At 40.5% G+C, this 183,470-nt stretch carries 158 protein-coding genes, 9 tRNA genes, 7 rRNA genes, 5 pseudogenes and 1 riboswitch (1 of these 180 only partly in view); of the genes and pseudogenes, 64 read left to right on the top strand and 115 right to left on the bottom strand.

The window, feature by feature from the left end:
• Positions 1-366, top strand: partial view of a guanosine-5'-triphosphate,3'-diphosphate diphosphatase gene (gene gppA, locus MNY66_RS14855; RefSeq protein ID WP_047254886.1) — the end only. 1,143 nt of this gene lie to the left of the window's left edge; only the last 366 of its 1,509 coding nucleotides appear in the window; the start codon falls outside the window, past its left edge; the stop codon is at positions 364-366.
• Between the two features lie 82 nt (positions 367-448).
• On the opposite strand, the gene rep is transcribed toward gppA, so the two are convergent.
• Positions 449-2,473, bottom strand: a complete 2,025-nt coding sequence (gene rep, locus MNY66_RS14860) for a DNA helicase Rep (RefSeq protein WP_241501144.1) — start codon at positions 2,471-2,473, stop codon at positions 449-451.
• A gap of 333 nt (positions 2,474-2,806) precedes the next feature.
• Complete coding sequence (ilvC, locus tag MNY66_RS14865) at positions 2,807-4,282, bottom strand: ketol-acid reductoisomerase (protein WP_047254884.1); 1,476 nt, start codon at positions 4,280-4,282, stop codon at positions 2,807-2,809.
• Between the two features lie 190 nt (positions 4,283-4,472).
• Between ilvC and ilvY the strand changes: the two genes are divergently transcribed.
• Positions 4,473-5,372 (top strand): HTH-type transcriptional activator IlvY, encoded by a 900-nt coding sequence (gene ilvY / locus MNY66_RS14870; RefSeq protein ID WP_047254883.1) that lies wholly within the window; start codon positions 4,473-4,475, stop codon positions 5,370-5,372.
• Here ilvY and ilvA read toward each other — a convergent pair.
• The 6 genes from ilvA to ilvL form a co-directional block, all read right to left on the bottom strand.
• Positions 5,364-6,938 (bottom strand): threonine ammonia-lyase, biosynthetic, encoded by a 1,575-nt coding sequence (gene ilvA, locus MNY66_RS14875; protein WP_047254882.1) that lies wholly within the window; start codon positions 6,936-6,938, stop codon positions 5,364-5,366. The two genes, ilvY and ilvA, sit on opposite strands and share 9 nt — an antisense overlap.
• A 2-nt stretch (positions 6,939-6,940) precedes the next feature.
• The gene (gene ilvD / locus MNY66_RS14880) at positions 6,941-8,791 is read right to left on the bottom strand and encodes a dihydroxy-acid dehydratase (RefSeq protein ID WP_047254881.1); all 1,851 of its coding nucleotides are present in this window, start codon (positions 8,789-8,791) and stop codon (positions 6,941-6,943) included.
• A gap of 61 nt (positions 8,792-8,852) precedes the next feature.
• A complete protein-coding gene (locus MNY66_RS14885) occupies positions 8,853-9,782 on the bottom strand; it encodes a branched-chain amino acid transaminase (protein WP_047254880.1) in 930 nt (309 codons plus the stop codon).
• Positions 9,783-9,798: 16 nt separating this feature from the next.
• Complete coding sequence (ilvM, locus tag MNY66_RS14890; protein WP_047254879.1) at positions 9,799-10,068, bottom strand: acetolactate synthase 2 small subunit; 270 nt, start codon at positions 10,066-10,068, stop codon at positions 9,799-9,801.
• Complete coding sequence (ilvG, locus tag MNY66_RS14895; RefSeq protein WP_241501145.1) at positions 10,068-11,711, bottom strand: acetolactate synthase 2 catalytic subunit; 1,644 nt, start codon at positions 11,709-11,711, stop codon at positions 10,068-10,070. Before ilvG ends, ilvM begins: the two co-directional genes overlap by 1 nt.
• 135 nt (positions 11,712-11,846) lie before the next feature.
• Positions 11,847-11,945, bottom strand: a complete 99-nt coding sequence (ilvL, locus tag MNY66_RS14900) for an ilv operon leader peptide (RefSeq protein ID WP_072057313.1) — start codon at positions 11,943-11,945, stop codon at positions 11,847-11,849.
• 455 nt (positions 11,946-12,400) lie between these two features.
• Here ilvL and MNY66_RS14905 point away from each other — a divergent pair, with 455 nt between their 5' ends.
• Positions 12,401-13,930 carry a YifB family Mg chelatase-like AAA ATPase gene (locus MNY66_RS14905; protein WP_047254877.1) on the top strand — a complete coding sequence of 510 codons (1,530 nt, stop codon included), beginning with the start codon at positions 12,401-12,403 and terminating at the stop codon, positions 13,928-13,930.
• Positions 13,931-14,086: 156 nt separating this feature from the next.
• On the opposite strand, the gene MNY66_RS14910 is transcribed toward MNY66_RS14905, so the two are convergent.
• The gene (locus MNY66_RS14910; RefSeq protein ID WP_047254876.1) at positions 14,087-14,425 is read right to left on the bottom strand and encodes a MaoP family protein; all 339 of its coding nucleotides are present in this window, start codon (positions 14,423-14,425) and stop codon (positions 14,087-14,089) included.
• A 111-nt stretch (positions 14,426-14,536) separates the two neighbouring features.
• Here MNY66_RS14910 and hdfR point away from each other — a divergent pair, with 111 nt between their 5' ends.
• A complete protein-coding gene (gene hdfR / locus MNY66_RS14915) occupies positions 14,537-15,391 on the top strand; it encodes an HTH-type transcriptional regulator HdfR (protein ID WP_047254875.1) in 855 nt (284 codons plus the stop codon).
• Positions 15,392-15,781: 390 nt separating this feature from the next.
• A pseudogene (locus tag MNY66_RS14920) lies at positions 15,782-16,553 on the top strand (IS5 family transposase).
• 278 nt (positions 16,554-16,831) lie between these two features.
• Here the strand turns inward: MNY66_RS14920 and MNY66_RS14925 are convergent.
• From MNY66_RS14925 to MNY66_RS14950, 6 genes are all read right to left on the bottom strand, one after another.
• Positions 16,832-16,907, bottom strand: a tRNA-Trp gene (locus MNY66_RS14925).
• Positions 16,908-16,914: 7 nt separating this feature from the next.
• A tRNA-Asp gene (locus MNY66_RS14930) sits at positions 16,915-16,991 on the bottom strand.
• Between the two features lie 56 nt (positions 16,992-17,047).
• Positions 17,048-17,163 (bottom strand): 5S ribosomal RNA (gene rrf, locus MNY66_RS14935).
• A gap of 174 nt (positions 17,164-17,337) precedes the next feature.
• Positions 17,338-20,245, bottom strand: a 23S ribosomal RNA gene (locus MNY66_RS14940).
• A gap of 330 nt (positions 20,246-20,575) precedes the next feature.
• Positions 20,576-20,651 (bottom strand) — tRNA-Glu (locus MNY66_RS14945).
• Between the two features lie 88 nt (positions 20,652-20,739).
• Positions 20,740-22,282: ribosomal RNA gene (locus MNY66_RS14950) — 16S ribosomal RNA — on the bottom strand.
• The 16S, 23S and 5S rRNA genes sit together here with 3 tRNA genes alongside, the layout of an rRNA operon.
• Positions 22,283-22,923: 641 nt before the next feature.
• Here MNY66_RS14950 and MNY66_RS14955 point away from each other — a divergent pair.
• A complete protein-coding gene (locus tag MNY66_RS14955; protein WP_241501893.1) occupies positions 22,924-23,475 on the top strand; it encodes a gamma carbonic anhydrase family protein in 552 nt (183 codons plus the stop codon).
• Here MNY66_RS14955 and MNY66_RS14960 read toward each other — a convergent pair.
• From MNY66_RS14960 to dprA, 5 genes are read right to left on the bottom strand one after another with little or no spacing between them, the layout of a single operon-like run.
• Positions 23,463-23,711, bottom strand: coding sequence for a DUF1488 family protein (locus MNY66_RS14960; RefSeq protein WP_241501146.1), 249 nt, complete (start codon positions 23,709-23,711; stop codon positions 23,463-23,465). The genes MNY66_RS14955 and MNY66_RS14960 overlap by 13 nt on opposite strands.
• A complete protein-coding gene (aroE, locus tag MNY66_RS14965; protein WP_241501147.1) occupies positions 23,708-24,526 on the bottom strand; it encodes a shikimate dehydrogenase in 819 nt (272 codons plus the stop codon). The genes MNY66_RS14960 and aroE overlap by 4 nt, the downstream gene beginning before the upstream one ends.
• A gap of 6 nt (positions 24,527-24,532) precedes the next feature.
• Positions 24,533-25,102 carry an L-threonylcarbamoyladenylate synthase type 1 TsaC gene (gene tsaC / locus MNY66_RS14970; protein ID WP_053907174.1) on the bottom strand — a complete coding sequence of 190 codons (570 nt, stop codon included), beginning with the start codon at positions 25,100-25,102 and terminating at the stop codon, positions 24,533-24,535.
• Positions 25,103-25,106: 4 nt separating this feature from the next.
• Positions 25,107-25,652 carry a DNA topoisomerase family protein gene (locus tag MNY66_RS14975; RefSeq protein ID WP_047254565.1) on the bottom strand — a complete coding sequence of 182 codons (546 nt, stop codon included), beginning with the start codon at positions 25,650-25,652 and terminating at the stop codon, positions 25,107-25,109.
• A 17-nt stretch (positions 25,653-25,669) separates the two neighbouring features.
• Positions 25,670-26,776 carry a DNA-processing protein DprA gene (dprA, locus tag MNY66_RS14980; RefSeq protein WP_047254566.1) on the bottom strand — a complete coding sequence of 369 codons (1,107 nt, stop codon included), beginning with the start codon at positions 26,774-26,776 and terminating at the stop codon, positions 25,670-25,672.
• A 280-nt stretch (positions 26,777-27,056) separates the two neighbouring features.
• On the opposite strand from dprA, the gene def reads away from it, so the two are divergent.
• The 5 genes from def (at position 27,057) to mscL (ending at position 31,861) form a co-directional block, all read left to right on the top strand.
• The gene (gene def / locus MNY66_RS14985) at positions 27,057-27,578 is read left to right on the top strand and encodes a peptide deformylase (protein WP_047254567.1); all 522 of its coding nucleotides are present in this window, start codon (positions 27,057-27,059) and stop codon (positions 27,576-27,578) included.
• Between the two features lie 40 nt (positions 27,579-27,618).
• On the top strand, positions 27,619-28,566 hold the full coding sequence (fmt, locus tag MNY66_RS14990) for a methionyl-tRNA formyltransferase (RefSeq protein ID WP_241501148.1): 948 nt from the start codon (positions 27,619-27,621) through the stop codon (positions 28,564-28,566).
• Positions 28,567-28,640: 74 nt separating this feature from the next.
• Entirely contained in the window at positions 28,641-29,924 is a 1,284-nt protein-coding gene (gene rsmB / locus MNY66_RS14995; protein WP_047254569.1) for a 16S rRNA (cytosine(967)-C(5))-methyltransferase RsmB, read from the top strand.
• A gap of 46 nt (positions 29,925-29,970) precedes the next feature.
• Positions 29,971-31,347 carry a Trk system potassium transporter TrkA gene (gene trkA / locus MNY66_RS15000; protein ID WP_047254570.1) on the top strand — a complete coding sequence of 459 codons (1,377 nt, stop codon included), beginning with the start codon at positions 29,971-29,973 and terminating at the stop codon, positions 31,345-31,347.
• A gap of 103 nt (positions 31,348-31,450) precedes the next feature.
• Positions 31,451-31,861 carry a large-conductance mechanosensitive channel protein MscL gene (gene mscL / locus MNY66_RS15005; RefSeq protein WP_047254571.1) on the top strand — a complete coding sequence of 137 codons (411 nt, stop codon included), beginning with the start codon at positions 31,451-31,453 and terminating at the stop codon, positions 31,859-31,861.
• A gap of 5 nt (positions 31,862-31,866) precedes the next feature.
• Here the strand turns inward: mscL and MNY66_RS15010 are convergent, their stop codons facing one another.
• The 35 genes from MNY66_RS15010 to MNY66_RS15180 all read right to left on the bottom strand — a co-directional run bounded on the left by MNY66_RS15010 (position 31,867) and on the right by MNY66_RS15180 (position 48,912).
• Positions 31,867-32,067, bottom strand: coding sequence for an alternative ribosome-rescue factor A (locus tag MNY66_RS15010; protein ID WP_047254572.1), 201 nt, complete (start codon positions 32,065-32,067; stop codon positions 31,867-31,869).
• A 51-nt stretch (positions 32,068-32,118) separates the two neighbouring features.
• Positions 32,119-32,532, bottom strand: a complete 414-nt coding sequence (gene zntR / locus MNY66_RS15015) for a Zn(2+)-responsive transcriptional regulator (protein WP_047254573.1) — start codon at positions 32,530-32,532, stop codon at positions 32,119-32,121.
• A gap of 146 nt (positions 32,533-32,678) precedes the next feature.
• Complete coding sequence (gene rplQ, locus MNY66_RS15020) at positions 32,679-33,065, bottom strand: 50S ribosomal protein L17 (RefSeq protein ID WP_047254574.1); 387 nt, start codon at positions 33,063-33,065, stop codon at positions 32,679-32,681.
• Positions 33,066-33,102: 37 nt separating this feature from the next.
• The gene (locus MNY66_RS15025; RefSeq protein ID WP_047254575.1) at positions 33,103-34,092 is read right to left on the bottom strand and encodes a DNA-directed RNA polymerase subunit alpha; all 990 of its coding nucleotides are present in this window, start codon (positions 34,090-34,092) and stop codon (positions 33,103-33,105) included.
• A 25-nt stretch (positions 34,093-34,117) separates the two neighbouring features.
• On the bottom strand, positions 34,118-34,738 hold the full coding sequence (gene rpsD, locus MNY66_RS15030) for a 30S ribosomal protein S4 (protein WP_047254576.1): 621 nt from the start codon (positions 34,736-34,738) through the stop codon (positions 34,118-34,120).
• A 34-nt stretch (positions 34,739-34,772) separates the two neighbouring features.
• Positions 34,773-35,162 carry a 30S ribosomal protein S11 gene (gene rpsK / locus MNY66_RS15035; protein ID WP_004388621.1) on the bottom strand — a complete coding sequence of 130 codons (390 nt, stop codon included), beginning with the start codon at positions 35,160-35,162 and terminating at the stop codon, positions 34,773-34,775.
• A gap of 16 nt (positions 35,163-35,178) precedes the next feature.
• Positions 35,179-35,535, bottom strand: a complete 357-nt coding sequence (gene rpsM, locus MNY66_RS15040; protein ID WP_047254577.1) for a 30S ribosomal protein S13 — start codon at positions 35,533-35,535, stop codon at positions 35,179-35,181.
• Between the two features lie 147 nt (positions 35,536-35,682).
• Positions 35,683-35,799, bottom strand: a complete 117-nt coding sequence (rpmJ, locus tag MNY66_RS15045; protein ID WP_004265484.1) for a 50S ribosomal protein L36 — start codon at positions 35,797-35,799, stop codon at positions 35,683-35,685.
• A gap of 50 nt (positions 35,800-35,849) precedes the next feature.
• Positions 35,850-37,175, bottom strand: coding sequence for a preprotein translocase subunit SecY (gene secY / locus MNY66_RS15050; RefSeq protein WP_047254578.1), 1,326 nt, complete (start codon positions 37,173-37,175; stop codon positions 35,850-35,852).
• A gap of 7 nt (positions 37,176-37,182) precedes the next feature.
• Entirely contained in the window at positions 37,183-37,617 is a 435-nt protein-coding gene (gene rplO, locus MNY66_RS15055; protein ID WP_047254579.1) for a 50S ribosomal protein L15, read from the bottom strand.
• A gap of 3 nt (positions 37,618-37,620) precedes the next feature.
• Positions 37,621-37,800, bottom strand: a complete 180-nt coding sequence (gene rpmD / locus MNY66_RS15060) for a 50S ribosomal protein L30 (RefSeq protein ID WP_047254580.1) — start codon at positions 37,798-37,800, stop codon at positions 37,621-37,623.
• Between the two features lie 6 nt (positions 37,801-37,806).
• The gene (gene rpsE, locus MNY66_RS15065; protein WP_047254581.1) at positions 37,807-38,307 is read right to left on the bottom strand and encodes a 30S ribosomal protein S5; all 501 of its coding nucleotides are present in this window, start codon (positions 38,305-38,307) and stop codon (positions 37,807-37,809) included.
• Between the two features lie 14 nt (positions 38,308-38,321).
• Entirely contained in the window at positions 38,322-38,675 is a 354-nt protein-coding gene (gene rplR, locus MNY66_RS15070) for a 50S ribosomal protein L18 (protein WP_047254582.1), read from the bottom strand.
• Between the two features lie 9 nt (positions 38,676-38,684).
• On the bottom strand, positions 38,685-39,218 hold the full coding sequence (gene rplF / locus MNY66_RS15075) for a 50S ribosomal protein L6 (protein ID WP_047254583.1): 534 nt from the start codon (positions 39,216-39,218) through the stop codon (positions 38,685-38,687).
• A gap of 14 nt (positions 39,219-39,232) precedes the next feature.
• Positions 39,233-39,625 (bottom strand): 30S ribosomal protein S8, encoded by a 393-nt coding sequence (rpsH, locus tag MNY66_RS15080; RefSeq protein ID WP_047254584.1) that lies wholly within the window; start codon positions 39,623-39,625, stop codon positions 39,233-39,235.
• A gap of 32 nt (positions 39,626-39,657) precedes the next feature.
• Complete coding sequence (gene rpsN, locus MNY66_RS15085; RefSeq protein ID WP_047254585.1) at positions 39,658-39,963, bottom strand: 30S ribosomal protein S14; 306 nt, start codon at positions 39,961-39,963, stop codon at positions 39,658-39,660.
• Between the two features lie 12 nt (positions 39,964-39,975).
• Positions 39,976-40,515, bottom strand: coding sequence for a 50S ribosomal protein L5 (rplE, locus tag MNY66_RS15090; RefSeq protein WP_047254586.1), 540 nt, complete (start codon positions 40,513-40,515; stop codon positions 39,976-39,978).
• A gap of 15 nt (positions 40,516-40,530) precedes the next feature.
• Complete coding sequence (rplX, locus tag MNY66_RS15095) at positions 40,531-40,845, bottom strand: 50S ribosomal protein L24 (RefSeq protein ID WP_047254587.1); 315 nt, start codon at positions 40,843-40,845, stop codon at positions 40,531-40,533.
• 10 nt (positions 40,846-40,855) lie between these two features.
• Complete coding sequence (gene rplN / locus MNY66_RS15100; RefSeq protein WP_047254588.1) at positions 40,856-41,227, bottom strand: 50S ribosomal protein L14; 372 nt, start codon at positions 41,225-41,227, stop codon at positions 40,856-40,858.
• A gap of 175 nt (positions 41,228-41,402) precedes the next feature.
• The gene (gene rpsQ, locus MNY66_RS15105; protein ID WP_047254589.1) at positions 41,403-41,657 is read right to left on the bottom strand and encodes a 30S ribosomal protein S17; all 255 of its coding nucleotides are present in this window, start codon (positions 41,655-41,657) and stop codon (positions 41,403-41,405) included.
• The gene (rpmC, locus tag MNY66_RS15110) at positions 41,657-41,848 is read right to left on the bottom strand and encodes a 50S ribosomal protein L29 (protein WP_000644742.1); all 192 of its coding nucleotides are present in this window, start codon (positions 41,846-41,848) and stop codon (positions 41,657-41,659) included. Before rpmC ends, rpsQ begins: the two co-directional genes overlap by 1 nt.
• Positions 41,848-42,258 carry a 50S ribosomal protein L16 gene (rplP, locus tag MNY66_RS15115; protein WP_047254590.1) on the bottom strand — a complete coding sequence of 137 codons (411 nt, stop codon included), beginning with the start codon at positions 42,256-42,258 and terminating at the stop codon, positions 41,848-41,850. Before rplP ends, rpmC begins: the two co-directional genes overlap by 1 nt.
• A 12-nt stretch (positions 42,259-42,270) precedes the next feature.
• The gene (gene rpsC / locus MNY66_RS15120; RefSeq protein WP_047254591.1) at positions 42,271-42,972 is read right to left on the bottom strand and encodes a 30S ribosomal protein S3; all 702 of its coding nucleotides are present in this window, start codon (positions 42,970-42,972) and stop codon (positions 42,271-42,273) included.
• Positions 42,973-42,989: 17 nt separating this feature from the next.
• Positions 42,990-43,322 (bottom strand): 50S ribosomal protein L22, encoded by a 333-nt coding sequence (rplV, locus tag MNY66_RS15125; RefSeq protein WP_047254592.1) that lies wholly within the window; start codon positions 43,320-43,322, stop codon positions 42,990-42,992.
• Between the two features lie 14 nt (positions 43,323-43,336).
• Complete coding sequence (gene rpsS, locus MNY66_RS15130; protein ID WP_026823176.1) at positions 43,337-43,615, bottom strand: 30S ribosomal protein S19; 279 nt, start codon at positions 43,613-43,615, stop codon at positions 43,337-43,339.
• Positions 43,616-43,629: 14 nt separating this feature from the next.
• Entirely contained in the window at positions 43,630-44,454 is an 825-nt protein-coding gene (gene rplB / locus MNY66_RS15135) for a 50S ribosomal protein L2 (RefSeq protein ID WP_047254593.1), read from the bottom strand.
• Positions 44,455-44,473: 19 nt separating this feature from the next.
• Positions 44,474-44,776: a 50S ribosomal protein L23 gene (gene rplW, locus MNY66_RS15140; protein ID WP_008913881.1), complete on the bottom strand. Its 303-nt coding sequence runs from the start codon at positions 44,774-44,776 to the stop codon at positions 44,474-44,476.
• Positions 44,773-45,378: a 50S ribosomal protein L4 gene (rplD, locus tag MNY66_RS15145; RefSeq protein WP_047254594.1), complete on the bottom strand. Its 606-nt coding sequence runs from the start codon at positions 45,376-45,378 to the stop codon at positions 44,773-44,775. Before rplD ends, rplW begins: the two co-directional genes overlap by 4 nt.
• Before the next feature lie 16 nt (positions 45,379-45,394).
• Positions 45,395-46,024 carry a 50S ribosomal protein L3 gene (rplC, locus tag MNY66_RS15150; RefSeq protein WP_047254595.1) on the bottom strand — a complete coding sequence of 210 codons (630 nt, stop codon included), beginning with the start codon at positions 46,022-46,024 and terminating at the stop codon, positions 45,395-45,397.
• Between the two features lie 29 nt (positions 46,025-46,053).
• Complete coding sequence (rpsJ, locus tag MNY66_RS15155) at positions 46,054-46,365, bottom strand: 30S ribosomal protein S10 (protein ID WP_001181005.1); 312 nt, start codon at positions 46,363-46,365, stop codon at positions 46,054-46,056.
• Between the two features lie 820 nt (positions 46,366-47,185).
• Positions 47,186-48,370, bottom strand: a complete 1,185-nt coding sequence (tuf, locus tag MNY66_RS15160) for an elongation factor Tu (protein ID WP_241501149.1) — start codon at positions 48,368-48,370, stop codon at positions 47,186-47,188.
• A gap of 120 nt (positions 48,371-48,490) precedes the next feature.
• Positions 48,491-48,566: transfer RNA gene (locus MNY66_RS15165), tRNA-Thr, on the bottom strand.
• A 6-nt stretch (positions 48,567-48,572) separates the two neighbouring features.
• Positions 48,573-48,647 (bottom strand) — tRNA-Gly (locus MNY66_RS15170).
• Between the two features lie 88 nt (positions 48,648-48,735).
• A tRNA-Tyr gene (locus tag MNY66_RS15175) sits at positions 48,736-48,820 on the bottom strand.
• A gap of 16 nt (positions 48,821-48,836) precedes the next feature.
• A tRNA-Thr gene (locus MNY66_RS15180) sits at positions 48,837-48,912 on the bottom strand.
• A 415-nt stretch (positions 48,913-49,327) separates the two neighbouring features.
• Here MNY66_RS15180 and coaA point away from each other — a divergent pair.
• Positions 49,328-50,278: a type I pantothenate kinase gene (gene coaA, locus MNY66_RS15185; protein WP_047257189.1), complete on the top strand. Its 951-nt coding sequence runs from the start codon at positions 49,328-49,330 to the stop codon at positions 50,276-50,278.
• A gap of 50 nt (positions 50,279-50,328) precedes the next feature.
• On the opposite strand, the gene birA is transcribed toward coaA, so the two are convergent.
• Together birA and murB are read right to left on the bottom strand one after the other, a co-directional pair.
• The gene (gene birA / locus MNY66_RS15190) at positions 50,329-51,303 is read right to left on the bottom strand and encodes a bifunctional biotin--[acetyl-CoA-carboxylase] ligase/biotin operon repressor BirA (protein ID WP_241501150.1); all 975 of its coding nucleotides are present in this window, start codon (positions 51,301-51,303) and stop codon (positions 50,329-50,331) included.
• The gene (gene murB / locus MNY66_RS15195) at positions 51,300-52,334 is read right to left on the bottom strand and encodes a UDP-N-acetylmuramate dehydrogenase (protein WP_241501151.1); all 1,035 of its coding nucleotides are present in this window, start codon (positions 52,332-52,334) and stop codon (positions 51,300-51,302) included. Before murB ends, birA begins: the two co-directional genes overlap by 4 nt.
• Positions 52,335-52,700: 366 nt before the next feature.
• On the opposite strand from murB, the pseudogene MNY66_RS18105 reads away from it, so the two are divergent.
• From MNY66_RS18105 to MNY66_RS15210, 3 pseudogenes are all read left to right on the top strand, one after another.
• Positions 52,701-53,115: pseudogene (locus tag MNY66_RS18105) on the top strand (transposase); the annotation flags it as partial.
• Between the two features lie 75 nt (positions 53,116-53,190).
• A pseudogene (locus MNY66_RS15205) lies at positions 53,191-54,361 on the top strand (IS3 family transposase).
• 13 nt (positions 54,362-54,374) lie between these two features.
• Positions 54,375-54,618: pseudogene (locus tag MNY66_RS15210) on the top strand (transposase); the annotation flags it as partial.
• A 113-nt stretch (positions 54,619-54,731) separates the two neighbouring features.
• On the opposite strand, the gene rrf (MNY66_RS15215) reads toward MNY66_RS15210, so the two are convergent.
• From rrf (MNY66_RS15215) to btuB, 8 genes are all read right to left on the bottom strand, one after another.
• Positions 54,732-54,847, bottom strand: a 5S ribosomal RNA gene (rrf, locus tag MNY66_RS15215).
• A gap of 27 nt (positions 54,848-54,874) precedes the next feature.
• Positions 54,875-54,950: transfer RNA gene (locus MNY66_RS15220), tRNA-Thr, on the bottom strand.
• 46 nt (positions 54,951-54,996) lie between these two features.
• Positions 54,997-55,112 (bottom strand): 5S ribosomal RNA (gene rrf, locus MNY66_RS15225).
• Between the two features lie 175 nt (positions 55,113-55,287).
• Positions 55,288-58,195: ribosomal RNA gene (locus MNY66_RS15230) — 23S ribosomal RNA — on the bottom strand.
• Between the two features lie 218 nt (positions 58,196-58,413).
• Positions 58,414-58,489: transfer RNA gene (locus MNY66_RS15235), tRNA-Glu, on the bottom strand.
• A gap of 88 nt (positions 58,490-58,577) precedes the next feature.
• A 16S ribosomal RNA gene (locus MNY66_RS15240) occupies positions 58,578-60,120 on the bottom strand.
• Between the two features lie 446 nt (positions 60,121-60,566).
• Positions 60,567-61,460 carry a glutamate racemase gene (gene murI / locus MNY66_RS15245; RefSeq protein ID WP_241501152.1) on the bottom strand — a complete coding sequence of 298 codons (894 nt, stop codon included), beginning with the start codon at positions 61,458-61,460 and terminating at the stop codon, positions 60,567-60,569.
• Positions 61,405-63,261, bottom strand: a complete 1,857-nt coding sequence (gene btuB / locus MNY66_RS15250; protein WP_241501153.1) for a TonB-dependent vitamin B12 receptor BtuB — start codon at positions 63,259-63,261, stop codon at positions 61,405-61,407. The genes murI and btuB overlap by 56 nt, the downstream gene beginning before the upstream one ends.
• A 76-nt stretch (positions 63,262-63,337) precedes the next feature.
• A riboswitch (cobalamin riboswitch) is annotated at positions 63,338-63,548 on the bottom strand.
• A 115-nt stretch (positions 63,549-63,663) separates the two neighbouring features.
• Here btuB and trmA point away from each other — a divergent pair.
• Entirely contained in the window at positions 63,664-64,773 is a 1,110-nt protein-coding gene (gene trmA, locus MNY66_RS15255) for a tRNA (uridine(54)-C5)-methyltransferase TrmA (protein WP_241501154.1), read from the top strand.
• A gap of 107 nt (positions 64,774-64,880) precedes the next feature.
• Here trmA and MNY66_RS15260 read toward each other — a convergent pair whose 3' ends face one another.
• Both MNY66_RS15260 and fabR read right to left on the bottom strand, forming a co-directional pair.
• Entirely contained in the window at positions 64,881-65,267 is a 387-nt protein-coding gene (locus MNY66_RS15260) for a YijD family membrane protein (RefSeq protein ID WP_047254559.1), read from the bottom strand.
• Between the two features lie 9 nt (positions 65,268-65,276).
• Positions 65,277-65,930 carry an HTH-type transcriptional repressor FabR gene (fabR, locus tag MNY66_RS15265; protein ID WP_047254558.1) on the bottom strand — a complete coding sequence of 218 codons (654 nt, stop codon included), beginning with the start codon at positions 65,928-65,930 and terminating at the stop codon, positions 65,277-65,279.
• A 246-nt stretch (positions 65,931-66,176) separates the two neighbouring features.
• Here fabR and sthA point away from each other — a divergent pair, with 246 nt between their 5' ends.
• Positions 66,177-67,574 (top strand): Si-specific NAD(P)(+) transhydrogenase, encoded by a 1,398-nt coding sequence (gene sthA / locus MNY66_RS15270; RefSeq protein ID WP_047254557.1) that lies wholly within the window; start codon positions 66,177-66,179, stop codon positions 67,572-67,574.
• Positions 67,575-67,645: 71 nt separating this feature from the next.
• Here the strand turns inward: sthA and oxyR are convergent, their stop codons facing one another.
• On the bottom strand, positions 67,646-68,560 hold the full coding sequence (gene oxyR / locus MNY66_RS15275; RefSeq protein ID WP_047254556.1) for a DNA-binding transcriptional regulator OxyR: 915 nt from the start codon (positions 68,558-68,560) through the stop codon (positions 67,646-67,648).
• Positions 68,561-69,076: 516 nt separating this feature from the next.
• Here oxyR and MNY66_RS15280 point away from each other — a divergent pair.
• Positions 69,077-69,412 (top strand): hypothetical protein, encoded by a 336-nt coding sequence (locus tag MNY66_RS15280; RefSeq protein WP_241501155.1) that lies wholly within the window; start codon positions 69,077-69,079, stop codon positions 69,410-69,412.
• A gap of 297 nt (positions 69,413-69,709) precedes the next feature.
• On the opposite strand, the gene argH is transcribed toward MNY66_RS15280, so the two are convergent.
• The 4 genes from argH to argC form a co-directional block, all read right to left on the bottom strand.
• Entirely contained in the window at positions 69,710-71,089 is a 1,380-nt protein-coding gene (argH, locus tag MNY66_RS15285) for an argininosuccinate lyase (RefSeq protein WP_047255804.1), read from the bottom strand.
• A 126-nt stretch (positions 71,090-71,215) separates the two neighbouring features.
• On the bottom strand, positions 71,216-72,427 hold the full coding sequence (locus tag MNY66_RS15290) for an argininosuccinate synthase (RefSeq protein ID WP_241501156.1): 1,212 nt from the start codon (positions 72,425-72,427) through the stop codon (positions 71,216-71,218).
• Positions 72,428-72,497: 70 nt separating this feature from the next.
• On the bottom strand, positions 72,498-73,274 hold the full coding sequence (gene argB / locus MNY66_RS15295; protein WP_047255806.1) for an acetylglutamate kinase: 777 nt from the start codon (positions 73,272-73,274) through the stop codon (positions 72,498-72,500).
• Positions 73,275-73,322: 48 nt separating this feature from the next.
• Positions 73,323-74,327: an N-acetyl-gamma-glutamyl-phosphate reductase gene (argC, locus tag MNY66_RS15300; RefSeq protein WP_241501157.1), complete on the bottom strand. Its 1,005-nt coding sequence runs from the start codon at positions 74,325-74,327 to the stop codon at positions 73,323-73,325.
• Positions 74,328-74,431: 104 nt separating this feature from the next.
• On the opposite strand from argC, the gene argE reads away from it, so the two are divergent.
• On the top strand, positions 74,432-75,592 hold the full coding sequence (gene argE / locus MNY66_RS15305; protein ID WP_241501158.1) for an acetylornithine deacetylase: 1,161 nt from the start codon (positions 74,432-74,434) through the stop codon (positions 75,590-75,592).
• A gap of 401 nt (positions 75,593-75,993) precedes the next feature.
• A complete protein-coding gene (gene metF / locus MNY66_RS15310; protein WP_053907197.1) occupies positions 75,994-76,881 on the top strand; it encodes a methylenetetrahydrofolate reductase in 888 nt (295 codons plus the stop codon).
• A gap of 190 nt (positions 76,882-77,071) precedes the next feature.
• Here metF and ppc read toward each other — a convergent pair whose 3' ends face one another.
• From ppc to metB, 3 genes are all read right to left on the bottom strand, one after another.
• Positions 77,072-79,708 carry a phosphoenolpyruvate carboxylase gene (gene ppc / locus MNY66_RS15315; protein WP_241501159.1) on the bottom strand — a complete coding sequence of 879 codons (2,637 nt, stop codon included), beginning with the start codon at positions 79,706-79,708 and terminating at the stop codon, positions 77,072-77,074.
• A 568-nt stretch (positions 79,709-80,276) separates the two neighbouring features.
• Positions 80,277-82,718, bottom strand: coding sequence for a bifunctional aspartate kinase/homoserine dehydrogenase II (locus tag MNY66_RS15320; RefSeq protein ID WP_241501160.1), 2,442 nt, complete (start codon positions 82,716-82,718; stop codon positions 80,277-80,279).
• A 12-nt stretch (positions 82,719-82,730) separates the two neighbouring features.
• A complete protein-coding gene (gene metB / locus MNY66_RS15325) occupies positions 82,731-83,891 on the bottom strand; it encodes a cystathionine gamma-synthase (RefSeq protein WP_241501161.1) in 1,161 nt (386 codons plus the stop codon).
• Between the two features lie 381 nt (positions 83,892-84,272).
• On the opposite strand from metB, the gene metJ reads away from it, so the two are divergent.
• On the top strand, positions 84,273-84,590 hold the full coding sequence (metJ, locus tag MNY66_RS15330) for a met regulon transcriptional regulator MetJ (RefSeq protein ID WP_047255813.1): 318 nt from the start codon (positions 84,273-84,275) through the stop codon (positions 84,588-84,590).
• A gap of 704 nt (positions 84,591-85,294) precedes the next feature.
• Here metJ and rpmE read toward each other — a convergent pair.
• Positions 85,295-85,510: a 50S ribosomal protein L31 gene (gene rpmE, locus MNY66_RS15335; RefSeq protein WP_047255814.1), complete on the bottom strand. Its 216-nt coding sequence runs from the start codon at positions 85,508-85,510 to the stop codon at positions 85,295-85,297.
• A gap of 235 nt (positions 85,511-85,745) precedes the next feature.
• Here rpmE and priA point away from each other — a divergent pair, with 235 nt between their 5' ends.
• The 7 genes from priA (at position 85,746) to rraA (ending at position 93,850) form a co-directional block, all read left to right on the top strand.
• Positions 85,746-87,944: a primosomal protein N' gene (gene priA, locus MNY66_RS15340; RefSeq protein WP_241501162.1), complete on the top strand. Its 2,199-nt coding sequence runs from the start codon at positions 85,746-85,748 to the stop codon at positions 87,942-87,944.
• A gap of 282 nt (positions 87,945-88,226) precedes the next feature.
• Positions 88,227-89,222, top strand: a complete 996-nt coding sequence (cytR, locus tag MNY66_RS15345; RefSeq protein ID WP_420915527.1) for a DNA-binding transcriptional regulator CytR — start codon at positions 88,227-88,229, stop codon at positions 89,220-89,222.
• 75 nt (positions 89,223-89,297) lie between these two features.
• Positions 89,298-90,152, top strand: coding sequence for a cell division protein FtsN (gene ftsN / locus MNY66_RS15350; RefSeq protein ID WP_047255817.1), 855 nt, complete (start codon positions 89,298-89,300; stop codon positions 90,150-90,152).
• Between the two features lie 102 nt (positions 90,153-90,254).
• On the top strand, positions 90,255-90,785 hold the full coding sequence (hslV, locus tag MNY66_RS15355; protein WP_047255818.1) for an ATP-dependent protease subunit HslV: 531 nt from the start codon (positions 90,255-90,257) through the stop codon (positions 90,783-90,785).
• A gap of 11 nt (positions 90,786-90,796) precedes the next feature.
• Positions 90,797-92,131, top strand: coding sequence for an HslU--HslV peptidase ATPase subunit (hslU, locus tag MNY66_RS15360; RefSeq protein WP_047255819.1), 1,335 nt, complete (start codon positions 90,797-90,799; stop codon positions 92,129-92,131).
• Between the two features lie 106 nt (positions 92,132-92,237).
• The gene (locus MNY66_RS15365; protein ID WP_047255820.1) at positions 92,238-93,155 is read left to right on the top strand and encodes a 1,4-dihydroxy-2-naphthoate polyprenyltransferase; all 918 of its coding nucleotides are present in this window, start codon (positions 92,238-92,240) and stop codon (positions 93,153-93,155) included.
• A 179-nt stretch (positions 93,156-93,334) separates the two neighbouring features.
• Positions 93,335-93,850, top strand: coding sequence for a ribonuclease E activity regulator RraA (rraA, locus tag MNY66_RS15370; protein ID WP_047255821.1), 516 nt, complete (start codon positions 93,335-93,337; stop codon positions 93,848-93,850).
• Between the two features lie 109 nt (positions 93,851-93,959).
• Here the strand turns inward: rraA and zapB are convergent, their stop codons facing one another.
• Positions 93,960-94,202: a cell division protein ZapB gene (gene zapB, locus MNY66_RS15375; protein WP_047255822.1), complete on the bottom strand. Its 243-nt coding sequence runs from the start codon at positions 94,200-94,202 to the stop codon at positions 93,960-93,962.
• A 304-nt stretch (positions 94,203-94,506) separates the two neighbouring features.
• Here zapB and MNY66_RS15380 point away from each other — a divergent pair, with 304 nt between their 5' ends.
• Together MNY66_RS15380 and glpK are read left to right on the top strand one after the other, a co-directional pair.
• Positions 94,507-95,343 (top strand): MIP/aquaporin family protein, encoded by an 837-nt coding sequence (locus MNY66_RS15380; RefSeq protein ID WP_047255823.1) that lies wholly within the window; start codon positions 94,507-94,509, stop codon positions 95,341-95,343.
• Between the two features lie 31 nt (positions 95,344-95,374).
• A complete protein-coding gene (gene glpK, locus MNY66_RS15385) occupies positions 95,375-96,901 on the top strand; it encodes a glycerol kinase GlpK (RefSeq protein WP_047255824.1) in 1,527 nt (508 codons plus the stop codon).
• Positions 96,902-96,988: 87 nt separating this feature from the next.
• Here glpK and emrD read toward each other — a convergent pair whose 3' ends face one another.
• Entirely contained in the window at positions 96,989-98,173 is a 1,185-nt protein-coding gene (emrD, locus tag MNY66_RS15390; RefSeq protein ID WP_047255825.1) for a multidrug efflux MFS transporter EmrD, read from the bottom strand.
• Between the two features lie 763 nt (positions 98,174-98,936).
• Here emrD and fpr point away from each other — a divergent pair.
• Positions 98,937-99,683: a ferredoxin--NADP(+) reductase gene (fpr, locus tag MNY66_RS15395; RefSeq protein ID WP_241501163.1), complete on the top strand. Its 747-nt coding sequence runs from the start codon at positions 98,937-98,939 to the stop codon at positions 99,681-99,683.
• 103 nt (positions 99,684-99,786) lie between these two features.
• On the opposite strand, the gene MNY66_RS15400 is transcribed toward fpr, so the two are convergent.
• Positions 99,787-100,209, bottom strand: a complete 423-nt coding sequence (locus tag MNY66_RS15400) for a DUF805 domain-containing protein (protein WP_047255827.1) — start codon at positions 100,207-100,209, stop codon at positions 99,787-99,789.
• A 47-nt stretch (positions 100,210-100,256) separates the two neighbouring features.
• Here MNY66_RS15400 and MNY66_RS15405 point away from each other — a divergent pair, with 47 nt between their 5' ends.
• Both MNY66_RS15405 and tpiA read left to right on the top strand, forming a co-directional pair.
• The gene (locus tag MNY66_RS15405) at positions 100,257-100,874 is read left to right on the top strand and encodes a DUF1454 family protein (protein WP_331456159.1); all 618 of its coding nucleotides are present in this window, start codon (positions 100,257-100,259) and stop codon (positions 100,872-100,874) included.
• A gap of 251 nt (positions 100,875-101,125) precedes the next feature.
• Positions 101,126-101,896 carry a triose-phosphate isomerase gene (tpiA, locus tag MNY66_RS15410; RefSeq protein ID WP_047255828.1) on the top strand — a complete coding sequence of 257 codons (771 nt, stop codon included), beginning with the start codon at positions 101,126-101,128 and terminating at the stop codon, positions 101,894-101,896.
• A 99-nt stretch (positions 101,897-101,995) separates the two neighbouring features.
• Here the strand turns inward: tpiA and MNY66_RS15415 are convergent, their stop codons facing one another.
• From MNY66_RS15415 to MNY66_RS15430, 4 genes are all read right to left on the bottom strand, one after another.
• Positions 101,996-103,006 carry a sulfate ABC transporter substrate-binding protein gene (locus MNY66_RS15415; protein ID WP_047255829.1) on the bottom strand — a complete coding sequence of 337 codons (1,011 nt, stop codon included), beginning with the start codon at positions 103,004-103,006 and terminating at the stop codon, positions 101,996-101,998.
• A 282-nt stretch (positions 103,007-103,288) separates the two neighbouring features.
• The gene (pfkA, locus tag MNY66_RS15420) at positions 103,289-104,266 is read right to left on the bottom strand and encodes a 6-phosphofructokinase (RefSeq protein ID WP_047255830.1); all 978 of its coding nucleotides are present in this window, start codon (positions 104,264-104,266) and stop codon (positions 103,289-103,291) included.
• A gap of 793 nt (positions 104,267-105,059) precedes the next feature.
• The gene (gene loiP, locus MNY66_RS15425; protein WP_047255831.1) at positions 105,060-105,809 is read right to left on the bottom strand and encodes a metalloprotease LoiP; all 750 of its coding nucleotides are present in this window, start codon (positions 105,807-105,809) and stop codon (positions 105,060-105,062) included.
• A 331-nt stretch (positions 105,810-106,140) separates the two neighbouring features.
• Positions 106,141-106,722: a Spy/CpxP family protein refolding chaperone gene (locus MNY66_RS15430; protein WP_241501164.1), complete on the bottom strand. Its 582-nt coding sequence runs from the start codon at positions 106,720-106,722 to the stop codon at positions 106,141-106,143.
• Positions 106,723-106,874: 152 nt separating this feature from the next.
• On the opposite strand from MNY66_RS15430, the gene cpxR reads away from it, so the two are divergent.
• From cpxR to trmL, 8 genes are all read left to right on the top strand, one after another.
• Positions 106,875-107,573 carry an envelope stress response regulator transcription factor CpxR gene (cpxR, locus tag MNY66_RS15435; RefSeq protein WP_047255833.1) on the top strand — a complete coding sequence of 233 codons (699 nt, stop codon included), beginning with the start codon at positions 106,875-106,877 and terminating at the stop codon, positions 107,571-107,573.
• A gap of 286 nt (positions 107,574-107,859) precedes the next feature.
• Positions 107,860-109,230: an envelope stress sensor histidine kinase CpxA gene (gene cpxA, locus MNY66_RS15440; protein WP_047255834.1), complete on the top strand. Its 1,371-nt coding sequence runs from the start codon at positions 107,860-107,862 to the stop codon at positions 109,228-109,230.
• Between the two features lie 589 nt (positions 109,231-109,819).
• Complete coding sequence (locus MNY66_RS15445; RefSeq protein WP_241501165.1) at positions 109,820-111,259, top strand: capsule assembly Wzi family protein; 1,440 nt, start codon at positions 109,820-109,822, stop codon at positions 111,257-111,259.
• A 661-nt stretch (positions 111,260-111,920) separates the two neighbouring features.
• Entirely contained in the window at positions 111,921-113,066 is a 1,146-nt protein-coding gene (locus MNY66_RS15450; RefSeq protein WP_047255836.1) for a polysaccharide export protein, read from the top strand.
• An 8-nt stretch (positions 113,067-113,074) separates the two neighbouring features.
• On the top strand, positions 113,075-113,503 hold the full coding sequence (locus tag MNY66_RS15455) for an arsenate reductase/protein-tyrosine-phosphatase family protein (RefSeq protein WP_047255837.1): 429 nt from the start codon (positions 113,075-113,077) through the stop codon (positions 113,501-113,503).
• 52 nt (positions 113,504-113,555) lie between these two features.
• Complete coding sequence (locus tag MNY66_RS15460) at positions 113,556-115,634, top strand: polysaccharide biosynthesis tyrosine autokinase (protein WP_241501166.1); 2,079 nt, start codon at positions 113,556-113,558, stop codon at positions 115,632-115,634.
• A 197-nt stretch (positions 115,635-115,831) separates the two neighbouring features.
• Positions 115,832-116,860, top strand: coding sequence for a UDP-glucose 4-epimerase GalE (galE, locus tag MNY66_RS15465; RefSeq protein WP_047255839.1), 1,029 nt, complete (start codon positions 115,832-115,834; stop codon positions 116,858-116,860).
• A 164-nt stretch (positions 116,861-117,024) separates the two neighbouring features.
• Positions 117,025-117,528: a tRNA (uridine(34)/cytosine(34)/5-carboxymethylaminomethyluridine(34)-2'-O)-methyltransferase TrmL gene (gene trmL / locus MNY66_RS15470; RefSeq protein WP_047255840.1), complete on the top strand. Its 504-nt coding sequence runs from the start codon at positions 117,025-117,027 to the stop codon at positions 117,526-117,528.
• A gap of 133 nt (positions 117,529-117,661) precedes the next feature.
• Here the strand turns inward: trmL and cysE are convergent, their stop codons facing one another.
• The 4 genes from cysE to MNY66_RS15490 all read right to left on the bottom strand — a co-directional run bounded on the left by cysE (position 117,662) and on the right by MNY66_RS15490 (position 120,643).
• On the bottom strand, positions 117,662-118,483 hold the full coding sequence (gene cysE, locus MNY66_RS15475; protein ID WP_047255841.1) for a serine O-acetyltransferase: 822 nt from the start codon (positions 118,481-118,483) through the stop codon (positions 117,662-117,664).
• 69 nt (positions 118,484-118,552) lie between these two features.
• On the bottom strand, positions 118,553-119,587 hold the full coding sequence (gpsA, locus tag MNY66_RS15480) for an NAD(P)H-dependent glycerol-3-phosphate dehydrogenase (RefSeq protein ID WP_047255842.1): 1,035 nt from the start codon (positions 119,585-119,587) through the stop codon (positions 118,553-118,555).
• Complete coding sequence (secB, locus tag MNY66_RS15485) at positions 119,587-120,060, bottom strand: protein-export chaperone SecB (RefSeq protein ID WP_047255843.1); 474 nt, start codon at positions 120,058-120,060, stop codon at positions 119,587-119,589. Before secB ends, gpsA begins: the two co-directional genes overlap by 1 nt.
• 145 nt (positions 120,061-120,205) lie before the next feature.
• Positions 120,206-120,643: a rhodanese-like domain-containing protein gene (locus MNY66_RS15490; RefSeq protein WP_047255844.1), complete on the bottom strand. Its 438-nt coding sequence runs from the start codon at positions 120,641-120,643 to the stop codon at positions 120,206-120,208.
• Positions 120,644-121,223: 580 nt separating this feature from the next.
• On the opposite strand from MNY66_RS15490, the gene envC reads away from it, so the two are divergent.
• From envC to yibB, 6 genes and pseudogenes are all read left to right on the top strand, one after another.
• Positions 121,224-122,465 (top strand): murein hydrolase activator EnvC, encoded by a 1,242-nt coding sequence (gene envC, locus MNY66_RS15495; protein ID WP_241501894.1) that lies wholly within the window; start codon positions 121,224-121,226, stop codon positions 122,463-122,465.
• Positions 122,466-122,506: 41 nt separating this feature from the next.
• Positions 122,507-123,454, top strand: a complete 948-nt coding sequence (locus tag MNY66_RS15500; protein ID WP_414738780.1) for a divergent polysaccharide deacetylase family protein — start codon at positions 122,507-122,509, stop codon at positions 123,452-123,454.
• Between the two features lie 265 nt (positions 123,455-123,719).
• Positions 123,720-124,652 carry an ADP-glyceromanno-heptose 6-epimerase gene (gene rfaD / locus MNY66_RS15505; RefSeq protein ID WP_047255847.1) on the top strand — a complete coding sequence of 311 codons (933 nt, stop codon included), beginning with the start codon at positions 123,720-123,722 and terminating at the stop codon, positions 124,650-124,652.
• 19 nt (positions 124,653-124,671) lie between these two features.
• The gene (rfaF, locus tag MNY66_RS15510) at positions 124,672-125,721 is read left to right on the top strand and encodes an ADP-heptose--LPS heptosyltransferase RfaF (protein WP_241501168.1); all 1,050 of its coding nucleotides are present in this window, start codon (positions 124,672-124,674) and stop codon (positions 125,719-125,721) included.
• A complete protein-coding gene (rfaC, locus tag MNY66_RS15515) occupies positions 125,721-126,686 on the top strand; it encodes a lipopolysaccharide heptosyltransferase RfaC (RefSeq protein WP_241501169.1) in 966 nt (321 codons plus the stop codon). The genes rfaF and rfaC overlap by 1 nt, the downstream gene beginning before the upstream one ends.
• A 118-nt stretch (positions 126,687-126,804) precedes the next feature.
• Positions 126,805-127,677 (top strand): annotated as a pseudogene (yibB, locus tag MNY66_RS15520) (protein YibB).
• Between the two features lie 46 nt (positions 127,678-127,723).
• Here yibB and MNY66_RS15525 read toward each other — a convergent pair.
• A complete protein-coding gene (locus tag MNY66_RS15525) occupies positions 127,724-129,199 on the bottom strand; it encodes an ArnT family glycosyltransferase (protein ID WP_047255851.1) in 1,476 nt (491 codons plus the stop codon).
• 237 nt (positions 129,200-129,436) lie between these two features.
• Positions 129,437-130,714: a lipid IV(A) 3-deoxy-D-manno-octulosonic acid transferase gene (gene waaA / locus MNY66_RS15530; RefSeq protein WP_047255852.1), complete on the bottom strand. Its 1,278-nt coding sequence runs from the start codon at positions 130,712-130,714 to the stop codon at positions 129,437-129,439.
• 252 nt (positions 130,715-130,966) lie between these two features.
• Here waaA and coaD point away from each other — a divergent pair, with 252 nt between their 5' ends.
• Positions 130,967-131,458 carry a pantetheine-phosphate adenylyltransferase gene (coaD, locus tag MNY66_RS15535; RefSeq protein WP_047255853.1) on the top strand — a complete coding sequence of 164 codons (492 nt, stop codon included), beginning with the start codon at positions 130,967-130,969 and terminating at the stop codon, positions 131,456-131,458.
• A 6-nt stretch (positions 131,459-131,464) separates the two neighbouring features.
• On the opposite strand, the gene mutM is transcribed toward coaD, so the two are convergent.
• On the bottom strand, positions 131,465-132,274 hold the full coding sequence (gene mutM, locus MNY66_RS15540; protein WP_241501170.1) for a bifunctional DNA-formamidopyrimidine glycosylase/DNA-(apurinic or apyrimidinic site) lyase: 810 nt from the start codon (positions 132,272-132,274) through the stop codon (positions 131,465-131,467).
• A 123-nt stretch (positions 132,275-132,397) separates the two neighbouring features.
• Here mutM and MNY66_RS15545 point away from each other — a divergent pair, with 123 nt between their 5' ends.
• Entirely contained in the window at positions 132,398-133,402 is a 1,005-nt protein-coding gene (locus MNY66_RS15545) for a glycosyltransferase family 8 protein (protein ID WP_241501171.1), read from the top strand.
• 89 nt (positions 133,403-133,491) lie between these two features.
• Here MNY66_RS15545 and MNY66_RS15550 read toward each other — a convergent pair whose 3' ends face one another.
• The 9 genes from MNY66_RS15550 to radC all read right to left on the bottom strand — a co-directional run bounded on the left by MNY66_RS15550 (position 133,492) and on the right by radC (position 141,239).
• Positions 133,492-134,427 carry a glycosyltransferase family 8 protein gene (locus tag MNY66_RS15550; protein ID WP_241501172.1) on the bottom strand — a complete coding sequence of 312 codons (936 nt, stop codon included), beginning with the start codon at positions 134,425-134,427 and terminating at the stop codon, positions 133,492-133,494.
• Between the two features lies 1 nt (position 134,428).
• On the bottom strand, positions 134,429-135,226 hold the full coding sequence (gene rfaP / locus MNY66_RS15555; RefSeq protein WP_241501173.1) for a lipopolysaccharide core heptose(I) kinase RfaP: 798 nt from the start codon (positions 135,224-135,226) through the stop codon (positions 134,429-134,431).
• Positions 135,219-136,343, bottom strand: coding sequence for a glycosyltransferase family 4 protein (locus MNY66_RS15560; protein ID WP_047255860.1), 1,125 nt, complete (start codon positions 136,341-136,343; stop codon positions 135,219-135,221). Before MNY66_RS15560 ends, rfaP begins: the two co-directional genes overlap by 8 nt.
• Positions 136,344-136,384: 41 nt before the next feature.
• Positions 136,385-137,341 (bottom strand): glycosyltransferase family 2 protein, encoded by a 957-nt coding sequence (locus MNY66_RS15565; protein ID WP_241501174.1) that lies wholly within the window; start codon positions 137,339-137,341, stop codon positions 136,385-136,387.
• A 1-nt stretch (position 137,342) separates the two neighbouring features.
• Entirely contained in the window at positions 137,343-138,575 is a 1,233-nt protein-coding gene (locus MNY66_RS15570) for an O-antigen ligase family protein (RefSeq protein ID WP_241501175.1), read from the bottom strand.
• Between the two features lie 26 nt (positions 138,576-138,601).
• Positions 138,602-139,657: a lipopolysaccharide core heptosyltransferase RfaQ gene (rfaQ, locus tag MNY66_RS15575; RefSeq protein WP_241501176.1), complete on the bottom strand. Its 1,056-nt coding sequence runs from the start codon at positions 139,655-139,657 to the stop codon at positions 138,602-138,604.
• Positions 139,658-139,903: 246 nt separating this feature from the next.
• Positions 139,904-140,071, bottom strand: coding sequence for a 50S ribosomal protein L33 (gene rpmG / locus MNY66_RS15580; protein ID WP_047255862.1), 168 nt, complete (start codon positions 140,069-140,071; stop codon positions 139,904-139,906).
• Positions 140,072-140,082: 11 nt separating this feature from the next.
• A complete protein-coding gene (rpmB, locus tag MNY66_RS15585) occupies positions 140,083-140,319 on the bottom strand; it encodes a 50S ribosomal protein L28 (protein ID WP_047255863.1) in 237 nt (78 codons plus the stop codon).
• 254 nt (positions 140,320-140,573) lie between these two features.
• Entirely contained in the window at positions 140,574-141,239 is a 666-nt protein-coding gene (gene radC, locus MNY66_RS15590; protein WP_047255864.1) for a RadC family protein, read from the bottom strand.
• Between the two features lie 176 nt (positions 141,240-141,415).
• Between radC and coaBC the strand changes: the two genes are divergently transcribed.
• From coaBC to slmA, 3 genes are all read left to right on the top strand, one after another.
• Positions 141,416-142,621, top strand: a complete 1,206-nt coding sequence (coaBC, locus tag MNY66_RS15595; RefSeq protein WP_241501177.1) for a bifunctional phosphopantothenoylcysteine decarboxylase/phosphopantothenate--cysteine ligase CoaBC — start codon at positions 141,416-141,418, stop codon at positions 142,619-142,621.
• The gene (gene dut / locus MNY66_RS15600) at positions 142,608-143,063 is read left to right on the top strand and encodes a dUTP diphosphatase (RefSeq protein WP_241501178.1); all 456 of its coding nucleotides are present in this window, start codon (positions 142,608-142,610) and stop codon (positions 143,061-143,063) included. Before coaBC ends, dut begins: the two co-directional genes overlap by 14 nt.
• A gap of 336 nt (positions 143,064-143,399) precedes the next feature.
• Complete coding sequence (slmA, locus tag MNY66_RS15605) at positions 143,400-143,999, top strand: nucleoid occlusion factor SlmA (RefSeq protein WP_241501179.1); 600 nt, start codon at positions 143,400-143,402, stop codon at positions 143,997-143,999.
• 83 nt (positions 144,000-144,082) lie between these two features.
• Here the strand turns inward: slmA and pyrE are convergent, their stop codons facing one another.
• Positions 144,083-144,724 (bottom strand): orotate phosphoribosyltransferase, encoded by a 642-nt coding sequence (gene pyrE / locus MNY66_RS15610; RefSeq protein WP_047255868.1) that lies wholly within the window; start codon positions 144,722-144,724, stop codon positions 144,083-144,085.
• Positions 144,725-144,815: 91 nt separating this feature from the next.
• A complete protein-coding gene (gene rph / locus MNY66_RS15615) occupies positions 144,816-145,529 on the bottom strand; it encodes a ribonuclease PH (protein WP_047255869.1) in 714 nt (237 codons plus the stop codon).
• Positions 145,530-145,663: 134 nt separating this feature from the next.
• Here rph and MNY66_RS15620 point away from each other — a divergent pair, with 134 nt between their 5' ends.
• On the top strand, positions 145,664-146,527 hold the full coding sequence (locus tag MNY66_RS15620) for a YicC/YloC family endoribonuclease (RefSeq protein WP_241501180.1): 864 nt from the start codon (positions 145,664-145,666) through the stop codon (positions 146,525-146,527).
• Between the two features lie 107 nt (positions 146,528-146,634).
• Here MNY66_RS15620 and MNY66_RS15625 read toward each other — a convergent pair whose 3' ends face one another.
• The 3 genes from MNY66_RS15625 to MNY66_RS15635 form a co-directional block, all read right to left on the bottom strand.
• A complete protein-coding gene (locus tag MNY66_RS15625; protein ID WP_082120794.1) occupies positions 146,635-147,342 on the bottom strand; it encodes a lipopolysaccharide core heptose(II) kinase RfaY in 708 nt (235 codons plus the stop codon).
• A gap of 176 nt (positions 147,343-147,518) precedes the next feature.
• Positions 147,519-148,685 (bottom strand): nucleotide sugar dehydrogenase, encoded by a 1,167-nt coding sequence (locus tag MNY66_RS15630; RefSeq protein ID WP_047255872.1) that lies wholly within the window; start codon positions 148,683-148,685, stop codon positions 147,519-147,521.
• A 369-nt stretch (positions 148,686-149,054) separates the two neighbouring features.
• Complete coding sequence (locus MNY66_RS15635; RefSeq protein ID WP_047255873.1) at positions 149,055-150,065, bottom strand: zinc-binding alcohol dehydrogenase family protein; 1,011 nt, start codon at positions 150,063-150,065, stop codon at positions 149,055-149,057.
• Positions 150,066-151,100: 1,035 nt separating this feature from the next.
• Here MNY66_RS15635 and MNY66_RS15640 point away from each other — a divergent pair.
• The gene (locus MNY66_RS15640; protein WP_047255874.1) at positions 151,101-151,529 is read left to right on the top strand and encodes a TOBE domain-containing protein; all 429 of its coding nucleotides are present in this window, start codon (positions 151,101-151,103) and stop codon (positions 151,527-151,529) included.
• 115 nt (positions 151,530-151,644) lie between these two features.
• Here MNY66_RS15640 and selB read toward each other — a convergent pair whose 3' ends face one another.
• The 6 genes from selB to fdnG form a co-directional block, all read right to left on the bottom strand.
• Positions 151,645-153,513: a selenocysteine-specific translation elongation factor gene (selB, locus tag MNY66_RS15645; RefSeq protein ID WP_241501181.1), complete on the bottom strand. Its 1,869-nt coding sequence runs from the start codon at positions 153,511-153,513 to the stop codon at positions 151,645-151,647.
• Between the two features lie 107 nt (positions 153,514-153,620).
• On the bottom strand, positions 153,621-155,036 hold the full coding sequence (selA, locus tag MNY66_RS15650; protein WP_241501182.1) for an L-seryl-tRNA(Sec) selenium transferase: 1,416 nt from the start codon (positions 155,034-155,036) through the stop codon (positions 153,621-153,623).
• A 26-nt stretch (positions 155,037-155,062) separates the two neighbouring features.
• On the bottom strand, positions 155,063-155,998 hold the full coding sequence (fdhE, locus tag MNY66_RS15655) for a formate dehydrogenase accessory protein FdhE (RefSeq protein ID WP_241501183.1): 936 nt from the start codon (positions 155,996-155,998) through the stop codon (positions 155,063-155,065).
• Positions 155,999-156,275: 277 nt separating this feature from the next.
• Positions 156,276-156,929, bottom strand: coding sequence for a formate dehydrogenase cytochrome b556 subunit (gene fdoI / locus MNY66_RS15660; RefSeq protein ID WP_047255878.1), 654 nt, complete (start codon positions 156,927-156,929; stop codon positions 156,276-156,278).
• Positions 156,926-157,870: a formate dehydrogenase subunit beta gene (gene fdxH, locus MNY66_RS15665; protein ID WP_047255879.1), complete on the bottom strand. Its 945-nt coding sequence runs from the start codon at positions 157,868-157,870 to the stop codon at positions 156,926-156,928. Before fdxH ends, fdoI begins: the two co-directional genes overlap by 4 nt.
• An 11-nt stretch (positions 157,871-157,881) precedes the next feature.
• Positions 157,882-160,929: a formate dehydrogenase-N subunit alpha gene (fdnG, locus tag MNY66_RS15670; protein ID WP_082120795.1), complete on the bottom strand. Its 3,048-nt coding sequence runs from the start codon at positions 160,927-160,929 to the stop codon at positions 157,882-157,884.
• 178 nt (positions 160,930-161,107) lie between these two features.
• Here fdnG and fdhD point away from each other — a divergent pair, with 178 nt between their 5' ends.
• The 10 genes from fdhD (at position 161,108) to MNY66_RS15720 (ending at position 178,493) form a co-directional block, all read left to right on the top strand.
• Positions 161,108-161,938, top strand: a complete 831-nt coding sequence (gene fdhD / locus MNY66_RS15675) for a formate dehydrogenase accessory sulfurtransferase FdhD (protein ID WP_047255882.1) — start codon at positions 161,108-161,110, stop codon at positions 161,936-161,938.
• Positions 161,939-162,188: 250 nt separating this feature from the next.
• Positions 162,189-162,962, top strand: coding sequence for a Slam-dependent surface lipoprotein (locus MNY66_RS15680; RefSeq protein WP_241501184.1), 774 nt, complete (start codon positions 162,189-162,191; stop codon positions 162,960-162,962).
• A 157-nt stretch (positions 162,963-163,119) separates the two neighbouring features.
• The gene (locus MNY66_RS15685; RefSeq protein WP_241501185.1) at positions 163,120-163,902 is read left to right on the top strand and encodes a Slam-dependent surface lipoprotein; all 783 of its coding nucleotides are present in this window, start codon (positions 163,120-163,122) and stop codon (positions 163,900-163,902) included.
• A gap of 474 nt (positions 163,903-164,376) precedes the next feature.
• The gene (locus MNY66_RS15690) at positions 164,377-165,141 is read left to right on the top strand and encodes a Slam-dependent surface lipoprotein (RefSeq protein ID WP_241501186.1); all 765 of its coding nucleotides are present in this window, start codon (positions 164,377-164,379) and stop codon (positions 165,139-165,141) included.
• A 1,106-nt stretch (positions 165,142-166,247) separates the two neighbouring features.
• Positions 166,248-169,328, top strand: coding sequence for a TonB-dependent receptor domain-containing protein (locus MNY66_RS15695; RefSeq protein WP_241501187.1), 3,081 nt, complete (start codon positions 166,248-166,250; stop codon positions 169,326-169,328).
• A 904-nt stretch (positions 169,329-170,232) separates the two neighbouring features.
• Complete coding sequence (locus MNY66_RS15700) at positions 170,233-171,018, top strand: Slam-dependent surface lipoprotein (RefSeq protein ID WP_241501188.1); 786 nt, start codon at positions 170,233-170,235, stop codon at positions 171,016-171,018.
• A 724-nt stretch (positions 171,019-171,742) separates the two neighbouring features.
• Positions 171,743-174,817, top strand: coding sequence for a TonB-dependent receptor domain-containing protein (locus tag MNY66_RS15705; RefSeq protein ID WP_241501189.1), 3,075 nt, complete (start codon positions 171,743-171,745; stop codon positions 174,815-174,817).
• Positions 174,818-175,291: 474 nt separating this feature from the next.
• Positions 175,292-176,065: a Slam-dependent surface lipoprotein gene (locus MNY66_RS15710; RefSeq protein WP_052956351.1), complete on the top strand. Its 774-nt coding sequence runs from the start codon at positions 175,292-175,294 to the stop codon at positions 176,063-176,065.
• Positions 176,066-176,374: 309 nt separating this feature from the next.
• Positions 176,375-177,628: a surface lipoprotein assembly modifier gene (locus tag MNY66_RS15715; protein WP_197075980.1), complete on the top strand. Its 1,254-nt coding sequence runs from the start codon at positions 176,375-176,377 to the stop codon at positions 177,626-177,628.
• Positions 177,629-177,695: 67 nt separating this feature from the next.
• The gene (locus tag MNY66_RS15720; protein WP_052956352.1) at positions 177,696-178,493 is read left to right on the top strand and encodes an energy transducer TonB; all 798 of its coding nucleotides are present in this window, start codon (positions 177,696-177,698) and stop codon (positions 178,491-178,493) included.
• 189 nt (positions 178,494-178,682) lie between these two features.
• Here MNY66_RS15720 and mnmE read toward each other — a convergent pair whose 3' ends face one another.
• The 5 genes from mnmE to rpmH all read right to left on the bottom strand — a co-directional run bounded on the left by mnmE (position 178,683) and on the right by rpmH (position 182,564).
• Entirely contained in the window at positions 178,683-180,047 is a 1,365-nt protein-coding gene (mnmE, locus tag MNY66_RS15725; protein ID WP_047254775.1) for a tRNA uridine-5-carboxymethylaminomethyl(34) synthesis GTPase MnmE, read from the bottom strand.
• Positions 180,048-180,173: 126 nt separating this feature from the next.
• Positions 180,174-181,814, bottom strand: a complete 1,641-nt coding sequence (gene yidC / locus MNY66_RS15730) for a membrane protein insertase YidC (RefSeq protein ID WP_047254776.1) — start codon at positions 181,812-181,814, stop codon at positions 180,174-180,176.
• A 2-nt stretch (positions 181,815-181,816) separates the two neighbouring features.
• Positions 181,817-182,077, bottom strand: coding sequence for a membrane protein insertion efficiency factor YidD (gene yidD / locus MNY66_RS15735; protein ID WP_047254777.1), 261 nt, complete (start codon positions 182,075-182,077; stop codon positions 181,817-181,819).
• Positions 182,041-182,400: a ribonuclease P protein component gene (rnpA, locus tag MNY66_RS15740; protein ID WP_072057311.1), complete on the bottom strand. Its 360-nt coding sequence runs from the start codon at positions 182,398-182,400 to the stop codon at positions 182,041-182,043. The genes yidD and rnpA overlap by 37 nt, the downstream gene beginning before the upstream one ends.
• A gap of 20 nt (positions 182,401-182,420) precedes the next feature.
• Positions 182,421-182,564, bottom strand: a complete 144-nt coding sequence (rpmH, locus tag MNY66_RS15745) for a 50S ribosomal protein L34 (protein WP_047254778.1) — start codon at positions 182,562-182,564, stop codon at positions 182,421-182,423.
• Between the last annotated feature and the right edge of the window lie 906 nt (positions 182,565-183,470).

The following is a 183,470-nucleotide window of genomic DNA, read 5'->3' on the forward strand; positions in this document are numbered from 1 at the left end:
ACCCATCTCGATCTACCGGGTTATACGCCAGCACAAAAAAGATTATTAGCTTCATTGTTAAAAAATCAGAGTGGCGCTATCGATTTAGCCTCACTAAGCCAGCAAAATGCGTTACCGATGCAACAAGCAATACACTTATCACGCCTTCTGCGGCTTGCGATTATTTTTGCCAGTCGTCGGCGTGACGATACCTTGCCAGCACTACGTTTACAGGTAAATTCAGCACAGTCGTTAACCATTACATTGCCGTATAACTGGCTTGCCTCCCACCCTTTACGGGCGGAAAATCTGCAACAAGAAGTACAATGGCAAAGCTATGTTAACTGGCCTCTGATTCTGGAAGAGCGCAATAACTCCAGCCTCTAATCCGCGAATCTAAGCTAAAAAATAAAATGTTGCATCGGCAGATCACGTCAGATGCAACATTTTTACTTTTAATATGAATAAACTATATTTTTTTAGTATTTAATCCTAAACGAGCTTTAATATCAGCAAGCGCAGATTTACCTTTATTCATCCGTTCTTCCGGCGTCACGACTTTTCGTTCACTTTCCCAATCAACGTCATCTTGCGGTAACTCTAATAAAAAACGGCTCACTTCTGGGCGGATTAATTCACCGTATTGCCGACGTTCGCGACAATGCGTAAAAAATAATTCTCTTTGCGCACGGGTAATCCCGACATATGCCAATCGGCGTTCTTCATCAATATTATTTTCATCGATACTGCTTTGATGAGGTAGTAGCCCTTCTTCCATACCAACTAAAAATACATAAGGGAATTCAAGCCCTTTAGAGGCATGCAGAGTCATTAATTGAACTTGATCGGCATCTTCGCTTTCTTCCCCTCGCTCCATCATATCCCGCAATGTAAAGCGCGTAACTACCTGAGATAATGTCATTGGCTCGGTTAATTCATCACCTTCAATCATTTCACTCATCCAAGTAAATAATTGATTCACATTTTTCATGCGCATTTCAGCCGCTTTAGTACTCGTTGACGTTTCATACAACCAGCTTTCGTAATCTATTTCGCGCAATAAATCACGTACCGCCATTAAAGGATCTCGCTCAGCCAAGCGGGAAATTTCCGCCATCCAGCGAGAAAAATGCTGTAATGATGCTAATCCCTTGCCCGTCAACGACTGTTCTAATCCCAGATCAAAACTAGCGTGATACAAACTTTTATTTCTTTGATTCGCCCAATCACCTAATTTTTGAATCGTTTTAGGCCCAATTTCTCGGCGTGGAGTGTTCACTATACGTAAAAATGCACTGTCATCCTCAGGATTGGTGATAACGCGCAAATAGGCTAATAAGTCTTTAATTTCAGGGCGTGAGAAAAATGATGTCCCCCCAGAAATACGGTAAGGTATCCTATTCTGCATTAGCATTTTTTCAAAAATACGCGATTGATGATTCCCACGATACAACACGGCATAATCTTTATACGCTGTTTTATTGATAAAATGGTGGGCAATTAATTCGCCAATCACTCTCTCAGCTTCATGATCTTCATTATTTGCGGTGATCACTTTTAAAGGCTGTCCATAGCCTAATTCAGAGAACAGTCTTTTCTCAAAAACATGCGGATTATTCGCAATTAAAATATTAGCGGCTTTCAGAATACGACCAGAAGAACGATAATTCTGCTCAAGTTTAATAACATTTAATTGCGGAAAATCCTGCGACAGTAACACCAAGTTTTGCGGTCGAGCACCGCGCCATGAATAAATTGATTGATCGTCATCACCCACAACAGTAAAGCGAGCACGACGTCCAACCAATAACTTAACTAATTGATATTGGCTGGTATTAGTATCTTGATATTCATCCACCAGCAGATAACGCAATTTATTCTGCCAACGCTCTCTAACTTCTTCGTTATGGGATAATAATAGCGTGGGTTTAGCAATTAAATCATCAAAATCCAATACGTTGCAGCTCTTCAAATGCAGTTCATAGCGGCGATAACATTCTGCAAAATGCTGCTCACGCTCATTAAGAGCTCGCGCCATCGCTTCCTGTGGAGCAAGAAGATCGTTTTTCCAATTTGAAATCGTCGAGATCAATTGCTTTAATAAGTCTTTATCTTCTTCGAGTAAATCAAGCGTAAGCTGCTTAAGTAACGCCATCTGATCTTGATCGTCAAACAATGAGAAGTTAGCTTTGATCCCTAGCGCCTTATATTCGCGCTTGATAATTTCTAACCCCAAGGTATGAAATGTTGAGATGATCAATCCACGAGCTTCTTTTTTCCCCAAAGTCTGTGCCACACGCTCTTTCATTTCACGCGCGGCTTTATTGGTAAAGGTCACCGCGGCAATCTGACGAGGTTGATATCCACATTGCCGAATAAGATAAGCAATTTTATTGGTAATAACCCGCGTTTTACCGGAGCCTGCACCAGCAAGCACTAAACAAGGACCTTCAACATATTCAACAGCATGCTGCTGACTGGGATTTAATCGCATAACCTTATCGCATCGCCTTATTAATAAACTCTTGATTCGAACAGAGAGAAATAACTTAGGATTGTAGCAGAAAGCGGGCACGGTAATGAGCCGAGAATATTGAGGATATTGATTTTATTTTAATCTGTTTGAACTGTCATTCGCGCTTAATCTATCGCGCTTATCTATAATAAAAATACCATAAAAATAGAATAAAAACGGGCCCATAATCTATGAGCCCGCTGATGACTTTATTAACGATACCGCTTTATTGATAAATAATTATCACAGAACTATTTATTAGCCGTAAACTATTAGCCGTAAACTATTAACCGTAAACTATTAACCGTAAAATTAACCTCCTACGGCAATACGTTGCATATCTTTCATATAACCGCGCAGAGTTTTACCGATTTTTTCAATTGGATGATTACGAATAGCTTCATTAATATCGCGTAATTGGGCATTATCCGTTCCATTATCTGCAACGGCCTGCGCTAAATCACCCGGCTGCAATGTGGTCATAAATTCTTTCAGTAACGGCACGGCCGCAAATGAGAACAAATAGTTACCGTACTCTGCAGTATCAGAAATAACCACGTTCATCTCATACAGACGTTTACGCGCAATAGTATTGGCGATTAATGGTAATTCATGCAGAGATTCGTAATAGGCTGATTCAGCAATGATCCCTGCATCCAGCATAGTTTCAAATGCTAATTCAACTCCGGCTTTAACCATCGCTATCATCAGCACGCCATAATCAAAGTATTCTTGCTCTTTTATTTTCGCGTCATATTCTGGATAATTTTCAAAAGCTGATTTGCCGGTCTCTTCTCGCCAAGTCAGTAGATTTTTATCATCATTCGCCCAGTCAGCCATCATCGTTGATGAGAATTCACCAGAAATAATATCATCCATATGTTTCTGGAACAGAGGCGCCATAATGGTTTTTAATTGCTCTGACAGTGCAAATGCACGTTGCTTCGCCGGATTAGACAAGCGATCCATCATCAGAGTGATACCGCCTTGTTTTAAGGCTTCAGTGGTAGTTTCCCACCCAAACTGAATTAATTTACCGGCATAGCCTGGTTCCACACCGTCTGCCACCATTTTGTCGTAACACAGCAATGAACCGGCTTGCAACATACCGCACAAAATAGTTTGCTCACCCATCAAGTCAGATTTAACTTCAGCCACAAATGATGATTCAAGTACGCCAGCACGATGCCCACCTGTTGCGGCTGCCCATGCTTTAGCAATCGCCATGCCTTCGCCTTTCGCATCATTTTCAGGATGAACAGCAATCAATGTTGGTACGCCAAATCCACGCTTATACTCTTCACGAACTTCGGTGCCCGGGCATTTTGGTGCGACCATCACAACGGTGATATCTTTGCGAATTTGTTCGCCGACCTCAACGATATTAAAACCATGCGAATAGCCCAGCGCAGCGCCTTTTTTCATTAACGGTTGAACCGCTTGTACCACCGCTGAATGCTGTTTGTCTGGGGTTAAGTTAACCACCAAATCTGCTTCTGGGATTAATTCTTCATAAGTGCCAACTTTAAAGCCGTTCTCGGTCGCTTTACGCCATGAGGCACGTTTTTCAGCAATTGCTTCTTTGCGCAAGGCATAAGCGATATCTAGACCTGAATCACGCATATTCAGGCCTTGGTTTAAACCTTGTGCACCACAACCCACAATGACGATTTTCTTACCTTTTAAATACCCTGCTTCATCAGCAAACTCTTCACGCGCCATAAAACGGCATTTGCCTAATTGAGATAACTGCTGACGTAAATTCAATGTATTAAAATAATTCGCCATGGGTCAGACTCCATTGTTCTGTTGTGTTTAGCATTAGACGGTTTTTTCCGTCTATTGGCCTCATCTAATGTGAGGTGATTAATTTATATATTCACTATATGCGATGAAATGCATTGCTTAAATTGATATATTAACAATACAGTATTGCAATTTTTGCAACACGCTATTATCTGTTTATTCGGAGGCAATTATCGACATTCGTGACCTGAAATTATTTCTTCATTTAGCTGAAAGCTGCCATTTTGGACGCACGGCTAAAGCAATGCATGTCAGCCCATCGACGCTTTCACGCCAAATACAACGGCTCGAAGAACAACTCGGTCATGGGCTATTTATGCGTGATAATCGCACCGTAAAACTAACAAGTGCCGGTGAACAGCTAAAGCAATTTGCGCAGCAAACATTATTGCAGTATCAACAATTGCAGCATGGGCTAAATCAAAATAGTCCATCGCTTACTGGAGAATTGTGCTTATTCTGCTCGGTTACCGCCGCCTATAGCCATCTTCCACAAATTATTGATCAGTTTCGAGCACAAAACCCGCTAGTTGAGATCAAGCTCACAACCGGAGATGCTGCAGATGCCGTCGATAAAGTAGCAACTAACGACGCTGATTTAGGGATTGCCGGAAAACCAGAAAAATTGCCGAATAACGTGCGGTTCAAAAAAATAGGTGAGATCCCTTTAGTATTAATAGCTCCAGCACTGGCTTGCGCCGTACGCTCCATGGTCACCGATAATCCGCAACCGGATTGGTCACAAGTTCCGTTTATTTTACCCGAGCACGGACCTTCTCGTCAGCGTATTGAGCGCTGGTTTCGTCGCCATCAGATCCATAATCCGCTGATTTATGCTACGGTTTCGGGTCATGAGGCGATTGTTTCGATGGTGGCATTAGGCTGCGGAATTGCACTCATCCCGAGTGTAGTGGTTGAAAATAGCCCCGAACCAGTCCGTAGCCGGATTTCTCAACTAGAGAATATTTCGCTTGTGGAACCGTTTGAATTAGGCGTTTGTGTATTAAGCAAACGCCTAAGTGAGCCGCTAATCCGTGCATTTTGGCAGTTACTGCCCGAACGCTCAATCTAGGGTTTGTGGGTTATCTTGCGGAGCTAAGAAAAACTGGAAAGATGGATTTCCAGTTTCATCATGATATTCATACCCCAAGTCTTTTAAATGACGATCAAAGCGTACTTCTTGGCCAGATAATTCAAAAGCCGCCAACACACGGCCATAATCGGTGCCATGGCTACGGTAATGAAATAAAGTAATATTCCAATATGTGCCCAAGGTTTGTAAGAACTTCAGCAATGCACCCGGCGATTCAGGAAACTCAAAACTAAATAAACGTTCTTGCAGTGGCTTAGATGGGCGTCCGCCGACCATATAGCGTACATGCAATTTAGCCATTTCATCGTCAGAAAGATCAGCAACAGCATAACCATTTGCTTGTAATTCAGCGATCATTTCACTGCGTTCAGCTTCTCCACCGTTTAAGCGTACGCCGACAAAAATACAGGCATTTTCTGGATTAACACCGGTATAACGGTAATTAAATTCAGTAACCGCACGATGACCCAGTAACTGACAAAAACGTAAAAAACTGCCTTTTTGCTCCGGGATGGTTACTGCCAATAATGCTTCTCGCTGCTCGCCAATCTCACAGCGTTCAGAAACATAACGTAAGCCATGAAAGTTCATATTAGCGCCAGATAAAATATGCGCTAAGCGTTCACCTTTAATATTATGCTGCTGCACATATTTTTTTAGCCCTGCCAATGCTAATGCTCCCGAAGGCTCAGCAATAGCACGGACATCTTCAAAAATATCTTTTAGTGCGGCGCAAATCGCATCGCTATCGACCGTAATAACATCATCGACATATTGCTGGCATAAACGAAAAGGCTCATCACCGATACGTTTAACCGCGACGCCTTCAGCAAATAATCCGACCCGCTCTAAATTTACTGGCTCACCTGCCGCTAAAGCCGCTTTCAAACAGGCGGCATCTTCAGCTTCAACACCAATAATTTGAGTTTCTGGCATTAATTGTTTGATTAATACCGCAACGCCAGCAATCAGTCCGCCTCCGCCAACCGGAATAAAAATCCGATCGAGTTTTTCATCTTGCTGTAATAGCTCCAGCGCAATAGTCGCTTGACCGGCTATCACTGCGGGGTGATCAAACGGGGGTACAAAGGTATAGCCATGCTGCTCAGATAATTCAATGGCCTTCGCTTTAGCTTCATCAAAATTTGCCCCATACAACAAGGCTTCTCCGCCAAAACTACGCACTGCATCCACTTTGATATCCGCCGTCGCTACCGGCATCACAATCAGCGCTTTTACACCAACGCGGCTCGCCGATAATGCGACGCCTTGCGCATGGTTCCCCGCTGATGCAGTAACCACTCCACGTGCTTTCTGCTCTTCGTTTAATCCGCTGATCATTGCATAAGCACCACGTAGCTTGAAGCTATGCACTGGCTGACGATCTTCACGTTTGACTAAAATTGTATTATCAAAACGGGCAGACACTTTGCCCATTTTTTCCAATGGTGTCACCTGTGCAACATCATAAACCGGTGCACTGAGCGCGGCTTTCAGATAATCGGCGCTCGAAGGCGCCGCCGTTAACAATTTAGTAGAGGCCATTATCAACCCCCTAATTTGGATTTATCACGCACAGCACCTTTATCCGCACTGGTGGCGAGAGAAGCATAAGCCCGTAATGCAAACGAAACCTGACGCTGGCGATTTTTCGGCGTATATGCCTGTTCACCGCGAGCAAGCTCAGCTTGCGTTCTCTCTGCTAATACTGCGTCATCGACAACTAACGAAATACTACGGCGTGGGATATCAATATCAATAATATCGCCATCTTCCACCAGCGCAATCACTCCACCGCTCGCAGCTTCTGGCGAAATATGACCAATTGATAAACCGGAGCTTCCGCCCGAGAATCGACCATCGGTAATTAAAGCGCAAACTTTACCCAGACCCATAGATTTTAAATAAGACGTTGGGTAGAGCATTTCCTGCATTCCCGGACCACCTTTTGGCCCCTCATAGCGGATCACGACGACATCCCCTGCCACAACGTTACCGCCGAGAATTGCTTCAACTGCATCATCTTGGCTTTCATAAACTTTAGCCGGTCCACGGAACACTAAACTGCCTTCATCAACACCGGCAGTTTTTACAATACAACCATCTTCCGCTACGTTACCCGCTAATATGGCTAAACCACCTTCTAAACTGTAGGCGTGCTCCAGACTTCTGATACATCCATTTTCACGGTCAGTATCGAGAGATGGCCAACGACAGCTCTGTGAAAATGCTTTGGTCGTACGGATCCCTGCTGGGCCGGCTGAAAACATCTGTTTAACCGACTCATCTTGAGTCAACATGACATCGTATTGCGCTAATGTGTCAGCTAAATTTAACCCCAGAATATTTTTAACCTCTGGCGCTAATAAATTGGCTCGATATAATTCACCTAAAATTCCCATAACTCCACCAGCACGGTGAACATCTTCCATATGATATTTCGGTGTACTTGGTGCGACTTTACATAAATGAGGAACTTTTCGTGACAAGCGATCGATATCTTCCATGGTAAAATCGACATCACCTTCTTGCGCAGCGGCCAATAAATGCAGCACAGTATTTGTTGAGCCACCCATCGCGATATCTAGCGTCATCGCATTTTCAAATGCCGCTTTACAGGCAATATTACGAGGCAACGCACTCTCATCATCTTGCTCATAATAACGTTTAGTTAATTCGACGATGCGCTTACCCGCATTTAAAAACAATTGTTCGCGATCACTATGAGTTGCTAATAACGAACCATTACCCGGCTGAGATAAACCTAACGCTTCGGTTAAACAATTCATCGAATTAGCCGTAAACATCCCCGAGCACGAACCGCAAGTTGGACACGCAGAACGTTCAATTTGATCGCTCTCTGCATCACTTACATTTGGATTAGCCCCTTGGATCATCGCATCGACTAAATCAAGTTTAATAATTTGATCGGATAACTTAGTTTTTCCGGCTTCCATCGGACCGCCAGAAACAAAGATGACCGGAATATTTAGACGCAACGAAGCCATCAACATGCCTGGGGTTATCTTATCGCAATTAGAAATACACACCATGGCATCGGCGCAATGCGCATTCACCATATATTCAACCGAATCAGCAATTAATTCACGGGAAGGCAGCGAGTACAACATACCGCCATGCCCCATCGCGATACCATCATCAACAGCAATCGTATTGAATTCTTTTGCGACTCCGCCAGAGGCTTCAATTTGCTCAGCCACTAATTTGCCTAAATCACGCAGATGAACATGTCCGGGTACAAACTGAGTAAATGAATTAACAACGGCAATAATCGGTTTGCCAAAATCGTCATCTGTCATGCCTGTCGCGCGCCATAATGCTCGGGCACCCGCCATATTACGGCCATGAGTTGTGGTGGCGGAACGGTATTTAGGCATTGTTTTCACTCCTGTGTTTAGCAACAGGCGGGGAACGACCGCCTGTAAGATATAAAATTTTTTATTGTGGGTTGACTGGATCTAACCAGCCCCATTTGTCTTCTGTCTGACCATTGAATAAGCCAAAGAATGCTTGCTGAACTTTTTTAGTTATTGGGCCACAGCGACCAATGCCCACTTGAATTCCATCGACACTGCGTACCGGTGTAATTTCAGCCGCGGTACCGGTCATAAAGACTTCATCAGCCAGATACAATGATTCGCGAGACAATGTTTGCTCACGGACTTCAATACCCATATCTTTGGCTAATGTAATAATCGCATCACGGGTAATACCGGGCAGTGCAGCTGAGGTAAACGGAGGGGTAAATAAAATACCATTTTTAACTTCAAAAATATTTTCGCCTGCCCCTTCAGAAAGATAACCGCTGACATCCAGAGCAATACCTTCTTGATAGCCATGACGACGCGCCTCACTGCCCACCAATAAAGAAGACAGATAATTCCCCCCAGCCTTAGCTGCTGTAGGGATAGTATTCGCTGCCGCACGATTCCATGAAGAAACCATCGCATCGATACCTTGATCCAGCGCTTCTTCGCCTAAATAAGCCCCCCAAGGGAATGCAGCGATAATGACATCGGTGTTGTAGCCATCTGGCGGATTCACCCCCATACCCACATCACCGATAAAGACTAAAGGACGAATATAGGCGCTAACTAAATTATTTTTACGCAGAGTTTCGCGACACGCTTCCATCAGTTCGTCAACACTATAGCTGACCGGCATACGATAGATTTTTGCAGAATCCTGCAAACGCTGCATATGCTCACGATGACGAAAAACGACCGGGCCTTTATGCGAGTCATAGCAACGGACACCTTCGAACACCGAGGTTCCATAATGTAATGCATGAGACATTACGTGCACTTTCGCCTCAGCCCAAGGGGTCATTTCACCATTAAACCAAATATAGTCAGCTTTCTTTGTCATTTTTGTCTTCCTTTCCTTACATAGCACTTTGTGTGCTTAATAGTCGTGATTCTTGTTCACGGATTTCAACACCGGAAACATCAGATAACTTGGTTAATTGAGCATAAAGCAACGCCAATGGACGCTGGCTATTTACTGTCAGCTCGATATTAACATTATTGCCGTCTAGCGTTTGGTCCATATTCATGGAGCAGATATGAAATCCACGATGACGAGTAACGCGTAATATACGCTCTAAAACCTCGGGACGGAAACGCGCTTGAATGGCGAGTTGATGTTGCATCATTAGGGTTTCTCCATCATTTTTTCATTGCTTGCCCCTGGTGGAACCAATGGCCAAACGTTTTCTAATTCATTTATTGATACCTGCAATAAATACGGGCCTTCACTATTCAGTAGTTCATCTAACGCGGCAGCAACTTCAGATTTTGTTGTAATACGACGGCCGGGGATCTCGAACGCAGAAGCTAAAGTAATAAAATCTGGATTATCGGTAAGAATTGTTTCGCTATAACGTTGTTCAAAAAACAGTTCTTGCCATTGGCGTACCATCCCTAAGCGCTGGTTATCTAATAATAAGATTTTAACGGGTAATTTTTTACGTTTGATAGTACCCAATTCCTGCACATTCATCATGAAAGAGCCATCGCCAGAGACACAGACTACGGTATCTTGTGGCCGAGCAATTTGTGCGCCGATAGCCGCAGGAATACCAAATCCCATGGTGCCTAAACCGCTAGACGTAATAAAATTTTCTGGCGCTTCAAAACTCAAATGCTGAGCCGACCACATTTGATGCTGACCGACATCTGTCGTGATCACGGTATTATGTGGTTTTTTCTCTGATAATTGTTTTAATAACAAGGGGGCATAAATCGCTTCCCCTTGATGATCATAACGCCAAAAAAACTCAGTTTTCAGTTGTGTGACCTCTTGCTGCCACGCAGAAATATCCAGCGGCATCATCAGTTCTGGCAATAATGCTTTAGCGTCTCCACATAAAGAAACATGTGTCTGGCGTAATTTATCTAACTCGGCATGATCGATATCGATATGAATAACTTTAGCATTGGGAGCAAAAGTATTTAATTTCCCTGTTACGCGATCATCAAAACGTGCACCTACTGCAATTAGTAAATCACTGCGCTGAACCGCAAAATTAGCGGCTTTTGTGCCGTGCATGCCCAACATACCTAAATAATAAGGCGATGAACGTTCAGCTGCGCCTAAACCTTTAAGCGTCGAAACAACCGGAATCCCGGTAAATTCAGCTAACGCCCTAAATTGCTCAACGGCATGCGACATGCCCACACCACCACCAACATAGAAAATAGGTTTACTGGCTTGTTGCAATAATAACTTAGCCTGTTCTAACGCGGCTACAGGGGTAACAAACTCTTCATCTACAGGCATTAAATAAGCTGATAACTCAGCTTGTTGCAACTGAATATCTTTGGGAATATCAATCAATACAGGGCCAGGACGACCACTATTAGCAATGATAAAAGCTTCTGCAACGATACGAGGAAGGTCATCAATAGATTCGACTAAAAAACTGTGTTTAGTACAAGCGAGGGATAAACCTAAGACATCAATTTCTTGAAAAGCATCCGTTCCTATAAGATCTGAGGCGACTTGCCCGGTGATGGCTACAACAGGGACGGAATCGAGTAATGCATCAGCTAGGCCAGTGATCAAATTCGTTGCTCCCGGTCCCGATGTTGCAATACATACTCCAGTGCGGCCACTGGCACGTGCATAACCAATCGCCGCCATAACAGCACCTTGCTCATGTCGACATAACAGATGTTCAACACCACCATCATACAGAGCATCATATACTGGCATAATTGCACCGCCGGGATAACCGAATACGGTATCAACTCCTTGTGTTCGCAACGCTTGAACCAACCACTGTGCCCCGTTCATGCCCTTCTCCTGTCGTTTTTTATCGTTTTATTTGCATTAATTATTTTTACGACCACACATTTTAATTTTTCGATATTTACGCAAAAAAAAACCCGCGCCTTTCGGTGCGGGGTTCTTTTGAGATCTGGCTAATCTTTAAGCCGTTCTTCGTCCAAGTGCAGCCCCGCACGGTGGGATAATAATCACCACCACGCTTAGTATAATTAGGCTAATAACTTGGACAAATGCGTTCATAATCTTCTATTCAATGTGATTCTGTATAACTTAAGAGTTATCATTTTAAAAATATTTTGACAACCTTTATTTTATTTTTTTCATTTCATAATGTTTTGTTTATTTCAAATCAATAGGATAGAAGAAAAATAAAATAATGACCTACCAAACAAGCTATTTGCTAGAGATATAAACCAATAAAACACTTCATAACAATGTAATGACGCTATTATTATTAATCCTTTATTATTTTAATCTAAATCTCCAGCTATTAAATATTAGTTAATTACAGTGATTAATTTTAATTCAAGAAAAATATAACTTGGTTATTATTAATTGTGAGCCGCGCCGAAAAAATAACTATTCGACTCGGCATAAATATTAAATATTTTCGAGTACATCTACGCTTTCCAGCAATATTAGCCATCCATTCTATTTTCTCAACTAATCTATGCTTATACCCAAAGGGAGATATTATGTCGCTAGCTGTTATTTATACTCGAGCCTCAATCGGCATGAATGCGCCCGCAGTTACTGTCGAAGCGCATATCAGTAATGGCTTACCCGGATTAACCATGGTAGGACTGCCTGAAACCGCAGTTAAAGAATCCAGAGACAGAGTACGTAGCGCACTCATTAATAGTGGATTTCAATATCCAGTAAAAAAAATAACCATAAATCTAGCCCCAGCTGATTTACCCAAAGAGAGCGGACGCTATGACTTGGCTATAGCCATTGCTATCTTGGCTGCCTCAGAACAGATCCCAACCACTAGACTGAATGAATTTGAATTCTTAGGCGAGTTAGCTCTTTCTGGATGTTTACGCCATATTTCAGGCGCGATTATTGCGACTCAAGAGGCCATCATCAAGAATAGAATTTTGATTTTATCTGTCGATAACAAAGCTGAATTAAATTTATTACCGGATAACTCCGCATATTTCGCCGAACACTTACTTGATATTTGCTATTTTTTAGCTGATAACCATGCACTAAGCGGCAATATATTATTAAAAAATCCCACCTGTACCCAAAATCAATATGATGATGTCAGCGAAATTATCGGCCAAGAACAAGGTAAACGAGTATTAGAAATTAGCGCCGCAGGGGGACATAACTTACTGCTACTCGGCCCGCCTGGTACAGGGAAAACCATGCTAGCGAGCCGATTAATTTCATTACTGCCACCATTAACTCCACAGGAAGCATTAGAAGTTACAGCGATACATAACTTGAATGAGCGAGTATCGCTTCATGGTAATGAATGGCCAGATAGGCCCTTTCGTTCACCTCACCATAGTGCCTCAATAGCAGCCATTATCGGTGGTGGCAGCTTACCGAAACCAGGCGAGATCTCGCTGGCACATCATGGAATTCTTTTTTTAGATGAGCTCCCTGAATTCCAAAGAAAAGTATTAGATTCATTAAGAGAGCCCTTAGAGTCACATAAAATAATTATTTCCAGAGCAAAAGCTAAAGTTACTTTTCCGGCAAAATTTCAGCTCATCGCTGCGCTTAATCCCAGCCCGACTGGATATTATGAAGGAAATTATCAACGCAGTACCCCAACACAAATGTTACGCTATCTATCACGTATTTCAGGGCCTTTCATCGACCGATTTGATCTCTCTATTGAAATCCCATTGCTGCCTCTAGGCACGCTTAGCCAGCCGAATATTGCTACTGAAAGTAGCAGCACGATAAAACAGCGGGTATCCGCTGCTCGAATAAAGCAAATTGCACGGGGAGGAAAAATTAATGGGCTTCTAAGTGGAAAAGAAACCAGTAATTTATGTCAATTAAAACCGGAGGATGCTTTTTTTCTCGAATCTGCACTAAATAAACTGGGCTTATCCATTAGGGCTTGGCATAAAATACTTCGCGTCTCGCGCACTATCGCCGATCTTAATGAAGAGAAAAATATTGAAAAATTACATTTACTCGAAGCATTAAGTTATCGAGCGATGGATAGACTTCTGCTACATTTACAACAACAAGTAAGTTAGAGAATATAGGGGAAACAACAGAAAAGCTAAAAGTAATGGTTATTAATTGAGGGAATTTTAATGCAAACCATCATTTGGCTACTTTACGATTCAAATAAGGCTAACGAATGAAAAGAAAAGGAGCCAAAGCCCCTTTTCTCGCAGATCTAGATGATATTAATCATCTGTATCTGTATAGTCTTCCGATGGATCAATCTGAGGTTTTCCACCAGATAAAGTATGAAAGCGTTTAGGGCGACGAATACGTGAAACGTATTTTGCCCACACTTTCTCTTCAAGGGTAGTGGGCTCACGTTCACCACGACAAGCAGAGACGAAAAGCTTCTCTTCTTCTGTTTGTGGTTCACGTTTACCTGCATCAAGCTCGTTAAAAGCCTGACCATAACGCTCTAATAATTGAGCCTCTTTGATGGTGAAATCACCATGACGAGAAAAGCCACGAGGATAATGTTTAGTATCAAAAAAACGATTAGTCGTGATAAAGCTTTCTGCCATCTGGCACACTCCTAATTTCTACTGTCAAACGCTTTATGGCGCGGAGTATTAGATAGCATTAGCATTCTGTAAAACAAAACATTTAAATCCTCACGACAAAAAAAATTGGAGATGCATGTGGATACCGAGTTACTTAGAACATTTTTGGAGGTCAGTAAAACGCGCCACTTCGGAAGAGCCGCGGAATCACTCTATCTGACACAGTCTGCAGTAAGTTTTAGAATACGTCAGCTAGAGACTCAACTTGGCACAAATTTGTTTACTCGACATCGTAATAATATTCGTCTTACTGCTGCGGGTGAGCGATTAGTACCCTATGCTGAATCATTGATGAATACTTGGCTGCAAGCTAAAAAAGAAATTACCCATGCTTCGCAGCATACTGAATTGTCAATTGGAGCGACCGCATCATTGTGGGAAGGATATTTAACGGATTGGATTCAAGACTTATATCAACAACATGATGAACTACGATTAGAATCGCGAGTATCGACTCGTCAATCGTTAGTCAAACAAATCCATTCCCGAGAATTAGATTTGTTGATAGCAACAGAGCCTCCAAAAATGGACGAATTTCAGAGTACAATTATTGGTTCTATCTCGTTGCAGCTAATGACTTCGCAAAAACATTTAGCTCTCACTCAATATAACTATATCAAGCTAGAATGGGGCGCAGATTTCAATCCCCAAAATCAACCTTTGCTCTCTGCTGATTCATCTCCGGTGATGATCACTACATCAGCTCACATAGCCCGCCAATTACTTTCTGTAACGCTTTCTGCGGCATTTTTACCGTCACATTGGGCTTCTGACTACCCTAACATTAAAACAGCCTCAGAATCTGTAATTACAAAGCCACTGTATGCAATTTGGCTACAAAAAAATGATCAGCAAGCATTAATTAATCAATTGCTTAAAACACCGATTAAACATGCTTTATTGCATCATGAAAATGAAGGTTCTTGATAATAATTTTAACTATTATTCGATAACCGATACGTATCATATCTAAGTACTAGAAATTCAATATTATAAATAGATAACATCTGCCCTAATCGATAAAGTTCTCCGAACAAAACTAGGTATTTTTATATCTAGTTTGGATCGGTTTATTACTGAGATTTTAACTTCTAATCAGTCAGTAACTCTCAATTTGTTTTTAAAAAATCATCGGAATGATCTATTAAAATAAGATTTTCATCTTACTTTTTTATTTTAATTTCAAATGGTTATTTTTATATAATGTTATTTTTTAATTTTATAATTACTAGGGGCTGTTGATCTTTTGAGATTATTAATTGGGCGGCATGGTGATTCGGTATAATTGGATCTACCACAAATTAAAAAAAAACCACCATGTCGAGAACAATGTTAACAGATGAACAGTGGTACAGGCTACACAAGCTGATGCTTAAAAGTGGCCGTGCATACAACAAAAGTGAACATCGGATGACTCTAGAAGGGATCCTTTATAGGATGCGAACGGGTTGTCCCTGGCGCGATCTTCCAAGGAATTTCGGTTTGTGGAAGACCGTATTTCGTCGTTTTCACTTATGGTCTAAAAAGGGTATTTTACAACAACTCTTTAAAAGCTTGTCTGAATCTACTGATTCTGAATGGATTTTTATTGATGGTAGTATTATTCGCACACATCAACACATCCACATGGTACAGCTGCAGTGTCAGAAAGTAATGAGTCGATAGGAAAAAGTCGCGGGGGGAACTCGACAAAAATTCATCTCGCGGTAGACAGCTATGGGCTTCCGGTTCATTTCGAATTGTCGGGTGGACAGGTTCATAATATTGCCTATGCAGGGCAATTAATATGCCGAGCCCCAAAATCAGAATATATTATTGCAGACAAAGGTTACGACAGTTAAAAATTGAAAGATTCAATTAAAGAGCAAGGAGCCATTCCCGTAATCCCTCGTTGAAAAAACAATAAGGCAGGGAATGATGATATAGATTGGTATTTATTTGGTATTTATATAAATATCGACATTTAGTCAAGAATGCGTTTGCGCGAATTAAACATTTTCGAGCGATAGCAACAAGATACGATAAGTTGGAACGAAACTATGCCAGTATGCTTGCACTGGTGTGTGTAATGATGTGGTTACCAATGTGAAAGATCAACAGCCCCTAAAAATTACATGAAAAATATTTTTTACTATCTTTAAGCATAAAGATAATCAATATATATTTAGGAGCGGAATAAATATTCGAGTTATAGGAAAAATTAGGAAAAATTTATTTTCTGTATGGTAAAAAAAGATTAGTAATCTTTATAAGAGGAAAAAACGGGGAAAAATCATGAAAACAACCGAAATTTAGATAAAGAAAAACCCGACTAAAGTAGCCGGGCTATCAATATGATACTTCTTTTATTATTACTTAATTGGTAAGTGGCAGGGGCGGAGAGACTCGAACTCCCAACACCCGGTTTTGGAGACCGGTGCTCTACCAATTGAACTACGCCCCTAAATAAGTGGCGGAACGGACGGGACTCGAACCCGCGACCCCCTGCGTGACAGGCAGGTATTCTAACCAACTGAACTACCGCTCCACAAATGCTTACCTTTCGGCTGCTTATCGCATCACTGCAATAAGTCTTTAATTAAAGTCTGGCAGTTCCCTACTCTCACATGGGGAGACCCCACACTACCATCGGCGCTACGGCGTTTCACTTCTGAGTTCGGCATGGGGTCAGGTGGGACCACCGCGCTATCGCCGCCAGACATATTCTGTCTGTCAACATGATGTCACCTTACGGCTTCCATCACATTAACTTTAATCTTGAACAAGCTGTCATTTTAAACAATATTCTTTCCTGATTTATCTCATTATTTCGTTATTCATCAAAATAAATCGCTAAATCATTCAGTGTCTCTCTAAAACACCTTCGGTGTTGTAAGGTTAAGCCTCTCGGTTCATTAGTACTGGTTAGCTCAACGGCTCGCACCGCTTACACACCCAGCCTATCAACGTCTTAGTCTTAAACGTTCCTTCAGGACTCTCAAGGAGTCAGGGAAGACTCATCTCAAGGCAAGTTTCCCGCTTAGATGCTTTCAGCGGTTATCTCTTCCGCACTTAGCTACCGGGCAATGCCATTGGCATGACAACCCGAACACCAGTGGTGCGTCCACTCCGGTCCTCTCGTACTAGGAGCAGCCCCTTTCAATCTTCCAACGCCCACGGCAGATAGGGACCGAACTGTCTCACGACGTTCTAAACCCAGCTCGCGTACCACTTTAAACGGCGAACAGCCGTACCCTTGGGACCTACTTCAGCCCCAGGATGTGATGAGCCGACATCGAGGTGCCAAACACCGCCGTCGATATGAACTCTTGGGCGGTATCAGCCTGTTATCCCCGGAGTACCTTTTATCCGTTGAGCGATGGCCCTTCCATTCAGAACCACCGGATCACTATGACCTACTTTCGTACCTGCTCGAGCCGTCACTCTCGCAGTCAAGCTAGCTTATGCCATTGCACTAACCTCACGATGTCCGACCGTGATTAGCTAACCTTCGTGCTCCTCCGTTACTCTTTGGGAGGAGACCGCCCCAGTCAAACTACCCACCAGACACTGTCCGCAACCCAGATAATGGGTCTACGTTAGAACATCAAACATTAAAGGGTGGTATTTCAAGGTTGGCTCCATGCAGACTGGCGTCCACACTTCAAAGCCTCCCACCTATCCTACACATCAAGGCTCAATGTTCAGTGTCAAGCTATAGTAAAGGTTCACGGGGTCTTTCCGTCTTGCCGCGGGTACACTGCATCTTCACAGCGAGTTCAATTTCACTGAGTCTCGGGTGGAGACAGCCTGGCCATCATTACGCCATTCGTGCAGGTCGGAACTTACCCGACAAGGAATTTCGCTACCTTAGGACCGTTATAGTTACGGCCGCCGTTTACTGGGGCTTCGATCAAGAGCTTCGCTTACGCTAACCCCATCAATTAACCTTCCAGCACCGGGCAGGCGTCACACCGTATACGTCCACTTTCGTGTTTGCACAGTGCTGTGTTTTTAATAAACAGTTGCAGCCAGCTGGTATCTGCGACTGGCTTCAGCTCCGTGAGTAAATCACTTCACCTAGCGCCAGCGTGCCTTCTCCCGAAGTTACGGCACCATTTTGCCTAGTTCCTTCACCCGAGTTCTCTCAAGCGCCTTAGTATTCTCTACCTGACCACCTGTGTCGGTTTGGGGTACGATTAATGATAATCTAGAGCTTAGAGGCTTTTCCTGGAAGCATGGCATCAGTTACTTCATCACCGTAGTGACTCGTCATCAGACCTCAGTGTATAGTGAACCGGATTTGCCTAATTCACCCACCTACATCCTTAAACCGGGACAACCGTCGCCCAGCTAACTTAGCCTTCTCCGTCCCCCCATCGCAATTATCACCAGTACGGGAATATTAACCCGTTGCCCATCGACTACGCTTTTCAGCCTCGCCTTAGGGGTCGACTCACCCTGCCCCGATTAACGTTGGACAGGAACCCTTGGTCTTCCGGCGTGCGGGTTTTTCACCCGCATTATCGTTACTTATGTCAGCATTCGCACTTCTGATACCTCCAGCATGCCTCACAGCACACCTTCGCAGGCTTACAGAACGCTCCCCTACCCAACAATATTTAAATATCGCTGCCGCAGCTTCGGTGCATAGTTTAGCCCCGTTACATCTTCCGCGCAGACCGACTCGACCAGTGAGCTATTACGCTTTCTTTAAATGATGGCTGCTTCTAAGCCAACATCCTGGCTGTCTGAGCCTTTCCACTTCGTTTCCCACTTAACTATGACTTTGGGACCTTAGCTGGCGGTCTGGGTTGTTTCCCTCTTCACGACGAACGTTAGCACCCGCCGTGTGTCTCCCGTGATAACATTCTTCGGTATTCGTAGTTTGCATCGAGTTGGTAAGTCGGGATGACCCCCTAGTCGAAACAGTGCTCTACCCCCGAAGATGAATTCACGAGGCGCTACCTAAATAGCTTTCGGGGAGAACCAGCTATCTCCCGGTTTGATTGGCCTTTCACCCCCAGCCACAAGTCATCCGCTAATTTTTCAACATTAGTCGGTTCGGTCCTCCAGTTAGTGTTACCCAACCTTCAACCTGCCCATGGCTAGATCACCGGGTTTCGGGTCTATACCCTGCAACTCATTCGCCCAGTTAAGACTCGGTTTCCCTACGGCTCCCCTATTCGGTTAACCTTGCTACAGAATATAAGTCGCTGACCCATTATACAAAAGGTACGCAGTCACCCTGATAAATCAAGGCTCCCACTGCTTGTACGTACACGGTTTCAGGTTCTATTTCACTCCCCTCGCCGGGGTTCTTTTCGCCTTTCCCTCACGGTACTGGTTCACTATCGGTCAGTCAGGAGTATTTAGCCTTGGAGGATGGTCCCCCCATATTCAGACAGGATAACACGTGTCCCGCCCTACTCGTCGAACTCACAACACTAACATTTTCAGATACGGGGCTATCACCCTTTACTGCCAGACTTTCCAGACTGTTCTCTTAATGCTAGCGTTGATGTTGGTTCTGGGCTGCTCCCCGTTCGCTCGCCGCTACTAGGGGAATCTCGGTTGATTTCTTTTCCTCGAGGTACTGAGATGTTTCAGTTCCCTCGGTTCGCTTCATTTAGCTATGTATTCACTAAATGATGATGCACCAAAGTGCACCGGGTTTCCCCATTCGGACATCGTCGGCTAATAACGCTTCATATCAGCTCACCGACGCTTTTCGCAGATTAGCACGTCCTTCATCGCCTCTGACTGCCTAGGCATCCACCGTGTACGCTTATTCGCTTAACCTCACAACCCGAAGGTGTTTCTGAATACGAGTGACTGTGCATCATGATTTCTTTGTTAGTCCGTGCGCGCAATGCTCACGTACCTTAAGTACGCTGCGCTTGCTGTGCGCGGGCTGCCTTGAACTCATTTCGCTCGTCAACTCGACATTGCAGAGAACATCTACAAATTGGAGTATTTTGAGAGACTCTGGTATTCTTTCGACAAAGAATACCGTTGTTTTCAATTTTCAGCTTGTTCCAGATTATTAAAGAGCATAATTGTTAAGCCGACTCAATAAGTCAGCTTAATCATTATTTTTGGGTACCGCCTTTCACTCGATAACCGCGCAATTGGCGTCCCCTAGGGGATTCGAACCCCTGTTACCGCCGTGAAAGGGCGGTGTCCTAGGCCTCTAGACGAAGGGGACATCAGTCACTGCTTCGCAGACGCGCATTTTGCTCTACTTTCTATCAGACAATCTGTGTGAGCACTTCACATTCAACTTCGAATTTAGGTAAGGAGGTGATCCAACCGCAGGTTCCCCTACGGTTACCTTGTTACGACTTCACCCCAGTCATGAATCACAAAGTGGTAAGCGCCCCCCCGAAGGTTAAGCTACCTACTTCTTTTGCAACCCACTCCCATGGTGTGACGGGCGGTGTGTACAAGGCCCGGGAACGTATTCACCGTAGCATTCTGATCTACGATTACTAGCGATTCCGACTTCATGGAGTCGAGTTGCAGACTCCAATCCGGACTACGACGCACTTTATGAGTTCCGCTGGCTCTCGCGAGTTCGCTTCTCTTTGTATGCGCCATTGTAGCACGTGTGTAGCCCTACTCGTAAGGGCCATGATGACTTGACGTCATCCCCACCTTCCTCCGGTTTATCACCGGCAGTCTCCCTTGAGTTCCCACCATTACGTGCTGGCAACAAAGGATAAGGGTTGCGCTCGTTGCGGGACTTAACCCAACATTTCACAACACGAGCTGACGACAGCCATGCAGCACCTGTCTCAGAGTTCCCGAAGGCACTAAAGCATCTCTGCTAAATTCTCTGGATGTCAAGAGTAGGTAAGGTTCTTCGCGTTGCATCGAATTAAACCACATGCTCCACCGCTTGTGCGGGCCCCCGTCAATTCATTTGAGTTTTAACCTTGCGGCCGTACTCCCCAGGCGGTCGATTTAACGCGTTAGCTCCGGAAGCCACTCCTCAAGGGAACAACCTCCAAATCGACATCGTTTACAGCGTGGACTACCAGGGTATCTAATCCTGTTTGCTCCCCACGCTTTCGCACCTGAGCGTCAGTCTTTGTCCAGGGGGCCGCCTTCGCCACCGGTATTCCTCCACATCTCTACGCATTTCACCGCTACACATGGAATTCTACCCCCCTCTACAAGACTCTAGCTGACCAGTTTTAGATGCCATTCCCAGGTTAAGCCCGGGGATTTCACATCTAACTTAATCAACCGCCTGCGTGCGCTTTACGCCCAGTAATTCCGATTAACGCTTGCACCCCCCGTATTACCGCGGCTGCTGGCACGGAGTTAGCCGGTGCTTCTTCTGTCGGTAACGTCAATCGCTGATAGTATTAATATCAACGCCTTCCTCCCGACTGAAAGTACTTTACAACCCTAAGGCCTTCTTCATACACGCGGCATGGCTGCATCAGGCTTGCGCCCATTGTGCAATATTCCCCACTGCTGCCTCCCGTAGGAGTCTGGGCCGTGTCTCAGTCCCAGTGTGGCTGATCATCCTCTCAGACCAGCTAGAGATCGTCGCCTAGGTGAGCCATTACCTCACCTACTAGCTAATCCCATATGGGTTCATCCGACAGCGCAAGGCCCGAAGGTCCCCTGCTTTGCTCCTTAGAGATTATGCGGTATTAGCTACCGTTTCCAGTAGTTATCCCCCTCTGTCAGGCAGATCCCCATACATTACTCACCCGTCCGCCGCTCGTCAGCAAAGAAGCAAGCTTCTTCCTGTTACCGCTCGACTTGCATGTGTTAGGCCTGCCGCCAGCGTTCAATCTGAGCCATGATCAAACTCTTCAATTAAAGTTTGATGCTCAAAGAATTAAACTGACTTCATTTATTCATATATGAATTAACGTGTTAGTCACTCTTTAAGACTTAAAATCAAAAATATTTTTTATTTCGATAGTGTCTTGTGAGTGCCCACACAGATTGTCTGATAAATTGTTAAAGAGCGTTGCAACAAGGCTTAAGGTAACTCGTTAAGGTTCTTGTTGCGAGGTGGCGTATATTACTCTTTTCATTCAGGAAGTCAAGCATTTATTTTTAACTTTCTTTCCGAACTACTTCGACCATCACCTCCATCATCCCGCTGTTTTTCAAGGCGCTTACTGCGCTTTGGAACTTTCAAACTCAACCGTTCGGCCGGTTTGTCGTGACAACGGAGCGGATTATAGGGAGCTGAGAAAATTACACAAGTGTTTTTTTGAAATAATTTATTAAATGAATATATATTCACCAAAATGCCGTATTTTGCATCAATGTTGGTTCTGTTAAGGTAATAATTAAGTGTTTTGAAGTAATAACTTAAAGTTTGCAACAGATATTATTAATAGCTTATATAGAGGAAAATCATATTCTCTCTGTTTAATCACGATTTCGTTTCTTTTATCTGCTAATCTTTTTCTATCCACTTTATTTTATATATCGATACTATAACTATGATGAAAAGTAATCTGCGTTCTTATATGGGTATCATGCCTTCTATTGCTGAAAACGTAATGATTGATCCATCGGCTATTATTATTGGCGATGTACGTTTATCGGAACATGTCAGTATTTGGCCTTTAAGCGTGCTGCGGGGTGATGTAAATCATATATCCATAGGCGCTAGAACTAATATTCAAGATGGCTCGGTTCTCCATACCACTCATAAATCTGCTAATAATCCTGAGGGCAATCCATTAATTATTGGCGAAGACGTTACTGTCGGTCATAAAGTTATGTTACACGGCTGCCGTATTGGTAATCGCGTACTCGTTGGAATGGGATCCATTATTCTGGATAATGCGATTATTGAAGACGATGTTATTATTGGTGCGGGTAGTTTAGTCGCTCAAGGAAAACACCTACCGAGTGGATTCCTTTATTTAGGCAGCCCAGCCAAAGCTATTAGACCTTTAACCGACGCCGAAAAAGAACATCTGAAATCGTCATCAAATAACTACGTTGGCTGGAAAGATAATTATCTTTGCGATGATGATTATAGTAAGTAATTACCCAATTCATCTTCATGGCCTTGTTTAATCAAGGCCTCAAACTCTTCTTCAATATCCCAACGATGATGAGTGAATACAGAAAGCGCATCGATATCATGACCAAATCGTGAATACAGTTGCTCTTCAGTAATAACACAATCAGCAACCCTTCCATTGACGAGCACAGGAAAAATCATCTTGCGCGCCGAACTATCCCAATATTCACTGTCTGGAAATTGTATTGCCTGATTCATCGATTAATCTCTTTCTTTAATGCCAATAATACGGGTTCGATTTCAGGCAAAATACCGTGCCACAATTTGAACGAGAAAGCAGCTTGCCCCACCAGCATACCTAGACCATCAGATATTTGCTGTACCTGATGCTCAGTAACGAATGATAGAAAAGGCGTTAATCCTGATTGATAAAACATGTCATAGCAAGCGACTTTAGAGGTTAATACATTCGGATTAAGTGCAGGTATATCACCATTAATACCCGACGATGTGGCATTAATAATTAAATCAAATTTCGGCTCAATTAGTTTTTCAATTGATTGAGCGGTTATATTACCGATAGAATAGAATTCCGCAGCTAATTGCTCCGCTTTATTTAATGTCCTATTTGTCAGTGTGATACGGCACCCATATTCGAGCAAAGGTAATAAAGCACCCCGTGCCGCCCCACCTGCGCCAATTAATAAGATATTACTATTTTTATGAATAAAATTGAGGCGTTGTAAATCTAGCAATAAACCCACCCCATCAGTATTATCTCCCAGCAAACGTTCACCATCGAGCCGCATTACGGTATTTACAGCCCCACAAATTTGGGCGCGCTCAGTTAATTCATTCATAGCTGCATAAGCGCGTTGTTTAAAAGGAAGCGTAATATTAGCCCCTTTACCACCTTCCATAAAAAACACAGCTAAGCATGACTCAAACTCATCTATTGGCGCCAATACCGCGCCATATTGATGGGATAACCCTGTTTGCTGTGCAAATAGCTGATGAATAAAAGGAGATTTACTATGATTGATAGGATTACCGAACACCGCAAAATTACCCATAACAACTTATCCTTTTCTATATAATTGTCCGGTTTGCACATCGCGTATTTCGGATGGATTCTGTCGCCCGCCAACAATCCCCTCTAAAATGGGAATCGAATCTTTAAATTGTGCAAGGACTTCATCATAGTTACGGCAAGGCTCTAAACCACTTAAATTTGCACTGGTCGAAACCAAAGGTTTGCCATAAGAGCGACATAATTCTTTTACTAATGGGTGGTCTGTAACGCGGATCGCTAAAGTATCAAATTTTCCAGTCAATAATTTTGAAGTCGTTAGTTTAGCTGGCACAACCCACGTTACTGGCCCTGGCCATGAAGCTAACATCGTATTCTTTTGCTGCTCACTAAGTTTGCTATCGTCAATATAATTTCTAAGTTGTTCATAATTGTCAGCAATTAGAATCAATCCTTTTTCCCATGAACGATTTTTTAAAACTAAAAGCGAGTTGATCGCCTGTTCATTATCCGGATCACAACCGAGCCCAAACACAGCTTCAGTCGGATACGCTATTACTTGACTATTATTTAATTGTTCTATTATTTTATCTATTGCAGGTGCTACATGATTTGTCATAGTTTTACTCATTATCTTTTTGTGGTTTACCACAACGTTTACTGGCACAAAACAATTTTACTCCCTGCGCGGTTCTCTTTTCCATTAATAATGGATATTGGCAGAATATACACTCGCCAGATATCGGTTTATTGTTAATAATAAACTGACATTCAGGATAGCTATCACACGCATAAAATGTCTTGCCAAATCTCGATTTACGCTGTAATAAATGACCTTTTTTACATTGAGGGCAGATGACTGATGTCTCATCCGGCTTATCGATCAACTCCGTATGCTCACACTCAGGATAATGGCTACACCCGATAAACATACCAAAACGCCCTTGCCTAAGAACTAACTCATGGCCACAAGCCGGGCAGATTTGCCCCTCTAATACTTTAATAATATGACTATCATTGATTGGACGTAAAGGCCGTGTATATTGACATTCGGGATAGGCTGAACACGCCAAAAAAGGACCATGTTGGCCATTACGAATAACCAATTTAGCATGGCATTCGGGGCAGTGCTCTACGCCCTCGGTAGCAAAAGGCAATTGTGTCGACATAATCCTCTCTTTATTATTCAATTAATCTTTATATAACCACCAGCAACAGAAATAATTTTTCCGGCCAATTCGAGTTCCATTAATTGCGGTAATATGACGGAGACAGATTGTTGTGCACGCTGGGCAATGCTGTCTATTGCCGTTACCTGATAATCAATAAAATGTATCAAACCACTAGCTATGATATCAGCCTCTGGCATATTTAACGACGATATCGTATTTAATGGCGGCTCAGAATTAAATAATGGCTCCGGCATTAACCACTGCAACTCACTTTGTAAATGCGTAAGTAGATCTTGTGGATCCGTCATAAGATAAGCACCTTGCTGAATTAACCAATGATTTCCTTGATAATGCTCATTGCCTAATGCCCCCGGAAGGGTAAAAAGATCTCTATTTTGTTCAAGGGCATATCTCGCCGTAATTAATGAGCCACTGAGCATACTCGCTTCAATCACCACTACAGCTCGACTCAATCCGCTAATAATTCGATTACGCCGAGGAAAGTTTTTGGCTAATGGTGGTGTATCTGGTGCATATTCTGAAACTAAGGCTCCTTGCTGAGTAATCTGCTCCGCCAACGCTTGATGCTGCTTAGGGTAAATATAATCTAGACCGCTACCAAGTACGGCAATTGTTTTACCATTATTTTCTAATGCGATTTTATGACCAATACTATCAATACCTAAAGCTAGGCCACTGGTAATAGTAAGGTTATGTTCAACAAAAGTGCGTACAAATTGCTTCGCCCAAAAACTACCATAATGGGTTGCATTACGACTGCCAATCAAGGCTACCTGCTCTGTAGAAAGAACCTCAATATTTCCCATAACAAACAAAACAAGAGGAGAATGATGAATTTGCTTCAATAAAAATGGATATTTAGGATCAGCAAGCGTGAGGAGATGATGCTGACAATCTTCTAACCACTTAAATATGCTCGTTATTTGTTTTTCAGAGCGATGAAGATACTGTAAGCTTTGTTTTTCATTAAGCCCAGCTTGTAGTAAGCTAGCGTGATTAATTTTCTTTACTATCATTAGTCTATTAATCACTTTTAGTGCTTGTAACGATGGTAAGCGGCTTACCATCATCATTCGTAGCCATATTTCCAAGACATCCATAGTGTCATCCTGACGCAGTAGGTGGAGTTATCCTAAAAGAATCGTTCTCTATAAAATATAGTGATAACGGCTCACCTTGCGTTAAGCTTATTATAAAGGACAGTCATTAATAGCCATTTTCAGCAATTAATACCATCTAGAAACAGTTCTTACTATTTGATATTTAGAGGGTATAGTTATGATTTGCACAAATCATAACCAATACTGTCAATCTAACCGAGAAATGTCTAGAATAGGCATTAATTCCCATTCACATTTTGGATACAGTTCGAAATTATTTATGTCAGTATTACATATATTACATTATCCAGACGAGCGCCTACGCACCGTCGCCAAGCCGGTTGAAAAAGTTGATGCCGAAATCCAACGTATCGTTAATGATATGTTTGAAACAATGTACGATGAAGAAGGCATCGGTTTAGCTGCAACACAGGTTGATATTCATCAGCGTATCATTGTAATTGACGTTTCAGAGTCACGCGATCAACGACTGGTTCTGATCAATCCTGAGCTCTTGGAGAAATCAGGCGAAACAGGGATTGAAGAAGGCTGTTTATCTATCCCTGAACAAAGAGGCTTCGTACCTCGGGCTGAATTCGTTAAAATACGCGCACTCAATGAGAAAGGTGAATCTTTCGAACTAGATGCCGATGGGCTCCTAGCTATTTGTATTCAGCATGAAATGGATCATTTAGAGGGTAAATTATTTGTCGATTATTTATCAGCATTAAAGCGTCAGCGTATACGCCAAAAAGTAGAAAAAATTGATCGTATAAGAGCTAAAACAGCGAAAACCAACTAATTTCGCTAGCTGTAAAAGTCATCAAACAGGAATTTGCAACGTGTCACAACCGCTAAATATTATTTTTGCCGGAACCCCGGATTTCGCTGCCAGACATTTGGCTGCTTTATTAAAAACTCATCATAACGTTGTTGGGGTATTAACTCGGCAAGATAAACCTGCTGGTCGAGGGAAGAAACTGACCCCAAGCCCAGTAAAATTATTGGCTGAAGAAAATGCAATTCCTGTGTTTCAACCTACGTCGCTCAGAAATGACGAAAGTCAGCAATGGGTCGCTGACCAAAATCCAGATATTATGATAGTGGTTGCCTATGGAATGATCTTACCTGAGGCGATACTTAATCTACCCCGTCTGGGATGCTTGAATGTTCATGGGTCTTTACTTCCACGTTGGAGAGGTGCAGCGCCAATCCAACGCTCTATTTGGGCTGGAGATGCACAAACGGGAGTGACAATTATGCAAATGGATATTGGTTTAGATACCGGAGATATGCTGCATAAAGCTATTTTGCCGATTTCGGCTCAAGATACCAGTGCTTCTTTATATGAAAAACTGGCTGAAGTTGGACCCAATGCACTAATAGAAACGCTTAATCTCATCACATCAGGCCAAGCGATCCCAGAAAAACAAGATGATAAGTTCGCCAATTACGCAGAAAAACTCAGTAAAGACGAAGCCAGAATTGACTGGGCCTTACCAGCAGAGCAGATAGAGCGTTGTATTCGAGCCTTCAATCCGTGGCCAATCAGTTACTTTGAAGTAGATGAGCAGTTAATGAAAGTTTGGCAGGCTGAAGTTATCAATGAGCCGCATAATCAACCAGCAGGAACTATCCTACGAGCAGATAAAAAAGGAATTTGTATCGCTACTGGTGATGGCCAATTGAATATTCTTCAATTACAACCGCCGGGTAAAAAACCGATGCATGCACAAGACCTACTAAATTCCCGCCGAGGATCATTTATTCCAGGGCAGAAACTCAATTAGTCCCATATTCTAACTGCCTGAGCCTAATTTCAGGCAGTTTCTTATTTAATGAAAGACATATCTCATTCCAATCTATGAAAAACACATATAATTTACGCAGTATCGCTGCTCAGGCAATTAGTCAAGTCCTTGACCGAGGCCAATCTCTTAGTACCGTTTTACCCGATTTACAACGTAATATCAGTGATAAAGATAAATCCCTTTTGCAAGAATTATGCTTCGGTGTTCTGCGCGTATTACCCCAGCTCGAATGGTATATTAGTCAGTTAATGGCAAAACCTATGACAGGCAAACAACGCACATTACACTATTTACTCATGGTGGGAATTTATCAGCTAGCTTATACTCGTATTCCTGCCCATGCAGCTCTAGCAGAAACAGTCAACGGTGCAACTGCGTTAAAAAAACCGCAGTTAAAAGGATTAATAAATGGTGTATTACGTTCATTTCAACGCCAGCAAGAACAGTTAGAAGAACGTGTCGTTAATAATGCGAGTCATCATCTTCACCCGAGTTGGTTACTTGCCCGGCTCCAAACGGCTTATCCTGACCATTGGGAAGCCATCGTTGCTGCAAATAATCAGAAACCACCCATGTGGTTGCGAGTTAATTCCTTACATCATTCAACCGCTGACTATTTATCTTTGTTAACACAAGCAGAAATTAAAGCTTATCCACATCCTGAACACCCTAGCGCATTACGATTAGCCGAACCTACTGCGGTCACTAAATTACCAGGATTCAACGAAGGCTGGGTTACGGTTCAAGATGTTTCAGCACAAGGCTGCGCTGAATTACTCGCGCCACAAGAAAACGAATATATTCTGGATTTATGTGCTGCGCCTGGTGGAAAAACTACACATATCTTAGAACTTGCACCAACAGCCAATGTTTTGGCCGTCGATATTGATGAGCAACGCCTAAAACGGGTAAAAGAAAACCTTCAGCGTCTAAAGTTACATGCGAAAATTATTGTTGGTGATGGAAGAACACCCGATAAATGGGCAAAAGATGAGAAATTTGATCGCATATTGCTCGATGCACCGTGCTCTGCAACAGGTGTAATACGCCGCCATCCAGATATAAAATGGCTGCGCCGTAATGATGACATAGCAACACTAGTGACACTACAAGCTGAAATTTTAGAAGCTATTTGGCCAAAGCTAAACGTTGGCGGAACATTAGTTTATGCGACTTGCTCTATATTACCCGATGAAAATAGCCAGCAGATCCTACAATTTTTAGAGCGCCATCCAGAAGCCTTACTCTCAGATGGCACCATCGCAGGCCATCAGATCCTACCTGAAATCGAGGGTGGGGATGGATTCTTTTACGCGCGATTAACCAAAAAAGCCTAATATAAATGTATTGTTATCAGAGAATAACTAGAGATAGGAATATGGTATGAAGATCATTATTCTTGGGGCTGGGCAAGTCGGTGGAACACTTGCTGAAAACTTAGTCGATGAAAATAACGATATCACCGTCGTCGATACTTCAGCCGATCGGTTACGCCAATTACAAGATCAATTTGATCTGCGCGTGGTTAATGGACATGGCTCTCATCCTAGAGTATTAAGAGATGCAGGAGCTGAAGATGCAGATATGCTAATTGCTGTTACCAATTCTGATGAAACCAATATGGTCGCATGCCAAATAGCTTATTCTCTTTTTAATACGCCGAATAAAATTGCTCGTATCAGAGCAACTGAATATATTCGAGAAGCTGATAAATTATTTTTACCTGAACATATTCCTATCGATTATCTCATCTCTCCAGAACAGCTAGTTATTGACTATATTTATAAGCTCATTCAATACCCTGGAGCGCTGCAAGTAGTTAATTTTGCCGAGGGAAAAGTCAGTATTGTCGCAGTAAAAGCATACTATGGTGGCTCGCTTGTCGGCAATGCGTTATCCAGTTTGCGAGAACATATGCCACATATCGACACCCGTGTCGTGGCTATTTTTCGTCAGGATAGGCCGATTAGACCACAGGGCTCGACGATTATTGAAGCTGGAGATGAAGTGTTTTTCGTTGCTGCATCTCAACATATTCGCGCAGTAATGAGTGAACTGCAACGATTAGAAAAACCGTACAAACGAATGATGATTGTCGGTGGCGGTAATGTCGGTGCAGGATTAGCTAAGCGTTTAGAAAAAGACTATAGCGTAAAATTAATCGAACGAGATCAACGCAGAGCGACTGAATTAGCTGAATTACTGCATGATACAGTCGTGTTCTATGGGGATGCCTCTGATCAAGAGTTACTTGCAGAAGAACATATCGAGCAAATGGATGTGTTTATTGCGTTAACCAATGACGATGAAGCCAATATTATGTCCGCCATGCTAGCCAAAAAGATGGGGGCTAAAAAAGCGATGGTACTAATACAACGTTCTGCGTATGTAGAATTAGTACAAGGTGGAGTAATTGATATCGCCATTTCACCACAGCAAGCGACAATTTCAGCTTTATTAGGCCATGTAAGAAAAGCCGATATTGTCAGCGTTTCATCATTACGCCGAGGCGTCGCTGAAGCTATCGAAGCCATTGCCCATGGTGATGAAAACACCTCTAAAGTGGTGGGTAAAAAGCTATCAGATATCAAACTTCCCCCCGGCACGATTATTGGCGCTATTGTTAGGGAAGATGAAGTCATCATCGCAAGTGACTATCATTTGATAGAACAAGGAGATCACGTAATTATGTTTATTACTGATAAAAAGTATGTCCCTGATGTAGAGAAATTATTCCAACCAAGTCCATTCTTTTTATAAAAAGATTAAAAGCTAAAGGAATAATTTGCGGCTAATTGCACGATGAGCTTATAATTTAATAGTTTAGTAAATTTTTTGTAACATTTTATTTAATGAGGATACTATGAGTTTTTTAAAAGAGTTTCGTGAATTTGCCATGAAGGGCAATGTTGTTGATATGGCGGTGGGTGTAATTATCGGTGCTGCTTTCGGTAAAATAGTGTCCTCACTAGTTGCCGATGTCATTATGCCACCACTTGGTTTATTGATAGGTGGTGTCGATTTCAAACAATTCAGCGTAATACTACGAGCTGCACACGGTGAAATACCAGCAGTTGTATTAAATTACGGTGTATTCATTCAATCTGTTTTTGATTTTGTTATTGTTGCATTGGCTATTTTCAGCGCCATCAAATTAATGAACAAAATGCGCCGTGAAAAAGAAGAAGCGCCTTCTGCACCGCCAGCACCTTCAAAAGAAGAACTGTTATTAAGTGAGATTCGTGATTTACTGAAAGAGCAGAATAAAAAATAATAAATTTAGAAAGCCAGTGGTAATAGATTGATAAAACCATTACCACTGGCCTCCCAGTTACCCGCCTTAGAATATTTTGTTTTTCTTTGATAGCTTCCTTTTCCTTTCTTGTTTTTCTCAATTCTCTGTTTAAATAATGGGTCATGTAACAATGCTTCAAGCGCATTATTCTGGATAATCCCTTTTTGGTGCTGATATTTTGACATGGCTACGTCCTCTTAATGTTTCTACTATTCTATAAATATAATTCTATAACTTTACTTACTCGCTGCGCCTTTCTCCAGGGTTTCTAGAATGGAACAGTAAGTCGTTGCATGTTCATCGCCACAACACGCGGCGCTCAACATTTTTAATGAATCGCGCATAATCGTCAATTCTTGAATCTTTGACTCAACGTCAGCTAGTCGTTCATCAACAATTTGCTTTGATTCTTGGCAAGTATGATGCGCTGGATCTACACGAATAGATAGCAATTCCGTGATTGTTTCTAAGGTGAATCCTAGCTGTTTAGCATAACGAATAAAACGCAATCGTTGTAAATCTTGTTCGGTGAATAATCGGTATCCACCTTCAGTTCGAATTTGATGCCCCATAAGCCCCTGTTTTTCATAGAAGCGAATAGTATCAGGGGTTACATTAGCTAACTTGGCTAATTGTCCAATTTTGTACATAAATCACTCCCGTACATGATATGAGGGTGAAAAAGATAATAACAAATAAAATGGATAAAAAAGACTGAAAAATAGAAATGAATTAAGACTAGATTTTAAATACAAAAAAACCGGGTAAATACCCGGTTTCTTTGTCAGTACACAGATTACTCTGCTACTACTTCCTGAGACTCAACGGCACGATCAACGAGCTCGATGTAGGCCATCGGCGCGTTATCACCGGTACGGAAGCCACACTTAAGAATGCGAGTGTAACCACCGGCACGGCTCGCAAAACGAGGTCCCAGTTCATTAAATAATTTTGCCACGATCTCGTTATCACGAGTACGGGCGAATGCCAGACGACGATTAGCTACGCTGTCGGTCTTGGCAAGAGTAATCAGCGGCTCAACGACGCGACGCAGTTCTTTCGCTTTTGGCAAAGTCGTCTTGATGATTTCATGACGAACTAAAGAACCTGCCATGTTACGGAACATAGCTTGGCGGTGGCTGCTGTTGCGGTTCAATTGACGACCACTCTTACGATGGCGCATGACCTTATCCTTCTCAGTAAAACCTTAACCTGTGACCTTATTCGTCAGCGATACTTGCCGGTGGCCAGTTTTCTAGGCGCATGCCTAGAGACAGTCCACGAGATGCCAAGACATCCTTAATTTCAGTAAGAGATTTCTTACCAAGATTAGGCGTTTTAAGCAACTCAACTTCAGTACGCTGCACCAGATCACCGATGTAGTGGATAGCTTCTGCTTTAAGGCAGTTAGCAGAGCGGACAGTCAATTCCAGATCGTCAACTGGGCGCAATAAGATAGGATCGAATTCTGGTTTCTCTTCCTTAACTTCTGGTTGACGTACATCACGTAAATCAACAAAAGCTTCAAGTTGTTCAGCCAGAATGGTCGCTGCACGACGAATCGCCTCTTCAGGATCGATTGTACCGTTAGTTTCCATTTCAATAACTAGCTTATCCAAATCAGTACGTTGTTCAACACGTGCTGCTTCCACATTGTAGGCTATACGCTCTACTGGGCTATAACACGCATCAACTAATAAACGACCGATAGGGCGCTCATCTTCTTCCGAATGAATTCGGGTAGAAGCCGGCACATATCCACGACCACGCTGAACTTTAATACGCATACTAATAGAAGCGCTTTCGTCAGTTAAATGGCAGATGATGTGCTGAGGCTTGACGATTTCGACATCACCATCATGGATGATGTCGGCTGCAGTCACAGGGCCAATGCCAGACTTATTCAAGGTAAGAATAACTTCATCTTTGCCCTGAACTCTTACCGCCAGCCCTTTCAGGTTGAGGAGAATCTCCAGGATGTCTTCCTGTACACCTTCTTTGGTGCTGTACTCATGCAGTACACCATCAATCTCAACCTCAGTCACCGCACAACCCGGCATAGACGAAAGCAGAATACGGCGCAGTGCGTTACCAAGAGTATGACCGAAGCCACGCTCTAATGGTTCAAGGGTCACCTTGGCGTGCGTCGAACTGATTTGCTCGATATCTACCAGGCGCGGTTTTAGAAACTCTGTCACAGAACCCTGCATTGTGTCCTCTCTTTGGTGCTAAGCTTTACTTAGAGTAAAGCTCGACGATCAGGTGTTCGTTAATGTCAGCAGATAGGTCAGTACGTTCAGGGATACGTTTGAACACACCTTCCATTTTCGCAGCATCAACTTCCAGCCAAGTTGGCTTTTCACGCTGTTCAGCCAGCTCTAAAGCAGCCTTAATACGAGACTGTTTTTTTGCTTTTTCACGAACGCTGATAACGTCATTCGGGGAAACCTGATAAGAAGCGATGTTGACAACGTGACCGTTTACCATGATCGCTTTATGGCTAACCATTTGACGTGCTTCTGCGCGAGTTGCGCCAAAGCCCATACGGTAAACTACGTTATCTAAACGACCTTCCAGCAGAGTCAGCAGGTTTTCACCTGTGTTGCCTTTCAGACGAGTTGCTTCTTTATAATAGTTACGGAATTGACGTTCCAGAACACCGAACATACGACGAACTTTTTGTTTTTCACGTAACTGCACACCGTAGTCAGACAGACGCGGTTTACGCGCGCCGTGCTGGCCTGGTGCTTGTTCTAATTTACACTTGGTGTCAATCGCGCGAACACCAGACTTAAGGAATAAGTCGGTACCCTCGCGACGGCTCAGCTTGAGCTTAGGACCCAAATATCTTGCCATTTTCTCTCTCCAGCAATCCTAAAAACGATACGTATTAAACGCGGCGTTTTTTCGGTGGTCGACAACCGTTATGAGGAATCGGAGTCACATCAGTAATATTAGTGATGCGGAAACCAGCCGCGTTTAACGCACGGATAGTTGACTCACGGCCAGGACCAGGTCCTTTAACCATAACTTCCAGGTTCTTAATTCCGTACTCTTTAACCGCTTCAGCACAGCGTTCAGCTGCAACTTGAGCTGCGAACGGAGTTGATTTACGAGAACCACGGAAACCGGAACCACCGGCAGTTGCCCAACCTAATGCGTTACCCTGACGATCAGTAATAGTAACGATTGTGTTGTTAAAAGAGGCATGGATATGAGCCACACCGTCTGAGACTTGTTTTCTTACACGTTTACGTGCACGAACAGGTGCTTTTGCCATTATTCAAATACCCCGACTATTTCTTGATCGGCTTACGCGGACCCTTGCGGGTACGAGCATTAGTCTTAGTACGCTGACCGCGCACCGGAAGACCACGACGATGACGTAAACCACGATAGCAAGCAAGGTCCATAAGACGCTTGATGCTCAGGGTAACTTCACGACGCAGGTCACCTTCGACAACATATTTGGCAACTTCGTCACGTAGCGTGTCGATTTGTTCTTCAGACAGCTCACTGATCTTAACATTCTCAGCAATCCCCGCTGATGCACAGATAGCCTGTGAGCGAGTTTTACCAATGCCGTAGATCGAAGTTAATGCGATTACGGTATGTTTATGATCAGGAATGTTAATGCCTGCTATACGGGCCACTATGCACTCCTAGAATAAAGTATTGTACCAAAGTTCTGAAAAGCCCGTTTTCAGGATACTCAAACATTGATACATCTTCTTGATAAAAAGATTGGCTGGCTAATTTAGCCAGCTCAACCCAACTTTGCAAGAAAAAAATGCTTTTTCTTAGCCTTGACGTTGTTTATGTCTTGGCTCAACACTGCAAATCACACGAACGCTACCATTGCGACGGATAATTTTGCAGTTACGGCATAATTTCTTGACGGAAGCACGAACTTTCATTTTTACTCTCCGTAACTTCTCAAGCAAACCGTAACCATCACAATAAATGATTACTTACCTTTGAGATTTGCTTTCTTCAATGCAGACTCGTACTGACTTGACATCATCAGAGTTTGCACTTGAGCCATAAAGTCCATGATGACAACAACTACGATTAATAGTGAAGTACCGCCAAAGTAAAATGGTACTTTCATTGCATCACGCATGAACTCCGGGATTAGGCAGATGAAAGTAATATACAGCGCACCAACTAATGTTAGGCGAGTCATTACTTTATCAATGTACTTGGCCGTTTGCTCTCCCGGACGAATTCCTGGTACAAATGCACCGGACTTCTTCAGGTTATCTGCCGTCTCTCTTGGGTTGAAAACCAACGCCGTATAGAAGAAACAGAAGAATATGATAGCAGTTGCATAAAGTAACACATAGAGCGGTTGACCGGGCTGTAAATACATAGAAATCGTAGTCAGCCAATCCCAACCTGTCCCATCACCGAACCAAGAGGCTATTGTACCCGGGAATAGTATAATACTGGAAGCAAAAATTGCAGGAATTACACCCGCCATATTCACTTTCAACGGTAAATGTGTACTTTGTGCCGCATAAACACGGCGTCCTTGTTGACGTTTAGCGTAGTTTACGACGATACGACGTTGACCACGTTCCATGAAAACAACAAAGAAAGTAACCGCGAACACTAACACTGCAATCAACAGCAACAGGAGGAAGTGCAGATCGCCTTGCCGAGCTTGCTCGATGGTACTGCCAATCGCAGGTGGAAGACCTGCAACAATACCGGCGAAGATAATGATTGAAATACCGTTACCGATACCTCGTTCAGTTATCTGTTCACCTAGCCACATCAGGAACATTGTCCCAGTGACTAAACTGACAACAGCCGTAAAGTAGAACGGTAAACCTGGATCAATAACTAGTCCTTGCATACCCGGCATATTAGGTAATCCCATAGCAATACCGATAGATTGGAAAATTGCTAATACGAGAGTACCCCAACGGGTGTACTGACTAATTTTTCGACGTCCTGCTTCCCCTTCCTTCTTAATCTCTGCTAGACGAGGATTAACCACCGTCAATAACTGGATAATGATAGAGGCCGAAATATACGGCATAATACCCAAAGCAAAGATAGACGCACGGCTAAGAGCACCACCAGAGAACATGTTAAACATGTCAATGATGGTGCCTTGTTGCTGTTCGAGCAATTTGGCAAGCACAGTGGCATCAATACCAGGGATAGGAATAAAAGAGCCAATTCGGAAAACGATCAGCGCCCCAATAACAAACAAAAGTCTGCGTTTTAGTTCACCAACGCCGCCCTTGGCACTTTGAAAATCTAATCCTGGTTGTTTCGCCATCTGTCACTTATTCCTCAATTTTACCGCCAGCAGCTTCAATTGCAGCGCGAGCGCCTTTAGTAACACGAAGGCCACGTACAGTAACTGCACGATTAACTTCGCCAGACAGAATCACTTTCGCGAATTCAATCTGAATGCCAACTACATTAGCGGCTTTAAGTGCGTTCAGATCAATAACATCGCCTTCAACAGAAGCAAAATCAGACAGACGAATCTCTGCAGTGATCATAGCTTTGCGTGAAGTGAAGCCAAATTTTGGCAAACGACGATATAAAGGCATCTGGCCACCTTCAAAACCACGACGTACGCCACCACCAGAACGTGAGTTCTGACCTTTGTGACCACGACCAGCGGTTTTACCCAGGCCAGAACCGATACCACGACCTACGCGTTTAGGCGCGTGCTTAGCACCTTCAGCCGGAGACAGAGTATTTAAACGCATCTGTTACTCCTCAACTTTTAGCATGTAGGAAACCAAGTTGATCATACCACGTACAGCAGGAGTATCCTCGCGCTCTACTGTGTGACCAATACGACGCAGGCCTAAACCGATCAGAGTTGCCTTGTGTTTAGGCAAACGGCCGATTGAACTGCGAACTTGTGTAATTTTAATAGTCTTAGCCATGGTTTCTTACCCCAGAATTTCTTCGACGGATTTACCACGCTTAGCTGCGACCATTTCTGGAGACTTCATGCTGTCTAAAGCGTCCAGTGTTGCACGAACAACGTTAATTGGGTTCGTGGAACCATAGGTTTTAGCCAGTACGTTACGAACACCCGCAACTTCAAGCACAGCACGCATTGCACCACCGGCAATAATACCGGTACCTTCGTGAGCTGGTTGCATGAACACGCGAGATCCGGTGTGCGCACCTTTCACTGGGTGGAATAATGTGCCGTTGTTTAATGCAACGGTTGTCATACTGCGACGGGCTTTTTCCATCGCTTTCTGGATTGCTGCCGGAACTTCGCGTGCTTTGCCGTAGCCAAAACCAACGCGACCATTACCATCACCAACTACAGTCAGTGCTGTAAAGCTGAAAATACGGCCACCTTTAACGGTTTTTGCTACGCGGTTTACCGCGATCAGCTTTTCCTGCAGTTCGCCAGCTTGTTTCTCGATGTGAGACATCTTACACCTCTACCTTAGAACTGAAGGCCAGCTTCACGGGCAGCATCTGCCAGTGCCTGGACTCTACCATGATATTGGAAACCAGAGCGGTCAAAAGCAACAACTTTGATGCCTTTTTCCAGTGCACGTTCAGCGATTGCTTTACCAACTGCTGCTGCTGCATCTTTGTTTCCAGTGTATTTCACTTGCTCAATGATAGCTTTTTCAATTGTAGAAGCTGCTACCAAAGTGTCAGAACCGTTCGGTGCGATAACCTGCGCATAGATATGGCGAGGGGTACGGTGTACCACCAGGCGAGTCGCACCCAACTCTTGGATCTTGCGGCGTGCGCGGGTCGCACGACGGATACGAGCTGCTTTCTTATCCATAGTGTTACCTTACTTCTTCTTAGCCTCTTTGATACGCACGATTTCATCGGCGTAACGAACACCCTTACCTTTATAAGGCTCAGGACGACGGTAAGCACGCAATTCTGCCGCGATCTGACCAATCACCTGCTTATCAGCACCTTTCAGTACGATTTCAGTTTGTGTTGGACATTCTGCAGTGATGCCTGCTGGCAATGCATGCTCAACCGGATGCGAGAAACCTAAAGACAAGCTAACTGCATTGCCTTTGATTGCTGCACGGTAACCAACACCAACCAGTTGAAGCTTCTTACTGAAGCCTTCGGTAACACCAACAACCATTGAGTTCACCAGAGAACGTGTAGTTCCTGCTTGAGCCCATGCGTCAGCAAAACCATCGCGAGGTGCGAAAGTTACATGGTTGTCTTCATGTTTAACTTCGACAGCTTTATGGATAGTACGAGTAAGCTCGCCGTTTTTACCCTTAATCGAAATAACCTGACCGTTGAGTTTTACCTCTACGCCGGCAGGAATGACGACGGGTGCTTTTGCCACACGAGACATTCTTTCCTCCCGAATTATGCTACGTAGCAGATAATCTCGCCACCAAGACCAGCTTGGCGAGCTGCACGATCAGTCATGACACCTTTAGAAGTAGAAACAACAGCAATACCTAAACCAGCCATAACTTGTGGCAGCTCATCTTTTTTCTTATAGATGCGCAGACTTGGACGGCTAATACGCTGAATGCTTTCAACTACAGACTTACCTTGGAAGTACTTCAGAGTAACTTCCAATTCAGGCTTAGTGTCGCCTTCGATTTTAAAATCTTCAATATAACCTTCTTCCTTCAGCACTTTGGCAATCGCCACTTTCAGCTTGGAGGAAGGCATGGTGACCGCAACTTTATTCGCGGCCTGACCGTTACGGATACGGGTCAGCATATCCGCGATGGGATCTTGCATGCTCATCTGTCTTTACTCCCGTGATTCAAATGGTGATATTACCAACTAGCCTTTTTAAGGCCCGGGATTTCACCGCGCATAGCGGCTTCACGGACTTTAATACGGCTCAGACCAAATTTCCGCAGAAAACCGTGCGGACGCCCAGTTTGACGACAGCGGTTACGCTGACGAGAAGGACTTGAATCACGTGGCAGTGTTTGCAGCTTGAGAACAGCGTTCCAACGATCTTCAGCTGATGAATTAACATCAGAGATGATAGCTTTCAGTTCAACGCGTTTTGCGAAGAATTTCTCAGCTAGATTTGCACGTTTAACATCACGTGCTTTCATAGATTTCTTAGCCATGAGTACCCTGCCTTACTTACGGAACGGGAAGTTAAACGCAGCTAACAATGCGCGACCTTCGTCATCTGATTTCGCGGTTGTGGTGATAGTAATATCTAAACCACGAACACGATCCACTTTGTCATAATCGACTTCAGGGAAGATGATTTGTTCACGCACGCCCATGCTGTAGTTACCGCGTCCATCGAAAGATTTAGCGGATAAACCACGGAAATCTCGAATACGTGGAACAGCAATAGAAATCAGACGTTCAAGGAACTCCCACATACGTTCGCCACGCAGGGTCACTTTACAGCCGATCGGATAGCCCTGACGGATTTTGAAGCCTGCAACAGATTTGCGTGCTTTGGTGATCAAAGGTTTTTGACCTGAGATTGCTGTTAAATCAGCTGCTGCGTTATCCAGCAGTTTTTTGTCAGCAATTGCTTCACCAACACCCATGTTCAGGGTGATCTTCTCGACCCGAGGGACTTGCATGACAGAATTGTAGCCAAACTGAGTCATCAGTTGTTGGACTACCTCGTCTTTGTAGTAATCATGCAGTTTCGCCATCGTATACTCCAAAAATTACTTGATAGTTTCGCTGTTAGACTTGAAGAAACGGACTTTTTTGCCGTCTTCGAATCTAAAACCTACACGGTCAGCCTTGCCAGTAGCCGTGTTGAAGATTGCAACGTTAGAAACTTGAATTGCAGCTTCTTTTTCAACGATGCCACCTGGTTGACTCAGAGCAGGAACTGGCTTCTGATGTTTTTTAACCAGGTTGATACCTTCAACAATAACTTTACTAGAAGAAAGGACCTGTTTTACTTTACCGCGCTTACCTTTGTCTTTCCCGGTTAGCACGACAACTTCGTCATCACGACGGATTTTCGCTGCCATTGTCCGCTCCTTAGAGTACTTCTGGTGCCAATGAGATAATTTTCATAAACTTCTCGTTACGAAGTTCACGAGTTACCGGCCCAAAAATACGCGTACCGATAACTTGCTCGCTGGTGTTGTTTAACAACACACAAGCATTGCCATCGAAGCGAATGACAGAACCGTCAGGGCGACGAACACCCTTCTTGGTGCGCACCACTACCGCTTTCAGGACATCACCTTTTTTAACTTTACCGCGTGGAATTGCTTCTTTCACGGTAATTTTGATGACGTCACCTACATCTGCGTAGCGACGGTGCGATCCACCTAGAACCTTGATACACATTACGCGACGTGCACCGGAGTTGTCGGCCACGTTCAGCATAGTCTGTTCTTGGATCATTTTAGTGCTCCGCTAAATGTCAACTACTACTGAGCCTGCTTCAGGATGAAGAGGCCGTTCAATATACCCATATTACGAGGGCGCGGCATTATAACACCACAACAACCATATGGACAGAAAAAATAAACGGCTCGAACAAAATAGAGCCGTTTATTTATCGAGAAAGCCTATCCTATTACAGAATCGCTTTTTCTACAACTCGAACTAATGCCCAAGACTTAGTTTTGGACAGTGGACGGGTCTGACGAATTTCTACGACGTCGCCGATTCCACATTCATTGTTCTCGTCATGTACGTGCAATTTGGTCGTACGACGGATGAACTTACCATACAGAGGGTGTTTCACCATACGTTCAATAGCAACGACAATAGATTTCTCCATTTTGTCACTAACAACACGACCTTGCAGAGTACGGATTTTATCGGTCATTACGCACCCGCCTTCTCAGTCAATAAAGTCTTAACACGTGCTACATCACGACGCACTTGTTTCAACAGGTGAGACTGTTGTAGCTGGCCACTTGCTGCCTGCATACGCAGATTAAATTGTTCGCGTAACAGGTTCAGCAGCTCAGTGTTCAGCTCTTCAACGCTTTTTTCGCGCAGCTCTTTAGCTTTCATTACATCACCGTCTTAGTTACAAAGGTGGTTTTGATAGGCAGTTTCGCTGCTGCCAGCTTGAATGCTTCACGAGCCAGCTCTTCAGAAACACCGTCCATTTCATACAGGACTTTACCAGGCTGAATCAAGGCAACCCAATACTCTACGTTACCTTTACCTTTACCCATACGCACTTCGAGTGGCTTTTCTGTGATTGGTTTATCTGGGAATACACGGATCCAGATTTTACCTTGACGCTTAACTGCACGGGTCATAGCACGACGTGCCGCTTCGATCTGACGTGCAGTCAGACGACCACGGCCAACAGCTTTAAGACCGAAAGTGCCGAAGCTAACATCCGCGCCAGCTGCCAGACCACGGTTGCGGCCTTTGTGCACTTTGCGGAATTTCGTACGCTTTGGTTGTAACATCAGCGACTCTCCTTACTTGCGGCCTTTACGCTGCTGCTTTTTAGGTTGCGCAGCCGGTTTTTCCGCCTGTTCAACAGCAGCCATACCACCCAGAATCTCACCTTTGAAGATCCATACCTTAACGCCGAGTACACCGTAAGTGGTGTGCGCTTCAGCTGTATTATAATCGATGTCAGCACGTAATGTGTGCAGAGGCACACGGCCTTCACGATACCACTCAGTACGAGCGATTTCAGCGCCGCCTAAACGACCGCTAACTTCAACTTTAATACCTTTAGCGCCAAGACGCATTGCGTTCTGTACTGCACGCTTCATAGCACGACGGAACATAACACGACGTTCCAGCTGTGAAGTGATGCTGTCAGCAACCAATTTAGCGTCCAGTTCCGGTTTACGGACTTCGGCAATATTAATCTGCGCAGGAACGCCAGCGATTTTCGCTACGTTTTTACGCAGTTTTTCAACGTCTTCACCTTTCTTACCGATAACAATACCTGGGCGAGCAGTGTGAATAGTCACACGGATGCTTTTTGCAGGACGTTCGATCACGATACGTGAAATTGACGCTTTAGCCAGTTCTTTGGTCAAGTACTGGCGAACTTTAAAATCGCTGTCTAGGTTGTCAGCGAATTCTTTAGTATTCGCATACCAAGTAGAGTTCCAAGGTTTGACAATACCCAGGCGAATACCATTAGGATGTACTTTCTGACCCATTGCTAGTCTCCAGAGTCTCAGCGATCGGACACAACCACAGTAATGTGGCTGGTGCGCTTAAGAATACGATCTGCACGGCCTTTCGCACGAGGCATGATGCGTTTCATGGTTGGACCTTCATCGACAAAAATCTTTGTCACTTTCAGGTCATCAATGTCAGCGCCATCGTTTTGCTCTGCGTTAGCAATAGCAGACTCAAGTACTTTCTTAACTAAACCAGCAGCTTTCTTGTTGGTATAAGCCAGAATTTCCAGAGCTTGCGACACTTTCTTACCGCGGATCAGGTCAGCCACTAGGCGTACCTTCTGGGCAGAAGAACGAGCGTGGCGATGCATAGCGATAGTTTCCATCTCTTCCTCCTACCTTAACGTTTTTTAGCTTTCTTATCAGCCGCGTGGCCGCGATAAGTACGAGTCGGTGCGAACTCGCCCAATTTATGACCAACCATTTCGTCGGTGACATAAACAGGAACGTGCTGACGACCATTATGGACAGCGATGGTCAAACCGATCATGTTAGGAAAGATCGTTGAACGACGGGACCAAGTCTTGAGAGGCTTCTTGTCGCCGCTTTCCACCGCTTTCTCTACCTTCTTCAGCAAGTGCAGGTCTATAAATGGACCTTTCTTGAGAGAACGTGGCATGGTTTATCCTCTAATTATTTTTTAGAACGGTGACGTACGATATATTGATCGGTACGCTTGTTGCTACGGGTCTTCTTACCTTTAGTCTGAACGCCCCAAGGTGTTACAGGGTGTTTACCAAAGTTACGACCTTCACCACCACCATGTGGATGGTCTACTGGGTTCATCGCCGTACCACGAACGGTAGGACGAATACCACGCCAGCGGCTTGCACCAGCTTTACCTAGTACGCGCAGCATATGCTCAGCATTACCAACTTCACCTAAAGTTGCACGGCAATCAGCCAGAACTTTACGCATTTCACCAGAACGCAGACGCAGAGTAACATAAGCACCGTCACGAGCAACGATTTGAGCGTATGTACCTGCTGAACGAGCCAGTTGTCCACCTTTACCAGGTTTCAGTTCAATGTTATGCACAGTTGAACCAACTGGGATGTTACGCATTGGCAACGCATTACCAGCTTTAATTGCAGCATCAACTCCAGATTGGATTTGATCACCTGCTTTCAGGCCTTTTGGTGCCAAAATATAACGACGTTCACCGTCTTTATATAGAACCAGTGCGATATTCGCTGAACGGTTTGGATCATATTCCAAACGCTCAACAACTGCAGCAATACCATCTTTGTTGCGTTTAAAGTCAACTAAACGATAATGTTGCTTATGGCCACCACCAATGTGACGAGTGGTAATACGACCATTGTTGTTACGACCACCGGATTTGCTGCTTTTTTCTAGCAACGGAGCATAAGGCTTACCCTTATGCAGCTCTGGGTTAACCACTTTAACTACGTGGCGACGGCCCGGAGACGTAGGTTTACATTTAACAATTGCCATTGTTCTTTACTCCTCCGACTTACTCAGCACCACCGATGAAGTCCAAATTTTGGCCTTCCTTCAGGGTTACGTAAGCTTTTTTCCAGTCGCTACGACGACCAAAACGCTGACCGTGGCGTTTAGTTTTGCCTTTAACCAGCAAAGTGTTAACACCTTCAACTTCGACTTCAAACAGTTTCTGCACAGCAGCTTTAATTTCTGCTTTAGTCGCGTCTTTCGCAACTTTGAGAACGATGGTATTTGTTTTTTCCATCGCTGTAGAAGCTTTTTCAGATACATGCGGCGCGCGCAGTACTTTTAGCAGACGTTCTTCACGGATCATGCCAGCATCTCCTCAACTTGCTTCACAGCTTCAGCAGTCATAACCACTTTGTCGAAGGCGATCAGGCTAACTGGATCGATACCAGCGGCATCACGGACGTCAACCTTATACAGGTTGCGAGCTGCGAGGAATAAATTCTCGTCAACTTCACCGGTGATGATCAGCACGTCTTCCAGAGCCATATCTTTCAGTTTCTGTGCCAGCAACTTAGTTTTAGGTGCTTCAACAGAGAACTTCTCGACAACGATCAGACGATCTTGACGTACCAATTCAGATAGGATGCTTTTTAAAGCTCCACGGTACATCTTCTTATTAACTTTTTGACTGTGGTCCTGTGGCTTCGCTGCAAAAGTTACACCACCAGAGCGCCAGATTGGGCTCTTAACAGAACCAGCACGCGCACGGCCAGTACCTTTTTGACGCCACGGTTTTTTGCCTGAACCAGAAACTTCAGCACGAGTTTTCTGAGCACGTGTACCTTGACGAGCACCAGCTGCATACGCAACAACTACTTGATGCACAAGCGCTTCATTGAAATCACGCCCGAAGGTAGTTTCGGAAACAGTCAGCGCGCTTTGCGCGTCTTTCATTACCAATTCCATTCCTATCTCCTCGACGTTAAGCCTTAACAGCTGGTTTTACGATCAAGTTGCTACCAGTTGCACCTGGAACAGCACCTTTGACCAGCAGCAGGTTACGTTCTGCGTCTACACGCACAACATCTAGGCTCTGAACAGTTACACGTTCGTTACCTAATTGACCTGCCATTTTCTTGCCTTTAAACACACGGCCCGGAGTCTGGTTTTGACCAATAGAACCCGGAACACGGTGAGACAAGGAGTTACCGTGAGTAGCATCTTGGGTACGGAAGTTCCAACGTTTTACTGTACCAGCAAAACCTTTACCTTTAGATGTACCAGTAACGTCGACTTTTTTAACGTCAGCGAAAATTTCAACGCTAATGCTTTGACCTACTGAGTATTCAGCTGTGTCATCCAAACGGAATTCACGCAGGATACGGCCAGCTTCAACGCCAGCTTTAGCGAAATGACCTGCTTCAGGTTTAGTTACACGGTTAGCTTTTTTGCTACCAGTAGTAACCTGAATTGCATGATAACCATCAGTTTCTGCAGTTTTAACCTGAGTAACGTGGTTATTTTCAATTTCGATAACAGTTACAGGGATAGAGACACCATCTTCAGTGAAGATACGAGTCATTCCCACTTTCTTACCGACTAAACCAATCATTGTTTCAACCTCTCAATCGTTCGACCTGATTAACCCAGGCTGATCTGCACGTCAACACCGGCAGCCAGATCCAGACGCATCAGAGCATCAACGGTTTTCTCGGTTGGCTCAACGATGTCAACCAGACGCTTGTGAGTACGAATTTCGTACTGATCACGCGCATCTTTATTAACGTGCGGAGAGATCAGAACGGTAAAACGCTCTTTACGAGTCGGCAGCGGGATCGGACCACGGACTTGCGCACCAGTGCGCTTTGCAGTCTCGACGATTTCCGCAGTTGATTGATCGATTAAACGATGATCAAAGGCTTTCAGGCGGATACGGATTCTTTGGTTCTGCATGAGACCAGAGCTCCAACTATTTATAAACGTAAAATGATTACTCCTCGTACCCATTTCGATTGATGGGAGAGTGTAATCGTTCTTTATGTAACCCCCAAATCGGGAGTATTGTCTAAATGAGTAGCAAATCGCTGACTCAATGCTGAATGCTAATATCTGAATAAATCAAAATTATCTAATCAGCAAGCCCGCGTATTATACGTGTTTTTTGTTTGAGTGCAAGCCGCCGAGGAAAATATGTTCAATAATATTCGTGTCTATTTATTGTTAATTTTTTAATTCATAAATAATTATGCACTTTTAGTTACTTTGCTAATCGTAACGTTAAAACGGTTATTTTTTATCGACTATGCTATCAATAAAGTTATATCTCATAGAATAAATCATCTCTCTTATGTTATATCTCTATCGAAATTATGCAAATAAGATGACTATTTACTAATTAAAAAACCTGAAAACTCTTCAAAATTTGGGTGGAAAATATTCATTAAATTTTAAAAATGAGAAAAATCAATAGTGAATCTAAATACTGAAACCAAAAACCAGATATCAGAAAGATAAAATTACGTAATAAATAACGAGAGAGGAATGGGAGTTAAAAGCGGGATAACTAGAAACTGGGAACTGGGAACTGGGAACTGGGAACTGGGAACTGGGAACTGGGAACTGGGAACTGGGAACTGGGAACTTAATATTCTCGCTGATTTTTAGCAACATCAATAGAAAAGTAAAAATTCTAACTATTATTTTTCAATATAGTCGTGTTAACAGATAAAAAAAGAGGCGTAAACGCCTCTTTTTTAAATCTAACTAAATGCTATTACTTGATGATGCTAGCAACAACACCCGCACCTACAGTACGGCCACCTTCACGGATCGCAAAACGCAGACCTGCGTCCATTGCGATTGGGTGGATCAGGGTAACGATCATTTGGATGTTATCACCTGGCATTACCATCTCAACGCCTTCTGGCAGTTCGATAGTACCGGTTACGTCAGTTGTACGGAAGTAGAACTGTGGACGGTAACCTTTGAAGAATGGAGTATGACGGCCACCTTCATCTTTGCTCAGGATATAAACTTCTGATTCGAAAGTTGTATGTGGAGTGATTGAACCTGGTTTAGCCAAGACTTGACCACGTTCGATATCATCACGCTTAGTACCACGCAGCAGAACACCAACGTTCTCACCAGCACGGCCTTCGTCCAGCAGTTTACGGAACATTTCAACGCCAGTACAAGTTGTTTTCACGGTATCTTTGATACCAACGATTTCAACTTCTTCACCAACTTTAACGATACCACGCTCAACACGACCAGTAACAACTGTACCACGGCCTGAGATTGAGAATACGTCTTCGATTGGTAACAGGAATGGCTTATCAATGTCACGCTCTGGTTCTGGGATATAAGAATCCAGTGCTTCTGCCAGTTCAACAATTTTAGCTTCCCACTCAGCTTCGCCTTCCAGTGCTTTCAGCGCTGAACCACGGATTACTGGAGTGTCATCGCCTGGGAAATCGTACTGAGACAGCAGCTCACGTACTTCCATTTCAACCAGTTCTAACAGCTCTTCGTCGTCTACCATGTCACATTTGTTCAGGAAAACGATGATGTATGGAACGCCAACCTGACGACCTAACAGGATGTGCTCACGAGTCTGTGGCATAGGGCCATCAGTCGCAGCAACAACCAGAATTGCACCGTCCATCTGAGCAGCACCGGTGATCATGTTTTTAACATAATCGGCGTGTCCTGGGCAGTCTACGTGTGCATAGTGGCGTGACGGAGTATCGTATTCTACGTGAGAAGTAGAGATGGTGATACCACGTGCTTTCTCTTCTGGTGCGTTATCGATTTGATCGAATGCACGAGCGTTACCGCCGTAGGTTTTAGCTAATACAGTTGAGATAGCTGCAGTCAGAGTTGTTTTACCATGGTCAACGTGGCCGATTGTACCAACGTTAACGTGCGGTTTTGAACGTTCAAATTTTTCTTTAGACATTAGATTGTCCCTCTAAGACACGGAATCGGTGGTTAAACCACATCAACCAAGTAATGAAATATTAATTACTTGTATTTCAACAGGAGAGCAAATCAGGGAATATTGAGAACATCGGGGAAGTGGTGCTGATAGGCAGATTCGAACTGCCGACCTCACCCTTACCAAGGGTGTGCTCTACCAACTGAGCTATATCAGCACATCTTGGAGCGGGCAGCGGGAATCGAACCCGCATCATCAGCTTGGAAGGCTGAGGTAATAGCCATTATACGATGCCCGCAATGAACTCGGCTACCTGACTTAGTCAGCTGTACTGCAACTCAAGTGTTATTCATTGCAAGGAAGTCTGAACACTTGAGAGTAATTATTGGTGGTGGGGGAAGGATTCGAACCTTCGAAGTCTGTGACGGCAGATTTACAGTCTGCTCCCTTTGGCCGCTCGGGAACCCCACCTTTCCATATTTTTAATTGGTGCCGGCACCAAGAGTCGAACTCGGGACCTACTGATTACAAGTCAGTTGCTCTACCAACTGAGCTATGCCGGCATCAAGTGCTGCGCATTCTAGGTATACTTAGCGAAGGTTGCAATAAAAATTTTCATTTTTTTGTTCTTTCGCTTATTTATTATACACATCTAGCTATTTTGCTGTTTTTTTCACTAATTTCAGCACGATTAATATACAGCATGCCAGTGATTAAATTCAAGCTAATCATCATCAGAAATAAATAAAGTGAAAATTCATCTGGCATAGTGATCATAAAATATCTTTTCCGTATTTTTATTTGATTAAAAAACAATCTGTTATTCTGTTTTTTTGTATCTGTATCAAAAAAAATATAGATAAAACATAAAAAAACCTACGCCTACCCTCTATCAATCGATATGATGCGAGTTATTTTTACGGATACGGGTGTTTAACACAACCTGTCCAACCTGCACAAATAGGCAGATGTTGGTATATGAAACCAAAAGAAAACTTAATAGCTACGCCATATTTAGAATTTGATAGAGAACATTGGGCCACTTTGAGAGATTCCGTTCCACTTACGCTGACAGGAAAAGAACTTTCTGAGCTAAAAGGGATCAACGAAGAACTTTCTATGGAGGATGTGATTGAAATATATCTCCCCCTCTCTCGTCTATTGAATTTTTATATTAGCTCTAATTTGCGCCGTCAAGCCGTCCTAGAACAATTTTTAGGTACTAATGGAGCAAAAGTTCCTTATATCATCGGTATAGCCGGCAGCGTTGCTGTTGGCAAGAGTACAACGGCGAGATTACTTCAAGCGCTACTGACGCGCTGGCCAGAACATCGGAAGGTTGATCTGATTACAACTGATGGCTTTCTTTATCCAAATCAAGTTCTTAATGAACGAGGGATAATGAAAAAGAAAGGCTTTCCTCAATCTTACGATATGCACCATTTAGTGCAATTCGTCTCAGAGATTAAATCAGGGGCACGCAATGTTGCTGCGCCGGTATACTCGCATTTAACCTATGACATTGTCCCAGACCAGACTCAAATTATCGACCAGCCTGATATTCTAATTTTAGAAGGCCTGAATGTTTTGCAAAGCGGAATGGACTATCCACATGCACCTCATCATGTTTTTGTCTCTGACTTTGTCGATTTTTCTATCTATGTCGATGCTAAGCCAGAATTATTAAAAAGCTGGTATATCGGTCGCTTTTTAAAATTTAAACAAGGCGCTTTTTCTGATCCTGATTCATATTTCCATAATTACTCTCATTTAAGTGAGTCTGAAGCAATTAATATTGCTGAAAAAATTTGGGATGAAATAAATGGATTAAACTTAGCTGAAAATATTCAGCCAACGCGAGAACGCGCAAGTTTAATAATGACTAAAGGCGAGAATCATTCTATTCAGAATGTACGGTTAAGAAAATAATGTTTATAAATAAGCCAGTAATCAATACTGGCTTATTTATATATAAGAATTTAGCTATCATTAGATCTTAATGATATTTCACCACCAATATAAGGAATTAATTCATCACCTTGCTGTAATAATAAGGCGCCTTGATCATTGATCCCCCTTGAAATCCCTGTAATAACTTTCTCTCCAATCAATAACTTAACGGGGCGATTCAGATAATTATCTAATTTATACCAACGTTCAATAAAAGGCGTCATTCCTTCTTTTTCAAATTGAAATAAAGCTTCACGTAATGATTTAATAATCTTTGCTGCTAATTCATTTCTATTAATCGATATATTGGTTTCATTCAAGCTAGCCCATTGCTGATTAATACTTTCTTTATCGGCTAAATTAACTTTATCCATACCAATATTAAGCCCTACGCCAATAATAATATGAGCTGCATCCCCAGTTTTACCCGTTAATTCAACCAAAATACCAGCTAATTTCTTATCATTTAAATATAAATCATTAGGCCATTTAACTCGTACCCCCACATGACCTAATTCATTTAATGTTTCAGCCAGAATAATACCAACTACTAAACTCAATCCGATGGCTGCCGCAGGGCCTTGATCTAGCCTCCAATACATCGATAAATATAAATTACAACCAAAAGGAGAGACCCACTGACGCCCTCTTCTTCCTCTTCCTGCACTCTGATATTCAGCGATACAAACATCACCAGACACTAATTCACTGATACGCTCTAATAAATATTGATTAGTCGAGTCAATCACTGGCTCAAGGATTATTCTTTGGCTATCCATATAAGCGCTAATAGCTTCTATGCTGAGTAAGTTTATCGCTTTTGGCAAACAATAACCTTTACCCGTGACGGTTTGAATATTCAAGCCCCAAGATCTCAATGTTTGGATATGCTTATTAATTCCAGCGCGAGTCATTCCCATTCTCTCGCCTAGTTGTTCACCAGAATGTATCTCGGCATCAGATAATATTTTTATTAGTTCTAATGGGATATTATTTTCTTTCATGAGATACATTCCACTGAGTCTATTTCTCCATTTGTTCCGATAAAGCGTACTTCAGGTTCGAGAAGAACAGAGAAACGCTGAAATACTTTTTGTCTTATTGTTGCAGCTAAATTAACAATATCCATACCTGTGGCCGAATCTTGATTGATTAGAACCAATGCTTGGCGTATATGGACGGCGGCTCCGCCTAATTGGTATCCTTTTAAGCCACACATATCAATTAACCACCCAGCAGCTAATTTCACATTACCATTAGCTTGAGGAAATTGAGGGCAATTAGAAAAATCTTGACGAATATTTTCAGCAATAGTGGCGGAAACTATCGGGTTTTTGAAAAAACTGCCTGCATTACCTAATTGTTCTGGGTCTGGGAGCTTACTGCGTCGTGTGGCACAAATAGTATTAAACACCTCTTGTGGTGTTATTGTAGTACGATCTAATTGAGATAAATCACCGTAGGCTAAAATAGGATCCCATATTTTTGATAATTTGAAACCTACGCCAGTAATAGCAAAATTATCACGGTATTGGTGTTTAAAAATACTATCTCGATAACCGAATTGACACTCAATGGCGGATAAACGACTTGCTTCTCCACTATCTAACTGAACAATATCAACATATTCGCAGACATTTTTTAACTCCATCCCATAGGCTCCAATATTTTGAATCGGAGCTGAGCCAACGCAACCTGGAATTAATGCCAAATTCTCTAACCCATAAATAGATTTATTCAGTAAAAACTCAATAAACTGATGCCAATTCTCACCAGCCCCAGCATATACATGCCAGCTATCAGCCGTTTCTTGAATATCAATTCCTTTAATTCTATTTAGGATCACCGAACCATGAAAATTATCAGTAAATAGGACATTACTACCTGATCCAAGTAATAAAACTGGATATTGTTTAGCTATCGCTTGTCGCCATAGATTACATAATACCGATACTGAATCCGCACGATGTAATTCATGAGCACAGGCATTTATACCGAAGGAGTTAACAGACTTTAATTCAATTGATGGCTTCATTAGATGCTCTTAGGCTAAATAAGCTATACCGCTCGGGGACTTTGTTGTCTTACATAACTACGTAGCTATGCCATTCCTATTGTCACTACTTTTGCTATTATTTTATTAAGGATAAAGCAAATGTACTAGTTTGATAATCGATTAATTAGAGCCATAAGGCTAATCGAGTGCGAGTAGCTTAAATTTAACACAATAGGCAATTGCCTTCATCTCTAAATAATTAATATCCCAATAAAAATTTTAGTAAATTAACCTGAACGTGAGACAAGAAAAATAAAAAGAAGGGAACTAAAAGCGAGTTCGGTGATCAGATCTTTTATCCCAAAAATAACTTTTACTGAGCAACCCTATACATAATTTTGCACATTGTTCATCCCAAAATGGCAAAAATACTTGATTGATAATGGTGAACGCCAAGAACATATGAGTGACGGTGAGCTCATGACGATAATTATTGCATTCCATCTCTCCCACCAACGTAACTTTAAGCATTTTTATATTAGATTCATTGCCATATATACACAACCTTATTGAGCTAACGCGTTTTCTTGAAGTCATGCCAACTGTTTGAATACCATTAAGCTCATTTTTTACTCATGTTAAAGATCAGCCAACAAGGATAGAATTTATTGATTCAATCCGTCTAAAAGTGTGCCATAACCTGCAGCTACCAAGGAATCAAATGTTTAAAGGGATAGCAGAGAGAAGAAAAGGAGCATAATGAGGGTTCTACGGCTTTAAACTTTCTTTAATTGTTAGCTATCTTGGTGAGATCGTAGCGGCTGTAGTGGCATAGTTAATTTGGTCACCAAGTCAGAGGTGATATTATCTCTTCATAAACAGATAGGTGACATTTATGGCAAAACGTATAAGACGACTTTTTAGTGCTGAATTTAAACTTGAAGCTGCTCAACTTGTGCTTGACCAAAACTATTCAGTGATCGAAGCCGCCAACGCTATGGGCATAGGTCAATCCACTATGGATAAATGGGTTCGGCAACTTAAGTTAGAACGCAAAGGTATTTCCCCAAAAGCCTCACCCATGACGCCAGAACAAGTTGAAATCCGTGAGTTGAAAAAGAAAATTGCACGGCTTGAAGCGCATAATGAGATCTTAAAAAAGGCTACAGCGCTGGTGATGTCAGACTCCCTGAACAATTCTCGCTGATCGAGAAACTCAGTCGGCGCTTTAGCATTAAAAAATTGTGTGATGTATTCAGGGTTCATCGCAGTAGCTATCAATATTGGTGTCATCGCGCCAAGACGCCTTCAGTAGAACAAATACGGCTTCGGGCACTGGTTAGAGAAGCCCATGAAAGTAGTCACGGTTCTGCTGGGGTACGTACTATTGCAGACATTGTATCAAATACAAAGCAGGTTCCCTTTAACGGGTTATCGTGCAACTAAGCTGATGAAATTACTTGGCTTAGTGCGTTGTCAAATGCCGAAACATCGGTATAAAAAAGCAGTGCAAGAGCATGTGGAAATACCGGATTATTTAGCACGCAAATTTGCAGTAACAGAGCCGGATCAAGTTTGGGTAGGAGATGTGACCTTATATTTGGGCGGGTAATCGTTGGATATATTTAGCGGTCGTGATGGACTTGTTTGCACGAAAACCGATTGGCTGGGCAATGTCATTGTCACCCAACAGGAAAAGCGTTATCAATGGCTTTCGAATCAAGAGGTAAGCCCCAAAATGTTCTGTTTCACTCGGATCAAGGAAGCCATTACACAAGCCGAGCCTACCGCCAATTATTATGGCGTTATCAAATAAAACAAAGTTTATCTCGCCGAGGAAATTGTTGGGATAATGCACCAATGGAACGCTTTTTTAGAAGCTTAAAAGCAGAGTGGGTGCAATGATAGGTTATCGAAGTTTTACTGAAGCTCAGCAGCAAATAATCCGTTATATAATTGGATATTACAGTCAACTCAGACCCCATCAATATAACGGCGGGTTACCCCCAAACGAATCGGAACGATTATATTGGAAAAACTCTAAAACGGTGACCAATTTTTATTGACCACTTCAGGCCACGTAAAAATATGAAGCCAAAATTATTAGCCGCTTGGGATAGAGCGATATTAGATAGGCAATTTCTTATTGAAATGATTAATGATCAATTGAAAAATATTACTCAAATTGAGTATTCACGTCATCATAACTACAGAGTTTCATGTTGAATTTACTGATTGGTTTGATGGCTTATTGTTTGAAACCAAAAAGCAATCACTGAATATATCAAATCCCGAGAAAACAGGGTTTCAAGTAATGACTTAAACCGACTCAGGTTAAATTAATAGCTTAAATAAAAAATACATCAAATATAGCTGAACATAGAACGATACCAAACGCAAAAAAGCCACCCTTATGGGTGGCTTCTTAAATTTAATGCTTGGCAGTTCCCTACTCTCACATGGGGAGACCCCACACTACCATCGGCGCTACGGCGTTTCACTTCTGAGTTCGGCATGGGGTCAGGTGGGACCACCGCGCTATTGCCGCCAAGCAAATTCTTTTTCATTTTATGAAATCATGGTGCTGATACCCAGATTCGAACTGGGGACCTCACCCTTACCAAGGGTGTGCTCTACCAACTGAGCCATATCAGCAAATATGGTACTGTCAGTCAGTACTGACACAACCTTTAAAATTAAAGTCTGGCAGTTCCCTACTCTCACATGGGGAGACCCCACACTACCATCGGCGCTACGGCGTTTCACTTCTGAGTTCGGCATGGGGTCAGGTGGGACCACCGCGCTATCGCCGCCAGACATATTCTGTCTGTCAACATGATGTCACCTTCCGGCTTCCATCACATTAACGTTAATCTTGAACAAGCTGTCATTTTAAACAATATTCTTTATCCGATTTATCTCATTATTTCGTTATTCACCAAAATAAATCGCTAAATCATTCAGTGTCTCTCTAAAACACCTTCGGTGTTGTAAGGTTAAGCCTCTCGGTTCATTAGTACTGGTTAGCTCAACGGCTCGCACCGCTTACACACCCAGCCTATCAACGTCTTAGTCTTAAACGTTCCTTCAGGACTCTCAAGGAGTCAGGGAAGACTCATCTCAAGGCAAGTTTCCCGCTTAGATGCTTTCAGCGGTTATCTCTTCCGCACTTAGCTACCGGGCAATGCCATTGGCATGACAACCCGAACACCAGTGGTGCGTCCACTCCGGTCCTCTCGTACTAGGAGCAGCCCCTTTCAATCTTCCAACGCCCACGGCAGATAGGGACCGAACTGTCTCACGACGTTCTAAACCCAGCTCGCGTACCACTTTAAACGGCGAACAGCCGTACCCTTGGGACCTACTTCAGCCCCAGGATGTGATGAGCCGACATCGAGGTGCCAAACACCGCCGTCGATATGAACTCTTGGGCGGTATCAGCCTGTTATCCCCGGAGTACCTTTTATCCGTTGAGCGATGGCCCTTCCATTCAGAACCACCGGATCACTATGACCTACTTTCGTACCTGCTCGAGCCGTCACTCTCGCAGTCAAGCTAGCTTATGCCATTGCACTAACCTCACGATGTCCGACCGTGATTAGCTAACCTTCGTGCTCCTCCGTTACTCTTTGGGAGGAGACCGCCCCAGTCAAACTACCCACCAGACACTGTCCGCAACCCAGATAATGGGTCTACGTTAGAACATCAAACATTAAAGGGTGGTATTTCAAGGTTGGCTCCATGCAGACTGGCGTCCACACTTCAAAGCCTCCCACCTATCCTACACATCAAGGCTCAATGTTCAGTGTCAAGCTATAGTAAAGGTTCACGGGGTCTTTCCGTCTTGCCGCGGGTACACTGCATCTTCACAGCGAGTTCAATTTCACTGAGTCTCGGGTGGAGACAGCCTGGCCATCATTACGCCATTCGTGCAGGTCGGAACTTACCCGACAAGGAATTTCGCTACCTTAGGACCGTTATAGTTACGGCCGCCGTTTACTGGGGCTTCGATCAAGAGCTTCGCTTACGCTAACCCCATCAATTAACCTTCCAGCACCGGGCAGGCGTCACACCGTATACGTCCACTTTCGTGTTTGCACAGTGCTGTGTTTTTAATAAACAGTTGCAGCCAGCTGGTATCTGCGACTGGCTTCAGCTCCGTGAGTAAATCACTTCACCTAGCGCCAGCGTGCCTTCTCCCGAAGTTACGGCACCATTTTGCCTAGTTCCTTCACCCGAGTTCTCTCAAGCGCCTTAGTATTCTCTACCTGACCACCTGTGTCGGTTTGGGGTACGATTAATGATAATCTAGAGCTTAGAGGCTTTTCCTGGAAGCATGGCATCAGTTACTTCATCACCGTAGTGACTCGTCATCAGACCTCAGTGTATAGTGAACCGGATTTGCCTAATTCACCCACCTACATCCTTAAACCGGGACAACCGTCGCCCAGCTAACTTAGCCTTCTCCGTCCCCCCATCGCAATTATCACCAGTACGGGAATATTAACCCGTTGCCCATCGACTACGCTTTTCAGCCTCGCCTTAGGGGTCGACTCACCCTGCCCCGATTAACGTTGGACAGGAACCCTTGGTCTTCCGGCGTGCGGGTTTTTCACCCGCATTATCGTTACTTATGTCAGCATTCGCACTTCTGATACCTCCAGCATGCCTCACAGCACACCTTCGCAGGCTTACAGAACGCTCCCCTACCCAACAATATTTAAATATCGCTGCCGCAGCTTCGGTGCATAGTTTAGCCCCGTTACATCTTCCGCGCAGACCGACTCGACCAGTGAGCTATTACGCTTTCTTTAAATGATGGCTGCTTCTAAGCCAACATCCTGGCTGTCTGAGCCTTTCCACTTCGTTTCCCACTTAACTATGACTTTGGGACCTTAGCTGGCGGTCTGGGTTGTTTCCCTCTTCACGACGAACGTTAGCACCCGCCGTGTGTCTCCCGTGATAACATTCTTCGGTATTCGTAGTTTGCATCGAGTTGGTAAGTCGGGATGACCCCCTAGTCGAAACAGTGCTCTACCCCCGAAGATGAATTCACGAGGCGCTACCTAAATAGCTTTCGGGGAGAACCAGCTATCTCCCGGTTTGATTGGCCTTTCACCCCCAGCCACAAGTCATCCGCTAATTTTTCAACATTAGTCGGTTCGGTCCTCCAGTTAGTGTTACCCAACCTTCAACCTGCCCATGGCTAGATCACCGGGTTTCGGGTCTATACCCTGCAACTCATTCGCCCAGTTAAGACTCGGTTTCCCTACGGCTCCCCTATTCGGTTAACCTTGCTACAGAATATAAGTCGCTGACCCATTATACAAAAGGTACGCAGTCACCCTGATAAATCAAGGCTCCCACTGCTTGTACGTACACGGTTTCAGGTTCTATTTCACTCCCCTCGCCGGGGTTCTTTTCGCCTTTCCCTCACGGTACTGGTTCACTATCGGTCAGTCAGGAGTATTTAGCCTTGGAGGATGGTCCCCCCATATTCAGACAGGATAACACGTGTCCCGCCCTACTCGTCGAACTCACAACACTAACATTTTCAGATACGGGGCTATCACCCTTTACTGCCAGACTTTCCAGACTGTTCTCTTAATGCTAGCGTTGATGTTGGTTCTGGGCTGCTCCCCGTTCGCTCGCCGCTACTAGGGGAATCTCGGTTGATTTCTTTTCCTCGAGGTACTGAGATGTTTCAGTTCCCTCGGTTCGCTTCATTTAGCTATGTATTCACTAAATGATGATGCACCAAAGTGCACCGGGTTTCCCCATTCGGACATCGTCGGCTAATAACGCTTCATATCAGCTCACCGACGCTTTTCGCAGATTAGCACGTCCTTCATCGCCTCTGACTGCCTAGGCATCCACCGTGTACGCTTATTCGCTTAACCTCACAACCCGAAGGTGTCTTTTATCACTGCAAGCACAGCGACAAAACCTTGGGGTCTGAGTATTTTGAGAGACTCTGGTATTCTTTCGACAAAGAATACCGTTGTTTTCAATTTTCAGCTTGTTCCAGATTATTAAAGAGCATAATTGTTAAGCCGACTCAATAAGTCAGCTTAATCATTATTTTTGGGTACCGCCTTTCACTCGATAACCGCGCAATTGGCGTCCCCTAGGGGATTCGAACCCCTGTTACCGCCGTGAAAGGGCGGTGTCCTAGGCCTCTAGACGAAGGGGACATCAGTCACTGCTTCGCAGACGCGCATTTTGCTCTACTTTCTATCAGACAATCTGTGTGAGCACTTCACATTCAACTTCGAATTTAGGTAAGGAGGTGATCCAACCGCAGGTTCCCCTACGGTTACCTTGTTACGACTTCACCCCAGTCATGAATCACAAAGTGGTAAGCGCCCCCCCGAAGGTTAAGCTACCTACTTCTTTTGCAACCCACTCCCATGGTGTGACGGGCGGTGTGTACAAGGCCCGGGAACGTATTCACCGTAGCATTCTGATCTACGATTACTAGCGATTCCGACTTCATGGAGTCGAGTTGCAGACTCCAATCCGGACTACGACGCACTTTATGAGTTCCGCTGGCTCTCGCGAGTTCGCTTCTCTTTGTATGCGCCATTGTAGCACGTGTGTAGCCCTACTCGTAAGGGCCATGATGACTTGACGTCATCCCCACCTTCCTCCGGTTTATCACCGGCAGTCTCCCTTGAGTTCCCACCATTACGTGCTGGCAACAAAGGATAAGGGTTGCGCTCGTTGCGGGACTTAACCCAACATTTCACAACACGAGCTGACGACAGCCATGCAGCACCTGTCTCAGAGTTCCCGAAGGCACTAAAGCATCTCTGCTAAATTCTCTGGATGTCAAGAGTAGGTAAGGTTCTTCGCGTTGCATCGAATTAAACCACATGCTCCACCGCTTGTGCGGGCCCCCGTCAATTCATTTGAGTTTTAACCTTGCGGCCGTACTCCCCAGGCGGTCGATTTAACGCGTTAGCTCCGGAAGCCACTCCTCAAGGGAACAACCTCCAAATCGACATCGTTTACAGCGTGGACTACCAGGGTATCTAATCCTGTTTGCTCCCCACGCTTTCGCACCTGAGCGTCAGTCTTTGTCCAGGGGGCCGCCTTCGCCACCGGTATTCCTCCACATCTCTACGCATTTCACCGCTACACATGGAATTCTACCCCCCTCTACAAGACTCTAGCTGACCAGTTTTAGATGCCATTCCCAGGTTAAGCCCGGGGATTTCACATCTAACTTAATCAACCGCCTGCGTGCGCTTTACGCCCAGTAATTCCGATTAACGCTTGCACCCCCCGTATTACCGCGGCTGCTGGCACGGAGTTAGCCGGTGCTTCTTCTGTCGGTAACGTCAATCGCTGATAGTATTAATATCAACGCCTTCCTCCCGACTGAAAGTACTTTACAACCCTAAGGCCTTCTTCATACACGCGGCATGGCTGCATCAGGCTTGCGCCCATTGTGCAATATTCCCCACTGCTGCCTCCCGTAGGAGTCTGGGCCGTGTCTCAGTCCCAGTGTGGCTGATCATCCTCTCAGACCAGCTAGAGATCGTCGCCTAGGTGAGCCATTACCTCACCTACTAGCTAATCCCATATGGGTTCATCCGACAGCGCAAGGCCCGAAGGTCCCCTGCTTTGCTCCTTAGAGATTATGCGGTATTAGCTACCGTTTCCAGTAGTTATCCCCCTCTGTCAGGCAGATCCCCATACATTACTCACCCGTCCGCCGCTCGTCAGCAAAGAAGCAAGCTTCTTCCTGTTACCGCTCGACTTGCATGTGTTAGGCCTGCCGCCAGCGTTCAATCTGAGCCATGATCAAACTCTTCAATTAAAGTTTGATGCTCAAAGAATTAAACTGACTTCATTTATTCATATATGAATTAACGTGTTAGTCACTCTTTAAGACTTAAAATCAAAAATATTTTTTATTTCGATAGTGTCTTGTGAGTGCCCACACAGATTGTCTGATAAATTGTTAAAGAGCGTTGCAACAAGGCTTAAGGTAACTCGTTAAGGTTCTTGCTGCGAGGTGGCGTATATTACTCTTTTCATTCAGGAAGTCAAGCATTTATTTTCAACTTTCTTTCCGAACTACTTCGACCATCACCTCAATCATCCCGCTGTTTTTCAAGGCGCTTATCGCGCTTTGGAACTTTCAAACTCAACCGCTCGGCCGGTTTGTCGTGACAACGGAGCGCATTATAGGGGCTGAGATTTTTCTGGCAACTGTTTTTTTGAATTAATTTACTGTTCGCTTTATTATTCATCAAATTGCACTTAAATAGCTAGTTTTTCGAGCTTTTCGAACCCTTCAGTAATTAATACAGGGGTCAATTTAGCGATCGCTTCATCAATCCTCAAACAATAAGCGATATTTTCTGCCCCTTGTTTAGATTCAATAAGGGGTTGTTCTATTAATAAAGAAGCTGTTTGTTGATTATTGATCAGCCATTGTGTTCTTCTGGCTATCGCCGCCCCAGAATCAATGAATCGCGTTCCTGAAGGTAGTACTTGTGCAAGCTCATCAAGAATTAAGGGGAAGTGGGTGCAGCCCAGAACTACAGTATCTGGTGGCTCCTTCATGCGTAACCAGGGTTTAAGCGCTTGGGAGAGTCGCTGTAGCGATATAGGTATGCCATGTAATTTATCTTCTGCCAGTTCAACGAGTTCTGATGATCCTAAGGATTCTACTTTGCAGTCTGCCGCAAAACGACTAATCAGCTCTTTAGTATAAGAACGATTAACGGTGCCTTTAGTCGCAAGCAAGCCCACAATCCCATTGCGTGTTAATTTACTTGCGGGCTTTATCGCTGGTACTGCTCCGACAATAGGAAAGCTAAACTTAGCACGTAAAGGAGGAAGGCTTATTGTACTCGCAGTATTACAAGCAATAATCGCCAGAGTTAATGGATGTTTTTTCTGAATAGCTTCAACAATAGAAATCACTCTTTCTATAATAAAGGATTCGGTTTTTTCCCCGTAAGGGAAAGCTTCATTGTCGAATGCATAGATGTAATGAAGGTTAGGCAGTAATTTCCTAACCTCTCGGTAGACAGAAAGCCCCCCAACACCAGAGTCAAATACTAGAATTGTTGGGCGGCTGAATGGATTTTTATCAGAAGTTATAGCTTCCAGTGAGGAAGAATTCTCTTCCAGGGGTGCGATAGCCATACGCAGTCTCATAGTCTTTATCTAACAGGTTGGCTATTCTACCACGAATTGTCAGATGGTCAGTCACTGGATATGCCGCAGTTGCATCCCATAAACTAAAGCCACCTTGTTTAATGGTCCTAGGATAATCCGTATCATAACGCGAACCTATATATTGATAAGTCAGCCCCATGTTGACTTTTTCTATATTCCAATCTAATTGATATTTAACTTGTTGTTTAGCACGGCGTAATAACACTTTATTGGTTTCATTATCTTTAGGGTCAATATACTGATACGTTAATTGGTGATGAAAAATCCAAGTATCTAAATCACCGGTCCATTCAATCCCTTTGATTGTGGCTTTCTTAATGTTGTAATAGCTGCTCGGGGTTTGATTTATACCTTTTCTAGAATCAATTAAATTATCAATCTGATTACGGTAAGCCGATAGTTGCCAAGATAATGGGCCCGTTAATCCCTCTAAACCTATTTCCCATTGCTGGCTTTCTTCAGGTTTAAGATTTTCATTGGCTCCCCATTTTCCATAGAGTTGATCTAATGTCGGTGCTTTATAAGCTGTCGCATAAGAGCCTATTAATTTATAACCTTCAATGAACTCCCAACCTGCGCCTACTTGCCAGGTGGTATGCCAACCATATTCAGAATGATGATCGCCACGGATAGCACTCTCTATTGTGATATCCTGAATCTGTTTTTGTCCTGTTAAATATAAGCCCGTATTATCAGTATTTGCTTTTTTAACCATACCATTGGTATCTGGCTCTACCGATTGGCGATTCCAATCAATCCCAGTACTAATGCCACCATCTTCAATACGGAAACTATTGCCCCATTGTAGATTGTACTGTTCAGAATCATTCAATCTGGCACTTGTATCATAGCGTCCTATTCTAGGATCAAAATTATAATCCTTAACGTGGCTATAACTTGCCAACAGTTGTGTTGAATAAATACCTCGCGAAAATTGCATGCCAGTATCAATTGTTCTGCTCGAAAGCTCTCGTGTATCAACTAAGGGTCCAGGATACTTGCTATCATCATATTTAGTTCTATTATCATAACCATAACCTCTGGCAAATCCATTAAACTCATCATTAAACTGATGCTCAATGCCTAACCATAAGGATTTCCCCATAAAACCATCGCGATCATGCTGAGGAGTATTCCCTGTATTACCTCTGGCTTCAATATCATAGCCCGATGTGTAATCATAAGAGGCCGAAGCTGTAACTTTCGTTTTTTTACCAATAAGTTGTTGAGTAGAGGCATTATAATTTTGATAACTATAACTCCCAAGGGTCGCCCCTAATGTTGTCCCCGGCTCCGTCCGTCCTGTAATAATATTAATGACCCCTCCTATCGCATCGGATCCATATACCGCAGATCTCGCACCACGAATATATTCAATACGCTGGACAAGAGAGATTGGAATTTGGCTCATATCTGAAGAACCACTAATGCCCGCCTGATTAAGTCTAATCCCATCAACTAAAACTAAAACATGACCTGAATTAGCCCCTCGAATATAGATCGAACTTAATTGCCCTCTCCCCCCACTTTGATAAAAGTCCACTCCCGGCAATCGTCTTAATACATCAACCACTGTATTAGACTGCCAATGGTCTATATCCTCGCGGGTCACTACAGTGATGGGGGCTAATATAGAAGAAATTGGCTGCTCGAAACGATTGGCAGTTACCACCATCTGATCCGCATTATTAGCCCATGCCAAAGAAGAAATACCACCAAATACTGCAATAGCTGCTGCCGACAGTGGCAACAATTTTTTATTGTTCATTTTTAAAGCATCCAGAGTAATCATTTTTAATATCAGGATGCCGCAAGGCGGAATATAAGATGCGCGCAAATATTCAGCAAGGCGACTTTCAATGGCAGATATTCGGACTCAAGGAAAATTAATTGTTCTTATATAAGCTGAGTGTAGGAAAATCATAAAAATAGCCAACACTGCTACAGTTCAACAATATAATAGACACAAATTCCTATTACCGCTGCGCGTCAGTCCCAGATTCACACTGGGTTCCCTATTAACTCCTTACGGAGACCATTAGCGGGCTATATCCTAAAAGGCACGTGCGATTATGTCCATGCGTACACAATGAAAACTGGACATCTTGTCAGCTTTCCCTACAATTTCGCGTCAGAAAATTGATTTTTAGTGAATAATGGGGTCATACATATGCAAAATGCTTTGCCAACTGAACAATACGAACTGCAACTGGCAGAAAAAGTAACTCGTCTGAAGCAGTTGATGATCCCTTTCAATGCGCCGGAACCTGATGTTTATCGCTCGCCTGAATCGCATTATCGGATGCGCGCAGAATTCCGTTTATGGCATGAAAATGATGATATTTTTCATATTATGTTTGATCAACAAACCAAGCAACGGATTCGGATTGATCACTTTCCTGTTGCCAGCCAGTTGATTAATAACATGATGTGTTCTCTTTTATCCTTAATAAAAGGTAATCAGGTTTTACGCTTTAAGTTATTTCAAGTGGATTATTTATCTACACTGAGCAACAAGATGATTGTTTCTCTGCTTTATCATAAGAAACTGAATGATGAGTGGACAGCTGAAGCCAAGCAACTTAAAGCAGCATTAGAAGCCCAAGGGTTTGATGTGCAGATTATTGGCCGTGCATCGAAAACCAAAATCATGTTAGATCATGATTATATTGATGAAGAATTATTAATCAACGGTAAAAAAATGATTTATCGTCAGGTTGAAAATAGCTTCACTCAGCCTAATGCCCAGGTAAATATTCAAATGTTGGAGTGGGCAATTGCGGCAACTCAACATTCTAAAGGGGATTTACTGGAGCTTTATTGCGGAAATGGAAATTTTTCTTTGGCATTAGCGCAAAATTTTCAGCGCGTATTAGCCACTGAAATCGCTAAACCGTCGGTAGCTGCGGCACAATATAATATTGAAGCCAATAATATTGATAATGTGCAAATTATTCGAATGTCGGCGGAAGACTTTACTCAGGCGATGCAAGGAACTCGACAGTTCCATCGTTTAGAGGGCATTGATCTCTTAAGTTATCAATGTGAAACTATTTTTGTCGATCCTCCACGCAGTGGGCTAGATGATGACACGGTAAAATTAGTTCAGGGCTATAATAAAATTCTATATATCTCGTGTAATCCAGAAACGTTAAGTCAAAATTTATTAGTGCTTAGCCAGACTCACGATATTAAGAAACTGGCACTGTTTGATCAATTCCCTTATACCCACCATATGGAATGTGGCGTATTGCTGGAGCGTAAGGCAATTACGGGCTAATCTTTCGAGCTAACTGGATAAATAAAGGCCCTCAACGGGCCCTTTATTATTTCATCCTTGTTCTGACAACAAGCTGACTACTAGCCTACTATCATCTTACGACGAAATTATTCTTGTTCTGCTTCCGCTAGTAATTCTTGCTGTTCACGCTTACGCGCTATCCATGCACGGCATAACCACAATGCAATAATTACTGAAAACGTAGCAGGCACAAAGTTAGAGCCCATCTCACTGAACTCGGCACGCAAAATAGTGGCATACAGGAACAGGCCTAATAAAAAAACGCCAACCACAATTTTCGGTAATCCATCCGGCATTGGAGCATGCAAATAACGTTGATGTAGACAATAAATAGAAAGTATCAACGTTAAAATAGGGAAAATGGAGAAAGAAACAAAGGAATTAAAAAATACAGAGAAAGTACCGTGAGTCGATAGTCCTATCACGAAGGCAAGCAATAAAGTACTTTTTTCTTGCCGATTGTGTTCCATCATGAGGTCTCCTTAATTAGTCAGTCCGGGGTAAGAATGATGTTTGTCTTGTTCACGCCTATACCAGTAATATGCACCTTTAGCTATCATACGTAACTGTAATACAAGACGTTCTTCGAGTCGTTGCCTTTTTTCTATATCAATATCCAGAGCTTCAGCACCGGCACTAAAAACTATGGTTACCATCGCTTCAGCCTGCATTTCAGTAAAATAACGCGGCATCCGTTTCTCTAATTCGAGGTAATCTGCTAATTCAGCAATAAAATGCTGAATCTCTCGCGCTACCGCGGCACGAAACTCAGCAGAAGTTCCTGAACGTTCACGCAATAATAACCTAAAGGCATTTGGGTTATTACCAATAAACTCCATAAAAGTTGAGACTGATGTACGGATCACACTCCCGCCCTTGGCAATGCGCTGACGAGCCTGTCGCATTAATTGACGCAACATCAAACCACTTTCGTCGACCATTGTAAGCCCGAGTTCATCAACATCTTTAAAATGGCGATAAAATGAAGTTGGTGCAATTCCTGCTTCACGAGCAACTTCACGCAAGCTTAAGCTGGTAAAGCTCCTTTCGGCACTCAATTGACTAAAGGCAGCTTCAATCAATGAGCGACGGGTTTTTTCTTTTTGTTTTGCTCTTACGCCAGTAACGTTACTCACAGTGATCCTAATATTTATTCATTGGACAGCAATTAATATATCAAATTTTTCAATCCTCGTGTTATTTGCTTCGGACGACAAAAAAATAAAACCCATAAAAATATAGGCAATATCGCTAAATATGACTAATAAGTTTCCTTTCCATTATTTTCGCCTATGTCGCAAAAATGCCGCTACCTATTAGGCTAATTAATTCGCCAATGTTAATATACGGTTGTCATTTTGTTTTCCAGCAGGTCATATCTCATGCAACATATCCATTTTGATGCCATCGTAATTGGCTCAGGTCCTGGCGGAGAAGGTGCCGCCATGGGGCTCGTTAAGCAAGGAAAGAATGTCGCTGTTATTGAGCGTTATGATAGCGTCGGTGGAGGATGTACCCATTGGGGGACCATTCCCTCTAAGTCACTCCGTCATGCTGTAAGTCGTATTATTGAATTTAATCAAAATCCACTTTATAGCGATAACTCACGAATTCTTCGTTCTTCCTTTGCAGAAATTCTTCTTCACGCTGAAAGCGTTATTAATCAACAAACCCGTATGCGCCAAGGTTTTTATGAACGTAATGGCTGTTCGATGTTTTCTGGAGAAGCGTCCTTTATTGACGAACATCGACTCAGTGTGCGTTATGCCGATGGTAGTTGTGATATTTTAAGCGCCGAAAAAATTGTTATCGCGACAGGCTCGCGCCCTTATACTCCCCCCGATGTCGATTTTTCCCATTCGCGTATTTATAATAGTGACACTATTCTCAGTCTTTCTCATGAACCACGCCATGTCATTATTTACGGTGCCGGAGTGATTGGCTGTGAATATGCTTCTATATTCCGTGGCTTAAGCGTAAAAGTTGATCTAATTAATACTCGAGATCATTTACTGGCATTTCTTGATCAAGAAATGTCCGACGCGCTGTCTTATCATTTTTGGAACAGTGGTGTTGTTATTCGCCATAATGAAGAATATGAAAAAATAGAAGGCGTTGATGATGGTGTTATCGTCCATTTAAAATCAGGCAAAAAAGTCAAAGCTGATTGCTTATTATATGCCAATGGTCGAACCGGTAATACTGATACGCTGGGCCTAGCAAATGTTGGAATAGAAGCCGATAGCCGTGGCTTAATTAAAGTCGATAATCTATACCGTACTACAAATGAACACATCTATGCGGTAGGTGATGTTATTGGTTATCCAAGTTTAGCTTCAGCGGCATATGATCAGGGCCGAATCGCTGCTCGCGCCATGAATTCAGAAATTGATGGGCCTCATTTAGTTGATGATATTCCTACGGGTATTTATACCATTCCAGAAATTAGCTCAGTGGGGAAAACAGAACAACAACTCACTTCGATGAAAGTACCTTATGAAGTAGGGCGTGCACAATTTAAACATTTAGCTCGTGCTCAAATTGCAGGAATGAATATTGGCAGTTTAAAAATCTTATTTCACCGAGATACGCTTCAAATTTTGGGTATTCACTGTTTTGGCGAAAGAGCCGCTGAAATTATTCATATTGGGCAAGCCATTATGGAACAGAAAGGTGAAGGCAATACGATTGAATATTTTGTTAATACTACCTTCAATTACCCAACCATGGCAGAAGCTTATCGGGTAGCCGCTCTCAATGGTTTGAATCGATTGTTTTAAATATATCTTATCGATGACGGGAGTCATATAAATTGATCCGACGATCCCGTCATTGTTATTTTTCGATAAAATTACGCAGACATTTTTTTATCTTTATAATAATTCTGCATTAAACTGCGAATAGCTTCGGCTAATTGTTCATAACGACCACGTAATGGCGATCCGGGGCGATAAACTAAAATAACTGAACGCTGAGGCTCGGGGTCGGAACAATTAAGATAGCAAACACCATCACGACAAGTTTCATTTGGTACAGATAAATCGGGTAATAACGTAATACCACTGCCTGCCGCAACCATATTACGCAGAGTTTCAAGACTGGTTGCTCTAAAATGTGTATCTTCCTTTGCTCCCGCTTGAAAACAAAAGCCCAGCGCTTGATCACGTAAACAGTGACCGTCTTCTAACATCAATAATTTTTCACCCACCAATTCGGAAAACCCGATATCTTGACGATTAGACCATGGGTGATTTTCATAAACAGCCAATTTCATCGGCTCATTAAATAATGGAACGTCAATAAAGTTAACGGTCTCTTTGACTCGCGCCAAAATAGCACAATCCAATTTACCACTGTCTAACTGCGCTAACAGTTGTTGAGTTTGAGCCTCATGCAAATACATCTCTAATTTGGGATATAAACTATGTAATTCTGGAATTATATGCGGTAACAAATATGGACCAATGGTTGGGATCAGTCCAATATGTAATGGTCCTGACATACTTTCACCTTGCAATGAAGCCATTTCCTGTAGCACTTTGACTTCTCTCAACACAGTTCTCGCTTGCTCTACAAGCAGTAGTCCCTGCTGAGTAAATAATACTTTTCGGCTGGTACGCTCAAGGAGCATAACACCCAGTTCATCTTCTAATTTACGGATTTGTCCACTCAATGTAGGTTGGCTAACATGACAAAAATCAGCAGCGCGACGAAAATGTTTATGCTCAGCAAGCGCAACCAGATACTCTAAATCACGAATATTCATATATTCCTCAGAAGACGATAGGATTTACCAATCATTATAGATTAATATCACGCTATAAACTATCAACAAAATAAGTTTTACTTATCAAGGTCAGAAAATAATGTTTAAAAGTATTTAACTTTATTTATTTATATTTTTTTTTGGATCAATTTATGAATAAATGAGCTAAAGAAATTACTCGATAGGGATAAAGATAATTAGTTAATAATAAATGATATTAAAATTAAATTTCATTTATCAATAAAAAAACACTTTTAACCATTTATTTTTTAGATTGTTTAAAAAAATAATAACATTTTATATAACACAATAATTTTATTATTTAATACTACTCAATCATAAAGACAAATCAGCTAAATCCTAAAAAGATAGCTTAGAAATTTTATGTTACATATTTTCAATCGGAAAATTAAAATTATATGAAAAAAACTCCTATAATGAAAATAGATAAAAAGAGCTAATCATATAAATAATAATTAACTTAATTATTATTTTATAATAAGGAGGGAATATATTTTGTTATTAACAAAAATATTTATCCATATCTTGATTATAGTAACACTCATTTTTTCTACTCTAATAAATGCTATGGGAAATATAAAAACACTCACAGGAGAGATAGGTTTTATCGGAGCAATTATCTATGCTCCATGTTCTTTTAATAACGAAGATACCGTTAATTATTACCAATTCAGTTGCTTAGATAAACAAAATAACGTCAATAAATTAAATTTCAATCCATTAGAACTACAGAAAGAACACCTTCACCTAACTGATAATAAAGGAAATATTCGATTCAAATGGATTAATGAAGATCAACAGAGGGTGCTATTAACAGTAAACTATCAATAGAAAAACGTAGTAACTATTACAGTCGTTAAAAACATACTTCCTTCTAAAAGGCTTTTACATTATTTTATATTTAATAACATAAATACATTCTTTCAAGAAAATAATTAGCTTAGATACAACCACATAAAATAAAAATAAACACTAAAATAATAACTTTAGTGATTTAATTGTAAAAATTCATTTGAATCTGCAACTGAATCATAAACTAAAATATCTCATATACATAAAAAAAAGTAACCAAGGATTATTTTAATAACCTTGGTTACTTTTTATGTTACTTTTTATTTTTCATTATTCTTATGTCATTTTCAAACGCGATTTTGCATCCACAATAGCAATGGAAACTTGGCGTTGAGAAACACCGCCTTTGGCTAAACGTTTATCTAAGCAAGATTGTAATGATAAAATATTATAAACGTCGGATTGAATAACTGGACTGAATTTTTGTAACTCACTAAGAGATAATTCTTCCAATGCTTTCGTCTGTGTAATTGCGGTGACAACTGCTTCGCCAACAATATGGTGAGCTTCGCGGAATGGTATTCCTTTAGCGACCAAATAATCCGCTAATTCAGTGGCATTCGCATAACCTTGTTTAGCGGCTTCTTCACAACGTGGACGTTTAATTTGAATACCATCGAGCACCAATGCCGCCATATGCAAGCAATCTAACCAAGTATCTAAAGCATCAAATAAGCCTTCTTTGTCTTCTTGCATATCTTTATTATAGGCTAACGGTAATCCTTTTAGCGTCATCATCATGCCGGTTAATGCCCCCTGGACACGACCACATTTTCCACGGATCAACTCAAGTGCGTCTGGATTTTTCTTTTGTGGCATTAATGATGAGCCTGAAGTAACACGGTCTGATAATTCAACGAAACCGGCTTCTCCACTATTAAAGAAAATTAAATCTTCAGCAAAGCGCGATAAATGGATCATGCTAATGCTAGCATTAGAAAGCAATTCCAGTACATGATCGCGGTCAGAGACCGTATCTAAACTATTACGTGTGGCAGAAGAAAAACCTAACCAGCCGGCTAGTTGTTCACGATCGATATCGTATGCAGTTCCCGCTAAAGCCCCACAGCCTAATGGGCTGATATCTAAACGTTTTAAGGTATCTTTTAGTCGGCTTTCATCACGGGCTAACATTTCGCAATACGCTAAACACCAGTGCGCAAACGTAACCGGCTGCGCTCGCTGTAAATGCGTATAACCGGGCATAACCGCGTCTTGATTGGCTTCAGCGGTGATCACTAATGCCTGTTGTAGCAGTTCAATGGCATGTAATAATTCTAGTGTTTGGTCTTTGCACCATAATTTGAGATCGGTAGCTACCTGATCATTTCGGCTACGTCCGGTATGCAGTTTTTTCCCGAGATCGCCAACTTTTTCAATTAGTTTGCCTTCAACCCAACTGTGGATATCTTCCGCATCACTTTGCAAAATAGCCTTTGGGTTTGCTTGTACTTCTTTCAGTAATTCATTCAGCGCGAGTTCTAATTGTTGTTGTTCATTCTGGTTAAGCACTCCAACGGTCACCAACGCTTTTGACCACGCGACAGAGCCGATAATATCCTGCTCGGCTAAACGATAATCAAAACGTAATGAATCGTTAAACTGTTTAAACCGTTGATCGGCTTCCTGACTGAAACGCCCGCCCCAAAGTGCCATAACTGTTTCCTATTCGATTAATAATCCAACAATAATTAATTTCTGTAATTCTTTGGTTCGCTACCCAAAATATAGCGATAACGAACCAAAAAAATCGAGATAATAATAACTTATTTTTGTTCTGACTTATTTCTGTTCTTTTAATGCACGAATACGTGAAGACAGAGAATATAAACGAATAAAACCACCTGCATGGCTATGATCATAAACATCATCTTCACCAAAAGTCGCAAATTCTTCAGAATATAAGCTGCTGTCAGCTTTTTTCTGAATCGCCGTTACTTGGCCTTTGTACAATTTCAGCACAACTTCACCGCTAACATCTTCAGCCAATGATTCTGCGGCAGCTTGAATTGATTTACGCAGTGGAGCAAACCAACGACCGTCGTAAACCACATAAGACATTTCTAATCCCAGCTGTTCACGCCATTTAAAGCAGTCGCGATCCAGCACTAGCTGCTCTATACCACGCAGTGCAGCCATCATAATGGTGCCCCCTGGAGTTTCATAACAACCACGGGATTTCATGCCGACTAACCGGTTTTCAACAATATCGATACGCCCAACACCGTGCTTGGCGCCCAATTGATTTAAAGTTTCTAAACAATGTAATGGTGATAATTCTTGTCCATTCACGGAAACCACTTCGCCTTTTTTCACCCCAACAGTGACATATTCAGCTTCATTTGGTGCGTCTTCTGGTGCAACAGTCCAAACCCAGCAATCTTTATTTGCTGCATTCCATGTACTTTCTAAAACACCACCTTCTGTCGAAATATGCCATGCGTTTTCATCGCGGCTATAAATTTTTTCTAACGAGGCTGTGGTTGGTATATTACGTTCTTTTAGATAATCTAATAGTGCTTCTCTTGAACGTAGATCCCACTCACGCCATGGTGCAATTACTTTCAGTTGCGGTGCTAATGCTGCGAAGGCGCTCTCAAAACGCACTTGGTCATTACCTTTACCTGTCGCCCCATGGGACAAAGCATCTGCACCGACTTTCAATGCTAATTCGACTTGAGCTTTGGCGATAATAGGACGTGCCATAGAGGTGCCTAGCAAATAGCTGCCTTCATACAGCGCTCCCGTCTTCAGCACCGGATAAATGTAGTCTTTAATAAACTCTTCGCGTAAATCAACAATATGGCATTCAGATGCACCCGATTGCAGTGCTTTTTGCTCAACACCCACCAGCTCTTCAGGGTCTTGGCCGACGTTTGCCACAAATGCCACAACTTCACAGTTGTCATAGTTTTCTTTTAACCATGGAATGATTGCAGATGTATCTAGGCCGCCAGAATATGCTAGAACGATTTTTTTGATACCTTTTTTCATAATATGACCTTATCTTAACTCTTTAAAATATATGATTTAATTACACTTCGATATGAGTTGTATTCAGCTATTATTCCGCCAGAATACGGGTACCAATCGCCGTGCCGTTGAATAGTGCAGGTAATTGCTCCGCATGACGCCAGCTCGCAATATCTACTGGGCGCTGTAAGGTTTTTGCCGCGTCTAATGCCGCATTAACTTTCACAATCATGCCATCAGTTATAATGCCTTGTTTAATCAGTATTTCTGCTTTCTGAGCTGTCATTTCGGCAATCTTTTGTCCTTTGCCATCTAAAATCCCACTAACATCAGAAAGTAAGACCAAATCTGCACCTAATGCTTGTGCTATCGCGGTTGCCGCCTGATCTGCATTAACATTCATTAATTGACCTTCAGGCGTGATCCCGATAGAACTGATAATCGGTAAATAATCCGCAGCTAATAATAAATTAAGTAGTTTAGGATCACCGGGATGCGCATGACCAACATGCCCTAACTCATCATTCAATTGATTTACAACTGCACTTTGCCCATCACCTAAAGATAGACCTACTGCGTGCAATTGGTATTTAGTCGCCCATGCCAATAAGGTTTTATTCGCAGTTCCAGCCAGAGCCCCGGTAATAATGTCAATCTGATCTGCTGGCGTAACGCGTAACCCCTGCTTTTTAATCACTGGCAATTGCAGTTTTTGCATTAATTCATCGACTAGACAACCACCACCATGAACGATAACTAGCGGCCGTTGATGCGATTGACGATAGGTTTGTAAGGCCGTAAATAATCTTTCCAGCGCTTCTTCGCTGTCCAGTAAAACACCACCTAATTTGATAACTAATGGTTCCATGGCACTGATCCTTAATCTGACTAATAACGCTTCTGGCAAAGGGGTTAATTAAAGTAATGACTGTGTTTCATTAAAGCCAAAACGAATATTCATACACTGAACAGCCTGTGCGGCCGCACCTTTCAATAAGTTGTCTTCTGTGCCTACAATAATCAGATAATCACCATTCAAGACAAAACCAATATCGCAAAAAGGCAATCCAACCACAGATTTCAACGCGGGAACTCCCTGCTCGTATAACCGCACTAAGGGCTTGTTGTGATAAGCCGACTGATATGCGGCTTTAATCTGCTCAGCAGAAACCCCCGACTTAACTTTGCAAGTAATCGTTGCCAGAATACCCCGCGCAAAATTGCCTAAATGTGGCGTGAAGATAACATCAGTGCCAAGATGAGCCGCAATCTCCGGCTGATGGCGATGAGTAAAAATTCCGTACGGCTGTAAGCTAACTTCGCAAAAGCTATTAGTCATTGAAGCTTTACGTCCCGCACCAGAAACTCCGCTCGTCGCATTAATCACAGGCGGCATACTGTTATCTAATAATTTCTCAACCAATAAAGGCTTTAACGCCAATTGAGAAACCGTTGGATAGCAACCTGGTACCGCGATTAATTGAGCCTGTTTAATTTTGTCTGCCTGCCATTCGGCTAGTCCATAAACTGCATTCATTAACCAATGGTTGTTTTTATGTTCGAATCCGTAGTATTTTGGATAAAAATTAGCATCTTGAACACGATAAGCACCTGAGAGATCAAAAACTACACAGCCTGCGGCTAAAAATTGGGGGGCAATATCATGGCTCACCTCATGTGCTGTCGCCAAAAAGACGATATCGATACCTTTTGCAGACTCACTGACATCAGTCAATGGCTGTAAAGACATGTCGATAACGCCTTTATACTGCGGATAGAGATCTGACAGCGACTTACCTGCATCAGTACTTTGTGCTGAGACCATTAACCCCTGTAGTTTTATCTCAGGGTGACGTTGCAGATATGCAGCTAATTCTGCTCCGGTATAACCACTGGCACCAATAATCAGAGTGTTCAACATAAGCTTTCTTTACCTTGTACTCAGTACCCAAACCGTTTAATGTGTATTTTTATTCAAATAAAGTGCATGAATATTGATACTATTAAGGATAAAGGCTGTCAACAGTGAATATTAAATTACCTGCATTTATTGAGCTTTATCGTCAATTAATTGCCACTCCGTCAATTAGTGCTACTGACGCTAAACTCGATCAAAGTAATAAAGTCTTAGTCGAACTGCTGGGATCATGGCTCAAAGATCTCGGTTTTAACGTCAATATCCAACCAGTTCCCGACACTCGAGATAAATACAATCTATTAGCCTCAATAGGAGAAGGTTCAAGAGGTTTACTGCTATGTGGCCATACTGATACCGTTCCTTTTGATGATGGACGCTGGAGCAAAGATCCCTTTACCCTGACCGAACAGAATGGCAAGTTATATGGATTAGGTACGGCGGATATGAAAGGCTTTTTTGCCTTTATTATTGATGCACTCAGAGATATAGATATACAGAAATTACAAAGCCCACTGTATATTCTCGCAACCGCTGACGAAGAAACGTCCATGGCCGGAGCGCGCTATTTTGCGGCAAATACCACATTACGCCCGGACTTCGCGATTATTGGCGAACCTACATCGTTACAACCCATTCGCGCGCACAAAGGACATCTGTCTAATGCAATCCGAATTACTGGACAATCTGGACACTCCAGCGATCCCGCTCGGGGAGTCAATGCGATTGAATTAATGCATGAATCTATCAGTCACTTAATGACCCTACGTAATACACTGAAAGAACGTTATAACAATCCTGCGTTTGTTATTCCTTACCCGACCATGAATTTTGGTCACATTAATGGCGGCGATGCGGCAAATCGGATTTGTGGCTGTTGTGAACTACATATGGATATTCGACCGTTGCCGGGATTAACCTTGCAGGATATTGACGAGTTATTAAATGAAGCTCTTGAGCCCGTGAAACAGCGCTGGCCAGGTCGATTAGAAATTGAAGCTATGCATCCACCTATTCCAGGGTATGAGTGCCCAACAGACCATAAAAAAGTCGCAGTGATTGAAACACTGCTAGGGCAAAAAGCCGATAGCGTCAATTACTGTACTGAAGCGCCATTTATTCAACAATTATGCCCGACATTAGTTCTTGGTCCCGGTTCTATTGAGCAAGCTCATCAGCCCGATGAATTTATCGATATGAAATTTATCGAGCCAACTCGTCAATTAATGACCCAGCTAATCGAACATTTTTGCCTGACAGAATCCGCGTAAATGCTACATCTTGTGAGGTCAGCTCTGTATTGGCTGGCCTCATCCCTGTATTTCCCTATCCTCTGCACTTATTCTTTGCTCTTATCATCTATCTTGTGTGTATCTTAACGTCTATTGGCTAGATGAATTTTTTTCTTGTTGGTATTGAAAAAGTCTCAGCGCGTTATTTGCGTTAAGTATTGACTCAAAAATAATATCAGGTAATCTCTATCTAGACGTCTAAACGTATAGGCGTTTACACGGACAAACATAAATGAACAAACAGCCTCATGATAAGAGAAGCAAAAATATCAATACGAACTCTAAATAATTTGAATTGTAAGCAAAAAATAAATCACTAAGCCTACAACTTGAAATATGACGGGTGATGAAATGCCATAAAGATACAGAGGATACAGGGTATGAGTTTTTTTCACGCAAATCAGCGAGAAGCGCTGAACCAAAGTCTGGCAGAGCTTGATGGCCAAATTAATGTTTCCTTTGAATTTTTCCCACCTCGTACCGAAGAGATGGAACTCACTTTATGGAAATCCATTGATCGCCTCAAAACACTAAAACCAAAATTTGTTTCTGTCACTTACGGGGCTAATTCGGGTGAACGCGATAGAACACACAGTATCATTAAAGATATTAAAGATCGCACCGGTTTAATAGCGGCGCCGCATTTAACCTGTATTGATGCGTCACAAGATGAATTACGTGAAATAGCGCGAGATTACTGGAAAAATGGCATACGCCATATCGTCGCCTTGCGCGGCGATCTACCAGATAACAGTCAACGACCTAATCTGTATGCTGCAAATCTGGTGGAATTATTAAAATCTGAAGCAGATTTTGATATTTCTGTCGCCGCCTACCCCGAAGTACATCCTGAAGCTAAAAGTGCGCAGGCCGATCTAATTAATCTGAAAAAGAAAATTGATGCGGGAGCAAATCGCGCAATCACTCAGTTCTTTTTTGATGTCGAAAGCTATTTACGTTTCCGCGATCGCTGTGTTTCAACCGGTATCGATGTTGAAATTGTGCCCGGCATATTACCGGTCTCCAACTTCAAACAATTAGATAAGTTTTCTAAAATTACCAATGTGAGAATTCCAACCTGGATGCGTAAAATGTACGAAGGATTGGATAATGACCCAGAAAGCCGCAATTTAGTCGGTGCTTCTATTGCTATGGATATGGTTAAAATATTGAGCCGAGAAGGTGTAAAAGATTTCCACTTTTATACTTTGAATCGCTCCGAGCTTACTTATGCGATTTGCCATACGCTTGGTGTGCGGCCCGAATAACGCAAAATATATGTGGCGATAATATGTGGCGATAAATAGCGATATAAACTAAATAATAGCCACATAAATAACATCAACAATTTCAGTATATAAAAAAGGCTGTCGACTTAATTGCAGACAGCCTTTTTGGATCCCAATAAATATCTATTTAATACTATTGATTATCTTCAATATTATATAGGCACAGCGATTAGCCGGTATTACGCATACCCGCAGCGACACCAGCAATAGTAATCATCAGCGCTTGTTCAACTCGTGGATCTGCACCTTCTTGCTGGCGAGAACGTTGAAGTAACTCAGCCTGTAATACGTTCAATGGATCGGTATAAACATTACGTAAAGCGATAGATTCCGCAATCCATGGCAAATCTGCCATCAATTGTTCATCTTTAGAAACCGCCAATACACTTTTAATATCTTCCGATAATTGATTACGCAGTTTCTGCCCTAATGGCCATAAACGTTTTTCAACCAATCGATGATCATAATATTCCGCTAACCATAAATCGGCTTTGGCAAAAACCATTTCCAACATCGCAATTCGAGTTTTAAAGAATGGCCATTGATGCCACATCTCATCGAGTATCGACTGTTTACCGGCTTCAATTTCGTGTTTCAGCGCAGCCCCCGCTCCTAACCATGCAGGCAACATCAATCGATTTTGCGTCCAAGCAAAAATCCAAGGGATCGCTCGCAGAGTTTCAACTCCTCCCGTCGGACGACGTTTGGCTGGGCGCGAGCCTAAAGGTAATTTACCCAATTCTAATTCTGGCGTTGCCGCACGGAAATAAGGTACAAAATCGGGTTGTTCACGCACATAATCACGATACATATCACAAGAAACCGCCGACAGTGAATTCATCACTTGTTTCCATTCAGCTTTTGGCTCTGGTGGTGGCAGTAGATTGGCCTCAAGAATAGCACTGGCATATAAGGCTAAGCTGCTAATCGTGACTTGTGGTAAACCAAATTTAAAGCGGATCATTTCGCCTTGTTCGGTCACACGCAACCCACCTTTTAGACTTCCCGGCGGCTGAGATAATAAGGCGGAATGCGCAGGTGCACCACCTCGACCAATGGTTCCCCCGCGGCCGTGGAATAAGGTTAGTTTAACGCCTTCTTTTTCACAGAGCTTAATCAGCGCATCTTGGGCATCGTATTGCGCCCATGAAGCGGCCATAACACCTGCATCTTTCGCCGAGTCAGAATAACCAATCATCACCATTTGGTGATCATCAATTAAATCACGGTACCAAGGAATATCCAGAAGTTTTTGCATCACGCTTTCAGCATTATTCAAATCATCCAGTGTCTCAAACAATGGCGCTACAGGTAATTTAAGCGAACAACCGGCTTCTTTTAATAATAATTTTACCGCTAAAACATCGGAAGGAACTTTCGCCATAGAAATAACATAAGCCGCGACTGAATCTGCTGGCGATTCAGCGATAACCCGGCAAGTATCAAAGACTTCACGAGTTTGATCGCTTGGCTGCCAATCACGAGGCGTTAATGGGCGACGAGATTGTAATTCAGTTAATAAGAACGCTTGTTTCTCATCTTCGGACCACGCTTGATAGTCGCCTAATCCTAAATATTGAGTGAGCTCAGCAATAGCTTCGGTATGGCAGGTACTTTCCTGACGCACATCAATACGGACTAATTGCAAGCCGAAACAACGAATGCGACGCAGCGTATCGAGTAACTGGCCATTGGCGATAATTTTCATGCCACATGCAATTAAAGATTGATAGCACGCATAAAGCGGCTCCCATAATTGTGCGTTATCCAGCAGCAAATCAGCCGGCGGTAACACTTTTTCACCTTTTATACGGCGTTCAAGATATTCTAAGGTTGAAAATAATTGGCTGCGTAAATTTTTAGCAATCTGGCGGTACGGCTCAACAACCTCATCACCACCTGCCAGTGCTTGTAACTCTGGAGTCGCTTCAGTCATGGATAATTCAGAAACTAAAATCTGAATATCTTTTAAGAACAAATCAGCGGCTTTCCAACGGCTTAACAATAGCGCATGGCGGGTAATATCAGCAGTAACATTTGGATTACCATCGCGATCGCCCCCCATCCATGAGGTAAAGCGGATCAAATTAGAATCAACTGGCAATGAAGCGCCGATAGTTTCTTCTAGTTGTTCATTAAATTCACGCAAAAATGCAGGAACGCCTTCCCACAATGAATTTTCAACTACAGCAAACCCCCATTTTGCCTCATCAATCGGCGTAGGGCGCTGCTTACGGATTTCATCGGTATGCCATGATTGAGCCACTAGTTGGCGCAAACGACGCATAATATTGTTGCGTTCATAATCGGCTAAATCATCATGATCTAACTGAGATAAACAGGTATTTACTTCCACCAGCTTATGGATCAGGGTTCGGCGTGCAATTTCGGTTGGGTGAGCGGTTAAAACTAACTCAATTGATAATTCATCAACCGCTTTATGAATATCACCATCGCTAAAATTTTTCGCTTTTAAGCGATCAAATAAATTCTTCAGCGCAACAGGATTACTCGCAGCTTCTCCGTGTGGAGAAATGCTGTGATATTGCTCCGCCACATTGGTCAAATTTAAAAATTGGTTAAATGCCCGAGCAACCGGCAATAACTCATCATTTGACAGATTTTGTAGCGTATCAAGTAGCTGTTGGCGATCTTCTTCATTCCCTGCACGGGATGATTTAGAAAGTTTACGAATGGTTTCAACTTTATCGAGAATTTCTTCCCCTAAAGCGTCTTTGATGGTGTCTCCCAGTAACTTACCGAGCATACTGACATTGGTTCGCATTGCAGAATATTGCTGATTCATTGGACTCCTGACCTTATCTATCTGGCAGAATGTATTTATCCCGTCATACTCCAAGTTATCGTCTTATTCGTTCTTTGCCGATTGACGATCATATTGCGCAGTAACTTAAACTATGACGGATATAACCCGCACTATCTTTACCCTTAGCTATATATTCATATCAGAAAATAATCTTTTTGGGGGAATTTTCTAAAATTTAATTACATTGCTATTATTATTAGTTTTTCTTATTAACTGCATTGCTCTAGCGCAATTTAGCCGAATATAGCGTCGATTCAGCTATTAATTATGTTAAATATTTCTTATTTAATACTGATGCAGCAGAAAAATTTCTAACCTCTGACTGTTTTTCCATATAATTAATTTAAATTATTTTAGTTTTATCCAAATAATCTATAACGAGAACTGATCGCCGAAAGAGCTAAAGCTAAAATGAGAATAAAAATTTATGACATAAAAAAATAGGCTACTTAATAGCAGCCTATTTATATTGAACTGTCTCGAACTATATCGAACTATAATAAATAAAAATTCACTTTGAAAATCATCACTAACCGGTAATTGATGATTAAAGTAACTGAGATAATCGATTTAAATCCGACTGAATCGCCCCTGCCGTTACATCTCTACCGGCTCCCGGGCCACGGATTACCAGTGGGTTATCTCGATACCAACGGCTCTCAATCGCGAAAACATTATCCCCCGGTAGCAAAGAAGCAAGTGCATGATTAGGTTTTACTGCCTCTACGCCAACTCGTGCTTTACCTTTTACCGCATCAAAACGAGCAACATAACGCAAGACCATATCCATCTCTTGAGCAGCCTCTAATCGTTGGATCATTTGCTCATTAATCACCGTACTGTTTTCAAAAAAAGCATCGAGAGAACCGGTTGCCGCTTCCATCGGAACCAATGATTCTACCCGCACATCTTTTGGTTCAATATCATATCCTGCTTCTCGTGCCAGAATAATCAATTTGCGCATCACGTCTTGACCCGATAAATCAATGCGCGGATCCGGCTCAGTTAATCCTTGCTGCCATGCTTGTTCAACTAATTCACTAAACGGTACGCTGCCGTCAAATTGTAAAAATAGCCAAGATAAGGTGCCAGAAAAAATACCACTGATCGACAATATATTATCGCCGCTTTCTTTTAAATCACGTACCGCATAGTTAATCGGTAAACCAGCCCCCACTGTCGCATTGTATAACCAGTGGCTGTTAGTTTTGGTAAAAGCATCACGAATTAAACGATAGCGTGGTGTCTCAGAAGCGCCAGCAATTTTATTGGCACTAATGACATGAAAACCGTAGCTAGCAAAATCCACATAGCTCTCGGCCAGCTGTTCGCTCGCGGTAACATCTAGCACCACTAAATCATCATAAGGATGGGCTCGCATCCATAAAAATAGATCATCATCTTGCTGCTCTACAGCTTCATCATCGAAAAAAGCCAAGGCGCGACTGGGATCAATACCTTGATAATTCAATAAACTACGTTTGCTATCAACCACGCCAGCCAATATAAATTCAAAATCACTGCGAGCAGATAATGGTTTTTGTTCCGTCGCAAATAACTCGAGCCAACGAGCACCTATATTGCCTTTACCAAAGAGCACTAAGCCAACCCGCTTCTCCGCTCGGAATATACTCTGATGTAATCCTTGAATAATATGCTCAGTCTGATTGGTCCTCAGAACCGCAGCTAAACTAATACCATCTTCAGAATGCCAAATATATTCAATCGGCTGGTCTTTTAATTGCTGATAAAAACGATGGCTATGTAAGGCATTTTTACCAACCCCCGCCCCGACTAATGCCACCAAAGAAAAACCTTCGCGTAACGAAAGTTTGCCGGGTAGGGTGGCTTCTTCAAGAATATTTAATGCACTTTCAGCGACTTCAGAGGTATAACATAACTGCAATATATGCCGATCTTGGTGGATGCCACTGGCTAATGGGCGAAGTTGCACTCGCTTTAATAATTGATCGACATCTTTATAAATTTTTTGAAAATCACGCCCTTGTGCAACACGCAATTCAATTAAGCATACATCATCGTGACTGGTTACAATTTTAGCGCCACTTCCCGAGGCTAATACACGCTCAATTTTAGTTGACCCTTGCTCGGGCTGATAACTGCAACGTAATTGCAAATCAATATTGCTGATAGAAACTGGTTGTAAGGTGCGGGTATGCAATACCGGTGCAGCCAAACGCGCTAACTCACTGGCTTCATCAAGGCGTAATAATGGCAATAAGCACGCATCTTTTACTTTTCGCGGATCGGCACTATATACCCCCGCAACATCACTCCAAATAGTCACTTTACTGACATTTGCTAATGCACCCACTTGTGTTGCCGAGTAATCACTACCATTACGGCCGAGTAATACAGTTTCACCCGCTTGATTCTGTGAGATAAACCCCGTAACAACTAAACGTTGATTAGGATGCTGCGCTAGCAACTGCTGTAAAAGAGGACGCGAGAGTGTTTCATCAACTTGTGGTTGCGCTGCTCGCTCGGCGCGTAAAAATTGCCGAGCATCCAGCCATACACTTGCCATACCCGACTCGGCTAATACTGCCGACATTAATCGAGCAGACCAAATTTCACCGTGTCCGACAACTTCAGCATAAGTAGCCTCATTCACGGGCTGATCTAAAAGTTGGCTTAAGCGCTCTAAATCTGCCACCAGTTGCTGATTCAATCTATCCGCTGTTGGCTTAGTCAATAAATGAGCTATTAAATCTTGTTGATAACGGCGTAATGTTTGTTGGATTTGATGAGCCGATATACGATCACTCTGGCTAGTTTTAAACCAATTAATTAACTGATTTGTTGTGCTACCCGCTGCTGATACCACCATTAAATCATCGGGTTGACTATAATCAGCCATAATTTTCACTACCCGCTGATAACATTTAGCATCGGCTAGGCTACTGCCACCAAATTTGTGTAACTGGCGGTTATGCTGCCCCGCCTCGACTACTGTCAGTGTGCTCATCAAAAAACTCCGCTACCCTTGAGTGACGATCCGGAAGGCATTTTCCAAATCGGCAATTAAATCTTGGCTATCTTCAATTCCTACCGATATACGCAGTAACTCATCGGTGATCCCTGCTTTTGCTCTCGCTGCTGGTGTCATTCCGGCATGGGTCATAGTCGCGGTATGAGAAATTAACGTTTCAATACCCCCTAATGATTCTGCTAACGTAAATAATTCTAACGCAGCAAGGAAGCGCCGAATAATCGTTTCGTCTCCCGCGAGTTCAAAACTCAGCATCGCGCCAAACCCTTTCTGTTGGCGTTTCGCGATTTCATGCCCAGGATGATCAGCTAAAGCAGGATAATATAATTTTTTTACTAAAGGCTGATTTATTAAATAATTTACGATTTCTTGCGCATTTTTCTGCTGCAACAATATACGTGGGGCTAATGTTCGGATCCCACGTAACAATAAATAACTGTCAAATGCTCCGCCAGTAACCCCAATATTATTGGCCCACCATGCTAATTCCTCAGCCTGCTGCGGATCTTTAGCGATGACCGTACCCGCCACCACATCGGAATGACCATTCAGATATTTAGTACAAGAATGAATAACAAAATCAGCGCCTAAAGATAATGGTTGCTGTAATACCGGACTCAAAAAGGTATTATCAACCGCTACTAAAGCGCCGGATTGATGCGCTAGTTCAGCAATATGCTGAATATCCACAATACGCAATAATGGATTACTCGGTGTTTCAATTAATACTAATTTCGGCGCTTTGGCTAATGCGGCTTTCAATGCTGTCTCATCACTTTGGTCAACAAAAATTACGTTATAAGCGCCGCGTTTACTTTGGCTATCAAAGAGTCGATAACTACCGCCATAACAATCATGAGGGGCAACTATCCAATCGCCAGGATTTAAAAATGTGGTACACAGCAAATGAATCGCCGACATACCGCTGCTAGTAACAACAGCACCCGCGCCACCTTCAAGCTCAGCGAGTGCATTTTGTACCATGTCTCGACCCGGATTACCTCGACGGGAATAGTCATGGACTCGCGGCTGATTATATTCAGTAAAATTATAAGTACTCGATAAATAAATCGGTGGGACGACACAGCCGAACTGTGTATCTTCATTTAACCCACTATGAATTGCGATTGTTGCTGGTTTGCGAGCCATAATTACCCCAGATAAAATAAATTCTGCTATAAATATACCCACCAGATGTATAGACGTCAACAGGTCTAGCCGTCTAAACTTCTTTACGTTTAGATGAAGAAATGAAATAATCAATACTAGAAATAATGTTATTAGCTGTTTATTTATCGATCTGACTTACTATACTTCTCATTTTCCGTGAATAGATCATAATAAAATGAGCAATAAGGTCGATAATAAACGCTGAAAAATTCAAGTACCACAAGTAGTAACCTCGCCCTTACCATCTATTTATGCCAGTAAATTATTGGGGGAGATAAAAGTCACTTATACTGCGGTAACTTGAAATATAATCGATATATTTACAATCTTTATTACTAATGAAAATAATTAAGGTACTTCATGGCTGAGTGGAATGGTGAATATGTCAGCCCTTACGCTGAACATGGCAAAAAAAGTGAGCAAGTTAAAAAAATTACCGTTTCAATTCCATTAAAGGTATTGAAAATTTTAACTGATGAGCGCACTCGTCGCCAAATTAATAACTTACGTCACGCAACCAATAGTGAACTGCTGTGTGAGGCTTTTCTCCATGCGTTTACCGGGCAACCGTTGCCGAACGATGAAGATCTACGTAAAGAGCGTAGCGATGAGATCCCAGAAGCAGCAAAAGAAATAATGCGTGAACTCGGTATCGATCCAAATGATTGGGAATATTGATTTCCAATCAAATATTATCTTTTATCCCCCCATTATTTCTCCCTTGAATTTTTTGAGGGAGAAATATCTCATAGAACTTCTTATAAAATAATCCATCTTCTTTTTCTGTATTCTGTACTCGTCGCTTTCTAAAGGCAGTCATTTCTAACCGTCATCTTTTCAATGCCAGTCTATTTTTAATAATCTCTTCTGAATGAATATTATACACCCACATTCTAATACTGAATTCCCTTTAGCTTCATCATCTATTTTTAGCTTAATCGACTTACTGCAACAAGTATGGCTCTGATGGTGAAAATTACCAATCAACAGGTAAAAATACCGAAATATAGGAATAAAATGAATAAAATAATCGACTAAATCCCGGTAAAAATCTTGAGGTAAGAATTATAAAAGAGGAATTACGCTATAGCGATTACACAGTAGAAATGACAGGATGGGAATATGGTATAGGAATTATCGAGCAGCAATAGTGGCATAACCCAGAGTGAAATTAAAAATAATCTAATCGTTAATAAACAAAAACCCCAGCCATTAGCCAGGGTTTTATCAGAGATACAGGTAAGTTTCGAAATTCTAGAGTTACCGATAAATCTGTTTGAAATATCCTAGATACCATAAAACGACGATATTCAACTAAAGCATTAGGCTTTATTTGAACGCGGTATTCTGCAATAACAGGATATTTCTTCAGCCAAACAGTCTTACTTCTTGCCACCTGGGATGCTGAAGCGCTGGTTGAAGCGATCAACACGACCACCAGTTGCCACATCACGCTGTTTACCAGTGTAGAATGGGTGGCAGTTGCCGCAAACGTCCAGATTCAGAGAGTGACCAGCTGTTGATCTGATTTTCATCACATTACCGCAAGAACAAGTTGCAGTAACTTCATCATATTTAGGGTGAATACCTTTTTTCATGGGAAAACCTCTATTAAGGCCGTGTCGCCATCCCGCCCTAACGCCGGACACCACACGTCGTGTTAATTATAAATTAGGATATTTTTATTGGTAAAAATCGATACCAAAGGCGGCGGATCATACAGAAAAACTATTTAGCCTGCAATGAAAACCGTGCTTGTTTTATGGTACTCTTATTCACTTATGTTCGCAAAATTGTCTAGAGGCGCTTAAAAAAACGCTCGGGGATCCACTTATGGTTGTCGTTCAGGTTGCCTTACCTGTACCTTTAAATCGTTCTTTTGACTATCTGCTCTCCGAGAATATGCCTGCCCCCGTAGTAGGGGCTCGGGTCATGGTTCCTTTTGGCCGACGCCAAGCTTTAGGGGTGGTTACAGCTATCACTGACAAAAGTGAATTCACTGCCGAACAGCTGAAACCTATCGATACCGTACTTGATCAAGCAACGCTCTTCCCTGATGATCTGTGGCAACTGCTGCTATGGTCTTCACAGTATTATCACTATCCGATTGGCGAAGTGTTATTTCACGCAATGCCGACGTTATTACGCCAAGGGAAACCAGCTGAGTTTTCCCCGATTTGGCAATGGCAGATAACGGAACAAGGTAAAGCCGTTGATATCACAACATTAAAGCGTTCACCTAAACAACAACAAGCATTAGCTCAATTACTGCGCCAACCTATTTATCGCCATCAAGTAAGTGAATTTGAGCTCAGCGAAACCGCATTACAATCATTAAAGAAAAAAAATCTGGTCAATTTATATCCGATACAACCGGTTGCTATCGCTTGGCAAGATAACTTTGCTGTGTCAGAGGAACGATTACGGCTAAATACAGAGCAAGCGACTGCCGTTGGCGCTATTCGAGCACAAGATGATCAATTTTCACCTTGGTTATTAGCCGGTATTACTGGTTCAGGTAAAACTGAGGTTTATCTCAGCGTACTGGAAAATATTTTAGCCCAAGGACGACAAGCATTAGTTTTAGTCCCCGAAATTGGCTTAACACCACAAACTATTCGTCGGTTTAGCCGGCGTTTCAAAGCCCCCGTAGATGTATTACATTCCGGTTTAAATGATAGCGAACGATTAGCTGTTTGGTTGCGTGCTCAGCGAGGTGATACTGCCATCGTTATTGGTACACGCTCGGCCTTATTTACCCCATTCTCACGTTTGGGGATCATTATTATCGATGAAGAGCACGACAGTTCTTATAAACAACAAGATGGCTGGCGTTATCACGCCCGTGATTTGGCGGTATTCCGTGCCAAAAAAGAACATATTCCAATTGTCATGGGAACTGCAACACCATCATTAGAAACGCTGTGTAATGTGCAACAAGGCAAATATCAGCGGCTAAACCTGACTCAGCGTGCAGGGAATGCAAAACCTGCTATTCAACATTTAATTGATTTAAAAGGACAACCATTAAAGCATGGACTGTCACATTTGCTTATCCAGCATATTGGCGAACATCTCGCCCGCGATAATCAAGTAATCTTATTTCTTAATCGTCGAGGTTATTCGCCGGCTCTTATTTGCCATGAATGTGGCTGGATAGCCGAATGCCCACGTTGCGATCATTATTACACGCTACATCAACATCACCGGCAATTACGTTGCCATCACTGCGACAGCCAACGTCCCGTGCCAAAACAATGCCCAGAATGTGGATCAACCCAATTAGTTCCCGTCGGGATGGGGACCGAGCAACTGGAAGAAGGGATCCAGGAGATCTTCCCACAAACTCCCATTACTCGAATTGATCGTGATACCACCAGCCGCAAAGGCGCATTAGAACAGCAATTAAACGAAGTTAGTGCGGGAGGTGCTCGTATCTTAATTGGTACTCAGATGTTAGCCAAAGGCCATCATTTTCCAGATGTGACACTAGTCGCATTATTAGATGTCGATGGCGCACTCTTTTCGAGCGACTTTCGAGCTGCTGAGCGCTTTGCTCAATTATATGTGCAAGTTTCTGGCCGAGCTGGGCGGGCGGGTAAGCAAGGAGATGTCTTTTTACAAACGCATCATCCTGAACATCCATTATTAATGACCTTACTAGAACAAGGTTACGATGCGTTTGCAACAGAAGCCCTAGAAGAACGCAGTACGGTTCAATTACCCCCTTATACCAGTCATATTATGATCCGTTCAGAAGATCATAATAATCAACAAGCCCCGCAATTTTTACACAATCTGCGCCACTATATTGAACAGCATCCTGATCGTGATGACAAATTATGGATTATGGGGCCATCACCTGCAATTCAAGCGAAACGCGGCGGGCGATTTCGCTGGCAATTATTACTGCAACATCCTTCACGGCTCTATTTACAACGCCTAATGACTCGATTGATCCCAGAAATCCAATCTTACCCTGAAAGCCGTAAAGTAAAATGGAATATTGATGTCGATCCTACTGACGGGTAATTTTATGATATCTACTTATTTGAAGTAATAACATGATTAACTATTTAGCCAGTTAATATTTTATTTTTGCGAAGTAGCTCTAATAAATGACATAAGTCACACTTTTTATGCAAACTAAGTAACAGTTTAAGTTTATAAAAAGTTTAGAATAACCAGCTAATAGGGATCATGTTAGCTACCTCGAGTAGCTGCATGACATTTAAGTTTATTCAAAAAGCAATCGATTAACTTAATCGCGAGGGATGTGTAGTGGAACAACGAAATGATAGCGGGGCTGCCACGATGAAAGATGTTGCAGATGCTGCAGGGGTATCAACAGCCACAGTATCAAGAACGCTGATGAATCCTGAAAAAGTCTCCTCACAAACTCGACAAAAGGTTGAACAAGCAGTTTTGGATGTCGGCTATTTTCCACATAATTTATCGCGTAATTTTAAACGCAATGAATCGAAAACAATCTTGGTTATTGTTCCTGACATCAGTGATCCTTTTTTCAGTGAAGTAATTTGTGGGATTGAAAATGTAGCCGCTCAAGAAGGCTATTTAATCTTAATTGGCGACTGTAAGCATCAGCAAAAACAAGAACATGCTTTTATTAATCTGATTATCACCAAACAAATTGATGGCATGGTTCTGCTCGGTTCAAATATTCCCTTTGACGCATCGACCGAAGAACAAAAAAATCTTCCGCCAATGGTCATGGCCAATGAATTTACTCCAGAACTAAAATTACCCACCGTGCATATAGATAATCTAACTTCGTCATTTAATGCGACCCATTATCTTCAGAAGCTCGGACATCGACGTATCGCTTGTATTACTGGGCCAGAAGATATGCCGCTGTGTAAATATCGCTTAGAAGGATATAAAAAAGCCATGCTACGCACTGGCGATAAAGTGCGTGAAGATTATATTATCCGTAGTGACTTCAGCCATGAAGGCGGAGCTAAAGCCACCAAAAGACTGCTTACTATGCCAGAACCCCCCACCGCGATTTTCTGCCATAATGATATGATGGCACTGGGCGCAATGTGGCAAGCCAAGCGTATGGGGCTTAAATTACCAAGCGCTCTATCTGTAGTCGGTTTTGATAATTTAAAACTCTCACAATATAGTGACCCACCGCTTACTACTATCGGCCAACCGCGTTTTGAAATTGGTAGTCAGGCAATGAAATTGCTGTTAGATCAACTGCAAGGACACAATATTAATGTCGGTTCTTGCCTGTTAGATGCTGATTTAATTATTCGTGAGAGTGCTCAAGCGCCTAAAAGCTAGGCAAAATGACTCAGGTTAAGTAACATGTGTCACCGTATATAACATTTATTATTAATAACTCAGTGAATTAACATTGTGGCACAGAGAGATTACGTAGCTCGCGGGCGCACCGCCGCCCGTCGAAAAAAAGGACCGGGCAAAAAGAAACAGCCTCAAGGATTATCCAAAACAACATTAACTGTTGCGGTGGTGATCGTCATCGTATTTATTGGTGGGCTGTTCTTTATTACCCAAAATAAAAAAGATGTACCTCAAACCGTTGAAGCCATTAAATCGGTAAAACCAGCAAATACCCTGCCGCCAAAACCTGAAGAGCGCTGGCGTTATATTAAGGAGCTGGAAAATCGCGGTGTCGACATTCCAAATATTCCCGAGCTGAATAGCGGTGGGACGAATATCGTACGCCCATCAGATTTAACCGCTGAACAACGTAAATTATTGGAGCAAATAGATTCAGATAGACGCCGTCCAGTCACCACGTTGTCAGAGATCCCTTACAATGGACAGCCGGTTCCTCGCTCTCAGGTAATTATTAATGAACCAGCGCCGGTTCCAACTGCGCCAGTGAAAAAACCTGAAGTCAGGATTGAACCCAAAGTTGAAAAACGCACTATTCAGCAACCACAGCAATCAGCAACACAGCAGCAAGCGGCGGCTCCTGCACCATCCGTTGCTGTAAAGCCGGAGAAAAAACCGGTTGAGAATATCCAAAAAATGCTAGTGCAATGTGGTTCTTTCCGTACAACCGAGCAAGCAGAAAGTGTTCGCGCTACATTGGCATTCTCAGGAATTGAAAGCCGAATTAGCTCTGGAGGTGGTTGGCATCGTATCGTGCTGGGCCCTTATAGCAAGGAAACTGCCGATAAAATGCGTTCCCGTGCATCCGATGTTGGCGTATCTGGGTGTATTCTTCGCGCTAGTGGGGGTTGAAAAATCTCCCTCGCTCCCCCATCTATTTCTTTAATGTATCGTAGCGGCTATCGTAGCTAAAAAAATAGCCGCATAATTTTTTGAGAAACCAGGGGCTGACTCATGACTACAATCGTAAGTGTTCGCCGTAATGGCCAAGTCGTAATCGGTGGTGATGGACAGGCGACGATGGGTAATACCGTCATGAAAGGCAATGTCCGCAAAGTACGTCGATTATATAATGACAAAGTCATTGCAGGATTTGCAGGCGGCACCGCTGACGCATTTACTCTTTTTGAATTGTTTGAGCGTAAACTCGAACTTCATCAAGGGCACTTAACTAAAGCTGCGGTAGAGCTAGCCAAAGATTGGCGTACTGACCGTATGCTGCGTAAACTGGAAGCCTTATTAGCGGTTGCTGATGAAAGCACTTCTCTGATAATCACCGGTAATGGTGATGTCGTGCAGCCAGAAAATGATTTGATTGCTATAGGTTCAGGTGGTCCTTATGCACAAGCCGCAGCTCGTGCAATGCTTGAGAATACAGACCTTACTGCCCGTGAAATCGCAGAAAAAGCACTTTCGATTGCTGGCGATATCTGTATCTACACCAACCATAATGTAAACTTTGAAGAAATTTCTTCAAAATCATAAGGATTGATAGTATGTCCGAAATGACTCCACGCGAGATTGTCAGCGAACTAGATAACCATATTATTGGCCAGAACAAAGCAAAACGTTCTGTCGCGATTGCTCTACGTAATCGCTGGCGCCGCATGCAATTAGATGAAGCCTTACGCCATGAAGTAACCCCTAAAAATATTTTGATGATTGGTCCTACTGGTGTTGGTAAAACTGAAATTGCTCGTCGCTTAGCAAAATTAGCCAATGCGCCTTTTATTAAGGTTGAAGCCACAAAATTCACTGAAGTGGGTTACGTCGGTAAAGAAGTCGATTCAATTATCCGTGATCTAACCGATGCCGCAGTCAAAATGGTTCGTCACCAATCAATTGAAAAAAATCGTTATCGCGCAGAAGAATTAGCCGAAGAACGAATTTTAGATGTATTGATCCCACCGGCTAAAAATAACTGGGGGCAAAATGAGCCGTCAGATGAACAATCTCCGGCACGCCAATCGTTTCGCAAAAAATTGCGTGAAGGCCAGTTAGACGATAAAGAAATTGAAATTGAAGTCGCTGCAACATCTATGGGTGTTGAAATTATGGCACCTCCAGGCATGGAGGAAATGACTAATCAATTACAATCTATGTTCCAAAACCTTGGCGGCCAGAAACAAAAACCGCGCAAGATGAAAATCAAAGAAGCGTTTAAACTGCTGATTGAAGAAGAAGCGGCAAAATTAGTCAATCCTGAAGAGCTGAAACAGCAAGCCATCGATTCCGTTGAGCAGCATGGTATCGTGTTTATCGATGAGATAGATAAAATCTGTAAACGTGGCGGTCAATCATCTGGCCCGGATGTTTCTCGCGAAGGCGTACAACGTGATCTGCTTCCTTTGGTTGAAGGCTGTACCGTATCAACCAAACATGGGGTAGTTAAAACAGATCATATTCTGTTTATTGCTTCAGGTGCATTCCAAGTCTCTAGTCCGGCAGATCTTATCCCCGAACTACAAGGTCGTTTGCCTATTCGTGTTGAGCTACAAGCGCTCACTACCGATGATTTCGAACGCATACTGACCGAACCAAATGCTTCACTGACCGAGCAATACCGAGCATTAATGGCTACTGAAGGCGTAAATATCACCTTCACCACCGAAGGTATTCGTAAAATTGCTGAAGCGGCATGGCAAGTCAATGAGACCACTGAAAATATCGGTGCTCGTCGTCTACACACTGTACTTGAGCGTTTGATGGAAGATATTTCCTATGATGCCAGCGAGCTGGGTGGAGAAACCATAGAAATTAATGCAGAATATGTGAAACAACATCTGGATGAATTAGTGGCAGATGAAGATTTGAGTCGATTTATTTTATAATCTGACTATCTCACGTTTATCATTTATAATTCTGATGGGAGGCAATTGCCTCCCATCATTTATTTTATAAAACATACCATTAATAACGAACCTGTGAATCTATCGAATGAGCTCATCAACTGCTACCAGTCGCAAACAAGCGTGGCTAGAAAGTTTACGACCTAAAACACTGCCTCTTGGAGTTATTGCTATCGTAACTGGCTCTGCGCTGGCTTACTGGACAGATAACTTTAAATGGCCGGTTGCTTTATTATCTATTATCACCGCAGGCATTTTACAAATTCTATCGAATCTAGCGAACGATTACGGCGATGCCGTCAAAGGCTCAGATACTGCGGAGCGTATTGGTCCACTAAGAGGGATGCAAAAAGGCATTATCACTCAGGCCGATATGAAAAAAGCGCTAAAAATAACCATTTCATTAGCCTGTTTTTTTGGTTTATTACTAATTATCGTTGCCTGTGAGAAACCAGAAGATGCACTCGGATTCCTCGTGCTTGGGCTGGTGGCTATCGTTGCCGCAATAACCTATACCGTGGGTAAAAAGCCGTACGGCTATCTCGGGCTGGGTGATATTTCTGTGTTAATCTTTTTTGGTTGGCTCAGTGTTATCGGCACTTATTATTTACAAGCGAATAGTTTCGATATCGTTACTATTTTACCGGCAACTGCCTGTGGATTACTGTCTGTCGCTGTATTGAATATCAATAATATGCGTGATATCGAAAACGATATTAAAGCCGGTAAGAATACCTTAGCGGTTCGTTTAGGCGCCCAAGGCTCTCGGATTTACCATGCGATTATTATTATTAGTGCCATTTTATGCTTAATCTTTTTTAATCTCATTTATTTGCATGGCTGGAGCGGCTGGTTATTTTTACTCGCGGTTCCTTTGTTACTGAATCATGTCCGTAAAGTGCTCAATGACCCTACCACAGAAGGCATGCGCCCGATGTTAGTCAATATGGTAAAATTAGCCTTGCTAACCAACTTACTGTTCTCTATTGGCCTTGTTTTAAATTAATTCTTTCCTCCGCCATTCTTTAAGGTGTTGAGCGTATATACCTGCGCCTTAAAGTCTGACGGATAAATTAAATCTGATGATAATTCCTCCCTCTTATCTATTTTAATTGATGATTTTGCCAACAGCAGACAGAAAGGGATATACTACCTCTCCCCTTGCAGCCAAAAGACCTTAAACCTATGAAATATGATACTTCCGAGCTTTGCGATATCTACCAAGAAAGCGTCAATGTGGTAGAACCTCTTTTTTCCAACTTTGGTGGACGTACTTCATTTGGTGGCCAAATCATCACAGTGAAGTGTTTTGAAGATAATGGATTATTGTATGATTTGCTCGAAGAAAATGGTGATGGACGTATTCTACTTGTTGATGGCGGCGGTTCGGTGCGTAAAGCACTAGTGAATGCGAACCTTGCTCGTCTTGCCACTGAAAACGGTTGGGAAGGTATTGTCGTTTATGGTGCGGTACGCCAAGTTGATGCATTAATGGATCTCGATATTGGTATTCAAGCCATCGCCGCTATCCCTGCCGGTTGCCCTGATGAAGGCATTGGCGAGAGTGATATTCGTGTGAATTTTGGTGGCGTCACCTTCTTCTCTGGTGATTATCTGTACGCAGATAATACTGGGATTATTTTATCTGAAGAGCCGTTAGCGGTTGATGATGAAGATTTCGATTCTGAAGAAATTATTTAGTCGCTATTGAGCAGAGAAGACTGACAGCAAAAAGGGCGAAATATCGCCCTTATATTTTTGGTCTTTTTAGATATTTATCTTTTACGATAACTATCTTGTATATAATTTACTACTTAACTTCTTCCATGCGGCCTAACAATACGCGTAAACGTTCTTGCCAAGCTTGTTGTTCCTGTTTTAACTGCTCATTTTCACGTACTAAAGATTCACTGCCTGATTTTGCAGCTTCAACTTCTTGAGCCAATGAACTGTTCTTATCTTTCAGTTCGTCGATTTCCATCTGTAATAATGCAATAGTATCAATAGCTTGTTGTACTTTTGCTTCTAACATCTCAAATACTTCAAATGACATTCTTTTCGTCCCCTTTATCGGTAATAAAACGATTGTAAGTAGCCTATCGGTTCCTGTCCAGCTCCATCCCTCTTATATCGTATTTCTTCTGTTGCAAAACACTGGTCGGATCTCATAACAATAGTCGTATAGATCACCATTTCGGTGCGTTTTCGAACATTTCTTTGATGTAACACACAGATTTCAATTTCGCTATTTCTCGTTTACGCTCATTAACGATAAATTCACACCTAAGGGTCTGCTTTATAAATTCTGAACCTTAAAAAAACATACAATAATTTTAATTTTCGTAGGATAGAAACATATGAGCCAAATGACTTCTACTACACTCACAGGCCAGTGTATATCCGAGTTTCTCGGGACGGCCTTAATCGTTTTCTTTGGTCTAGGGTGTGTTGCCGCAGTACGTATCGCTGGTGCACAATTAAGTTTGTGGGAAATTAGTATCATCTGGGGCTTTGGCGTTGCCTTAGCCGTTTATCTTACCGCCGGTATTTCAGGCGCCCATCTTAATCCTGCCGTCACCATCGCTCTTTGGCTGTTTGCTTGTTTTGAACGCCGTAAAGTTGTGCCTTATATTGTTGCACAAATGTTAGGTGGTTTTTGCGCAGCTGCGCTTGTTTACTCAATGTATTACAATGTATTTCTGGATTATGATCAGGTTCATCATATCGTCAGAGGAACCCAAGAAAGTCTATTTACTGCCGGGGTTTTCTCAACTTATCCAGCGCCACAGATTTCTGAAGGACAAGCCTTCTTTGTCGAAGTCATCATCGGGGCTATTTTGGTCTGTCTGATTATGGCATTAACCGATGATGGTAACGGTGTTCCTCGCGGACCACTCGCCCCCCTACTAATTGGTATTTTGATTGCCGTCATTGGGGGCTCATTTGGCCCACTAACTGGATTCGCACTGAATCCGGCGCGTGACTTTGGACCAAAAGTCGTGGCTTATTTCGCGGGTTGGGGGGATATAGCGCTAACCGGTGGACGTGAGGTTCCTTATTTCTTGATCCCATTAATTGCACCAATTGTTGGTGGTTTAATTGGCGCATTTGGTTACCGCAAACTTATCGGTCGCCATTTACCTTGTATGGTTTGTGAGTCGGAAGAAAAAAGTTCCACTGACAAACAAGCTTAATTATTTTTATTACCGGAACAGGTTCATTATTATGACAACAGAAACAAATATCGAAAAAAAATATATTGTCGCTCTTGATCAAGGAACAACCAGTTCGCGGGCCGTGGTTCTTGATCACGATGCAAATATTATCAGTATTTCTCAGCGTGAATTTGAGCAGATTTACCCTAAGCCCGGCTGGGTTGAACATGACCCAATGGAAATTTGGGCATCACAGAGCTCGACATTAGTTGAAGTATTAGCTAAAGCGGATATTCGTACCGATGAAGTCGCAGGTATCGGGATTACCAATCAGCGTGAAACCACAATTGTGTGGGAAAAAGCCACAGGCAAACCAGTATATAACGCCATCGTATGGCAATGCCGTCGTACCGCCGATTTTTGTACCCATCTAAAACAGAATGATCGTGATTTAGAAGAGTATATTCGTCAAAATACAGGGCTAGTCGTCGACCCTTACTTCTCAGGCACCAAATTAAAATGGATCCTCGACAACGTTGAAGGCGTACGTGAACGCGCTGAGAAAGGCGAATTGCTATTCGGTACCGTAGACACTTGGCTAGTGTGGAAAATGACTCAGGGACGTGTACATGTCACTGATTACACCAATGCTTCTCGTACCATGATGTTCAATATTCGTAATCTGGAATGGGATGATAAAATCCTGAAAGCACTCAATATTCCGCGTGCTATGTTGCCAGAAGTTCGTGCCTCTTCCGAAGTATACGGACAAACCAATATTGGGGGGAAAGGCGGTACACGTATCCCAATTTGCGGTATTGCGGGAGACCAACAAGCTGCACTCTATGGTCAACTTTGTGTTCAACCGGGCATGGCAAAAAATACCTATGGTACTGGCTGTTTCTTGCTATTAAACACCGGAGACACGGCAGTTCGGTCAAACCATGGTCTACTAACTACTATCGCTTGCGGTCCGCGCGGTGAAGTTAATTATGCTTTAGAAGGTGCGGTATTTGTTGGCGGTGCTTCTATTCAATGGTTACGTGATGAGTTAAAACTGATTGATGAATCTGAAGATTCCGAATATTTCGCGACCAAAGTAAAAGATAGCAACGGTGTCTATGTTGTTCCTGCATTTACTGGTTTAGGCGCACCTTATTGGGATCCGTATGCACGTGGGGCTATTTTTGGCTTAACCCGTGGCGCCAACCGTAATCACATCATTCGTGCGACGTTAGAATCTATCGCTTATCAAACTCGCGATGTCCTTGATGCTATGCAAGCTGATTCAGAAACCCGTTTAGCGTCCCTGCGTGTTGATGGCGGAGCGGTGGCAAATAATTTCTTAATGCAATTCCAAGCGGATATTTTAGGCACCTCAGTTGAGCGCCCTCAAGTCCGTGAAAGCACCGCATTAGGGGCGGCGTACCTTGCCGGTCTAGCGATTGGCTTCTGGAATAATTTGGATGAGCTGAAAACCAAAGCAACTATTGAGAAAGTATTTAAACCGGGTATTGAAACCACCGAACGTAATTATAAATACGAAGGTTGGAAAAAAGCCGTGGCTCGAGCACAAGAATGGGAAGATCGCGCTTAATTAAGCTGCTGTAACTCGTATCACTTAATAAAAAAACAGGTGGCTGATTTAGCCACCTGTTTTTTATCGAAAAAATAATAAATCTATTTAAATCGTATTTTCCGTTCTATCCATTCGATGTGCTAAAGGTAACCAGCACAATAGAATCAAAATAGACATAGAAAACATCAACATACCTAAGCTAAACTGACCATTTTGCGGTAATAGCGCAGATAACCACGTTGCAATACCTGAGCCGACATTTTGTAAACCACCAACCAAAGCTCCGGCAGCACCGGCTAGATAAGGGAATGGCTCCATCGCCCCGGTAGTTGCTAACGGAAATAGCATACCGGCACCAAAGAAAAAAACCGCCGCCGGTACTAATAAGGTCCAAATATTCATAAACCCAAGCCAACCGGGGATCCACATTAGTATTCCCGCCAGTAAACAACAAAGTACAGCATGCCACATCAGAGTATAAAAACTTTTACTTTCTCGACCTGCATACCACGCCCCAAAAAAAGCCGCAGGGATCGGCAGAATGAATAGAATACTAACCGTGATACTGTTTAGCCCTAAAACTGCTCCCATCAACACACCACTACAGGCTTCAAAAACTGCGACGCCGGCTAATCCACCGATTAGCATCACCAAATAAGAGGTGAATGAACCGTTAGAAAGCAATAAGTGATAAGACGACAACATCTTACGTTTTTCAGGAGAAACCGGACGAGTTTCAGGCAGCCAATGATACATACTGACTAAAACTGCACAGCCCAGTAATAATAAGAAAATATAACAGGCATGCCAGCCCCAAATATGTGCCACCACTCCACCTATCATCGGTGCAATTAATGGACTCACTAGAATACCCATATTTAATAAGCTATTGGCATAACGTAACGCCGTACCTTTATATAAATCACGCGGCATGGTTCTGGCCATTACACCAGCAACCCCGGTACCTAATCCCTGCAACCCACTAGCCACGATTAATAAATTTAGCGAAGGTGCCAAAATAGCCATTATGGTAGCGGCTAAAAAAATAGTTAACCCCGCCAAAATAACTGGACGGCGACCAATTTGATCGGACAAAGGCCCATATAATAGCTGCGAAAAGCCATATGCAAACAAATATGCAGCCATAACTCGCTGTACAGAACCTGAAGGCTCACCAAAATAATTAGCGATATCAGCAATTACGGGCACATAAATAGTTTGCGTCATTTGCCCAACCGCAACTAAAGCAATTAACATTACTAGCAGATTAAAATTTTCTAACTTTCTCATTGCTATCTCGGAAAAATTTATTCAGTCATCGAATGAACAATGCCAGCGGAGCGGTTTAAATAATTATAACTCCGGCTCATTGAACTGGCTCGCACCTTTATTACACTATTTATTACACTATTTATTACACTATTTGCCGTACTCTTAATTACTCTTTTACGTTTATCATCATGGGCTATTATTACTCAGGCATATCCGTGTGATACGACGCACACAACCCCCGAACAATATATTTGTCGGTTATTTTAAACTCCGTAAATTAATTTCGATTATTTAAGCATAAATAATCTAATACCATTTTTTAGAGGTACGCCCTCTATTTGTGACTTATATTAATCAATCCCCTGAGTTAATTTAGTCTACAGACTATTTCAACCTGATATTAATTTATAAGCACTAATTAATGATGTAGTACCCTAGGGTATTAGTTGGTTAGCACTAAGATAACAAAATTTAAAAAATTATCGAGATAGGCTACTGTTTTATTTAAGTTTTATTTCATCTTAATTTGTCAGCTTTTTCAGCCACACCTGTCAAGATAACTGTACATATTCCACTAACTTAAACCAATAAAAACAGAATAATAAGCCGCCACACATAATCGATAACCCGAGAATGCTATCTAGCATAGTATTAAATACAGTTTTAATTCCTGCGCTAAATATAGAAGAAATAGTTAATAGGACGTCATTGATACAACATTAAATACCACAAAAAATCAAATGGTTAGTGTGATATTGAAATCATAAAAGGTGAATGAAATATGGCAAATTGGGTCACTGGAAAAATAATTGAGACACGATTCTGGACAGAAACACTTTTCAGTCTAACGCTAAATGCGCCGATAAAACCATTTATTGCCGGGCAATATGCAAAATTAGCTTTAGACATAGAAGGAGAACGTATTCAGCGAGCCTACTCTTATGTTAATTCACCCGATGACGATCGCCTAGAGTTCTACTTTGTCATTGTACCGGAAGGGCGTTTAAGCCCTAAACTGGCCGCCTTAAAGCCGGGAGATTCTCTACAAATTACTGAAGATGCTGCTGGGTTCTTTATTTTAGATGAAATACCTGAATGCAAAACGTTATGGATGTTATCAACAGGCACTGCAATTGGCCCCTTTCTCTCAATATTACAACAGGGTAAGAATTTATATCGCTTTGAACATATTGTATTAGTTCACGCAGTCCGCTACTCCTCAGATTTAAGTTATCTGCCACTGATGGAACAATTGCAACAATCGTACGCAGGCAAGCTAAAAATAATCACCGTTGTAAGCCGCGAAAAAACGGGCTCATCACTGATGGGACGTATTCCTGCTTTAATTGAAAATGGCAACTTAGAAACTGCGGCAGGATTATCTATTTCTCCATCAGATAGCCATGTGATGCTCTGTGGAAATCCCGAAATGGTCAGAGATACACGAGATATCTTACAATCAACCCGTGAGATGAAAAAACATTTACGCCGTAAACCAGGACATATTAGCAGTGAGCAATATTGGTAATATTATTAGAATTTTGCCTATAGCACGGTATGTATTTAATAGGATACTCTATTTAATAAGGCTCTCTACTCACTGAGAGCCTAAATAACCATTCAGATAATCTTTACGATAAATAATCAACGGATTGCGTTTTGTCACCATAGCGATTCTCAGAGGCCATTCCATGAAATGTCCCGCAATCCAGCAACATAATCACCGTAATAAATAGCGGTAAAAAACGGCCTATTCCCCACTGCCAGATAGGTGCAAATTGACTAACATCTAGAGAAAATAATAAAAAAGCAATCAAAATCAGTGCCGTCCAGCCGCCAGGTTTTCCTCTATCATGCAAACGCTTAGTAAATATTGCAGCAAGTGGATACAATACTAAGACTAATAAAGGGATAATCAGCGTATTGGACAATGAAAAAGCCGTTTGCAATGAGGTAATAATGACCATCAAAATAAAACACAGGGCAATACCCGCCCAAAAAGGTCTGCGGCCTATCCGACCTTTGAATGAAAATGCCCATTGTTGTAATGTCATTAGAAAGGATTCCAATATCGAGTCAGTTTTCCATTAAAAGCGAAAAAATGAATATGATGAGCCAATTAGCGCACCGCACAATAAGAACCATAATAACCGCTTTTATCTATTGTTTGCCACTATTGAGTCAAGCGCAGGAGATCCCACGACTGCCGGATAGTAATGTGGAAGTTGCCTATTTGTCACCGGATGCCCCATCTTTTGCTGAAACAATTCCTATTTTCCGCGAAAAATTTAATCTCAACAATCCAGCAACGCCGTTATACGAATATAAAGTTATCGCCAATAATGATATCTCTACCCCCTATATCCGAGCAGCGACGCGCATAAATCCGCGATTTTACTCTTCTGCTGTTCTAGAACGGGGCAGCGAAAAAATAAAAAGTCTGCAACTAACTCTGCTACCTTCAGATGATCCGATTCAAGCACAAGACGATTTAAAACTGGCTGAACAATATATGATTGCGCTTATCCATCAAGTCGATCCGACCATCCCTCTGGATAAAGCGCCCGAACTCAATTTAGTATTAAAAAACTTTATGGCGACCAATAATCATAATCAAGCTGATGAAACTCGACTCGGCGCTATACGTTATATTTTAGTTAAAAGTACCGATAATACCCTGACCTTTGCCGTTGAACCTATTAAGCTGTTTATAAATTAATCTAATAGAAGCGAATGATAGTTTGAATAGTCATGATTATGACGAAAAGCAAAGCTATTCTTTTTTATCGTCTCTATACTGTACCCAGTCTATTTATCCTAAATAATTTGAGTGGACGGAAAGTTATGGATACGCTTCTCTAATATGTTTGAAATAGATATCATATTAAGAGCGTCTAAATACCAAGCCACTTAACCTAGGGTGGATATCAATTTATTAATCATAACAACTCTCTGGTTGGAGGAAGAAACATGCGACATCCATTAGTGATGGGTAACTGGAAACTGAACGGCAGTACCCATATGGTGAACGAACTGATCACAGGTCTGCGTAAAGAATTAAGCAGCGTTGATGGCTGTGGCGTGGCTATCGCACCACCAGCAATCTATTTGAACCAAGCAAAACATGCGTTAGCTGGCAGCCGAATCGCACTCGGAGCTCAAAACGTTGATGTTAATCTTTCAGGCGCATTTACCGGTGAAACATCTGCTGAAATGCTGAAAGATATCGGTGCTAAATACATCATTATCGGTCATTCAGAACGCCGTACTTATCATCATGAAAGTGATGAATTTATCGCCAAAAAATTTGCTATCCTTAAAGAACAAGGTCTAATTCCTGTCCTGTGCATCGGTGAGACCGACGCAGAAAACGAAGCTGGCAAAACTGAAGAAGTCTGCTCACGTCAAATTGATGCTGTACTAAACTCACTCGGCGCGGAAGCTTTCAACGGTGCAGTTATTGCCTATGAACCCATCTGGGCTATCGGTACCGGTAAATCAGCGACGCCAGCACAGGCACAAGCAGTGCACAAATTTATTCGTGACCATATCGCGAAAAAAGATTCGGCAGTTGCTGAACAAGTCATAATTCAATACGGCGGCTCAGTGAATGCGGCAAATGCAGCAGAACTCTTCACTCAACCTGATATTGATGGCGCATTAGTCGGTGGTGCATCACTGAAAGCAGATGCCTTTGCAGTTATCGTAAAAGCAGCGGCAGAAGCAAAAAAAGCCAAATAATACACGCTGCTTACTGGCGTAATTTATAAAAAAGCGGCTCCTCTTTAGCCGCTTTTTTCATTATTCTTTGTACCTTATTTACTCTCACCGAGACTAAAACTAGCGCCGAATAATTTGATCAAATATTCCACCGTTAGAAAAATGAATATTTTGTGCGTTATTCCATCCGCCAAAATCCTGATCAATCGTCAATAATTTCAATGCTGTAAATTGGTGCTTATATTTTTCTGCAATCGCTTTATCGCGTGGTCGGTAAAAATTCTTAGCCGCAATTTCCTGTCCAACAGGGGAATATAAATATTCTAAATAGGCTTCAGCAACGTCACGGCGTTGGCGTTTATCAACGACCTTATCTACCACGGCGACAGTCGGCTCAGCAAGAATCGAAATACTCGGCGTAACAATTTCAAATTGCCCTCTCTCGCCTAATTGATTAATCGCTAATAGTGCCTCATTTTCCCAAGCAATTAATACATCGCCAATACCACGCTCAACAAAACTGTTTGTCGCACCTCGTGCTCCGGGGTCTAACACTTCTACATTTTGATACAGCTGCTTAACAAATTGTTGGGCTTTCTGTTGAGAGCCTTGATTGTGCGCTAATCCATACCCCCACGCTGCCAAATAGTTCCACCGAGCACCACCCGACGTTTTCGGATTAGGCGTTACAATAGCTACATCATTACGGATTAAATCATCCCAATCTTGAATGTTTTTAGGGTTACCTTTGCGTACTAAGAAAACAATTGTAGAAGTATAAGGTGCTGAATTATCAGCTAATCTAGATATCCACTTTGGATTTATACGCCCTGTATTGGCTATCGCATCAACATCATAAGCTAATGCCAATGTGACAACATCGGCCTCTAAACCATTAATTACTGATATTGCTTGCTTCCCTGATCCGCCATGAGATTGACGAACTGTCACTGTATCACCGGTTTTTTGTTGCCAATAATCACTAAAAGCCTGGTTATATTGTTGATATAACTCGCGAGTCGGATCATAAGAAACATTAAGTAATTGGATATTTTTCGCCGATACCCCTGTTGTTATTAATAATAATATCCACGCTAATAATTGTATTGTCGCTCGCCAAGATGCTGTCATATCCCAATCCCCATTATCGTCATTGAGATTTAAGGCTGACAGAATCCATCACTCTCGGGAAATAATAAAAATAGCCGGCTTATTCAATCGAGGAATATAAAATCGGAGGTAAACAAGAAATAATAAGAAAGAATCGAACCTGTGTAGCGCTAAATCAGTACTATTTGTACACTATTCGGTGCTACACAGCACTACACAGGTCAGATTTGCAATCAGAGTCATGCATTTATTATCAACGGATCAGGCTAAAATATCGCCATAAGGAAACCAAGATGATAAAAATTAATACAGTTTTTTCGCAGTTTCGTACCAATCTTTCTTAAATACACGCTTCATGTTCATTACTGCATCAATAATGTCATGATGAACTAATTTTTCATTTTGGATGCCAACACAACGGCCACCATAACCATCCAGCAGTAGCTCAATCGAATAAGCGCCCATACGTGATGCTAAAATTCGGTCATAAGCGACTGGCGAACCACCACGTTGAATATGGCCTAATACTGTTGCCCGAGTTTCATGTTTAGTTTCAGCTTCAATATAACGAGCCAATTCATCAACATCACAAACATGTTCGGTAATTGCAACGATAGCATGACGCTTACCTTTATCGATGCCTTCTTTAATTTCCGCCAGTAACTCTTCGCGATTAAATTGCATTTCGCTTTCTGGCAATACTAAAAATTCACAACCGCCTGCAATCGCTGCAGATAACGTAAGATCACCGCAATAACGCCCCATAACTTCGACAATAGAAATACGTTTATGAGATGTAGAAGTATCTCTTAAACGGTCAATTGCCTCTACTACAGTTTCTAATGCAGTAAAATAACCAATCGTATAATCAGTACCCGCGACATCATTATCAATCGTGCCCGGCAAACCAATGCATGGGAAGCCAGCTTCGGTTAGTGCTTTTGCTCCCAAATAAGACCCATCACCGCCAATAACTACCAGCGCATCAATTTGATTACTTTTCAGATTTTCAATCGCGACTTGGCGTACTTTTTCATCACGGAACTGAGGAAAACGCGCAGATCCTAAAAAAGTACCGCCACGGTTAATCATGTCAGATACACTGAAACGGTCGAGTTGTTTCACTCGGTTTTCATACAGGCCAAGGTATCCGTCATAAATACCAAAAACCTCTAACCCCTCGCCTAGAGCTGCACGCACCACACCGCGAATAGCTGCGTTCATTCCTGGCGCATCGCCACCGCTTGTTAATACACCGATTCTTTTGATCTGTTGGACCATGATGACCTCTGACTTATTAATGTGAATTGCAAATCTATGAAAAGCGCCTCGGGATGAATGCGCCTATTTAAGCGTTATAAATCGTCAGTGCTGAATTGATTCACCCTAAGATATAATACGGCAAATCATTGCCCATGCACCTGCTTTCAATCAACCTTTTTCATTTTATTGTGATCAAGATTAAAGAATTATAGGACACAAAATTACCGCGAGTAGTGACTACGCATTGCTATTATATTCTGCGACAGTGGATTCATTGATCAATCTAACGCAATGTAAATCGTATAAAAATCACAAATAATGCCTTTCGATAATTCGACAGTGAGTTATTTATATAACCGCCCTATTCATTTCACTGTGTAATTACAACCACAAATTAAATTACTGTACTGTTTCCATGCCAATGGAATAAATCAAACGGTAAATATTGCTAACATTGTATAACACACCGCCAGCTATCTATCGTAAGTTTAATGCCATAAACTGCAAGTTTAGCACCACAAAGTAACAACAAATCGATCATAACATTTAACCATCATGAGTGAAGAAAGAAAAAAGAATATTTCGCCCATCGAATAAAATGAGACCAGCTGCACCTTTATCTCTCTATTTATCTTCCTTTATCTACTAGAAACATATAAATATTAGTGCCAAAGATAGATTAAAATAATTGGCTACCTCAAAAATAGCTCTCTATTCTGATACTCAGATAATATGCAGAAAAAAGGCATAAAAAAAGCAGCGCCAATGGCACTGCTGTATTCGATTTTTTTAGTCTTATTTAGAATAGATTTTATTTGTCTGCTGCGATACGATCACGAATATGCTGAGCACGCTCTTTAGATGGCGGGTGAGAATCAAACATACTGCTATCTCTATTATCCATTTTCGCCAGTTTTTCAAAACTTGTTGCTAGCCCTTCAGTATTAACACCTCGTTTTTTCAATAAATCATACGAGAAATCATCTGCCTGGCTTTCTTGATGCTGAGAGAATTGAGAGTTAATTAATTTTTGACCCAAATCAGCTAACTGAGAATTGCTCAACTGCTGAGCAATACCGCCTGCTGCTGCCGCCGCATTACGGGCAGCAACGGCACCATAAGCAACTTGCATAGACTTACGAGTATGGCCGAGTGCAACGTGACCCATTTCATGGCCCAGAACACCTTCAACTTCGTTATCATTCATTTGATCCATCAAACCACTATAAACACGGACACAACCATTTGCCATTGCCCATGCATTAACATCGTCAGTCAGATAAACTTTATAATTAACCTTGGTGCCATCAATATTATTACCTAGCGCTTTAGAGATTTTATCTAAACGCTTAGCATATTTACTTGTAGGAGGCGCTATCTTATTTTGCGCATCCATTTCTTGGCATGCCTGATCAGTTAGCTGTTTAATATCATTATCGCTCAGTGTCGCTGCTTGAAATAACTGCATACCTGAGTTGGCTAACATTCCGCTATCCATTCCCTTACAACCGGTAAGTAGTACGGCAGAAACAGCTATCGCAATAAGAGGTTTCATATTCATAATTTTATTTTATCCTTGGGCTTTGCAAGACAGTATATTTTTGCGTACCAAAGACTACGATTTTTTCGCCAAATAACAATAAGATAATCACCAGAAATAAACAGAATACCAATTACACAATATTCTCAATACGTGAACAAAAATGACAGAGCAAAAACCAATATATTTAAGTTAAAGTGAAACTACATAATAAAATTAATAGTTTACATACAATTGATCAGATAAAAAAAAGCCCCTAAAAGGGGCTATAAAAGACAGGGATGGTGTCTATGGCAAGGAAAAACTTCGATGTTGCTAGTGCTACTACAATTGAGAGAAAAAGGGCATTAATTTACTGCTGTAAAGCTTGAAACTGTTTCATGCGCTGTTGATGCTGTTGTTCTAATTGCACTTTTTGTTCCGGCGTTAATAACTGATATAACTCATGATGAACTCGCGCCATATTAATTCGATGTTCAACATCGCGTTGTAACTGCTTCTCTATTTCTGTACGTACTGCCGATTCATCAAATGTGTCTGCAATCACCAATTTACGGATAATCTCGCGATCTTGAATAAAATCTGGATTATCCTGACGAGACAGGCGTAAAGTAGCCATTAAATCTCGCATTTGCTGACGTTGCTTTTCATTTAACGTGATACCATTAAACATAAACGTACTTGCATTATCTTGATAACCGCGCATCACGCCACGATGATATTGACTGATATTCACTCTATTACCAGACAATAATTCAGAAGATGAATCGTGCTTAGGCTGTAACTGTCGCTGACGATTATTTATCTGTTCAGTGGTACTGTTAGTAGCTTGATGAGTGTCACTATTTATTATGCTGTCGGTAGTATCTGCTAAAGCGGCCGTCGGTCCAACAATTAACAGTGACATCAAGGCTAGCGTCGCTATTTTATGCATTCTTGACCTCTGTTTTCTCGGCGGTGCTGTTGATTTGATGTAGACAACTATACCTCCGCGGCTGCAAACTACCGTCAGAGCATGTAAAATAACGTAAAGTCATGGAATCGTGGTGATTGTTATCGTATTTTGGCAGCAGGAGGAATTAATTCATGCATAAAATCCTATTAGTTGATGACGATCGTGAACTCACGTCGCTGTTAAAAGAACTACTAGAAATGGAAGGTTTTAATGTTGTTATTGCCCATGATGGTGAACAGGCACTGCAACAAATAGACGCATCTATCGATCTATTATTACTCGATGTCATGATGCCGAAAAAGAATGGTATCGAAACATTAAAAGAACTACGCCAAATACATCAGACCCCAGTCATTATGTTAACGGCTCGTGGCAGTGAGTTAGACCGAGTTCTTGGCCTTGAACTTGGGGCCGATGACTATTTAGCCAAACCATTTAATGACCGCGAATTAGTTGCTCGTATACGCGCGTTATTAAGACGCTCTAATTGGAGTGAACAAACCCAAACAGATACCGGGAGCACCCCGATATTGCAAGTCGATAAACTTCAATTAAATCCTGGCCGCCAAGAAGCGAGCTTTGATAATGAGATTCTCGATTTGACCGGTACTGAATTTACTTTGTTGTATCTACTGGCACAGCATTTAGGCCAAGTGGTTTCGCGTGAGCATTTAAGCCAAGAAGTTCTTGGGAAACGTTTAACACCATTTGACCGTGCTATTGATATGCATATTTCTAATTTGCGCCGCAAATTACCTGAGCGTTCAGATGGCCTTTCCTGGTTTAAAACGCTAAGAGGCCGTGGATATTTAATGGTGTCAACAAATTAACCATCCCCCTTCCAGTGGAAGGGGTTTTTATTTTTAACGCCATTATTCTACATGCAGTATTTAAAAATATTATACCAAGCCTAATTATTTACTGTGGCTCAGTAGCCCAATCGGCTCAGTCAACGGCTGTTTCAATACGCTGTCTTAGCAACAAAATGTTGGCTTCAACAATATAATTTCAATATAGGTATATAATACATATGCTTAAAATCACTGTTGTGGTTAATTTAATATACACCGTCTACTCATTTAGCTTTAATCAAGCCGAATGTCTCGGGGGCAAATAATGATCAGCAGCCTAACCGCAAGAATTTTCGCTATTTTCTGGTTTACCTTAGCACTAGTACTCATGCTGGTATTAATGGTGCCAAAACTTGATTCACGTCAGCTGACGAATCTATTAGAAAGTGAACAGCGACAAGGTGAAATGCTAGAACAGCATATCGAAGCTGAACTAGCTCAAGCGCCGCTGAATGACCTTTTATGGTGGCGACGCATTTCAACGGCTATTCAAAAATGGGCACCTCCCGGACAGCGATTAATTATTGTCACCAGTGAAGGTCGCGTTATCGGCGCCCTTCCTAGTGAAACCCAAGTGATCCGTAATTTTATTGGTCAATCTGATAATGCTGACTATCCCAAAAAGAAAAAATATGGCCGTGCTGAAATTTTAGGTCCATTTTCAATTCGTGATGGTGAAGATCACTATCAACTCTATCTGGTTCGCCCAGCGAATAGTCCGCAATCTGACTTTATCAACCTGCTCTTTGACCGACCACTGCTGTTATTAATTGCAACAATGTTAATCAGTGCACCTCTATTGCTATGGTTATCATGGAGTTTAGCTAAACCCGCCCGTAAATTAAAAATGGCTGCCGATGATGTCGCGAAAGGCAATCTGCGCCCGCATCCAGAATTGGAATCCGGCCCTCAAGAATTTGTCTCCGCAGGATACAGTTTTAATCAAATGATCAGTGCATTGGATGGTATGGTCAGTGCGCAACAACGTTTAATTTCTGATATCTCGCATGAACTAAGAACTCCGTTGACACGCTTACAATTAGCCACTGCATTATTGCGTCGTCGGCACGGGGAAAGTAAAGAGCTACAACGTATAGAGACTGAAACACTCCGTTTAGATAGTATGATCAATGATTTACTCGTGTTATCTCGTAGCCAACATAAGAATGAAATTTTGCGTGAAAATATCACTGCTGATGATTTGTGGGCAGATATTTTAGCTGATGCTAGCTTTGAAGCCGAGCAAATGCATAAAACATTAGATGTGACTTCACCTCCGGGTCCATGGGCAATTTATTGTAATCCATCAGCGATTGGTAGCGCGTTTGAAAATATTGTCCGTAATGCGTTACGTTATTCTAATACCCATATCGCAGTTGAATTTAAACAAAGCAATAATGGCATTATGGTCACGGTCGATGATGATGGTCCTGGTGTTAGCCCCGAAGATCGCGAACAAATATTCCGTCCATTCTACCGGACAGATGAAGCTCGAGACCGTGAATCAGGGGGCACAGGCTTAGGTCTCGCTATTGTAGAAACAGCAATATCTCAGCATAAAGGTTGGGTAAAAGCAGAGGATAGCCCTCTAGGAGGATTACGGTTAGTTATTTGGCTTCCAGAGCATGGTCGATAATATTATCAATAACCTAGCTCAGAATATAGGCGAGAGATAACTACGCCATTATCCGTTATACATTTATCAAGCCGCATATCGAGTTACTGAAGAATAATTTCTCTTCAGTAACTTTTTAGTTTTATTATTTTATACCAAAAAAAGAGTGTTTTTTTATATTTACGGCGAGAAAAACTAACATCAACTATCAATAAAAGCCTTTTATATAAATTTAGATGGCTGAAATTATATAAATACTTATTACATGAGCTAATAACAAAACATCAGTTCCATTTGATATTATTTGGCAAATTTGATTCTATCAATACCAAAAAATAATATTATTACCTTAATCACTATAATTTTTCAGGAAATAATCCCTTATGAATAATAAATCTATACATTAAAAATCAAAGATTTCATTATCATTTACTTTATATTTGCTATGATTTATTACAATAAATAATTTAGTAGTTTTCCTTAATATAGATATACTCTATTCTCAAGTATCATTAGAAGAATATAAATTTATCCAACTTCATTATCTTTAATTGACCTGTTATTAAACCAATTAATACGAGGTTATTGACTTAAGTAAGCGGAAAAACAAATGAAAATAAACAAATTTAATAAACTTGCACTCTTCGCTTTACTCGGAGCGATTAATAGTAGCGTAATCGCTAGTGGGCTGGTACTCCCTGATAATAACTTACGTAATGACTTAGCTTGGTTATCTGAGCGTAATGTTATCCAAATCAGTCTATCAACTTGGCCGCTTTCATCTCAAGAAATAACCCGTTCATTGGATAATGCTAATATCACTAATGATGAACAAAAAAACGTTATCCAACGGATAAAACAACAACTTAATAGAAATAAAAATACTCTACAATTACAAACTTATCTCTCTTCAGGCCATCCATCAATGCCTCAAGGCTTTGCGAATAGTGAATACAGTGACTTCCGCTATACCTTAGCAGGCAATTATAGTACTGATGACGTTGATTTAAACCTAAAAGCCAATGCAGAACGTGCTCTTCGGGTAGAAAATGGTTCGGATTATAATCTCAATGGATCATACGGCGGCGTTAAAATTTGGAATCAATGGCTGGCCTTCGGTGAAATACCTCAATGGTGGGGTCCTGGCTATGATGGTAGCTTAATTCGAACTGATGCTGCTCGTCCTGTTACCGGTTTTTTAATGCAACGTGCCGACCAAAGCCCGTTTGATTCCAAATGGCTGTCTTGGATTGGCTCGTGGCAATATCAGTTAACTGCCGGGCAAATAAAACAATATCAAAAACAATCCGGTGTTAAGCTGATCGGTTTACGAATGACCATGAACCCAACTGATTATCTTGAATTAGGCGGCTCTCGTGTAATGATGTGGTCTGGTGATGGACGCCCATCCAATTGGAAATCGTTTTGGGATGCCACAACAGGTAGCTCAAATACTGGTGATATCAAAAAAGATCCCGGCAACCAACTGGCTGGTTTTGATTTTAAATTAAAACTCTTCCCTCTTATTGAGCTCCCTCTGAGTATTTATGGGCAATATATCGGCGAAGATGAAGCCGGTTATTTACCGTCCCATAATGCCTATATGGCGGGTATAGAAGGCCATCATTCTCTCTACGGCCAGCCATTAAATTGGTATATTGAAGGTGCCAATACCCGTACTGAATGGAATAATAAAGATGTGATGTACAAACATTTTGTTTATGGTGCAGGATATTACCAACAAGGCTATCCGTTAGGCCATGCGATGGGCGGCGATGGACGTATGATTTCCAGTAAAGTTGAATATACATTGGATGATCATCAGCGCGTTAGTACCCGAATAATGTACGCGACAGTTAATCCTCAAAGCCAATGGCAAAATAAAGCCTTTCCTAAAGATGATACTATCAAAGGAGTTGATGTTGGCTGGTGGTATAACTTCAATGACCGTGTAATTACTGACTCAAAAGTTTGGTTATCCAAAACAGATACTGATACACATAATGATGTCGGTGTCTCAGTCGCTGTCACCGTTCCTTTTAAATGGTAACCTTTTGATAATAAATAAGACCGCGATTTTATACCGTGGTCTTATTCAATAGAGCCAATTTCATTATCTCACTAGATTTATCTATAATATCTCCAGCTAAGAAGTCAATACTCAAGATACTGGAAACTAATCCAGCATATTTATTAAAAACTAACCTATTTATTAAAACTAATCAGCCTAATGTATATAATGTTGGTTATCTTATTTGAATATACGCTCATTTAAGATAATATTCGTTAAGTCATAAAATAAATTTTCTGCTATTATACTCAAATAAAAGTACTGAAATAAAAAGTACTGAAAAACGATAAGGATAAATCCTAAACTTCAATGCATTAAGAACTTGAGTATTGCCATGCGATTAAGTCAAATTTTAAGCACGGTATTATCTCATTCAATTGAATTACATGGATTAAGGTTATTAAAGTTCATCTGCCTGTTATGGAAATGCTTAAAACTAATTCCTTATCAACAATTTTGGTACTAAAAAGTTTTGCCATAAAACACAATTTACGTCAGACTCTAGGCCACAAATGGGTTCTATACCTTTTATTTGCCAATCGGCGAGAAAGGAATACCCCATACTGATTTATACGAATTTAGATAGATTAATACACTATTTAAGTTTTTTTATATTTAATTAAATGGATAATGAGTGTTTATGAAACGCCTTTCTGTTGCTGTCTTTATGCTAACTGCACTGACGGGCTGTACCGTCACCCCAGGTGTCTATATGTCAACAATGGGTAAGAATGTTGTTGATACTGGCGACCGTGATATTTCAAAATTTGTTGATATCTATCCTATATCGCCACAATTATTAGACGAGCTGTATATTCCACACGATATTGCCAAACCTAACTCTCTTTTAGAACAACAATTGGCAGGTTATGAGTATCGTATCGGTGTCGGCGATGTACTTAATATTACTGTTTGGGATCACCCTGAGTTAACTATTCCTGCCGGTTCATACCGTAGTGCTGCTGATTCTGGTAACTGGGTACATTCGGACGGTACTATTTATTACCCTTATATTGGTTCAGTCAAAGTTATTGGTAAAACAGTCACTGAGATTCGCTCATTAATCAGTAATCGCTTAGCAACTTATATTGAATCACCACAAATCGACGTTAGTATTTCAGCGTTCCGCTCACAAAAAATGTATGTTTCTGGTGAAGTCGCTAAACCAGGGACACTGCCAATCACTAACGTACCATTGACGGTATTAGAAGCATTTAATAATGCAGGTGGATTAACAGAAAAAGCCGATTGGGATAATGTGGTACTCACGCGTAATGGACAAGAAATTAAAATTTCATTGCAGTCCTTAGTTCAATATGGCGACCAAACTCAAAATTATCTCATGCTGCCTGGCGATGTGCTTTATGTACCACGCAATGACGGACAAAAAGTATTTGTAATGGGTGAAGTCGGTCAACCATCAACATTAACTATCGACCGTGCAGGAATGAGCATCACCGAAGCATTAAGTAAATCGAATGGTATTGACCAAAATACTGCAAATGCAACGGGTGTATTTGTTATTCGTCCATTAAAAAATCAATCCTCCGGAGATAAAGAGCTGGATGATTTATTACCGAAAAAAATGGCGGCTATCTATCAGTTAGATTTATCTGATGCCACCTCGTTAGTTATGGGCACTGAGTTTAGATTAAAACCTTACGATTTAGTCTATGTAACGGCTGCTCCAATCGTAAGATGGAACCGTCTGATTACTCAATTGTTACCGACCATCGCTGCCTATAATCAGTTAACTGAAGGTACTAAACGAATTAAAGATTGGTAATCGATTATATGTTTAACAATATATTAGTAGTTTGTATGGGCAATATCTGCCGTTCCCCTACCGGGGAGCGGTTACTGCAAAATCTATACCCAGACAAAAAAGTACACTCGGCAGGTATTATCGCTAAAAATGATATGCCTGCGTATGAGAGTGCGATTCGGATTGCTCAACAGCATAATTTACCTTTGAATAACCATCAATCGCGCCGTTTAACTAATGAACTCTGCCGTGAAGCTGACTTGATCTTAGTGATGGAAAATAGCCATATCGATAAGGTTCATGCCCAGTTTCCAGAAACCCGTGGTAAGGTGATGCTCTTCGGCCAATGGCTAAATAAAACAGAAATTCCCGATCCGCATAAACGCAGCGATGAAATGTTCGAGCATGTCTACCTTTTAATGGAAAAGGCCGCTCATCAATGGAAAGGCAAAATCTAGTTTGATTGCCTTTGTGCCTTTGTCATTTTTTTATTGATATGATTAAATAACTATGAATACAACAAAATCACCTTCGACAGCAGCAGATGAAATTGATTTGCTCGCCTTATTTAAAGTCCTTAAATCCCATTATTTAATTATTGGGTTTGTAACACTGTTTTTTTTACTGCTTGGGGCAGCTTATAGCTTTTTAGCTACACCTATTTATCAAGCTAATGCCACCTTGCAATTTGATAAGCAGAGCCAAGTGTCATTTTTTGACCAAATGGGCGATTTATCCCCGTTTTCTGGTGGCGGGAATCAAGTTGATTCAGAAATTGAAGTCATCAAATCGCGTATGGTTTTAGGCAAAACGGTTACCGACCTTAACCTAGATACCCAAGTTTCAACCGATGGCTTCTTTAATAAACTGTGGGGCAATAATCCACAGATCAATATTACTCATTACTCGATTCCTGATGCCCTAGTTGGTGAACCCGCTACTTTAACCTACCTTGGCGACAATCAGTTTTCACTAAAATTAGAAGATATTGTTTTAAAAGGAAAGATTGGTGAATTAGTTCAGCATAATGATATCAGCCTATTAATATCCTCTATCGAAGCAGAGACTGGCGAAGAATTCACACTGACCAAAAACGGCCGTTACTCGACCATTGATGAACTGCGTAATACGCTTAATTTATCTGAAGTCGGTAAAGGGACTGGCATTATTAGCCTGACGATTAAAGGCGCTGATAAGACTGAAAATGTAAGAATTTTAGACAGTATTATTCAAAACTATGTCGCACAAAATACTGACCGTAAAAAAGAAGTTACCAATAATACCTTAATTTTCCTCGATGATTATCTACCAAAAGTTAAAGCTAAGCTGGATAATTATGAAAATCAGCTAAACACGTTCCGTAAAAAGAATGAGTCTATTGATTTATCTTTAGAAGCTAAATCAGCGTTAGAAAGTGCGTTACAAGTTGAAGATAAACTTAATGAGTTAACCTTCAAAGAGATTGAAATCCAACAACTCTATACCCGAAATCACCCAGCGTACCAATCTCTGATTGATAAACGCCAAAAACTATTAAATGAAAAAGCGCTGATCAGTAAAAATATTCAAAAATTACCGAATACTCAACAACAAATTGTTCGTTTAACGCGTGATGTTGAATCCGAGCAAGCGATTTATAATCAGCTAGTAGGTAAGCAACAAGAACTCAGTGTGATGAACTCAGGGATTACTGCCGATGTTCGCGTTATTGACTCCGCAGAATCACAGCCTCAACCGGTTGCCCCGAAAAAATCATTAATTCTAGCGCTGTCACTGATCTTAGGCTTTATTATTGGTTGTGCGTATGTCATTGCCCGCGAACTATTTAATAATAAAATCAAAGGTACCGAAGATATTGATGCTCTAGGTGTCAACGTATATGCCACTATTCCATTCTCCAGTCATGAGAAAAAATTGATTATGAATGGAAATATGAAACCATTAGCGTTAGAAAATCCAGCAGATACCGCAGTAGAAGCCATTCGTTCATTACGTACCAGCGTATATTTCTCAGTAATGAATCAAGGCAATAATCTTGTCATGGTCACCAGTGCGTCACCGGGTGCAGGTAAAAGCTTTATCACCTCAAATATGGGTGTAGTTTTAGCCAATGCGGGTAAAAAAGTCCTTCTTATTGATACCGATTTACGTAAAGGTCGAATTCATAAAGCGTTTGATTTAGATAACAAATTGGGTTTATCTGAATATTTGTCACAAATGGACAGCAATAAACCCGTTATCCATCACAATGTAATCGAAAATCTTGATGTAATTTGTCGTGGTAAGAATGTCACTCATTCCTCAGAGCTGTTAATGAGCGAACGCTTTAAAGACATGTTAGATAATCTAAAATCACAATATGATATTGTTGTGATTGATACCGCACCAATACTTGCGATAACTGATGCTGCGGTAATTGGTAAATATGTCGGTACCTCATTATTAATTGCTTACTATGGTGTAAATACCGTCAAAGATATTGAGTTATCATTAAAACGCTTTAAACAAAATGATATCGAAATAACGGGTGTGATCTTGAATGGTATTGATGCAAGATCAGATGATTATAATTATGTTTATGAGTATTAATAATAGTCATTAATCCAATCGATAGCGTTTTATCGGGTTTATTGCACTATTTGATAGACGGTTGTTAAGCCGTTCTCAGTCTCTCGAAAGATACCTATCTCACGGTTATCTTCTCGAGAGACTCTCTAGCTCTTGACCGTCTATCTGCAATATAACGACTTAAAGTAGCCACAAAAAATAGACTCGGGAAATTGATCATGAATAAAACAATGGTGTTAGTCACCGGTGGACTGGGCTTTATCGGTAGTCATACCTGTATTCAGATGATAGAACAAGGAATACAGCCTGTTATTTTAGATAATCTCTGTAATTCTAATCTGGAAGTTTTATCCCGCATTGAAACAATTACTGGCATCAGACCGATTTTTTATCAAGGTGATATCCGAGATAAAGCCTTAATTGATTCCATTTTTGCAGCTCATTCCATTGCCTCAGTCATTCATTTTGCTGGTTTAAAAGCTGTCGGTGAATCAGTAAGTAAACCTATTGAATATTATGATAATAATGTTAATGGTACGCTGGTTTTAGTACAGAGTATGCAGCAGGCCGGGATCAAAAGTTTAATCTTTAGCTCCTCTGCTACCGTATATGGTGATCCAGAAGAAGTTCCATTAACTGAAAATTCTAAAGTTGGCGGGACCACCAATCCATACGGTACCAGTAAATATATGGTGGAACGAATTTTATCCGACCTACATATTGCTGAACAAGATTGGTCCATTACATTGTTACGCTACTTCAACCCAGTGGGAGCACATGCCTCTGGGTTGATGGGGGAAGACCCAAGCGGTATTCCTAATAATTTGACGCCGTATATCGCACAAGTTGCTGTAGGTCGCCGCGAAAAACTAACTGTTTTTGGTGCTGATTATCCGACAATTGATGGAACAGGTGTGCGTGATTATATCCATGTTATGGATTTAGCTGATGGCCATATTGCGGCGCTTAATAAAGTCAGCCAACAATCTGGACTGCATATTTATAACTTAGGTACCGGCAAAGGCACTAGCGTATTAGAAATGATCGCAGCGTTTGAGAAAGCGGCAGGTAAACCAATTCCATATCAACTGGCTGATCGTCGCCCGGGAGATATTGCCGAATGTTGGTCAAGCCCAGAAAAAGCATTGAACGATCTTGGTTGGAAAGCCAAATACTCGATTCAAGATATGGCTGATGATACTTGGCGTTGGCAACATAAGAATCCAAACGGCTATAACCCTCAATAATATAGCCAGTTATTATTCTCATTACCAAAATATCCCGTTAAAACCTAATTTAATGGGATATTTTTTATCGAATTTAATCAATGCAGCATAGCAACTTTCAGCGTAAAATCACCTTATTGTCGAACTCTAATTGATACGCAGGGTTTATCTCTGCCAGAAAATCTATGCTACATATCGTACTTTTCGAACCTGAAATTCCACCCAATACCGGAAATATTATTCGTCTTTGTGCTAATACTGGGTTTAGTTTGCACTTAATCCACCCATTAGGTTTTACATGGGATGATAAACGCTTACGCCGGGCTGGGCTTGATTATAGTGAATTTGCTGATATACATCACCATCATGATTATCAAGCATTTCTAACCAGTGAAGGACTCAGCTCAGACAATGCTCAATCGTCTTCTGGGGCACGTATTTTTGCACTTACAACGAAAGGTAAACCAAGCCACAGTAATGTGAATTATCGCGATGGGGATTACTTAATGTTTGGTCCAGAAACTCGCGGCTTGCCTCCTGATGTTTTAGATAACATGCCAATTGAACAAAAAATACGTATTCCTATGTTAGCCGATAGTCGCAGTATGAACTTATCTAATTCTGTTGCCGTGGTAGTATTTGAGGCATGGCGCCAGCTCGGTTATCCCGGAGCCATGCTGAGAGATTAACTGTAAAATTTATAGGTTTAGGCTTTATTTGTAACAATATGATTTATTGAATTAAATTCAGTATAAAAAAAGGCGCGGTATGTATCATTACACCGAGCCTTTTCATCAAAGATGACTGTTAGTGAATCAAAAACTAAATTCCATCACCATATTCAAAACCATAAATCATACCGTTAAAGTTTTGATCCATATCGAAAGATGGCTTATCACTATTTGGTTTACCCACAATACGCGCCGGAACACCTGCTACGGTGGTATGGGGAGGGACAGGATGTAATACGACTGAGCCCGCACCAATTTTAGCCCCTCGCCCAATCTCAATATTACCCAGTATTTTTGCGCCGGCGCCAATCATCACTCCTTCACGGACCTTAGGATGACGATCACCACAGGTTTTTCCTGTTCCACCTAATGTCACTGATTGTAAAATCGACACATCATTTTCAACAATAGCGGTCTCACCAATCACAATCCCGGTTGCATGATCCAACATAATGCCACAACCAATACGTGCTGCGGGGTGAATATCTACGCTAAAAGAGACTGAGATTTGATTTTGTAAATAGATAGCCAGCGCTTTACGCCCTTCGTTCCATAACCAGTGACCAATACGATAAGCTTGTAGCGCATGGAAACCTTTTAGATAAAGAAATGGCGTTGAATATTGATCCACTGCGGGATCACGTAGGCGTACTGCAGATAAATCCATCGCGGCGGATATAATCATTTGCTCATCATGTTGATAAGCATCTTCAATAATTTCACGCACCGCGATAGCAGGCATGATAGGTGTGCTCAGCTTATTGGCTAACATATAGCTTAACGCATTACCGAGATTTTCATGTTTTAGCAGTGTCGCATGAAAAAAGCTGGCCAACATAGGCTCACAATCAGCAAGAGCTTTGCCTTCTTCTCTAATATGCGCCCATACTCTTTCCAGCTCTTCTCGCGACATAATATTTACCTGCTTAATAACCTGTTGGTGCTATTTTTGCTATAATATCTCAGTTATAACTGACTGATATTATTCCGGCTTTTGCATAAAATGCATATCAGCAATTTCATCTTTAGTTGCTCTACCGAGTAATGACTTAGCTGCTTCTAGGACATTTTTATGACAATACAGTATCTGATACAACTGTTCTGTAATTGGCATCTCGACACCAACACGCTCGGCTAATGCTTTGACTTCTTTAGTATTACGATAACCTTCAACCACTTGGCCAATATCTGCTTCAGCATCTTCAACACCGATACCTTTGCCTAACATCATACCGAAACGACGATTACGTGATTGATTATCCGTACAAGTTAACACTAAATCCCCAAGCCCCGCCATGCCCATAAAGGTCGAGGGATCAGCCCCCAATGCGGCACCTAAACGACTCATTTCCGCTAAGCCTCGCGTAATTAATGCCGTACGGGCATTTGCGCCAAATCCCATACCATCAGAAATTCCTGCGCCAATAGCGATAACATTTTTGACTGCTCCGCCCAATTGCACACCGATAATGTCAGGATTTTTATAAACACGGAAACTTTTACCACAATGGAATAATTGCTGTAATTGCTCCCCAAATTCGGGATCAGTGGCCGCCACCGATATTGCTGTGGGTAATCCTGCGGCTAGTTCTTTCGCAAATGTTGGCCCTGATAATACAGCCAGTGGAATTTCATTGCCTAATACTTCACGAGCCACATCTTGTAACAGACGACCAGTATCACGTTCTAAACCTTTAGTGGCCCAAATAACTCGAGAATTCGACTGTAAAAAGGGTTTTATTTGTGTCAGTACATCACCAAAAACATGGCTTGGTACAACAATAAGAAGATTGTGACTGGCTTGAACTGCTTGTTTTAAATCAGTTTCAAGGGATAAATTATCAGGGAAGGAAACGCCAGGCAAAAAAGCCTGATTGCTCCTATCTTGTTGCAAGCGAGTAATATGAGCCGGGTCATGGCCCCATAATACGACTTGATGGCCATTACGCGCTAAAGTAATGGCTAAAGCGGTGCCGTACGAGCCGGCACCGACTACTGTCATTGAAGCAGTATTCATTAGTTTTCCTGTGGAACTTCACCTGTCTGCGCTTGAGCTTCCTGCTGTTGCAAGTAGTTCATAAATAGCGCATCAAAGTTAACGGGTGCCAGATTTAGTTGTGGGAAAGTACCACGGCTAACTTGGCTAGTCACACATTCGCGAGCATATGGGAACAGGATATTCGGGCAATAAGCCCCTAAGCAATGAGCTAATTGTGTTCCTTCAATACCTTCAACGGAGAAAATACCTGCTTGCTGTACTTCACACAGAAAACCGGTTTCTTCACCCAGATTTGCCGTAACAGTTACACGCAGAACAACTTCATAAACACTATCCGCTAACAGAGTAGAAGAGGTATCTAGATCCAATTTAATTTCTGGTTGCCACTCTTTCTGGAAAATATGTGGAGCATTGGGTACTTCAAATGAAACATCTTTAGTATAAATACGCTGGATCTGAAATGCCATTTCTGGATTATTTTGTTCTGACATAATAATTATTACCTTTTAACTTAACGTCCATATGAGTTTTGAGAATATCTACTCTACAATTCAAGAGGTAAGCTACTGATATAATCTCGCTATATTCACTATATCCGATCTATCCGCCGACAACTCAAAATGTAATAGAGACAAATTATTTCTTACCGCGAGCCAATGGTAAGTTGTCACCAGTCCAGCCCGAGATGCCATCTTTTAGAATGAAAATCTGTTCAAAACCATGCTGAATCAATTGTTCTGCTGGCTTATTACCATCCATACCGGTTGCGGAAGCAATAATCACTGGTTTTTGCTTATATTTATCCAATTCACCTAAATTATTATCTTTAATTTCAGAAGGTGTTAGATTAATCGAATCAATGATATGCCCTTTGCGGAAATCTTCGCGCGAACGCAGGTCTACCACAACAGCCTCTTGTTTGTTGATTAACTGAACCGCCTGACCACTAGTAATTACTTTTGATTTAGAGAACATTCCCTTAAAAGTTATTACAATCACGGCGACAAGCAACGCTACCCAAACTAGGCTCAATACCATATGTTGGCTAATAAATTGCATGATTTCTTGCATCATGGAGGGCAATCACTCCCGTTGGTTAAAATAGATATCAAAGGCTTCAGAGTATACCTTTGTGTCGGCTTAATTACAGCCAGTTAGCGCAAACTGTCGGTGTTTTTTTGCAAAATAGTCCGCATAAATAATACAAAACAGGTTAAAATGCACAAAATTTTACCAGCAACGCTCTATTTATTGCTCGATTACCACGAAAATAATTTTTATTCTAGGATACTGGGTAACCAAGTAATCCATAGCTCAGAATAATCTCAATCTATTCATTTTCACAATTAATTACAGTATAGCAATAAATAAAAACCTAGGTATTTCATAGTGATAGGTATATTCCTGTCGGCTAAAAAAGACATTCATCCTAGCTTAATAAAGTAAATCAGTGATAATGTTATAATATCGCTTAATTCAATGAGATAAAGTAACATTAAGCGCGATTCGCTGGCTTCCAAAATTACAATTAAGACGCCAAATGACGGCAATCTTTTATACTCAATGAGATCATCAGCCTCATGTTCATTCAAGGTGATAAATAAGAATGGCCACTAAAAAATTTCACCGGATGCCATTTATCCGCTCCTCCCTTATGTCGGTAGTGCTGGCCAGCAGTCTATTGTCTTTATCCGCCCCTTTGAGCTTCGCGGCAAATCAAATGGGTGAAAATAAAGATCAATTACAAAATCTACTGCAAAATATTGCGGCTAAAGAAAAGAGTGTCAAAGAACAGCAAACTAAACGGGCAAATCTACTCCAGCAATTACAACAGCAAGAGCAGAGTATTTCTGCAGCTAGTCGCAGTTTGCACGGGTTACAAAATCAATTAGAGCGATTAAATAAAGAAATAAATGGCTTAAATTCCAGTATCAAACGATTACAACAACAAAAATCAGCACATGAAAAATTATTAGCACAGCAACTCGATGCCGCCTTCCGACAAGGCAGACATCAAGGACTTGAGCTATTATTTAAAGGTGAAGAAGGCGCCAGAGAAGAGCGAGTTTTGGCTTATTACAATTATCTCAACCAAGCGCGAGAAAAAACAATTATTGAGCTACAAAATACCAGTGATGAACTCAAGCAGCAAAAGTTACTCGAGCAACAGAAACATGCTGAACAGAAAAAAGCATTAGCTAAACAACAACAAGAAAAACGTAAACTGGATAATGCACAATTAGCACGTAAGCAAACGTTAGTCGCTCTCGAAAGTGCTCTGAAAGAAGATCAAAAAAATCTGTTGGTGATGAAGCAAAATGAAAGTCGTCTGCGCGATAAAATCGCCCGTGCAGAACGTGAAGCCAAAGCGCGAGCAGAAAGAGAAGCCAAAGAAGCGGCTCGTATTCGTGCTCAAGTTGCTGAAAAAGAACGTAAAGCCCAAAAAACAGGTTCAAGTTATAAGCCAAATGAAAGCGAACGTTCATTAATGGCTCGTACCGGAGGCCTTGGACGACCGGCAGGACAAGCAATATGGCCTGTTCGTGGACAAGCCTTACATAACTACGGTGATGCTATTTCTGGCGAATTACGCTGGAAAGGGATGGTGATTGGTGCCAATGAAGGAACCCAAGTTAAAGCGATTGCCGATGGCCGGGTTCTGTTAGCAGATTGGCTTCAAGGCTATGGCCTAGTCGTTGTTATTGAGCATGGTAAAGGCGATATGAGCCTCTATGGCTACAACCAAAGCGCTTTAGTAAATGTCGGGCAAGAGGTACGCGCAGGTCAGCCAATTGCGTTAGTTGGAAGCAGTGGAGGGCAAGAAAAACCCGCACTCTATTTTGAAATTCGACGCCAAGGAAAAACCGTTAATCCTCGACCTTGGCTTGGGAGATAAAGATGTTTATATGCCGGCCTCACAAACTAGTTACTGTCGTTATGCTATTTATAATTAGTTTTTCGGCCAGTGCAGCACGATTAGCCATCGTTATTGATGACTTTGGCTATCGAGTAAAAGAAGATAATCAAATCTTAGCATTACCCATTGGGGTCTCTATTGCTATATTGCCTGATTCCCCACATGGACAACAAATTGCGCAAAAAGCCTATCAACAAGGACGTGAAATATTAATTCACATGCCGATGAAGCCGCTCAGCAAGCAACCGCTCGAAAAGAATACCCTTGCGCCATCAATGAGTAGTGATGAAGTTAATCGCATTATCCGCAAAGCCATCAGTCAAGTGCCTCACGCTAAAGGGATGAACAATCATATGGGCAGTGAAATGACTTCTAGCCTTCCCGGTATGATTAATGTAATGCGAGCGTTATCACACTATAACCTCTATTTTTTAGACAGTGTTACGATAGGTAATACCCAAGCGGGTAAAGCCGCTAGTCAGTTTGCTGTCCCTAATGTACGTCGTAATATTTTTCTCGATAATACCCAATCAGAGGCAGAAACTAATGCTCAATTAAATAAAGCGATTGCTTATGCTCGCAAGCATGGCAGTGCGATAGCGATTGGCCACCCTCATCCATCGACAGTCAGAGCGCTACAGAAACAATTACCTCAATTACCAGCAGATATAGAGCTCGTGGCTGTCAGCGCATTATTTACACCGGGGATAACTCACCATATTATTCCCGAGAAAAAAGTAGATTTATCGACAAAAAACCAACCGCCTACAGAGAAAACAACCCAGAAACCGATGGAAAAAATCCAGCATCAGCTTAAGCAATGTGCGGTCTCTATCGATTCAGAAACAAGACAAGGTATTGATTTTTTAATGTTTATTACTGAGGCTATTTATCAAGATCCTCAATTACAGCCATTATTAAAAGATCATAATCCCCCTCTATTTAACGTAACATCCAAAAATAAATAATCCATGCCAGTCAAGCATAGCCAGATAATGATGTCTGGCTATTTTATTTTAGCACCAAGAATCGCCCAACCAACTATCATGCAACTACGCGGTTAATCCTATTAGTAGTGCTGTCGCCAAAGCGGTTAAATGTTATGATAAGCCACAATATAGAATTAAATTATCTCCATTATACTTCCTGTAATCGGGTAATTTCATGCTTACTCCCCCGATAGTAACTTGAAGTGTTTAGGATAAAATCGTTAACTCATTTGAGGTATTCCCAATGATTATTGTCACCGGCGGCGCTGGATTTATTGGCAGCAACATTATAAAAGCACTAAATGATGAAGGCCGTACCGATATTTTGGTCGTTGATAACCTAAAAGATGGCACTAAATTTGCCAACTTAGTCGATTTAGATATTGGCGATTACGTCGATAAAGAAGATTTTATCGCGAGCATTATCGCAGGCGATGACTTTGGTGATGTTGAAGCCGTTTTCCATCAAGGTGCTTGCTCTTCCACCACTGAGTGGGACGGTAAATATATGATGGATAATAACTATCAATATTCAAAAGAGTTATTACATTATTGCTTAGATAGAGAAATACCTTTTCTGTATGCCTCATCAGCCGCAACCTACGGCGGACGCAGCGATAATTTTATCGAGCAACGCCAATACGAACAGCCATTAAATGTTTATGGCTACTCTAAATTTTTATTCGACCAATATGTACGTGAAATATTGCCAGAAGCCAATTCACCGGTGTGTGGTTTCCGCTATTTTAATGTATATGGTCCAAGAGAAAGCCACAAAGGCAGTATGGCTAGTGTCGCTTTCCATTTAAATACGCAAATTAATCAAGGCCAAAATCCAAAATTATTCGAAGGCAGTGAACAATTCCAACGCGACTTTATCTATGTTGGAGATGTAGCCGCTGTTAATTTGTGGTGTTGGAAACATAAAATCTCAGGAATTTATAATTGCGGAACCGGTCGCGCTGAATCTTTCCAAGCCGTCGCGGATGCTGTAATTGCTTATCATCAAGATAAAGAACTATCTATTGAACACATTGATTTCCCAGAGAAACTTAAAGGCCGTTATCAAAGTTTTACTCAAGCAGATTTAACCAATCTAAGAGCAACAGGCTATGACGCACCATTTAAAACGGTCGCGGAAGGCGTTGCTGAATATATGGCTTGGTTAAATAAATAAGGTAATTAATTAATATTTTATGAAAATATTGGTGATCGGACCCTCTTGGGTGGGAGATATGATGATGTCTCAAAGCCTTTATCGCAGCTTAAAGGCTTTACACCCACACGCAGAAATCGATGTGATGGCACCAGCATGGTGTCGACCTTTACTCGCAAAAATGCCCGAAGTTCGTCAGGCAATTTCGATGCCACTGGGTCACGGAACATTAGGAATTGGTGAACGTCGCCGTTTGGGGATTGAGCTGCGTGCAGAGCAGTACGATCACGCTTATATTTTACCTAACTCATTTAAATCCGCGCTGGTTCCTTGGTTTGCAAATATTCCCCGCCGAACAGGTTGGCGAGGCGAAATGCGCTATGGATTATTAAATGATCTGCGTATTTTAGACAAAAATGCATTTCCGCTAATGGTTCAACGCTATATCGCGTTAGCGTATCCCGCAGACCAAATAACCTCAGCGGCCTGTTTGCCACAACCGTTGTTATGGCCAAAGCTACAGGTTACTGAAGACGAAGTTACTAAAACTCGTGAGAACTTCGGTCTTTCTGAACAACGCCCCATTATTGGATTTTGTCCTGGCGCCGAATTTGGCCCAGCCAAACGTTGGCCTCATTACCATTATGCCAATCTAGCGCAAACTTTAATCACAGAAAAAGGTTATCAAATATTACTATTTGGTTCAGACAAAGATGCCCCCGTTGGCGACGATATACGTCAATCTCTCTCGGATGATGCGCAACAGTATTGTTATAATCTGGCAGGTAAAACCTCACTAGAACAAGCCGTTAATCTTATCGCTGGCTGTAATGCGGTGATCAGTAATGATTCAGGACTGATGCATATTGCGGCCGCACTCGATAGACCACTGGTTGCACTTTATGGCCCAAGTAGTCCTGATTTTACCCCACCATTATCTAATAAAGCGCAGGTAATCCGGCTCATTACTGGTTACCATAAAGTACGTAAAGGGGACGGGGACAGCGGTTATCATCAAAGCTTAATCGATATCAAACCCGAACTGGTGCTAAACGCACTGAATAAATTATCCGTAGGACAAGCCGATTAATGCGCGTTTTATTAGTCAAAACCTCATCTATGGGTGACGTTTTACATACACTACCAGCACTGACCGATGCGCAGCAGCAACTGCCTAATATTCGTTTTGATTGGGTAGTCGAAGAAGGTTTTGCGCAAATTCCTAGTTGGCATCAAGCGGTTGATCAGGTGATCCCCGTCGCTATACGCCGTTGGCGTAAAAACTGGTTTTCTGCACCGATACGGGCAGAACGGGCCGAATTCCGTCATTTACTACAACAACAGAACTATGCCGCCGTTATTGATGCGCAAGGATTATTGAAAAGTGCATTCTTAGTCACTCGTTTAGCGCATGGACCTAAACATGGTTATGATGGCAAAAGTGTGCGTGAGCCACTCGCCAGTTTATTCTATGATTATCGTCATCACGTTAATAAACAACAACATGCAGTAGAGCGCATTCGCCAATTGTTTGCCCTAAGTTTAGGCTATCCATTACCTGAAATAAAAGGTGATTATAGTATCGCCAAGCATTTTTTATCACCAAAAATAGAATACCCAGAAACTGATTATTTAATTTTTCTACATGCAACGACCCGCGATGATAAACATTGGTCAGAAGATAACTGGCGGGAACTTATCTCGTTAATGGCACCCAGCGGATTAAAAATTAAATTACCTTGGGGAGCTGAGCATGAATATCAGCGCGCATTGAGGCTGGCTAAAGGGTTTCCTTTTGTCGAAGTGTTACCGAAATTAACCCTCGCAGAAGTCGCCCAACAAATAGCTAATGCTAAAGCAGTAGTCTCTGTCGATACTGGTCTCAGCCATCTAACGGCCGCACTGGATAAACCCAATATCACCTTATTTGGCCCTACGGATCCAGGTTTAATCGGTGGATATGGAAAAGCGCAATATTCATTAAAAGCGCCCGATAATAAAATAAATTCAATAACAGCCAATCAAGTATTTACTGAGTTAATATCTCATATCTAAGAAATATAATGAATATAATAAAAATTGAATTTATTTAATAAGGATAATTTTTTAATATTTAACAATATTAGATGATTTTATATAATTAAGAGCTACTATAGAGAATATGGATTATACAATGAATAACTCAATTACTATTGTTACTGCTTTCTTCGATATAGGAAGAAGTAATTGGAATGCAGAGAATGGCCATTCAAATAGACTAGAGAGAAATACTGACACATATTTTTCTTATTTCAATAAATTAGCAGAACTAGATAATGAAATAATTATTTTCACCTCAGATGATCTAAAAGAAAAAGTTCTTAGTTGAAGAAAAGGAAAACCAACAACAGTTATCACCATTGATATATATAAGAAATTCAAACACTTATTAAATAGAATATCCAAAATACAAAACAGCGACGAATTCAAAAAACTAATAAAACCCGAGCAATTAAAAAATCCTGAATACTGGTCTGCAGAATATGTACTAATTAATAATTTAAAAACTTACTTTGTTAATAAGGCAATAAATTTAAAATTAACTCATAATGAATTAATTGCATGGATTGATTTTGGATACATTAGAAAAGACAAAACAATTTATGGAATAAAAAACTGGTATCATCCGTTTAATCCAGAGAAAATACATTTATTCTCAATAAGAGATAATTTTAAATTAGAAGATATGGACACTGTTTTATCTAGAGTTATTAATAATGAAACATTTATTATTGGTGGTGTACTGGTTAGTTCAAAAAATAAATGGGCTGAATTTCATGAAGTTGTAACAAAAACACAAAAACAATTATTAAATATAAATATTATTGATGACGACCAAGGTGTTTTTTTAATGTGTACTAATCAAAAGCCCAATTTAGTCCAAATCCATTATCTAGGTCATATGGAATGGTTTCGAGTATTTAAATTATTTCATAGAGGATCAAACATTAGCTACCTTAAATGGTTAAAAATCATTTTGAGATTAAATAAACCTCAAAATGATTAAGTTAATATATTAGTTTTATTTTATATTAATAAAATTATTTCTAATATTATTTTTTTGTCGCAACGGAGTCTGGTGCAATAAAGCCAAAGCACATCGTTTTTATCGGAGCGTTAGGATCAGAGCGATACATAACATCTTCTTTTTCAATCGAAAATTGCGGCCAGAATTTTTGTACTCGAGAAAAATTCTCATGTTCGCAATCATCATATTTATTACCTAATAATAACGCACCATGCTGACGAATTTCTGCTTCAGTAATATCACGATTATAAATATTCGGCGGCATATGGTCTTCAAGCGTCCAAGGCTGAATAACATGGGGATGATCAGAAGCATATATAATAAACCACTGATATAAGTTATCTTCTCCTCCAACGTATTTTAATGGCTGACCATATTTATCGTGCCAACGTTGTTGACCTTCTGCAGTTAACGTTTTAATCCCTATGAATTTTTGCCCCGCCCCACGAACATTGGCAATCATCACCACACAGTACCCAACAAAGACTAAGACCCCAATAATAGCTAAGCTAATTAATGGACGGCGTAATGATTTTTGAGGATATTGAATGATAGAACCCACCAATAACGGCGCGCAAACCATCATAAATGGCTGTAACCATTCGGTGATCCTTCCTCCATCATGGAAAGAAAACCAGCCATAAATTATTGCCAAGGGAAACAGAACAATAAAATTAACTAAACGGTTAGGTTGTTGTTTAGGCCAGCCAAATCGTCCGCCGGCGAAATACAGAATAATTGCGGCAATAATTAAAGGATAAAATACCGACAGAGCAGCTTGAGTGGTATGAAGATTAAATCCCGGAGCTATCTGTGAATCGACCCATTTAAAAGCAGAGAAATCAGTGGCCATTAACCAGAAAAAATTAGGTAAAACTAATGCAAACCACAAGACAAGCGCGACATAAAAAATTGGCTGTCGGTAACTTTGACGCACTGATTTCACAAATAAGGTTAATAAAAAAACCGAGCCAACTAAGGCTAATGTCGAATATTTCCCCATCGTTGCCAGTGCAGAGCACAGAGAAAATAATAACCACCATGCTGGGTTATCATAGACGGCACGTATAAAGGCATAAATAATCCATGCCCAAAAAGTGACTAAAATATAATTATCATTGTACGGAATAATATCGAAATTTATTATTCCAGAAAGATTCAGGATTAATAATGCAAACCAAGCTAAATCTTTTCGCTGGGTCAGGCGATAAGATAAATGCCAAACCCCAAGCATGCCGATAGCAATACCGAAGAAATGAATAAAATACCAATAAAAATCAAAAGGAAGTGAGAGATGAATGGCTGGCCACATCACAAAACCTACGAACCACGGGTTTTTAGGAGAGCCCCATTCACCATTAATTCCCCAATTAACCGCTTCAACAGCATCATAGGGAACGGTAGGATCGAGATAATAGCTTCCAAGCGTCCAGAGAATGGCATAAGCCATCACCCATAAATACAGGAAACCATTTGAATTCTGCTTATTCAATTCAGGCATATTTTTTACTATATATTTAAAGGATTAATGTGACTAATGCCTTTATCCAGACTGGCGTAAAGTCATACGAATGAGGGATTCTACTATAGTTTACCGAGGATAATAAGTCAGAACGGGAGATAATATTTTGTTCTCAATAACGCTATTAATATAACTTATTTTATATAACTAAGCATGATAACCGTAATCCCGGTTATCTCAGCGTAATTAGCCAAAACAACCGGAGATAAAATTAGCTTATTGCTCTCTTGGCGGTAAATAAGGTTTTAATAATTGCAATAACCGCTGCAATGCGCCTTGATTTTCATGTAAAACTTCAGCAGCATGACGGCCATAATACAGTCGGTAATCCTCATCAGATAATAAACTAGTTACTGCCTGGCATAAAGAATCACTGTCAGTCACCGTAATTAATCCATCAGCCTGAGCCAATTTACTGCAAATATCTTTGAAATTAAATGTATGTGGCCCGACTAAAATAGGCAATGCATGTGCCGCAGCCTCAAGCGGATTATGCCCACCATGCTCAACTAAACTTCCGCCAACAAAGGCTAAATCAGCAATCCCATACAGTAACATCAGCTCCCCCATCGAATCGCCAATCACTACTTGGATATCATTTGCCGGAATAGTATTCGCACTGCGCAACTCATATTTCATCCCCGCTTTTCGAGTTAACTCTTCAGCGACTACAAAACGCTCCGGATGACGAGGCGCTAAAATTAATAATAAGTTAGGAAACTGTTTTAATAATTGTGCATGAGCGGCTAAAACAATTTCTTCTTCACCTTCATGAGTACTGGTAGCAATCCAAACGGGGCGATGGGCAGCCCATTGACGACGTAATGTTACCGCTTTAACCGCTAACTCTGGTGTAACTGAAATATCAAACTTTAAACTACCAGTAACAAATAATTGCTTACGACGTAAGCCTAATTCAATAAATCGCTCGCCATCTTCCTGATTTTGTGCAGCAACTAAAGTTATCTTACGTAGAATTTTTTTTACAAAATTGCCTAATTTATGATAACCCGCGGCTGAGCGTTCAGACAACCTAGCATTGGCAATAACTAAAGGTATATTACGTTTATTCAACTGATTAATAAAATTAGGCCACAATTCAGTTTCCATCACTATCACCAGTTTGGGATCAACGTGATTTAAAAATCGACGCATTGAACCGGGTAAATCATACGGTAAATATACATGATGGACATCATCACCAAATGCAGAGGATACACGCTCTGAACCGGTAGGTGTCATAGTAGTAACAGTTATCGGTAATGAAGGATAATGATGGCGTAATGCGCGAACTAAAGGAACCGCAGCCAAAGTTTCTCCCACAGAAACAGAATGCAATAATATTCCACCGGTTCCCACTTTACCCGCACAGAATCCATAGCGTTCTGGCCAACGTTTGCGGTACGCAGGCGCCTTACGGCTACGTAATAATAATTTCACCCATATAAGGGGCTGAATGATATATAGAAGTACCTGATATAAACGCAGTAACATTCGCTTCAATTCACTAACTAAAATTGGCGCTATATTAGCACAAACCTACAATGAAAGTGTGTAGAATATATTGATAAAAATTGACGTATATCGCTCTTAATACTGATGTCATTGATCGCAATGATATTGCATCGAAGACTAATAGCCGCTACTGTGGGGTAAACTTTAGTGTGCTAAGTAAATCATTGACTATAACTCAAAATCATCCACACCAATCAATCCGATAAAACAAAAGATAAGAGTTCGCCTTTTATGAAAAATAAAGCAATTTATCCCGGTACATTCGATCCTATCACACTCGGCCACTTAGATATTGTTACTCGCGCTGCGGATATGTTTGAACAGGTTATTCTCGCTATTGCCAGCAGTGAACGCAAAAATCCTATGTTTTCGCTAGAAGAACGAGTTGAGTTAGCCACACAGGTCACTGATCATTTACAAAATGTCACGGTAGTCGGTTTCAGTGAATTAATGGCTAATTTTGCGCAACAACAACAAGCTACCGTGCTTATTCGTGGCGTTCGTTCAGTATCAGATTTTGAATATGAATGGCAGTTAGCCAATATGAATCGACATTTTGTGCCCGAACTTGAAACAGTATTCTTATTACCCTCACAAAATTTATCTTTTGTTTCATCATCACTTATTAAAGATGTCGCCCGCCATAATGGTGATATTTCATCCTTTTTACCTGAAGTCGTAGTCGAAGCAATGACGCAAAAATTAAACCAAAAAACAAATTAATCATCATTACTTCTGGCAATGTCGACAGAAAAAGGTCGTCCGTTGGCCCTGTTTAATGCTCTCAATTAAATGACCGCATATCGAGCAGGGTTCACCTTTCTTACCATATACAAATAATTCTTGAGCAAAATAACCTGGCTTACCATCCGATTGTAAAAAATCTTTCAGTGTTGTCCCCCCCTGCTCGATAGAATGTTGTAATACCCGTTTTATTTGTAAGACAAGTTGATTAATTTCGTCGCGAGATAAACTGTTTACCGTGCGCTCCGGAGAAATATGTGCGGCAAATAAAGCCTCATTCGCGTAAATATTCCCCACACCGACTACAATTTTATTGTCCATTAACCAAGGTTTTATAGCTGTTTTTTTCTTTTGCGCTAAAGCATACAAATAATCTGAATTAAAATCCTCAGATAATGGCTCTGGCCCTAAATGAGATAGCACAGAACAACCCGCTAAATTATCTGTCCATAGCCATGCACCAAATCGACGAGGATCGGTATAACGCAGAATTTTTTTATCCGCCATCACTAAATCAACATGATCATGTTTTTGTTCTGGAATATAGTCGGTCAAAATACGCAAACTACCAGACATGCCCAAATGGATAACAATCCAACCATGTTTCAATTCTAATAACAAATACTTAGCACGCCGTTGAACACTAAAAACAGGTTCATCGGCAAGCCGTAATATCTGCTCTGAAACAGGCCAACGCAACCGACTATTACGCACAACAGCATATTGGATAGTATTGCCGACTAAATGGGGTTCAATTCCCCGACGACTTGTTTCAACTTCAGGTAATTCAGGCATTTAGAAAAATCCCAAAATAATGATTTCATAAATAAAAAATATTAACTACTCTATATAATATATAACATACATATGAGATAATCGTAGACATCTTTTATTAAAGTTATTTACTATAGGTTATATATGTACTTCCAATACTCTAAAATAATTTCAGAAAAAATTGAGATTGATTTTTCAGAAAAAAATGATGACTCTATATTAGATATTATTTATGGGATAACATCTAATTTTTTATTAGGTGCAGCTATTTCAATAGAATCAATTCTTAAATATAATAATAATGCATATAGATTTCATTTATTTACAGATAAAATATCTAAAACATCAATAGAGCATCTAAAAGAAACAGCACAAAAAAATAAAGTTCATATAATAATTTATATTATAAATAATGATAATTTATCCTTTTTACCTTGCACAGAAAGATGGCCTTATGCTACTTACTATAGAATTATAGGTTTCGATATATTGTCTGAGAATTATACTAAAGCATTATATTTAGACGCTGATATTATGTGCAAAAGTAATATATCAGATCTAAACTCTCTTGATTTATCTGATAAAATATTAGCCGCTGTACCTGATACTAAAAAATTACAAGAGAGAGCAAGAGAAATAAATATTATAAAAGATGGCCTTTATTTTAATTCTGGAATGATGTTAGCTAATTTAATTTTATGGAAAAATGAAAATATTACACAAAAAACATTAGAACATTTAAAATTAAATATAGATAACTCCTTGTTTCCAGATCAAGATACTCTCAATGTTATCATGAATAATAAAGTTTATTATTTGAATAAAGCTTATAATTTCTTTTATGGTGTAGATACTGAACTTAAAAACAAAGATATTCAATTATATAAAAATGTATTAACTGATAATATCAAATTAATTCATTATGTAGGTGTAAGTAAACCTTGGCATATTTGGGGCAATTATCCCTCATCAAAATACTTTCTAGATATATATAAATCATCAATATGGAATAATATTCCTCTAGAAACTCCAAATACAATCAAGCAAATGAAGAAAAAATCATCACATGAACGATTACAAAAAAAATATTTATCTAGTTTTATTTCTCATTTGAAATATATTCATCTAAAAATAAAAAACAAATTTTAACATAAGGTAAGTTATAAATAATAATTTATAACTTACCTTTATTACTTTATTACTTTATTACTTTATTACTTTATTACTTTATTACTTTATTACTTTATTACTTTATTATACAAATATATAAAATAATATTTAATACTCAACATAATATTTTTTTTCTGAAAAGCCTCTCTAGCATAAACTCTATTATCACTATTTTTAATTTTAGATTTATAACTTCTTAATTTAGTATTTTTCCATGGTGTAAAATGCTTATAAAATATAAATAAATTTTGTGATAATCCAGAATGCTCTTTATACCAAGGTTTTCTACCACCTGTAAAATGTATTATTTTAGGTAATTTATTATCATCAAAAAAATAGTTTTCTTTTTCATCTAAACTCATCCATGTATATAAATAATTCCACGACTTATCAATGCTAATTACATAATCTTCTAAAGCAAGATTTAAAGCATCCTGATCATAATAAACAAGGTCAAATTTTTTATTTAAAACGATCTTATTTACTTTATCTTCAATATTATATTTCATCCAATTATTTATATTTATATATAAAAATCCAGCATTAAAATAAAAATTATCTTTTAATTTTAATCTTATTATATTACTATTTTTTTCATTGTTATTACTATCAGATGATGCTGCACAGACTACCTTAGATATATCTATATTATTAATATCTGATAAATCAGAAAAACATAATGTATCAATGTCTAAATAAATAAATTTATCCACTTTTCCAAATAACATTCTAGGAACAATAAGTCTCATATATGTAGACATATTAAGATGCTTTATTGTGAACTTTTGATCATATTTATTCATTAATGAATTATCTATACTATAGATACTGATATCCGCATCTATAGATTTTAATTTTTCACACTCATCATTAGATACATTGTAAAGAAACAAATGGAAATGTATTTTATTTTTTTTATTATTTAATAAAACAGACATTAAAGATACAGAGAGATATTCTAAATAGTTTTCATCTGCACAATATGCTATATGTATAGTATCCATTTTATAATCCTTTCCTTAATGTTCTTTCTTTAATATTATCTGCTTTTTTATGTACTTTTTTTATCAAGTATTCTTCTTTATTAAAGATATCTTTCAAGCTACTATTAAAATATATCTTCATAAAACGATATCTATCTCTATCAGTTAATCCAATTGTTAGAGAAGAAAAATAAAGCCCAACTAAGTCCTTATCTCTCCATCGCCGAGGGACTGACTTTCTTATTTGAGCTCGATGTAAATCAATCACTGAAATTTTCAGATTATTTTCAATCCCATCAAAGGGTAAATGCAGCAAGAAATGACAGATATAACAATCTCGATGATTAATTCCAGCAGCATGCATTTTTTTTACCATTTCAGCAATACGTCGAATAATTAATATCTTAGTATTAAATAATGGTGGCTGATGACACCATGACTTACAAAAATCCTCTAAACTAATTGTCGGTACCAAAGCTTCAGTTATAATAAATGAATGACGACGTAATGGATTAAAACCTTTTTGACCATAAGCACGGCCATTCATAGTATCAACACCGATTTTCTCTAAGCGATGAATCGCATTCCATTCTCGATCCGCACCCAATACAGGTAATCTAAACGACACTAAATTTTTTAATACTTCTTTTAAAGTTGTGCCGTAATGAATTTTAATGAAATAACTTTTATTCCCTAATTCAAATTGTAAGGTTTTGCGTGTTTCTAACTGGCGAAAAACTTCACCAGTTAGTTTTTCAGTTTCAATAAAAGGATCTTTGTTTTTCCACAATTCACTAAATGGTGATTTTAACTCAATCATTTTGCTCTCCTAAAATAATATCAGCGGCTTTTTCAGGTAAGCTATATAAGTCTTCTGTATCCGCAAAATGACGAGCACATTCTGACCACTTAGCGAGAAGCGATATATCTTGTAGACAAGTTAATAATGTTTTATTCAAATTTTCCTGCGCAAAAGGCTCAGCAATAATGGCCCCACACTGTGCTTGTCGAATAAATGGTGCATAACCACAAACATCAGTAACAATAATAGGTAAACCTGCGGTAATTGCCTCTAATAAAACAATACCTGCCGCTTCTTGCAATGCAGGATGCATTAAAATATCAGCAGCAGCCATCAACTCAGAAATATCATTACGACCACTAAAAAATGAGACTTGTGACTGAATTTCTAATTTCCTAGCAATATTCTGATACTTTTTAGCTTTATCCTGCCCAACGACCATCAAATAAGTTTTTTTCTTTATTTCTTCAGGTAATGAAGCAAGTGCATTTAATGTTCGCTCAACACCTTTACGTTTAAAATCTGAACCTACTTGCAATAATAAAAAGCTATCAAGAGGAATATTATTTTTTTCACGGTATAAACGTCGGGCATCTGGAATTTGCTGATCATATTTTCGATCACCAGCAATACCTGGAGGTAACATATAGAAACGAGATTCTTCTGTTTGATAATGTTTTTTGAAATGAGCGACTTGATGAGGTGTTAGCATTAACAGTTTAGTTAATTTTCCAGCCTGAAAAACAGCTTTTTCGAATTGTGAATAATGCTTATAACGAGCAGTTAATTTATAAAAAAAACCTTTTTCTTGTTCAACTTTTTCTGCGTAACAAACATCGGCCGCATAATAAAAATCTAGATCAGGCATTTTATTAAAACCAACGACTCTATCTACCGGATACATTTTAAGATGACTAGAAACCCATTTATGAAATTCCGTATTACGGCGATGATTAGTACTTCCTTGAATAGGAACTAAAATAATTTCAAATCCTACCGGTCTATCACCTTCCCATGACATAGTATAAACTCGGATTTGATGCCCTCTTGCTTGGCATTCCAAAGCTATACGCAAAAAGTCTCTTTGTAATCCACCAAATGGGAAGTATTTATACAGACAAAATGCGATTTTCATCTAAGCTCCTAAACTAATCATTTAATATAGTATACGTGTTTTTATCTTGAAATTATATTATTTAAACGTGATATAAATGTATCTAACTGTAGGTATTGTAATTTTCTTTTTTTAGATTTTGGTATTTTTACATTATACCTATTAACTAAATTAATTATTTCCTTAATAAGGATAGTTTGTTCTTTATCATAATGATAATAACCATCCAGTTTTTTTATTAATTTTCTTGCTAAGAAAAAAGAATTAATTAAATAATTAATTAACATACTTATATTTTCATGAGAATTTTTATCTGTATAAATAAAAGAAATCATTTTATTTATAGCAAAAAACAAATCATTTACATCACTTTTTTTTATATTTTGAGTTATGCTAGTATCATTCTTATTATATATATATAAAGCTTCTGGTATATGTTTTATTTTCTTTGCTTTAAGATAAATATAAGGTAATAATATTAAGTCTTCATAATGTCGACCTATCTCTAAATATACATTTTTCCATAAATTTATTTTATATACTCTTGATACTAGTTGCCAGTAACAAATATCAAAAACAGGCTCTATTAAATTAGTATTATTACTTGGTAGCATTACTTCATTATTATAAATAAAGTTAAAACTAATAATATCAAATTCATCTTCTTTTATTGCTGGAATAATATAATTAAAGTAATCGTTTGTTATTATATCATCACTATCAATAAAGCCAATATAATTACCTTTGACTTTTGTTATTCCAAAATTACGAGCAGCAGAAACACCTTTATTATCATTAAACTGATAATATTTATATATATTTCTATCTATATTTTTTTCTGTACAAAAACTCTCTATAAGAATATGAGTTTTATCTGTAGAACCATCATTTACAATAATAAACTCAACATATTCAGGGGAAATACTAAGTATATTCTCTAGTAATTTTATTATAGTTCTCTCACCATTAAAGACAGGGATTATAATACTCAATAATATATTTTTTTGATACGTTAACATTCTATTCTACCTTTTCTTTCTTTAATTCTGTAATAAAAATTATCATGATCAATAATAGCGACCATGATAACGTCATATTATTTCCATAAAGGATCATATCACTCATTCCATATACAGCAGAAGAAATAGAGAATAATAATAGATCTAAACTTTTCTTCAAATAAGATTCATAAAATAAAGCAAGCATTAAAATTAGGTATCCTAGAACTCCCCACCATCCTTTTAAAGAAAAGTTATCAACTATTTCATTATGAAGATGAACATTACTGTATATCGCACCACCTTCAAATAGAGGTTGAGATAATACAAGCTCCTTAATTTCTTGATCTCGTTGCTCTAAAGATTGCCCTAGTAAATTATTATAACCAGTATTTAAACCAATTCTTATCATAGCTAATCTAGCACCAACTGATGATTTACTATTACTTTTTTCTTGATATAAAGATATATCACTTACTATATTATTCATTCGTCTTATTAAAATATCTTTATTTAAAAGTGTAATTATTGAAAATATTATTAATAAAAAAAATACCAAATAAAATTTTATTTTTTTAGATTTATTACTAAATTTAAATAAAATGAAAGCGCATATAATTACAGGATAAAACACTATTGCAGCTCGAGTTTCCGTTAAAATCAACAAATAAAATGAAATAACAAACACAATAAAGTTAATAATTATATCATTCTTTAACGATGCAATTACAAATATAGAAAAAAATGTAATAAAATAAGCAGTTGCTGTTGCATACTGACCAAAGGACAAACCTAAACGACCAGAAAAATATATTTTTTCATAGGCCGCGTAACCTAATAATAAGAAAGCGGGAATAAGAAATAATTGTCTAAATTTACTTAATTTTTTAAAATTAGCATTAATAATATTGATAATAATTAGACCAGATATAATAAGTATTTTACCTGTATCCTTATATGAACGATAGGTTCCTGAAAATTCAGAGTTATCCTTTTGATAATAATAAGCCCAGAGTAACTGAATAATTCCATAACCTATTAATGCTGCCGGTAAAAAATATTTTTTCTTTTCACTAAAATCCATTTTTATAGTTAATGAGATCAAAGATAATGTACCTATAAGAGTAAAAATTTCAGCAGCATATCTCGGATTAAATATAAAAACAGATAAGCAAAAATATAAAAAAAATACTATAAAATAGTCCAATAATGATTTGTAAGTTATAACTTTCCTTCGTTGTATATTTATTTGCATAATAAAATCTCTAGACTCTACAACAGTTAAACCGAATGATAAATATTCATCGGTAACATTTTTTCTGTAGCAGCAATAACATCTGATGCAGGAATAATGGATAAATATCGTTTAGTACGATCTCGTTCACTTCTTGGTGGCATTGATTCATAATCACCAGCCCAGAATTGAATAACATTATCACTCCATGGCCGCCAAAAAATATGATCTGTTGCACCAAATAAACATATTATAGGTGTATTGACAGCAGCAGCAATATGCATTGGAGCTGAATCTACGCCAATAAATAAAGCAGCATGACTTATCAAGGCACCTAATTCGGCAAAAGAGGTTTTTCCTGCCAATGCCGTTACGGGCGCAATTTCACAGTTATTTGCAATATTATTTATACATGCGAGATCTTCTTTACTTGGCCCTGAAGTTAATACAACTTGATAGCCTCGTGATTGTAATGAATTAATAACCTGAGAAAATTTATCATCATCCCAACATTTAAAAATTTGCCGTGCAGTTGGCTGAATGACAACATAGCTGCTATGCACACCTAACTCAATCAACTGCTGGTTAATTTTTTGCCAATCTTCCTCATCATATGCCATGGTGGTTTTAGTATATATTTTTTTTAACTTTAGCGGCTTTAATATAGAGAGATTGTTTGTAACAACATTATCTCCTGACATATTGACTAAATGAGTGAAACTTTTATGCCAATATTGAGAATTGCGATGCTCAATAAATTGAGATATTTTCATCTCTGCAGGAACTAAACGCATAAGAGTACCTATAATCCATTGATCAGCAAGATTAACAATTAGATCATAGTTATTTCGACGTAACTTTCTCACTAAACTTATAAAATTAACCAATTTAGCAATGCCATGACTATTTTTGCCCTTCACACCATATAGCGCATGAATTTCAGTATTTTTTGATAAGATAGGCGCAGTATCCTGATAAAGAAGTACATCAATTTCAGCCTCAGGATAATTACGTTTTAATGTACTGATAATCGGGGTTGTCAGTAACATATCTCCATGAAATCGCATCTTGATCACAAGAATTTTTTTAAATTGTTTATCCACCAGACGCTCTTAAAAATCAAAATTGGTTAAATTTAACTAAGATAAGAATGCATAGACTTTTAACACAGTCTATCGCAATAGATTCAATGCCTCATACTGATCTTACTATTTTAAGAACAATGGTTATAGCATCAAAGACAGAAAAAGCAGAAGTTTCCATAATAAAATATCAATATTCTGTATTTATGTATCATTTTTAATAAAAAAAAACCCAGCCGAGGCTGGGTTTTCACAGAGAAGGTAAAATTATTTAATTTTTGCTTCTTTGTAGATTACATGCTTACGAACAACTGGATCAAATTTTTTCAGTTCCAGTTTTTCAGGCATAGTACGCTTGTTTTTCGTAGTGGTATAGAAATGACCTGTACCTTCAGAAGAAACCAGCTTAATTTTATCGCGAATACCTTTAGCCATTTTTCAGCTCCTTAGTACTTCTCACCACGGACACGAAGTTCAGCAAGAACTGTTTCGATGCCCTTCTTATCGATAACACGCATACCTTTAGCAGATACACGCAGTGTTACGAAACGTTTCTCAGACTCAACCCAGAAACGGTGAGAGTGCAGGTTAGGCAAAAAACGACGTTTGGTCGCGTTGAGTGCGTGTGAACGGTTATTTCCGCTCATTGGACGCTTGCCAGTAACTTGGCAGACTCGTGACATGTCTATTCTCCAAAAATCTAATCAGCTCGAGCTTTGAATTGGGTATGGCCGCCTCGTCAGGCTTAGGAGCCTATCTCAGCAAACTTTCTTTTATTGACTGAAAAGACTCACTTCAACATCAGTAAAAAATTTACTGAGATAGGCTCTTCTCGCCAAACCCAAGATCCTCAAAGGTGGCGTAGTATACGCCCTCAATCGTTCTCACTCAAGTGCATAACAGTGAAAGTTGTCATTTTTTAGTCAAAAAAATGATTTTATAGCCATCCTCTATCTGCAAATGAGACACAACTTTTATGTCCGATAACAAAATGATCGAGTAATTTTATCCCCATCAAAGAGCAAGCATTATCGATACGTTCAGTTACTCGTCTATCTGCTAGACTCGGCTCTGGATTACCAGAAGGGTGATTATGAGCTAAAATGATGCTAGATGCATTCATTCTAATCGCAAAACGGATAATTTCCCTCGGATGTACTTCGACTTTATTCAAAGTTCCTTTAAACATTTCTTCATAACAAATGATTTGATTCTGATTATTCAAAAAAACACCAATAAATACCTCTCTATCTTTACCAAAAAATAATTCTATTAAGCGTGTTTTTAAAAAATCAGGACTCGACATAACATCTTCATATAAAAATTGTTCCGAGAAGAAACGGCGAGATAACTCACCAATTGCCTGTAATTGTGTAAACTTACAAATTCCCATACCTTTATGTTGTTTAATCTTCTGATAATCAGACATCATTAATAAATACAAAGAGCCAAATTCATCCAGTAGATCTTGAGCCAATTTTAAGACTGGCAAGCCTTGACTGCCTGTTCGTAAAAAAATCGCTAATAACTCAGCATCGGTCAATGAATTGACACCATTATTTAATAATTTTTCTCTAGGTTTAAGATCTCGCCAGGTTAACATCAGTCCCCCTTATAATTTGCTGCATTTTTAATCAGCTATAAAGGCAAATACAATCACTGTTAATTAACCTTGCGTTAGGCTTCGCAAAAATAGCCTTTATGACAAGTAAGTCCGCACTTACCTGTGTTATAGGATGTGATAATATACATACATCATGACTTACTCGGATAACCACCATGGCAGAGCTATCAGGTAAACATATCATTCTTGGAGTTAGCGGAGGTATCGCAGCGTATAAAACGCCAGTGTTGGTACGCCGTTTACGTGATTACGGCGCGATTGTACGTGTTGTAATGACTGAGGCAGCGAAGGCATTTATAACGCCATTAACGCTACAAGCTGTTTCTAGTCACCCTGTTGCGGATGATTTACTCGACCCCGCAGCAGAAGCTGCCATGGGCCATATAGAGCTAGGAAAGTGGGCTGATTTGATTATCTTGGCACCTGCAACAGCAGATTTAATTGCCAGACTAACTTCAGGTATGGCCAACGACTTGTTAACTACCGTGTGTCTGGCATCTTCTGCACCGATTGCCGTTGTTCCTGCAATGAATCAACAAATGTTCCGCGCGGCAGTAACTCAAGAAAATTTACAGCGATTACAACAGCGACAATGTCTAATTTGGGGCCCTGATGAAGGAAGCCAAGCATGTGGTGATATTGGACCGGGTCGAATGTTAGACCCGATGAATATTGTACAGCATGCATGCCAATATTTTGCTATGCAGCAAAATTTAGTCGGTTTAAATATTATGATAACCGCGGGTCCAACCAGAGAAGAACTTGATCCTGTTAGATTTATTAGCAATCACAGTTCAGGGAAAATGGGCTTCGCTATAGCTCAAGCAGCGGCAGAGCGCGGTGCAAATGTGACGTTAGTTTCTGGACCAGTCAATTTGCCTACACCAGCCAAGGTTAATCGTATTAATATTTTGAGCGCTATAGAAATGTATCAGCAAGTACATCAATATATTGCTGAACAACATATTTTTATCGGCTGTGCCGCAGTTGCTGATTATAGAGCCAAAGAAATCGCTGAAAATAAGATAAAAAAACAAGGTGATGAAATCAATATTACCTTAGTTAAAAATCCGGATATCGTTGCCAGCGTAGGAAAATTAACAACCCATAGGCCATTTGTGGTAGGGTTTGCGGCAGAAACCCAGAATATAGAACATTATGCACGCCAGAAACGGCAACAAAAGCAGCTAGATTTAATTTGCGCTAATGATGTTTCTCTTTCTGATCAGGGTTTTAACAGCGATAATAATGCATTACATCTGTTTGATGAGACCAGTGATGTACACCTTCCTCACAGCAGTAAAATTGAATTGAGCCACCGTTTACTTGACGAGATACTTCAACGTTATGAAAAAAATTGACCTAAAAATTCTTGATCCTCGTATTGGCAATGAATTTCCATTACCTGCTTATGCGACTCCAGGTTCTGCAGGCCTTGATTTGCGTGCCTGCTTAGATAGCGCAGTTGTTCTTAATCCCGGTCAAACTGAGCTATTGCCTACAGGCTTAGCCATTCATGTCGCAGATGAACAATACGCAGCCGTCATTCTACCTCGCTCAGGTCTTGGTCATAAACATGGGGTAGTTCTCGGTAATTTAGTCGGCCTGATTGATTCAGACTATCAGGGTCAATTGATGGTTTCTGTCTGGAATCGCAGTTCAGAACCGTTTACTATCGAGCCCGGCGAAAGAATTGCTCAAATGGTGATTGTTCCTGTAGTTCAAGCAGAGTTCAATATTGTTGAGGATTTTGAACAAACAGAACGTGGGGCGGGTGGATTTGGTCATTCAGGCCGCCAGTAAATATTCAATAAATTATATCTGCCATACTACAAATTACAGAGGCATCGCTATAGTTTTGGACTTTAACCGCCTAAATTAGTTTAGAATGTAAGGGAAATAATCCTTCCCTATCCTTTTGTAATTCTAATAATTAAACGTATAGGCAGTATCAAGAACGATTTTAAACATTTTTGCTCTGGCAATTAATACTATTTATTAATGCGATTTATCCGTGAAATTGATTAATATAATCAGTTAATACAAAAAGTTGGCATATATAGCCAACCATTAGGCATAAATAGCGCAGAGCAATTATATCTGATTTGTTTTGCTGTTGTAGCAGGGGTCTTATCAGACATGGCAGAGAAAGAAATAACCAAAAAACGCAACCGGCGTGAAGAAATACTCCAATCACTCGCAGAAATGTTACAAAGTAGTGATGGTAATCAACGGATTACAACCGCAAAACTTGCAGCAAATGTGGGTGTATCTGAAGCTGCACTTTATCGTCATTTTCCCAGCAAAGGAAAAATGTTCGATAATTTGATTGAATTTATCGAAGATTCTCTGGTTTCTCGAATAAATTTAATTTTAAAAGATGAGAAGGATACCATCACACGTATTCGCCTTATTTTAGTCTTAATTTTAGGTTTTTCTGAAAAAAATCCGGGATTAACCCGTATAATGACAGGGCATGCCCTGATGTTTGAACAAGATCGTCTGCAAGGGCGTATTAATCAATTGTTTGAACGTATAGAAGCGCAACTAAGACAAGTATTAAAAGAGAAAAAGATACGCGATGGTGAAGGATTTATCTATGATGAATCACTGTTGGCCTCGCAACTATTGGCCTTCTGTGAAGGTATGCTTTCTCGATTTGTACGCTCTGAGTTTCGTTATAAACCAACCCAAGAATTTGATGTACGCTGGCCATTAATTCTCGCTCAGCTACAATAATAACCACTTTTACTACTCACCCCGCCCGTTATTGGGCGAGGGCTTTTTTTCCTATTAATTCTGAATTCTTCTTCTTGTAACTCTTAGATACCAAACTGTTGGCGGTACGCTTTCATCGCCTCTAAATGTTCTGCCATATTAGGCTGTTCTTCGAGATAAGTAATCAAATCACTCATCGTAATAATCGAATAAACTTTACAGCCATAATCACGCTCAACCTCTTGTACCGCCGAAATTTCACCTTGACCTTTTTCCTGACGATCTAGGCTAAGTAGAACCCCACTTAATGAAGCATGATGTTGCTTAATAATTTCCATTGATTCACGAATTGCAGTACCCGCGGTAATAACATCATCAAGAACAACTACATTTCCCTGTAATGCACTGCCGACTAAAACGCCCCCTTCGCCATGATCTTTCGCTTCTTTACGATTAAAGCAATAAGCCATATCAATATCATAGTGCTCTGCTAATGCTACTGCGGTAGTGGTTGCAATGGGTATGCCTTTATAAGCCGGTCCAAAAATAACATCACAAGGTATCGCGCTTTCACGCAATGCCGCCGCATAAAATCGGCCAATAAGCGCTAAATCACGACCGGTATTAAACAGTCCGGCATTAAAGAAGTAAGGGCTTTTACGACCAGACTTCAGCGTAAACTCTCCGAATTTAAGTACCTGTTTCTGCATTGCAAGTTCAATAAATTCACGCTGATAGGTTTTCATTCGTTTCTCTCCTTTACATCAATTCAATCATTTTTAGGGGATTTTATGGGCATAAAAAAGGCGACTATTAAAGTCGCCTTTTAAAAATGAATTATTTCAATGCTTCTCGCTGAACATCAAAAATTGTCTCTAAGCCACCTTTAGCTAAACTTAGCAACGCTAATAGCTCTTCATGGCTAAACGGTTCACCTTCTGCGGTTCCTTGTACTTCAATCATACGACCGTCATCCATCATAACCACATTCATATCAGTTTCAGCAGCTGAATCTTCAACATATTCTAAATCACATAAAGCTTCGCCATTCACAATACCTACAGATACAGCAGCAACCATAGCTTTTAATGGACTAGAGGCTAACTTTTTATTTTTAACTAATTGATTAAGCGCATCAACTAAAGCAACACAAGCCCCTGTGATGGAGGCGGTACGCGTACCGCCATCAGCTTGAATAACATCACAATCGACAGTAATTGTATATTCGCCTAATTTTTTTAAATCAACCGCAGCACGTAATGAACGAGCGATTAATCGTTGAATTTCCATAGTACGTCCAGTTTGCTTACCACGCGCCGCTTCACGCGAATTGCGTGTATTGGTTGCACGCGGTAGCATTCCGTATTCCGCCGTCACCCATCCTTGGCCTTGGCCTTTAAGAAAGCGTGGAACACCGTCTTCAACGGTGGCATTACATAACACTTTAGTGTCACCAAACTCGACCAGAACAGAACCTTCTGCGTGTTTTGTATAATGACGAGTAATTTTAATTGGGCGCACTTGGTCTGCCGTTCTGCCTGCTGGACGCATCGGGTTATCTCCGGTTTGAATCTGAATTTAGCCCGCATTATACGTCCTTACAAGGAGAATGCCTATCCTGACAGAACGCATAGCGCTATAATCTTGAAATCATTTTTACCATTAAAAACCAATAGGAACGAATTATGATCCGTAGTATGACCGCTTTTGCCCGCCGTGATATCAAGGGTGAATGGGGGAGTGCGGCCTGGGAGCTGCGTTCCGTGAATCAACGTTATCTTGAAACTTATATTCGACTTCCCGAACAATTCCGCAGCCTTGAACCAGTGATCCGTGAACGTTTACGCAATAGGCTCACACGCGGAAAAGTCGAATGTTCGCTCCGTTTCGAGCTAGATGCTGGCAATCAAGGCCAGCTAGTACTCAATGAAACATTAGCTCGCCAGTTGATTAGTGCAGCAAACTGGGTCAAAAATTACAGCCATGAAGGTGAAATCAATCCATTAGAAATTTTACGCTGGCCGGGTGTTATGTCCGCCGGCCAACAAGATCTTGATGCGATTAGTACACAGCTGATGGCTGAACTTGAGTTAGCGCTGGATGATTTTATTCAAAGCCGAGAAACTGAAGGCAGTGCATTACAATCTCTGATAGAACAACGTCTTGATGGAGTAATAACTGAAGTGGCTAAAGTTCGTAAACATATGCCAGAAATTTTAAAATGGCAGCGCGAGCGTCTACAGACTAAATTTGAAGATGCAGAAATTCAGGTTGATAATAATCGCTTAGAACAAGAGTTAATTATGTTAGCTCAGCGTATTGATGTAGCCGAAGAATTAGATCGTTTAGAAGCGCATGTAAAAGAGACTCGCAATATTCTGAAAAAGAAAGAAGCTGTAGGTCGCCGATTAGATTTCATGATGCAAGAATTTAATCGTGAATCAAATACCTTAGCCTCAAAATCAATTAATAGTGAAATTACTAACTCCGCAGTAGAGTTAAAAGTATTAATTGAACAAATGCGCGAGCAAATCCAGAACATCGAATAAGCTTTCTCAGCATTTCAGAGCAGAGCACCAAGCCAGTAGATACCTATGTTTACTGGCTTTTTAACCTAATAATCCATATGTGATATTATATCTTTGGATATTGTATATCATGAGCTTATTTTTTTTCTTTTAGTTTGGCGTAAAAATTGCCTCATTCTATTTCTTAATTTCACTAACTGAAAAGCCCAAGAGTTTAATTCCAAATTGATACCATAAAAACGTTGCAGTGCAATGGCATCATTAGCTTGGCACAGCGCTAGATTACCCGAGTCAGATAAATCAATAATTTTAATACCATTTTCGGTTAAAATAAAATTAGCGGCATGGATATCATTTGAGGCTAAATCATAACTGTGTAGTTTATTTATTACGCCTTTAATTTCATCATAGTACTGATTAATATGCTTTAGTTCAGATAACGTTGTTCCTTCGACATATTCGGCTAAAATCCAAGTCTCTAGTGCTTCACGATACTTTACTTTCTCAGCCACTAAATAAATATCATTAGTAATATCACAGCCTAAATGCTGAGCGCGGGTAACCCGATATAATAATTGAGAATAATAAGGCCCTGAAAAAAATCGTGAGATACGCTTCTCTAACCTCGTATCTCTTTCTTTTTCACATTTTATAACGTAAGTAATACCATCAACGACTATTTTTGCCACCGAACGCTGTGGATTACCACTATTCAACGGCTGACCAATAATTTGTCCATGCTTATAATCACGGACAATTTTCAAATAATCTGTCCCACTTTTTTTTTGGTAAACCGTGAAGCCCTTCAATCTAATTTTTATTATATCCACTGTCATACCCAGCCCCAACATAATGATGTTACTCACACTGTAACAACATAACTTAAGTGGAACTTAGCTAAACGGGACATTTTGTGTAAAAAAACACCCTAAACGTTGTTTTTTAACATTTAAGGTGTTTTAAATCATTTATGATGCTTTTTTACTTGGCGGCTTCTATGATATTTTGACCCTTAATCGCTGCCAAACAAATCACGGGTGTAGACTTTATCTGCTACATCTTCGAGTTCAGGAACCATTCTATTCGCTAAAATAATATCACTTTCCGCTTTAAACGCCTCTAGATCGTTAATCACCTTCGAACGGAAAAATTCGGCCTCTTTCAATACCGGCTCATAAACCACAACTTCGATACCTTTAGCTTTAATCCGTTTCATAATGCCTTGAACCGCAGATGCTCTAAAATTATCTGATCCGGCTTTCATTACTAAGCGATAAACGCCTACTTTGCGTGGCGATTTAGCAATAATCGACTCAGAAATAAAATCTTTACGAGTACGGTTAGATTCGACAATAGCATTAATCAAGTTGTTCGGTACATTGTCATAGTTAGCCAGTAACTGCTTAGTATCTTTCGGTAAGCAGTAGCCCCCATAACCAAACGATGGATTATTATAGTGGGAGCCAATACGGGGATCGAGTGCGACTCCCTCAATAATCTGACGGGCATTCAATCCACGACTTTCTGCGTAAGTATCTAATTCATTAAAATAAGCCACGCGCATAGCCAAATAAGTATTGGCGAATAATTTTATCGCTTCAGCTTCAGTACCGTCAGTGAACAATACCGGTACATCTTTTTTTATTGCCCCTTCCAGCAATAAATTAGCAAAAATTTCAGCCCGTTCAGAACGTTCGCCAACAACAATACGTGAAGGATATAAATTGTCATACAGGGCGCGACCTTCACGTAAAAACTCCGGTGAAAAAATCACATTGGTATAACCAAATTCAGCTTTAAGGCGTTCAGTAAAACCCACAGGAATAGTCGACTTAATAATAATCGTCGCTTGTGGATTAATCGCATTTACATCATGAATAACGGCTTCAACTGAGGTAGTTTTAAAATAGTTAGATTTAGGATCATAATCTGTTGGCGTAGCAACAATCACATACTGCGCCCCTAAGTATGCATCTTGTTTATCTTCCGTCGCCCGAAAATTCAGCTTTTTTTCACATAAAAACTGTTCAATTTCGGTATCGACAATCGGTGACTGCTTATTATTCAGCATCGCCACTTTTTCAGCGATAATATCGAGTGCCACAACTTCATGATTCTGCGACAGCAACATAGCATTAGACAGGCCAACATAACCTGTACCGGCGATAGCAATTTTCAAAACTAACCTCTCAAATTCCGTCTTAGGGATCACTGGTGATAACAATAACGGTACCCATCAATAAATGCCAACACCCTGCTCTATCGATTCCTGAGGGCGATAACCTGCAATACTTTGCACGGCGCAAAAAGCTATATAGCACAAAGTTTATCGAGGGATTATATCGGAAATATGCGTAAGACTTTCTACAAAATAATCAATAAAAGTGAAATCATGATGCTATTAATCACTATAAACGATATTTATTGACCTTTAGAACCATAATAATGAAGCTAGATTTGAGATGAGGATAAAATAATTTTATCCGATAGGATATTGATAAATAATAAAAAGAGAGCGATTAAGCTCCCTTGTTAATAAATAATTTAATTATTCAAATCCAGCTAATACAATTTTTCCTTTTGCTTGGCCTTGTTCAAGTAAGGCATGTGCACGTCTAAGATTATCTGCATTAATTAGCCCAAAATTTTCACTTAATGTGGTTCTTAGCTGTCCATTATCGATAAGTGTCGCGACTCGATCTAAAATCTCATGCTGTCTAATCATATCTGCCGTTTGGAATACTGGACGCGTAAACATCAACTCCCAATGCAAAGAAAGTGCCTTGCGTTTCATTGGCATCACATCTAAAACTTTAGGGTCATCGATTAAAGCCAACTTGCCTTGAGGAATTAAAATATCAATAATTTGATTAAAATAATCATCGGTATGAGTTAACGAAGCCACATAATCGACATTTTCGATTCCCAGCGTAGCTAATTGTGGCTTTAACGGTTTAGAGTGATCAATCACATCATCAGCCCCCAACGCCTTTACCCAATCTTGAGTTTCTGGTCTTGATGCTGTACCGATAACCCTCAATTGAGTTAATTGGCTAGCCAATTGAATTAACATTGAACCGACACCACCAGCAGCACCAATCACTAATAATGAGCGACCTTGCTCTTGATTTTCCACCGCACCTAAGCGATCGAATAATAATTCCCATGCAGTAATTGATGTTAAAGGTAACGCGGCAGCATGAGCAACATCTAAGCTTAACGGTTTATGCCCTGCAATACGTTCATCGACCACACCATATTCGGCGTAGCACCCTTGACGAGCGATAGACCCGGCATAATACACATAATCGCCAGGTTTAAATAACTGTACATCACGCCCAACGGCTTCGATTCGTCCACAAGCATCCCAGCCTAAAATTCTTGGCGTCGCAGGTTTGTCGCCATGTCGGACTTTGGTATCGACTGGATTAACCGCAATAGCTTCAATTTTGACTAACAAATCACGTTCACCGTATTCAGGTTTTGGCACTTCTGTTTGATAAAGAGCCTGCTCGTCACTAATAGGTAAACCGGGTTGACTAAAAACAATCGCTTTCATGATTTTACTCCCTGACCTTAAAGGTCAATAAAATTTCAGGCGGTTATATTCGATATTGCTTATGTTTTATCAATTAGATCACAGTTAATTATTAACTTAACGACAGATAATGGATAAGGCAAATAAGAATAAATGAAGGGATATAATGAAGATAAAGTGACGCTGCGGTAATCATTGCCATTAATAATTGATTAAATTTCCCGTAATCGCTCCGGCCATAGCCGGTATGGTGTCCTGTCTCCCCCGAGTTGGCACAAAATTTCGCACACATTATCGGATCACCATTTATTTCCCGCTATGACCAGAGCGCTGGGAATCAATTTTATCGCCTTCATTTTTATATCGATAAAATCGTATAACTGCTGTCTGATGGCATGATTTATCGTATTGTCACCGTGATTAAACTGAGCAATAACCATTAAATGGTTATTTCCCACGAAATATTTACACACCGTACATATACAATAATTCAATCTAAATATTCAAACATCTACGAGTGACTGTCATCAGACAATACTAATAATATTAGCAGCTAACTTTTCCAATTCCAGTCTAATATGTAAGAAGATAAGACTAATCAAACTCTAATTTTTCATCTTGTGATAACTTAAATCAAAAATTATCATTTAATTAAGCAGATATTTAGGATTAATCAGAACATTAACCAACTCAGCAAATCTAATCATAATTCAAATTGTAACTGTCATATTACAATAAATAGAGTAACGGCTTGATATAATCAACAGATTGATTAATTCACTATTATTTTCTGTTGCGTGATCTGTACCACGCACTGCAAGAAAACCCCCATCCTTTGGTAGCATAAACCTTTATCCTCACTTATCCTGAATGACTCGAAGTCTCCAGCCCACCCTAAATAGCCGCGACTTCTTATTACTTAACTATTATTTTTGACTCATTCATTTGGATAACTCAAAAAATAGTTTTAATTTATTTTCGTTTAAACCAGTAACTCAGCGCAAATTTCGTTCTGCGAGTTGATGTTTAACGGATAATTTTAGAGAGGAACTCCCTATGCAGATCTCAGCGCGTAATCAATTAACAGGTTCAGTTAGCGGCATTAAACTCGGCTCAGTGAATAATGAAATCGTACTCACACTGGGAGAAGGCGAGCAACTCACGACCGTTATTACCCAAGAAAGTTGTAAAACTCTGGGTCTTAGTGTGGGTAAAACCGCTATTGCGATTATTAAAGCGCCTTGGGTAGTGCTAGCCAAACCAGATTGTGGTTTGATTTTTTCAGCACGTAACCAATTCAACGGTAAAGTAACTAATGTGATTGAAGGGGCGGTAAATAGCACTATCCATTTAGTCACAGATAAAGGTATGGAGCTGACGGCTATCATTACTAATGAAAGCCTGCAAGAAATGCAATTAACCAAAGGCGTAGATATTATTGCCTTGATTAAGGCCTCTAGCGTTATGTTAGCGACAGAAAAATAATCGCTAATCCTTAATTTGGTACAACAGTCAGCGGATGGTGATCATTAATCATCCGCTTGAGAATATACTGAGAGTAGAGTTAAATTATTATCACATAATCCGCTGGCCTAATTTTTCACTCAATAAACAGCCCTTTATCTCGCAGAAAATGTTGATCGCCTTTGCGCCGAGTAAAACCGGTTTTATCAAAGAACTCAAGGATCTGAATCGCTAATTTTCGCCCGACACCTAATTCATCACGGAAATTAGCCGCATTAATCGCCCCACTATCTTTGGTATACTTCATAATAATTCGGGTAAATTGGGCAATATGTTCTGAACTATAATAGCGGTCTCGGACAATCGCGGTGACTAATCCTAATTGTGCCGCTCTTTTTAATACGTTGCGTATAATTGCTTCATCGATATTAAGTTTACTGGCCAAATCTCGCACCCACCAAGGTTCCGGGCTGGAGAACAATGGTATGATTTGTTGCCATAAGCGCTGTTGCTCGGCATCAAACTCAATTCCATGCTCCGGCATATGCAACCAGCCGCGAGTTTGGATAAGCTCACCTTCATCAAGTAACTCATTAATTAACATGAAAATTAGTTGATCATTAAATGTCGGTAAGGCCATTCGTTTTAAGCGAGCACGTCCTACACCGATTTGATCCATATGCGTTTGATGGTAATCACTTAACACGCTAATTAAACGCTGTTTAGCGAATTGCGCATTTGTACGGGATAAGACAATGTCTCCCGTCTGTACAATATCAACTTGAGATAACAGTGTCGTCAATGCTGTTTCAGTGAGTTGGCAAGCCCAACCATACTCCTGAATATTTAATTCACCGCCGGGAAATTGCAGTTTCAGCAAGGATAACGGATCTGTCTCTGTCGCCAGCTGAGTTAGCCAACTGAGAAATTCTGGGCGTCGTTTACCACGCCGAGGCGATTGTAGCTGGATAACCCGCCCACTGCCCAAAGTATGACGAGCACTGATATCACGCAGAATTAATCGGTCGTTATTAGCCAGCCACAATGGCGTATCTAGAACCAGTTCAGCTAAAAATGGGATATCATCGCTATGATTAAGCAAAGCAATTCGTCCAGTTATATGGCTAGCACCATGATAAAGATGCAATGGCTGCCAATTTTTTAATCCCACATCGGCCTGTAATTCAACCAATACTCGGCTCGCCATAAACGGGGGTTGCTCTGCTAATAGCCATTCACCACGTGAAACTTGATCTTTATCGATATCACCAGCGATATTTAATGCAATTCGATCACCCGCTTGCGCGGATTCGACCACTTGATTTTGAGCATGTAATCCACGCACACGAACGAGTTTATCTACCCCAGTAAGCCACAGATTATCACCAACCTGCACATTTCCTGCTAAGGCCGTTCCAGTAACCACTAGCCCAGCACCTTTAACGCTAAAGACGCGGTCAATCGCTAATCGAAAACGCTTATCGGTATTGAGTGAATTATCATGCTGATGGTGCAACAATTGGAGATGGCTACGCAGTTCACTGATACTCTGCTTATCTGCTATCGAGGTTACAAATAGTGGGCAATTATCCCAACCATGCTGCCAAAGCAGAGCTAAACATTGCTGCCGAACCATTTCTATTTGCTCAGCGGAGGCTTTATCTGCTTTCGTTAAAATAACCGTAATATTTGGACAGCCAGCTAAGCGTAGAATTGATAGGTGCTCTAAGGTTTGAGCCATCACGCCATCATCACATGCAACCACCAGCAAGGCATGTGAGATACCGCCAATTCCCGCTAACATATTGGCTAAAAACTTTTCATGTCCCGGTACATCAATGAAACCAATCGATGATCCATCAGCTTGCGGCCAATAGGCATAGCCGAGATCGATGGTCATACCCCGTTTTTTTTCTTCGGGTAAATGGGCGGTATTCACCCCGGTTATCGCTTGGATTAATGAGGTTTTTCCGTGGTCAACATGACCGGCTGTTGCAAATATCATCTAACACTACCTATCTGAACACTCTATATACTGGGTCTCTATTCAATTAATTGCATCTAAACAATATTATTCAACAATATTTATCCAACAATATTTATCCAACATTGCTATCGCAATAGAGCCTGTAAAAAATCATTTTCATTATCGAGACAGCGCAAATCGAGCCATAAACGCCCGTCATTTATCCGTCCAATTATCGGCTTGGGCAACTCTCGCCACTGCGCTGCTAATTTCTCTAACGCACTGCCACGACCCTCTAGAGGCGCAAAAGTAATTGCCCAGCTCGGTAGTCGATCGATAGGTAATGAACCGCTGCCAATTTGAGATAAACAAGATGCAGAAGCGACCTCAAACCGATCACCATAAATCGCGAGTAATGGGGGCAATAAGCGCTCAGCGCAGGCTTTAATTTCATCTTGTTGGCGTGTCAGCCATTTTAACGTTGGTAGCCGCTGCGTAAGTTTGTGAGGGTTAAGATATAATTTTAGCGTCGCCTCTAACGCCGCCAATGTCATTTTATCGACCCGCAATGCCCGCTTTAATGGATGACGTTGAATGGCATCAATCCACTGTTTTTTACCCAGAATAATACCAGCTTGAGGACCACCAAGCAGTTTATCACCAGAAATTGATACTAAATCAATGCCTTGGGCTAAATAGGTTTTTGGCATCGGCTCAGCAGGCAAGCCATATGCAGTCATATCTATCATTGAGCCACTGCCTAAATCGATAGCGGTCGGTAACTGATATTGGCGGCCTAATGCGGCAAGCTCTTCACTGTCAACTTCGGCGGTAAAGCCTTGGATACTGTAATTACTGGTATGCACCTTCATTAGTAATGCAGTTTGTTCGGTGATAGCTTGCTGGTAATCGCGCAAATGAGTGCGATTAGTCGTACCGACTTCAACCAGTTGACAGCCCGCTTGTTGCATTACATCAGGAATACGAAACGCCCCCCCGATTTCCACCAGTTCACCACGAGAAACTACTACTTGCCGCCCGTGAGCTAGCGTAGCAAGCAATAATAATACCGCAGCCGCGTTATTATTTACGATACACGCGTCTTCTGCCCCCGTGAGCTGGCACAGTAAATTGGCGAGAGCCCTATCACGATGTCCACGTTGCGCACCAGATAACGAATACTCTAAAGTCACCGGTGAACGCATTACCTCCGACACAGCATCAACCGCCTCATCAGCCATCACCGCACGCCCAAGATTGGTATGCAGCACGGTTCCGGTCAAATTAAACACCGGCTTTAAAGCACTCTCGATGTGTTGCTGATAATAGCAATTAAGCTGCGTCAGCCAACTCGAATGCCATGCAGGAAGTTGGCCGGTATGCTGAATATGTTCACGCGCCGCAACTTGCATTGCACGCAATGTGTCAGTGACCCACTGCCGACCGGCTTGGGTAATAATAGATTGAAAATCAGCCTGCGAAAGCAGGCTGTCAATAGAAGGAAGCTGGCGATATAATGCTGAGATAACGTCAGGCGTACTTTCAGATAAGCTTTTTTCCATAGCCTAGTTTTCCTCTGAATTAATCGCTATTCTTCTCCGGGAAACAAAAACGGATTAATACTGCTGCGGGCGAACCCTTCTTCTTCCATTTTCGCATCCAGGATAATTGAGGCTAAATCATCAGCAACCGCATCGACTTTGGCATCTTTTTCTTGATAAAGAATTTTCAAATAACTACCGCAATCACCACAACTTTCGGCTTTAATCGCTGAATTTTCATTATCCAATGACCAATAATTAAGATCTCGACTTTGCTCGCAATTACTGCATTTTACGCGTACAACATGCCATTCGGTTTCGCACAAATTACAATGCAAATAACGTAAACCTTGAGATGTCCCAATCTGTACTACGCTAGAAACAGGCATGCTACCGCATACAGGACAAAATTGACGATGTTCACCGTATTCTGCTCGAGCCTTACCCGGGATTAAGGATGCCATTTGGCTCCAATACAATGATAACGCAGCCCAGATAAAGATAGACTTATCCGAAGAAACTTTAATAAAATCATCGTTAAGCAGCACCGTGGCCATCTCTTCGAGTTCGTTATCAGAAGCTTTATTCAGATTTTCTAATGTAGCGCGTACTTGCTCAGGAACAACCGGTAATAACTCAGCAATAATTGAGCGCAGTAATTTGTGCCAATGCCCTGTACGTGAAAAGGTTTTACGGTCTAATGGCGGTTTATTGCTACCTTTTGCCTGCGCAAAAATATTATCCATATCGATTTCTAATGGATTATCGTGCAGAGCATTTTGCTGGGCTTTCGCGATATCAGCCGCAAAATTAAGATAATTAGCGAAAGGATTATTTTGCTCGGCTAATTCTGTTAACCGTTCAGCGCGGCGCTGATATAAACTTTTTAAATTGGGAAATAATACTGGTGGAATATAACCCAACCCTTTTTCGATTAATTTGTCTTGACCTAATTCTTCTTTAGGAACGATACGAATACTCATCGCGTTCTCTCTTCTTGTTTTATGATTAGCAATCACACTATTATTTTTACGCTCAGGATAGACCAAAAGCCCTATAGAGGCTACCCGAACGTTAATATTGATATCATCGATTTATGCGGGTAATTGCCGATAGCGGTAAATCAAATTCGCCAGCAATATACCCCAATAATACGCCGAGATATCGCCTTGTTGAGATAATAACAACCATCATTTAAAAATATAAAAAGGCAGGAAATTCCTGCCTTTAGCTATTGATTATATGTTGAAGGCAAAAAGATTATTTCTTTTCTTCTTCTTGCTGTTTTCTCTCTTTTTCGAGAATTTCACGGTACCAAAGTGGGTGATGTTTTTTCGCCCAGCCTCGGGTTACCCAGCCTTCAACCATTGCTCGAACCGAGCCTTTTACCCAAATTGCCGCATAAGCATGCACAATAATAGTAATGATCAGTCCAATCGCTGCAAGTGAATGGACTAATAGCGCGATACGAATAATAGGGATCGGGAAGTATTCAGCAAAATAAGGACGCCAGATCATGACACCACTGATAGCTAACAGTAGCAGACAGATACTGACAACCCAATAAACGCCTTTCTGACCTAAGTTATACTGTCCAACATCACCAGCTTCTTCATTTTTCAGAACTTTATCGATATTTTTTGCCCAATTAATATCATCTTTATTGATGAAGTTATGGCTGAAATAACGAAAGAACATAAAAATAAACAGCAAAAACATCGCTGTGCCGACAAATGGGTGCAGAATACGCGACAGTTGAGGCGTGCCCAAAATATTCATAAACCAGTTCAGAGATGGGAAAAAGAAACCCAGCCCACTGATAGCCGTGAACAAAAAGCAAATCACAACTAACCAATGATTTATGCGTTCAATCGGTTTGTGACGAATAATTTTTTCATTATCCTGCGGGATCATTTCTGGTCCTCCTCATGAACTGATTTATCAGTTTTTGAAGGTGCAGAATGGCGCATATCTTCTAACGCCTCTTCTTCCTCTTTTGCGGAGACACGGTTAGGACCGATACCCACATAGTGGAAGAGCGCACCCGCAAAGGTGGCCGCAAATCCAATTGCCGCCAATGGTTTCCAGATGCCTTTCCAGAAAGTCACAGTTGAGCTAATACTCGGATTTTCAGGCAGGCCATGATACAGCTGCGGCTTATTTGCATGATGCAGAACATACATAACATGAGTTCCGCCAACGCCTTCAGGATCATACAGACCTGCGTTGTCATAACCTCGTGTTTTCAGTTCATTCACACGCTCATTAGCGATGCCTTTCATGTCTTCTTTGCTACCAAAGTGAATCGCCCCTGTTGGACAGGTTTTAACACACGCTGGCTCTTGACCGACATCAACACGATCAACACAAAGTGTACATTTATACGCACGGTTATCTTCTTGGTTAATGCGCGGTACGTCGAAAGGACAACCCGCAATACAATAACCACAACCGATACAATGCTCTGACTGAAAATCAACAATACCATTAGCGTACTGTACAATCGCGCCTTCAGCAGGACAGGATTTCAAGCAGCCGGGATCGGCACAGTGCATACAGCCATCTTTACGAATAAGCCACTCAAAGCGTCCGTTCTCTTCAACTTCAGAGAAGCGCATCACCGTCCATGACTTAGCAGTAAGATCCGTCGGGTTATCATACACCCCAACGTTTGTGCCTATTTTATCGCGGATATCATTCCACTCTGAACAAGCAACCTGACAGGCTTTACAGCCGATACAGGTAGTTACATCGATTAGCTTTGCAACTTCTTCCTTAAAATCCCGCACCTGAGGCGCGGGAGTCAGGGAATTGGTGGCAGAGCGACGAATAATGTCTTGAGATTGCATTGACATAATTTATCTCCTTACACCTTTTCCACATTGACAAGGAATGCTTTAAATTCAGGCGTTTGTGTATTGGCATCACCCACAAATGGCGTCAAAGTATTCGCAAGGAAGCCTTTCACCGCGACACCTTCAAAGCCCCAGTGAATCGGAATACCAATGGTATCCACATTGCGACCATCAACCGTCAACGTTTTGATGCGCTTGGTCACTACTGCTTTAGCTTTAATATAGCCGCGTTTCGAGCTAACTTTTACCGTATCGCCTTGTTTAATCCCTTTCTCGTTGGCCAAGCGCTCACCAATCTCGATAAACTGCTGAGGTTGAATAATTGCATTCAACAACACATGTTTTGTCCAGTAATGGAAGTGTTCGGTTAAACGATAAGTTGTTCCGACATAAGGGAATTTATCAGCTTTACCCATTTGCGCCCAATCGTCTTTAAACACACGCGCAGCCGGGTTAGAAACCACATTCGGATGCAGTGGATTGGTGCCTATTGGCGTTTCAATCGGCTCATAGTGTTCAGGGAACGGTCCTTCTGCCATCTTATCGATAGCAAACAGACGGCCCATACCTTCAGGCTGCATAATAAATGGACCCACATCACTGCCCGGAGGCGCATTGCTGTAATCAGGGACATCCATTCCCGTCCATTTTTCACCATTCCATTCCATAATCTGACGACGAGGATCCCATGGTTTACCCATCGGGTCTGCCGACGCTCGGTTATAGATAACACGACGATTTAATGGCCATGCCCACGCCCAGCCTAATGTATTCCCTAAACCAGTAGGATCGGCATTATCGCGACGTGCCATCTGGTTACCTTGCGGTGTCCAGCTGCCGGCAAAAATCCAGCACCCGCTTGAGGTTGTCCCATCATCGCGTAATTGAGCAAAGGTACTTAATAACTCACCTTTTTTGGCGATAATATTGCCATTTGCATCTTTCAAATCTACTAATGCATAGCCGTTATTTTCTTGCGCCACTTCTTCCGGTGTCGGTGCATCGCGGTCAAAATAATCCCAAGTCATGTTCAGCACAGGCTCAGGCGTGGTTCCACCTTCAGCTTGATATAGCTTACGCATACGATGGAAAATACCTGACAAAATCTCCGCATCACTGATAGCTTCGCCCGGGGCATCCGCACCTTTCCAGTGCCATTGTAACCAACGCGCCGAGTTTACAATCGAACCATTTTCTTCTGCAAAACAACAAGACGGCAGACGGAATACTGTGGTTTGGATCTCTTCTGGATTCACGTCATTCATTTCGCCGTGATTTTGCCAGAAGTTAGAGGTTTCAGTATTCAATGGGTCGACAGTCACTAAGAATTTCAACTTAGATAATGACTTAATCACTTTGTTTTTGTTCGGGAATGAGGCTAGAGGGTTAAAGCCTTGGCAAATATAGCCATTCACTTCGCCTTTATTCATCATCTCGAAATAGCGCAATACATCGTAGCCCTGATCCCATTTAGGCAACCAATCAAAGCCCCAATCGTTTTCTTTTTGCGCTTTGTCGCCATAAAACGCTTTCATTAAACTGACGAAGAATTTCGGGTAATTGCCCCAATAGTTAACTTGGCCTTTAACGGTTGGTTTTGGCGTATTAGCGGCCAAATAACTTTCAAGCGTCGTCTGTTGGTCTGAAGGTAACGTCAAATAGCCCGGTAGGCTTTGTGATAATAGCCCTAAATCCGTCAGTCCCTGAATGTTAGAGTGACCACGTAATGCGTTAACACCACCACCCAACATACCCATATTACCCAGCAATAATTGGATCATCGCCATGGTACGGATATTTTGAGCACCGATAGTGTGCTGAGTCCATCCTAATGCGTAAAGGAATGAGGCTGTTTTATCTTTAGCGCTTGTTTCTGCAATATATTCACAGACTTGTAAGAAATCTTTTGTTGGTGTACCACAGATATTATTGACGACTTCTGGGGTATAACGACTAACATGCTGCTTTAATAGATTCCATACACAACGTGGATGTTGCAGCGTTGTATCGCGTTTTGCGAAGCCGTTCTCATCAAGCTCGTAGTTCCAGGTAGTTTTATCATACTGACGTTTCTCAGCATCATAACCACTGAATAAGCCATCCTCGAACCAATAATCATCACGAACAATTAGACTGGCATTAGTATATGCTTCGACATACTCACGGTTAATCTTTTCGTTTTCCATCAGATACTTAATAACACCTGATAAGAAAGTAATGTCGGTACCAGAACGTATCGGCGTGTAGAAATCCGCGACTGAGGCCGTTCGCGTAAAACGAGGATCGATTACAATTAATTTAGCGTTATTATGGATTTTAGCTTCCATCGCCCAGCGGAAACCGACTGGATGCGCTTCTGCCGCATTACCGCCCATAACGACAATCAGGTTTGCGTTTTTAATGTCAACCCAGTGGTTGGTCATCGCACCGCGACCAAATGTTGGAGCAAGACTTGCTACCGTTGGTCCGTGTCAGACACGCGCTTGGTTATCAACGGCAAGCATGCCGAGAGCGCGGGTAAATTTCTGGGAAACAAAACCACTTTCATTACTGCCGGCAGATGCACAAAGCATACCGGTGGTTAGCCAGCGGTTAACGGTAACGCCTTCATCATTTTGTTTAATAAAATTGGCATCACGGTCTTCTTTCATTAGTTTGGCGATACGATCAAACGCCTCATTCCAACTAATGCGTTTCCACTCATTGGTTCCTGGTTCACGAACTTCGGGATACTTAAGTCGGCTTTCACTATGAATAAAGTCGATCAGACCTGCCCCTTTCGGGCAAAGCGCGCCTCGGTTTACCGGATGATCCGGGTCACCTTCAATATGAAAAATGCTCTCTTTGGCATTTTTTGCACCGTCGCCTAGGCTGTACATTAACAGTCCACAACCGACAGAGCAGTACGTACAGGTATTCCGGGTTTCACGCGCACGCAGTAATTTATACTGACGTGTTGATGCTAACGCAGTAGAGGGTGCAAAACCCAATGCTGCTGCCGTAGTACCCGCCATACCGCCAGCACAGATCTTAAAGAACTGCCTTCTGCTGACTTGCATGGGGATCTCCTTATTTACATTGCTCATATTCACCAGAAATACCTAAAATACTTCTTGGGTGAATGCTATTCTTATTCAACGTCTTCCCTAGCGTGATCAGGTTCATTGCCTGACAAATGGTGTAAATTCATTTTACCCATATTAATATTATGTATGATTAAGCAAAGGAATTCATCTTGTGGATGATACAAAAAGAAAAAAAATGTTAACTGATGTGAAAATCGTGGGTGCGAATCAAACAAAAGTGCAACAAAAAGACCATCTTGGCTCTGATGTAACTGATTGGGTTGCCGAAGAAATACCCGTTGCACTTATCTACAACGGTATATCCCATGTGGTCATGATGGCTACCCCAAAAGATTTAGAAGATTTTGCGATAGGTTTCTCACTTTCTGAAGGGATCATTCAATCTCGCCAAGAAATTCGCGGAATTGATCTCTCTCCAAGCTGTAATAGCGGTATCGAAGTCAATATTGAATTATCTAGTCGTCGTTTTATGGAATTAAAACAACATCGCCGGAATATGGCCGGTCGTACAGGTTGTGGTATCTGCGGTACAGAACAATTATCAGAAATATTTAAGCCAATTGAACCGCTACCATTTACTCAAAAATTTTCATTATCCCAATTAGACCAAGCACTTTCTCAACTCAGTAAAGTACAAGAAATCGGTGCTTTAACCGGCTGTACTCATGCTGCTGCATGGATAACCTCCGATGGAGAATTAACCGCGGGCTGTGAGGATGTAGGACGCCACGTCGCGCTAGATAAGCTATTAGGTATGAAATCACGATTAAATTGGCAGCAAGGCGCAGTTCTTGTTTCCAGCCGTGCAAGCTATGAAATGGTACAAAAAGCAGCGAGTTGTGGAGTTGAGATTTTATTTGCGGTCTCCGCCGCGACAGCTTTAGCCATTGAAGTCGCTGAAAAAAGTAATTTAACATTAGTGGCTTTTTGCCGCCAAGGCCGTGCAACCATTTTAACGCATGCTCAACGCTTAACTGATTAATTTCTAGTTAATATAACTTTCAGAGCCAAATATCCTTTGCTATTAGGCTGCCAGTGATGGCAGCTTTTTATTTAACTAAAATAAAAAGCATATTAATTAGTTTCCCGTAATAAAAAACAATAAACAATAAGACATATATATATCTTGTGTTATTAACCAATCACAGTCATGTTAGGACATTGCTGATCAGCATACAAACATATCTATTAATAAACTCACATTAACAACAATTTTTAATAAGGATATTAAAATGAAATTATTGAAACAATTAATAATTTTTAATTTAAGTCTATTTAGTGTTTTTAATACTGCCTATGCTGAGTTAGCCTTTAATCAATCGGCAGATATAACTGACCAATCAATAAAGATTGCTGTCGGTCCTTCGCAAATTAATTCAGATACCCATCCTGCCCCATTAAATTCACCAGGAATTGGAATCTCTATATTAGAGAATGGCACTAAAGTTAGCTTTAAAGGACTAATTAGCTCGCCGTACTATGAAATACCAAAAGATCAATATAATAATTATGATACCGAATTAGCTCTTACAGATCCCAGTCTCAAAAATATTGGAATCTATCGCTTCGCTAAAACAGATAACGAAGAAGTCTATTTTGGTGAATGGACTTACCAGCAAGACGATACTGCCTACCGTAATGTTTATTATGCAGGGCAAGATATCACCACAGATATGCCGTCCGAAGGTAGCGCTATTTATACGACCTCCGGTATTAGTGCGGATTATGCGGAAAATGGCCCTATTATGGGTTCACTAAGTGCAGATTTCGCACAAAATACCTTACAAGGTGATTTAACTAATGGTTCGCTCACTCTGAATATTGATGCTGCTATCACTAATAATAGTGCCACCTTTGCTGGAGCCGCTAAAATTAGCCACGACAGTAATCAATACTCCGGCGATACCTTAGGGCATTTCTTTAATGACCAAGCCAGTTCTTTAGCCGGAATTGCCACCTTCACCGATAATCATCAATATGACGTGAGTTTCGCGGGTAAAAAATAATATAACCTTTTATTATTAAAACTGGAATATATCTAATAATACTGATTATAGCTATATTAGATGCCCGTATAGCTATATTAGATTCCTGTACAGCTATATACTTTAACTTATTAAGTTAATAATTAATATTAATATTAATATTAATACGGATGTTAAAATGAAATTATTAAATTCAATTATTATTCTAAGCAATCTAGGTTTTATTATGTCATCATATGGCGATGTAGGTTTTAATAAATCCGCTGATATCGCTGATCAATCAATAAACATCAATGTTGGCGCATCACAGAATCTTTCTATTTACTATCCTGCCCCGATAAACTCACCAGCTATCGGCGTATCTACACAAATAAATGGTGAGAGAGTTAGCTTTGCAGGAGTTATCAATTCAATATTTTATACCATGCCACAAGATAACCATAATATGTACGATACATCATTAATCTTAAGTATGAATGGCAATATTGAAAGAATGAAGGATAATATTGGTTATTATCGCTTCGCTAAAACAGATAACGAAGAAGTCTATTTTGGTGAATGGACTTACCAGCAAGACGATACTGCCTACCGTAATGTTTATTATGCGGGCCAAGATATCACCACGGATATGCCGTCCGAAGGTAGCGCTATTTATACGACCTCCGGTATTAGTGCGGGTTATGCGGAAAATGGCCCTATTATGGGTTCACTAAGTGCAGATTTCGCACAAAATACCTTACAAGGTGATTTAACTAATGGTTCGCTCACTCTGAATATTGATGCTGCTATCACTAATAATAGTGCCACCTTTGCTGGAGCCGCTAAAATTAGCCACGACAGTAATCAATACTCCGGCGATACCTCAGGGCATTTCTTTAATGACCAAGCCAGCTCTTTAGCCGGAATTGCCACCTTTACCGATAATCGTCAATATGACGCGAGTTTCGCGGGTAAAAAATAATATAACTTTTTATTATTAAAATTGAATAATAAACTAGCTAATACCGAGAAGAACCTCGGTATTTTTATATTTCAAATAAGGCCATCTTAATAAAAAATAAATAACATGTATTATATGAATTTAAATTAATTCATACTTCAACTTATAATAATAGTGATTGAAAAACACAAATGCCAGAAAAACAAAATATAATACATGAATAAAAAACAAATAAAAATCACAAACACAAAATAAAAAAACATATTAAATACAATAAACTAAAAACAACAAAAAATAATAATCAAAATAAAGAAAAAAAACACAAAATAATGATTGCCTTATTTAAAAACCGGTATATGCTCAATCTTGCTGATAAACAGCAATCACTGGAATATATCTAATAACATTATTCATGGATATATAAATATTAGATGCCTGTATAATTCCATTCTTCAAATTATTAAATTAACAATTAATTTTAATAAGGATGTTAAAATGAAATTATTAAACTCAGTCATTATTCTAAGCAGTCTAGGTTTTATGGCGCCATCATACGGCGAAGTAGGTTTTGATAAATCCGCAGATATCGCTGATCAATCAATAAACATCAATGTTGGCGCATCACAGAGTGTTTCCACCTTCCATCCTGCACCTGTAGGTTCGCCGGGTATTGGTGTCTCGGCAAAAAGCGATGGAATGAGAATCGGATTCAAAGGACTTATTAGTTCACCCCGTTATACCATGCCACAAGATGCTTATAATATGTACGATACGTCATTAGTTCCTGGCCCTCATGGTAATATTGGTCATTATCGCTTCGCTAAAATAAATGATGAAGAAATCTATTTTGGTGAATGGACTTACCAGCAAGACGATACTGCCTACCGTAATGTTTATTATGCAGGCCAAGATATCACCACGGATATGCCGTCCGAAGGTAGCGCTATTTATACAACCTCCGGTATTAGTGCGGGTTATGCGGAAAATGGCCCTATTATGGGTTCACTGAGTGCAGATTTCGCACAAAATACCTTACAAGGTGATTTAACTAATGGTTCGCTCACATTAAATATTGATGCTGCTATCACTAATAATAGTGCCACCTTTGCTGGAGCCGCTAAAATTAGCCACGACAGTAATCAATACTCCGGCGATACATCTGGCAAATTCTTTAATGACCAAGCCAGCTCTTTAGCCGGAATTGCCACCTTCACAGATAATCGTGAATATGACGCGAGTTTCGCGGGTAAAAAACAATAATATTGTCCATAAAAAAAGAATAATTACTTTAATCAAATAAGGGTATCAATTTACCCAATAAATACCGGGGGAATTCCCTCGGTATCTTTATATATAAATCGAGCATACTAAAAATAAATCATTTAAATAATTATCAATATAATAACAACATAACTAAATATTGATTTAATAATAATTAGAACATCATCTAAATAGAACGATAATTTAAATCATATAATCAATAAAACTCATATTATAAAACAAAAATAAGACGGATCATTTTTTCCACATAATGAAATCATCAAATAAAAGTTATCAATTTTAAGTCAAGAAAAGTATAAAAAAATAAAATTCAAATCAACACTTATTATACCAAGATGTTGTAAAATATAGGATTATAATAACTAACAACAAAAAAAAAGAAAAGTAGCTCAGCATTTTCATTGGTTTTAATGATAATATTTAAATAGTAATTAAATATTATCAATAAATTTTATAACTATTTACATTATTAAAAAAAAGATTAAACTTCATTCAGCGTTAAAACTTAATTAACAGCCATACAGAGAAGGATTTTAAAATGCCTGTATTATATGATAACACCATTAATTATAGCCGTAGAAAAAATAGCCATAAATATAATTCAAAAACTATTAGATTTTCAAAGCAACTAGACCGATGTACATTATATTCACCTTACTTAAGTCATGGGATAGTTCTATTCACCTTAAAATGCCAAGTTATCAAACTACCCAAAATGAACTATTTTGACATATTAACTCATGAGCAAATTTATAAAATATTAAATATCAGAGCAAATTATTTATTAGAGAGAAATAGTCTTGAAAATCAATATTGTAATGATTACATTCCATCAACATTAATGTTTTGTTACTAATCGCGGCAGAATTAAAATTTAAAAGTGCAGAGTAGATGATAGTTAAAATTAGACTTAGAATAACAACTAATTAACTATAATATTATTCATCACAACAGATTACTAGAAAATAAATAATGTCGCTACTGGCTCACTGGCCACCGACGGGATAAGGCATTACTGTTTTTTAGCCTTATTATAAAACATTCAATAAGCCATAAGATAGCTTTGACTAAAAGGTAAGGATACCATGTCACAATCTTGTATGCGCTATTCCACGCTTGCAATATCAATCTCACTGTTACTATCAACCGCGCCCTATGCCCATGCCGAAAATTCGATCGTGAGTTCTAAATCACATAATAAACAGGAAATACCCCCGGCGAAAAAATCGCTACAAAAATCGTTTATTGGTGATATTGATGTCTCCGACCAATCTGATCAAGATGCCACGGGCTATGACAATGTTTACGATAAAAATATCGCCAATTCCTATATCGGGAAAGAAGAATTTGAACGTTTTAAAGGCGTATCTCCCGGCGATATGTTTAAAGGCGTAGTCGGTGTTTTTAGCGGTGAAACCCGTAATGGCGGCGCGATTGACCCCAATATTCGTGGTGTTCAGGGGCAAGGACGTGTAATTGTTACCGTGGATGGTACAGAGCAAGCGATTACCGTTTGGCGAGGTTATTATGGTAGCAGTAATCGAAACTATCTCGACCCAAATATGATCCGCAGTATAGCAATAGAAAAAGGCCCGTCGTTATCTCAAGATGTTAGTTCATCCATAGGAGGGGGCATTGCAATAAAAACCATCAATATTAACGATGTTGTAAGAAAAGGCGATATTTTTGGCATTAATGTTAAAACAGATATTGGCAATAACTCCATCAAACCAAGATTTGCCAAATTAATCTATGGCGAAGATTATCGCGATCTTGATCATAAATTGATTAACCGCTATATGTTTGATGATAAAGACATTAATATCCGCACTCACAATAGAAATGAATACGTTCTGCATGGGGTCAATGATCTCGCCTACCGTGTGGCTCTCGGTTTTCGGCAAGATCGCTTTGATTTCATGCTGGCATATAGCCACCGTAAAAATGGCAATTTTGCCAGTGGCCATCGGGGCGCGGATGGCTACAGCATGCCTTTTACCGAAAAAATACGCCAAAGTGGACGTGTCGAGTATTTTATCGCAGCCCCAATAGATCCCTTTCTACCTTTTGCCGCCAATGTTTATTATCCCGGCCATGAAGTGCTCAATACATCAAATACCATGGACACGCTATTAATCAAGCATAATTGGCGTATTAGCGATCTACAAGCCCTTCATTTTAGCTATCGCCATACCCAACTTTATTTTGGCGATATCATGCCCTCACGGCTGTATTTTATTGCCCCCAACGTAAATAAATTACCGCAATGGCCAGAAGGCCAAGTAGCGCAGCGCGTCGCCAATATTACCTATAAAGCATTATCAGATAACTATCCCTATCTGAATTTTCGCGCCAATCTGTGGTTTAATCATACGGATAGCAAACTAAATACCGGGGGAGGGTTCCCACGATATCCGACTGAATATGATACATTATATGATAAGGTTACTCCGAAAGATCTTTCCATGGATGGTAGCCTGATTGAGACATCTAGTAGCCATAACTATAATAATCGATGGGGGATCAACCTAAAAAATGATTTCCGCCTCACCGCCAAGAATTTACTGACCCTCTCTGGGCGTTTTCAAAATGAGCGCATGACTAGTGCGCATCCCAGTGATAGCAACTATCGAGTATTTACTTTTTGGCCGCCGCGTGAAGGTCGCCGACAAGAGTATCATTTTGGTATGAATTACGTTTGGACTCCCATAGACCGGCTCAATCTCACCGCGGGTTTACAATATAATACCTATTGGTCAGTAGATGATTTCATTAACAACCGCATTGACGAAGGAAAAGAAGGGACAAAACGCTTAAACGAACGGATTGGGGTAACTGCGGAATATAAAGAAATATTAACACCAGAAGAGCGCATTATTTATACCCAATATAAAACATTACGTAAGGCTTATTTTGGAGTATCCTTTGGTAAAAAATCCACGGCTCCCGAAGAAAAAAAATATTCCGAACAAATCGAACAGCAATATCATGATATGGATCGTAAATACGGCTATAAGTACTTCAGTAGCATTCGCATAGATAAAGGCACAGGCTTATTATACCGTGACGTTAAATTAAAACTTAGCGTAAATTCGACCACTGGACTGTTGCATAAAGAAGAAAACCCTTTTTATAACGGCAAAAAAGATATTAATGAAAAAGTCATCCATCCTATCACTGGCGAAAAAATCAACCGCTATATTGTTAATCCACTAAGCAATCGAACCGGTAATATTTTGGATTATAGCTTGGGTCTTGATGATGGCAATCCTCTAAATGCCAAGTTGATGACCAAAGAACCAAAACGCAAAGCATCAGCTTGGGCCCCGGTACTTTCAGCCTCTTTAGAGCTTACCAATCATTGGCGAGTGTATCTGCGTTATGCCGAGGCGGTCCGCTTGCCTTCACTGTATGAAGATACCGGCAATATTAGCGGCCTACGATTTATTAGAGCTAAGAATCAATTTGATAACGAGCGCTCACAAACCATTGAGTTTGGTAGCGTATATGATTTTTCTGCTTTAGTGAATACCGAACACCGCGCAGATATTAAGCTCAGTTATTATGATATGCAGATACACAACGTGTTTGAACGCACCACCAATGGCTGGTTTATTCAAATGGATAAGCAGTTGATTTCCGGCATTGAACTGCAAGCACGCTATGACAGCGGAAGAGTATTTGGTAATCTTAGCGCAAGTTATAATATAAAAACGAAAGTCTGTGATGAAGACTCTTACATTACCATGAATGTATTCAATAAACTCAAGATCCCAGATTGTATTGATGGGGGTTATCCTGGGGGATCATTACGAACGTCAATCCCGCCTAAATATTCGATTCATGCTAATCTAGGGATCCGACTTTTAGACCAAAAATTAAAATTAGGTAACCGTTTTATTTATCACAGTAAAGTGGTAAATAAAGATGAAACTTATTTGAGCACAATAATTCCAAACTTATTTAGAGGTAGCAATAATAATCCAGTACGCTGGAACCCTATTTTTACCATTGATTCATATATTAACTACCAAATTACTCCAGATACCTCTATTGAGTTAGTTGGTACCAACATGCTAGATGAATATTATCTAGATCCACTCACTCGCTCGATGATGCCAGCCCCAGGGAGGACCTTTAAATTATCTATTACCAGTCAGTTTTAATTAATTTCATCTCTAATTATAGTCAGTAAAAACATTTTAATTACCCCACTAGTAATTCATTTGTATTGTTAGTTTTTCTGGCTGTACTTCGGTACAGCCTTATACCTATTTAATATAAATAATACTCTATTTAATTATTTCAATTAAAATCGCTATTCTAATCCCCAAAAATAAAACTTCAATCAATTGAAAATCAAAGGAAATAAATTCAAATATAAAATACAAATACAGCAAAAACTTATATATTAAATTAACATTAAATATGCATGAAATAAAAAATAAAATATTAAACTCTTTATATTACAATCCACTAATAAACTTTTAGAAAATTAAACGATCAACTAGGACAAAGTAGTTAATAATAACTATTTACCTTGCTAAAAAATCGGTATATGCTTTCTTACATCAACCCACAAGAATAACCAAACAATAAATTACCCTTACAGATGAAACGGTGAAATAAAGGGAAGAATTAAAACTAGTATTAATGTTAACATTAAAATAAAGTTAATATTGAATATAAAGACAACAATTTTACCAATCATTGGTTTTATTATAAAAACAAGATACCTAAAAAATGCAATTACATATTAGTTCATTAAACATATAACCCTATAAAACAGAGTGTGTATTGAAACAAGGAAAAACATGAATCAAAAAAATAATATAAACCCTAACAAGTCTATAGATCATAAATAAAAAATGAGACATAGATAACACGTAAAATATAAATGATATAATAAATAATGTGATAGAAAACATAGAAGTTATCACACATATAGAAATCATAAGTTATTTTTATATAGTTTATATGATTTATATAGTTTAATTAACGCAACAACCATCCATTAAAATATTAAACAAAAATATTTAAATGGCTATTAAAATAGATAAGGATATTACAATGAATAAGGATATTACAATGAATAGAGATATTAAAATAAATAAAGTAAATATAGCCGTCATCTTAAGCACTCTCATTACGGCCCCTTTAGCTCACGCCGCATTAGGCTTTGATAAATCACCCGACGTAGACCTACAAACAGTTACTATTAGCGTCGGTCCTTCAGAAGTAAATACGCCTAAACACTTCGCTCCACTTGGCTCTCCCGGCATAGGTATCTCACTTTTAGCGGACGGAAAAAGAATTGCTTTTCAAGGATTAAGTTTTATCCCGAAAGATGGTAATGGTATTCATGACTCATCATTAGTACCTCCCTACCATAATAATATTGGTATCTACCGCTTTGGGCAAGTAGCTGACGAAGACGTTTACTTTGGTGACTGGACGTATCAAGAAGGTGAAGAACACTACCGTAATATATACTATGCAGGGCAACAGGTCTCTAGTGACCTCCCTACAGAAGGCAGTGCCACCTATACTACCCAAGGGATTAGTGCGGGTTACAGTGAAAATGGCTTAATCACCGGTGAGCTAATCGCAGATTTTGCTAGCAATACCTTAATCGGCGACTTAACCAACGCCGAATTAGCATTAAATATCAAGGCAAAGATAGCCAGTGATCAAGGCCATTTTAAAGGGGATGCAATTATGCAACACGATGCAATCACTCATAATGGCGAAACCACAGGGCACTTTTTTAATAGCCAAGGCAGCTCCCTTGCCGGTATAGCGACTTTTAATAGTGCCCGAGAGTATGATTCAAGTTTCTCTGGGAAGAAACAATAATCTCATTTTAAATAATCTAACTTTATATATTCAGTATCGAATTATTCGAGTAGTTTGAGTGGTTCGAATAATTCGAGTAGTTAACTGAGTTAATGGTGAAAAAAACAATTATATGGTAGTTGTACTATAATTATAATTTGACTTACTAAATTTCAAATAAATATTGAAACCAATAAGCCAATATATTCTGAGAAATGATTTATCTCAACACCGGTTATTCCTCCGGTGTTTTTTCATTTAATTTTTATGTTCAATAAATATCTCCCCCAGAAATAATTTCAAATTCAAGAATATTTACTCTTTACACCGTACTAAAAAATTGATTAAACTCCGCAACTTAATTGATACCTTAACTTATGCATAAACTAACTCACAGCCATGATGAAAAGGATTTTCAAATGCCTGAATTAAATTCAAAATATAATTTGAATGCTATTAATTTCTTAAGCCAAATATTCACCCCTCTATTATCCACAGTCGATATTCCTGCATTCTATTTTTATTTAACCGGTAAAATAGGCCTGTACTTTAATAAAAAAACAATATAGACCAAATAAACCCGTACTTTATAAGGTGATATTTATAAGATCATATGTATATTTTCTTTGCTTAAAATAATCCCATAATAAAATACTGGGATTATTTTTAAGCTCCGGATATATCATCATTATAAATATTACTTAACTTCATCACACCACTGTATAGACAAAAAGGTAAGGATACCATGTCTCAACTTTGTACCCGTTATTCTAATCTGGCAATTTCGATTTCCTTATTACTCACATCAGCGCCTTATGCCCATGCTACGGCAATAGTCGAACAATCTAAAACATCTATTGGCAATATTAATATTAAAGAAATAACCACAGATGAAAATTCTGCGGCTGACCAGATTTACGATAAAGATATATCTAATAGCTACATTGGAAAAACACAGATTGAACGATTTAAAGGAACTTCCCCCGGTGATATCTTTAAAGGAACAGTCGGTGTTTTCAGCGGTGAGACCCGTAATGGGGGAGCGATTGATCCTAATATTCGAGGAGTTCAAGGGCAAGGTCGCATCCCCGTCACCATCGATGGAACAGAGCAAGCCATTACCGCTTATCGAGGCTATTATGGCGCGAATAACCGTAATTACCTCGACCCAAATATTATTCGCAGTGTAGATATAGAAAAAGGCCCCTCATTATCACAAAATATGCGCAGCTCTATCGGTGGTGGTATTGCTATAAAAACGATTAATATCAATGATGTGGTTAAATCTGGTGATAAATTTGGTATTAATGTAAAAACTGAAGTAGGCAATAATGCCGTTAAACCCAGATTAGCCAAGCTGATTTATGGCGAAGATTATCGAGATACTACTCACGATTTATTCGATCGCTATACTTTTAATGATAAAGATATCAATATCCGCACCCACAATAGAAATGAACATGTTTTACACGGGATCAATAGCTATTCCTATCGTGTTGCTGTCGGTTTTCGTCAAGAATTATTTGATTTTATGCTCGCCTATAGCCATCGAACTAACGGTAACTTTGCTAGTGGTCACCGTGGTGCAAAGGGATATAGCGCCCCTTTTACTGAGCAAGATAGAGATAGTTATAGTGGAAAATTAGGACCGGATTCAGCTAAATATCATCCCGATCCTTTTTTACCCTTTGCCGCCAATGTTTATCAGCCCGGTCATGAAGTCTTAAATACCTCCAATACTGCCGATACATTATTAATAAAACATAATTGGCGTATTAGCGATCAGCAACAATTAAACTTCACACTACGAAAAACTCAGCTCTATTTTGGCGATATAATGCCTTCTCGACTCGCAAATTTCGCGCCCGAAAATGGCTTGCTACCACAATGGCCTGAAGGCCAAGTCGTACAGCAAGCCGGCAGTATTAACCATAAGATTCGTTCAGAAAAATATTCAGCTTTAAATCTTCACAGCAGCATCTGGTTTGATAATACGGATAGCAAAATTAATACCGCAGGCGGATTTCCTCGTTATCCGACAGAAGTTGACTTTATGCATCAAATTCAAGGTATCAAAGATCCACGTAAAGATGGCAGCCTAATTGATAGCGTAAGTAATCATACGCATAATAATCGTTGGGGAATTGACCTAAAAAATGACTTTCGCCTAACTCGTCAGAACTTACTTACCCTGTCTGCGCGTTTTCAACATGAAAAAATGACTAATGTGAATCCCTATAATAGCGGCTATGCCGTGAATACCTTTTGGCCTCCACGCGAAGGACGACGCCAAGAATATCACCTTGGAATTAATTATGCCTGGACACCACTAGAACGCCTCACTATTAATGCCGGTATTCAATATAATGCGTATTGGTCAATCGATGATTTCATCAATAAACGCCGAGCAGCGGCAGACACGCAAGTAACTCCAAGCCCTGAGCGAATATCCTTATCCAGTAAATATCAGCGATTATTCACCCCACAAGAAAGTGAAATTTACCAACGCTATCAGCAACTACAAAAACAAAACTTATCATTATTTGGGCAAGTACGGCAGCAGCAAGCTAAATTACGCGCTGAAAATCGAAACGCGACCACCGAAGAACAACATGCAATAAAAGCCATAAAACAACAGCAGCAACAAATATCACTAGAAACCAATAACCTACAAAAACAATACAGTTATATAAATAAATCCGTGCAAGATAAAGCAACAGGACTGAATTATCACAATATCAATTTTATTCAGTCTGTCGATGAACTTACCGGACAACTAAATAAACAGGATAATCCTTTTTATACCGGTGAAATTGATATTAATCAGCAGCAATATGATCCGATTAGCCAGCAGAATATCGATATTTATAAAGTGGCTGCATCAGCCCATCAAGGCAAACCTCTATTAGACTTTACCCATAAACGCGGAATTATAAACCCTAAAAAACCCCTCCCCAAACGCACTGCATGGGATTGGGCACCGGTACTTTCGGCTTCTTTAGATCTGACCGACGACTGGCGCATGTATCTGCGTTATGCAGAAACTATTCGTATGCCATCTCTGTATGAGGATACCGGTAATATAGCTGGCCAGCGCTACCATAAACCTAAAAATCAATTTAAGCCCGAACGTTCAAAAACAGTAGAAATAGGCAGCGTCTATAATTTATCGCAGCTATTAAAAACTCAACATCATGCTGATATTAAATTAACTTATTATGATATGCAGATAGAAAATGTGTTCGAAAGAAATTATTTATCTCAAACTATTCAAATGGATAAACAACTGATATCAGGTATCGAATTACAAGCACGCTATGATAATGGATTATTTTTCAGCGATGTTAGCGCCAGTTATAATTTAAAAACAAAAGTCTGTGATGAAGATTCCTACATCGCAATTAATATGTTTAATAAATTACCTATCCCAAATTGTATTGATGGCGGTTATCCTGCTGGTTTTTTACGCACATCGACGCCACCAAAATATTCACTTTATGCCAATATTGGTCTGCGCTTATTCGATGAAAAATTAACGCTCGGTAACCGATTTATCTATCACAGCAAAGTGGTCAATAAAGATGAAGCCGATTTACAAAAACGCTTACCCAGCGCCTTTGCTGGCTTTAGCAATAATCCTCTACGCTGGAACCCCATATTTACTGTCGATGCCTATATGAGTTATCAGATAACTGCAGATACGTCAGTGGAATTAGTAGGAAGTAATATGTTAGATGAATATTATCTTGACCCATTAACTCGCTCAATGATGCCAGCGCCGGGGCGAACGTTTAAATTATCGCTAAGCAGCCAATTCTAGGACGATTAATTTTAGTGATCCTTTGGCTGCCTATTAATATAGCCAAAGGATCACATTTATAATCCAGTATATTTGTAAGGAATTACTTTAGTTTATTAATGTCAAATAATAACCATAATAATAAGATAAATTTAAAAAAATGAAAAAATCATTTATAAAACCAATTACATTATCAATTAAAAATAAAATCCAAAAAACACATCAGAATAAAATTAAAACATAAACAAACAAATTAACTCATTGAATAAACAACAATTATTAAAGTTAAAATAAATAAAATTGGTGGAAACTTAATAATATTAAAAATTATCATTTACCCGATTAAAAAGCTAGTATATGCTCATCTTATTCCCAAACAACCTCCTGTTATATCGAGTGATTAGATTGAATGATAGGGTGTAAAAACCACAGAAAATTAATATAATCACATTTGCTCGTTTCTAATTAATATTAAATTTCAATAAGGATATTGAAGTGAAATTATTAAAATCCATTGTTATATTAAGTACCGTTTGTTGTGCGAATTTAGCTTATGCAGATTTAGGGTTTAATAAATCAGCCGATCTAGATGACCAATTAGTATTTATTAATATCGGTCCCTCAGAAAGTTCCTCATGGGTTCATCCCGCAGCTTTAGGTTCCCCTGCGATTGGCGTCTCAGTAAAAAGTAATGGCCTGAGAGTTGCCTTTAAAGGCCTGCTAAATTCACTGTTTTATACCATGCCCACCGATAAACATGATATCTATGACAGTTCTCTTGTACGCCGCCCCGGGACTCATACTAATATTGGTGCCTATAGATTTTCTAAGCTAGATAATGACGAAATTTACTACGGTGAATGGACATATCAATCTGAGGACGCCGACTACCGCAATGTTTATTATACCGGTAAAAATACTACGACTAATATGCCAACTGAAGGTGTCGCTATCTATACCACTCAAGGGATAAGCTATAACAGTCACCAAGCGGGACCAGTTACAGGTCAACTAACTGCTGACTTTGCCAAAAATACCTTACAAGGTGATTTAGCTAACAACGAATTATCCTTGAATATTGATGCCATTATTATTGATAGTAGCAATCAATTTTCTGGCAACACAATAATGACTCATAATAATAATAACTATATTGGTAATTCAGAAGGTCATTTCTTTAATGATCAAGCTGATGCTTTAGCCGGTATTGCTACTTTTAAAAATAATAGCCAATATGACACCAGCTTTGCTGGTAAAAAACAAGATTAAGCTTTATCACTAACCAGATAATATTTTTATCTGCTCATTAAATTTATATTATAACTATCTATTTAATCATTCTCGGTGAGAATAATTAAAAATGTAAAATATTGGCGTATATTTATCAATATCTAAATAATAGATTAACTAACTAAACGCCGAGATTTTCTCGGTGTTTTCTTTTATCTAACTCATAAAGTTAAAAAGATGACTAAATTTAATCGATTAAAGTTGTTACTATTTACATTATTCTTAAATTCATTAAACTTGGCCTATTGTCATGGAGTAATTAACAGCCATAATGAAAAGGATTTTCAAGTGTCTGTATTTCAAGCCGTCAATCAAAAAAACTGGTCTGCTGTTAATGACTATTCTTCTGAAATTGAAAGGAATATTGGAAAAGAGAATAGCCTTTATTATTTTTTACAGGGTATGCTAGCCTTTGAGCAAAAAAATAATTTAGAAGCTATTAATTTACTAAATAGAGCAATTCATTATCAACCAGACTTTATTCGTGCTAAGTTAGAACTCATTACAATATATTTAAAAAACAAAAATCAAAATTTAGCAAAAGAATTAATAAATGAATTATTATCCCATCCAAATATACCGGAGAAAATTAAAGAAAGATTACGCTATTTATTGAGCACTCCGAAATATAAGCATACTAATACCCGTAATCCATTTTCAGCTCAAATAGCTATCGGTTATCAATATCAAGATAATATCAATCAAACGGCTGATGGCGATTCAATATGTACAGAAAAACATCTTACCTCTGGGTTATGTTTACAGAAATGGACGGCAACAGAACAAGATTCAGCACAAGGAGTTTTCTTACGAACTGAACTAAGCTATCAAAAAAATATTCATCCTGCACATGTCTGGCTCAATCAACTTTCTATTAACCATAAACAATATGTTAATGAGCCACAATATAATGAGCTATCTACCCAGATATATTCACGTTACCAATACCAGCAACCACGCTATCAACTGCATATCGGGCCTAAAATATATTATGAAAATAGTGGTATTACTGGACACAATTATGGTGTGGGGATCCGCTGGGGCGGAATATGGCAACCGAGCCAAGCAAGCCAATGGTTACTCATTGCAGGACAAGAAATAAAGCAGCTAAGCATCCCGAATAATCCATATGCTAACGGCTCACATTTTTACCATCAGCTAATTATTACTCGGCCGCTGTTCTTTGGTGACTTTTTCCAACTGACTGAGTTTTCGCATCACTATCATCGAGATACCAGTAAGGATCATCATCAAATTCAATTTATTACCGGCGTTGACTGGCAATCGATTCCTTACGTTGAACCTAATATTTCTGTCAGTTGGTATCAGCAAAAGTTCCAAAACTTCAATGCTATCTTACAAACTAAGCGACGAGATCGCGGAGTTGGAGTCCACGTAAAGATTAAAACTAAACATTGGCAACTGGCGGGTTTTACACCGACATTAGCATTTTCACATCATTACATAAAAAGTAATGTTGATTGGCTGTATAGCCATCGGCGGAATCATGTTCAGCTATTTTTTGAACGTCGATTTCAATAATTTATTCGGCCATGCTGATTAAACCCGTAAGAGTACTATACCGAAGGGTTCTATATCGAAGGGTAATATGTCGAAGGATACTACATTGAAAAATACTATATTGACGAATGCTGACTTGAAAAAGGCTATGCTGCAATTTTGCACGCATCATTACATTAGCTCATCCTTTTTTTCGCCAAAATTACTGCTTTGGGGGCTACTTGCTATCACTCTGCATATCACTATTTTTGGTGTTTTCTTCATTACCCCAACATCCAAACGGATCGATTCCCCGATGCAACAAGGCATACAATCGCCTATCACCTCTATCCTATTGCTCGCACAATCGTTAGTGCCGATAGAAAAGGAGGTCACAGATATAGACATCTCTATTCCACTGTCTCCAGTAAATGGAACTTATAACTTTTCGCCCCCAAAAGCCGCGATAAAAAAGAAACTCGATGATAAAAAGAAACCCATAAAACAACCCAAAAAAATGACCCCAAAAAAGGATAGTCAACAACAACTGGCCGGTAGCAATGAAATCAGTACTATTAGCGGAAATACCATCCCGGGTAAAGATAATATTCAGGGGCATCAAGGTTCAACAGCCAACAGCTATATTTCAAAATTAAAAAGTGAAATTGAGAAACATAAGCAATATCCAAGGAAAGCCAGAAGATTACGTTATCAAGGTAAGGTGATGATCGAGATGACGGTCGCTAATAATGGATCATTATCGAATATAAACGTGGCTAAATCATCAGGCTATGAACTACTCGACAAAGCCGCTATCGATGCCGTCTATAAATATCGCTCGATTGGTGATAAACCTGCAGAGGTTAAAGATATCCTTAGCTTTAATATGGTATTTTCTTTGGATTGAGGCTATTACAGATTGAGATTACGGTTATTTGAAATTGATTAGAATGGATATTGTTTGAAATTAGCACGGCCATTAATCAAAATAGAAAAGAGGCTCACCACCATTAAACATAAATGGAGGGAGCCAAGCGCAACGATAACCATTGAGTCATCATGCTGTTTATCATTGCTAGAAAGATATAAAAATTGATTACTTACCGATACAAAAACTAGAGAATATTCGACCTAATAAGTCGTCAGAACTAAATTCGCCGGTAATTTCGCTCAATGCCTGCTGTGCTAAACGCAATTCTTCTGCCAATAGTTCACCCGAGCGCGCAACGACTAATTGTTGATATCCACCCTGTAAATGCTCAGCTGCGACATTTAATGCTTGCAAATGACGACGGCGAGCTAAAAAACCGCCCTCGGTATTACTTTCAAAGCCCATACTTTCTTTTAGATGATCGCGCAGCAATTCAATCCCTTCGCCTTCACGTGCCGATAAACGGATCAGTGAATAATCACCGAATTGAGTAAAGCCACTGACCTCCCCCGTAATATCAGTTTTATTGCGAATAACAGTCACCGGTACAGACTCGGGCAAACGGGCAATAAATTCAGGCCAGATTTTTTCGGGTTCAATCGCATCAGTCGTTGTACCATCGACCATAAATAATACGCGATCAGCTTGTTCTATTTCTTGCCATGCCCGTTCAATTCCAATGCGCTCTACTTTATCTGTCGATTCGCGTAAACCGGCGGTATCGATAATATGCAATGGCATACCATCAATATGAATATGCTCTCGTAAAACATCTCGAGTGGTTCCAGCAATATCTGTCACGATAGCGGCGTCTCTGCCCGCGAGCGCATTCAACAGACTGGATTTACCGGCATTAGGGCGTCCGGCAATCACCACTTTCATTCCTTCACGTAATAGGCTTCCTTGATGCGCTTGGGAACGAACAGTATTCAGTTCAGCAATCACTTCATTTAATTTAGCTTCAATAATACCGTCGGATAAGAAATCAATTTCTTCATCTGGAAAATCAATCGCAGCTTCAACGTAAATACGTAAATGCGTTAACGCTTCGACTAACTGATGAACCTGGCCAGAGAAAACACCTTGCAATGAATTCATCGCTGATCGCGCCGCTTGTTCTGAGCTAGCATCAATCAAATCAGCAATAGCCTCGGCTTGTGCTAAATCGAGTTTATCATTTAAAAATGCCCGCTCAGAGAATTCTCCCGGATTCGCGATACGTAATCCATTGATGGATAAAATACGCTTCAGCAGTAAATCTAAAATAACTGGTCCACCATGCCCTTGCAGTTCAAGAACATCTTCGCCGGTGAATGAATTAGGGCCGGGGAAATATAAAGCTATCCCTTGGTCTAGCGTAGTACCATTCTCATCTTTAAATGGTAGATAATCTGCATAACGAGGTTTGGGTATTTTGCCTAAAACAATTTCAGCAACGGCTGCCGCTTTAGGGCCAGATACACGAAGAATACCAACACCGCCACGGCCGGGTGGTGTTGCCTGTGCGACGATTGTATCGTTGGTTTGCATAGTGTCTCTCTAAATAATATTTGGCTAAATTTATCTTTAAAAATAATCAAGGCGGTCTAATGACCGCCTTAAATATAACACTTCATGTCTTGGTGTCGCTAAGTCTTGGACTCAATTACACTGTGACTATTTTTTACCGCGACTATGAAGACCACGTTTTTCCAGACCACGATAAATAATCTGCTGCTGAAGAATGGTCACCAAGTTACTCACGATATAATACAGAACCAGACCTGATGGGAACCATAAGAAGAAGATAGTAAACACAACCGGCATATAGGTCATGATCTTCTGCTGCATTGGGTCAGTTACCGCTGTCGGAGACATTTTCTGGATAACAAACATAGTGATACCCATCAGAACAGGCAGGATATAATAAGGATCCTGTGTTGATAAGTCTTGTATCCAACCAAAGAATGGCGCCTGACGTAATTCAACCGAGCCCATCAGCATGTAATACAGGGCTAAGAAGATCGGCATCTGAATAAGCAGAGGTAAACAACCACCAAGTGGGTTTACTTTCTCAGCTTTGTACATCGCCATCATTTCTTGGCTCATACGCTGTTTATCATCACCAATACGCTCACGCATCGCAGCCAATTTCGGCTGTAATAAACGCATTTTGGCCATTGACGTATATTGTGCTTTAGTCAGTGGGTACATGATACCGCGCACAATAAAGGTAATGATGATAATCGCAATACCCCAGTTTCCAACGAAACCATGGATAAATTTCAGTAATTTAAACAGCGGCTGAGAAATAAACCATAACCAACCGTAGTCAACACTCAAGTCTAAATGAGGCGCAACCTCAGCCATTTCTGACTGAATTTCAGGGCCTATCCACAATGTTGAGCCATAAGAACCGGTACCATTCGCAGCGATTGAGATGGGTGAACTCTTATAACCAATAATCGCGGATTTTTTATCTAAATCGATAGTATAAAAAGTGCTGGTTTCCTTGCTTTCAGGCACCCATGCTGTTGCAAAATATTGTTGCAACATGGCGACCCAGCCACCTTTAGTCGAAATATTCAGATTCTTATCTTCGATATCACCAAAACTATATTTTTTATAGTTAGTTTCATCTGATGAATAAGCTGCACCACGATAGGTATGCAACGCAAAGTTGCTGCTGCCAGTATCGCGTTCTTTCGGTAAGTTGATGGTTTGTTTCAACTGACCAAAGAAAGCCAGGTTCAACGGACGCTCAGTAGTATTCTGAATACTGTATTCAACATCAACCGCATAATTACCGCGTTTCAGAACATAGGTTTTCTGATAAACAACGCCATCTTTACCGGTGAAAGTCATCGGGATACGTAATTCATCTTGGCCTTTTTCCAGCACATAGCTGTCTGAAGACGTCGTGTAGACTGGACGCATTCCATTATCATAGCCAGGGTTATCTGGGCCATCCTGACCAATCAGACCACTTTGCGCTTGATAAATAAAACCGGGGGTAGTTTCCAGTAAACGGAAAGGATTTGTTGAATCCAGTGTCGCGGGATAGGCTAACAAGTCAGCCTCATCGATATCACCACCACGCGTATTGATGCGTAAATCCAGTACATCAGTTTTAACTGTGATTAGTTTACCTTGCCCACTCTGAGTTACCGGTTGGGCATCACTGCTTGGCATATCCGCTTGTTGTGTAGTCTGTACCGCCTTGTTTTGTAGGTCGGCGTTATCGCCTTCCCACGCTTGCCAGACTAGGAACGAAACGAACAGCAAAGCGATGAGTAGAAGATTGCGTTGCGAATCCATCGTTAATGTTCTCTATTATCATCGTTTTTTTTAGGTGGAACAGGGTCGTCTCCACCAGCGTGTAAAGGGTGGCATTTTAATATGCGTTTCGCCGTTAACCAACTCCCTTTTATCATTCCAAACCTGCGCAATGCCTCAATTCCATAATAAGAGCACGTAGGATTAAAACGACAACGAGGCCCCAGCATTGGACTAATAACCAACTGGTAGCCTCTGATCAATGAGATCAGGAGTTTTGAGCCAAGCGACGGTGACGACGCCATAACTTATCCAATGCTTCCGTTATCTGTCGATTGTCTAAATTGGTTATCCCCTTTCTCACCAAGAGCACAAAATCCATAGGAGGTAACTCATGTTGATGCAAACGAAAGTATTCACGTGCTAATCGTTTGATACGATTTCGCTCATGAGCTCGTTTAACATTTTTTTTGGCGATGGTAAGACCGATGCGGGGATGCCCCAGCTCATTAAGGCGACCGAGGATTGTTATCTCCGGTGAACTCGCTCTTTGAGGCTGCTTAAAGACATAATCGAAATGCCTGGGAGTTAACAAACGTAACTCCCGAGGAAAAGCGAGCGTAACCACGTTGATAATGGCTAGCTTTATTACTTAGATGAAGCGGTCAGACGAGAGCGGCCTTTAGCACGACGGCGAGCCAGAACCTGACGACCATTTTTATTGGCCATACGAGCACGGAAACCGTGTGAACGGTTACGCTTCAGTATGGACGGTTGAAAAGTGCGTTTCATAGCGGTTTCTACCTAACTTTAAATTTATTACTGATTCAGTAAACGCGTGGGTAACCAGTGAAATTAATGCTCACCAGACACCTCAATCGCAATATCAATATAGAAAGAGGCAGGATTGTAATAAAAAATTAGCCTCCACGTCAATAAAATGACGCAGTCAGACTGTAATTAATTATAGATTGGCTGACAATAACACCACCTAACAGCAATTAATTGCTATTAGCGGCTCAATTTTAATTGCCCTTCTAACATAGCCCTGCAACCTGCCGAGACCTGTGCCTTAACTCACTAACGTGCTATCTATTAGATTTCGCTGCCGAATCCCAAAGAAAACCGCAACACGGAACCTGAATAAACTCGCAATCATTAGCTAAGTAATGACATACAGGGTGCAAGATTATACGGACTCCACCTTAAAGCGCAAGGATCATCGCCAGATCAGATTTATTTTTTTGATCTAACAGACACGCTCATAGATTTGATCTAAAGTTATCCCCAGAATTATACAAGCCTTATATGCCGATAATAGAGTTTGCGAGTAGTTTACGTATCCTCTTTCTCCACAGGAACAACGCATTATCCTTACCTGTGGATAAAAAGCTGAAAAACTGTGTAAAAGAATGAAGATCTCTGGGTGATTTTACGCTATGATCCACGGTCATCTTGCTGATCAGAAGATCAGAATGTGGTAGATAACCTAGTGATACTAGATCTAGATATATAGATAAAGAAATACACTAGATATAGAAATCAATAAGTCTATCGCTGAACAACATCAAAGGTTGCTTTCTGGTCTATGGCAAAAGATAAGCGCCTATTAGTTATTCTATAGTTAAATCTGTAATTAAATCTGTAGTTAAATCCATAATCTTTGTTTTCATTTATCTTGTTTTAGGGGAGTCCGAC

This window comes from Moellerella wisconsensis (genome assembly GCF_022592395.1).
GTDB lineage: Bacteria > Pseudomonadota > Gammaproteobacteria > Enterobacterales > Enterobacteriaceae > Moellerella > Moellerella wisconsensis.

What these genes read in the sequence shown, in the direction of transcription:
- rpsC (WP_047254591.1), bottom strand. Translation starts at nt 42,972, where the DNA reads ATGGGTCAGAAAGTACATCCTAATGGTATTCGCCTGGGTATTGTCAAA.
- ilvM (WP_047254879.1), bottom strand. Translation starts at nt 10,068, where the DNA reads ATGATGCAACATCAACTCGCCATTCAAGCGCGTTTCCGTCCCGAGGTT.
- MNY66_RS15025 (WP_047254575.1), bottom strand. Translation starts at nt 34,092, where the DNA reads ATGCAGGGTTCTGTGACAGAGTTTCTAAAACCGCGCCTGGTAGATATC.
- rfaF (WP_241501168.1), top strand. Translation starts at nt 124,672, where the DNA reads ATGAAAATATTGGTGATCGGACCCTCTTGGGTGGGAGATATGATGATG.
- galE (WP_047255839.1), top strand. Translation starts at nt 115,832, where the DNA reads ATGAATAAAACAATGGTGTTAGTCACCGGTGGACTGGGCTTTATCGGT.
- aroE (WP_241501147.1), bottom strand. Translation starts at nt 24,526, where the DNA reads ATGGGTAATTTTGCGGTGTTCGGTAATCCTATCAATCATAGTAAATCT.
- MNY66_RS15680 (WP_241501184.1), top strand. Translation starts at nt 162,189, where the DNA reads ATGAAATTATTGAAACAATTAATAATTTTTAATTTAAGTCTATTTAGT.
- tsaC (WP_053907174.1), bottom strand. Translation starts at nt 25,102, where the DNA reads ATGACAAATCATGTAGCACCTGCAATAGATAAAATAATAGAACAATTA.
- rplN (WP_047254588.1), bottom strand. Translation starts at nt 41,227, where the DNA reads ATGATCCAAGAACAGACTATGCTGAACGTGGCCGACAACTCCGGTGCA.
- MNY66_RS15625 (WP_082120794.1), bottom strand. Translation starts at nt 147,342, where the DNA reads ATGACAGTGGATATAATAAAAATTAGATTGAAGGGCTTCACGGTTTAC.
- MNY66_RS15320 (WP_241501160.1), bottom strand. Translation starts at nt 82,718, where the DNA reads ATGAGCACACTGACAGTAGTCGAGGCGGGGCAGCATAACCGCCAGTTA.
- radC (WP_047255864.1), bottom strand. Translation starts at nt 141,239, where the DNA reads ATGTTAACCTGGCGAGATCTTAAACCTAGAGAAAAATTATTAAATAAT.
- coaA (WP_047257189.1), top strand. Translation starts at nt 49,328, where the DNA reads ATGAAACCAAAAGAAAACTTAATAGCTACGCCATATTTAGAATTTGAT.
- dprA (WP_047254566.1), bottom strand. Translation starts at nt 26,776, where the DNA reads ATGGATGTCTTGGAAATATGGCTACGAATGATGATGGTAAGCCGCTTA.
- cysE (WP_047255841.1), bottom strand. Translation starts at nt 118,483, where the DNA reads ATGTCGCGAGAAGAGCTGGAAAGAGTATGGGCGCATATTAGAGAAGAA.
- selA (WP_241501182.1), bottom strand. Translation starts at nt 155,036, where the DNA reads ATGGAAAAAAGCTTATCTGAAAGTACGCCTGACGTTATCTCAGCATTA.
- MNY66_RS15430 (WP_241501164.1), bottom strand. Translation starts at nt 106,722, where the DNA reads ATGCATAAAATAGCGACGCTAGCCTTGATGTCACTGTTAATTGTTGGA.
- rplR (WP_047254582.1), bottom strand. Translation starts at nt 38,675, where the DNA reads ATGGATAAGAAAGCAGCTCGTATCCGTCGTGCGACCCGCGCACGCCGC.
- fdhE (WP_241501183.1), bottom strand. Translation starts at nt 155,998, where the DNA reads ATGAGTATTCGTATCGTTCCTAAAGAAGAATTAGGTCAAGACAAATTA.
- MNY66_RS15550 (WP_241501172.1), bottom strand. Translation starts at nt 134,427, where the DNA reads ATGGATACTATACATATAGCATATTGTGCAGATGAAAACTATTTAGAA.
- MNY66_RS15415 (WP_047255829.1), bottom strand. Translation starts at nt 103,006, where the DNA reads ATGACAGCATCTTGGCGAGCGACAATACAATTATTAGCGTGGATATTA.
- rpsD (WP_047254576.1), bottom strand. Translation starts at nt 34,738, where the DNA reads ATGGCAAGATATTTGGGTCCTAAGCTCAAGCTGAGCCGTCGCGAGGGT.
- secB (WP_047255843.1), bottom strand. Translation starts at nt 120,060, where the DNA reads ATGTCAGAACAAAATAATCCAGAAATGGCATTTCAGATCCAGCGTATT.
- MNY66_RS14885 (WP_047254880.1), bottom strand. Translation starts at nt 9,782, where the DNA reads ATGACAAAGAAAGCTGACTATATTTGGTTTAATGGTGAAATGACCCCT.
- coaD (WP_047255853.1), top strand. Translation starts at nt 130,967, where the DNA reads ATGAAAAATAAAGCAATTTATCCCGGTACATTCGATCCTATCACACTC.
- rpmB (WP_047255863.1), bottom strand. Translation starts at nt 140,319, where the DNA reads ATGTCACGAGTCTGCCAAGTTACTGGCAAGCGTCCAATGAGCGGAAAT.
- cpxR (WP_047255833.1), top strand. Translation starts at nt 106,875, where the DNA reads ATGCATAAAATCCTATTAGTTGATGACGATCGTGAACTCACGTCGCTG.
- ppc (WP_241501159.1), bottom strand. Translation starts at nt 79,708, where the DNA reads ATGAATCAGCAATATTCTGCAATGCGAACCAATGTCAGTATGCTCGGT.
- rpsH (WP_047254584.1), bottom strand. Translation starts at nt 39,625, where the DNA reads ATGAGCATGCAAGATCCCATCGCGGATATGCTGACCCGTATCCGTAAC.
- MNY66_RS15450 (WP_047255836.1), top strand. Translation starts at nt 111,921, where the DNA reads ATGAAACGCCTTTCTGTTGCTGTCTTTATGCTAACTGCACTGACGGGC.
- ilvC (WP_047254884.1), bottom strand. Translation starts at nt 4,282, where the DNA reads ATGGCGAATTATTTTAATACATTGAATTTACGTCAGCAGTTATCTCAA.
- MNY66_RS15685 (WP_241501185.1), top strand. Translation starts at nt 163,120, where the DNA reads ATGAAATTATTAAATTCAATTATTATTCTAAGCAATCTAGGTTTTATT.
- selB (WP_241501181.1), bottom strand. Translation starts at nt 153,513, where the DNA reads ATGATATTTGCAACAGCCGGTCATGTTGACCACGGAAAAACCTCATTA.
- MNY66_RS15720 (WP_052956352.1), top strand. Translation starts at nt 177,696, where the DNA reads ATGTCGAAGGATACTACATTGAAAAATACTATATTGACGAATGCTGAC.
- argH (WP_047255804.1), bottom strand. Translation starts at nt 71,089, where the DNA reads ATGGCACTTTGGGGCGGGCGTTTCAGTCAGGAAGCCGATCAACGGTTT.
- MNY66_RS14910 (WP_047254876.1), bottom strand. Translation starts at nt 14,425, where the DNA reads ATGGCAGAAAGCTTTATCACGACTAATCGTTTTTTTGATACTAAACAT.
- rplQ (WP_047254574.1), bottom strand. Translation starts at nt 33,065, where the DNA reads ATGCGCCATCGTAAGAGTGGTCGTCAATTGAACCGCAACAGCAGCCAC.
- tpiA (WP_047255828.1), top strand. Translation starts at nt 101,126, where the DNA reads ATGCGACATCCATTAGTGATGGGTAACTGGAAACTGAACGGCAGTACC.
- mutM (WP_241501170.1), bottom strand. Translation starts at nt 132,274, where the DNA reads ATGCCTGAATTACCTGAAGTTGAAACAAGTCGTCGGGGAATTGAACCC.
- cytR (WP_420915527.1), top strand. Translation starts at nt 88,227, where the DNA reads ATGAAAGATGTTGCAGATGCTGCAGGGGTATCAACAGCCACAGTATCA.
- rplD (WP_047254594.1), bottom strand. Translation starts at nt 45,378, where the DNA reads ATGGAATTGGTAATGAAAGACGCGCAAAGCGCGCTGACTGTTTCCGAA.
- fdoI (WP_047255878.1), bottom strand. Translation starts at nt 156,929, where the DNA reads ATGATCCCGCAGGATAATGAAAAAATTATTCGTCACAAACCGATTGAA.
- rep (WP_241501144.1), bottom strand. Translation starts at nt 2,473, where the DNA reads ATGCGATTAAATCCCAGTCAGCAGCATGCTGTTGAATATGTTGAAGGT.
- rplW (WP_008913881.1), bottom strand. Translation starts at nt 44,776, where the DNA reads ATGATCCGTGAAGAACGTCTGCTAAAAGTACTGCGCGCGCCGCATGTA.
- rplX (WP_047254587.1), bottom strand. Translation starts at nt 40,845, where the DNA reads ATGGCAGCGAAAATCCGTCGTGATGACGAAGTTGTCGTGCTAACCGGG.
- mnmE (WP_047254775.1), bottom strand. Translation starts at nt 180,047, where the DNA reads ATGCAAACCAACGATACAATCGTCGCACAGGCAACACCACCCGGCCGT.
- coaBC (WP_241501177.1), top strand. Translation starts at nt 141,416, where the DNA reads ATGGCAGAGCTATCAGGTAAACATATCATTCTTGGAGTTAGCGGAGGT.
- rplP (WP_047254590.1), bottom strand. Translation starts at nt 42,258, where the DNA reads ATGTTACAACCAAAGCGTACGAAATTCCGCAAAGTGCACAAAGGCCGC.
- zntR (WP_047254573.1), bottom strand. Translation starts at nt 32,532, where the DNA reads ATGTACAAAATTGGACAATTAGCCAAGTTAGCTAATGTAACCCCTGAT.
- yidC (WP_047254776.1), bottom strand. Translation starts at nt 181,814, where the DNA reads ATGGATTCGCAACGCAATCTTCTACTCATCGCTTTGCTGTTCGTTTCG.
- rpmD (WP_047254580.1), bottom strand. Translation starts at nt 37,800, where the DNA reads ATGGCTAAGACTATTAAAATTACACAAGTTCGCAGTTCAATCGGCCGT.
- rpsE (WP_047254581.1), bottom strand. Translation starts at nt 38,307, where the DNA reads ATGTCTCACATCGAGAAACAAGCTGGCGAACTGCAGGAAAAGCTGATC.
- MNY66_RS15445 (WP_241501165.1), top strand. Translation starts at nt 109,820, where the DNA reads ATGAAAATAAACAAATTTAATAAACTTGCACTCTTCGCTTTACTCGGA.
- trmL (WP_047255840.1), top strand. Translation starts at nt 117,025, where the DNA reads ATGCTACATATCGTACTTTTCGAACCTGAAATTCCACCCAATACCGGA.
- rplC (WP_047254595.1), bottom strand. Translation starts at nt 46,024, where the DNA reads ATGATTGGTTTAGTCGGTAAGAAAGTGGGAATGACTCGTATCTTCACT.
- argB (WP_047255806.1), bottom strand. Translation starts at nt 73,274, where the DNA reads ATGGAACCATTAGTTATCAAATTAGGTGGTGTTTTACTGGACAGCGAA.
- MNY66_RS15525 (WP_047255851.1), bottom strand. Translation starts at nt 129,199, where the DNA reads ATGCCTGAATTGAATAAGCAGAATTCAAATGGTTTCCTGTATTTATGG.
- priA (WP_241501162.1), top strand. Translation starts at nt 85,746, where the DNA reads ATGGTTGTCGTTCAGGTTGCCTTACCTGTACCTTTAAATCGTTCTTTT.
- MNY66_RS15545 (WP_241501171.1), top strand. Translation starts at nt 132,398, where the DNA reads ATGTACTTCCAATACTCTAAAATAATTTCAGAAAAAATTGAGATTGAT.
- rfaP (WP_241501173.1), bottom strand. Translation starts at nt 135,226, where the DNA reads ATGATTGAGTTAAAATCACCATTTAGTGAATTGTGGAAAAACAAAGAT.
- MNY66_RS15400 (WP_047255827.1), bottom strand. Translation starts at nt 100,209, where the DNA reads ATGACATTACAACAATGGGCATTTTCATTCAAAGGTCGGATAGGCCGC.
- metJ (WP_047255813.1), top strand. Translation starts at nt 84,273, where the DNA reads ATGGCTGAGTGGAATGGTGAATATGTCAGCCCTTACGCTGAACATGGC.
- MNY66_RS15695 (WP_241501187.1), top strand. Translation starts at nt 166,248, where the DNA reads ATGTCACAATCTTGTATGCGCTATTCCACGCTTGCAATATCAATCTCA.
- btuB (WP_241501153.1), bottom strand. Translation starts at nt 63,261, where the DNA reads ATGAACAATAAAAAATTGTTGCCACTGTCGGCAGCAGCTATTGCAGTA.
- MNY66_RS15260 (WP_047254559.1), bottom strand. Translation starts at nt 65,267, where the DNA reads ATGATGGAACACAATCGGCAAGAAAAAAGTACTTTATTGCTTGCCTTC.
- rpmE (WP_047255814.1), bottom strand. Translation starts at nt 85,510, where the DNA reads ATGAAAAAAGGTATTCACCCTAAATATGATGAAGTTACTGCAACTTGT.
- rfaD (WP_047255847.1), top strand. Translation starts at nt 123,720, where the DNA reads ATGATTATTGTCACCGGCGGCGCTGGATTTATTGGCAGCAACATTATA.
- rpsN (WP_047254585.1), bottom strand. Translation starts at nt 39,963, where the DNA reads ATGGCTAAGAAATCTATGAAAGCACGTGATGTTAAACGTGCAAATCTA.
- trkA (WP_047254570.1), top strand. Translation starts at nt 29,971, where the DNA reads ATGAAGATCATTATTCTTGGGGCTGGGCAAGTCGGTGGAACACTTGCT.
- rpmH (WP_047254778.1), bottom strand. Translation starts at nt 182,564, where the DNA reads ATGAAACGCACTTTTCAACCGTCCATACTGAAGCGTAACCGTTCACAC.
- sthA (WP_047254557.1), top strand. Translation starts at nt 66,177, where the DNA reads ATGCAACATATCCATTTTGATGCCATCGTAATTGGCTCAGGTCCTGGC.
- waaA (WP_047255852.1), bottom strand. Translation starts at nt 130,714, where the DNA reads ATGTTACTGCGTTTATATCAGGTACTTCTATATATCATTCAGCCCCTT.
- rplE (WP_047254586.1), bottom strand. Translation starts at nt 40,515, where the DNA reads ATGGCGAAACTGCATGATTACTACAAAGACGAGGTAGTCCAACAACTG.
- MNY66_RS14955 (WP_241501893.1), top strand. Translation starts at nt 22,924, where the DNA reads ATGAAAAGTAATCTGCGTTCTTATATGGGTATCATGCCTTCTATTGCT.
- argC (WP_241501157.1), bottom strand. Translation starts at nt 74,327, where the DNA reads ATGTTGAACACTCTGATTATTGGTGCCAGTGGTTATACCGGAGCAGAA.
- rplF (WP_047254583.1), bottom strand. Translation starts at nt 39,218, where the DNA reads ATGTCTCGTGTGGCAAAAGCACCCGTCGTCATTCCTGCCGGCGTAGAG.
- MNY66_RS15405 (WP_331456159.1), top strand. Translation starts at nt 100,257, where the DNA reads ATGAATATGATGAGCCAATTAGCGCACCGCACAATAAGAACCATAATA.
- pyrE (WP_047255868.1), bottom strand. Translation starts at nt 144,724, where the DNA reads ATGAAAACCTATCAGCGTGAATTTATTGAACTTGCAATGCAGAAACAG.
- hdfR (WP_047254875.1), top strand. Translation starts at nt 14,537, where the DNA reads ATGCATGTGGATACCGAGTTACTTAGAACATTTTTGGAGGTCAGTAAA.
- MNY66_RS14905 (WP_047254877.1), top strand. Translation starts at nt 12,401, where the DNA reads ATGTCGCTAGCTGTTATTTATACTCGAGCCTCAATCGGCATGAATGCG.
- rph (WP_047255869.1), bottom strand. Translation starts at nt 145,529, where the DNA reads ATGCGTCCAGCAGGCAGAACGGCAGACCAAGTGCGCCCAATTAAAATT.
- rpmJ (WP_004265484.1), bottom strand. Translation starts at nt 35,799, where the DNA reads ATGAAAGTTCGTGCTTCCGTCAAGAAATTATGCCGTAACTGCAAAATT.
- MNY66_RS15640 (WP_047255874.1), top strand. Translation starts at nt 151,101, where the DNA reads ATGCAGATCTCAGCGCGTAATCAATTAACAGGTTCAGTTAGCGGCATT.
- yidD (WP_047254777.1), bottom strand. Translation starts at nt 182,077, where the DNA reads ATGGCGTCGTCACCGTCGCTTGGCTCAAAACTCCTGATCTCATTGATC.
- metB (WP_241501161.1), bottom strand. Translation starts at nt 83,891, where the DNA reads ATGGCTCGCAAACCAGCAACAATCGCAATTCATAGTGGGTTAAATGAA.
- MNY66_RS15560 (WP_047255860.1), bottom strand. Translation starts at nt 136,343, where the DNA reads ATGAAAATCGCATTTTGTCTGTATAAATACTTCCCATTTGGTGGATTA.
- cpxA (WP_047255834.1), top strand. Translation starts at nt 107,860, where the DNA reads ATGATCAGCAGCCTAACCGCAAGAATTTTCGCTATTTTCTGGTTTACC.
- MNY66_RS15690 (WP_241501186.1), top strand. Translation starts at nt 164,377, where the DNA reads ATGAAATTATTAAACTCAGTCATTATTCTAAGCAGTCTAGGTTTTATG.
- trmA (WP_241501154.1), top strand. Translation starts at nt 63,664, where the DNA reads ATGCAAAATGCTTTGCCAACTGAACAATACGAACTGCAACTGGCAGAA.
- dut (WP_241501178.1), top strand. Translation starts at nt 142,608, where the DNA reads ATGAAAAAAATTGACCTAAAAATTCTTGATCCTCGTATTGGCAATGAA.
- rsmB (WP_047254569.1), top strand. Translation starts at nt 28,641, where the DNA reads ATGAAAAACACATATAATTTACGCAGTATCGCTGCTCAGGCAATTAGT.
- ilvA (WP_047254882.1), bottom strand. Translation starts at nt 6,938, where the DNA reads ATGGCCTCTACTAAATTGTTAACGGCGGCGCCTTCGAGCGCCGATTAT.
- hslV (WP_047255818.1), top strand. Translation starts at nt 90,255, where the DNA reads ATGACTACAATCGTAAGTGTTCGCCGTAATGGCCAAGTCGTAATCGGT.
- MNY66_RS15010 (WP_047254572.1), bottom strand. Translation starts at nt 32,067, where the DNA reads ATGTCAAAATATCAGCACCAAAAAGGGATTATCCAGAATAATGCGCTT.
- zapB (WP_047255822.1), bottom strand. Translation starts at nt 94,202, where the DNA reads ATGTCATTTGAAGTATTTGAGATGTTAGAAGCAAAAGTACAACAAGCT.
- MNY66_RS15620 (WP_241501180.1), top strand. Translation starts at nt 145,664, where the DNA reads ATGATCCGTAGTATGACCGCTTTTGCCCGCCGTGATATCAAGGGTGAA.
- secY (WP_047254578.1), bottom strand. Translation starts at nt 37,175, where the DNA reads ATGGCGAAACAACCAGGATTAGATTTTCAAAGTGCCAAGGGCGGCGTT.
- glpK (WP_047255824.1), top strand. Translation starts at nt 95,375, where the DNA reads ATGACAACAGAAACAAATATCGAAAAAAAATATATTGTCGCTCTTGAT.
- rraA (WP_047255821.1), top strand. Translation starts at nt 93,335, where the DNA reads ATGAAATATGATACTTCCGAGCTTTGCGATATCTACCAAGAAAGCGTC.
- MNY66_RS15460 (WP_241501166.1), top strand. Translation starts at nt 113,556, where the DNA reads ATGAATACAACAAAATCACCTTCGACAGCAGCAGATGAAATTGATTTG.
- MNY66_RS15565 (WP_241501174.1), bottom strand. Translation starts at nt 137,341, where the DNA reads ATGTTAACGTATCAAAAAAATATATTATTGAGTATTATAATCCCTGTC.
- metF (WP_053907197.1), top strand. Translation starts at nt 75,994, where the DNA reads ATGAGTTTTTTTCACGCAAATCAGCGAGAAGCGCTGAACCAAAGTCTG.
- MNY66_RS15500 (WP_414738780.1), top strand. Translation starts at nt 122,507, where the DNA reads ATGCTATTTATAATTAGTTTTTCGGCCAGTGCAGCACGATTAGCCATC.
- MNY66_RS15490 (WP_047255844.1), bottom strand. Translation starts at nt 120,643, where the DNA reads ATGATGCAAGAAATCATGCAATTTATTAGCCAACATATGGTATTGAGC.
- def (WP_047254567.1), top strand. Translation starts at nt 27,057, where the DNA reads ATGTCAGTATTACATATATTACATTATCCAGACGAGCGCCTACGCACC.
- murI (WP_241501152.1), bottom strand. Translation starts at nt 61,460, where the DNA reads ATGGCTATCGCACCCCTGGAAGAGAATTCTTCCTCACTGGAAGCTATA.
- MNY66_RS15705 (WP_241501189.1), top strand. Translation starts at nt 171,743, where the DNA reads ATGTCTCAACTTTGTACCCGTTATTCTAATCTGGCAATTTCGATTTCC.
- rplO (WP_047254579.1), bottom strand. Translation starts at nt 37,617, where the DNA reads ATGCGTTTAAATACTCTGTCTCCGGCTGAAGGTGCTAAGCACGCGCCT.
- rfaC (WP_241501169.1), top strand. Translation starts at nt 125,721, where the DNA reads ATGCGCGTTTTATTAGTCAAAACCTCATCTATGGGTGACGTTTTACAT.
- envC (WP_241501894.1), top strand. Translation starts at nt 121,224, where the DNA reads ATGTCGGTAGTGCTGGCCAGCAGTCTATTGTCTTTATCCGCCCCTTTG.
- rpsS (WP_026823176.1), bottom strand. Translation starts at nt 43,615, where the DNA reads ATGCCACGTTCTCTCAAGAAAGGTCCATTTATAGACCTGCACTTGCTG.
- loiP (WP_047255831.1), bottom strand. Translation starts at nt 105,809, where the DNA reads ATGAATATGAAACCTCTTATTGCGATAGCTGTTTCTGCCGTACTACTT.
- oxyR (WP_047254556.1), bottom strand. Translation starts at nt 68,560, where the DNA reads ATGAATATTCGTGATTTAGAGTATCTGGTTGCGCTTGCTGAGCATAAA.
- tuf (WP_241501149.1), bottom strand. Translation starts at nt 48,370, where the DNA reads ATGTCTAAAGAAAAATTTGAACGTTCAAAACCGCACGTTAACGTTGGT.
- pfkA (WP_047255830.1), bottom strand. Translation starts at nt 104,266, where the DNA reads ATGGTCCAACAGATCAAAAGAATCGGTGTATTAACAAGCGGTGGCGAT.
- fpr (WP_241501163.1), top strand. Translation starts at nt 98,937, where the DNA reads ATGGCAAATTGGGTCACTGGAAAAATAATTGAGACACGATTCTGGACA.
- rpmC (WP_000644742.1), bottom strand. Translation starts at nt 41,848, where the DNA reads ATGAAAGCTAAAGAGCTGCGCGAAAAAAGCGTTGAAGAGCTGAACACT.
- MNY66_RS15570 (WP_241501175.1), bottom strand. Translation starts at nt 138,575, where the DNA reads ATGCAAATAAATATACAACGAAGGAAAGTTATAACTTACAAATCATTA.
- MNY66_RS15380 (WP_047255823.1), top strand. Translation starts at nt 94,507, where the DNA reads ATGAGCCAAATGACTTCTACTACACTCACAGGCCAGTGTATATCCGAG.
- MNY66_RS15635 (WP_047255873.1), bottom strand. Translation starts at nt 150,065, where the DNA reads ATGAAAGCGATTGTTTTTAGTCAACCCGGTTTACCTATTAGTGACGAG.
- ilvD (WP_047254881.1), bottom strand. Translation starts at nt 8,791, where the DNA reads ATGCCTAAATACCGTTCCGCCACCACAACTCATGGCCGTAATATGGCG.
- slmA (WP_241501179.1), top strand. Translation starts at nt 143,400, where the DNA reads ATGGCAGAGAAAGAAATAACCAAAAAACGCAACCGGCGTGAAGAAATA.
- MNY66_RS15700 (WP_241501188.1), top strand. Translation starts at nt 170,233, where the DNA reads ATGAATAAGGATATTACAATGAATAGAGATATTAAAATAAATAAAGTA.
- rpsK (WP_004388621.1), bottom strand. Translation starts at nt 35,162, where the DNA reads ATGGCAAAAGCACCTGTTCGTGCACGTAAACGTGTAAGAAAACAAGTC.
- rplB (WP_047254593.1), bottom strand. Translation starts at nt 44,454, where the DNA reads ATGGCAATTGTTAAATGTAAACCTACGTCTCCGGGCCGTCGCCACGTA.
- rpsQ (WP_047254589.1), bottom strand. Translation starts at nt 41,657, where the DNA reads ATGACCGATAAAATCCGTACTCTGCAAGGTCGTGTTGTTAGTGACAAA.
- MNY66_RS15365 (WP_047255820.1), top strand. Translation starts at nt 92,238, where the DNA reads ATGAGCTCATCAACTGCTACCAGTCGCAAACAAGCGTGGCTAGAAAGT.
- MNY66_RS15455 (WP_047255837.1), top strand. Translation starts at nt 113,075, where the DNA reads ATGTTTAACAATATATTAGTAGTTTGTATGGGCAATATCTGCCGTTCC.
- rpsJ (WP_001181005.1), bottom strand. Translation starts at nt 46,365, where the DNA reads ATGCAGAACCAAAGAATCCGTATCCGCCTGAAAGCCTTTGATCATCGT.
- rplV (WP_047254592.1), bottom strand. Translation starts at nt 43,322, where the DNA reads ATGGAAACTATCGCTATGCATCGCCACGCTCGTTCTTCTGCCCAGAAG.
- ilvL (WP_072057313.1), bottom strand. Translation starts at nt 11,945, where the DNA reads ATGAACGCATTTGTCCAAGTTATTAGCCTAATTATACTAAGCGTGGTG.
- emrD (WP_047255825.1), bottom strand. Translation starts at nt 98,173, where the DNA reads ATGAGAAAGTTAGAAAATTTTAATCTGCTAGTAATGTTAATTGCTTTA.
- gpsA (WP_047255842.1), bottom strand. Translation starts at nt 119,587, where the DNA reads ATGAATACTGCTTCAATGACAGTAGTCGGTGCCGGCTCGTACGGCACC.
- murB (WP_241501151.1), bottom strand. Translation starts at nt 52,334, where the DNA reads ATGAAGCCATCAATTGAATTAAAGTCTGTTAACTCCTTCGGTATAAAT.
- mscL (WP_047254571.1), top strand. Translation starts at nt 31,451, where the DNA reads ATGAGTTTTTTAAAAGAGTTTCGTGAATTTGCCATGAAGGGCAATGTT.
- MNY66_RS15290 (WP_241501156.1), bottom strand. Translation starts at nt 72,427, where the DNA reads ATGAAAAAAGGTATCAAAAAAATCGTTCTAGCATATTCTGGCGGCCTA.
- fdxH (WP_047255879.1), bottom strand. Translation starts at nt 157,870, where the DNA reads ATGTCAATGCAATCTCAAGACATTATTCGTCGCTCTGCCACCAATTCC.
- ilvG (WP_241501145.1), bottom strand. Translation starts at nt 11,711, where the DNA reads ATGAACGGGGCACAGTGGTTGGTTCAAGCGTTGCGAACACAAGGAGTT.
- birA (WP_241501150.1), bottom strand. Translation starts at nt 51,303, where the DNA reads ATGAAAGAAAATAATATCCCATTAGAACTAATAAAAATATTATCTGAT.
- hslU (WP_047255819.1), top strand. Translation starts at nt 90,797, where the DNA reads ATGTCCGAAATGACTCCACGCGAGATTGTCAGCGAACTAGATAACCAT.
- MNY66_RS14975 (WP_047254565.1), bottom strand. Translation starts at nt 25,652, where the DNA reads ATGTCGACACAATTGCCTTTTGCTACCGAGGGCGTAGAGCACTGCCCC.
- MNY66_RS14960 (WP_241501146.1), bottom strand. Translation starts at nt 23,711, where the DNA reads ATGAATCAGGCAATACAATTTCCAGACAGTGAATATTGGGATAGTTCG.
- rpmG (WP_047255862.1), bottom strand. Translation starts at nt 140,071, where the DNA reads ATGGCTAAAGGTATTCGCGATAAAATTAAGCTGGTTTCTTCTGAAGGT.